169 protein-coding genes and 1 tRNA gene are annotated in these 165,176 nt (G+C 74.4%); 62 read left to right on the top strand and 108 right to left on the bottom strand.

Annotated elements, in window-relative coordinates:
• From ACR9E3_RS24420 to ACR9E3_RS24405, 4 genes are all read right to left on the bottom strand, one after another.
• A partial coding sequence (locus tag ACR9E3_RS24420; RefSeq protein WP_460383220.1) for a TetR/AcrR family transcriptional regulator occupies positions 1-644 on the bottom strand: 644 nt, incomplete at its 3' end.
• A 70-nt stretch (positions 645-714) separates the two neighbouring features.
• Entirely contained in the window at positions 715-1,314 is a 600-nt protein-coding gene (locus tag ACR9E3_RS24415; RefSeq protein ID WP_460383218.1) for a TetR/AcrR family transcriptional regulator, read from the bottom strand.
• The gene (locus ACR9E3_RS24410; RefSeq protein ID WP_460383217.1) at positions 1,311-2,018 is read right to left on the bottom strand and encodes an acetoacetate decarboxylase family protein; all 708 of its coding nucleotides are present in this window, start codon (positions 2,016-2,018) and stop codon (positions 1,311-1,313) included. Before ACR9E3_RS24410 ends, ACR9E3_RS24415 begins: the two co-directional genes overlap by 4 nt.
• Positions 2,015-3,778, bottom strand: a complete 1,764-nt coding sequence (locus ACR9E3_RS24405; RefSeq protein WP_460383215.1) for an FAD-dependent oxidoreductase — start codon at positions 3,776-3,778, stop codon at positions 2,015-2,017. The genes ACR9E3_RS24410 and ACR9E3_RS24405 overlap by 4 nt, the downstream gene beginning before the upstream one ends.
• 151 nt (positions 3,779-3,929) lie before the next feature.
• Here ACR9E3_RS24405 and ACR9E3_RS24400 point away from each other — a divergent pair, with 151 nt between their 5' ends.
• The 6 genes from ACR9E3_RS24400 (at position 3,930) to ACR9E3_RS24375 (ending at position 11,195) form a co-directional block, all read left to right on the top strand.
• Positions 3,930-5,138 carry an acetyl-CoA C-acetyltransferase gene (locus tag ACR9E3_RS24400; protein ID WP_460383214.1) on the top strand — a complete coding sequence of 403 codons (1,209 nt, stop codon included), beginning with the start codon at positions 3,930-3,932 and terminating at the stop codon, positions 5,136-5,138.
• Between the two features lie 57 nt (positions 5,139-5,195).
• The gene (locus ACR9E3_RS24395; RefSeq protein ID WP_460383237.1) at positions 5,196-7,352 is read left to right on the top strand and encodes a 3-hydroxyacyl-CoA dehydrogenase NAD-binding domain-containing protein; all 2,157 of its coding nucleotides are present in this window, start codon (positions 5,196-5,198) and stop codon (positions 7,350-7,352) included.
• Positions 7,353-7,533: 181 nt separating this feature from the next.
• Complete coding sequence (locus tag ACR9E3_RS24390; RefSeq protein WP_460383213.1) at positions 7,534-8,160, top strand: hypothetical protein; 627 nt, start codon at positions 7,534-7,536, stop codon at positions 8,158-8,160.
• Positions 8,161-8,213: 53 nt separating this feature from the next.
• Positions 8,214-9,362, top strand: a complete 1,149-nt coding sequence (locus ACR9E3_RS24385; protein ID WP_460383212.1) for a CaiB/BaiF CoA transferase family protein — start codon at positions 8,214-8,216, stop codon at positions 9,360-9,362.
• 36 nt (positions 9,363-9,398) lie between these two features.
• Positions 9,399-10,814: an alpha/beta fold hydrolase gene (locus ACR9E3_RS24380; RefSeq protein WP_460383210.1), complete on the top strand. Its 1,416-nt coding sequence runs from the start codon at positions 9,399-9,401 to the stop codon at positions 10,812-10,814.
• A gap of 201 nt (positions 10,815-11,015) precedes the next feature.
• Positions 11,016-11,195: a hypothetical protein gene (locus tag ACR9E3_RS24375; protein WP_460383209.1), complete on the top strand. Its 180-nt coding sequence runs from the start codon at positions 11,016-11,018 to the stop codon at positions 11,193-11,195.
• Between the two features lie 6 nt (positions 11,196-11,201).
• On the opposite strand, the gene ACR9E3_RS24370 is transcribed toward ACR9E3_RS24375, so the two are convergent.
• Positions 11,202-11,381: a hypothetical protein gene (locus tag ACR9E3_RS24370; protein ID WP_460383208.1), complete on the bottom strand. Its 180-nt coding sequence runs from the start codon at positions 11,379-11,381 to the stop codon at positions 11,202-11,204.
• A gap of 280 nt (positions 11,382-11,661) precedes the next feature.
• Between ACR9E3_RS24370 and ACR9E3_RS24365 the strand changes: the two genes are divergently transcribed.
• Entirely contained in the window at positions 11,662-12,657 is a 996-nt protein-coding gene (locus tag ACR9E3_RS24365) for an aldo/keto reductase family protein (protein WP_460383207.1), read from the top strand.
• Positions 12,658-12,728: 71 nt separating this feature from the next.
• Here ACR9E3_RS24365 and ACR9E3_RS24360 read toward each other — a convergent pair whose 3' ends face one another.
• Complete coding sequence (locus ACR9E3_RS24360) at positions 12,729-13,490, bottom strand: SDR family NAD(P)-dependent oxidoreductase (RefSeq protein WP_460383206.1); 762 nt, start codon at positions 13,488-13,490, stop codon at positions 12,729-12,731.
• Between the two features lie 85 nt (positions 13,491-13,575).
• Between ACR9E3_RS24360 and ACR9E3_RS24355 the strand changes: the two genes are divergently transcribed.
• The 3 genes from ACR9E3_RS24355 to ACR9E3_RS24345 all read left to right on the top strand — a co-directional run bounded on the left by ACR9E3_RS24355 (position 13,576) and on the right by ACR9E3_RS24345 (position 15,709).
• Positions 13,576-13,893 (top strand): P-II family nitrogen regulator, encoded by a 318-nt coding sequence (locus tag ACR9E3_RS24355; protein WP_460383236.1) that lies wholly within the window; start codon positions 13,576-13,578, stop codon positions 13,891-13,893.
• A gap of 157 nt (positions 13,894-14,050) precedes the next feature.
• A complete protein-coding gene (locus ACR9E3_RS24350; protein ID WP_460383205.1) occupies positions 14,051-15,025 on the top strand; it encodes an anti-sigma factor RsbA family regulatory protein in 975 nt (324 codons plus the stop codon).
• A gap of 42 nt (positions 15,026-15,067) precedes the next feature.
• Positions 15,068-15,709 carry a maleylpyruvate isomerase family mycothiol-dependent enzyme gene (locus ACR9E3_RS24345; RefSeq protein ID WP_460383204.1) on the top strand — a complete coding sequence of 214 codons (642 nt, stop codon included), beginning with the start codon at positions 15,068-15,070 and terminating at the stop codon, positions 15,707-15,709.
• A 16-nt stretch (positions 15,710-15,725) separates the two neighbouring features.
• Here the strand turns inward: ACR9E3_RS24345 and ACR9E3_RS24340 are convergent, their stop codons facing one another.
• On the bottom strand, positions 15,726-16,475 hold the full coding sequence (locus ACR9E3_RS24340; protein WP_460383203.1) for a TetR family transcriptional regulator: 750 nt from the start codon (positions 16,473-16,475) through the stop codon (positions 15,726-15,728).
• Between the two features lie 73 nt (positions 16,476-16,548).
• Entirely contained in the window at positions 16,549-16,968 is a 420-nt protein-coding gene (locus tag ACR9E3_RS24335) for a GNAT family acetyltransferase (protein ID WP_460383202.1), read from the bottom strand.
• Between the two features lie 57 nt (positions 16,969-17,025).
• Here ACR9E3_RS24335 and ACR9E3_RS24330 point away from each other — a divergent pair, with 57 nt between their 5' ends.
• Positions 17,026-17,412 carry a VOC family protein gene (locus ACR9E3_RS24330; RefSeq protein ID WP_460383201.1) on the top strand — a complete coding sequence of 129 codons (387 nt, stop codon included), beginning with the start codon at positions 17,026-17,028 and terminating at the stop codon, positions 17,410-17,412.
• Positions 17,409-17,756 carry a VOC family protein gene (locus ACR9E3_RS24325; RefSeq protein WP_460383199.1) on the top strand — a complete coding sequence of 116 codons (348 nt, stop codon included), beginning with the start codon at positions 17,409-17,411 and terminating at the stop codon, positions 17,754-17,756. The genes ACR9E3_RS24330 and ACR9E3_RS24325 overlap by 4 nt, the downstream gene beginning before the upstream one ends.
• Positions 17,757-17,825: 69 nt before the next feature.
• Here ACR9E3_RS24325 and ACR9E3_RS24320 read toward each other — a convergent pair.
• A tRNA-Tyr gene (locus ACR9E3_RS24320) sits at positions 17,826-17,906 on the bottom strand.
• 113 nt (positions 17,907-18,019) lie between these two features.
• Here ACR9E3_RS24320 and ACR9E3_RS24315 point away from each other — a divergent pair.
• A complete protein-coding gene (locus ACR9E3_RS24315; protein ID WP_285648773.1) occupies positions 18,020-18,511 on the top strand; it encodes a YajQ family cyclic di-GMP-binding protein in 492 nt (163 codons plus the stop codon).
• Positions 18,512-18,530: 19 nt separating this feature from the next.
• On the opposite strand, the gene ACR9E3_RS24310 is transcribed toward ACR9E3_RS24315, so the two are convergent.
• Entirely contained in the window at positions 18,531-19,292 is a 762-nt protein-coding gene (locus tag ACR9E3_RS24310) for a hypothetical protein (RefSeq protein ID WP_460383198.1), read from the bottom strand.
• Positions 19,293-19,500: 208 nt separating this feature from the next.
• Here ACR9E3_RS24310 and ACR9E3_RS24305 point away from each other — a divergent pair, with 208 nt between their 5' ends.
• Genes ACR9E3_RS24305 through ACR9E3_RS24295 form a run of 3 tightly spaced genes read left to right on the top strand, consistent with a single transcriptional unit; the run spans position 19,501 to position 21,935 of the window.
• On the top strand, positions 19,501-20,229 hold the full coding sequence (locus ACR9E3_RS24305; RefSeq protein WP_460383197.1) for an ABC transporter substrate-binding protein: 729 nt from the start codon (positions 19,501-19,503) through the stop codon (positions 20,227-20,229).
• The gene (locus ACR9E3_RS24300; protein ID WP_460383196.1) at positions 20,226-20,546 is read left to right on the top strand and encodes a cupin domain-containing protein; all 321 of its coding nucleotides are present in this window, start codon (positions 20,226-20,228) and stop codon (positions 20,544-20,546) included. The genes ACR9E3_RS24305 and ACR9E3_RS24300 overlap by 4 nt, the downstream gene beginning before the upstream one ends.
• 51 nt (positions 20,547-20,597) lie before the next feature.
• Positions 20,598-21,935, top strand: coding sequence for an NAD(P)/FAD-dependent oxidoreductase (locus ACR9E3_RS24295; protein ID WP_460383195.1), 1,338 nt, complete (start codon positions 20,598-20,600; stop codon positions 21,933-21,935).
• Here ACR9E3_RS24295 and ACR9E3_RS24290 read toward each other — a convergent pair.
• The 5 genes from ACR9E3_RS24290 to ACR9E3_RS24270 all read right to left on the bottom strand — a co-directional run bounded on the left by ACR9E3_RS24290 (position 21,932) and on the right by ACR9E3_RS24270 (position 25,016).
• On the bottom strand, positions 21,932-22,480 hold the full coding sequence (locus tag ACR9E3_RS24290) for a Clp protease N-terminal domain-containing protein (RefSeq protein WP_460383194.1): 549 nt from the start codon (positions 22,478-22,480) through the stop codon (positions 21,932-21,934). The genes ACR9E3_RS24295 and ACR9E3_RS24290 overlap by 4 nt on opposite strands.
• 65 nt (positions 22,481-22,545) lie before the next feature.
• Positions 22,546-23,010 carry a GNAT family N-acetyltransferase gene (locus ACR9E3_RS24285; protein WP_460383193.1) on the bottom strand — a complete coding sequence of 155 codons (465 nt, stop codon included), beginning with the start codon at positions 23,008-23,010 and terminating at the stop codon, positions 22,546-22,548.
• On the bottom strand, positions 23,003-23,386 hold the full coding sequence (locus ACR9E3_RS24280; protein ID WP_460383192.1) for a VOC family protein: 384 nt from the start codon (positions 23,384-23,386) through the stop codon (positions 23,003-23,005). Before ACR9E3_RS24280 ends, ACR9E3_RS24285 begins: the two co-directional genes overlap by 8 nt.
• Positions 23,387-23,560: 174 nt before the next feature.
• The gene (htpX, locus tag ACR9E3_RS24275; RefSeq protein WP_460383190.1) at positions 23,561-24,394 is read right to left on the bottom strand and encodes a zinc metalloprotease HtpX; all 834 of its coding nucleotides are present in this window, start codon (positions 24,392-24,394) and stop codon (positions 23,561-23,563) included.
• A gap of 55 nt (positions 24,395-24,449) precedes the next feature.
• Positions 24,450-25,016: a PaaI family thioesterase gene (locus ACR9E3_RS24270; protein WP_460383189.1), complete on the bottom strand. Its 567-nt coding sequence runs from the start codon at positions 25,014-25,016 to the stop codon at positions 24,450-24,452.
• Between the two features lie 72 nt (positions 25,017-25,088).
• Between ACR9E3_RS24270 and ACR9E3_RS24265 the strand changes: the two genes are divergently transcribed.
• The 4 genes from ACR9E3_RS24265 to rarD all read left to right on the top strand — a co-directional run bounded on the left by ACR9E3_RS24265 (position 25,089) and on the right by rarD (position 29,955).
• A complete protein-coding gene (locus ACR9E3_RS24265; protein WP_460383188.1) occupies positions 25,089-25,895 on the top strand; it encodes an enoyl-CoA hydratase-related protein in 807 nt (268 codons plus the stop codon).
• 172 nt (positions 25,896-26,067) lie between these two features.
• A complete protein-coding gene (locus ACR9E3_RS24260; RefSeq protein WP_460383187.1) occupies positions 26,068-27,954 on the top strand; it encodes a 2-oxoacid:acceptor oxidoreductase subunit alpha in 1,887 nt (628 codons plus the stop codon).
• A complete protein-coding gene (locus ACR9E3_RS24255) occupies positions 27,951-29,045 on the top strand; it encodes a 2-oxoacid:ferredoxin oxidoreductase subunit beta (protein WP_460383185.1) in 1,095 nt (364 codons plus the stop codon). The genes ACR9E3_RS24260 and ACR9E3_RS24255 overlap by 4 nt, the downstream gene beginning before the upstream one ends.
• Before the next feature lie 37 nt (positions 29,046-29,082).
• Positions 29,083-29,955 carry an EamA family transporter RarD gene (rarD, locus tag ACR9E3_RS24250; RefSeq protein ID WP_460383183.1) on the top strand — a complete coding sequence of 291 codons (873 nt, stop codon included), beginning with the start codon at positions 29,083-29,085 and terminating at the stop codon, positions 29,953-29,955.
• A 45-nt stretch (positions 29,956-30,000) separates the two neighbouring features.
• Here rarD and ACR9E3_RS24245 read toward each other — a convergent pair whose 3' ends face one another.
• The 26 genes from ACR9E3_RS24245 to ACR9E3_RS24120 form a co-directional block, all read right to left on the bottom strand.
• Complete coding sequence (locus ACR9E3_RS24245; RefSeq protein WP_460383181.1) at positions 30,001-31,053, bottom strand: polyprenyl synthetase family protein; 1,053 nt, start codon at positions 31,051-31,053, stop codon at positions 30,001-30,003.
• Positions 31,023-32,630 (bottom strand): NADH-quinone oxidoreductase subunit NuoN, encoded by a 1,608-nt coding sequence (gene nuoN / locus ACR9E3_RS24240; protein ID WP_460383180.1) that lies wholly within the window; start codon positions 32,628-32,630, stop codon positions 31,023-31,025. Before nuoN ends, ACR9E3_RS24245 begins: the two co-directional genes overlap by 31 nt.
• On the bottom strand, positions 32,627-34,270 hold the full coding sequence (locus ACR9E3_RS24235) for an NADH-quinone oxidoreductase subunit M (RefSeq protein WP_460383178.1): 1,644 nt from the start codon (positions 34,268-34,270) through the stop codon (positions 32,627-32,629). The genes nuoN and ACR9E3_RS24235 overlap by 4 nt, the downstream gene beginning before the upstream one ends.
• A complete protein-coding gene (gene nuoL / locus ACR9E3_RS24230) occupies positions 34,267-36,261 on the bottom strand; it encodes an NADH-quinone oxidoreductase subunit L (protein WP_460383235.1) in 1,995 nt (664 codons plus the stop codon). Before nuoL ends, ACR9E3_RS24235 begins: the two co-directional genes overlap by 4 nt.
• 26 nt (positions 36,262-36,287) lie before the next feature.
• Entirely contained in the window at positions 36,288-36,587 is a 300-nt protein-coding gene (nuoK, locus tag ACR9E3_RS24225) for an NADH-quinone oxidoreductase subunit NuoK (RefSeq protein WP_285648790.1), read from the bottom strand.
• The gene (locus ACR9E3_RS24220; protein ID WP_460383234.1) at positions 36,584-37,459 is read right to left on the bottom strand and encodes an NADH-quinone oxidoreductase subunit J; all 876 of its coding nucleotides are present in this window, start codon (positions 37,457-37,459) and stop codon (positions 36,584-36,586) included. The genes nuoK and ACR9E3_RS24220 overlap by 4 nt, the downstream gene beginning before the upstream one ends.
• Before the next feature lie 26 nt (positions 37,460-37,485).
• Positions 37,486-38,067, bottom strand: coding sequence for an NADH-quinone oxidoreductase subunit NuoI (gene nuoI / locus ACR9E3_RS24215; RefSeq protein ID WP_460383177.1), 582 nt, complete (start codon positions 38,065-38,067; stop codon positions 37,486-37,488).
• Complete coding sequence (gene nuoH / locus ACR9E3_RS24210; protein WP_460383176.1) at positions 38,067-39,389, bottom strand: NADH-quinone oxidoreductase subunit NuoH; 1,323 nt, start codon at positions 39,387-39,389, stop codon at positions 38,067-38,069. The genes nuoI and nuoH overlap by 1 nt, the downstream gene beginning before the upstream one ends.
• Complete coding sequence (locus ACR9E3_RS24205) at positions 39,386-42,172, bottom strand: NADH-quinone oxidoreductase subunit G (protein WP_460383175.1); 2,787 nt, start codon at positions 42,170-42,172, stop codon at positions 39,386-39,388. Before ACR9E3_RS24205 ends, nuoH begins: the two co-directional genes overlap by 4 nt.
• Entirely contained in the window at positions 42,169-43,500 is a 1,332-nt protein-coding gene (gene nuoF, locus ACR9E3_RS24200) for an NADH-quinone oxidoreductase subunit NuoF (RefSeq protein ID WP_460383173.1), read from the bottom strand. The genes ACR9E3_RS24205 and nuoF overlap by 4 nt, the downstream gene beginning before the upstream one ends.
• The gene (gene nuoE, locus ACR9E3_RS24195) at positions 43,497-44,234 is read right to left on the bottom strand and encodes an NADH-quinone oxidoreductase subunit NuoE (RefSeq protein ID WP_460383233.1); all 738 of its coding nucleotides are present in this window, start codon (positions 44,232-44,234) and stop codon (positions 43,497-43,499) included. Before nuoE ends, nuoF begins: the two co-directional genes overlap by 4 nt.
• A gap of 56 nt (positions 44,235-44,290) precedes the next feature.
• Positions 44,291-45,616, bottom strand: a complete 1,326-nt coding sequence (locus ACR9E3_RS24190; RefSeq protein ID WP_460383171.1) for an NADH-quinone oxidoreductase subunit D — start codon at positions 45,614-45,616, stop codon at positions 44,291-44,293.
• Positions 45,613-46,257, bottom strand: a complete 645-nt coding sequence (locus tag ACR9E3_RS24185; protein WP_460383232.1) for an NADH-quinone oxidoreductase subunit C — start codon at positions 46,255-46,257, stop codon at positions 45,613-45,615. Before ACR9E3_RS24185 ends, ACR9E3_RS24190 begins: the two co-directional genes overlap by 4 nt.
• Before the next feature lie 163 nt (positions 46,258-46,420).
• A complete protein-coding gene (locus ACR9E3_RS24180; RefSeq protein WP_285648798.1) occupies positions 46,421-47,017 on the bottom strand; it encodes a NuoB/complex I 20 kDa subunit family protein in 597 nt (198 codons plus the stop codon).
• Between the two features lie 2 nt (positions 47,018-47,019).
• Positions 47,020-47,385, bottom strand: a complete 366-nt coding sequence (locus ACR9E3_RS24175) for an NADH-quinone oxidoreductase subunit A (protein WP_285648799.1) — start codon at positions 47,383-47,385, stop codon at positions 47,020-47,022.
• Between the two features lie 165 nt (positions 47,386-47,550).
• Complete coding sequence (locus ACR9E3_RS24170) at positions 47,551-48,963, bottom strand: geranylgeranyl reductase family protein (RefSeq protein WP_460383230.1); 1,413 nt, start codon at positions 48,961-48,963, stop codon at positions 47,551-47,553.
• Positions 48,964-49,243: 280 nt separating this feature from the next.
• The gene (locus ACR9E3_RS24165) at positions 49,244-49,954 is read right to left on the bottom strand and encodes a demethylmenaquinone methyltransferase (protein ID WP_460383170.1); all 711 of its coding nucleotides are present in this window, start codon (positions 49,952-49,954) and stop codon (positions 49,244-49,246) included.
• On the bottom strand, positions 49,951-50,553 hold the full coding sequence (locus ACR9E3_RS24160; protein WP_460383169.1) for a DUF3592 domain-containing protein: 603 nt from the start codon (positions 50,551-50,553) through the stop codon (positions 49,951-49,953). The genes ACR9E3_RS24165 and ACR9E3_RS24160 overlap by 4 nt, the downstream gene beginning before the upstream one ends.
• A 23-nt stretch (positions 50,554-50,576) precedes the next feature.
• Positions 50,577-50,990, bottom strand: a complete 414-nt coding sequence (gene mnhG / locus ACR9E3_RS24155; protein ID WP_460383168.1) for a monovalent cation/H(+) antiporter subunit G — start codon at positions 50,988-50,990, stop codon at positions 50,577-50,579.
• Positions 50,987-51,271: a monovalent cation/H+ antiporter complex subunit F gene (locus tag ACR9E3_RS24150; protein WP_460383167.1), complete on the bottom strand. Its 285-nt coding sequence runs from the start codon at positions 51,269-51,271 to the stop codon at positions 50,987-50,989. Before ACR9E3_RS24150 ends, mnhG begins: the two co-directional genes overlap by 4 nt.
• Positions 51,268-51,849 carry a Na+/H+ antiporter subunit E gene (locus ACR9E3_RS24145; RefSeq protein WP_460383166.1) on the bottom strand — a complete coding sequence of 194 codons (582 nt, stop codon included), beginning with the start codon at positions 51,847-51,849 and terminating at the stop codon, positions 51,268-51,270. Before ACR9E3_RS24145 ends, ACR9E3_RS24150 begins: the two co-directional genes overlap by 4 nt.
• The gene (locus ACR9E3_RS24140) at positions 51,846-53,648 is read right to left on the bottom strand and encodes a Na+/H+ antiporter subunit D (protein WP_460383165.1); all 1,803 of its coding nucleotides are present in this window, start codon (positions 53,646-53,648) and stop codon (positions 51,846-51,848) included. The genes ACR9E3_RS24145 and ACR9E3_RS24140 overlap by 4 nt, the downstream gene beginning before the upstream one ends.
• On the bottom strand, positions 53,645-54,136 hold the full coding sequence (locus tag ACR9E3_RS24135) for a Na(+)/H(+) antiporter subunit C (protein WP_460383164.1): 492 nt from the start codon (positions 54,134-54,136) through the stop codon (positions 53,645-53,647). The genes ACR9E3_RS24140 and ACR9E3_RS24135 overlap by 4 nt, the downstream gene beginning before the upstream one ends.
• Positions 54,133-56,985, bottom strand: coding sequence for a Na+/H+ antiporter subunit A (locus tag ACR9E3_RS24130; RefSeq protein ID WP_460383163.1), 2,853 nt, complete (start codon positions 56,983-56,985; stop codon positions 54,133-54,135). The genes ACR9E3_RS24135 and ACR9E3_RS24130 overlap by 4 nt, the downstream gene beginning before the upstream one ends.
• Before the next feature lie 84 nt (positions 56,986-57,069).
• Complete coding sequence (gene menD, locus ACR9E3_RS24125) at positions 57,070-58,836, bottom strand: 2-succinyl-5-enolpyruvyl-6-hydroxy-3-cyclohexene-1-carboxylic-acid synthase (RefSeq protein ID WP_460383161.1); 1,767 nt, start codon at positions 58,834-58,836, stop codon at positions 57,070-57,072.
• A gap of 107 nt (positions 58,837-58,943) precedes the next feature.
• Positions 58,944-60,134, bottom strand: coding sequence for a DUF6777 domain-containing protein (locus ACR9E3_RS24120; RefSeq protein ID WP_460383160.1), 1,191 nt, complete (start codon positions 60,132-60,134; stop codon positions 58,944-58,946).
• Between the two features lie 404 nt (positions 60,135-60,538).
• On the opposite strand from ACR9E3_RS24120, the gene ACR9E3_RS24115 reads away from it, so the two are divergent.
• The 3 genes from ACR9E3_RS24115 (at position 60,539) to ACR9E3_RS24105 (ending at position 64,518) form a co-directional block, all read left to right on the top strand.
• Positions 60,539-61,933: an efflux RND transporter periplasmic adaptor subunit gene (locus ACR9E3_RS24115; protein WP_460383159.1), complete on the top strand. Its 1,395-nt coding sequence runs from the start codon at positions 60,539-60,541 to the stop codon at positions 61,931-61,933.
• Positions 61,934-61,940: 7 nt separating this feature from the next.
• Positions 61,941-62,714, top strand: a complete 774-nt coding sequence (locus ACR9E3_RS24110) for an HlyD family secretion protein (RefSeq protein ID WP_460383157.1) — start codon at positions 61,941-61,943, stop codon at positions 62,712-62,714.
• Between the two features lie 88 nt (positions 62,715-62,802).
• Positions 62,803-64,518, top strand: coding sequence for a DHA2 family efflux MFS transporter permease subunit (locus tag ACR9E3_RS24105; protein ID WP_460383156.1), 1,716 nt, complete (start codon positions 62,803-62,805; stop codon positions 64,516-64,518).
• 3 nt (positions 64,519-64,521) lie between these two features.
• On the opposite strand, the gene ACR9E3_RS24100 is transcribed toward ACR9E3_RS24105, so the two are convergent.
• Together ACR9E3_RS24100 and ACR9E3_RS24095 are read right to left on the bottom strand one after the other, a co-directional pair.
• Positions 64,522-66,501, bottom strand: coding sequence for a sigma-70 family RNA polymerase sigma factor (locus ACR9E3_RS24100; protein WP_460383155.1), 1,980 nt, complete (start codon positions 66,499-66,501; stop codon positions 64,522-64,524).
• Positions 66,498-66,821, bottom strand: a complete 324-nt coding sequence (locus ACR9E3_RS24095) for a YciI family protein (protein ID WP_460383154.1) — start codon at positions 66,819-66,821, stop codon at positions 66,498-66,500. The genes ACR9E3_RS24100 and ACR9E3_RS24095 overlap by 4 nt, the downstream gene beginning before the upstream one ends.
• A gap of 147 nt (positions 66,822-66,968) precedes the next feature.
• On the opposite strand from ACR9E3_RS24095, the gene ACR9E3_RS24090 reads away from it, so the two are divergent.
• The 3 genes from ACR9E3_RS24090 to ACR9E3_RS24080 all read left to right on the top strand — a co-directional run bounded on the left by ACR9E3_RS24090 (position 66,969) and on the right by ACR9E3_RS24080 (position 70,146).
• Positions 66,969-67,643, top strand: a complete 675-nt coding sequence (locus ACR9E3_RS24090) for a DUF998 domain-containing protein (RefSeq protein WP_460383153.1) — start codon at positions 66,969-66,971, stop codon at positions 67,641-67,643.
• A 300-nt stretch (positions 67,644-67,943) separates the two neighbouring features.
• A complete protein-coding gene (locus ACR9E3_RS24085; RefSeq protein WP_460383152.1) occupies positions 67,944-69,209 on the top strand; it encodes a hypothetical protein in 1,266 nt (421 codons plus the stop codon).
• A gap of 64 nt (positions 69,210-69,273) precedes the next feature.
• On the top strand, positions 69,274-70,146 hold the full coding sequence (locus ACR9E3_RS24080) for a 1,4-dihydroxy-2-naphthoate polyprenyltransferase (protein WP_460383151.1): 873 nt from the start codon (positions 69,274-69,276) through the stop codon (positions 70,144-70,146).
• 3 nt (positions 70,147-70,149) lie between these two features.
• Here the strand turns inward: ACR9E3_RS24080 and ACR9E3_RS24075 are convergent, their stop codons facing one another.
• Positions 70,150-70,509, bottom strand: a complete 360-nt coding sequence (locus tag ACR9E3_RS24075; RefSeq protein ID WP_460383150.1) for a DUF4229 domain-containing protein — start codon at positions 70,507-70,509, stop codon at positions 70,150-70,152.
• 207 nt (positions 70,510-70,716) lie between these two features.
• Between ACR9E3_RS24075 and ACR9E3_RS24070 the strand changes: the two genes are divergently transcribed.
• Positions 70,717-70,920, top strand: coding sequence for a BldC family transcriptional regulator (locus ACR9E3_RS24070; protein WP_133830047.1), 204 nt, complete (start codon positions 70,717-70,719; stop codon positions 70,918-70,920).
• 247 nt (positions 70,921-71,167) lie between these two features.
• On the top strand, positions 71,168-71,431 hold the full coding sequence (locus ACR9E3_RS24065; RefSeq protein ID WP_460383149.1) for a hypothetical protein: 264 nt from the start codon (positions 71,168-71,170) through the stop codon (positions 71,429-71,431).
• A gap of 15 nt (positions 71,432-71,446) precedes the next feature.
• Here the strand turns inward: ACR9E3_RS24065 and ACR9E3_RS24060 are convergent, their stop codons facing one another.
• The 4 genes from ACR9E3_RS24060 to ACR9E3_RS24045 all read right to left on the bottom strand — a co-directional run bounded on the left by ACR9E3_RS24060 (position 71,447) and on the right by ACR9E3_RS24045 (position 76,516).
• Entirely contained in the window at positions 71,447-72,790 is a 1,344-nt protein-coding gene (locus ACR9E3_RS24060; RefSeq protein WP_460383147.1) for a MinD/ParA family ATP-binding protein, read from the bottom strand.
• 88 nt (positions 72,791-72,878) lie between these two features.
• The gene (gene ccsB / locus ACR9E3_RS24055; RefSeq protein ID WP_460383146.1) at positions 72,879-73,874 is read right to left on the bottom strand and encodes a c-type cytochrome biogenesis protein CcsB; all 996 of its coding nucleotides are present in this window, start codon (positions 73,872-73,874) and stop codon (positions 72,879-72,881) included.
• Positions 73,864-75,648, bottom strand: coding sequence for a cytochrome c biogenesis protein ResB (resB, locus tag ACR9E3_RS24050; RefSeq protein WP_460383145.1), 1,785 nt, complete (start codon positions 75,646-75,648; stop codon positions 73,864-73,866). Before resB ends, ccsB begins: the two co-directional genes overlap by 11 nt.
• 19 nt (positions 75,649-75,667) lie before the next feature.
• A complete protein-coding gene (locus tag ACR9E3_RS24045) occupies positions 75,668-76,516 on the bottom strand; it encodes a cytochrome c biogenesis CcdA family protein (RefSeq protein WP_460383143.1) in 849 nt (282 codons plus the stop codon).
• Between the two features lie 503 nt (positions 76,517-77,019).
• Here ACR9E3_RS24045 and ACR9E3_RS24040 point away from each other — a divergent pair.
• Positions 77,020-77,196 (top strand): hypothetical protein, encoded by a 177-nt coding sequence (locus tag ACR9E3_RS24040; protein ID WP_460383142.1) that lies wholly within the window; start codon positions 77,020-77,022, stop codon positions 77,194-77,196.
• 42 nt (positions 77,197-77,238) lie between these two features.
• Here ACR9E3_RS24040 and ACR9E3_RS24035 read toward each other — a convergent pair whose 3' ends face one another.
• The 17 genes from ACR9E3_RS24035 to ACR9E3_RS23955 form a co-directional block, all read right to left on the bottom strand.
• Complete coding sequence (locus ACR9E3_RS24035; RefSeq protein WP_460383141.1) at positions 77,239-77,577, bottom strand: zinc-ribbon domain-containing protein; 339 nt, start codon at positions 77,575-77,577, stop codon at positions 77,239-77,241.
• A gap of 65 nt (positions 77,578-77,642) precedes the next feature.
• Positions 77,643-78,224 carry a TlpA family protein disulfide reductase gene (locus tag ACR9E3_RS24030; RefSeq protein ID WP_460383139.1) on the bottom strand — a complete coding sequence of 194 codons (582 nt, stop codon included), beginning with the start codon at positions 78,222-78,224 and terminating at the stop codon, positions 77,643-77,645.
• Positions 78,221-78,847 carry a histidine phosphatase family protein gene (locus ACR9E3_RS24025; RefSeq protein WP_460383229.1) on the bottom strand — a complete coding sequence of 209 codons (627 nt, stop codon included), beginning with the start codon at positions 78,845-78,847 and terminating at the stop codon, positions 78,221-78,223. The genes ACR9E3_RS24030 and ACR9E3_RS24025 overlap by 4 nt, the downstream gene beginning before the upstream one ends.
• Positions 78,848-78,861: 14 nt before the next feature.
• Entirely contained in the window at positions 78,862-80,178 is a 1,317-nt protein-coding gene (hemL, locus tag ACR9E3_RS24020) for a glutamate-1-semialdehyde 2,1-aminomutase (protein WP_460383228.1), read from the bottom strand.
• Positions 80,179-80,248: 70 nt separating this feature from the next.
• Positions 80,249-82,249 (bottom strand): serine/threonine-protein kinase, encoded by a 2,001-nt coding sequence (locus ACR9E3_RS24015; protein WP_460383138.1) that lies wholly within the window; start codon positions 82,247-82,249, stop codon positions 80,249-80,251.
• 66 nt (positions 82,250-82,315) lie between these two features.
• The gene (locus ACR9E3_RS24010) at positions 82,316-84,463 is read right to left on the bottom strand and encodes a serine/threonine-protein kinase (RefSeq protein ID WP_460383136.1); all 2,148 of its coding nucleotides are present in this window, start codon (positions 84,461-84,463) and stop codon (positions 82,316-82,318) included.
• Between the two features lie 81 nt (positions 84,464-84,544).
• Positions 84,545-84,895, bottom strand: a complete 351-nt coding sequence (locus tag ACR9E3_RS24005) for a hypothetical protein (RefSeq protein WP_460383135.1) — start codon at positions 84,893-84,895, stop codon at positions 84,545-84,547.
• On the bottom strand, positions 84,892-85,371 hold the full coding sequence (locus ACR9E3_RS24000; RefSeq protein WP_460383134.1) for a hypothetical protein: 480 nt from the start codon (positions 85,369-85,371) through the stop codon (positions 84,892-84,894). Before ACR9E3_RS24000 ends, ACR9E3_RS24005 begins: the two co-directional genes overlap by 4 nt.
• A gap of 5 nt (positions 85,372-85,376) precedes the next feature.
• Positions 85,377-85,850 carry a hypothetical protein gene (locus ACR9E3_RS23995; RefSeq protein WP_460383133.1) on the bottom strand — a complete coding sequence of 158 codons (474 nt, stop codon included), beginning with the start codon at positions 85,848-85,850 and terminating at the stop codon, positions 85,377-85,379.
• Between the two features lies 1 nt (position 85,851).
• Positions 85,852-86,826, bottom strand: a complete 975-nt coding sequence (gene hemB / locus ACR9E3_RS23990) for a porphobilinogen synthase (RefSeq protein WP_460383132.1) — start codon at positions 86,824-86,826, stop codon at positions 85,852-85,854.
• Positions 86,827-86,861: 35 nt separating this feature from the next.
• Positions 86,862-88,502, bottom strand: a complete 1,641-nt coding sequence (locus tag ACR9E3_RS23985) for a bifunctional uroporphyrinogen-III C-methyltransferase/uroporphyrinogen-III synthase (RefSeq protein WP_460383131.1) — start codon at positions 88,500-88,502, stop codon at positions 86,862-86,864.
• Between the two features lie 44 nt (positions 88,503-88,546).
• Positions 88,547-89,569, bottom strand: coding sequence for a hydroxymethylbilane synthase (hemC, locus tag ACR9E3_RS23980; protein ID WP_460383130.1), 1,023 nt, complete (start codon positions 89,567-89,569; stop codon positions 88,547-88,549).
• The gene (locus tag ACR9E3_RS23975) at positions 89,566-91,011 is read right to left on the bottom strand and encodes a glutamyl-tRNA reductase (RefSeq protein WP_460383129.1); all 1,446 of its coding nucleotides are present in this window, start codon (positions 91,009-91,011) and stop codon (positions 89,566-89,568) included. Before ACR9E3_RS23975 ends, hemC begins: the two co-directional genes overlap by 4 nt.
• On the bottom strand, positions 91,008-91,757 hold the full coding sequence (locus tag ACR9E3_RS23970) for a redox-sensing transcriptional repressor Rex (RefSeq protein WP_460383128.1): 750 nt from the start codon (positions 91,755-91,757) through the stop codon (positions 91,008-91,010). The genes ACR9E3_RS23975 and ACR9E3_RS23970 overlap by 4 nt, the downstream gene beginning before the upstream one ends.
• Before the next feature lie 488 nt (positions 91,758-92,245).
• On the bottom strand, positions 92,246-92,917 hold the full coding sequence (locus ACR9E3_RS23965; RefSeq protein WP_460383127.1) for a hypothetical protein: 672 nt from the start codon (positions 92,915-92,917) through the stop codon (positions 92,246-92,248).
• Positions 92,914-93,498 (bottom strand): hypothetical protein, encoded by a 585-nt coding sequence (locus tag ACR9E3_RS23960; RefSeq protein WP_460383126.1) that lies wholly within the window; start codon positions 93,496-93,498, stop codon positions 92,914-92,916. The genes ACR9E3_RS23965 and ACR9E3_RS23960 overlap by 4 nt, the downstream gene beginning before the upstream one ends.
• Positions 93,495-93,947, bottom strand: coding sequence for a glutaredoxin family protein (locus tag ACR9E3_RS23955; protein WP_460383124.1), 453 nt, complete (start codon positions 93,945-93,947; stop codon positions 93,495-93,497). The genes ACR9E3_RS23960 and ACR9E3_RS23955 overlap by 4 nt, the downstream gene beginning before the upstream one ends.
• A 998-nt stretch (positions 93,948-94,945) precedes the next feature.
• Here ACR9E3_RS23955 and ACR9E3_RS23950 point away from each other — a divergent pair.
• The 3 genes from ACR9E3_RS23950 to ACR9E3_RS23940 all read left to right on the top strand — a co-directional run bounded on the left by ACR9E3_RS23950 (position 94,946) and on the right by ACR9E3_RS23940 (position 98,227).
• Complete coding sequence (locus ACR9E3_RS23950) at positions 94,946-95,539, top strand: sigma-70 family RNA polymerase sigma factor (RefSeq protein ID WP_460383227.1); 594 nt, start codon at positions 94,946-94,948, stop codon at positions 95,537-95,539.
• Between the two features lie 124 nt (positions 95,540-95,663).
• The gene (locus ACR9E3_RS23945; RefSeq protein WP_460383123.1) at positions 95,664-96,950 is read left to right on the top strand and encodes a DUF5667 domain-containing protein; all 1,287 of its coding nucleotides are present in this window, start codon (positions 95,664-95,666) and stop codon (positions 96,948-96,950) included.
• Positions 96,951-97,129: 179 nt separating this feature from the next.
• Positions 97,130-98,227, top strand: a complete 1,098-nt coding sequence (locus tag ACR9E3_RS23940) for an HAD family hydrolase (protein ID WP_460383121.1) — start codon at positions 97,130-97,132, stop codon at positions 98,225-98,227.
• Between the two features lies 1 nt (position 98,228).
• Here the strand turns inward: ACR9E3_RS23940 and ACR9E3_RS23935 are convergent, their stop codons facing one another.
• From ACR9E3_RS23935 to ACR9E3_RS23880, 12 genes are all read right to left on the bottom strand, one after another.
• Positions 98,229-99,314: a lysophospholipid acyltransferase family protein gene (locus ACR9E3_RS23935; RefSeq protein WP_460383120.1), complete on the bottom strand. Its 1,086-nt coding sequence runs from the start codon at positions 99,312-99,314 to the stop codon at positions 98,229-98,231.
• Between the two features lie 80 nt (positions 99,315-99,394).
• A complete protein-coding gene (locus tag ACR9E3_RS23930; RefSeq protein WP_460383119.1) occupies positions 99,395-100,447 on the bottom strand; it encodes an NAD-dependent epimerase/dehydratase family protein in 1,053 nt (350 codons plus the stop codon).
• Positions 100,448-100,510: 63 nt separating this feature from the next.
• Positions 100,511-100,612 (bottom strand): 30S ribosomal protein bS22, encoded by a 102-nt coding sequence (locus ACR9E3_RS23925; protein ID WP_010241351.1) that lies wholly within the window; start codon positions 100,610-100,612, stop codon positions 100,511-100,513.
• Between the two features lie 143 nt (positions 100,613-100,755).
• Positions 100,756-100,986, bottom strand: a complete 231-nt coding sequence (locus ACR9E3_RS23920) for a helix-turn-helix domain-containing protein (RefSeq protein ID WP_285648880.1) — start codon at positions 100,984-100,986, stop codon at positions 100,756-100,758.
• A 302-nt stretch (positions 100,987-101,288) separates the two neighbouring features.
• Positions 101,289-102,131 carry a pyrroline-5-carboxylate reductase gene (gene proC / locus ACR9E3_RS23915; protein ID WP_460383117.1) on the bottom strand — a complete coding sequence of 281 codons (843 nt, stop codon included), beginning with the start codon at positions 102,129-102,131 and terminating at the stop codon, positions 101,289-101,291.
• A 22-nt stretch (positions 102,132-102,153) separates the two neighbouring features.
• Positions 102,154-102,936 (bottom strand): sugar phosphate isomerase/epimerase family protein, encoded by a 783-nt coding sequence (locus ACR9E3_RS23910; protein WP_460383116.1) that lies wholly within the window; start codon positions 102,934-102,936, stop codon positions 102,154-102,156.
• Positions 102,937-102,981: 45 nt separating this feature from the next.
• The gene (locus ACR9E3_RS23905; RefSeq protein ID WP_460383114.1) at positions 102,982-104,406 is read right to left on the bottom strand and encodes a hypothetical protein; all 1,425 of its coding nucleotides are present in this window, start codon (positions 104,404-104,406) and stop codon (positions 102,982-102,984) included.
• A gap of 5 nt (positions 104,407-104,411) precedes the next feature.
• Positions 104,412-105,407 carry a Ppx/GppA phosphatase family protein gene (locus ACR9E3_RS23900; RefSeq protein WP_460383113.1) on the bottom strand — a complete coding sequence of 332 codons (996 nt, stop codon included), beginning with the start codon at positions 105,405-105,407 and terminating at the stop codon, positions 104,412-104,414.
• 20 nt (positions 105,408-105,427) lie between these two features.
• Positions 105,428-106,141 (bottom strand): response regulator, encoded by a 714-nt coding sequence (locus ACR9E3_RS23895; protein ID WP_460383112.1) that lies wholly within the window; start codon positions 106,139-106,141, stop codon positions 105,428-105,430.
• Positions 106,138-107,385 (bottom strand): sensor histidine kinase, encoded by a 1,248-nt coding sequence (locus tag ACR9E3_RS23890; RefSeq protein ID WP_460383111.1) that lies wholly within the window; start codon positions 107,383-107,385, stop codon positions 106,138-106,140. The genes ACR9E3_RS23895 and ACR9E3_RS23890 overlap by 4 nt, the downstream gene beginning before the upstream one ends.
• A gap of 110 nt (positions 107,386-107,495) precedes the next feature.
• On the bottom strand, positions 107,496-108,266 hold the full coding sequence (locus ACR9E3_RS23885; RefSeq protein WP_460383110.1) for a phosphoglyceromutase: 771 nt from the start codon (positions 108,264-108,266) through the stop codon (positions 107,496-107,498).
• 143 nt (positions 108,267-108,409) lie between these two features.
• Entirely contained in the window at positions 108,410-108,784 is a 375-nt protein-coding gene (locus ACR9E3_RS23880) for a hypothetical protein (RefSeq protein ID WP_460383108.1), read from the bottom strand.
• Positions 108,785-108,886: 102 nt separating this feature from the next.
• On the opposite strand from ACR9E3_RS23880, the gene ACR9E3_RS23875 reads away from it, so the two are divergent.
• The 8 genes from ACR9E3_RS23875 (at position 108,887) to ACR9E3_RS23840 (ending at position 115,521) form a co-directional block, all read left to right on the top strand.
• Positions 108,887-110,311, top strand: coding sequence for a cupin domain-containing protein (locus ACR9E3_RS23875; protein ID WP_460383107.1), 1,425 nt, complete (start codon positions 108,887-108,889; stop codon positions 110,309-110,311).
• Positions 110,312-110,357: 46 nt separating this feature from the next.
• Complete coding sequence (locus tag ACR9E3_RS23870) at positions 110,358-111,314, top strand: sucrase ferredoxin (protein ID WP_460383105.1); 957 nt, start codon at positions 110,358-110,360, stop codon at positions 111,312-111,314.
• A gap of 99 nt (positions 111,315-111,413) precedes the next feature.
• Positions 111,414-111,683, top strand: a complete 270-nt coding sequence (locus ACR9E3_RS23865; protein WP_460383226.1) for a GlsB/YeaQ/YmgE family stress response membrane protein — start codon at positions 111,414-111,416, stop codon at positions 111,681-111,683.
• A 37-nt stretch (positions 111,684-111,720) separates the two neighbouring features.
• Positions 111,721-112,203, top strand: coding sequence for a MarR family winged helix-turn-helix transcriptional regulator (locus tag ACR9E3_RS23860; protein WP_460383104.1), 483 nt, complete (start codon positions 111,721-111,723; stop codon positions 112,201-112,203).
• A gap of 28 nt (positions 112,204-112,231) precedes the next feature.
• The gene (locus ACR9E3_RS23855; protein ID WP_460383103.1) at positions 112,232-112,669 is read left to right on the top strand and encodes an OsmC family protein; all 438 of its coding nucleotides are present in this window, start codon (positions 112,232-112,234) and stop codon (positions 112,667-112,669) included.
• A gap of 181 nt (positions 112,670-112,850) precedes the next feature.
• Positions 112,851-113,729, top strand: a complete 879-nt coding sequence (locus ACR9E3_RS23850; protein WP_460383102.1) for a hypothetical protein — start codon at positions 112,851-112,853, stop codon at positions 113,727-113,729.
• Positions 113,730-113,790: 61 nt separating this feature from the next.
• A complete protein-coding gene (locus tag ACR9E3_RS23845; protein ID WP_460383101.1) occupies positions 113,791-113,991 on the top strand; it encodes a hypothetical protein in 201 nt (66 codons plus the stop codon).
• A 21-nt stretch (positions 113,992-114,012) separates the two neighbouring features.
• Positions 114,013-115,521 carry a hypothetical protein gene (locus ACR9E3_RS23840; protein ID WP_460383100.1) on the top strand — a complete coding sequence of 503 codons (1,509 nt, stop codon included), beginning with the start codon at positions 114,013-114,015 and terminating at the stop codon, positions 115,519-115,521.
• A gap of 109 nt (positions 115,522-115,630) precedes the next feature.
• Here ACR9E3_RS23840 and ACR9E3_RS23835 read toward each other — a convergent pair whose 3' ends face one another.
• Both ACR9E3_RS23835 and ACR9E3_RS23830 read right to left on the bottom strand, forming a co-directional pair.
• Positions 115,631-116,044: a trypco2 family protein gene (locus ACR9E3_RS23835; RefSeq protein ID WP_460383099.1), complete on the bottom strand. Its 414-nt coding sequence runs from the start codon at positions 116,042-116,044 to the stop codon at positions 115,631-115,633.
• An 82-nt stretch (positions 116,045-116,126) separates the two neighbouring features.
• Complete coding sequence (locus tag ACR9E3_RS23830) at positions 116,127-118,295, bottom strand: DUF222 domain-containing protein (RefSeq protein ID WP_460383098.1); 2,169 nt, start codon at positions 118,293-118,295, stop codon at positions 116,127-116,129.
• Between the two features lie 195 nt (positions 118,296-118,490).
• On the opposite strand from ACR9E3_RS23830, the gene ACR9E3_RS23825 reads away from it, so the two are divergent.
• Positions 118,491-119,174, top strand: a complete 684-nt coding sequence (locus ACR9E3_RS23825) for a DUF899 domain-containing protein (RefSeq protein ID WP_460383097.1) — start codon at positions 118,491-118,493, stop codon at positions 119,172-119,174.
• Between the two features lie 7 nt (positions 119,175-119,181).
• On the opposite strand, the gene ACR9E3_RS23820 is transcribed toward ACR9E3_RS23825, so the two are convergent.
• The 3 genes from ACR9E3_RS23820 to ACR9E3_RS23810 all read right to left on the bottom strand — a co-directional run bounded on the left by ACR9E3_RS23820 (position 119,182) and on the right by ACR9E3_RS23810 (position 120,999).
• Positions 119,182-119,661: a hypothetical protein gene (locus ACR9E3_RS23820; RefSeq protein ID WP_460383095.1), complete on the bottom strand. Its 480-nt coding sequence runs from the start codon at positions 119,659-119,661 to the stop codon at positions 119,182-119,184.
• Between the two features lie 229 nt (positions 119,662-119,890).
• Entirely contained in the window at positions 119,891-120,070 is a 180-nt protein-coding gene (locus ACR9E3_RS23815; RefSeq protein ID WP_460383094.1) for a hypothetical protein, read from the bottom strand.
• Positions 120,071-120,771: 701 nt separating this feature from the next.
• Positions 120,772-120,999, bottom strand: a complete 228-nt coding sequence (locus tag ACR9E3_RS23810; protein WP_460383093.1) for a hypothetical protein — start codon at positions 120,997-120,999, stop codon at positions 120,772-120,774.
• Positions 121,000-122,139: 1,140 nt separating this feature from the next.
• Here ACR9E3_RS23810 and ACR9E3_RS23805 point away from each other — a divergent pair.
• Positions 122,140-123,381 carry a hypothetical protein gene (locus ACR9E3_RS23805; RefSeq protein ID WP_460383091.1) on the top strand — a complete coding sequence of 414 codons (1,242 nt, stop codon included), beginning with the start codon at positions 122,140-122,142 and terminating at the stop codon, positions 123,379-123,381.
• Positions 123,382-124,061: 680 nt separating this feature from the next.
• Here ACR9E3_RS23805 and ACR9E3_RS23800 read toward each other — a convergent pair.
• The 4 genes from ACR9E3_RS23800 to ACR9E3_RS23785 form a co-directional block, all read right to left on the bottom strand.
• Positions 124,062-124,388: a hypothetical protein gene (locus ACR9E3_RS23800; RefSeq protein WP_460383090.1), complete on the bottom strand. Its 327-nt coding sequence runs from the start codon at positions 124,386-124,388 to the stop codon at positions 124,062-124,064.
• A gap of 107 nt (positions 124,389-124,495) precedes the next feature.
• Positions 124,496-124,900 (bottom strand): hypothetical protein, encoded by a 405-nt coding sequence (locus tag ACR9E3_RS23795; protein ID WP_460383089.1) that lies wholly within the window; start codon positions 124,898-124,900, stop codon positions 124,496-124,498.
• A gap of 232 nt (positions 124,901-125,132) precedes the next feature.
• Complete coding sequence (locus ACR9E3_RS23790) at positions 125,133-125,648, bottom strand: GNAT family N-acetyltransferase (protein WP_460383088.1); 516 nt, start codon at positions 125,646-125,648, stop codon at positions 125,133-125,135.
• Positions 125,645-126,430 (bottom strand): GntR family transcriptional regulator, encoded by a 786-nt coding sequence (locus ACR9E3_RS23785; protein ID WP_460383087.1) that lies wholly within the window; start codon positions 126,428-126,430, stop codon positions 125,645-125,647. Before ACR9E3_RS23785 ends, ACR9E3_RS23790 begins: the two co-directional genes overlap by 4 nt.
• 120 nt (positions 126,431-126,550) lie before the next feature.
• Here ACR9E3_RS23785 and ACR9E3_RS23780 point away from each other — a divergent pair, with 120 nt between their 5' ends.
• The 9 genes from ACR9E3_RS23780 to ACR9E3_RS23740 are packed head-to-tail and all read left to right on the top strand — an operon-like array spanning position 126,551 to position 131,182.
• Complete coding sequence (locus ACR9E3_RS23780; protein WP_460383086.1) at positions 126,551-126,829, top strand: WhiB family transcriptional regulator; 279 nt, start codon at positions 126,551-126,553, stop codon at positions 126,827-126,829.
• Positions 126,830-126,850: 21 nt separating this feature from the next.
• Positions 126,851-127,264 carry a hypothetical protein gene (locus ACR9E3_RS23775; protein ID WP_460383085.1) on the top strand — a complete coding sequence of 138 codons (414 nt, stop codon included), beginning with the start codon at positions 126,851-126,853 and terminating at the stop codon, positions 127,262-127,264.
• A 38-nt stretch (positions 127,265-127,302) separates the two neighbouring features.
• On the top strand, positions 127,303-127,542 hold the full coding sequence (locus tag ACR9E3_RS23770) for a hypothetical protein (RefSeq protein ID WP_460383084.1): 240 nt from the start codon (positions 127,303-127,305) through the stop codon (positions 127,540-127,542).
• On the top strand, positions 127,539-128,792 hold the full coding sequence (locus tag ACR9E3_RS23765) for a hypothetical protein (RefSeq protein ID WP_460383083.1): 1,254 nt from the start codon (positions 127,539-127,541) through the stop codon (positions 128,790-128,792). The genes ACR9E3_RS23770 and ACR9E3_RS23765 overlap by 4 nt, the downstream gene beginning before the upstream one ends.
• A complete protein-coding gene (locus ACR9E3_RS23760; protein ID WP_460383082.1) occupies positions 128,789-129,007 on the top strand; it encodes a hypothetical protein in 219 nt (72 codons plus the stop codon). The genes ACR9E3_RS23765 and ACR9E3_RS23760 overlap by 4 nt, the downstream gene beginning before the upstream one ends.
• Positions 129,004-129,234: a hypothetical protein gene (locus ACR9E3_RS23755; protein WP_460383081.1), complete on the top strand. Its 231-nt coding sequence runs from the start codon at positions 129,004-129,006 to the stop codon at positions 129,232-129,234. Before ACR9E3_RS23760 ends, ACR9E3_RS23755 begins: the two co-directional genes overlap by 4 nt.
• Complete coding sequence (locus ACR9E3_RS23750) at positions 129,231-129,578, top strand: hypothetical protein (protein WP_460383080.1); 348 nt, start codon at positions 129,231-129,233, stop codon at positions 129,576-129,578. The genes ACR9E3_RS23755 and ACR9E3_RS23750 overlap by 4 nt, the downstream gene beginning before the upstream one ends.
• 3 nt (positions 129,579-129,581) lie before the next feature.
• Positions 129,582-129,797 carry a helix-turn-helix transcriptional regulator gene (locus ACR9E3_RS23745; protein ID WP_460383078.1) on the top strand — a complete coding sequence of 72 codons (216 nt, stop codon included), beginning with the start codon at positions 129,582-129,584 and terminating at the stop codon, positions 129,795-129,797.
• Positions 129,794-131,182: a tyrosine-type recombinase/integrase gene (locus tag ACR9E3_RS23740; RefSeq protein WP_460383077.1), complete on the top strand. Its 1,389-nt coding sequence runs from the start codon at positions 129,794-129,796 to the stop codon at positions 131,180-131,182. Before ACR9E3_RS23745 ends, ACR9E3_RS23740 begins: the two co-directional genes overlap by 4 nt.
• Before the next feature lie 144 nt (positions 131,183-131,326).
• Here ACR9E3_RS23740 and ACR9E3_RS23735 read toward each other — a convergent pair whose 3' ends face one another.
• The 3 genes from ACR9E3_RS23735 to mshA all read right to left on the bottom strand — a co-directional run bounded on the left by ACR9E3_RS23735 (position 131,327) and on the right by mshA (position 135,052).
• Positions 131,327-132,916 carry an AMP-binding protein gene (locus ACR9E3_RS23735; protein WP_460383076.1) on the bottom strand — a complete coding sequence of 530 codons (1,590 nt, stop codon included), beginning with the start codon at positions 132,914-132,916 and terminating at the stop codon, positions 131,327-131,329.
• 298 nt (positions 132,917-133,214) lie between these two features.
• Positions 133,215-133,730, bottom strand: a complete 516-nt coding sequence (locus tag ACR9E3_RS23730; protein ID WP_460383224.1) for a type III secretion system chaperone family protein — start codon at positions 133,728-133,730, stop codon at positions 133,215-133,217.
• A gap of 32 nt (positions 133,731-133,762) precedes the next feature.
• Positions 133,763-135,052, bottom strand: a complete 1,290-nt coding sequence (mshA, locus tag ACR9E3_RS23725; RefSeq protein ID WP_460383223.1) for a D-inositol-3-phosphate glycosyltransferase — start codon at positions 135,050-135,052, stop codon at positions 133,763-133,765.
• Positions 135,053-135,191: 139 nt separating this feature from the next.
• Between mshA and ACR9E3_RS23720 the strand changes: the two genes are divergently transcribed.
• On the top strand, positions 135,192-135,968 hold the full coding sequence (locus ACR9E3_RS23720) for an SDR family NAD(P)-dependent oxidoreductase (RefSeq protein WP_460383075.1): 777 nt from the start codon (positions 135,192-135,194) through the stop codon (positions 135,966-135,968).
• Between the two features lie 7 nt (positions 135,969-135,975).
• Here the strand turns inward: ACR9E3_RS23720 and ACR9E3_RS23715 are convergent, their stop codons facing one another.
• Positions 135,976-136,839, bottom strand: coding sequence for an SDR family NAD(P)-dependent oxidoreductase (locus ACR9E3_RS23715; protein ID WP_460383074.1), 864 nt, complete (start codon positions 136,837-136,839; stop codon positions 135,976-135,978).
• A gap of 70 nt (positions 136,840-136,909) precedes the next feature.
• Here ACR9E3_RS23715 and ACR9E3_RS23710 point away from each other — a divergent pair, with 70 nt between their 5' ends.
• Positions 136,910-137,821, top strand: a complete 912-nt coding sequence (locus ACR9E3_RS23710) for a LysR family transcriptional regulator (protein ID WP_460383073.1) — start codon at positions 136,910-136,912, stop codon at positions 137,819-137,821.
• Between the two features lie 13 nt (positions 137,822-137,834).
• Here ACR9E3_RS23710 and ACR9E3_RS23705 read toward each other — a convergent pair whose 3' ends face one another.
• The 3 genes from ACR9E3_RS23705 to ACR9E3_RS23695 all read right to left on the bottom strand — a co-directional run bounded on the left by ACR9E3_RS23705 (position 137,835) and on the right by ACR9E3_RS23695 (position 141,574).
• On the bottom strand, positions 137,835-139,016 hold the full coding sequence (locus ACR9E3_RS23705) for a L,D-transpeptidase (RefSeq protein WP_460383072.1): 1,182 nt from the start codon (positions 139,014-139,016) through the stop codon (positions 137,835-137,837).
• Positions 139,017-139,084: 68 nt separating this feature from the next.
• Positions 139,085-140,260 carry a L,D-transpeptidase gene (locus ACR9E3_RS23700; RefSeq protein ID WP_460383071.1) on the bottom strand — a complete coding sequence of 392 codons (1,176 nt, stop codon included), beginning with the start codon at positions 140,258-140,260 and terminating at the stop codon, positions 139,085-139,087.
• A gap of 153 nt (positions 140,261-140,413) precedes the next feature.
• Entirely contained in the window at positions 140,414-141,574 is a 1,161-nt protein-coding gene (locus tag ACR9E3_RS23695) for a UDP-N-acetylmuramate dehydrogenase (protein ID WP_460383070.1), read from the bottom strand.
• On the opposite strand from ACR9E3_RS23695, the gene ACR9E3_RS23690 reads away from it, so the two are divergent.
• Complete coding sequence (locus ACR9E3_RS23690) at positions 141,561-142,064, top strand: DUF2505 domain-containing protein (RefSeq protein ID WP_460383069.1); 504 nt, start codon at positions 141,561-141,563, stop codon at positions 142,062-142,064. The genes ACR9E3_RS23695 and ACR9E3_RS23690 overlap by 14 nt on opposite strands.
• On the opposite strand, the gene ACR9E3_RS23685 is transcribed toward ACR9E3_RS23690, so the two are convergent.
• Entirely contained in the window at positions 142,061-143,062 is a 1,002-nt protein-coding gene (locus ACR9E3_RS23685) for a pirin family protein (protein ID WP_460383068.1), read from the bottom strand. The genes ACR9E3_RS23690 and ACR9E3_RS23685 overlap by 4 nt on opposite strands.
• A 162-nt stretch (positions 143,063-143,224) precedes the next feature.
• Between ACR9E3_RS23685 and ACR9E3_RS23680 the strand changes: the two genes are divergently transcribed.
• A complete protein-coding gene (locus ACR9E3_RS23680; RefSeq protein ID WP_460383066.1) occupies positions 143,225-144,928 on the top strand; it encodes a hypothetical protein in 1,704 nt (567 codons plus the stop codon).
• Here ACR9E3_RS23680 and ACR9E3_RS23675 read toward each other — a convergent pair whose 3' ends face one another.
• The 4 genes from ACR9E3_RS23675 to ACR9E3_RS23660 form a co-directional block, all read right to left on the bottom strand.
• A complete protein-coding gene (locus tag ACR9E3_RS23675) occupies positions 144,929-145,486 on the bottom strand; it encodes a YbaK/EbsC family protein (protein ID WP_460383222.1) in 558 nt (185 codons plus the stop codon).
• 2 nt (positions 145,487-145,488) lie between these two features.
• Positions 145,489-145,788 carry a DUF2516 family protein gene (locus ACR9E3_RS23670; protein ID WP_285648943.1) on the bottom strand — a complete coding sequence of 100 codons (300 nt, stop codon included), beginning with the start codon at positions 145,786-145,788 and terminating at the stop codon, positions 145,489-145,491.
• A 132-nt stretch (positions 145,789-145,920) separates the two neighbouring features.
• The gene (locus tag ACR9E3_RS23665; RefSeq protein WP_460383065.1) at positions 145,921-146,643 is read right to left on the bottom strand and encodes a hypothetical protein; all 723 of its coding nucleotides are present in this window, start codon (positions 146,641-146,643) and stop codon (positions 145,921-145,923) included.
• Positions 146,644-146,696: 53 nt separating this feature from the next.
• Entirely contained in the window at positions 146,697-147,179 is a 483-nt protein-coding gene (locus tag ACR9E3_RS23660; RefSeq protein WP_460383063.1) for a helix-turn-helix domain-containing protein, read from the bottom strand.
• 215 nt (positions 147,180-147,394) lie between these two features.
• Here ACR9E3_RS23660 and crcB point away from each other — a divergent pair, with 215 nt between their 5' ends.
• Together crcB and ACR9E3_RS23650 are read left to right on the top strand one after the other, a co-directional pair.
• A complete protein-coding gene (gene crcB, locus ACR9E3_RS23655; RefSeq protein WP_460383062.1) occupies positions 147,395-147,865 on the top strand; it encodes a fluoride efflux transporter CrcB in 471 nt (156 codons plus the stop codon).
• Positions 147,862-148,224 (top strand): fluoride efflux transporter FluC, encoded by a 363-nt coding sequence (locus ACR9E3_RS23650; RefSeq protein ID WP_460383060.1) that lies wholly within the window; start codon positions 147,862-147,864, stop codon positions 148,222-148,224. Before crcB ends, ACR9E3_RS23650 begins: the two co-directional genes overlap by 4 nt.
• Here ACR9E3_RS23650 and ACR9E3_RS23645 read toward each other — a convergent pair.
• The 5 genes from ACR9E3_RS23645 to ACR9E3_RS23625 all read right to left on the bottom strand — a co-directional run bounded on the left by ACR9E3_RS23645 (position 148,221) and on the right by ACR9E3_RS23625 (position 156,157).
• Positions 148,221-149,429 carry a DUF445 domain-containing protein gene (locus ACR9E3_RS23645; RefSeq protein ID WP_460383058.1) on the bottom strand — a complete coding sequence of 403 codons (1,209 nt, stop codon included), beginning with the start codon at positions 149,427-149,429 and terminating at the stop codon, positions 148,221-148,223. The genes ACR9E3_RS23650 and ACR9E3_RS23645 overlap by 4 nt on opposite strands.
• 682 nt (positions 149,430-150,111) lie before the next feature.
• The gene (asnB, locus tag ACR9E3_RS23640) at positions 150,112-151,980 is read right to left on the bottom strand and encodes an asparagine synthase (glutamine-hydrolyzing) (protein ID WP_460383057.1); all 1,869 of its coding nucleotides are present in this window, start codon (positions 151,978-151,980) and stop codon (positions 150,112-150,114) included.
• 73 nt (positions 151,981-152,053) lie between these two features.
• Positions 152,054-153,535, bottom strand: a complete 1,482-nt coding sequence (locus ACR9E3_RS23635; RefSeq protein WP_460383055.1) for an ATP-binding protein — start codon at positions 153,533-153,535, stop codon at positions 152,054-152,056.
• Positions 153,532-155,196, bottom strand: a complete 1,665-nt coding sequence (locus ACR9E3_RS23630) for an NAD(P)/FAD-dependent oxidoreductase (RefSeq protein ID WP_460383054.1) — start codon at positions 155,194-155,196, stop codon at positions 153,532-153,534. Before ACR9E3_RS23630 ends, ACR9E3_RS23635 begins: the two co-directional genes overlap by 4 nt.
• 67 nt (positions 155,197-155,263) lie before the next feature.
• Entirely contained in the window at positions 155,264-156,157 is an 894-nt protein-coding gene (locus tag ACR9E3_RS23625) for a hypothetical protein (protein ID WP_460383053.1), read from the bottom strand.
• Positions 156,158-156,354: 197 nt separating this feature from the next.
• Here ACR9E3_RS23625 and mycP point away from each other — a divergent pair, with 197 nt between their 5' ends.
• Together mycP and ACR9E3_RS23615 are read left to right on the top strand one after the other, a co-directional pair.
• Entirely contained in the window at positions 156,355-157,842 is a 1,488-nt protein-coding gene (gene mycP, locus ACR9E3_RS23620) for a type VII secretion-associated serine protease mycosin (RefSeq protein ID WP_460383052.1), read from the top strand.
• A 70-nt stretch (positions 157,843-157,912) separates the two neighbouring features.
• Entirely contained in the window at positions 157,913-158,770 is an 858-nt protein-coding gene (locus ACR9E3_RS23615; RefSeq protein ID WP_460383051.1) for a nitrilase-related carbon-nitrogen hydrolase, read from the top strand.
• A 15-nt stretch (positions 158,771-158,785) separates the two neighbouring features.
• On the opposite strand, the gene ACR9E3_RS23610 is transcribed toward ACR9E3_RS23615, so the two are convergent.
• Both ACR9E3_RS23610 and ACR9E3_RS23605 read right to left on the bottom strand, forming a co-directional pair.
• Positions 158,786-159,565, bottom strand: a complete 780-nt coding sequence (locus ACR9E3_RS23610; RefSeq protein WP_460383221.1) for an E3 ubiquitin ligase family protein — start codon at positions 159,563-159,565, stop codon at positions 158,786-158,788.
• A 123-nt stretch (positions 159,566-159,688) separates the two neighbouring features.
• Positions 159,689-160,528, bottom strand: coding sequence for a PhzF family phenazine biosynthesis protein (locus tag ACR9E3_RS23605; RefSeq protein WP_460383050.1), 840 nt, complete (start codon positions 160,526-160,528; stop codon positions 159,689-159,691).
• Between the two features lie 309 nt (positions 160,529-160,837).
• On the opposite strand from ACR9E3_RS23605, the gene ACR9E3_RS23600 reads away from it, so the two are divergent.
• Together ACR9E3_RS23600 and ACR9E3_RS23595 are read left to right on the top strand one after the other, a co-directional pair.
• The gene (locus ACR9E3_RS23600; protein ID WP_460383049.1) at positions 160,838-161,611 is read left to right on the top strand and encodes a coniferyl-alcohol dehydrogenase; all 774 of its coding nucleotides are present in this window, start codon (positions 160,838-160,840) and stop codon (positions 161,609-161,611) included.
• An 84-nt stretch (positions 161,612-161,695) separates the two neighbouring features.
• Positions 161,696-162,511 carry a serine protease gene (locus ACR9E3_RS23595; RefSeq protein WP_460383048.1) on the top strand — a complete coding sequence of 272 codons (816 nt, stop codon included), beginning with the start codon at positions 161,696-161,698 and terminating at the stop codon, positions 162,509-162,511.
• A 1-nt stretch (position 162,512) separates the two neighbouring features.
• On the opposite strand, the gene ACR9E3_RS23590 is transcribed toward ACR9E3_RS23595, so the two are convergent.
• The 3 genes from ACR9E3_RS23590 to ACR9E3_RS23580 form a co-directional block, all read right to left on the bottom strand.
• On the bottom strand, positions 162,513-162,704 hold the full coding sequence (locus ACR9E3_RS23590) for a hypothetical protein (RefSeq protein ID WP_460383047.1): 192 nt from the start codon (positions 162,702-162,704) through the stop codon (positions 162,513-162,515).
• A 206-nt stretch (positions 162,705-162,910) separates the two neighbouring features.
• On the bottom strand, positions 162,911-163,273 hold the full coding sequence (locus ACR9E3_RS23585; protein ID WP_460383046.1) for a DUF2568 domain-containing protein: 363 nt from the start codon (positions 163,271-163,273) through the stop codon (positions 162,911-162,913).
• A gap of 25 nt (positions 163,274-163,298) precedes the next feature.
• Positions 163,299-163,829 carry a 2'-5' RNA ligase family protein gene (locus tag ACR9E3_RS23580; RefSeq protein ID WP_460383045.1) on the bottom strand — a complete coding sequence of 177 codons (531 nt, stop codon included), beginning with the start codon at positions 163,827-163,829 and terminating at the stop codon, positions 163,299-163,301.
• A gap of 90 nt (positions 163,830-163,919) precedes the next feature.
• On the opposite strand from ACR9E3_RS23580, the gene ACR9E3_RS23575 reads away from it, so the two are divergent.
• Positions 163,920-165,116, top strand: coding sequence for an MFS transporter (locus ACR9E3_RS23575; protein WP_460383044.1), 1,197 nt, complete (start codon positions 163,920-163,922; stop codon positions 165,114-165,116).
• Positions 165,117-165,176 lie beyond the last annotated feature (60 nt).

Raw genomic sequence — 165,176 nt, 5'->3', positions numbered from 1 at the left:
CTCCCGGACCCGCCCTCGGGCAGCAGCATCATGCGGGCGAGCTGCTTCCACTGCTCGAGGTGCGGGTCCGTCTGCGGGTCGCGGGGGTCGAAGCCGTAGGTCAGGGCCACGCCGCGCATGCTGGTCAGCAGCGTCTCGCGCAGCAGCGCCGCCTGCTCGGGATCGGCGTAGTCCTCGAAGAACGCGTCGGTGGTCTGGCGGATCGCCGCGCCCAGGCGGCGCTCGGCGGGCAGCAGCGCCTCCGCCAGCGCCTTGTCGGTGCGCGCCGCGGTCCAGAGCTCGACCGAGGCCCAGAAGTACGCCTGCTGGTAGGTCCACCACATGACCTCGACGGCGCGGTCGAGCCGCGCTCCCGCGTCGACGTCGGCCGCGGGGAGGTCGACGCGCGCGAGGCCGTCGGCGGCGAAGCGGCTGGTCGCGAGGTGCTGCGCCGCGGCGACGAGGAGGTTCTCCTTCGACGGGAAATGGTGCAGCAGCCGGCCGCGCGAGACGCCCGCCCGGTTCTGGATCGTCAGCGTCGTGGTGCCCGCGTAGCCCGCCTCGACGAGGCAGGCCACGGCCGCGTCGAGGATACGCGTGCGGCTGTCGGACGTCCGCTGCTCGCGGGACCGGCGCTCCGGCTCGGTGGTCGAACGGGTGCTCACGATCCGGGCCCTCCCGTCGTCCTCCCGGTCACCGTGTCGCCGACGATCGTGCCGCCGCGGACGCGAACGGTCAAACCTGACTGTCTGGGCAGGCAGGGCGGTCCAGGACGGTCAGCAGTACGTCGACGAGCAGCCCGCGGGTCCCGGACCGGTCGAGCGTGCCGCGGACCAGCCACTCCCGGGACGCGGACCGGACCAGCCCGAAGAACGACCGGACGCGGGCGCGGTACGGATCGTCGGGGGCGTCCGGGGCCAGGGCGGCGAGCACGCGGTCCGCGGCGATCTCGTCGGCCTCGGCGAGGATCGCGTCGACGTCCACGTCCCCCGCCGCGCCGGTCCCCACCGAGAGCCAGAGCCCGCGGTGGCGGTCGACCGCGTCGAGGAACCAGTCCACGGCCGCCCCGGCGCGCACGTCGACCGGGCCGGGCGGCAGCCCGGCCACCGCGACCTCGGGGATCGTCGTCAGCCGGCGCACCACCTCGAGGTAGAGGTCGCGCTTGGTGCCGAAGTAGTGGTTGATCAGCCCGCGCGCGACGCCGGCCTCGCGGGCGATGTCGGTGGTCGAGACCGCGGCGTAGGGCTGCTCGGCGAACAGCCGCAGGGCGCCGGCGACGATCTCCTCACGGCGCGCGTCGGGGTCGAGACGCCGGCCGCGGGCCGGGGCCGTCACGACGCCTCAGGTCTGACGTGGTGGCTTTCCTGACGTTGAGTGTCAGCGTGGACGCCAGGCTTGCACCGGCGCGCCCGATCGGCCGGCGTCATCCCGAAGAGCATGGCGAAGTCGTGCAGGGTCGCCGAGACGACGGGGCGCCGCCCGGCGAGGAACTGCAGGGGCCCCTCGACGTCGAAGGTCCAGTCGGCGTGCAGCAGCCCGAGGCCGGCGCGGCTGCTCACCGGGCTCTCGCGGCGGCATCCGTGGAGGTCCTGGGCGAGGGTGAAGGCCGTCCGCGGGCGGCCGGGGAGGACCGGGCCGTGCCGCAGGCGCGCGCGGGCCGCGGGGCGCTCGGCGCACTCGACGGTCATCGACGGCGCGCCCTCGTCGAACCCGCTGAAGGACGCGAGCCCCTTCGGGATGCCCCAGAGCTCGCGGCCGCCGTCGCGGGACGCCGGGCTGTCGACCCAGATCGCGACGATGTGCGGGCGGACCCGGACGCCCACGCGCCCGGCGACGGCCACGAGCAGCTCGCGGTAGCTCATCGCCCCGCCGGGGGCGTAGTCCACCCACGCGGCGCCGACGGGCGTGCGCCCGCCCGGCGCGAGCGGGCGCCAGCCGTCGGGCCACGTGGCCGTCGGCAGGTCCTCGGTGGGCACGAGGAAGGTCGACAGGTCCATCCGGCCGACGAGCGTCCACGGCTCGGGCGGGTAGGTGCTCACGTCGGCACTCCGATCGTCGGGGTCGGGAGATCGATGCGCAGTGCCCCGGGGGCGTCGGCCGGCACGGCGGGGTGGTGGGGGGCGACGGGCGCGACGCGGCGGTAGCCGGCACCCGGCGCGGGGCGGGGGTCGGGCTCGCCGCGGTTGGGCCACAGCGACATCGCCCGCTCGGCCAGCGCGGTGATGGTCAGCGACGGGTTCACCCCGAGGTTCGCCGGCACCGTCGACCCGTCGACGACGTGCACCCCGGGGTGGCCGTGCAGGCGGTGGTACGGGTCGACGACCCCGGTGTCGGCGGTCTCGGAGATCACCGCGCCGCCCAGGAAGTGGCCGGTGACCGGCAGGTTCACCAGCGTCGAGCTCGCGCCCACGGGGAAGCCGCGCATGCGGCGGGCCACGCGGCGGGCGACCTCGTGGCCGGCGGGGATCCAGGCGGGGTTCGGCGTGCCGTCGCCGGGACGGGAGCGCAGCCCGCCGAGGAACCGCCGGGGCTTCAGCGTCAGCGAGTTGTCCAGCGTCTGCATCACCAGCAGCACGATCGACTGCTCGGCCCAGCGCTTCGGGCGGTGCAGCGCGCGCAGCGTCCCGCGCGAGCGCACGAGCTCGCCCGCGATCCGCCGCCACGACGGGCCCCGCACGCCCAACGTCGCGTCCCCGGGCGCCGTCGTCCCGTCGACGAGCACCGCCGAGAGCAGCGCGAGCAGGTTCGATCCGCGGCCGTAGCGCACCGGCTCCACGTGGGTGTGCGCGTCGGGGTGGATCGAGGACGTGATCGAGACGCCACGGGTGAAGTCGGCTCCCGGCGCCACCGTGCGTGCGGCGAGGATGGCCTCGGAGTTGGTCCGCGAGAGCTCGCCGAGCCGCGCGGAGATGCGCGGCAGGTCGCCGGTGCGGCGGAGCCGGTGCAGCAGGCGCTGGCTGCCGAGCGCGGAGGCCGCGACGACGACCTGGCCGGCGCGGAGGGTGCGCCGGTGGCGGTCACGACGCCCCGTCGTCCGGACCTCCACCTCGTAGCCCGACGCGCCGGTCAGGTCGCCGCCCCGGGGCCGGATGCGCGTCACCGTCGACAGGGGGTGCACCCGCGCGCCCACGGCCTCGGCGAGGTGCAGGTAGTTCTTGACCAGCGTGTTCTTGGCGTCGTGCCGGCAGCCGGTCATGCACTCGCCGCAGTGCAGGCACCCGTGGCGTGCGGGACCGGCGCCGCCGAAGTACGGGTCGGGCACCTCGTCGCCCGGAGCGGCACCGAAGAAGACGCCGACGTCGGCGGCACGGTAGGTGTCGGCGACGCCCATCTCCTCGGCGACGTCGCGCATCACGGCGTCCGACGGGGAGACGCGGGGATAGGTGGTGGCGCCGAGCATCCGGGCGGCCTGGTCGTACGACGCGTCGAGCTCGTCGGCCCAGTCGGTGACGCCGGCCCACTGCGGGTCGTCGTAGAACGCCCGCGGCGGCCGGTAGAGGGTGTTCGCGTACACCAGCGAGCCGCCCCCGACGCCCGCGCCGGAGAGCACGAGGACGTCGCGCAACGGGGTGGCCCGGAAGATGCCGAAGCAGCGGGCCCACGGCGCCCAGAGGTAGTCGCGCAGCTGCCAGGACGTCGCGGGGAACTCGTGGTCGGCGAAGCGGCGGCCCGCCTCGAGCACCCCGACCCGGTAGCCCTTCTCGGTGAGGCGCAGCGCGGTGACCGAGCCGCCGAAGCCGGAGCCGACCACGAGCACGTCGTAGTCGGGGTCCGGGGCGTCGCGGCTCGGGAGTGTCACCCCGTCACCCTCGCGAGTCGTTGGCAGCCTGTCAACGAGACCCGTGTGACCCTACTCGCCAGTAACAGGCGCCCACGCGCACGTTGACACGAGAGCCAAACAGTCTACTTTGACTGTTGAGAGCAGTCGCCCCCGCGAAGGGACCCTTTCCGTGACCGAGGCATACATCTACGACGCCCTCCGCACCCCGCGCGGCCGGGGCAAGGCCGCCGGGTCGCTGCACGCGACCAAGCCGGTGTCCCTGGTCGTCGGGCTGATCGACGAGCTGCGCAAGCGCAACCCGGAGCTCGACCCCGACCGCATCGAGGACGTCGTCCTGGGCTGCGTCAGCCCGATCGGCGACCAGGGCGGCGACATCGCGAAGACCGCCGCGATCGCCGCGGGCCTGCCCGACCACGTCGGCGGCGTCCAGCTCAACCGCTTCTGCGCGTCCGGGCTCGAGGCCGTGAACCAGGCCGGCCAGCGCGTGCGCTCCGGCTTCGAGGACATGATCGTCGCCGGTGGCGTCGAGTCGATGTCCCGCGTGGCCATGGGCTCGGACGGCGGCGCCTGGGCGATGGACCCGGAGACCAACTTCGAGACCTCGTTCGTGCCGCAGGGCATCGGCGCCGACCTCATCGCCACACTCGAGGGCTTCAGCCGCGAGGACGTCGACGCGTACGCGCTCGAGTCGCAGACCCGCGCGGCGAAGTCCTGGGCCGACGGCGCCTTCGAGCGCTCGATCGTCCCGGTCGTCGACCGCAACGGGCTCACGGTGCTCGACCACGACGAGCACGTCCGCGAGACCACGTTCGAGGGCCTGTCGGGCCTCAAGCCGTCGTTCGCCGGCATCGGCGAGATGGGCGGCTTCGACGCGGTGGCGCTGCAGAAGTACCACTGGGTCGAGGCGATCAACCACGTGCACCACCCCGGCAACAGCTCCGGGATCGTCGACGGCGCCGCGCTCGTGCTGCTCGGCACCGAGGAGGCCGGCAAGCAGAACGGCCTCACCCCGCGCGCCCGCATCGTCGGCACCGCCGTCTCCGGCGCCGACCCGACGATCATGCTCACCGGCCCGACGCCGGCCTGCGAGAAGGTTCTGGCCAAGGCCGGGATGACCATGGCCGACATCGACCTCCTCGAGATCAACGAGGCGTTCGCAGCCGTGCCGATGAAGCTGATGAAGGACCTCGACTTCCCGCACGAGCGCACCAACGTCGCGGGCGGCGCCATCGCGCTGGGCCACCCGCTGGGCGCCACCGGCGCGATGCTGGTCGGCACCATGGTCGACGAGCTCGAGCGTCGCGACCTGCGCCGCGCCCTCGTGACGCTGTGCATCGGCGGCGGCATGGGCGTCGCGACCATCATCGAGCGGGTCTGAGCCCCCGGAACATCGTCGACCAGCGATCAAGGAGTCAGTAGCGCAGTGTCCGAGAACATGTTCCGGTGGGAGGCCGACGGGGACGGCATCGTCACGCTGACGATGGACGACCCGACCGCCTCGGCCAACACGATGAGCGCCAAGTGGGGCGAGGACTTCGCCGAGACGCTGAAGCGCCTCGAGGCCGAGAAGGACTCCATCACCGGCGTCGTGCTGACCTCGGCGAAGAAGACCTTCTTCGCGGGCGGCAACCTCGACGACCTCGTGAAGTACACGAAGGCCGACGCGCAGAAGGTCTTCGACCAGTCGCAGCAGATCAAGAGCCTGCTCCGGCGCCTCGAGACCCTCGGCAAGCCCGTCGTCGCGGCGATCAACGGCGCGGCGCTGGGCGGCGGCCTCGAGATCGCGCTGGCCTGCCACCACCGCATCGCCCTCGACGCCAGGGGCTCGAAGATCGGGCTGCCCGAGGTCACGCTCGGCCTGCTGCCCGGCGGCGGCGGCGTCGTGCGCGTCGTGCGCCTGCTCGGCCTCGCCGACGGCCTCATGAACGTGCTGCTGCAGGGCCAGCAGCGCGCCCCGAAGGCGGCCCTCGAGGCCGGCCTGGTGCACGAGGTCGTCGACAGCCCCGACGAGCTGATCTCCCGGGCGAAGCAGTGGGTGAAGGACAACCCCGAGGCGATCCAGCCCTGGGACGAGAAGAAGTACAGGATCCCCGGCGGCACGCCGTCGACGCCGAGCTTCGCCGCGAACCTCCCGGCGTTCCCGGCCAACCTGCGCAAGCAGCTCAAGAACGCCCCGATGCCCGCGCCGTACCTGATCATGGACGCGGCCGTCGAGGGCTCGCAGGTCGACATCGACAACGCCGGCAAGATCGAGTCGCGCTACTTCGCCGAGCTGGCCTGCGGCCAGGTGTCGACGAACATGACCCGCGCGTTCTTCTTCGACCTGCAGGCCATCAACAAGGGCGCCTCGCGCCCCGACGGCTACGAGAAGCACAGCGCCCGCAAGGTCGTCGTGCTCGGCGCCGGGATGATGGGCGCGGGCATCGCGTACTCGTGCGCGATGGCGGGCCTCGAGGTGGTCCTCAAGGACGTCGCCCAGGCCAACGCCGACAAGGGCAAGGACTACTCGAAGAAGATCCTCGACAAGGCCGTCTCGCGCGGGAAGTCGACGCAGGAGAAGGCCGACGAGGTCCTCGCCCGCATCACGCCCACCGAGAAGCCCGAGGACGCCGCGGGCGCCGACCTCGTCATCGAGGCCGTGTTCGAGAGCCCGGACCTCAAGAAGCAGGTCTTCGCGGAGATCATGCCGCACCTCGCGCCCGACGCGGTGCTGGGCTCGAACACCTCGACCCTGCCGATCACCGACCTCGCGACCGGCGTCGACCGGCCCGAGGACTTCGTCGGCCTGCACTTCTTCTCGCCGGTCGACAAGATGCCGCTCCTGGAGATCATCAAGGGCGAGAAGACCAGCGACGCGACGTTGGCCAAGGCGATCGACATCGCCCTGCAGATCAAGAAGACTCCGATCGTCGTCTCCGACAGCCGCGGGTTCTTCACCAGCCGCGTCATCGGCACGTTCATCAACGAGGCCGTGGCGATGCTCGGCGAGGGCGCCGCGCCGTCGTCGATCGAGCAGGCCGGGTCGCAGGCCGGCTACCCCGCCCCGCCGCTGCAGCTGATGGACGAGCTCACGCTGACGCTGCCGCAGCACATCCGCGAGGAGACCCGCAAGGGCGTCGAGGCCGCCGGCGGCACGTGGGTCGGGCACCCGTCGGACGCCATCGTCGACCGGATGGTCGAGCTCGGCCGCAAGGGCCGCTCCTCGGGCGCCGGGTTCTACGAGTACGACGAGTCGGGCAAGCGCACCCGCCTGTGGCCGGGCCTGGCCGACGAGTTCGGCGCCGCCAAGGGCGACCTGCCGTTCGAGGACATGCAGGAGCGCATGCTCTTCGCCGAGGCCCTCGAGACCGTGAAGTGCTTCGACGAGGGTGTCCTGCACACCATCGCCGACGCCAACATCGGCTCGATCATGGGCATCGGCTACCCGGCCTGGACCGGCGGCGTGGCGCAGTACATCGACGGCTACCCCGGCGGCCTGCCCGGGTTCGTCGAGCGCGCCCGCATCCTGGCCAAGGCCTACGGCGACCGGTTCCAGCCGCCGGCCTCGCTGGTGGACAAGGCCGAGAAGGGTCAGTCGCTGCGCGGCGAGTGACCCCGGTGGCGTAGCCGGCGCGTCCGGCTGCGCGTGTCTGTTCGGAACGAACGGCGCTTTCGCTGCTTGCGAAGCAGCGGGAGCGCCGTTCGTGTTTCCGGGGCGGGGGCTCGCGGGGGAAGGCCCGGCGTCCTGCAAGATGCTTCGGATTTCGAAGCGTCCGGCAAACAGGAGACGGCTCGTGAGCGGCTCGGGCGGGCTGTGGCAGATCGTTCTCGGCTGGGTCCCGACGCTCCTGTGGGCCGGCGTCGTCCTCACCGCGCTGGTGCTGCTGCGAGCGCCGCTGCGGGACCTGATCTCGCGCGTCGGCACCGTCAAGGTCGCCGGAGTGGACGTCTCCTTCGTCGCCGCCGACCTCGGCGCCGCCGCGGCCGCGAAGAACGTCCAGCTCCCGGCGACGGCCGCGAAGGGCGTGGCACAACGTGCCGCGGAGCACGCCGATCAGCTTCACGGCGCACGTCTCCTGTGGCTCGACGCTCGCCCCACTCACAACCGGGCCGAGCGGCAGGCGCTCCGCGCGCTCGGCATCGAGGTCACGGCCGTGACCGGACTCCAGGAGGCGGTCGACCTCGTCGAGCGCACCGACCCGGATGTCGTCCTCACGAACTACGGAGCATCGAACAATCCACCGACCGCCGTCGCGCTCGGGCGAGCCGTCGGAGACCTGGCCCCCGTGATCGTGTACTCGGTGGGTACGCAAGGGAAGCCGCTCGCGACGGGCTGCTTCGGCCAGACCGACCGCCCCGATCAGCTCCTCCACCTGGTCATCGACGCGATGGAGCGCGCGCACCCATACCGTCAGCCCTGACTGTCTCGTAGGCTCGCCGTCGATCCCGAGACGACTTGGAGGACGAAGGCCTCATGGGTGTGCTGGACGGCGTCAAGGTCATCGAGGTGGCCGGGATCGGCCCCGGGCCGTTCGCGGCGATGATGCTCGCGGACATGGGCGCCGAGGTGCTGCGCGTCGACCGGCCGAAAGGCGGCGGGCTCTCGCTGGGCGACCCGCGCAAGGACGTCCTCGGGCGGGGGCGGCGGTCGGTCGCCCTGGACCTCAAGAGCGACGAGGGCCTCGCCGTCCTGCTCGACCTCGTCGAGGGCGCCGACGTGCTCCTCGAGGGCTACCGGCCCGGGGTGGCCGAGCGGCTCGGCTTCGGTCCCGACGACTGCCACGCGCGCAACGAGCGCCTCGTCTACGGCCGCATGACCGGCTGGGGACAGGACGGCCCGCAGGCCTCGCGCGCCGGGCACGACCTCACGTACCTCTCGACGGCCGGGGTCGTCGCGCACATGGCCGGACCGGACGGGGCGCCCGCCATCCCGATCAACCTCGTCGGCGACTTCGGCGGCGGCGGGATGCTGCTCGTGGTCGGGGTGCTGGGCGCGCTCGTGGAGCGGGGCATCTCGGGCCGCGGCCAGGTCGTCGACGCGGCGATCGTGGACGGCGCCGCGATCCAGATGGCGATGGTCTACGGGCTGCGCGCGGGTGGAGCCTGGCCGAACCCCCGCGGCGGCAACATCCTCGACGGCGGCGCGCCGTTCTACCAGAGCTACCGCTGCTCGGACGGCGGCTGGGTCGCGGTGGGCGCGCTGGAACCGCAGTTCTACGCCGCGCTGATGACCGGCCTCGGGCTCGAGGGCGAGGACATCGCCGCGCACCAGTGGGACATGGCGCGCTGGCCGGAGTTCCGGGCGCGGCTCACCGAGGTGTTCGCGACGCGCACCCGCGACGAGTGGGCCGCCGACCTCGAGCCGACCGACGCGTGCGTCGCGGCCGTGCTCGAGATGGAGGAGTCCGCCGAGCACCCGCACAACGTGGCGCGCGGTCTGCACGTCGACGCGTTCGGCGTGCGGCAGCCCGCCCCGGCGCCGCGGTTCAGCCGCACGCCCAGCGGCACCCCGAACCCGCCCGCGGCGCCCGGCCAGCACTCCGCCGAGGCGCTCGCCGACTGGGGCCTCGACCGCGACCGGATCGCGAAGCTGCAGGAGGCGGGCGTCGTCCACCAGACCTAGGCTCACGAGCGCTCGGCGGACGCACGAGGAGGGCCCGTGATCCTGACCCCGGCCGGGGCGTGGCGCGCTGTCGGCAACATGCGTGCCCGGGTCCTCGAGGGGCCGCTCGCCGACCTGCGGCGCATGCCCCGCTCGGCGTTCGACACCGGCCCCGGCGACCCCGGCGGCGACCTGGGACGGGCGCACGGTCTCGCGCGGGCCGGGTCGGTGAGCACCTACCGCTACGCCGTGCACCCGAGCGCGCGGCTGCGGGGCTCGCCGGTCGTCCTGGTCTCGCCGCTGGGCGCGTGCGGGGTCGGCTTCGACCTGCGGCGCGGCAACAGCCTGGTCGAGCACCTCGTCGGCGAGGGGCGGTCGGTCTACCAGATCGACGACGAGGACCTCGTCGGCCACGGCGGCTCGATCTCGCCCGGGCACGCCGACCTCGAGCGCTGGGTCGACGAGATCCTCCCGCACGTCGTGCGCACCGTCAGCGAGCACCACGACGGGGCGCCGGTGCACCTGGTGGGCTGGTCGATGGGCGGGCTGCACGCGGTGCTCGCGGCGGCCGCGCACCCGCGTCTGCCGCTGGGTTCGGTGACGGCGATCGCGACACCGTTCGAGCTCGACGAGGTGCCCCCGGTGGTGCGGGCACGCCCGCTGGCGGTGGCCGCCGGCGGGCCCGTGCTCGCGACGGCACAGACGCTGCTCGCGCTCATGCCGCTGCCGCGCCTGCTCAAGGCGCTGGGTCTCGGTTCACTCGACGAACTGCTCACGGCGCCGTTGACGATGGTGGTCCGGCTCGACGACCGCGAGTTCCTGGCCCAGCTCGAGGCGGTCGACGACCTCCGCGCGCTGATCGGCGACCAGGCCCGCCTCGTCGGCACGTTCTTCCGCGCCATGGTCGCGCCGGAGGACCTCGCGGCGGGCCGGATCCCCGTCGGGCACCGCGTCGTCGACCTCGCCGACGTGCGCTGCCCCGTCCTGCTCGTGGCCGGCGAGAACGACCGGGTCGTGCCGCCCCGGGCCGTGCGGGCGGGTGCGCGGCGTCTGCGCGGCACGGAGACGCGCCTGACGACCGCGCCGGGCGGCCACCTCGGTGTCCTCACCGGACGGTCGGCGAAGGACACGACGTGGGCCCGGCTCTGCGCGTTCCTCGACCGCCACGACGCCCCCGCGACCGTGGAGGGCAGCTCGCCCGGCAGCCGACGCGTCCTGCGCCCGGCGCGGTCGAGCGCCCGGGCGACCGTCGAGCCGATCCGCCCGCTCGTGTCGGCACCCCGCGAGGAGGCGGCGCGCCCTCGAGATGACGTGATCGAGGACGAGGCGGTCGCGAACGAGGCGGTCGAGGACCCTGCGGTCGAGGACCGGCCCGCCCCCGGAGCGGCGGGCACCGCGTCGCCGCGTCCCGTCCGCCGGTCGTCCCGGCTGCCCGCCCCCAAACGGGCGTCGCGCTCGCCGCGGCAACGCTGAGAGCTGCGTCGACGGGACCCGAGCGGTCGGACGGTCGTCTACTGTGACGACGTGGTTTCACTCCGCGAGGCCCGCCGTGATCGAGGCTGGTCACAGACCACGGCTGTCGCGCGGCTGAAGGAGCTTGCGCACCAGGGGAACGTCGACGTCGCGAGCGCCTCGAGCCTCAAGAGCCAGCTCTCACGCTGGGAGAACGGCACGGTGCCTGACGAGCCCTACCGCACGCTGCTCGCGGAGCTCTACGAGCGCGAGATCAGCGATCTGGGCATCGACATCACCCCGCACTGGGAGCGCAGCCACGAGATCCCCGGGCTGCTCACCGAGATCCGTGACGAGCTGCGCTCGCTCAACGAGGCGTTGCGCGCGCGCCGCGACTCCTGAGCGCGTTCAGCGCTCCCCGGGCCGCGCCACCACCTGCAGGCGGGGCTGCCGCTCCGACGACTCGGCGTGCCGGGCCAGGGCGAGCCCCAGCGCGGTCACCGAGACCGTGCCGACGGCGGCGACGGCCTCCGCGGTCAGGTCGAGGACGTCGGCCAGTGGGCGCAGCGGCGCCAGCAACACGTTCACGAAACCCCTACGGCGTTCGGCATGACTCCACACGGCGAGGACCCGCACGACGTCCGCGGCAGCAGTGCCGTCCGGCGTCGGGGCTTCTCGCAAGCTCGTCCCACCATCGTGCCAGTCGCGCCAGGGGGCGGAACCCGCTGTCGCGGGAATTCACACGCCGGCCACAGGGACCTGCGTCGGCCGGTCGACGTGGTGCGCCGATCGGACCCGTCCTTCCGACAACCAGCAGTGGTGACGGCTGCGCAGGCCGTGACCATTAGCGGCGCCTACGGTGGCGTGCGTGCGTTTCCGCCAGCTCGGTTCGAGTGACCTCCAGGTCTCCGAGATCTCTCTCGGCTCCTGGCTGACCTACTCCGGCGGCGTCGAGGCCGACGCGACCGCGGCGTGCACGCGGGCCGCGTTCGACGCCGGCATCACGTTCTTCGACACCGCGAACGTCTACGGCCGCGGCGCCGCCGAGGAGGCCTGGGGCCGCATCCTCGCCGACTACCGGCGCGAGGACTACGTGCTCGCGACGAAGGTCTACTTCCCGATGTCGGACACCGACCGGGGCCTGTCGCCCGCGCAGATCCGCAAGCAGATCGACGCGTCGCTGGCCCGCCTGCGCACCGACCACGTCGACCTCTACCAGTGCCACCGCTTCGACACCGAGACGCCGATCGAGGACACGATGGAGGCGCTCGCCGAGGTCGTGCGCTCCGGCAAGGCCCGCTACCTCGGCGTCAGCGAGTGGACCCCGGACCAGATCCGCGCGGGCCTGGAGGCCTGCCCCGACGACGTGACCATCGTGTCGTCCCAGCCCCAGTACTCGATGCTCTGGCGCGCGCCGGAGGCCGAGGTCTTCGACGTGACCGCCGAGCACGGCATCTCGAACATCGTGTGGTCCCCGATCGCGGAGGGCGTGCTCACCGGGAAGTACCGCCCGGGCGAGCCGGTGCCCGTGGACTCGCGGGCGGCCAGCGACGAGATGAACGGCTTCATCCGCCAGAAGCTCACCGACCACACGCTCGAGGCCGTCCAGCGGCTGGTCCCGATCGCCGAGGGGGCGGGGCTGTCCATGGCCGAGATGGCGATCGCGTGGGTGCTGCGGCGCCCCGAGCTCGCGTCGGCCATCGTGGGCGCCTCCCGCCCCGACCAGGTGCACGCGAACGCCGCGGCCGCCGGCATCGAGCTCACGGCCGACACCCTCGCCGCGATCGACTCGGCCCTGGGCGACGTCCCAGCCACCGGCCCCCGGCTCGCACCCGGCGCCTCGGCGGGGATCACCCACCGCTAGATGCCCTTCGGGCATGTGAGCACTTCGGAGTGCTCTGGCACTTCGAACTGCTCACCTGCGCGGAGCGCACCTCACCGCGGCAGGCGGCGCCAGGCCCAGCGGGGCAGGAGGCGCATCCCGGTGAAGAGCACACGCAGGGCGCCGGGCACCCAGACGACGTCGCGGCCCGCGGCCAGCGCGTCGGCGGTGGCGTCCGCGACCTGACCGGGCGTCGAGGACAGCGGCGCCGGGTCGAGACCGCTGTCGGCCGTCATCCGCCCGACGACGAACCCGGGGCGCACGAGCGTGAGGTGCACGCCGCTGCCGTGCAAGGCGTCGGCCAGCCCGGAGGCGAACCCGTCGAGACCGGCCTTCGCGCTGCCGTAGACGTAGTTCGCGCGCCGCACCCGCACCCCGGCGACCGACGAGAACACGACGATCTCGCCGCGCCCCCGGGCCCGCATCCGGGCCGCGACGTCGGTGAGCACCGCGACCTGCGCGACGTAGTCGGTGTGCACGACCGCCGCGGCGTGGGCCGGGTCGCGTTCGGCCCGGGCCTGGTCGCCGAGCACGCCGAACGCGAGGACGACGGTGTCCGGCGTCCCGTGCTCGGCCTCGACGGCGTCCAGCACCGCGCCCTGGGCGGCGAGGTCGTCGGCGTCGAACTCGACGGTCGCCACCGTGGCGCCGCTGCTGCGCACCGCCGCGGTCTCGGCCGCCAGGTCGTCGGCGCGGCGGGCGGCGAGCACGACCGTGCCGGCGCGGCCGGTCGTCGCGAGCCGGCACGCGAGCGCCACCCCGATCTCGCTGCGACCGCCGAGGACGAGGACGACCGGGGAGCTCTGCTCAGGCACCGCGGCAGCCTAGGGAGCGCTCGCCCCGGGGCTCGCGGGGCCGTAGCGTCACGCCGACCCGGACGAGGGAGCGCACGCGGTGAAGATGGTGCACGCGATGGTGCCGGCCCACGCGATCGACGGCGTGCGCCGGGCCCTAGAGCGGCACGCGGTGCTCGGGATGACGATCTCGGAGGTCCGCGCTCCGAGCACGGACGGTCACCGCGAGGTGCATCGCGGCGCCGTGGTCCTCGACGACCTCGCACCCTGTCTACGGATCGAGACGATCGTCCACGACGATCTCGTCGAACGGGTCCTCACCGAGGTCGCGACGGCCGTCCATCCCGAGGGACGGCTGTGGGTCGCCCCGCTGGATCTCGTCACCCGCGTCCGGACGGGAGAACGGGGCGAGGACGCCGTGTGAGGCGTGCGCCCACGGAGCGTCACCCTCGACCACAACTCGTGCGACCGTCCGCCGCACCCTCCGCCCCGCTCGGCGGAACCCGCTGTCCCCGGAGCGCATCGTCAGGACATGATCGGTCCGTCGCGGGGAAGCACCATCGGCTCGGATGGTGGTGGGGGTGAGGTCGTCGGACACGATCGGGCGTCACCGCCGTGGCTCCACAGGGTCCGGCTTCGAGCACGCGGCGCTGTTCTACGACGACGACGAGGGACTCGTCGCCGGTGTGGTGAACCACGTGCGCGCGGGCCTCGAGGCCGAGGACGTCGTCGTGGTGGTCCTGCCCGACGCGCACCTGGACCTCGTCCGTGACGGGCTCGGCGGGGACGCCTCCGGTGTCGTCCTGCAGGAGGCCCGGCGCCTCGGACGCAACCCGGCCCGGCTGGTGCCGGCGTTGCACGGGTTCGCCGACCAGCATCCCGGCCGGCGCATCCGCGCCGTCGGCGAGGGCCTGTGGCCCGGGCGGCCGGAGGACGAGCTCGCGGCGCACCTCCAGCACGACGCGCTGACGAACGTGGCCTTCGCCGACCGGCCGGTGACGATGTTGTGCCCCTATGACGCCCGCCGGCTCGACGCCGACACCGCGGCCGACGTGCGCGCCGCGCACCCGCTGCTCCTCGAGGCGGGCGACACGGTGCCGAACGCGACGTTCGCCGACCCGCTCAAGCTCGCCGAAGCCGTCGCCGGCCCCTTGCCCGACGCGCCCGACACGGGCGAGACCCTCGTCTACACCGCCCCGCACGGGCCCCGGACCGTCCGCCGGGCCGTCGCCGAGCACGCGGCCGCGGCCGGGCTGGGGGCCGACCGTCTCGCCGACCTGTGCCTGGCCGTGCACGAGGTCGCCGTCAACACGGTCGTCCACACCGAGGGGCCCGGCATCCTGTCCCTGTGGCACACCGACGACCGCGTGGTCGTCGAGGTCCAGGACTCCGGCTACATCGCGGACCCGCTCGTCGGCCGCCACCCGCCCGGGCCGGAGGACGGTCGGGGATACGGGCTGTTCCTCACCCACCGGCTCTGCGACCTGGTCCGGATGCAGAGCACGCGGGACGGCGGGACGACGGTCCGGATGACGATGTACCTGGACCAGCGGTAGCGCTAGTGTCAGCGGCTCCCGCCGATCTCCCGGGAGCACGTCGTGGACACCGCCGACCTGCAGGCCGACATCACCGCCGAGCGCCGCGGGCTCGCCGACGTCATCGACGCGCTGCGCCCGGAGCAGTGGCAGGAGCCGTCGCTGTGCACGGGCTGGACCGTGGAAATCCTGGTCGCCCACCTGACGCTGACCTCGCGCATCACCCCGTTGCAGGCGATGTGGGGCGTGGTCACCGCGGGCTTCGACATCAACACGATGATCGACCGCGCCGCACGCGCCCACGCCGCGCGGTACTCCCCCGCCGAGCTCGCGGCCCAGTTCCGTGAGTCGGTCGACTGGACGCGACGCCCGTTCGGGGCGAAGCCGCGCGATCCGCTGGTCGACATCCTCGTCCACGGGCAGGACCTGACGCGGCCGCTGGCCATCGCGCACCCGATGCCGCCCGCCCACGTCGTGCCCGCCCTCGAGTACGCGGTCGGGGCCTCGTTCTACAGCGCGCCGAAGCGCCTCCGGGGCCTGTGCCTGGTCGCCACGGACGCCGACTGGTCGTCCGGTGACGGGGACCGGGAGCTGCGTGGGCCCTCCGGCGACCTGCTCCTGGTCACCACCGGGCGCGCCACCGGCCTCGCCGCCCTCGAGGGCTCGGCCGTCGACGAGATGGCGACGCGCCTGGCCGCGTCCTGAGGGTCGACCAGTGAGCTCAGGGCCCGCCGGCCGGCCGGCGCGCCCGCTCGTACGCGTCGGCCTCCGGCCCGGGACGGTCCGACCACCCCGAGTCGGCCCAGCCCTCGAGCCAGGAACGGGCCGCGATGGTGGGCAGGAGCCCCGACCAGGTCGCCGACATGCGCTCCCAGATCGACGGTCCGTGGGGCTGTGCCTCGGCGAGCAGGTGGTGCCCCACGATCGTCGAGAGCAGCGTCGCGCTGGTCGCCGCCGGGTCGGCGCCCTCGACGAGGAATCCGGCGACGCGGGCGCGCTCGAGCAGGACCTCGCTCTCGGCGCGCCACACCTCGACCCACTTGTGGCGGTCGGTCTGTAGCCCCGGGTCCTCCCGCAGCACGCGGACACCGCCCTGGACCACGGGATCGTGCATGAGGCGCGCGATCTGGGCGTCGTAGACGACGAGCAGCGCGCGCAGCGGATCGAGATCGCGGGCCGCGATGCGCTCGGCGATGTCGTCCCAGGACGCGAGGGTCTCGTCCACGACGGCCCGGCCCAGGGCGGCCTTGGACTCGAAGTGGAAGAACAGGGCGCCCTTCGTGCGTCCGCCGTCGGCGACGACCTGGGCGAGCGTGGTCGCATGGTAGCCCTGCGTGGCGAACCGGCGGGCGGCGGCGACGACGAGCTCCCGCCGGGTCGACCGGGCCCTGACCTGCAGGTTGGCCGCGGTGACGTGGTCCGACCAGCGCGACACCGGCAGCTCGAACCAGCGAGCGTCCCCCGGCGTCATGACGGGGAGTATGCGAGCGCGGGACAACGCCGACCAGGGATCGTCGCTGATCCGAACGGTTCGTCCCCGCACGTCACCTTTGGGCTGGGCCGTCCGGCCGACGCCCGAGCACGACGACCTCCTGCCGCGCGTACCCGAGGCGCTCGTAGAACGCGACGGCCGCCCCGTTGTCGCCGCGCACCATCAGCTGGACCTTCGGCACCCGGTCGCGCAACCACGTCTCGGCCGCGCCGACCAGGGCCCGCCCCACACCGCGCCGTCGGTGCGCGTCGGCGACCGCCAGGTAGTACAGCCACCCCCGGTGCCCGTCGTGGCCGACCATCACGGTCCCGGCAAGTGTGTCGTCCCGCAGCGCCGCGAGCACCGTCGACGAGGGGCCGCCGAGCGCCCGGCGCAGGTCGGCCTCCGGGTCGTTCCACGGGCGCGTCAATCCCGCGGCGTGCCACAGGGCGATGGCCTCGTTGTGCCGGTCGGCCGGGAGGGGAACGATCACCAGAGCACGCTAGAGGCGGACGGGACCACCCCTTGTGCCGCCGAGCATGCTGACCCGATGACCACGCTGTCGGCATCGGGCCGGCTCATGGGCTTCGTCGGTGTCTCCGACCTCGACGCCGCCCAGCGCTTCTACGGCGACGTCCTGGGCCTCGCGCTCGTCGACGAGCGCCCGTTCGCCCTGGTCGCCGACGTCGGCGGGACGATGCTGCGGATCACCGCGGTCGGCGAGCCCGCCGCCGCGCCCTACACGGTGCTCGGCTGGGCGGTCGACGACATCGCCGCCACGGTCGACGAGCTCGCCGGCCGCGGCGTGACGTTCACCCGCTACGAGGGCATGGGGCAGGACGACCGCGGCGTCTGGACCGCGCCGGGCGGCGCGAAGATCGCGTGGTTCCTCGACCCCGACCGCAACAACCTCTCGCTCACGGAGCTCCCGCGATGATCACTGGTGCGCACGCGATCCTCTACACCGCCGACGCCGAGGCGGACCGGGCCGCGCTGGCCGAGATCCTGCGCGGGGCGCCCTCCGTCGACGCCGGGGGCGGATGGCTGATCCTCGGGCTGCCGCCGGCGGAGGTGGCCGTGCACCCCACCGACGGCGCCGCGCAGCACGAGCTGTACCTGATGTGCGACGACATCGAGGCCACCGTCGCCGACCTCGACGGGCGCGGCATCGCGGTCGAGGGTGGCGTGAGCGACCAAGGGTGGGGTCTGCTGACGACCATCCGTCTGCCCAGCGGTGCCGCGCTGGGGCTCTACGAGCCGCGGCACCCCGTGGCACGGTGATCGGGATCCAGCCGTCCCGATCATGAAGAAGGCCCGTTCTCGCTGTTCAGCGAAGAAACGGGCCTGGTGTGGCGGGTCCAGGATTCGAACCTGGGAAGCTTGCGCGACGGATTTACAGTCCGCTCCCTTTGGCCACTCGGGCAACCCGCCAGGGCGTGTGCCACCCCGCGGGACGGCGTCGGAGACACTACAGACCGGGGCCTACCCTCCGTGCAGGCGGGGCCCCGGTTGATCGCCGGGCCGACACGTCAGGGAGGACGACGATGGCCAACCCCTCGTTCGACGTCGTGAGCAAGGTCGACCGCCAGGAGGTGGACAACGCTCTCAACCAGGCGGGCAAGGAGCTGTCTCAGCGCTTCGACTTCCGCGGGACGGGCGCCGACGTCTCCTGGGCCGGCGAGGAGGCCATCACGATCAGCGCGGAGACCGAGGAGCGCTGCAAGGCGGCCATCGACGTCTTCAAGGAGAAGCTGATCAAGCGCGGGATCTCCATGAAGGCCTTCGACGTCGGCGACCCCGCCCTGTCGGGGAAGGCCTACAAGGTCACCGGCTCCCTGGTCCAGGGCATCAGCAAGGACAAGGGCAAGGAGATCTCGAAGGTCATCCGCGACGAGGGCCCGAAGGGGATCCAGGCCCAGATGCAGGACGACCAGCTCCGCGTCACGGGCAAGAAGAAGGACGACCTCCAGGCCGTCATCTCGCTGCTCAAGGACCGCGACTTCGAGATCGCGCTGCAGTTCGTGAACTACCGCTGAGCCGCGGTGTGACCGCGGTTCAGACTCGGCGGTGGCGCCCGACGTAGCGCACGCCGGTGGCCCCGGCCACGGCGGCTGCGCCGAGCAGGCCGTAGGTCAGGACGTCGGAGGCCGGGGACGGGGCGCTGCCGTCGCCGGCGGCCACGCCACCGACGGGGTAGTCGGACGCGGCCTGGGCCACGACGGGCGCCGGGTCGGAGTCCGACGCGACCTGATCGGAGTCGGAGTCGGAGTCGGAGTCGCTCCCGGAGTCGCCGTAGTCGAACGACTCGCACGCCTGCCCGTCGTCGTCGGCGTCGAGGCGCTCGGGGTCGCTCGGATCCGCGTCGAGGGCGTCCTGGGCCTCGTCGCGGGAGGAGAAGTCGGCGCAGCCGCGGTTCGTGGTGCCCGACGAGGTCGCCGACCCCGCCCGGTGCGAGGACCCCACCGAGACCGTCGGCGGGGTGACCTCGTGCGAGGACGAGCCGGACGAGCCGCCGGTCGACGAGCCGCCGCCGAGGTCGACGTCGGTGATCGGCGACGCGGACGAGGACCGGTGCGGCAGGCTCTCGCACGCCCGACCGTCGTTGTCCGAACCGTCGAGCTGGTTCGGGTCCGAGGTGTCCGCGCTGTAGACGTCCTGCGCGTCCTCCTGGTAGTCGAAGTCGCCGCAGTTGTGGACGTCGTTGCCGGCCGCGAAGGCCATCCCCGTCCCCGGCCCCACCACGCTCAGCAGCGTCAGCGACCCGAGGGCGGCGGCACGGGCGCGGCGGGTACGGCGGGGGGCGCGGTGAGCGGGCACGGTCGCGGTCTCCTCGTTCGACGTGGGGTGTCGGGAGGACCGTCGTCGCGGCGTTCGCGTTCGTTAGGACCAACCGCGTGAACCACTCGCGCGGACGCACTTCGTCCGTTCCACGCAACCTCGGGCCGGTCCTCGGCGTCCTGACCTGCTGCGCGAACACCGGGTCATCGCGTAGCCAGGCGACCCTCGCCGGCGGCAGACTGCCGCTGTGGATCGCAACGGGGCGTTGCGCGTCGGGTCGGCGCTGCCCGACCCGCCGTTCGAGCTCGAGGGTGCCGACGGGGTCGACGGGTTCGACCCCGCGGTGATGCGGGCCGTGGCGCAGCGGCTGGGTCGGGAGTTCGTGCTCGTCCGCTACGAGGCCGACGACTTCGACGGCATCTTCGCCGGGCTCGACCGCGGCGACTACGACGTCGTGGCGTCGGGGGCGACGATCACCGACCACCGCCGGACGCTGGCGCGCTTCTGCCGCCCCTCCGTCCGGTCGGGACAGAGCCTGGTGGTCGCCGAGGAGCACGCCGGCGAGGTCCACGGCGTCGACGACCTCGCCGGGCGGACCGTCGGCGTCCAGCACGGCAACACCTCCGAGCCGGTGGCCGACGAGCTCGCGCGCTCGGGACGCATCGCCGGGGTGCGGCGCTACGCGTACCGCGACATCCTCCGCGCCCTGGACGACGTCGAGGCCGGGACGATCGACGCGTTCATGAAGCTCGAGCCCGTCATGCGCTGGCTCACCCGCGACCGCGCGCTGACCGTCGTGGCGACCGGCATCACCCACGAGGAGCTCGGCGTGGCGGTCCGCCGCGACGACGCCGCGCTCGCCGCGCAGATCGACGGGGCGCTCGACGACCTCCGCGCCGACGGCACCCTCACCCGGCTCGGCCGGGACTGGCTCGGCACCGGCACCCCGGGCAGCACGACGTCGGTGGTCACGTGAGCCGCCTGGTCCGGCTCTGGACCGAGGTCGGGCAGTCTCGCTTCCGGGAGGAGGACGTGCTGCCGCCGGCCGCCGACGCACGTCGCGTCCACGCCGAGGAGTCGCCCGCCGGCAGCACGCTCGACTGGCACGACGCCCCGTGCCGGCAGTACGTCGTCACCCTCACCGGCACGTTGCGCTTCACGACGCGCGACGGGGGCAGCTTCGTGCTGGGTCCGGGCGACGTCCTGCTCGCCGAGGACACCGCGGGCGGCGGCCACCGCTGGGAGCTGATCGACGACCAGCCGTGGCGGCGCGTCTACGTCGAGCTCCGGTGAGCACCCCACCGTGGCGTATCCCGTGAGGCGCGGGCGGGGTAGGCAGGGCGCATGAGCGAGCGGATCGTCGTCGTGGGCGGGGGCTTCTCCGGATCGGGCGTGGCGCGACGGCTGGAGAAGCTGCTGCCGGACGCCGACATCCGCCTGGTCTGCCCCGACGACTTCATGCTCTACCTGCCCCTGCTCCCCCAGGTCGCGGCGGGGCTGCTGCCGGCACCGGCGGCCGTCGTGTCGCTGTCGCACCGGCTGCGGCGCACGGTGCTGGTGCCGGGACGGGCGACGGGGGTCGACCTCGACGCCCGCCGGGTGCTCGTCCGCAGCATCACCGGCCACGACGAGGCGCTCGCCTACGACCGGCTGGTGCTCGCCCCCGGGAGCGTCACCAAGGTCATGGACATCCCCGGCCTGCGGGAGTACGGGCGCGGCTGCAAGACGCTCGCCGAGGCGGCGTACCTGCGCGACCACGTGCTGGCCCAGCTCGAGGTCGCCAACACCTCCGACGACCCCGAGGAACGGGCCCGTCGCTGTCGGTTCGTCGTGGTGGGCGGCGGCTACGCCGGTGTCGAGACCGCGGCCAACCTGCAGCTGATGACGACGGCGCTCGCCCGCCGCTTCCCGCGGCTCGACCCCGCGCTGGTGCAGTGGCACGTCGTCCAGCACCACGACGGGCTGATGCCCGGGCTGGGCGAGCGGCTCGGCGAGGACACGCGGCGCGTGCTCGAGTCGCGCGGCGTGCACGTCGACCTCGGGATCAGCCTGACGCAGGCCGACGACGAGTCGGTGACGCTCTCCGACGGCCGCCGCCTCGCCACCTCGACCCTGATCTGGACGGCCGGCGTCTCCCCGAGCCCGCTGGTGAGCCATCTCGGCCTGGACACCGACCGCGGGCGCCTGGTGGTGGCCGCCGACCTGTCGGTGCCCGGCCGTCCCGAGGTGTTCGCGCTCGGGGACGCCGCGGCCGCTCCCGACCTCGCGACGGGGAACGGCGCGGTCTGCCCGCCGACCGCGCAGCACGCCACGCGTCAGGCGCCGGTGGCCGCCGAGAACGTCGCCGCGAGCCTGGCAGGACGGCCGACGCGCGAGTACCGCCACCGCGACCTGGGGATGGTCGTCGACCTCGGCGGCTCCGACGCCGTCGCCAAGCCGTTCGGGATCGACCTGTCGGGCGGGGTGGCCGCCGCCGTGACGAAGGCCTACCACCTCTGGGCGATCCGGGCTCCCGCGACGATGACGCGCGTCGCCAGCAACTGGGTGCTGGGCGCCCTCCACGGCGCGAGCGCGGTCCGGCTGGGCTTCCTCACCGGCGCGAGCGGACGGCTCGCGGAGTTCGAGCACACCGACGACTACCTGGACCCGGCGCAGGTCCGGGAGGCGATCGCCCGTCTCTAGCCGGCGCCCTCGAGCACGTCGAGTCGGCGGTCGAGGCGGCGCAGCAGCTCCAGGACGCGGTCGAGCTGCGACATCAGGGGCGCGGTGGCGGCGTAGGGCCGGGCGCTGCGGTCGGCGGCGAGGTCGCGGCGGGCGTCGGCGACGACGACGTCGGCGTCGACACCGAGCGCCGCCAGGGTCCGTGCCGCGTCCTCGGCGCGGTCGGCGAGGACGCCGAGCAGGAGGTGGCGGACGCCGAGGCCCGGGTCGGCGGCCTCGTCGGCGGCGCGGCCGGCGGCCTCGAGCGCGGCCACGGCACCGGGCGTGGAGGGGCGGTGGCCGGCGAGAGGGTCACCCCGCCCGGCCCGTCGGCGGCGGGCCTCCTCGCGGGCGCGGTCGATGTCCACCGCGGCGAGCACGCGGCCCCCGTGGTCGCGCTCGTCGAGGGCGAGGGCGAGCAGCAGGTGGGCGGTCCCGAGCCGGGAGTCGCCCGCGCGGGCCGCCTCCCGGTCGGCGAGGAGGAGGACGCGGATGACCCGCTCGGTCTGGCGCGACGTGAGGCTCATCCGCCCACGGTCGTCGAGGGGGAACGCCCGCACCTCGGGGTCGATCCCCGGTCCGTCTCGGGGTCTCACCACTGTCTGACGTAGTAGTAGCTCGGCTCGGCGTTGCCGGGCTCGGTGTGGCGGTAGCCGTGGGCCTCGTAGAACCGCCGGGTGTCGTGGTCCTCGCCGTCGACGTTGATCTCCAGCTCCCGCCCGCCCCGCGCGTGCGCGAGGTCCTCGACGGCCGTGAGCAGCGCGTGCCCGATCCGGTGTCCCCGCCGGTCGGGGCGCACGTAGAGCTCGTCGAGCAGCGCCACCGGGGCGTCGGACCAGGCGTTGGGGCGGAAGCTCACGACGGCGAGGGCGTCGGGCGGGTCACCGTGCAGGAGGGCGACGAGGTCGTCGTCGTCGTCGCTGCCGAGCAGGGTGCGCAGCCGCCGCGTCAGCACCGCGACGCCGGGCGTCGGGGTGTCGAACTCGGTGTTGAAGTCGTGCAGCAGGCCCGCGACGGCCGCGGCGTCGTCGGCGCCGGCCCGGCGCACCTCACCCATCGGAGCCGTAGCGGCGGGTGAGGATCTCGAAGTGGTGGCCGGCGGGGTCGTCGAAGTACAGCCCGCGTCCGCCGTGGTGGGTGTTGAACTCGCCGGGCCCGCGGTACCCGACGTCGGCCCAGAACGGAGTGTCCCGTTGCCGGAGGCGGGCGAGGATCGCGTCGAAGTCGTCGTCGCCGACGTGGAACGCGACGTGCTGGCTGGGGAACTCGAACGGCGGGGCGGCGTAGTCGATGGTGCAGGTCTCGTCGACGTCGACGGCGACGAACGGCCCCGATGGGTAGGGCGCGGGCAGGCCGAGGACGTCGGCGAGGAACTGGGCGGACGCGCGGGCGTCGTGGGCGGCGAGCGCGAGGTGGTCGATGCGAACGGCCATGGGGTGGGGCACTCCAGGGCTCCGGCGACTCCATCCGCCGGTCTGACACCGGCCCGGACGCGACGCTCGGGCCATCCGACCGCGCACCTTCGTCACCGTCAAGAGCGGATCGAGCGGGTGGATTTCCTGACACTGGACATCAGCGTGGACGCCAGGCTGACCCCACCCCGTGCGTCAGCCGCCGTTGCGGGCCATGGCCTCGAGGCGGTCGATGCGGTCGGACAGCGGCGGGTGGGTGGAGAACATCCGCGAGAGGCCCTCGCCCGGCCGGAACGGGTTGGCGATCATCAGGTGCGACTGGCTGACGAGCTGCGGCTCGGGCGGAAGCGGGGCGACGGCGGTGCCGTACTCGAGCTTGCGCAGCGCCGAGGCCAGGGCCAGCGGGTCGTGCGTCAGCGTCGCGCCGCTCGCGTCGGCCTGGTACTCGCGGGAGCGGCTGATCGACATCTGGATGATCGCCGCCGCGAACGGGCCGATGATCGCGACCGCCAGCACGGCGAGGAAGTTCCGGCTGCCGCCGAAGATCTGCGCGGCGATGACGAGGTAGGTCACGACGCTCGAGAGGGCGCCGGCCACCGACGAGATGAGGATGTCGCGGTTGTAGACGTGCGAGAGCTCGTGGCCCAGCACGCCGCGCAGCTCGCGCTCGTCGAGCAGCCGCAGGATGCCCTCGGTGGCGCACACCGCGGCGTGGCGCGGGTTGCGGCCGGTGGCGAAGGCGTTGGGCGCCTCGGTCGGGCTCACGTACAGACGGGGCATCGGCTGGTGGGCGTCGGTCGCGAGCTCGCGCACGATCCGGTACATCACCGGCTGCTCGGCTTCGCTGACCGGGCGCGCGTGCATCGCCCGCAGCGCGAGCCGGTCGCTGAAGAAGTACGAGTAGCCGTTGACGCCGAGGGCGACGACCAGGGCGATCAGCAGGCCGGTGCGTCCGAACAACGAACCGATGACCAGCACGATCGCGCTGAGCACACCCAGCAGCACCGCGGTCTTCAGGCCGTTGCGCACCGTGCTCTCCTCCTCGGGGACGTCTCCACCCGGGACAACGCGGTCACGCCGGACGCTAGTTCCCGGCGCGCGCGGCCTCGACCATCTCGCGCGGGGCGCCGAACGCCTCGAGGTCCTCGGGCCGGCCGTGCTTGAGGAAGTGCTCCGGACCGACCTTCAGGAACAGCGCCCGCGCCGTGCCCGCGAGCTCGCCGTCGAGCTCGCCGAGGAAGGCGACCCCGGAGACGTAGATCTTGCGGCCCACGACGGCGTCGACGCGCGAGCGCAGCCACAGCGTGCTGCCCACCGGGATCGGGCGGCGGAAGTCGGTCTCCAGCCGCGCCGTGACCGCGGAGCGGGCAATCTGCGTGTAGGCCGTCCCGAGGGCGTCGTCGAACGCCGTCATCAGCATCCCGCCGTGCAGCAGCCCCGGCGCGCCCTGGTGCTCCTCCAGGACGTCGAAGCGGCTGTGCACGGACACCCCGTCGTCGCCCACCCAGGTCCGGATCCGCAGGCTGCCCGGGACGTCGCCGCAGCCGCGGCAGCCCGCGTAGTGCGAGGTCGTCCGTTCACCGGGCCCGGGCGCCTTGGGGTGCTTCTGCGGCGCCTCGGCGTCGGCCGGCGGGTCGATGGAGATCGGCACGCCGTCGCACGTTACCGACGTCGAGGGCCTCCCGGACCGCGAGTCGCGTCACGTGGGAGGCATGCTGGCGCCATGCCCGAGCCCGATGTCCGCGTGGAGCGTCTCGACGGTCCCGTCGGTTCCACGGCCCTCCTCACCGTGTCCGACCCGAAGCGCCGCAACGCCATGACGACGGCGCTGTCCGACCGGCTGGTCGCCGTGCTCGCGGACATCGCCGCCGACACGTCGGTGCACGCCGTGGTGGTCACCGGCGACGACGACCCCAAGCCCGCTTTCTGCGCGGGCGGCGACCTCGACGAGCTCGCGGCGGCCGGCGAGGCCGGCCCGGACGCGCTCGAGCGCATCTACGCCGGGTTCCTGGCCCTGGCCGAGTGCCCGCTGCCGACGTTCGCCGCCGTCGACGGACCCGCGGTCGGGGCGGGCCTCAACCTGGCGCTGGCCACCGACGTGCGGATCGCGGGCGAGACGGCCCGCTTCGAGCCCGGGTTCCTGCGCCTGGGCGTCCACCCCGGCGGGGGCATGACGTGGATGGCGCAGCGGATCGTCGGGCCCCAGGTGACGACGGCGATGCTGCTCGGCGGCGAGGGCCTCGACGCCGCGCGCGCCGCCGAGCTGGGGCTGGTGCTCAAGGTCGCGACCGGCGAGGGCACCGACGGGCGGTCCGCCGCGGTGGCCGAGGCGCTGCGCATGGCGGCGACGTCGGCGGCCGCCCCCCGCGAGCTCGTCGTGCACACGAAGGCGAGCATCCGGGCCACCGGTCAGCTCGACCGCCACCGCGACGCCGTCGCCGTCGAGGTCGGTCCGCAGCTGGAGTCCCTGCGCTCGGACGGCTTCCGCGAGGGCCTCGCGCGCGTGCGCGCCGGCACCGGGAAGAGGTGAGCCCGGACGGTCCGCCACGCCGAACACCGGACGTGCGCAGCGCGCCTGTTTCGGTCCAGCCTGTGACCCACGACCAGCCGCCCGACGGTCACGGAGCGGTGAGGTTAGCCTGGGTAGTCCACTCCTCCCGGATGGATGTACCACGAGCAAGGCGAAGGGACGGAAGAGCTCGATGAGCACTGACACCGCCGTCGGGCCGTCTGGTCGGGAGGTGCGCCAGACCCATCGGGTCGTCATCCGCTTCGCGGGCGACTCCGGGGACGGCATGCAGCTGACCGGCGACCGGTTCACCTCCGAGGCCGCGGCCTTCGGGAACGACCTCGCGACGCTGCCGAACTTCCCCGCCGAGATCCGTGCCCCTGCCGGGACCCTCCCCGGGGTGTCGAGCTTCCAGCTCCACTTCGCGGACTACGACATCCTCACCCCCGGCGACCGGCCCGACGTCCTCGTCGCGATGAACCCGGCGGCGCTCAAGGCGAACCTGAAGGACCTGCCGCACGGCGGTGTCCTCATCGTCAACACCGACGAGTTCACCAAGCGCAACCTCACGAAGGTCGGCTACGAGTCCAACCCCCTCGAGGACGACTCGCTCGACCCGTACACGGTCCACCCGGTCGCGATGGCGACGCTGACCCGCGGGGCGCTCGAGCCGACGGGGATGAGCAAGAAGGACGCCGAGCGCGCGAAGAACATGTTCGCGCTCGGGCTGCTGTCGTGGATGTACCACCGCGGCACCGAGGGCACCGAGCAGTTCTTGCGCGAGAAGTTCGCGAAGAAGCCCGAGCTCGCCGAGGCCAACATCCTCGCGTTCCGGGCCGGGTGGAACTACGGCGAGACCACCGAGAGCTTCGCGGTCACCTACGAGGTCGCGCCGGCGCGGCTGGCCGAGGGCACCTACCGCCAGATCACCGGCAACCTCGCGCTCGCCTACGGCGTCGTCGCCGCCGGGCAGCAGGCGAAGCTCCCGGTCTTCCTCGGCACCTACCCGATCACTCCCGCGTCCGACGTACTGCACGAGCTCTCGAAGCACAAGGGCATGGGCGTCACGACGTTCCAGGCCGAGGACGAGATCGCGGGCATCGGCGCCGCGCTCGGGGCGTCGTTCGGCGGCTCGCTGGGCGTCACGTCGACCTCCGGGCCGGGTGTCGCGCTGAAGTCGGAGACGATCGGCCTCGCGGTGGCCCTCGAGCTGCCGCTGCTGATCCTCGACGTGCAGCGCGGCGGCCCGTCGACCGGCCTGCCGACGAAGACCGAGCAGGCCGACCTGCTGCAGGCCATGTACGGCCGCAACGGCGAGGCCCCGGTGCCGATCATCGCCCCGCAGTCGCCCGCCGACTGCTTCGACGCCGCGCTCGACGCCGTGCGGATGGCGCTGACCTACCGCACCCCGGTCTTCCTGCTCTCCGACGGCTCGATCGCCAACGGCTCCGAGCCGTGGCGCATCCCGGACGTCGACGCCCTGCCCGACCTGTCGGTCACGTTCGCCACCGAGGCCAACGCGCCGGACGGCTCCGGGGAGTTCTGGCCGTACCTGCGCGACGCCGACACCCTCGCGCGCCCCTGGGCGATCCCGGGCACCGCCGGCCTCGAGCACCGCATCGGCGGGCTGGAGAAGGCCGACGGCCCGGGCACGATCTCCTACGACCCGGACAACCACGACCGCATGGTCCGGCTGCGCCAGGCGAAGATCGACGGCATCGAGGTCCCCGACCTCACCGTCCACGACCCCGACGGTGACGCCGAGGTCCTCGTCCTGGGCTGGGGATCGTCGTACGGGCCGATCGGCGCAGCCTGCCGCCGCGTCCGGGCCGCGGGGCTCTCGGTGGCCCAGGCGCACCTGCGCCACCTCAACCCGATGCCGCGCAACCTCGGCGACGTCCTGCGCTCGTACCGCCGCGTCGTCGTGCCCGAGATGAACCTCGGGCAGCTCTCGATGCTGCTGCGCGCGCGGTTCCTCGTCGACGCGCACTCCTACACCAAGGTCGCCGGCCTGCCGTTCCAGGCCGAGGAGCTCGCCGGCGTCCTCACCGACGCCGTGAAGGGAGACCTGCCCGCATGACGGCCACCGATCTACCGACGCCCTCCGTCGGCGGTCTGGACCTCGTCCCGACCACCGACGAGCAGCAGAAGGCGAAGGACTTCACCTCCGACCAGGAGGTGCGCTGGTGCCCGGGCTGCGGCGACTACGCCGTGCTGGCCTCGGTGCGCTCGTTCCTCCCGGAGCTGGGCCTGCGCCGCGAGAACATCGTGTTCGTCTCGGGCATCGGGTGCTCGTCGCGGTTCCCGTACTACCTCGACACCTACGGCATGCACTCGATCCACGGGCGCGCGCCGACGATCGCCACCGGCCTGGCCGTGACGCGTCCGGACCTCTCGGTCTGGGTCGTCACCGGCGACGGCGACGCGCTGTCGATCGGGGGCAACCACCTGATCCACGCGCTGCGCCGCAACATGAACATCACGATCCTGCTGTTCAACAACAGGATCTACGGGCTGACCAAGGGCCAGTACTCGCCGACCTCCGAGGTCGGCAAGGTCACCAAGTCCACGCCGATGGGCTCGGTCGACGCCCCGTTCAACCCGGTGTCGCTGGCGCTGGGCGCCGAGGCGACGTTCGTGGGTCGCGCGCTGGACTCCGACCGCAAGGGCCTCACCGAGGTCCTGCGCCAGGCCGCCGCCCACCGCGGCGCCTCGCTGGTCGAGATCTTCCAGGACTGCCCGATCTTCAACGACGGGTCGTTCGACGTCCTGCGCAAGGGCGACGACGTGGCCGAGCGGCTGATCAAGCTGGTCGACGGCGAGCCGATCTTGTTCGGCAACGAGGGCGAGTACGGCGTCGTTCGCTCGGCGTCCGGCGGGCTCGAGGTCGCGCGCGTGGCCGACGTCGGCGAGGACGCCGTCGTCGTCCACCATGCCGACGAGCAGGACCCGACCCAGTCGTTCGCGCTCTCGCGGCTGTCCGACCAGGACCTCACGCACACCGTCACCGGCGTGTTCCGCAAGGTCGACCGGCCGACCTACGACGACGGCGCCCGCGCCCAGGTCGCGGCCGCGAAGGAGCAGGCGGAGGCCCGCGGCGACGACCTCGACGCCCTCCTGCGGGGCAAGGACACCTGGGCGGTGCTCCCGGAGCCCGAGAACGAGCAGTAGCACCGCGCCCGACACCGCGCCCGCCACCGCGGGCCCGGTGTCGGGGGCGGGCCGGGGCTACGCGGCCGCGGTCTCCGCGTACGTCCTCTGGGGCTTCTCGCCGGCGTTCTGGCCACTGCTGGCCCCCGCCGGCGCGCTCGAGTCGCTGGCCCACCGCGTCGCGTGGACGCTGATCGGGATGGTCGGCGTGCTGACCGTCGTGGGCCGGTGGTCGGACCTGCGCGGTCTCCCGCTCCGCACCTGGATGCTGGTCACGGCCGGGTCCGTGCTCATCGCCGCGAACTGGGGCGCGTTCATCTGGGCGGCCACGCACGGCCAGGTCGTCGACTCGTCGCTGGGCTACTACGCGACCCCGCTGGTGTCGGTGCTGCTCGCGGTCGTCGTGCTGCGCGAGCGGCTGCGCCCCGCGCAGTGGGTGGCGATCGGGCTGGCGGTGGCGGCCGTCGTCGTGCTCACCGTCGGCACGGGGCGGCTGCCCTGGATCACGATCGTGCTCGCGCTGAGCTTCGGCACCTACGGGCTGGTCAAGAAGCGGGTCCCGCTCGACCCGATCCCCGGGCTGACCGCCGAGGGCTTCCTGCTCGGGCCGCTGGCGATCGTCTTCCTGGTGGGGCTGCAGATCGCCGGCGTCGGCACGTTCGCCGGCCACGGCGTCGGGCACGCGCTGCTGCTCGCCGCGGCGGGCCCGGTCACAGCGCTGCCGCTGCTGCTCTTCGCCGCCGGCGCGAAGCGTCTGACGCTCGCGACCCTGGGCGTGCTGCAGTACATCAACCCGACGCTGCAGTTCCTCTACGGCGTCGTCGTCGACGGCGAGCCGATGCCCGCCTCCCGCTGGATCGGTGTCGCCCTCGTCTGGGCCGCCCTGCTCCTCTTCACCACCGACGCCCTCCGCCGCCGGGTCCCCATGTGAGCGAACTTTGGGGCTATAGGCCCAAAGTTCGCTCACGTAGGCCGGTCAGCCGGTGCGCTCGACCGTGTAGTCCAGCAGGGCCGCGAGGGCGTGGCGGGCGGGGCCGTCGGGCAGGGCGGCGAGCTCGGCGCGGGCGGCGTCGGCGCGGGCGTCGAGCGCCGCGCGGGCCTCGCGCAGGCCGGCGGCGCCGCGCAGGAGCTCGAGGGCCTCGCCGACCTCGTGGTCGTCGAGCTCGCGGGCGCCGACGCCGAGGGCGCGCAGCCGCGGGACCTCGGGGCCGTCGCCGGCGAGCGTGTAGAGCACCGGCAGCGTCGCGACGCCCTCGCGGAGATCGGTGCCGGGGGTCTTGCCCGAGTCGCCCGCCGGCGAGGCGATGTCGATGATGTCGTCGGAGACCTGGAACGCGGTCCCGATGATCTCCCCGAACCGGCTCATCGCCGACACGTGCTCGGGGGGCGCGCCCGCGAACATGGCCCCGAAGCGCCCCGAGGTCGCGATCAGCGAGCCGGTCTTCTCGGCCACCACGGCGAGGTAGTGCTCCACCGCGTCCTCGCCGTCGTGCGGCCCGCGGGTCTCGCGCATCTGGCCCGTCACGAGCTCGGCGAACGTCTCCGCGATGATCCGGACGGCCTCCGGACCCAGCTGGGAGACCAGGCGGGAGGCGTGGGCGAACAGGTAGTCGCCGGTGAGGATCGCGATCGAGTTGTCCCACCGCGCGTTGGCGCTCTCGGCGCCCCGGCGCATCACGGCCTCGTCCATGACGTCGTCGTGGTACAGCGTCGCGAGGTGCACGAGCTCCACCGACGTCGCCGCCACGACCACGTCGTCCGAGGTCCCCCCGGCGAGCTGGGCGGCGAGCAGCGTCAGCAGCGGGCGGAACCGCTTGCCGCCGGCCTCGATGAGGTGCAGCGAGGTGTCGGTGACGAAGCGGTAGTCGCTGTACACCTCGCGGCGCAGGAGCTCCTCGACGCGGTCGAGGCCCTCGCTGACCGCGGCGGCGAGGCCGGGGTCGGCGATGGGCAGGCCCGCGACCTGGGTCAGAGCGGGGTTGGGTCCGGACACGGTCCTCAGCCCAGGAAGGACAGGCCGTCGGCCCATCCCAGGACGGCGGTCGGCACGACACCGAGCAGCAGGGTCACCACGACCCCCAGTGTGATCGCCACCGTCGTGAACGGGCCAGGCACGCTGACGGTCGGACCGTCGGCGGCGGGCTCCGAGAAGTACATGAGGACGATCAGCCGCAGGTAGAAGAACGCCGCCACCGCGCTGACCACCAGGGCCACGATGACCAGCGGCGTCATCCCGTCGGCCAGGGCTGCCGAGAACACCGCGAACTTGGCCGTGAAGCCACTGGTGAGCGGGATCCCGGCCAGGGCCAGCATGAGGAACGTCACCGCGGCCGCGACCACCGGCGAGCGCTTCCCGAGCCCTGCCCAGGCCGAGAGGTGCGTCGCCTCGCCGTCGGGGCCGCGCACCAGCGAGACCAGCCCGAACAGCGCGACCGTCGTGAACCCGTAGGCGAGCAGGTAGAACAACGTGGCCGAGAGCCCGGCCGGGGTGACGGCCATCGCGCCGAGCAGCAGGAAGCCCGCGTGCGCGACCGACGAGTACGCGATCATGCGCTTGACGTCGGTCTGGGTCAGGCCGAGCACGGCGCCGACCACCATCGACACGATCGCGACGATCCAGAGCACGCCGCGCCACTCCCAGACCGTGGAGCCGAACGCGACGGTGAACACCCGCAGGATCGCCCCGAACGCCGCGACCTTGGTGCACGCGGCCATGAAGGCCGTCACCGAGGTCGGGGCCCCCTGGTAGACGTCCGGGGTCCACGTGTGGAATGGGCCCACCGAGGCCTTGAACAACAGGCCCACCACCAGCAGCGCCAGCCCGCCGAACAGCAGCGAGTCCGGGCGCAGCGATCCCGCCGCGGCCAGCGAGATGTCCGAGAGCTTCACCGAGTCCGCGTAGCCGTAGAGCAGCGCGAGGCCGTAGAGGAAGAACGCCGACGAGAAGGCACCGAGCAGGAAGTACTTGACCGCCGACTCCTGGCTCATCAGCCGGCGCCGGCGGGCGAGCCCGCAGAGCAGGTAGAGCGGCAGGCTGAGCACCTCGAGCGCGACGAACATGGTCAGCAGGTCGTCGGCGGCACAGAAGACGATCATCCCGCCGAGCGCGAAGAGCACGAGCGGGTAGATCTCGGTGTGGCCCTCGACGGCGTCGGTGCCGCGGCCGGCGCGACCCGACCCGCCCGAGCCGCCGGAACGACCGCCCCCGCCGCGGGTCCCCACGGAGACGCGCTCCCGGCTCTCCGCCTCGGCGAGCGCCACCGGGTCGGCCACGAAGGCGCCGCCGGGCTCGATCGACCGGTCGGCGAGCAGCAGCACGCTCGGCACGGACAGCGCGAGCAGCGTGCCCCAGAGGAACAGCGAGGGCCCGTCGACGGCGAGGGCGCCCGCGAGCGTCGTCACCGCCGGCGCGCCGGAGGTCGCGCGCACGACCACCGCGAGGAACGCGGCGACGATCGCGACGAGGGTCAGGGTGAGCTGCGCCCGCCCCCGTCCGCGCAGCGGCAGGAGCGCCTCGAGCAGCACCGACACGCACGCCGCCCCGAGAATGATCAACATGGGCGCGAGGGCGCCGTAGTCGACCGTCGGGAACGCAGGACCGGTCATCGCGGCACTCCGTTGGTCGGGGCGGCCGGGGCCACCGGGTCGGCGGTGCCGACCTCGGACATGGTCGCCGACACCGCCGGGTCGAGGACGTCGAGGACCGGCCCGGGGAAGAACCCGAGCACGAGGACGAGGGCCACCAGCGGGGTCATGATGGCGATCTCGCCGCGGGTCAGGTCGCCGAAGCGGGCCGTGGTGCGGCGGGCCCAGGAGCCCCCGGTGTCGTCGGTGTCGTCCCCGGAGCCCATCGTCGCCGCCGACGCCGCGCCGGGCCCGTCACCGACCACGGCCGTGCCGCGCAGCGGGCCGGTGAAGACCCGCTGGTAGACCCACAGCACGTAGAGCGCCGCGAAGACGATCCCGACGGTGGCGATCACGGTGAAGACCGGACGGGTCGGGAACGCGCCGATCAGCACGAGGAACTCGCTGATGAACGAGTTCGTGCCGGGCAGCGAGAGCGTCGACAGCCCGGCGATGAGGAACATCCCCGCCAGCAGCGGCGCCGCGCGCCCGACGCCGCCGTACTCGGTCATCGACGCCGTCCCGCCGCGGCGGATGAGCATGCCGACCGCGAGGAAGAGCATCGCGGTCGAGATGCCGTGGTTGACCATGTAGAGCGCCGACCCGGCGATCGCCTGCGAGGTGAAGGCGAAGATGCCGAGCGCGATGTAGCCGAAGTGAGCGATCGAGGTGTAGGCGACGAAGCGCTTCATGTCGGTCTGCGCCGCCGCGAGCAGCGCCCCGTAGATCACGCCGATCACCGCGAGCGTCAGCACCAGCGGCGCCAGCTCCCGCGACGCCGCCGGGAACAGCGGCAGCGTGTAGCGCAGGAACCCGAACACGCCGACCTTGTCGAGCAGGCCGACGAGGATCACGCCACCCGCGACGGGCGCCTCGGCACCGGCGTCGGGCAGCCACGTGTGCAGCGGCACCAGCGGCGCCTTGATGGCGAACGCGGCGAAGAACCCGAGGAAGAGCGGGATCTGCGTGGACAGCGGCAGCTGCCCGGCCATCTGCTGCAGCGCCGCCCAGTCGAACGTGCCCTGCCCGAGGCGGGACTCGCTGGCGACGAACAGCCCGATCACCGACGCCAGCATGATCAGGCCGCCGAGGAACGAGTACAGGAAGAACTTCACCGCGGCGTACTGGCGGCGCGGCCCGCCGAAGCGCCCGATGAGGAAGTACATCGGGATGAGCATCGCCTCGAACAGGACGTAGAACAGGAACACGTCGGTCGCGGCGAAGACGCCGACGAGCACGCCCTGGGTGGCCAGCATCAGCGCGGTGAACCCGGCGCCGGTGCGCCCCGCGGGGAGCTTGTCGCTCCACGCGAAGCCCAGCACGATCGGCACGAGGACCGCGAGCAGCGCGATCATCGTCAGCGCGATGCCGTCGATCCCGAGCGCGAAGCGGGTGCCGAACGCGGGGATCCAGTCGACGGCGAGCTCGCCCTGGAACCGCGGCGTGCCCGGGCCGGTCCGGAACATGGCCCAGACCGCGACGACGAGCACCAGCGAGACCGCGGCGACGCCGAGGCCGACGGCCTTGCCCGCCCGGTCGAGGTGCTCACGGGTCGCCATGGCGCCGCAGACGGCCGCCCCGATCAACGGGACCAGCAGCAGGGCCAGCAGCAGCGCGCTCACGATCCGAACCCGCCGACGACGAGGAGTGCCGCGACGAGCACGACGGAGCCTCCGAGGATGGTCAGGGCGTAGGAGCGGACGAAGCCGGTCTGCGTGCGCCGCAGCCGGCCCGACGTCCCGCCGAGCAGCGCGGCGGTGCCGTTGACCGCGCCGTCCACGCCGCGGTTGTCGAGGTAGACCAGCGCCCGGGACAGCCAGATGCCCGGCCGCGCGAGGACGCTCTCGTTGATCGTGTTGGCGTACAGGTCGGCCCGCGCCGCCCGCACCGGCAGGCTCACGCGCTGCGGCCGCTCGACCGGCACCTCACGGCGTCCGATCAGCAGGTAGGCCGTGCCCGCGCCGACGACCATGAGGAGCGAGGCGAACAGCGGGACCAGGCCGACCGGGAACGCGGTCGGGAGCGTGTCGGGCTCGATCGTGGGGCCGATCGAGGCCTCGAGGTAGTCGGCCAGGTGCTCGCCGAGGACGAGGAAGGCACCGGCGCCGATCGAGCCGATCGCCAGCAGCACCATCGGCGCCGTCATCGCGGCCACCGACTCGTGGGGGTGGTAGTGCTCGGGCGGGTCCTCGAGGTCGGCCGCGTCGATGCGCCGTGGATGCAGATCCTTCCACCGCTCGGGGCCGAAGAAGGTCATGAGCATCAGGCGGGTCATGTAGAACGCCGTCAGGCCGGCCGCGAGCAGCGCCGCGAGCCCGAAGATCCAGCCACCGACCGGCCCGGCGGTCAGCGAGGCCTCGATGATCAGGTCCTTCGTGTAGAAGCCCGAGAGGAACGGGAAGCCGATCAGGGCCAGGTAGCCGAACGTGAACGTCCAGAACGTCACCGGCATGTGGCGCCAGAGCCCGCCGAAGCGGCGCATGTCGGTCTCGTCGGCCATCCCGTGCATCACCGAACCGGCCCCGAGGAAGAGCCCGGCCTTGAAGAAGCCGTGGGCGAGCAGGTGCGCCAGCGCCGCCGCGTAGCCGACCGGCCCGAGGCCGACGGCCAGCATCATGTAGCCGATCTGGCTCACCGTGGAGTACGCCAGCACCTTCTTGATGTCGTCGTAGGCGCACCCGATGATCGCGCCGATCACGAGCGTGATCGCGCCGACGATCGTCACCAGCAGCCGCCCGACCGGCGCGAGGTCGTAGAGCGGGCTGGCCCGCGCGATGAGGTAGACGCCGGCGGTGACCATCGTCGCGGCGTGGATGAGCGCCGACACCGGCGTCGGGCCCTCCATGGCGTCGGGCAGCCACGCCTGCAGCGGGAACTGGCCGGACTTGCCGCAGGCGCCGAGCAGGAGCAGCAGGGTGATCGCGGTCAGGGCACCGGGGGAGATCTCGCCGGCGCGGGCGAACACCTCGCCGTACTGCGTGGTGCCCAGCTCCAGGAACAGCAGGAAGATCGCCAGCGCGAGCCCGACGTCGCCGACGCGGTTCATGAGGAACGCCTTCTTCGCGGCGCTGCCCGCCGACCGGCGTCCGGTGTAGAAGCCGATGAGCAGGTAGGACGCGAGGCCCACGCCCTCCCACCCGAGGTAGAGCGTCACGAAGCCGTTGCCGAGGACCAGCACCAGCATCGACGCCACGAACAGGTTGAGCTGGGCGAAGAACTTCCGGCGGTGCGGATCGTGGTCCATGTAGCCCACCGAGTAGATGTGGATCAGCGATCCGACACCGGTGATGAGCAGCGCGAACGTGATCGACAGCGGGTCGATGCGCAGGCCGAACTCGACGTTCAGCGCGCCGACGGCGAACCAGTCGTAGAGGCCCAGCTCGCGCACCCGCTCCTCGGCGGGCAGCCCGAGCGACTGGACGAACAGCAGGACGGCGACGACGAACGACGCGACCACGGTCGCCACGCCGAGGACGTGACCCCAGCGATCGGTCCGGCGCCCGCCCACGAACAGCACGAGCGCGCCGAGCGCGGGGAAGGCGACGAGCAGCCAGGCCGCCCCCGCGGCGCCCTCGACGGGGAGGACCGGGGGGAGCGGGGCGGCGGCCGTCACCGCCTGGGTCAGGACCACGGATCCCCCTAGTACTTCAGCAGGTTGGCGTCGTCGACCGAGGTCGACCGGCGGGAGCGGAAGATCGCCATGATGATCGAGAGGCCGACGACGACCTCGGCCGCGGCGACGACCATGACGAAGAAGGCCATGATCTGGCCGCCGAGCGAGCCGTTGATGCGGGCGAACGTGACGAGCGTCAGGTTCACGGCGTTGAGCATCAGCTCGATGCACATGAACACGACGATGGCGTTGCGCCGCACGAGCACCCCGACCGCGCCGATGGCGAAGAGCAGCGCGGAGAGCAGCAGGTAGACCGTCGGGCTCATCGGGCGCCCTCACCCTCGCTGAGGCGGTCGTGGGTGCTGCCGGCGCCGTGACCGTCGCCGTCACCGCCCCGCAGCGCCCGCGCGTCGACCTCACCGGCCGGCCCGCTGTCCGACTGCACGTCGGCGATGTCGGCGTCGAGACGCTCGCGGCGGGTCGACTCGATGATCTGCGACAACGACGCCGGGGCGACCGAGCCGTCGGGCAGCAGGGCCGGGGTGGCGACCGAGTCGGCGGTCGCGAACACGCCCGGGCCGGACCGCGAGCCGTAGCCCGCCAGCGGGCCGCGCAGCCGTTCGACGACGCGCTCGCGCTGGCTCGCCTGCTTGCGGCGGGCCTGCCCGGCGAACGTGTAGACCATCGCGCCCACCGCGGCGGTGATCAGCAGCGCCGAGGTCAGCTCGAAGGGCAGCAGGTAGTCGCGGAAGATGCTCGTGCCCAGTGCCTGGACGTTGCCGCGGGCCTCCGGGCCGTAGCCCGGGCCGAGGCCGACCGGACCGACGGTGGTGAGCGTCTCGGCGACCGCCGCCACCGCGAGCCCGCCGAGGCCGACACCGAGGACCGCGGCGGCGAGCCGCTGCCCCCGCAGCACCTCGACCACCGAGTCCGAGGCGTCGCGTCCGACCATCATCAGCACGAACACGAACAGCATCATGATCGCGCCGGTGTAGACGATGATCTGCGTGAAGCCGAGGAACGGCGCCTGCTGGACCATGTAGAGCACGCCGAGGCTCAGCATCGTGAGCACCAGCCACAGCGCCGAGTGCACGGCGTTCCGCGAGAAGATCATCCCGAGGCCGCCGGCGAGCGCGACCGGGCCGAGGATCCAGAAGACCACCGACTCGCCGGTGCTCATCTCCCCGCCGCCCGTCATCGGCGCGGCGCTCGCCAGCAGGGCGCTCACCGGGCCTCCCCGGGCACGGCCTCGGGCGTCATCGGGATCTCCTCACGGACCTGGTCCTGGACGTCGGGCCGGCGCGCCATCTCCGGGCCCTGCACGTAGTAGTCCTGCTCGTCCTCGCCCAGTCGCATCGGGTGGGGCGGCTGCTCCATGCCCGGCAGCAGCGGCGCGAGCAGGCGCTCCTTGTCGTAGATCAGGTCCTGGCGGTCGTCGTCGGCGAGCTCGTACTCGTTGGTCATCGTCAGCGACCGCGTCGGGCACGCCTCGATGCACAGGCCGCAGCCGATGCAGCGCAGGTAGTTGATCTGGTAGATCGCGCCGTAGCGCTCGCCCGGCGAGTAGCGCTCCTCGTCGGTGTTGTCGCCGCCCTCGACGTAGATCGCGTCGGCCGGGCAGGCCCAGGCGCACAGCTCGCAGCCGACGCACTTCTCGAGGCCGTCGGGATGGCGGTTGAGCTGGTGGCGCCCGTGGTAGCGCGGGGCGGTCACCTTCTTCACCCGCGGGTAGTCCTCGGTGACGACCTTGCGGAACATCGTCGAGAAGGTCACGCCGAACCCGGCGAGCCCGTCGAACATGCCCATCAGCGGTCTCCTTCCTGTCCAGCGCCCGCGCCGACCGTCTCGCCGTCCTTCTCCTTCTCCTTGTCCCGCGACCCCGCGACCGCGCGGCGGCGGCGTTTCGGGGTCGGCGGGACGGCGAGGTCGAGCGGTGGCACGGGGTAGTCCGCGACGACCGGCGGCTCCGGGTCCTCCTCCGGCGGCGCCTGGTCGGGGATGAGCAGGGCGGCGCCGACCAGCAGCACCAGCACCACGCCGCCCACGATGAGGATCTGGCCGGTGGTCAGCTCGCTGCGCAGCACGCGCAGCGTGGCCACGAGCACCACCCAGAGCAGGCTGATCGGGATCAGCAGCTTCCAGCCCAGGCGCATGAACTGGTCGTAGCGCTGGCGGGGCAGCGTGCCTCGCAGCCAGACGTAGACGAACAGGAACGCCAGCGTCTTGCCGAAGAACCAGAGCAGCGGCCACCAGCCCTCGTTCGCCCCGGCCCACAGCGACAGGGGCCACGGGGCGCGCCAGCCGCCGAGGAACAGCGTCGTGGCGACCGCGGAGAGGGTGACCATGTTGACGTACTCGGCGAGGAAGAACAGCGCGAACTTCAGCGACGAGTACTCGGTGTGGAAGCCGCCGACCAGCTCGGACTCGGCCTCGGGGAGGTCGAACGGCGCGCGGTTCGTCTCCCCGACCATCGACACCGCGAAGATCACGAAGCTGACCGGGAGCAGCCAGATGTACCAGCCGCCCTCCTGCGCGGACACGATGTCGGCGGTCGAGAGCGACCCGGAGTAGAGCACCACCGCGATGATCGAGAGGCCGAGCGCGAGCTCGTAGGAGATCACCTGGGCGGCGCTGCGCAGGCTGCCGAGCAGCGGGTACGGCGAGCCGGACGCCCAGCCCGCCAGCACGATGCCGTAGACGCCGATCGACGAGCAGGCGAGGACCACCAGCACGCCGACGGGCAGGTCGGTCAGCTGGAGCGCGGTCTGCTCACCGAAGATCGAGACCTGCGGGCCGAGCGGGATCACCGACCAGGCGACGAACGCCGGCACCACCGAGAGCACCGGCGCGATGAAGAAGACCGCCTTGTCGGCGAGGACCGGGCGGATGTCCTCCTTGAACGCCAGCTTTAGCCCGTCGGCCAGCGACTGGAGCAGCCCGAACGGCCCGTTCCAGTTCGGCCCCGGGCGCTGCTGCATCCGCCCCACGACCCGGCGCTCGAACCAGATCATGAACAGCGTGATCAGCATCAGCAGGACGAAGATCACGAGGACCTTGATCAGCGTCAGCCAGAACGGGTCGTCCGCGATCAGGGTCTGGTAGTACCCCGGCGGGGGGACTGGGTTCACCTCTGGCTCCCGTCAACGGTCCGGCTCCGCTGCGCTGCGCGTCCGGCGTCGCGCGAGCCCGTCACACGGACCGGCCCTCCGTGGGTGAGACCGAGGCCGGCCAGGGTGACGGGGCCACCCGGCTCGACCACGCGGGCCGGGGCCCAGACGACGTCGAGGGGCAGGTCGGCGAGCTCCACCTCGAGGTGCAGCTCCCCGCGCGGGCCCGCCAGCGTCGCGACGTCGTCCTCGTGCAGGCCCAGCCGCTGCGCCGTCGCGGTCGACACGCGGATCTTCGGCGGGCGGGCCGTGCCGGCGAGCTCGGGCTCGTCGACGAGCAGCGAGCCGCCGTCGAGGAGCTGGCGCCAGGTGGCGAGCCGGAGGCCGGGGTCCTCGTCCTTGGACGTCGTCCCCTGGTCGGGGTCGGCGTCGGCATCGTCCACGTCGTCGGTGTCCACCTCGACCACCGACACGACGTCGACCTCGGCGAGCCCCTCCGGCGTCACCACGAGGTACTCCTCCTCGGTGACGACCAGCGCGGCGTGGTGCCCCTCGGGGCGGTCCGGGTGGTCGGGACCGCGCACCGGCGCCGGCTGCGCCGGGCGGGCGACGCCGAGGCGCTCGAGCTCCGCCGCGGCGACCTCCGGGGTCTGGGTGAACAGGTCGACGTCCATCTCGACGGCGAGGGTGTCGAGCACCCGGCAGTCCGGCAGCGTGATCGCCGCGGTGCCGCCGACCCGGCCCGACGACCCGCCGGACGGGTCGATGGTGGTGGCGAAGCGGCGATCGCGGCCCTCCCAGTTGCGGAAGGTGCCCGACTTGTTGACCACCGGCGCCACGGGCAGGACGACGTCGGCGTACCGCGTCACCTCGGAGTGGGCCTGCTCGAGGCTCACGACCACGTCGGCCGCGCGCAGCGCCTCGCGCGCGAGCACGGGGTCCGGGAGGTCGGCGATCTCGACGCCGCCGACCACGAGGCCGGCGAGCTCACCGGCCGCGGCCGCCCGCAGGATCGCCGCGGCGTCGCGGCCCGGGGCCGCGGGCAGCTCCGTCACGCCCCAGCTCGACGCGAGCTGGGCGCGGGCGACGTCGTCGATCGGGCGGCCGCCCGGTAGCAGGGTCGGCAGGGCGCCGGCGTCCACCGCGCCGCGCTCACCGGCGCGGCGGGGGATCCACGCGACCGTCGCGCCGCTGCGGTCCGCCAGGGCCGAGACCGCGGCGTAGAGGCCCGGCACCTCGGCCGCACGCTCGCCGACGAGCACGACGGCGCCGGGACGGGTGAGCGCCGCGGCGAGGGCGTCGGGCAGCGCGTCGAGCGCGGCGGGCTCGCCGCCGGGTGCGCAGGGCACGAGGTGGCCGCCGGTCTTGACGACCGCCGGCGTCGACCACTGGCCGAGGTGGTGCACGGCCGTGCCCTGACGCGCCGCCTTGCGCAGCCGCAGGAAGACGACCGGCGCCTCCTCCTCGACCTCGAGGGCGACGGTGAGGACGGTCGAGGCCTCCTCGAGGTCGGCGTAGGTGACGCCGAGACCGGTGCCGGCGACGTGCGCGGCGAGGAAGTCGAGCTCCTCGCCCGAGTGCGCGCGGGCGCGGGCGTCGATGTCGTTGGTGCCCAGCGCCAGGCGCGCGAACTTCGCGTAGGCGTAGGCGTCCTCGACGGTCAGACGCCCGCCGGGCAGGACGCCGACGCCGCGCTTGGGCTCACGCTCCGCGTCCTCGTCCTCGGCGTCCTCGGTGATCGACGTCCCGTTACGGACGCTGAGTGTCTGCGACGGCACTTCGCTGACCACCTCGCCGTCACGCGCAGCGACGAGGAGGGAGGCGGCGCGCTCGAGGGCGTCGGTCCACGACGCCTCGTGCAGCTCGCCGTCGTCGCCGCGCACCAGCGGGCGCGTGATCCGTCCCTCGGCCTGCGCGTAGCGGAAGGCGAAGCGGGTCTTGTCGTCGATCCACTCCTCGTTGACCTCGGGGTCGTCGCCGGCGAGGACGCGGGTGACCGCGCCCCGGCGCCAGTCGCGGCGCACCGCGGCGCCCGAGCTGTCGTGCTCGGCCACGCCGGCGGTGGAGACGAGGTCGAACGGGCGCGACCGGAAGCGGTACGACGCCGAGGTCAGCGCGCCGACCGGGCAGATCTGGATGGTGTTGCCCGAGAAGTAGGACTGGAAGTCCTCGCCCTCGCCGAACGCGGTCTCCTCGGTGCCGATCTGCTGGTGCGCGCCGCGCTCGAGCAGCTCGATGAACTGGTCGCCCGCGATCTGGCGCGAGAACCGGGTGCAGCGCTGACAGAGCACGCAGCGCTCGCGGTCGAGCAGCACCTCGTCGGAGATCGGCAGCGGCTTGGCGAAGGTCCGCTTCTCCTCGACGAACCGCGACTCCGCCCGGCCCGAGGACATCGCCTGGTTCTGCAGGGGGCACTCGCCGCCCTTGTCGCAGATCGGGCAGTCCAGCGGGTGGTTGATCAGCAGCAGCTCCATGACGCCCTGCTGCGCCTTGTCGGCGACCGGCGAGGTCATCTGGGTGTTGACGACCATGTCCTGGGCCACGGTCATCGTGCAGCTGGCCTGCGGCTTGGGCATCTTGCGCCCGCCCATCTCCACCTCGACCAGGCACTGGCGGCACGCGCCGGCCGGGTCGAGCAAGGGGTGGTCGCAGAAGCGCGGGACGACGATGCCGAGCCGCTCGCACGTGCGGATGATCAGCTCGCCCTGCGGGGCGTCGACGACATGGTCGTCGATCGTGAGCCGGACGTGACCCTCCGGGATCGGGGGGCCCTCGGCGTCCGTCTTCTCCGGTGCCTGTGTCACGCGCTGGCTCCGCTCAGCTCGACGATCCTCTCGACTTCCGGGTGCCGGGTCTGCGCCGCACAGAGCGCGACGAACTCCTCGCGGAAGTACTTGATGCCGCTGGTGATCGGGGAGACCGCGCCGTCGCCGAGGGCGCAGAACGAGCGGCCGAGGACGTTGTCGCAGACGTCGAGCAGCGTGTCGATGTCGGCCTCGGTGCCGTTGCCCTCGACCATCCGGCGCAGGATCCCGGCGAGCCAGTAGCAGCCCTCGCGGCACGGCGTGCACTTGCCGCAGGACTCGTGCTCGTAGAACTCGGTCCACTTCATGACCGCCCACGGCACGGACACGGTCTCGTTGAAGATCATGAGCGCCGTGGTCCCGAGCATCGAGCCGGCCTCGGTGGCGCCCTCGAAGTCCAGCGGGACGTCGAGGTGCTCGGCGGTCAGCAGCGGCGTCGACGACCCGCCCGGCGTCCAGAACTTCAGCGGGATGCCGTCCTTCATGCCGCCGGCCAGCTCCAGGAGCTCGCGCAGCGTGGTGCCGAGCGGCGCCTCGTACTGCCCGGGCCGCTCGACGTGCCCGGACAGCGAGAAGATCTTCGGGCCGGGCGAGCGCTCGCGGCCCATCGTGCGGAACCAGTCCTTGCCGCCCGACACGATCGCCGGGACGGTCGCGATGGTCTCGACGTTGTTGACGACGGTCGGCGCGGCGTAGAGGCCCGCGGTCGCCGGGAACGGCGGCTTGAGGCGCGGCTGGCCGCGGCGCCCCTCGAGCGAGTCGAGCAGCGCGGTCTCCTCGCCGCAGATGTAGGCCCCGGCGCCCGCGTGCACGACGATGTCGAGGTCGAAGCCGGTGCCGTGGATGTCCCGCCCCAGGTGCCCGGCCTCGTAGGCCTCGCGCACCGCGGCGTGCAGGCGCCGGACGCAGTGCACGACCTCGCCCCGCACGTAGATCGCGCAGTAGTGCGCGCGGATCGCCCAGCTGGTGATGATGCAGCCCTCGATGAGCGAGTGCGGGTCGGCCATCATCAGCGGGACGTCCTTGCAGGTGCCCGGCTCGCCCTCGTCGGCGTTGATGACGAGGTACTTGGGCTTCGCCGCCGGGCCGGTCGGCTCCTCGCCCGGCTTGGCCTGCGGGATGAAGCTCCACTTCATGCCCGTCGGGAAGCCGGCACCGCCGCGTCCGCGCAGCCCGGAGTCCTTGATCAGGGCGATGAGGTCGTCGGCCGGGGTGTTCAGCGCCGTCGTCAGCGCCTCGTAGCCGCCGAGCTCGGTGTAGTGGCGCAGCGTCCACGACTCGGGTCCCAGCCAGTGCTTGGTCAGGACCGGGGTCAACGGGTCGGTCATGACGAACTCCCCTCGTCCGGCACGGGCGGCGCCGTCCACCCGCGCTCCTCGGCGAGCCGGGCGCCGCGCAGGCTCTCCTCGGCCGCCGACGGGCCCGCGACGGCGTCGAGACCGCCGACCGCCGGGTCGTCGAAGAACCCGGCCAGCAGCAGCTCCACCGACCGGAAGTCGGTCAGCGGGGCCCCGCGCGTCGGGTGCGGCTTCTCCCCGCGCCGCAGCGCGTCGACGATCTCGACCGCCGAGTCGACGGTCTGCTTGTCGAAGAACTCGTAGTCGACGGTCAGCACGGGCGCGAGGTCGCACGCGGCTAGGCACTCGGCGTGCTCGATCGTCATCGAGCCGTCCGCGGCCGTCTGCTCGTGACCGATGCCGTCGAGACGCTCGCGCACCGCGGCGTAGATGTCGTCGCCGCCCAGCGCCGCGCACAGCGTGTTGGTGCAGACGCTGACGAGGTGGCGGCCCACGGGCTCGCGCTTGTACATCGTGTAGAAGGTCGCGACCGCCGACACCTCGGCCGTCGTGATCCCCAGGACCTCCGCGCAGAACGCGATGCCGGCCCGGGAGACGTGGCCCTCGACGTGCTGGGTGAGGTGCAGCAGCGGCAGCAGCGCCGAGCGCGGCTCGGGGTAGCGCAGCAGGATCGCCGCGGCGCGCTCGCGCACGCCGTCGAACACCGTGGTGTCGACCGACGCGAGCTCACCGTGCTGGGCGACCGTGCCGCCGGCCTCGTCGATGGCGTGCGCGGCGTCCACCGGCGGGGCCTGCGGCGGCGCCTCGGGCGGCAGCGGGCTCAACGGTCACACCCCCCCATCACGGGATCCAGCGAGGCCAGCGCGGCGATGACGTCGGAGACCATGCCGCCCTCCGACATCGCCGGCGCGGACTGCAGGTTCACGAAGCTGGGGTCGCGCATGTGCACGCGCAGGGGGCGGGTGCCGCCGTCGGACACCAGGTGCGCGCCCATCTCGCCGCGGGGCGACTCGATCGGCACGTAGGCCTGGCCCGGCGGGACCTTGAAGCCCTCGGTGACCAGCTTGAAGTGGTGGATCAGGGACTCCATCGACTGGCCCATGATCTGGCGGACGTGCTCGAGGGAGTTGCCCATGCCGTCCGCACCGATCGACAGCTTCGCGGGCCAGGCGATCTTCGCGTCCTGGATCATGACCGGGCCCGGCTCGAGACGGTCGAGGGCCTGCTCGATGATCCGCAGCGACTGGTTCATCTCCTCGACCCGCAGCAGGTAGCGGGCGAAGCTGTCGGCGGCGGTCTCGGTGGGCACCTCGAAGTCGTAGTGCTCGTAGCCGAGGTACGGGTCCACCTCGCGGAGATCCCAGGCCAGCCCCGCCGACCGCAGGATCGGCCCGGTGACGCCGAGGGCGAGGCAGCCGTCGACCGGCAGGTAGCCGACGCCCTCGAGGCGCTGGCGCCAGATGCGGTTGCCGGTGAGCAGCTTGTGGAAGCCGGGCAGCCGCTCGCGCATGACCGAGATGAACGACCGGATGCGCTCCTCGTAGCCCTCGGGCAGGTCCTGCACGACCCCGCCGGGGCGGATGAACGCGTGGTTCATGCGCAGGCCGGTGAGGAACTCGAGCAGGTGCAGGACCTCCTCGCGCTCCCGGAAGCCGTTGGTCATGCCGGTCAGGGCCCCGAGCTCCATGCCGCCCGTGGCGAGGGCGACCAGGTGCGAGCCGATCCGGTTGATCTCCATGAGGAGCACGCGGATCGTCGCGGCGCGCTCGGGCACCTCGATGCCGAGCAGGCGCTCGGTCGAGAGGCAGTAGGCCGTCTCGTTGAAGATCGGCGCGAGGTAGTCCGCCCGCGTCACGAAGGTGACGCCCTGGGTCCAGGTGCGGTACTCGCAGTTCTTCTCGATGCCGGTGTGCAGGTAGCCGATGACCAGGCGCGCGTCGGTGACGACCTCGCCCTGCAGCTCCAGCACGAGGCGCAGCACGCCGTGCGTCGACGGGTGCTGCGGACCCATGTTGATGACGATGCGCTCGTCGCCCGCGGTCTGGTCGACCATCTCGTCCCAGTCGCCACCGGTGACCGTGTAGACGGTGCCCTCGGTGGTCTCGCGGCTGGTGGCGGCGTAGGGGTCGTCGTGTGTGGTGCTCACGTGTAGGCCCTCCGCTGGTCGGGCGGCGGGATCTCCGCGTCGTGGTACTCCACGGGGATGCCGCCGAGCGGGTAGCTCTTGAGCTGCGGGTGGCCGTTCCAGTCGTCCGGCATGAGGATCCGGGTCAGGCTCGGGTGGCCGTCGAAGACGATGCCGAACATGTCCCAGGTCTCGCGCTCGTGCCAGTCGGCCGTCGGGTAGACGTCGACCAGGGACGGGCAGTGCGCGTCGTCGAGCTCGAGGGCGACCTCGAGGCGCAGCCGGCGCCGGTAGGTCATCGACAGCAGGTGGACCACGACGTGCAGCTGCTGCGGCACGCCCTCGCCGTAGTCGACGCCCGAGACCCCGGAGCAGAACTCGAAGCGCAGCGCGGGGTCGTCGCGCAGGGTGCGGGCGAGCTTCACGAGGTGCTCGCGGTCGACGTACCAGGTCATCTCGCCGCGGTCGACGGTCACCTGGTGGACGCACGTGTCGAAGTCGACGCCGGGGGCGTCGGCGTCGTCGGCGAGCGCCGCGGCGGCCTCGTCGGCGACCTCGTCGAACCAGCCGCCGTAGGGGCGCTCGGCCGGGGCCGGGGCGTAGCCGGGCAGGCGCAGGCCGCCGAAGCCCGTCGTGTCGCCCGAGCCCTGGATGCCGAACATCCCCTCGCGGGCCCGGCCGGCGGCGGAACCGCTGACGTCGCGGCGCGCGATCTCCTGGGGGCCGAACGCCGTGCCGGCCGAGCCGGGGTTCGACGCGCCCGTCGGCCCGCTCGCGCCGCCGGCGCCGGTGCCGGGGGTCTCGGGCTTCTCGTCCTTGCCGGGATCACCAGACATGCTCGGCCTTCGCCTCCCCCGTCTTGCGGTCCTTCTTCGCGTACTTCTCCGACGACGGCAGCAGCTCGAGCTTCTCGCCCTGGGCGCGGCGCTCGGCGGCCAGCTCGGCGCGCACCGGGCCGAGCGGCTCGGCCTGGATCTTCTGGTGCAGCTTGAGGATGGCGTCGATGAGCATCTCCGGGCGCGGCGGGCAGCCCGGCAGGTACATGTCGACGGGCACGACGTGGTCGACGCCCTGCACGACGGCGTAGTTGTTGAACATGCCGCCCGACGAGGCGCAGACGCCCATGGCGAGCACCCAGCGGGGCTCGGCCATCTGGTCGTAGATCTGGCGCAGGACCGGGGCCATCTTGTTGGTCACGCGGCCCGCGACGATCATCAGGTCGGCCTGGCGGGGGCTCGGTCGGAAGACCTCCATGCCGAAGCGGCCGAGGTCGTAGCGCGGGGCGCCCGAGGTCATCATCTCGATCGCGCAGCACGCCAGCCCGAAGGTGGCGGGCCACAGCGACGCCTTGCGGGTCCAGTTGACCAGGCTCTCGACGCTGGCCAGCACGATCCCGTTCGGGAGCTTCTCTTCCAGTCCCATGTCTAGCTCCAGTCCAGCCCGCCGCGACGCCACACGTAGGCGTAGGCGAACGCGACGGTGGCCACGAACAGCACGATCTCGACGAGGCCGAACAACCCGAGCGCGTCGATGTTCACCGCGAACGGGTAGAGGAAGACCATCTCGATGTCGAAGAGGATGAACAGCATCGCCGTGAGGTAGTAGGCCACCGGGATGCGACCGCCGCCGGCGACCGGCTGCGGTGAGGGTTCGATGCCGCACTCGTAGGAGTCGAGCTTCGCGCGGTTGTAGCGGTGGGGTCCGATGAACGGCGCGGCGGTCACCGAGAACAGCCCGAACGCCGCCGCGAGCGCGAACATGACGATGAGCGGGACGTAGGGGTCCAGCATCGTCGCTCCTTCCCTCCTGAGGTGCTGCGCATCGGGAGTCACGTGGTGGGTGGCCCGGCCCACGCCGGGGGCCGTGCCGCGGATCACGCTCGACGGGCGAGGGCGACCCTAATGAGGACGCCCGCCCGGTGATCCGATGAGGGCGTCCTAACCTCGGCGGCCGCGTCAGGCCGCCCGCGACACCTCCTTCGCGCGTCGACCCGTGCTCTCGGGCGGGGGTGCGTCCCGCAGCGGCGGCACCATCCGCAGGGCGAGCTCGAGCACGCGGTCGCCCGCGTCCCCGTCACGGCCGTCGGTCAGACCGGCGAAGAGCTTGAGCGCGGCACCCATGACCCGCCGCCGCGGCAGGCCGAGCCGCAGGGCGTGGTGCATGAACCGCGGGCGCCCCAGCGCTCCCGCCGCCCGGTTGCCGACGCGGTAGTAGCTGCCCAGCGCGTGGCGCACCGCCGCCGGGTACGCGGCCAGGGCGCGTTCGCGGCCGGGCCCCTCGGGCCGGGCCATCGCCTGCACGACGCACTCGGCGGCGAGCGCCGCGGACTGCAGCGCGTAGGCGATGCCCTCGCCGCTGAAGGGGTTGACCATGCCGCCTGCGTCGCCGACGAGCACGAGGCCGTCGCGGTAGAGCGGGGTGCGGCTCATCCCCATCGGCAGCGCGGCGCCGCCGATCGGGCCGGTGGCGTTGTCCTCGGTCAGGCCCCACGCCGCGGGCAGGCCGTCGAGCCAGGAGCGCAGCATCGCCCGGTAGTCGCGCTTGTCGCCCTGCTGCGTCGCGAGGACGCCGAGCCCGACGTTGGCGGTGCCGTCGCCCATCCCGAAGATCCAGCCGTAGCCGCCGTGCAGGTCGGCGCCGACGCCGGGCCGGTCGTGGAGCCCGAGGTGGGTCTCGAGGTAGGCGTCGTCGTGGCGCGGGCTCGTGTAGTACCGGCGGACCGCGACGCCGAGCGGGCGGTCGTCGCGCTTGGCGATGCCGAGGCTCAGGGCGGTGCGCGCGCCGACGCCGTCGCAGGCGACGACGAGGGGGGCGGTGACGGTGGCGGGCGTGCGCTCCGGCCCGCGGCGCGCCTCCACGCCGGTGACCCGCCCGGTGCGCTCGTCGACCGTCGTGCCGGCGACCGAGACGCCCTCCTCGACGCGCGCACCGGCGGCGCGGGCGTGGTCGGCGAGCATCTGGTCGAAGTCGCGGCGGGTGCGCACGAGGCCGTAGGCGGGGTAGCTGGCGAGCTCGGGCCAGTCGAGCTCGACGCTCGCGCCGCCGCCGACGACCCGCAGCCCGCGCTGGTGGCGCCAGCCGGCCTCCTCGCGGGTGTCGACGCCGAGGTCGACGAGCTGCTTGACCCCGCGCGGGGTGACGCCGTCGCCGCAGACCTTCTCCCGCGGGAACGTGGCCTTCTCCAGCACGAGGACGTCGAGGCCGGCGCGCGCCAGGTACGTGGCCACCGTGGAGCCCGCGGGACCGGCACCCACGACCACGACGTCGGCGTCGCTGTCGGGGCTGCGGCGCGCTCCGGTGGTGGCGGACACGGCGACTGGCTCCCTTGTGAATTCGTTCACTAGCTCGGCACCCGGGAGTGTAGGGATCGTGTGTCGAGATCGCCCGCCGAGGGTGGTGTGGATCCGGTGTCGGGAGGCCGGCGAACACGCCGCGTCCGGGGGTCGGCGGGTGCCAGCCCGGCGTCCACGGGCGGCACGCAGCGAAGCGGAGCTGCCGCGCCGGAGGCGAAGCACTGACGTTGGTCGTCAGGAAATCCACCAGCTCGAGCCGGAGGCCGTCCACGGCCGGGGGCCGCGTGATCGTGGCGGGAATACTGACGTTGAGTGTCAGCGTGGACGCCAGGCTGACACCACCCCGTGCGTCAGGTCAGGGGCGGGTGGCGGTGTGGAGGGCGACGATGCCGCCGGTGAGGTCGCGCCAGGCCACCGAGCGCCAGCCCGCCGCGGCGATCCGCTCGGCGAGGGCGGCCTGGTCGGGCCAGGCGCGGATCGACTCGGCGAGGTAGACGTACGCGTCGGGGTTCGAGCTCACCGCGCGGGCCACGCGGGGCAGCGCGCGCATGAGGTAATCGGTGTAGACGCGGCGGAACGGCGCCCAGACCGGGCGGGAGAACTCGCAGACCGCGAGGGTCCCGCCGGGCTTCGTGACGCGGGCGAACTCGGCGAGCGCGGCGTCCGGGTCGACGGTGTTGCGCAGCCCGAAGGAGATGACGACCGCGTCGACCGAGGCGTCGGGCACCGGCAGGTGCAGGGCGTCCGCGGCGACGAACGGCAGCCCGGCCGTCGCGGCCCGCGAGCGCCCGGTGCGCAGCATGCCCAGCGAGAAGTCGGTGGCGAGGCAGCGGGCGCCGGTGCGGGCCAGCTCCACGGTCGACACGCCGGTGCCGGCGGCGACGTCGACGACCGTGTCGCCGGGACCGACGGCGAGCGCCTCCCGCGTGGCACGGCGCCAGCGGACGTCCTGGGCGAACGACAGCACGGTGTTGGTGAGGTCGTAGCGCGCGGCGACGCCGTCGAACATCCGGGCGACGGCGCTCGGGTCCCGGTCGAGCTGCGCGCGGGTGCCCGCCGCGCTCACCGCGAGCCCGCCCCGGCCATCTCCGGCTCGCCGTCCTCACGCTCGTCGGCGGACCCGGCGCCCGACGGCACCGGGGACCCGTGCCACCGCGCGCGGGCCTCGGCGTCGCGGCGGCGCCGGCGGTCGCGGGCGAGCAGCCACGCGGACGGCGCGAGCACGGCCCACAGGACGACCAGCCCGAGCGCGACGGGCACGAGGCCCTCGGACCAGGTGCGGCCGGCGACGCGGACGAGCTCGGGGTCGGTGCGGTCGTACTCGACGCGGACGAGCTGGCCCGGCTGGAGCCCGCGCGGGTAGAACACGCCCTTCTCCGGGGTGAGCACGGCGCCGTCGTCGGCGGTGAACCGGACGAAGGTGTGCGGGCGCGACCCGCCCTCGAGCACCTCGGCGACCGCCCGGCCCTCGTTCGCGTCGATGTGCGCGTCGTTGCGGGCCGCGGCGACGAGCACGAGCCCCAGCAGGACGGTGACGACCAGGCCGACGACGACCACGATCTCGGGCGCGCGGCGCCCGGCCGGGCGGACGATCTCGCGGGCGGCGACGAGCACCGGCACGACCCGCTCCCGGGCCTGCCGCACCAGCTCGCGCAGCCACGTCATCCTCCCGAGTCTAGGGAGGCGGCTCATCGCGGCCCGCCGTCGGGCCCGGTCCGTGCGGTGTCCGGTCCCGGGTCGGCGACGTCCGGGCTGTCGTCGAGCTCGTCGACGTAGAGCAGGTCCCGCCGCACCCCGTCGCCGCGGTGGGCGAGCCGCCCGACGACGTGCGCGGTGACCGGCGCGGTGACGAGCTGGAACGCACCGACCAGCACGAGCATCCACACGTCGACGCTCGTGCGCAGGTGCAGAGCGCCCCCGACGACGACGAGCAGCAGCCCGACGACCTGCGGCTTCGTGGCCGCGTGCATCCGGCTCAGCACGTCGGGCAGCGAGAGCAGGCCCACCGACGCGACGAGGGTCAGCAGCACCCCGAGCACGATCAGGACGGTGCCGACGGTGTCGAGCGTGATCTCGAGGCCGGTCTCGGCGGGCCCGGTCACCGGCCGGTCCCCCGCCGCACGAAGCGGGCCACGGTGGTGGAGCCCAGGAACCCGACCAGACTGATCGCCACGACCACCGGCACGAGGGCGGAGTCGCCGGTCAGGGCCGCGTAGGCCACGAGCCCGCAGAGGAACTCGGCGACGAGCACGTCGAGGGCGACCAGGCGGTCGAGACCCGTCGGGCCCCGCAGCAGCCGGATCACGACGAGGACCGCGGACAGCCCGAGCAGCACCAGCGACACGACCAGCACCGCGTCGAGCAGGGAGAGCAGGGTGCTCACGTCACCTCCTCCTCACCGATGTCACCGGCGGCACCGACGGCCGGCGCCGCCGGCCGCCCGAGCGCCGCGACGATGTCGGCCTCGAGCCGGCGCACCTGCGCGCGGAACGCCGCGACGGCCTCCGCGTCGTCGGCGCCGAGCACGTGGGCGTAGACCGCGCGCTCCTCGGGCCGTGCCTCGATCACGACGCTGCCCGGCACGAGCGAGAGCGTCTCGACCACCATCGCCATGACGAACTCCGAGGACGACGCGAGACGCACCGCGACGACCGAGCTGCGGATCGGCGGCCCCGGCAGCACCGCCTGCAGCGACTGCCATGCCACCTGCAGGCTCGACACCACGAGGTCGGCGGTGAAGCGCCCGACGGCGCGCAGCGCGGCGAGCGGGTGCAGCCAGCCCCGTCCCGGCGCGGGGGGCAGCGGGAACACGGCGAGGACGAGGAGCGCGACGGCGAGCCCGCCGAGCACGTTGGCCCACGAGAACGTGCCCCACAGCAGCACCCACACCAGCACGAGCCACACGACGGGGACCGCGCGGCGGAGCAGCCCCGCGGTGTCGGGCGGGGTCGGGCGGCTCACCGGGCGACCCGGTCGTCGACGGTCTGCGCGAAGACCGCCGAGATGTAGGGCGTGCGGCTGACGAGGTCGTCGGCGGCCTGGTCGGCGACCGCGTACAGCGGACCCGCGACGACGGTGAGCGCCAGCCCGAGCGCCACCAGCGCGCCGGTGGCCCCGGCCATCACCACGGGCAGCCGCGACGACACCCGGTCGTTCGGGGTGCCGAGGAACCGGCCGGTGAGCACGGGCCCGCCGTCCGCCGGGGCCATCCGCGCCACCGGCCAGTCGACCTCCGCGCCGCTGTTGGCCCCCGCGTCCGCGATCGTGCGGGCCGTGCCCGGCGCGACCCCGGTGAGGACCCCGCTGCGCGGCGCCGGGGCGCCGGGCAGGCGACCGGTCGCCTCGGCGGCGTCGTCCTCGTCCGGGTCCGCCGGTGACTCCTCCTCGTCGGCGTCGGCGGGCTCCGGCACCGGGATCTGGTCGGCCGGGCGCCAGAACGCCAGCACCCAGACCTTGGTGACCGCGTAGAGCGTCAGCAGGCTCGTGAGCACCGAGATCACCACGAGCACCCAGGCCAGCGCGGAGCCGTCGGCGACGCCGGCCTGCACCAGGCCGAGCTTGCCGACGAAGCCCGACAGCGGCGGGATGCCGCCGAGGTTCATGGCGGGCACGAACCACAGGATCGCGAGCAGCGGCGACGCGCGGGCGAGACCGCCCAGCCTGCTGACCGACGTCGAGCCCCCGACGCCCTCGATCAGCCCGACCACGCAGAAGAGCGTGGCCTGCACGGTGATGTGGTGGACGACGTAGAACACGGCGCCGCCCACGCCCATCGGTGTCGCGAGCGCGATCCCGAAGATCATGTAGCCGATGTGGCTGACGAGCGTGAACGACAGGACGCGCTTGATGTCGTACTGGGCGATGGCCCCGAGCGCGCCGATGACCATCGTCAGCGCGGCCGCCACCAGCAGGATGGTGTGCGTGACCTCCGAGCCCGGGAACAGCAGCGTCTCGGTGCGGATGATCGAGTAGACGCCGACCTTGGTGAGCAGGCCGGCGAACACCGCGGTCACCGGCGCGGCGGCGGTCGGGTAGCTGTCGGGCAGCCACGCCGACAGCGGGAACACCGCGGCCTTGATCCCGAACGCCGTGAGCAGCACGAGGTGGATCGCGAGCGCGGTGCCGGGCGGCACCGCGGCCATGCGCACCGAGATCTGGGCCAGGTTCAGCGTGCCGACCGCGGCGTAGACGAGGGCGATGCCCACGAGGAAGACCAGCGAGGACACCACGTTGACGACGACGTAGGTGACGCCCGCGCGGACCCGCGAGCGGCTCCCGCCGAGGGTCAGCAGCACGTAGCTGGCCATCAGCAGGACCTCGAACCCGACGTACAGGTTGAACAGGTCCCCGGACAGGAACGCGTTCGCCACGCCCGCGGCGAGGATCAGGTAGGTCGGGTGGAAGATCGTGATCGGGGTGGCCTCGTCGCGGTCGTAGACGCCCTGCCCGATCGCGTAGACCAGCACGGCGAGCGTCACCGTCATCGAGGTCAGCAGCATCAGCGCCGACAGCGGGTCGACCACGAGCGTGATGCCCAGCGGCACCGGCCACGACCCGACCGTCACCACGATCGGCCCCGACAGGGCGGCCGCCACGAGCAGCAGCGCCGCGATGACGACCACGACCGACAGCACGGCGACGCTCACGGCGCGCTGCAGCGTGGGGCGGCGCGAGAGCACGAGCGTCAGGCCCGCTCCCAGCAGCGGGAGCAGCGTCGGGAGCGGGATGAGGGTCGCGAGCAGGCTGGAGCCGGGGTTCACCGCGGGCCCTCCCCGCGTCCGGCGGCCGCGTGCGCCGGGTCGGGCAGCGACTCGGTGTCGTCGGGGTCGGTGTCGGAGGTGTTCTCGCACCCGGCGGTGTCGAGCTCCTCCTCGTCCTCCTGCTCCCCGCGGGCCAGGCGGCGCCGCACCGAGCGGTCCTCGACGTCCTCGGTGAGGTCGTCCTCGCGCTCGAGGGTCCACGCGCGGTGGATCAGGGCGAGCAGGAACGCGGTCACCCCGAGCGTGATGACGATGGCGGTGAGCACCAGGGCCTGGACCAGCGCGTCGCTCATCGCCGCGTCGGGGGCGCGGCCGACCAGCGGGGCCTCGCCCGCGCGGCCGCCCGCGATGACGACGAGCACGTTCGTGGCGTTGCCGAGCACCAGGATGCCCAGCAGCACGCGCGTGAGGCTGCGCTCGAGGATGAGGTAGACGCCGGCGGTGTAGAGCACGCCGACCAGGGCGAGCAGGACGATCGGCGAGGTCACGAAGGCACCTCCTCGCGCTGGAGGGTGGCGGTCCGACGCCGGTCGAGCTCGGCGCCGAGGCTGCGCAGGATGTCGAGCACGAGCCCGATGACGATGAGGTAGACGCCCACGTCGAAGATCAGCGACGTCACGAACTTGACGTGGCCGAGCACGGGGACGTCGGCCTCGAGCACGGCGGTCTGCAGGACCTCGCCGCCGAGCAGCAGCGCCCCGAGGCCCGTTCCTCCCGCGCAGAGCAGCCCGATCCCGAGCAGCACGCCGGCGTCGACGGGGACGGCCTCCCCGAGCTCGTAGCGCCCGCCCGCGACGTAGCGCACGACGAGCGCGAGGCCCGCGACGAGTCCGCCGGCGAACCCGCCGCCCGGCGCGTTGTGGCCGGCGAACAGGAAGTACAGCGAGACCACCATCATCGTCGGGAAGACCAGCCGGGTGATCACCTCGAGGAGCAGCACGCGGTCGCCGTCGCCGCGGCGGGCCGAGCGCAGCCACCCGCCCGCCCGCGTCGACGGGGTGACCGCGGGCTGCTCCTCCGCGCGGGGCGGGGCGCCCGAGCGGCGGTGCAGGAACACCAGGCTCGCGACGCCGGTCGCGGCGGCGACGATCACCGAGAGCTCGCCCATGGTGTCCCAGGCGCGGATGTCGACCAGGGTCACGTTGACGACGTTCGCGCCCGCGCCGAAGTCGTAGGCCTGGGTCGGGTAGGCCGCCGACACCGGCGGGACGCGGCGCGCGGCGAGCGCCACCGCGCCGAGGCCGGTCATGAGCAGCCCGACCGGCACGGCGACGAGCAGGCGGCGCACCCGCTGGCGCGGGGTGTTCCGGTCGGCGATGTCGCGCGGCAGCGTGCGCAGCACCAGCACGACGACCACGAGCGTCGCCGTCTCGACCAGGGCCTGGGTCAGCGCGACGTCCGGCGCCCCGGCCAGCGCGAAGAACAGCGCCGTCGCGTAGCCGAGCCCGCCGACGACGAGCACGGCGCCGAGACGGCGGCGCACGCGCGTGGCCGTGATCGCGCACGCGGCGCCGACGGCCGCCGCGAGGAGCTGGAACGGGGAGTCGACGAGGCGGTCGACCCGGACCTCGCCGAGGTCCGCGGACAGCAGCAGCGCGAGTCCGGGGCCCAGCACGAGCACCGAGAAGACCGTCGTGAGGATCCAGGGCAGCGACCCGCGCTGGGTGAGCGCCGTGACCCGCAGCGAGGTGTTCTCCAGGGCGTGCACCACGCCCCGCCAGGTGATCTCCGCGCGGACGCCGGCCAGCGGGTGGCGGGCCGTGAGGCGCGCGCTGACGGCGGGCACGCCGGCGGCGAACCCGAGCACCAGCGCGACCACCGAGAGCCCGAGGGCGACGCCGACCGACGGCACCACGACCAGCTCCAGCAGCGCCGGGTAGCTGACGGGCAACGTGTCGGCGTAGGCGGTGAGCAGCGGCGCCAGCCCGGCGACGCCCAGGCCGGCGACCAGGCCCGCGACCCCGAGCACCACCGGCGGCGCCGGGAACAGGGGGCCGGGCTCGGACCAGGCCACCGCGTCCACCCCGGGCTTGCGCCAGAACGCGCCCCACACGAACCGCGTGCTGTAGGCGACGGTGAGCACCGAGCCGAGCACGACCAGGGCCAGCAGCGGGACGGCCCAGTCGCCGTAGGCGTCGTGCAGGAACGCCTCGAAGGCGCCCTCCTTGGTGACGAAGCCGAGCAGCGGCGGCGCCCCGGCCATCGAGGCGGCGCCGAGGATTCCCGCCGTCGCGAGCACGGGCGCGCGCCGCCCGAGGCCCGACAGCTCGCGCAGGTCGCGGGTGCCCGCGCGACGGTCGATCACCCCGACGACGAGGAACAGGCACGCCTTGAACAGCGCGTGCGCGACCACGAGCCCGATCGCGGCGAGCGCCGCGTCGCGGGTGCCCGCGCCCGCCAGGAGGATCATGAAACCGAGCTGGGAGACGGTGCCGTACGCGAGCAGCAGCTTCAGGTCGTGCTGGCGCAGCGCCTGGAGGCCGCCGAGCAGCAGGGTCGCGATCGCGAGCACGGCGATCAGCGGGCGCCAGGGCGGGACGTCGGCGAGCCCGGGCGCGAGGCGCAGGACGAGGTAGACGCCGGCCTTCACCATCGCCGCGGCGTGCAGGTAGGCGGACACCGGGGTCGGCGCGGCCATGGCCGAGGGCAGCCAGAAGTGGAACGGGACCAGGGCCGACTTGGTGATCGCGCCGACCAGCACGCACACGACACCCGCGGTCAGGGCGGCCGGGGTGGCCGCGGGGCCGGCGTAGTACGCGACGAGCTCCGAGAGGCGCGTGGTGCCCGCGCCGCCGGCGAGGACCACGAGACCGACCAGCATCGTCAGCCCGCCCGCCGCCGTGACGACGAGGGCCTGCACCGCCGCCGCGCGGCTCGCCCGCTTGTGGGCGTCCTGCCCCACGAGCAGGAACGAGAAGACGGTGGTCAGCTCCCAGCAGACGTAGAGCACGAAGACGTCGTCGGACCAGACCAGCGCGAGCATCGCGCCGGCGAAGGCGACCAGGACGCCCGCGAACCGGCCCATGCCCCGCGCGCCCGGCGCGAAGTAGCGCGCGCAGTAGACGAGCACCAGCGCCCCGACGCCGGTGACCAGCAGCGACACGGTCGCGGCGAGCGCGTCGAGACGGAACGCGATGGCGACGTCGAGCGCCGGGATCCACGGGACGCTCTGCTCGGGCACCTGCCCGGCCAGCACCCCGGGCAGCTCGGCGAGGATCCAGGCGAACGCCGCGGCCGGCACGAGCGCCAGCAGCAGGAACGCGCGCCGGTCGAGCGCCCGGACGAGCAGGGGTGCGACGAGCGCGGCCACCGCGTGCGCCACCACCAGCACCAGCACGCCCGCTGCACTCCTGTCCTCGTCGCTACGGCCGCAGCATCATCCAGGATCCCCCGTGGTGGTCGCGTGCGGTGACGACACGGGTCACTCGCCGGGGCCGTCGGCGGCCACCGCGGCCCGCACCGCCGCCGCCGTGTCCTCCCCCGCCGTCCGCCGCCGGGTGCGGTCGACCGCGACCTCGACCACCCGCGTCCCCGGCCGTCCCGTCGGCGCGAGCGCCGCGGGCAGGTCGACGGGCTCCGCATGTCGGTGGGGGACGTGGTGGGCCGCGCACAGGGCGGCCAGGTCGGTGCCGTGTGGCGTGCCGAACACGCGCTCGAAGGCGGCGCTGTAGCGCGGCGCGCCCTGCTCGAGGGTGGTGAAGATGCCGCCGCCGTCGTCGTTCGCGACCACGACGGTCAGCTCGCCGCGGGGCTCGTCCGGCCCGACGAGCAGCCCGTTGGTGTCGTGCAGGAACGTCAGGTCCCCGAGCAGCGCGTACGTCGGCCCGGGATGGGCGAGCGCCACCCCGACCGCCAGCGACACCGCGCCGTCGATGCCCGACACACCGCGGGCCGAGTGGACGGTGACGTCCCCGCGCGGGGTCGCCGCGAGCGCGACGTCGCGGATCGGGGCGGACGCGCCGACCACGAGGTGCGCCCCGGACGGCAGCGCGGCCACGGTCGCGGCGGCCAGCGCGGGTCCGTCCACGGCGCCGCCCGCGCGGCCGGCCGCCCGCTGCCCCGCGTCGCCGACGAGCGCCGCGGCGGCCCGGTCGTCGGCGACGGCCCAGGCCCGGGCGAACGCGGCGTCGGGCTTCCAGTCGTCGGGGTCCGGCAGCGCGCCGACCGCGGAGACCGCGCCGGCCACGTCGGTCCACCCGGGGCGCGGGCGCCCGCCCGTGGGGGCGACCGCGGGCACCGCGAGGACCTCGACGCCCGGATCGGCGAGCAGGCGGGACACCGCGCGGTGCAGGGTCGGGCGGCCGAGCACGACGACCTGCTCGGGCCGCAGGTCGTCACGGACGCCGTCGAGCGCGGCGGGCAGCACCCAGGTCCCGGCGTGCAGCGTCCGCCCACCGCGCGGGTCCGACCACAGCGGCGACGTGGGCTCGGCGAGCACCGGTACGCCGTCGGGCAGCCGGGTCCCCGCGGGCACCGCGGCGCCCCCGTGGCCGGCGACGACGAGCGTGCGCACGCCGGCCCGCAGCGCCAGCGGCGCGAGCGCCGAGGACGGCGGGGCCGCGGCCGTCCGGGTCCAGGCCGCGCCGTCGGGACGCCCGGCGAGCGTGGGGTCGGGCTCGCCCGGAGCGTCGTCGGCCGGGTCGAGCAACGGCTCGCGCAGCGGGACGTTCAGCTGCACCGGACCGGGATCGCCGCCGCTGACGCCGCCGGCGCGGTCCAGGGCGCGGGTCACCACGGCCCGCCAGGTGCGTGCGGCCCCGGGCCGGTCCTCGGCCAGCGGCATCACCATCGACGCGCGCGCCGCCTCGCCGTAGAGGCCGACCTGGTCGACGGTCTGGTTGGCGCCGCTGCCCACGAGGTCGACGGGCCGGTCGGCGCTCACGACGAGCAGCCCCACCCCGGCGCGGGAGGCCTCGAGCACCGCGGGGTGCAGGTTCGCCACCGCCGTCCCGGAGGTGACCACGACGGGCACCACCCGCCCGGACACCGCGCCGAGACCGAGGGCGAGGAAGCCCGCGCCGCGTTCGTCGATGCGCACGTGCAGGCGCAGGCGGCCGTCACGGTCGGCGGCGTCGAGGGCGACGAGCAGGGGCGCGTTGCGCGACCCGGGACACGCGACGGCGTCGGTCACCCCGGCGCGTACCCACTCGTCGACGACGACGTGGGCCTGCGCCGTCGAGGGAATCACGCATCCCGAGGGTAGAGACGCGACCGCGCTCGCACCCGCCGGCCGACGCCGGACGGGCGATCCGGGCCCCCATCGCGACGCATCTCACGCACCGGGGCACCCGGCGCTCAGGTGCCGGGCAGCGCGTCGGTCGTCGTGGTCGTCGTCGTCGGGGTCGTCGTGGTGGTCGTGGTGGTGGTCGTCGTGGTGGTCGTGCTGCTGGTGGTGGACGACGTCGGTCCCGCGGTCGACTCGCAGGTCGGGGGCGCCGTGGCGGCCCCGCCCTGGGTGTCGCCCGGGTCGGTGCGCGCCCCGCCCGCCTCGGCCCCGCCGCTGGGGATGAGCCCGCCGCCGACCGAACCCCCGCCGGCCGGGCACTCCTGGGTGCCCGGACCGGGGTCACCGGGGGCCCCGGTGCCCGGCAGGTCCGCCGGCCCGGGCTGCCGGTAACCGGGCGGGACGCTCGTGGTGGTCGTCGTGGTCGAGGTGGTCGTGCTGCTCGTCGGGTCGTCCGCGGGGTCGCTCGAGCTCCCCTCGTCGTCCGGCGGCCCGGAGACCTGGCCGTACCACCAGGGCGGCGGGGTCACGACGTAGGTGTTGTTCGTGACCACGTCGACGATCGTGAAGTTGTTGACGACCACCGGCGCGGGGTGGACGACCACGACGTCGACGTGGACGAAGGTCGGCCACGGTGTGCCCTCGTAGTGCCACGAGAGGCGGTGCGGGGCCGCGGCGAGCGGGTTGCCGCAGTAGCACTTCACCCGCGGGGAGCCGTAGCCGTCGACCAGCACGGCCGTGCCGCTCTGGAGGACCGCGGTGCGGCTGGTGAGCTCCCCGTCGGCATAGCCGTAGTTCGTCACCGCGGTGTCCGCCCGCAGGACCACGGGGCTGAGGTGCTGCAGGAAGTCGACGGTCTCCCCCGCCGCGATCCCCTGGGCCTCGGCCCACGCCGCGTTGAGGTCGGGGTGCCCGGCCAGGAAGCTCGCCATCGCGTCGCGGTCGCAGGTGTTGCTGCCGGTGCCGCCGAACAGGCCCGGCGTGGCCCCCGAGTGCGACCCGGCCGCTCCGGAGGGCGGCGTGACGCCGGAGGCGTCGGTCCCCCCGGGCGCCGGGAGGAACGGGTTCTCCTGCGGGGTGTTGACCGGCTCGAGCGACGTCTCGTCCGCGGCGGCGGTCCCCGAGGTCAGCATGACGACGGCCGACCCCGTGACCACGAGGGCGATGGCGGCGACGATCGCCCCGGTGGTGATCAGCCATCGCCGCGACACCGTGACGGTCGCCGGGGTCGGGGGCCGCGGCGGCGGTGCAGGCTCCGTCATCGGTCGTCGAACCCACCTGGTCAGGACCCGGAGCGGTGACACCACACCGCGGTGCCGCCCGCCTCCGACGTCATCCCCGACCTCATCCCCGACCTCGGCACCGACTGTGACACAGGTCGCACGTTCGCCCGCAGTCAGTTCAGCCGATCGGCGCAACCGACGGCGACGATGAGTGGCCGCATGCGCGGCAGCGATGCCGACGGACGTCCCTGCCCGGCACGGCATGCCCCGGGGAGCTTCGTCCGGAATCACCCAGGTCGTCACACTTCGCAGCGACGTGATCGCCGCGGCGACCGGCCCCCCGCTGATCGATCACCCGTCCGTGTCATGCTCCCCGCGTCGCACGCTCCACCGCGACGGTGTGTCACCAAATACTTGTATGTACCAACCAGCGGGGAGGCCTGGTGGCGGTCAGCACCACCCGAGTCGGCCTGTGGGCGGCCACGGCCGTCTCGACGGTCGCCGCGAGCGCCGTGCTCGCCGGCTGCGGTTCGTCGACGACGTCGGCCCCGCGCACCGTGCCCGTCGAGCGCGCCTCGGTGAGCACCTCGGTGTCGGCCGTCGGCTCGGTGTCGGCGGGGCAGCTCAACGTCGGCTTCGCCCAGGGCGGGGAGCTCACGTCCGTGCGCGTGGCCGTCGGCGACCGCGTCACGCGCGGCCAGGTCCTGGCCACCGTGGACGACTACGCCGCCCGGCAGGCGCTGCGCCAGGCCCAGGCGCAGCTCGACGGGCAGGAGGCGAGCCTCGAGCAGGCCGAGGACTCGACGTCCGTCGAGGGCGCGCGGGCCGCCCTCGACCAGGCCAACCGCATCCTGGACGCGACCGAGCGCGCGGCGTCCTCCGGGGGCGGGGCGGCGGCGGGCGGCGCGGGGGCGTCCGGCGCCTCGGGAGCGTCCGGCGCCTCGGGAGCGTCCGGCGCCTCGGGCGCCTCCGGCTCGTCCGGCGGCGGGAGCTCCGCCGCCGGCGACCTCCAGGTCGAGCAGGCCCGCCAGGGTGTCGTCAGCGCGCAGAACAACCTCGACGCCGCCGAGGCGCAGCGCCCGCACGCCCTCGACGGCGCGGAGGCCGCGGTCGACGGCGCCCGCGCGGCGGTGAACACCGCCCGCCGGAACCTCGAGAACACCACGCTGGAGGCGCCGTCCGACGGCGTCGTCACCGCCCTCAACGGGGCCGTCGGCGAGTACGTCGGCGCGAGCTCCGGGACCACGGCCCAGGCGCCCGGCAGCGACGCCGCCATCCCGGGCGCGCCCGCCGCGAGCAGCGCCGGGGGCGCCGCAGGGGCGGCGGGAGCCGCGGGCGCCTCGGCCGGGGCGAGCCCGACCCGTCCCGGCGGCGCCCAGTTCATCGTGCTGGACGACCCGGCCACCCTCCAGGTGGTCGTGCCCTTCCAGGAGGAGGACGCCGCCGCCATCAGCGCGGGCCAGCACGTCGACGTCAGCGTCGACGCGATCCCGGACGTCCCGCTGCAGGGCACGGTCCAGGCGGTCGCGCCGTCGGGGGCGGCGATCTCCAACGTCGTCAACTACTACGTCACGGTCGCCCTGACCACGCCCGACCCCCGCCTGCGGGAGGGCCAGACCGCGCGGGCCTCGGTCGTCACCGGCCGGGTCGACGGCTCGCTGACGGTCCCGAACAGCGCGGTGCGTCGCCAGGGCAGCGCGACCTCGGTGACCGTCGTGGCCCCGGACGGCCACCAGCAGCCGACCCGCTTCCAGGCCGGGCTCGTCGGCGCCGACCGCACCCAGGTCCTCGGCGGGCTGTCGCCGAACCAGCAGGTCCTCGTCACCGGAGGCAGGTGAGCACCCCATGACCGAGCAGACCGAGCACGACGACCCCACGACCGGACCGGTCGCCACGGCGCAGGCCACGGACGGCGACGGCGGCAGCGACGAGGCCGCTCCGCCGAGCGGGCGCCGGCCGCTGAAGCGCTCCACCCGCATCGCGCTGATCGTCATCGCGGCCGTCGCGGTGCTCGCCGCGATCGCGTTCCTCGTGAACTACCTCGCGGTCTCGAGCCGCATCGTGTCCACCGACAACGCGCAGATCGACGGCACCCAGATCCCGATCGTCGCCCCGGCCAGCGGGACGCTCGTGGACTGGTCGGCGACGCAGGGGACCGTGCTGCGCCGTGACGAGGCCGTGGGGCGGGTCCAGCTGCAGGGCGCGTTCGTGCAGCCGCAGCTGACGATCCGCGCCCCCGCCGCCGGCACGGTCGCCACCGACGACACGACCGAGGGCGCGTTCGTCACCGCGGGCACGCAGCTCGCGGTCGCCTACGACCTGTCCGACCTCACCGTCACCGCGCGCGTCGACGAGACCGACATCGACGCCGTGCGCGTCGGCGCACCCGTGGACATCACCGTGGACGCCTACCCGGGCGTCGACCTGACGGGATCGGTCCGCGAGATCCAGGGCGGCGCCGCCGGGGTGTTCTCCCCGCTCCCGCAGTCCAACAGCTCCGGGAACTTCCAGAAGGTCACCCAGGTGATCCCCGTGAAGATCACGATCGACGATCCCCGCGGTCTCGACCTCATCCCGGGCATGAACGTCACGGCGGACATCCACAAGGACGAGCGATGACCGGAATGCGCGAGAACGAGCCGTTCGTGACCCTTTCTCCGGAAATGGAGAACGAGCCCCGGCCGCCCTCCGCTGCGACACTCTAGAAATGTCGACCGAGACGCCGGCCCAGACGTCGGTGGAGCCCCGCGACGCCACCGCGGATCCGCCGACGGCGGTCGCCGCACCGGCCCGGCCGGCACCGACGGCACCGACGGCACCGCCCGAGCCCCCGAGCGCCCCGACTCCGACCCCGCGGCCGGCACCGGCCGCGCCGCCCACCCCGGCGTCCTCCGGGCCGTGGGTGGTGTCCCTGATCGTCCTGGTCGTCGGCATGTTCATGTCGGTGCTCGACGTCAGCATCGTCAACGTCGCGATCCCGGCCATGCAGAAGGACTTCGGGGCGACCACCGAGGACATCCAGTGGGTGGCGACGTCCTACTCGCTCGCGCTCGGCGTGATCGTCCCGGCCAGTGCGTGGCTCGGCGAGAAGATCGGCCTCAACCGGGCCTACATCCTGTCGCTGCTCGGCTTCGCCGCCGGGTCCGCGCTGTGCGGGCTCGCGTGGGACCTCAACAGCATGATCGCCTTCCGGATCCTGCAGGCGATCCCGGGCGGCGTCATCCCGGTCGTGGCGCTCTCGATGGTCTATCGGATCGTGCCGCGGGAGCGGATCGGCGCGGCGATGGGGATGTACGGGCTCGGCATCATCGTCGCCCCCGCCGTCGGCCCGACCCTCGGCGGCTACCTCGTGGAGTACGTCGACTGGCGGCTGATCTTCTTCATCAACGTCCCGATCGGCATCATCGGCGCGATCGCGGCCGTCGCGCTCCTGCCCGCCTTCACGGGCGGGCTCGCCAAGCGGTTCGACCTGCCCGGCTTCCTCGCGATCGCCGCCGGCCTGTTCTCCCTGCTGCTCGCGCTCTCGGAGGGCGAGTCGTGGGGGTGGACCGGCTACCGGGTCCTGATCCTGCTGACGTTCGGGACGCTGTGCCTCGCCCTGTTCGTGGTCATCGAGCTCGAGGTCGACCATCCGCTGCTCGACGTGCGCGTCTTCCGCTTCTGGCCGTTCACCAATTCGCTGATCCTCATCGCGATCATCTCGATCGGCCTGTTCGGGGTGCTCTTCTACATCCCGGTCTATCTCCAGCAGTTCCAGGGGATGGGCGCGTTCGATTCCGGCATCCTGCTGCTGCCGCAGGCGGCGGTCATGGCGGTGATGATGCCGCTGGCCGGGCGGATCTACGACCGGTTCGGGGCCAAGTGGCCCGCGGTCATCGGCCTGTCGGTGATGGCGATCGGCACCTACCTGCTGCACGACATCACGGTGGAGACCTCGCACACCCACCTGCAGTGGATCCTGGCCTTCCGTGCCGGCGGCATCGGGCTGGCGATGATGCCGATCATGACCAACGGCCTGTCCGCCGTCCCGCCCGCGAACACCAGCGGCGCGAGCGCGTTCAACAACCTCGTCCAGCGGACGTCCTCGGCGATGGGCCTGGCCGCCATGACCGCCCTGATGACCGCCCAGCAGGCCCAGGGCTCGAGCGACATGGGCGGGCTGATGGGCGCCCAGGAGTCCGCGGCGAGCGCGGGGGCCGCCGCCGGCACGGCGGGCTCCGGCGGTGCGGGGAGCGGCGCCACGAGCGCGATCCTCCAGCAGTACTCGCTGGACCAGGCCGCCACCGGGCAGGTGTTCACCAACGCCTTCGACGACCTCATGCTGGTCACGACCGTCCTCAGCGCCGTCGCGGTCGGCTTCGCCCTCCTGCTGAAGAGCAAGAAGCCCGCCGCGGGCGGCGAGAAGGTCGTGGCGGAGGCCTGACGGTCAAGCGCGGGCCCGCAGCCGGCGCAGGGTCGCCTCCCGGCCCGTCGCGCGGGTGAACAGGTACTCGGCCCGCTCGTAGGACAGCCGCGTGCGGCCGGTGTCGGGGCAGCGGTCGGCGGTCCCCGGGGTGCGCGCGGGACCGGGCCGCCGGTCGGCGAGGAAGACCGGCCCGCGCGTGCGCCCGTCCAGCAGGTCGTCGAGCAGGCGGGCGGTGCGCGACCGCCAGCTCACCGCGCCGTCGTGGGTGCGGCGGTCGTCGCGGTCGAGGTCGGTGACGTCGAGGGCGAGCACGGCGCGGACCGGCGCCCGGGACTCGTGCAGCAGCGACCACAGGGCCCGCTCGCGGACCGGCACGGCGGGGTCCGCGCACAGGGCCGCGACGCGGTCGGGGGCGACGGGCGCGGTGGGCGGGGTGCCCGCGGCGCGGCGGGACAGGCCGTCGGCGAGCTCGGCCCGCCCGGACCACGCGGCGAACGAGCGGACCGCGGCACGGTGCCGGTTCCAGGTCGTCGCGGCGGCCCCGTCCCAGGAGGTGCGGACCACGCGGGCGACGTCGTCGGCGCCCACCCCGGCGAGCGGCGTCGCCGCGCCGAGGTCGCGCACCAGCCGGCCCAGCGTCTGGGCGTAGGCGCGCCGGGCCGGTGCGGCGAGCCCGGCGAGGAAGCCGTCGGCGAGGTCCCCGAGCGTCGGTCCCGCCGTCGGGACCTCGGGGGCGGCGTCGGCCGCCCGCGCGTCGAGGAACGCGCGCTCGGCGTCGTTGCGCGTCAGGGCCGCCGCGCGGGCGTACTCCCGGCGCGCCTCCTCGCCGCGGCCGAGCCGGCGCAGGAGGTCGGCGCGGACGCCGGGCAGCAGGTGGTAGTCGCGCAGGCGGGGGTCGTCCCGGAGGGCGTCGACGAGGGCGAGCCCCTCGGCCGGGCCGCGGGCGCGGGCGACGGCGACGGCGCGGTTCAGCGCGACGACCGGGGTGGGCCGGAGGGCCGCGAGGCGGTCGTACAGCGCGGCGATCGCCGCCCAGTCGGTGTCCTCGGGGCGGCGGGCCTGGGCGTGGCAGACGGCGATGGCGGCCTGCAGGACGTAGGGGCCGGGCGCGCCACCGAGGTCGCGGGCCCGCAGCATCGCCGTGAACCCGCGGCGCACGTGGACCGGGTCCCACCGACCGCGGTCCTGCTCGTGCAGCGGTATCGGCGCGCCGTCCGGGGCCGTGCGGGCCGCCGTGCGCGAGGCCTGCAGCTCCATGAGCGCGACCAGGCCGTGCACCTCGGGCTCCGACGGCGCGAGGGCCGCCAGCCGGTGCCCGAGGCGCAGGGCCTGCCCGCAGAGGTCCGCGCGGACCAGCTCCCGGCCCGAGGTGGCCGCGTAGCCCTCGTTGAACACGAGGTACACGACCTCGAGCACCGACCGCAGGCGCGCGGCCAGCTCCTCGCGTCCGGGCATCGCGAGCTCGGCGCCCGCCGCGGCGAGGGCCCGCTTCGCGTCGGCGATGCGCCGGCTGACCGTCGTCTCGTCGACGAGGAAGGCGCGCGCGATCTCGGCGGCCGACAGGCCGCCGAGCAGCCGCAGGGTCAGCGCCAGGCGTCCCTCGGTGGGCAGCACCGGGTGGCACGACAGGAACATGAGCCGCAGGACGTCCGCGTCCTCGTCGGGCCGGTCCGCGTCGTCGGCGCCGTCGGCGGCCTCGGCGACCGCGGCCGTCCCGGCCGCCGCCCGCTCGTGCGCCCGCTCCGCGCGCTGCTCACGCCGCAGGTGATCGATCGCGCGGCGCTTGGCGACGGCGGTGAGCCACGCCCCGGGGTTGTCGGGCACACCCTCGGCGGGCCACTGCTCGAGCGCCGCGACGAGGGCGTCCTGGGCGAGCTCCTCGGCCAGCCCGACGTCGTGGACCATGCGCGTGAGGGCGGCGACGACGCGGGCGGCCTCGAGCTTCCAGACCGCGTCGACGCGGGCGCGCGACTCCTCGCCGCCCCCACGCGCGGACGTCACGGGCCCATCACCCGCCGCAGCACGCTGTCGCCGTCACCGACGATCCGGCGGAAGCGGCGGGAGACCTCGAGCGCCTCCTCGTGCGAGGAGACCTCGACCAGCGCGAAGCCGAGGATCGCCTCCTTGGCCTCGACGAAGGGCCCGTCGGTCACGGTGATCTCGTCGCCGTGCGAGGTCATCGTCGTGCCGCCGGGCTCCAGGCCGCCGGTGGCGATGAGGATGCCGGCGGCGGTCATCTCCTCGATGAACGCGCCCATCTCCGCGAAGAGGGCCTCGTCGGGCCGGCGGCTGTTCTCCCCGGTGGTCATCAGGTAGCGCATCTCGAACTCCTCGGTCTCGGGTGATGACGGCTTCCGGCTCCCCGTCGACCGGGGCGATGCGACAGGGAACGGGCGCGTTCCCTGTCATATCAGCCCGGTCGACGTCCTGGCGAGCGTCCGACGAGGACCCGACGAGAGGAACCCGAGATGAGCACCCCGACCCGCACCCCGGCCCGCACCCCGGCCGCCACCGCCGTGTCCGAGCCCGACACCCGCGCCCGGCTGGGCCTCCTCGCCGCCGGTCTCATCGGGTGGGCGGTGGTCTCCACCGTGCAGGCGGCCACCCGCGCGGGGTTCGACATCCTCGTCCACCCGCTGAGCCTGCTGTCCACGGGCGACCTCGGATGGCTGCAGATCGCCAACTTCGTCGTCGCCGGCGTGCTGACGGTCGCCGGCGCCCGCGGGCTCCGGCAGGCCCTGCGCGGCACACCCGGCGGCGTGTGGGCGCCCCGCCTCGTCGCGGCCTCGGGGGTCGGTCTCGTCCTCGCGGGCGCCATGGTGATGGACCCGGGCGCGAACTTCCCCGTCGGCGCCCCGGCGGACCTCCCCCTCGTGACCTGGCACGCCTACGGCCACATGGTCGCCGGCACGCTCACGTTCACGACGCTGATCGCCGCCTGCTGCGTCCTCGGCCGCCACTTCTCCCGCGGCGGGCGCCGCGACCTCGCCGCGGCCTCCCGCGTCGCGGGGCTCGCCCTGGTCGCCGGCTGGGGCTGGGCGATGGTCGGCGGTGCCAGCGGCACGCTGACCCTCGCGATCGGGGCGATCACCGCGATGGTGTGGGTCGCGACCGTGGCGCTGCGCCTGCGCCGGACCGCCTGACGCCGTGCGGCACGAGCCCCTCGGGTGCACCGGCACCCGAGGGGCTCGTGGCGTGCTCACCCACAGGAGCCCCGTGGACCCCGCGCGTCAGCACGACGTACGCGGCGCCGTCGAGACGGCGCGCCGGACGGGTGGCGAAACACTCGACGGGATGACAACCCATCGAGCGGATCTCCGTCGCCACCGGTACCCCGGGCCCGCGGTCGCGCCGTTGACTGCGGCGTGCGCTCCGACACGACTGGCCCCGCGTCCCCGACACGGGCCGTGCGGGCGCGACGGACGCGACGGGCGGGACTCGTCGTGGCCGCCGCCCTGACGACGGCCCTGACCCTGACCGCCCCGGTGGGCGCCCCCGCGGCGCTCGCCGACCCGGGCCCGCCCCCGACCGGCCCGTCCGGCCCGCTCCCGCGCGACACCCCGTCCGCGGCGGCCGACGAGGGTCCCCAGCGCTGGGCCCCGCCGCTGGCCGGCACGTCGACCGGCGTCGAGGTCACCGAGGGCACCGCCCGGCTCTCCACCACCCGCGACGGCACCGAGACAGGCCCCGCCTCGCTGCGCGGCGCGCAGCGCCAGGGCCTGCTCGACCTGGGCGCGCACCAGTTCGCCGAGCCCGTCAACCGCATCGACGCGCCGGTCGTGGGCGACGTCCCGCCCGGCGGACAGGTGGCCGTCGACGTCCGCGGCCAGGGCGACGACGGGCAGTGGACCGAGTGGATCCCCGCCGAGCCCGGGGCGCCGGCGACGCTGCCGGAACCGACGAGGACCGTCGCCGTGCGCCTCGCGCTGCTCGCGCCCACCGGCTCGGCCGGACCGTCGGTCCGCAGCCTCGAGGTGCTCGCCGACGAGGTGCCGACCGGGCCGCGCGCCATCACGCCGCGCGCCAGCTACCGCGTGTTCGCGACGCGCGAGGGCCTCGTCGGCGGGACCACCGCCAACGGGCACCGGATCGCCCCGGAGGACCAGTTCGTCGCGCTGCCCTCGCGGCGCGCGCTCTCGCCCGACGGCAAGGGCGACTACAGCGTGCGCGTCTGCACCGACGCCGGGCGCTGCGCGACCGTGCCGGTGTGGGACGTCGGGCCCTGGAACACCAAGGACGACTACTGGAACCCCGCCGACCAGCGCGAGCAGTGGAAGGACCTGCCCCAGGGCCGGCCGATGGCCCAGGCCGCCTACGAGGACCGGTACAACGGCGGCAACGACGGCTTCGGCCGCCCGATCAAGAACCCGGCGGGCATCGACCTCGCCGACGGGACCTTCCACGGCCTCGGGCTCACCACCAACAGCTTCGTCACGGTCGACTACCTGTGGACCGCGCGCTCCGCGGCGCTCGGTCGTGCCGTGACCGTCGGCGCCGGACCGGTGCAGGAGCGCGCCACCCCGGACGCCGCGGCGCCGGAGGCCGGCGTCGTCGGGGACGGCGCCCAGGTCGAGGTGCAGTGCCAGCGCGCGGGCACACCGGTCACGGGCAGCCAGGGCACCAGCAACCTGTGGCTGCAGACCCGCCCGGAGCGGTACGTCCCGGCGGCCTGGATCCAGGGCGCCCCGCCCGTCCCGCCGTGCCAGTGACCCGCTGACACCGTGAGGAAGCGCTCTGACGGGTGACACGGCCGGGCCACTAGGCTCGCCCGGCGTGGCGACCGTGGCGGAGTGGGTGGAAGGAGCGCGGCCGCGCACGCTGCCCACGGCGGTCGCGCCGGTGCTGGCGGGGTGTGGGGCCGCGGCCGGGGTGGCCGGGTTCGATCTGGTCGCCGCGGTGCTCGCGATGATCGTCTCGGTCGGCCTGGTCATCGGCGTGAACTACGCCAACGACTATTCGGACGGCATCCGCGGCACCGACGACGACCGGGTGGGGCCGTTGCGCCTCGTCGGCTCGGGCGTCGCGCAGCCGTACAAGGTCCGCCGCGCCGCCGTCGCCTGTCTCGGCACCGCCGCCGTCGCCGGCGTCGCCCTCTCGCTCTACAGCGGGCACTGGTGGCTGATCCTCGTCGGCGCCGCGTGCCTGCTGGGGGCGTGGTTCTACACCGGCGGCTCGCGGCCCTACGGCTACCGCGGGTTCGGCGAGGTCGCGGTGTTCGTGTTCTTCGGCCCCGTCGCCGTGCTCGGCACCGAGTTCGTGCAGACGGGGCGCGCGAGCGGGCTGGGCATCGGGGCGTCGGTGGGCGTCGGGCTGCTCGCCTGCGCCGTGCTCGTGGCCAACAACCTGCGCGACATCTCCTCCGACGTCGAGACCGGCAAGCGCACGCTCGCGGTGGTGCTCGGCGACCGCGACACCCGCGTCCTCTACGCCGCCCTGGTGGTCGTGCCGCTCGGGATGACACTCGTGCTGAGCCTGCGCGCGTGGGGCGCGCTCGCGGGCCTGCTCGCCCTGGTCCTGCTGGTGCCCAGCCTGCGCCGCGTGCTCGCGGGCTCGACCGGCCCGCAGCTCATCCCCGTGCTGCGCGACACCGCGCTCGGGCTGCTGGTGTGGTCGGCGGCGACGGCCCTCGGCCTGGCGCTGACCTGACCGTCACTCCGGGCTGTCGACGTCGCCCCGCAGCTCCGCGCGCAGCTGCTCCCGGCGGGCACGGCGCGACGCGGTCGCCGCGTCGATCTCGCCCGTGAGCCGGGCCCGCAGCCCGCGGAACAGGTACAGCGACAGCGGCAGCGCCACGACGATGGCCACCAGCAGCGCCAGGAGCAGCGGCAGGCCGACCGCGACGAGCACGCCGCCGATCACCGCGACGACGAGCAGGCGCGCGCCGACGTAGAGCAGGACGGCCAGGGCCACGGCGCCCGGCGTCCCGGTCGGGGCCGGTCCGGTGGGGCCCGCGGGGGGCGCGGCGTCGGTCCGGACGCCCTCGCCGGGCCCGGGATCCTCGGTGCTCACGACCCCAGGGTAGGCCCGCGGCGAGCCGGCCGTGCGACCCGGCGACGGACGTCGGACACGTCCCTTTTCGCCCTTTATGAACCCTTTACCTGGATACAAGCGTTCGAGTACGTACGGGGTCCGGTGTCACGATTCGCCGTGTTGTGTCCGCTCCGCTCTTCCGCGGGGCGGACCGGTTGTGTGTGGCGATAGGGAAGGTGGAGTGACATGACCATCGCTCACGAGGCCAGCGAGCGGCTCATGACCCCGGGCGAGGTCGCCGCGATGTTCCGCGTCGACCCCAAGACCGTGACCCGCTGGGCCTCTGCGGGCCGCATCGGCTCCATCCGCACCCCGGGCGGCCACCGCCGCTTCCGTGAGTCCGAGGTGCGCACGCTGCTCGACGGCCTCACCAGCGAGGCGCACCACTAGCGATCCCGCACGACCGGCGGCCCCGCGCCGCCGGTCGGCGGCGCTCGGTCCGCAGCAGGGGTCGTGCCCGGCGGCCGGCGGAGATCCGGCCGCCGTCCACGATCCCGCTCGTCCCGGGCACCCGACCGTCACCCGACGGCAACCTCTCGCACGCCACGCGGACTCCCCGCGCGACCGGTAGCGTGGGTCCTGCCCGGCCCGCGGAACCGCCCGCGGCCGGAGACGTCGAGATGCTGGAGGCGTCCGAGTGATCGCGTTCCTCGTGGCCGTGCTGGTCCTGGTCGTCGTGGGGACGTTGCTGTGGAAGGTGATGGCCGCCCAGGCGGCGCAGGCCGGACACGACGGCGCCCCCGGAGGCATGGTCGAGGACGCCCCCACCGGGCCCACCCGGCAGGCGACCCCGCGGCGCCCCCAGCGCCCGCGCCGGCCCGTCGCCCCGGACGACGACCCCGAGTTCCTGCGCTCCCTCGACGAGAAGATCCAGCGCGAGGACCCGCCGTCCTCCTCCTGAGCTCCTGACGGCCCCTCAGCGGGGGATCATCGGCAGGCGCACCCGCGATCCGGCGCGACCGAAGTCGTCGGCCACCGTGGCCGCCAGCTCCAGCAGCGCCGCGCGCGTGGGCGAGCTGAGCTTCTCCAGCTCGATCTCCGCACCCTCCTCGAGGTGCGGGTCGAACGGCAGGCGGACGACCGCCCGGCAGCGCGCGGCGAAGTGGTCCGAGACCCGGTCGAGGTCGACGTTGCCCGAGGAGCGGCGCACGTAGTTGATGACCGCCACCGAGCGCGACACGAGGTCGCGGTATCCGTGCGCGTCCAGCCAGTCCAGGGTCGCCGACGCGCTGCGCGCCCCGTCGATCGAGGCCGACGACACGATGAGCAGCGAGTCGGCGACGTCGAGCACGCCCTTCATCGCCGAGTGCATCAGGCCGGTGCCGCAGTCGGTGAGCACGACGTTGTAGAAGTGCTCGAGCAGCGTCACCGTGCGCCGGTAGTCGACCTCGCTGAAAGCCTCGGACACGGCCGGGTCCTGCTCGCTGGCGAGGATCTCCAGGCGTGACGGGCCCTGGGACGTGTACGCACGGACGTCGGAGTAGCGGCGCACGCGGTTGGCGTCGCGCAGCAGGTGCCGCACCGTCGCCGTGGTCTCGAGCGGGATCTTCTGGCTCAGCGTCCCGCGGTCCGGGTTGGCGTCGACGGCGATCACCCGGTCGCCGCGCAGCGACGCGAACGTCGACCCGAGCGTCGTGGTCATCGTCGTCTTGCCCACGCCGCCCTTGAGGCTCAGCATCGCGATCTTGTAGCAGCCGTGCAGCGGCTGGTTGACGCGGGCGATGAGCTCGCGGCGGGCGGCGTCGCCGGGGCTCTCCCCCGGGTTGACCAGGCCACCGGTGCCGACGAACAGCGCGCGCCGCCAGCCCGTCTGCGGCGGCCGCTTGCTGGGCCGCAGAAGCTGGGCGGACGACAGGTCGTAGGACGCGGGCCCGGCGGCCTGCGGGGCGCCGGCGCCGCGGCCGGGCGTGGTGAACCGGCCCGAGACCGGGGCGCGGTCACCCGACGGCGGCACCGGGGGCGCCCCCGCGGCGCGTCCCGCCGGGGCCGTGCCGGCGCGCGGGTCGAACGCGGCGTGCCGTGGCTGCGCGGCGTCGCCGCGGGCGGCCTCGGCGGTGTCGACGCGCCGGGTGGTCTCCGGGGAATCCGGGGGCGCCGCGACGCCGGCCGGATCGGCGGCCCCGTTGGCCGCCGGTGCGCCGGTGGCGGGCCCCGACGAGGCACTCGTCGCGGACTCACCGGCCGGGGCGTGATCCGTGTCGGGCGGGGCGGCACCGGCCGCGCCCTCGCGCTCGGCGCCGGTGTCGTCCCTGGATTCCATCGCCACGGTCCTCCCTCGTCGCGGTGCGCGCGCCGCACCGTATCGGAGTCGGGAGATCCGAACGACCGGAGGCGATCAGCCCGGTCGATCAGCCCGGCAGGCCCGCGTACGAGTGCAGCCCCGTGACCACGATGTTGACGAAGAAGAGGTTGAACACCATCACCGCGAACCCGATCACGTTGATCGTCGCGGCCGGCCTGCCCCGCCACCCGGCGGTCGACCGCGCGTGCAGGTAGCAGGCGTAGACGATCCAGGCGATGAACGCCGTGGTCTCCTTGGGGTCCCAGCCCCAGTAGCGGCCCCAGGCCGCCTCCGCCCAGATCGCCCCGGTGATCACCGCGAACGTCCAGATCGGGAACGCGATGGCCGTGGCGCGGTAGGCGGTCCGGTCGAGGGCGTCGGCGCCGGGCAGGCGCGCGGTCCACGCGAACCGGGCCGGGTTGCCGTCGTGCACCCGGCGCAGCAGGTACAGGACGCTGGCGACGCCGGCGAGCAGCAGGATGCCCGAGGCGATCACCGCGGCCGTGACGTGGATGGCGAGCCAGTAGGAGCGCAGCGCGGGGACCACCGGCGCGGTCTGCGTGTAGAGCACCGTGCCGGCCAGGAACATCAGCACGATCACCGGGAGCAGCACGAACGCGCCGAGGCGGCGCAGTTCGGGGCGGCGGTACAGCACGACCAGCCAGGCCCCGACCGCGACGAGGCAGATCGCCGCGGTGAACTCGTACATGTTGCCCCACGGCACGCGCTCGGCCGCGAGACCGCGCACGACGAGCATCGCGAGGTGCAGCCCGAAGCCCAGCACGGTCAGCGACACCCCGGTGCGCCCGCACCGCTCGGCGCGGCTGCGGGGCGGTCGCGGGACGTCGGCGCCGGTCGGTCCCGTGCTGCCGGTGGTGCCGGTGACGTCCGACGACGATCCGGCGCCGGCGGCGACGGGCACGCGTGCGTACTCCTCGACCGGGGCGAGGTTCCGCGAGAGCGCGTACTCGACGGCGTGCAGGATCATCGCCAGCACGTAGACCGCCAGGGCGGACCCGAACAGCAGGTCGCCGTAGGAGCCCAGCTGCGCGTCAACGACCATCGTCGTCCTTCCCGTCGTCGTCCGGCCCGGGCTCCGCGTCGACGTCGGTGTCGACGTCCTGGTCGGCGTCGGTGACCTCGGCGGCGTCGGGCGGCACCTCCGGGTCGGGTCGTGCCCGTCCCGCAGCGCCCTCGGCACCGTCGGCACCGACCTCGTCCGCACGCGGCGGGGCCAGCTCCGCGGCGAGCCGCCCGAACTCCTCGCCGTAGCCGGCGCGGTCGGTGCGGGCGAGCCCTCCGAGCACGACCACCGTACGACCACCCGTCGTAGACGGCAGGGCGGGGGTCGCGCGGACCCAGAACCGGCGCCGGCGCACCGTCAGCGACAGGGTCAGCCCGCCGAGCAGCGCGATCGCGGCGATGAGGACGGCGGTCTGGGCGGGGTCGTGGGACACCTGCAGCGACACCCAGTTCTCGACGCCGTCGAAGTGGATCCGGGTGCCGTCGTCGAGCGTGATCTCGCCGCCGGGCTTGATGTTCTCGCGGGCCACGCGCACCAGCCGACCCTGGTCGATCATGCCCTGGTCCACCGTGAAGATCGACTGGGCGCGGCCCGAGTCGAGGCCGAGATCGCCGCGCAGGACGTCGACGGCGACCTCGGGGTTGTCCAGCGCGGGGAACACCGAGGTGACCAGCCCGCCGCCGGAGGACGTCGGCGCGAACAGACCGGTGATCGCGAGCTGCGAGCGGCGGCGTTCCGCCTCGTCGGTGACACCCGGCGGGTCGATCTTCGTGGCGCCCTCGGAGAGCAGCGTCGCCTGGTCGACCGGACGCCACTGCACGAGCCCGGTGCGCTGCTGTCCGTTCGGGAACGTCACCGTGAACCGCGGCGCGTAGCCGTGCCCGAGCAGGTAGACCCGCTCGCCGTCGACGCGCAGCGGGTCGTTGACCGCGAGGGCGTGCGGCTGCCAGGTCGGGTCGCCGTCCTGCACGGCGTCGGCGTCCTGGTAGCGCACGTTCGCGCCGAAGGAGTCCGGCTGGCCGTCCGGGCGGAACGTCGCGCGGAAGGAGTCGACGGTGAAGCAGAACGGGTCGAGCCCGGTGCCGTCGACGTCGAGACCGGGACGGAACGAGTCGTAGGCGTAGATCCCGGAGTTGCAGAACTCGCTGCCGTCGGCCATGACGATGACCTGGCCCTCGTAGCCGAAGATCTTGCCGATGGCGACGCCGAGCAGCAGGGCGACGAGGCTGAGGTGGAAGACGAGGTTGCCCACCTCGCGCAGGGCGCCCTTCTCCGCCGAGAGCGTCCGGACGCCGTCGGGCTCCTCGCGCACCGCGACCCGCCAGCCCCGCAGGCGCCGGCGCGCGGCGTCGACGACGGCGTCGGGGTCGTCGTCGGACGTGCTCTGCGCGTGGTGGGGCAGCCGCGCCAGGTTGCGCGGCACCGACACCGGCTCCGCGCGCAGGCCCCGCACGTGCTCGAACGAGCGCGGCACGAGGCAGCCGATGAGCGAGATGAACAGGAGCAGGTAGATCGCCGCGAACCACGGCGTCGCGAAGACGTCGAAGAACCCGAGCTCGTCCAGGAACGGGCCGAGGGTCGGGTGCTGCGCGAGGTAGTCGTCGACGGCGTTGGGGCTCGGCGTGCGCTGGGGCAGCAGCGCGCCGGGCAGGGCGGCGACGGCGAGCAGGAACAGCAGGATCAGCGCCGTGCGCATGCTGGTCAGCGCGCGCCAGGTGTTGCGGGCCAGGGCCAGGGCGCGGCGCACCCGGCTCGGGCCCGCCGGCGGCGGACCGGCGTCCCCAGCAGGGGCCTGCGGCAGCGTGGTGGTCATCGATGAGGGCCTAGAGGGGCTAGAGAGGAGTGGTGAAGCCGGCGACGGGGCCACGGAGCAGGGCGACGATCTCGGCCCACAGGCCGGTGGCGAGCAGGAGGCCGACGATCACGAGGGCGACCCCGCCGACCACCTGGATGCGGCGGGTGTGGGTGCGCAGCCACGCCTGGGCGCGCACCGCGCGCCCCGCGCCGAGGGCGATGAGGACGAACGGCACGCCGAGCCCGACGCAGTAGGCGAGCAGCAGGACGACACCCCGGACCCCGGCGGCGCCCGCGTCCGTGCCGCTGGCCAGGGCGACCACGCCGGCGAGCGTCGGCCCGAGGCAGGGCGTCCACCCCAGCCCGAACGTCGCCCCCAGCAGCGGCGCGCCGACCAGCCCGGCCCGCGGGACCCGGTGCGGCCGGGTGTCGCGCTGCAGGGCCGGGACCCAGCCGAGGAAGACCAGGCCCATCGCCACGGTGACGACGCCACCGATCCGCTGCAGCAGCGCCTCGTTGATCAGCAGCGCGTCGGCCAGCCACACGATCGACCCGAGCCCGACCACGAACACGACCGTGAACCCGAGCACGAACAGGCCCGCGGCGCCGGCGATGCGCCAGCGCCGCAGCCGTCGGGGGGTCGCCGTGGCGGTCCCGGCGGCCGGGAGCTCGCCGGTCACCGCGGCCCGGCGCTCGGCGGACTGGGCGCGGACCTCCTCCTCGGTGACCGCCGGCGCGTCGGCACCGACCAGCCCGGCGAGGTAGGCGAGGTAGCCCGGCACGAGCGGCACCACGCACGGGGACGCGAAGCTGACCGCTCCCGCCGCCACCGACAGCAGCACGGCGAGCAGGACGGGGCCGGACGTGGCCACCTCGGTCAGGTTCATGGCGCGTCCAGGGTAGGACGCGCCGGTCGGACGCGCGTGAGCGCGGCCCCCGATCTCCGACGATGTGTCGTAGGAGACCGGTGGAGCGGCTCGTCCGGGACGCGACACCGCCGGCCTCGCGAGGAGATCAGGAGCACCTCATCGACCCGCGGACGCGTCGTCGGGGGCATGACGCGCTCGTGATCTCCCGACGTTGCCTGTCGATCACCGGACCGCGCGGGGAATTCGGTGGCGCCCCGCGCGGCCCGGCTCCTACCGTGCCCGCTCGTGGACATCGACTCCTGACGGCGCCGGGACCCGACGGTCCCGCGTCTCCCGCTGACCCTCCCGCCGCCCGGTGCGGTGCCTCGCACCCCGGGTGTGATCAGGGGGCCGCGCGCGGTCGATGTCGCTGGGCGAACCCCGCGGCGGCTCCGCCGCGGTGCGTGCCGCAGCCCGGCCGCGCGCGCCCCCTGGTCTGCCGGCGCCGGCGGCGTCCGCCCTTCCCCACCAGGAGGTCCCGCATGCGAACCACCGATCCCGCACCCCGCCCGGCCAACCGCGCCGAGCGCCGGGCCGCCGCGCGGGGCCGCACGACCGGCGGGAGCCCGCAGCCCGCCGCGCCACGGCACACCGGTCCGCGCGAGCACACGAAGGCCGTGCACGCCCGCACGGACTTCGCCGCCCGTCGCAGCGGCTGAGCGACGACGGCCCGCCCGGGATCGGCGACGGTGCCGGGCGGGTCAGTTCCAGGCGTTCGGGTGCTGGCCCGGCGCCGGCTGCCAGGGCTGCTGCGGGAGCGGCTGCCCGGGGAACTGCTGGCCCGGGAACTGCGGCGGCGCCCCGGCGGGCGGGGCCGCCGCCAGCTGCTCGGCCTGAGCCTTCTCGATCCACATCAGGAAGCCGCACGCGGTGCACTGGTGGGCGTACCGCGTGCGCACCGGGAAGAGCGGGATGAAGAACAGCGTGAACTTCGTGACCGCCTTGAGCACCGCGTGCGCGGCCGAGCGGTGGCAGTTGCCGCACGTCAGCACGATCATCGCGAGCTGGGCGACGGTGCGGCGGGTGCCGAAGATGATCACGTCACAACCCCCGGAGAGCGGTCCTGGACCGAGCTTCGCAGATCGGGCGCCCGCCCGGGAGGTGATCAGCTCGCCGGCGCCGGCTCCGCCCCGAGACGGTCGACCACGGGCTGCAGGTCCGAGGCCAGCACCGCGGTGAGGAAGACCGCCGCGACGCGGTGGGACCGGTCGAGCACGATCGTCGAGGGCACCGCGTTGCGCGGGTAGCCGCGCAACACGAGCAGCGAACGGCCCGGCGGGTCGAAGATCGACGGGTAGACCACGCCGCGGTCGCGGACGAAGTCGGCGGCGGCGTCGCGCTGGTCGCGGACGTCGATCCCGAGGAACTGCACGCCGCGCGGGGCGGACGCCGACGCCACCTGGTCCAACGCGTCGGCCTCGGCGCGGCACGGCCCGCACCAGGAGCCCCAGACGTTGAGGACGACGACCTGCCCCCGGTAGGCGTCGGTGGAGAGCACTCGTCCGGGCTCGAGCAGGCTGTCGCCGCTCACGGCGGGCAGCACCCCCCGGCTCTCCGGCGGGTCGTAGGTCACCGTCGTGCCCCCGCCGGTGCCCCCGAAGGTGAAGTTCCCGTCCGACGACCCCGACGAGCACCCGGCGAGCAGGAGCAGCGTGGCCAGCGCGAGGAGGGCGGCGCGCACCGTCACGCCCCGGTCACCGTCGGGTCGGAGGCACCGCCGGGCTCGGCGTAGGCGATGTCGACGAGGCTCTCGTCGTCGAACACGAAGCTCGTCACCGAGCCCAGCGCGCACTGGCGGTGCCGCGGGTCGTGCCAGAGGCGCTGTCCGGCCATGAACCGGCGCAGCGTCCAGATCGGCAGCTGGTGCGAGACGCACACCGCCTCGTGGCCCGCCGCGAGCGCGCGCGCCCGGTGCGCGGCGCCGAGCATCCGGTGCGCGATCTCGAGGTACGGCTCGCCCCACGACGGGCGGAACGGGTTGCGCAGCAGCGGCCAGTACTCCGGCTTGCGCAGCGCCCCGTCGCCGACCCCGACGGTCAGGCCCTCGAACTCGTTGGCGGCCTCGATGAGCCGGTCGTCGGTGACGGGGTCGAGACCGAGCGCCGCGGCCACGGGTTCGGCGGTCTCCTGCGCGCGCTGCATCGGCGACACGAGCAGCGCCGTCGCGTCCGCCCCGGCGAGGTGCTCGGCGACCCGCTTGGCCTGGACCCGCCCGGTCTCGGAGAGCCCGTAGCCGGGCAGCCGGCCGTAGAGGACCTTCTCCGGGTTGTGGACCTCGCCGTGGCGCACGAGGTGCACCGTGGTGCGCACCGGACGGGTCGGGGTCACGGGGCCTCCGCCGCGGCTGCGGCCCGGGCGGCGTGCGGCAGCGCGTCGGCGATCACGGAGAACGCCTCGTCGTCGAGGGCCGCGGAGATGAAGCAGGCCTCGAACACGCTCGGCGGGGCGTACACGCCGCGGTCGAGCAGGGCGTGGAACCACGGCGGGAACCGCCAGGTCTCCGCGGCCTTCATGTCGTCGTAGTTGCGCCCGGCCTCGCCCGCGAAGCGGATCGAGATCAGCGAGCCCGCCCGCTGGATCGTGTGCACGACGCCGGCCTCGCCCAGGGCGTCGGTGAACAGCCCGTGCAGCCGGTCGGCGTTCGCGTCGAGGGCCCGGTAGACGTCGTCGGTGGCGTGCCGCAGCGTCGTGAGCCCGGCCGCCGTGGCGACGGGGTTCCCGGCCAGCGTCCCCGCCTGGTAGACGGGCCCGGCCGGGGCGAGCTGGGCCATGACGTCGGCGCGCCCGCCGAACGCGGCCGCGGGCAGCCCGCCGGACATGACCTTGCCGAAGCAGTAGAGGTCGCCGGGGACGCCCTCGAGCCCATACCAGCCCGCGGGCGAGACCCGGAACCCCGTCATCACCTCGTCGATCACCAGCAGCGCGCCGTGGGCCTGGCAGAGACGCTTGAGCCCGGCGTTGAAGCCGTCGTTGGGCGGGACGGCACCCATGTTGCCCGCGGCCGCCTCGGTGATCACGCACGCGATCTCCTGGCCGCGCTCGGCGAACACCTGGGCCACGGCGTCGAGGTCGTTGTAGGGCAGCACGACGGTGTCGGTCGCCTGGGCGCCGGTGACGCCGGGGGTCGACGGCAGCCCGAACGTCGCGACGCCCGAGCCCGCCTCGGCGAGCAGCGCGTCGACGTGGCCGTGGTAGCAGCCCGCGAACTTGACCACCACGCTGCGCCCGGTGAACCCGCGGGCCAGCCGGACCGCGCTCATGGTCGCCTCGGTGCCGGAGTTGACCAGCCGCACCTGCTCGACCGGCTCGACGCGGCGCACGATCTCCTCGGCGAGCTCGACCTCGCCCCCGGTCGGTGTGCCGAACGACAGCCCGGCCGACGCCGCCTCGCGCACGGCCTCGACGACCGCGGGGTGCGCGTGCCCGAGGATCATCGGGCCCCAGGAGCTGACGAGGTCGACGTACCGGTTGCCGTCGGCGTCGGTCAGCCAGGGCCCGGAGCCGGAGACCATGAACCGGGGGGTGCCGCCGACCGACCGGAACGCGCGCACCGGGGAGTTGACCCCGCCCGGGACGACCTCCTCCGCGCGGGCGAAGAGCTCGGCGCTGCGCCCGACGCCGGCCGTCGCGGCACCCGTCATCGCTGTGCTGGTCACGCCGGCCAGTCTCCCAGCCCGACCGTGACGGCGCCGTCGGCGGGAGCCGTCGACGTCATGCCGGCAGCGAGTCGGCAGGCGGTGGGGCGAGGGCGGCCACGGCCCGGTCGACGACGTCGCAGTCAGTGCCGACGACCTCGGCCGCATAGGCGGCGGCGTCGTACCCGAGGAGGGTTCGGCACTGCCCGTCCCGCTCGTCCTGGACCGCGGGACCCACGCGAGGGCCACCGGGAGCGTTCCAGGAGGTGGCGCCGCCACCGGCCCTTGTCGACCGCGCGTTCACCTCGGCGACCACCTGGTCGGCGCTGCCCCAGCGGGACCACGCCACGGTCGTCCCCTCGGGCCCGCCGCACTGGCGCACCTGCCGCGGGGCTGCGCGCGCCGTACCCGGTGTCGGTGTCCCGTCACCGCACCCCGCCGCTCCCGGGATGGCCCGCGCCGGCGAGCGCAGTTCCTCGTTGCGGGGGAACGTCACGGTGGCGAAGGTCGCGTCGACGTCGGCGCAGCGGTCGGCCGGCGCCGAGATCTGGACCACGTACGGCAACCCCGTGTAGGCCAGGACCGCCGTGCACTGCCCGGCCGCGAGCGTCTGGTGGTAAGGGCCCTGCTCGACATCGTCGGCCGACCAGGTCGCGAAGCCGTCCGTCGACGGGGTGGCGCGGGAGGCCGCGACACGCTCCTGACCGTCGGACGGCGAGGGGTAACGGAGGTACGCGACGGCGGTCGCGCCCCGCACGCACCCGACGGCGGACTCCGGCGCGGCGCCCGTCGGCAGGACGTACGCGGCGTTGTCGCCCGCCACGCAGCCGTCGCCCGCGCTGTCGGGGAAGGCGCGCGTGAGGGAGACCGGAGGTCCGAGGGCGATCGTGTCCGGGGTGTCGTCGGGCGGTGCGAGGACCACGAGCAGGGTCACCAGCGTCACCGCGACGAGGACCAATGCGGCCGCGACGACGCCGGCCACCCGGACACGGCGGCGGGGCGCCGGGGCGCCCGGACCCTCCGGCGCGTTCGGGGAGCCGGGCGTCGGAGCGGCGCTGTCCCACCGCACGGAGCCGCCGACCGGCGGTCCTCCGCCCGGGTGGGGAGCCGACCTGCGCGTCGGCGGTGGCACGGCGTGACCCACCCGGTCCACGGGGCCCACCCAGGTCTCGCTGAACCGCTCGCGGCGCGGCGCGGGACCGGGAGTGGCCGGCCCCGCGGGGTCGGTCGCCGCGACCCCGTCGGCGAGCGCGGCGCGGGCGGCCTCGGCCAGGTCGCCGGCCCTGGCGTAGCGGTCACCTGGCACCTTCGCCATCCCCCGCGCCACCACGGCGTCCAGCACCGGCGGAAGTCCCGGCCGACAGCGGGACGGCCGCTCCGGGACGGCAGTGAGGTGCTGGTGCATGAGCGACGGCAGGTCGCCGCCGAACGGCGGGCGTCCGACCAGGAGCTCGTGGAGGACGACCGCGAGCGCGTAGACGTCGGCGCGCCGGTCGATCGTCGCAGCCCCGTCGAACTGCTCGGGAGCCATGTAGGTGAACGTGCCGAGCACCGTGCCGGCGTCCGTGAGCGCGGTCCCCTCGGCCAGGCGCACGATCCCGAAGTCCACGAGCTGCACGAAGTCCGGCCCGCGCCCGCTGGTCACCAGGACGTTGGCCGGCTTGACATCGCGGTGCACCAGGTCGTGGGCGTGGGCGTCGTCGAGCGCGTCCGCGACCTGCTCGACGATCCCGACGGCGCGGGCCGGCTCGAGCGGGCCGTCCTCGCGGAGCAACCGGGCGAGGTCGCGGCCCTCCACGAGGCGCATGTCGAGGTACAGGCGGCCGTCGATGACGCCGAAGTCGTGGATCGGGATGACGTGCGGGGAGAAGAGGCGCGCCGCCGTGCGGCACTCGCGGTCGAAGCGCTCGCGTATCCCGGGGTCGTCGGCCAGGTCCGCGGCGAGCCGCTTGAGCGCGACCTCACGGTCGCGGCGCGTGTCGTGCGCCCGGTGCACCTCGCCCATCCCGCCCCGGCCGAGGCGTCGTAGCAGGCGGTAGTGCCCGAACGCCTCGCCCGGCCCCGGCGGTTCTGCCATCAGACTCCCTCGACGACTCCGATCGGACACCCTGCCGACGCCCGGACGGAGGATAGGAGGGGATGGTCAGGCCGGCAGCGCCTCCACCGGCGGCGGGGCGAGCGCGGCCACGGCCCGGTCGACGACGTCGCAGTCGGTGCCGACGACCTCGACGCCGTAGCCCGCGCGGTCCCACCCGAGCAGGGCGCGGCAGGTGCTGCCGTCCTCGCCGCGCAGGTAGGGGCCCAGCCGCGGCCCGCCCGGCGCGCTCCACGAGGTCACCTCGCCGCCCGCGCGCGACGCCCGCGCGTTCGCCTCCGTGGCGACCTCGCCGGGGCCGTTCCAGCGCGTGAAGCTCACGGTCGTGCCCTCGGGGCCGCCGCAGATGCGCACCTGGCGCGGCGTGATCCCGGAGGTGCCCGGGGCGGCCGTCGCCTGGTTGCACCCGGGACGCGTCGCCGCCGGGAACACGCGCTCGACGGCACGCAGGTCCTCGCCCCCGGGCAGGCCGATGGCGTTGAGCGACGCGGTGACGTCGGCGCAGTTGGTGGTCGTCGTGTAGCCCTGGACCATCTGGCGCACGCCGGTGTACGCGGCGACCGTCGTGCACTGCCCGGCGACGTTGGTCTGGTAGTACGGGCCCTGCGGGACGCCGTCGAGGTTCCAGGTGCTGTTGCCGTCGACCGACGGCGACGACTGGTACGACTGCACCCGGGCCACGGCGTCCTGCGGGGTCTCCCAGTCGATGTAGGCGATCGAGGACGCCCCGCGCGTGCACTGGGTCACCGCCAGGGGTCGGACGTTGGTGGTCGACACGATGTACGCCGTCACGTCGCCGGCCAGGCAGTTCGCCCCGGCGCTGTCCGGGAAGGTCTGGGCCAGCGACGCGGCCGGACCGATCGCCACGACGGCCGGGGAGCTGTCCGTGCGCCCGACGACGAGCAGGACGGCGACCACCGCGACCACCAGCAGCACGGCGACCGCGACGAGCCCGATCACCAGACCGCGCCGCCTGCGCTTCGGCGGCTCGGGGGTGCCGTACCCGGGATGGCCGCCGGGAGGTCCCCAGGACCCGGGCGGGCCGGGGGCGCCGGGGCCGCCCGGCGGACCGGGAGCCATCGGTGAGGTGGGCGCCCAGTTCCCGCCCGTGCCCGAGCCGGCGTCCCAGCGGATGTGGCCACCGGACGGGGGCGGGCCGGTCGGGTGCGGGTATCCGGGTGCGGCGTACTGCGGGGGCGGCGTGCGCTGCCCCGGGGGCGGCGACGGGGGGCCGCTCGGCCCGACCCACGTCTCGCGGTGGTGCTCGGGGCCCGGGTGGGGGCCTGCCGGCGGGTCCGGGACGGGAGCGCCCGACCGCCCGCCGAGGACCGCCCGCGCCGCCTCGGCCAGCTCGCCGGCCTCGCCGTAGCGCTCGGCCGGGTTCTTGGCCAGGCCGCGCGCGACGACGGCGTCGAGGACCGTGCCGAGGCCCGGGCGACGGCTCGACGGCGGCTCGGGGGCGACGTTGAGGTGCTGGTGGAGCATCGCGGGCATGTCGCCCTCGAAGGGCGGGCGCCCGACGAGGATCTCGTGCAGGACCACGGCCAGCGCGTACACGTCGGCGCGGCGGTCGACCGCGGCGCCCTCGAACTGCTCGGGGGCCATGTAGGCGAGCGTCCCGAGGGTGGTGCCCGTGCCGGTGAGCGCGCGCCCGTGGGTCGTGGACTCGCCGAGGCGGACGATGCCGAAGTCGACGAGGTGCACGAAGTCCTGGCCGCGGCCCGTGGTGACGAGGACGTTGCCCGGCTTCACGTCGCGGTGGACGAGGTCGTGGGCGTGGGCGTCGTCGAGCGCGTCGGCGACCTGCTCGACGATGCCCACCGCGCGCACCGGGTCGAGCGGGCCGTCGTCGTGCAGGAGCCGCGCGAGGTCGCGGCCCTCGACGAGTCGCATGTCGAGGTAGAGGCGGCCGTCGATCACGCCGAAGTCGTGGATCGGGACGACGTGCGGCGAGGACAGGCGGGCCGCGGTGCGGCACTCGCGCTCGAACCGCTCACGGATCTCGGCGTCGTCGGCGAGCTCGGGCGCCAGGCGCTTGAGCGCGACCTCGCGGTCGCGGCGCGTGTCGTACGCCCGGTGCACCTCGCCCATCCCGCCGCGGCCGAGGCGGCGGTCCAGGCGGTACGGCCCGAACATCTCGCTCGAGGTCCCGGGCGGCCCCGCCCCCGCTCCGGACGACTCCGACGTCCCCGCCATACCGACCTCCCCCAGGGGGCCGCGGTCCGTCGCAGCGCCGGAGCCCGGACGGAGGATACGGCCGGGACGCCCGTGGGGCGATCACGAACGTTGATCGGATCCCGGCGAGACGGCGGCGGTCTCCGATTCCCCGTCCGGGCCGGCGACGGGGTCGTCCGACCCGGTGGCCGGGACGTCCTCCACCGGCGCGGGCCGGGGGCGGCGGGCACGCCGCACGGCGGGCACGGCCGAGAGCGCCACGATCACCGCGGCGACACCCGCGGCCGTGCCGCCGAGCAGGAAGCCCCCCACGAGGTGCAGCTGGCGGATCGGCTCGACGAGCAGGCCACCGGTCGTCTCGCGGACCTGCACACCGGCGACGAGCAGCGCGACCGCGGCGATCGCGAGCACCACGGCCGCGGCGGCGAGCACGACCGCCCGGCGGCGCGTCACGACGACCGCGCCGTCAGGAGATCCGTGAGCGCGCGGCGCAGCGCCGGTCCGTCGCTCGCCCAGGCGACGGCGCGGGTGCCGTCGCTCAGCCGCAGCACCACGGGCCGGCACCGCCGCGGCACGACCGGCCCGTCGCCGAGCACGCGCAGGCCGTGGTGCTCCTCGTCGGCCGGACGCAGCGAGGTCACCTGCGACATCGGCAGGCTCGTGGTGCCCTGCACGAGCACCGAGGGGGTGAGCTCCACCCGCCGGAACCGCCGCCGGCTGCGCACGAGCACCAGCGTGTAGAGGAACACCAGCAGGCCGACCCCGAGCCACAGCCCGACCGCCGCCCCGCCGGGGGCGAGGCTGTCGAGGCCGATGCCCACGACGGCCAGCACCGGGCCGAACACCAGGATCCAGGGCCGGGTGCCGGACTCCGCGAAGAGCACCGGCTCGTCGGTGCGGTCCGGGGTCCCCGGAGCCCCGGAGGTCACCGGGGTCACGCGAACCGGCCGAACCAGGCGCGGGCCGCGGGCAGGTGCAGCAGGACCGCGCCCGCGACGAAGGCGACGAACCAGACGCCGCCGACCCCGAGGAACGTCACCTGCACCAGGCCGGCCACGGCGAGCACGGCACCGAGGATCGTCAGGCCCCGCCGCGCCGAGCGCGACCCGCGCCCGAGCCGGCGTGCCGCCACGATGGTGCCGACCCCGGCGGCCGCGAGCACGATCATCGCGGCGACCACGGCGACAGGGCCGGTGCCCGGGTCCGCGCTGCCGAACACGAGGCCGACCGCGAAGAGCAGCGCGGTGCCGATCATGAGGACGCCGAGGACGGTCCAGACCACGACCGCGGCCGTGACGATCCCGGGCCGTCCCGGCTCGTCGTCGGGCGGCGTGACCGCCGGATGCTCGGCGGGCCCACCCACCGGGGGCCGGCTCCGGCCCGCGGCGCGTTCGGCGTGGTCGGCCACCTCAGCGGTCCAGCCAGGCGGCGGCCTCGGTGGCCCAGTAGGTGAGGACGACGTCGGCGCCGGCGCGGCGGATACCGGTGAGGGACTCGAGGATCGTGCGCTCGCGGTCGAGCCAGCCGCGCTCCACGGCGGCCGAGATCATCGCGTACTCCCCGGACACCTGGTACGCGGCGACCGGGACGTCGGACGAGTCGGCGACCCGCCGCAGGACGTCGAGGTAGCCCATCGCCGGCTTGACCATGACCATGTCGGCGCCCTCGTCGAGGTCGAGCGCCGTCTCGCGCGCCGCCTCGCGGGCGTTGGCCGGGTCCTGCTGGTAGGTGCGCCGGTCGCCCTGGAGCTGGGAGTCGACGGCTTCGCGGAACGGGCCGTAGAACGCCGACGCGTACTTCGCGGAGTAGGCGAGGATCGCGGTGTCGCGGAACCCCGCGTCGTCCAGCGCGGCCCGGATGACGCCGACCTGGCCGTCCATCATCCCGCTGGGCGCCACGACGTGGGCGCCGGCACGGGCCTGGGCCACGGCCATCTCGCCGTAGATCGGCAGCGTCGCGTCGTTGTCGACCGCGCCGGACGCGTCCAGCACGCCGCAGTGCCCGTGGTCGGTGAACTCGTCGAGGCACGTGTCGGCCATGACCGGCAGCGCGTCGCCGACCTCGGCCCGCACGTCGCCGAGCGCCACGTTGAGGATGCCCTCGGGGTCGGTCGCCCCGGAGCCCACGGCGTCGTGGCGGGCCGGGACACCGAACAGCATGATCCCGCCGACACCGGCGGCCGCCGCCTCCGCGGCCGCCTTGCGCACGGAGTCGCGGGTGTGCTGGACGACGCCGGGCATCGACGAGATCGGGCGCGGCGCGTCCAGCCCCTCGGCGACGAACACGGGCAGCACCAGGTGCCGCGGGCGCACGTCGGTCTCGGCGACCAGGCGCCGCATCCCGGGGTTCGCCCGCAGCCGGCGGGGACGGTCAGTAGGGAACATCGACCTTCGTCCTTCGAGCGCGCTGAGCCCCCAAGTTAGCGCTTGCGGGCCTTCGTCTTGCGCGGCGGGGGCAGGGCGCCCTCGGCGCGCAGCTTCGCCGCGTGCGCGGCCAGGGCCTCGACGAGCGCGGGCACGTCGGCCGTGTCGGGCTTCACGTCGACGCGCAGCCCGAACTCGACGGCGGTCTCGGCGGTCTTCGGGCCGATGCACGCGACGATCGTGCGCGCGTGCGGCTTCCCGGCGATCCCGACGAGGTTGCGCACCGTCGACGACGACGTGAAGCAGACCGCGTCGAACCCGCCGGTCTTGATCGCCTCCCGCACCGGGGCGGGCGGCGGCGCCGCGCGCACGGTGCGGTACGCCGTGATGTCGTCGATCTCCCAGCCGCGCTGCTGGAGGCCCTCGGCGAGGGTCTCGGTGGCGATGTCGGCGCGCGGCAGGAGCACCCGGTCGACCGGGTCGAGCACGTCGTCGTGCGGCGGGAACACGTCGAGCAGGCCCTCGGAGGACTGCTCGGTCTCCTCGGACGGGACGAGCTCGGGGTGGATGCCGAAGGCCCGGACGACGTCGGCCGTCGCCTCGCCGACGCAGGCGATCTTGACGCCCGAGAAGGCGCGGGCGTCGAGCCCGAACTCGCCGAACTTCTCCCACACGGCGCGCACCGCGTTGGCCGACGTGAACACCACCCACTGGTAGCGCCCGTCGACCAGGCCCTTCACCGCGCGCTCCATCTGGGCGGGGCTGCGCGGGGGCTCCACCGCGATGGTCGGGACCTCCTCGGGCACCGCGCCGTGCACCCGCAGGCGGTCGCTCATCGCGCCCGCCTGGTCCTTGGTGCGCGGCACGAGCACGCGCCAGCCGTAGAGGGCGCGCGACTCCCACCAGGAGAGCGTGGCGCGGTCGGTGACGGCGTCGCCGAGGGTCACGACGAGCGGGCCGTCGAGCTCGGCGCCCTCGGCCGCGAGCTTGTCGAGGCTCGCCTCGACGGTGCGCTGCCGCGACCCCGTGCCGCCGGCGGTGATCAGTGCCGGGGTGCCGGGCTTCCAGCCGTTCTCGATGAGCGACGCCGACGCGCCGGCGAGCTCGGCGGCGGTGGCCTGCAGCACGAGCGGGCCCGGCGCGACGGCCAGCGCCGCGTAGTCGACGGCCTCGCCGGCCGTGAGGTCGACCGCGGTGTGGGCCGGGCCGAGCGCGACGCCGGCGTAGGTCGGCACCGCGGTGTCCGCGGACATGCCCGGCACGACGTCGAAGGGGACGCCGGCCGCGGCCACGGCGCGGACCTCGGTGACCACGTCGGGGCGCACCAGCGGGTCGCCGAGGCACAGGCGGACCACCGACGCGCCGCCGCGGGCCTCGCCCACCACGGTCTCGGCCAGCGCGGCCGGGTCGGCCGGCGCCGGGCCCGCGCTCGCCGACGGGTCGTCGGCGGCGAACCCGGGGGCGACGACCGCGTCGGTGACGGGTCCGCCGGCGGCCGGGTCGTCGGCGAGCCCGACGGGGCGCACGACCGTCGACGCCGGCAGCAGGGCGAGGACCTCCGCGGGCGCCCCGCGGTCGGCCACCACGAGCGTGGCCGCGGCGAGGGCGTCGCGGGCCCGGACGGTCAGCAGGCCCGGGTCACCGGGCCCGCTGCCGACGAAGGCGACGCGACCGGCGGTCGTCGAGGGTGCTGTCATGTCGTTCCGTTCCCATCAGTGGTGTCCAGGGGGCGTGCCGGGCGTCAGGCGCCGGGATCGCTCGCGCGTCTCCCGGCGGGCCCGGTCGGGACCGCCCCGTCGGCGAGCATCTCGGCGGCGAGTTCCCGCCCGAGCCGCTCGGCGTCCTCGGTCTCTCCGGCGGCGGACGCGCGCACCAGTGCGCCGTCCTCCGTGGTGGCCACCGCACGCAGCGACAGCCGTTCGACGACGTGGCCGTCGTCGTCGAGGTCCTCCACGACCTCGGCGAGCGCCCCGATCGGGGCGCTGCAGGGTGATCCCAGGGCGGTGAGCACGGCGCGCTCGGCGGTGACGGCCGCCGCGACGCCCTCGTCGTGCAGGGTGCTGCGCAGCAGCTCCGCCAGCGGTGCGTCGTCGGTGCGGCACTCGCAGGCGAGCGCCCCCTGGGCGGGGGCCGGCAGCACCTGCACCGGGTCGAGCACCTCGGTGGCCTCGCCGACCCGCCCGAGGCGGGCGAGCCCGGCCCGGGCCAGCACCACGGCGTCGAGCTCGCCGCGGGTGACCTTGGCGATGCGGGTGTCGACGTTGCCGCGGATCGGCACGAGCTGCAGACCGAGCCCGAGCGCGTCGATCTGGGCGACCCGCCGCGGCGAGCCGGTGCCGACCACCGCGCCCGGCGGGAGCTCGCCGAGCACCATGGCGTCGCGGGCGACGAGCGCGTCGCGCGGGTCCTCGCGCGCCGGCACGGCGGCCAGGGTCAGACCCGGCACCCCGGCCGTCGGGAGATCCTTGTACGAGTGCACCGCGACGTCGATCTCGTCGGCGAGCAGCGCCTCGCGCAGCGCGGTGACGAACACCCCGACGCCGCTGCCGGCGATCGGCGTGCCGGCCGCCTGGCTGCGGTCGCCGTCGGTGGACACGGTCACGATCTCGACCGTCGCGCCGGCGGCGGTGAGCGCGGAGGCGATGATGTCGGTCTGCGTGCGGGCCAGCAGGCTCGCGCGGGTGCCGAGACGGATGGTGCGGGCGCCCGCGCCGGTGAAGGACGCGTCGAGGGTGCCGGTCGTACCGGTGTCGGTGGCGGTCATCGGCGCCCCCCGCCGCTGCGGTCGGCCTCGCGGGACTCGACGGCGCCGGCTCCGCTGCGCTGCGCGTCGCGCGGGTCCACGGCCAGCGCCTGGTCGACCCGCTCGCCCGGCTCGACACGCGCGGTCTCGGTGGCGGCGAGCACGGCCGGCGTCTGCGGGTCGAGCTCGAACAGCTCGCGCAGCGCCTCGGCGTAGGTGTCGCCGCCGGGGGCCTGGGCCAGGCGCTTGACCTGCACGGTCGGCGTGTGCAGCAGCTTGTCGACCACGCGTCGCACGGTCTGGGCGACCTCGTCGCGCGAGCGGTCGTCGAGGTCGGGCAGGCGCCCGGCCAGGCGGAGCAGCTCGCCGTCGACGACCTCGGCGGCGCGGCGGCGCAGCGCGGTGACGGTGGGGGTGACCTCGGCGGTGCGCTGCGCGGCGAAGTAGGCGCGCACCTCCTCGGCGACGACCGTGCGCGCCTGCTCGACCGCGATCCCCGCCGAGGCGGAGCGCAGGCGTTCGCCGAGGGCGGCGAGGTCGACGACGGTCACGCCCTCGAGGTCGGCGACCCGGGGGTCGACGTCGCGGGGCAGGCCGAGGTCGCAGACGACCAGGGGCGCCGCCGCGGGCGCACGGCCCGCGAGCGCCCGGCGCACCGCGTCCTCACCGATCACCGTCCCGATCGCGCCGGTGCAGGCGACGACGACGTCGGCCGCCGCGATCTCGGCCGGCAGCGCGTCGAGGCCGACGGCGCGGGCCGTCGCGCCCTCGCCCCGCAGCGCCACGGCGAGGCGCTCGGCGTTCTCCTCCGAGCGGTTGGCCAGCACCAGGTCGTCGACGCCGGCGCGGCGCAGGTGCGCCGCGGAGAGCGCGCCCATCGAGCCGGCGCCGACCACGAGCGCGCGGCGCCCGGCGAGCGCCCCCGGGCCGCCGAGGGCGTCCTCGGCGTCGGCGAGGACCTCGGAGACGACCGAGGCACCGGCCGCGTCGATCCCGGTCTCGGTGTGGGCGCGCTTGCCCACCCGCAGCGCCTGCTGGGCGAGCTCGTGGAGCACCTTGCCGGCGGAGCCGAGCTCGCGGGCCTCGTTGTAGGACGCCCGCAGCTGACCGAGGATCTGGGCTTCGCCCACGACCATCGAGTCGAGCCCGGCGGCCACGGAGAAGAGGTGCTCCACCGCGGAGCCGGCGTAGTGGACGTAGAGGTGGTCGGTGAGGTCCGAGACCTCGGCGTGGGCGTGGCGGGCGAGCACGGAGGAGACCTCGGTGAGGCCGCCGTGGAAGGTCTCGACGACCGTGTAGATCTCCACCCGGTTGCAGGTGGACACGAGCATCGCCTCGGTGACGTGCTCGCCGGTGAGCAGGTCGTCGAGCACCTTGCGGGTGTCCTCGGCGGAGACGGCGACGCGCTCGAGCACCGGGACCTCGGCGGTCCGGTGCGAGACGCCGACCAGGAGCACGCTCATCGGGTGACCGCCTCTCGCGGGGTCCGGCCCGCCGCGGGGGCGGCGAGCCCGGCGGCCGGCACCGTGCCGTGCCGCTGCGCGACGTGGAACGACAGCACCTGCATCTCCACCGCGAGGTCGACCTTGCGCACCTCGACCCCGGCCGGGACGGCCAGCACGGTCGGCGCGAAGTTGAGGATGCTGCGCACGCCCGCCGCGACGAGCTGGTCGCAGACCGGCTGCGCGGCGGCGGCGGGGGTGGCGACGACGCCGATGGTGACGCCGCGCTCGGCGCACACCCGCCCGATCGCGTCCACGGGCTCGACCTCGACGCCCGCGATCGTCGTGCCGACCAGCGCGGGGTCGACGTCGAACAGCGCGGCGACCGGGAAGCCCCGCTGCGCGAACCCGCCGTACCCGGCGAGCGCGTGCCCGAGGTTGCCGACACCGACGAGCGCGACGGCGTGCGGGCGGGTCAGTCCGAGGGTGGCCTCGACCTCGGCGGTGAGCCGCGACACGTCGTAGCCGACGCCCCGCACCCCGGAGGACCCGATGAGGGAGAGGTCCTTGCGCAGCTTCGCGGAGTTGACCCCCGCCGCGGCGGCGAGCTCCTCGCTCGAGACCGTGCCGCGGCCGTCGGCGAGCAGCGAGGTCAGCACGCGCAGGTAGACCGCCAGCCGGGCCACCGTCGCGCCCGGTACGGGCCGGGCGCCGGTCTCGGCGGTGTCGTCGGTGTCGTCGTCGGGCACGGCCACGTCGGGATCCACGTCCTCCCCGGGCGGTCGGCTCGAGGGCACCGCACGGCGGGTGGGCCGGGTGCCGCGGTCGACCGTCACTTCCGGGCGCCTCCTGTCATGCCTCGCTCGTTGCCCGCGCTCGGCGGTCGCCGACGTCACGCACGTTCCGCGGACGCCACGGGGGGTGTCCGCACCCGCGGCCGTCCTCACGCGGACGTCGTCCTGACTGGCTCGCCTGACAACGCTAGCGCTCGTGAACGCACGCACAAAATCGCCGCGGGCCGTGCGGGCGTGGGCTCGACCACCCGCCGCTCCGCCGCGGACCGCGCCGGGTCGATGCGGGCGTCGTGCCGACCGGCGGTGGGCCTCCAGTCTGCCAGTCGGCGCGCCGCCGCGCCGTCGTCGCGCCGGTCCGGAGCAGGACGAGGCGGTGCGAGGGCGTCCTCGTGCGCCGTCCGGCGACACGCGGGGACGCACCGGGCGCCACGCCGGTGGCGCGCCGCTGCGGCCGGGCGGCCTCAGACGGTGAGCGCGTCGGGGCCCAGGGCGCCGGCGGTGGGATCCGCCGGTGCGGTGGGCGGGCGCCCGAGCAGGAACCCGGCCGTCGCGCCGTGCATCGCGGCGACCGGCCCGATCCCGGCGGCGAGGCTCACGGCCGACGCCCCGGTCAACTGGTCCGTCATCGCGGTGACGGTCGCGGCGACCGTGCCCGTCACGTCCGCGGCGAGCCCGAGGAGGTCGACGGGGGCCAGCGCCGCGGCGAGGCGGGCGCGCAGCGCGGGCTCGACGGTCAGCGGCGTGCCGTCGACGGCCGGACGCCCGGCGGCGACGAGCACCCGGTTCCACGCCTCGGCGTGCGCGACGTGCTGGGCCGCGGCGCCGGAGAGGAAGGCCGAGACCGCTCCCGGCACCGCGCCGTAGCGCCCCTGGCCCGCGCCGCCGGCCGCCTGTCCGAGCAGGTCGCCCGCGAGCCCGGAGACCGCGGCCCCGAGCGCGACCAGGGCCGCCTCGCCGGAGTACGTGGGCGCCGTCGTGGTGGTGGTGGTCGGCGCGGGGCCCGGTGTCGCGCCCGGCGCGGGCGGGCCCGCCGGGGCGGCGTCCGAGCACGCGGCCAGCGCGGAGAGTCCGGCGACCCCCGCGACCCCGCCGAGCCCGAGCAGGAACGCCCGCCGCGGCAGCCCGGGGCTCACAGCGCTCCCTCCGCCGACGGCGACGCCTTCTCCGTCGGGAACAGGACGTCGGGGAACCCGACCGTGCCGGCGCCCGGGGGCAGCGCCCCGAGGTCCGGCGGCACGGCGACCAGGTCTGACCGCCCGGTCGACAGGAGCGCCCCGAGGGTCAGCAGCAGCGCCTTGCGCTGGGCCGCCGCGGCGGCGTGGCCCGCCACCGTGCGCCGCACGTCGGGCGAGGTGAGGTCGACGACGTCGCGGACCAGCGTCTGGGCCAGCACGTCCTCGAGGGTCAGCGCGAGACCGACGACGTCACCCGGCCCCCGCACGGTGGGCAGCGCCTGCGCGACGACCGGCTCGTAGCGGGGGTTCGCGCCGTTCTGCACCCGCCCGCCGGCGGCGCGGGTCGCGTCGGCCAGGTCGGTGCGCGCCCGCGCCAGCGCCTCGAGCGCGGCGGCGATGAGGTCGCGGACGGGGCCGGGGGCGTTGGCGCCGCCGCCGAAGGGCAGCGCCTGCAGCGACCGGTAGGTGGTCGTGGTGAGGACGACCAGCGACGAGGCGGTCTGGAGGATCGGCACGTCGGCCGGCGCGGGCGCGGTCACCGGCCGGCCCCTCCGTCGACGGTCCGGCTCCCCGGTCCGCGGGCCGCGAGCGCGCGGACGAGGTCGTCGGGCTCGAGGCGCCACGAGCCGATCTCGACGCCGTCGACGAGGGTGACGGGGATGCGGTCGCCGTACTCGGCGCGCCACTCCGGGTCGGCGCCCGCGCCGTCGACGTCCACCACGGCGTGCTCCTCGCCGGCGCGGCCGCAGATCTCGCGCACCACGCCCTCCATGCGGTCACAGGTCCGGCAGTCGGCGCGGACGAGCACGACGACGCGGACCGGTTCGGCGTCCCCGGCGTGTTCCGACGCGGCGCCCGGCGACGGCTCGATCGGGTCACCCCGGTCACCCGGGCCGTCTCCCCGACCGCCCGCCGCACCGCCCACCGACGTCGTCGCCCGCTCGTCGGACCGTTCGCCCGCCACCGGCTCGTCGCCTCCCTCCGGCACGGCGCACCTGCGCCGCCCGGCGGCAGTCTCCCACGGTCCGCGGGGCCCCCTGCGGAGCCCCGAGATACCGCCGAACGGCCGCTCGCCGCACCGTCACCGCAGGTCGGAGAGGGTCAGACCCGTGTGAGGCGCGCCGGTGCGAGGGGGGATCTCGCCGCACGTATGCTCCGTCGGCGACGCCCCCTCGTGGGGATCCGGTCGGGAACGTCGATCGAGGGAGAGGGCATGTCCGACGCAGCCGGTCGTCTCGACCGGACGTGTGCGCGGTACGTGGTCCGCACCCTCGACGCGCCTCGTCCCGGCGCCCTCCTGTCCAACGAGCGCGGGCCCGTCGGGCTCCGCCTCCCCGTCGACGGATCGAGCGCGCTCCGGCTCCCGTCACCCCCCGGAGCGCCGTGAGGCGCGCGGCACCCGACCCCGCCGACGAGCCCGGACGCGGCCCGGCCCGGGGTGACGTCCGGCGAGGCCCCGGCGTGACCGGCGGGCGGTCGCGGGGCGCGACGGGGACGGACACGCCCCCGGAGCCCGTCCTGGACGCCCGCGACGGTCGCGGCCGCGGCACCCCGACGGCGGCGCCGCCCACGGCGCCGATCGCGTACCCCGCGCAGCGGCGCCGCGAGGACACCTGGCCGCCGCCCTCGTCGGAGCCGGCCCCGGAGACCCGGCGCCCCCGCCGCCCGACGGGCAGCCGCCCGACGCCGCCGATGGGGACCCCGGTCCCCGACGCGCCCGCGCCCCGGCACGGCACCGGCCCGCTGCCGCCCGTCCCCCCGGACCCGCCCGCGGAGGCGATGCCGGCCGAGGCGCCGCCGCTGGACGCCCCGCCGACGGCGGTCGAGCCCGGGAGCGCACCGACCACGGCGGTCCCGCTGCAGCCCCCTGGCGACCCGACGGCGTCGCACCCCGGTGGCGCGCTGGGCTCGGCGGGCCCGGCCACCGACGGCGCACTCGTCACCGGCGACCCCGGCTCCCCCGAGCCGGAGGACGCCGACGACGAGCTGGCCGACGACCTCCCCGACGACCTGCCGCAGGACGCGGCGACCGCCGAGGGCTGGGCGCTCGTCCGCGCCGCCCAGGACGGCGACACCGAGGCCTTCGGCCGGCTCTTCGACCGCTACCACGACACCGTCTTCCGGTTCGTGCTCTTCCGTCTCGGCGACCGGCCCGCGGCCGAGGACCTCACCCAGGAGACGTTCGTCCGCGCGTACCGCCGCATCACCTCGGTGAGCTACCAGGGCCGCGACATCGGTGCGTGGTTCGTCACCATCGCCCGCAACCTCGTGCTGGACCACGTGAAGTCCAGCCGCTACCGCCTCGAGAGCTCCACCGCCGAGGTCGCCGACGTCGCCCCGTCGAGCTTCCGGCCCGGGCCCGAGTCCGAGGTCATCGCCGGCGCCACCCACGCCGAGCTGCTGCGATGCGTCGCGAAGCTGGGCGACGACCAGCAGGAATGCATCGCGCTGCGCTTCCTGCAGGGCCTCTCGGTCGCCGAGACCGCGGAGATCATGGGGCGCAACGAGGGCGCCGTGAAGGCGCTGCAGCACCGTGCGGTCCGCCGTCTCGCCCAACTGTTGCCCGAGGGCCTGCGGTGAGTGACATCTCTGTAGTTCGAACCGCACACCGCATCGACGTAACCGGTCGCCCGTCCGGTCGTTTTGCCCAGCGACGAGCACGGCGCGCACGGACCGTGACGCGCGGACGATGAGGACGGACGGCATGTCGAGCGGGCACGACGCAGGCGACGAGCGGGACCCCACGGGGCGTCTTCCTCGGGCCGACCGTGCCCGGCGGGACCGCGGCGGCGAGAGCGATGCCGCGCGTCACCTCGACATCGCGTCGGCCCTCCGCGCGGCGGGACGGGACACCCCGGGGCCCGACCCCGAGGCCAGTGCCCGCATGCGCGCCGCCCTCATGGCCGAGATCGGCGGCGACCCGTCGAGCACGGCCGCACCCCGCGGGAGCACGCGGGTGCTGCGGACCCCGGACCCCGGTCCGGCCGGCGGTCGGGGGGCCGGCCGGGCCGGCGCCGGCACGCGCGGCGGCGCCCGGCGGGCGGGCACGCGCCCGGCCGACGGCCGCCCCGCGGCGGACGCCCGCCCGGGCCGCGGCGGACGGCGCTCGACACGCCTGATGTCCTCGCTCGTGACCGGCGCCTGCGCCGTGCTGCTGCTCGGTGCGCTCACCGTCCTGCTCAGCCGCGGTGCCCTGCCCGGCGAGATGCTCTACGGCATCAAGCGGGCGTCCGAGAGCGCCGAGATCGGGCTGACCAGCGGCCAGGAGGCGAAGGGGCTCAAGCACCTCGAGTTCGCCTCCAGCCGGCTCGAGGAGGTCTCCGACCTCATCAGCCGCCAGAGCACCACGGCCGCGGGGCCGGGCCCGGTGGCCGCCGGCCTCGACGCCGACCAGACCGCGCTCGTGCTGGACAACCTGCGCGCCTTCGACGACCAGGCCCGCACGGGCTCCCGGCTGATCCTGCCGCTGGCCGGGCAGCCGACCGGGCCCCCGCCGGGCGAGCTCCAGGAGTGGGCGCGCTCGCAGTCGTCCCGCCTGGACACGCTGAGCCCGTCGCTCGACACCGACGGCCGCGCCGCCGCCGCCAGCTCCCAGCAGATGCTGCAGCGCCTGGGTGACCGGGCGGCCGCGTTCGGGGGCTCCGGGAACTGCGCGACCGCCGCGGCCGACACCGACGACCTCGGGCCGGTGCCCGGTGCGGACTGCGGGTCCCCCTCGTCGTCGGAGTCCTCGGGCTCTGAGGGCGCCGGGACGTCGAGCACGGCCCCGACGAGCACCACGACCACCACGACCACCACCACGACGACCACCCACTCCACGGAGACGTCGTCGGACAGCAGCCGGGACTCGGACTCCTCGGGGTCGTCGTCCTCGCGGTCGGAGCGCACGTCGACGCCGGCGCCGGTCCAGGTGCCGCTGCCCGTGCCGCTGCTGCCGCAGGTCGACGTCCCGCCGCTGCTGCCCGGGCTGCCCGGCCTCAGCCTCGGCTGACGGGAGCCCGGTCTCCCGGCACCCCGGGACCGTGACGTCCGCCCCGCCACGGCCGCGGTCGCGGCGACGCTGACGGTCGGGGGCGGCGTCTAGGGTGGACGAGCACCACCGGAGGGGTCGTTCGTTCCGTCCCGCCCCGACGGCCTGGTCCCGGGACGGACGCGACGGGAGGCCCGGCGGTGGGACGACGGCGCGAGCGCCGGATTCAGGCGGAGCGCGACGCGGCGCGCCGTGCGGGTGAGGCGGCCGCGCAGGCGGCGCTGGAGGATCCCGACGTCGAGGCGCCCACCGCGTCCGAGCTGCTGGAGCCGGTGCCGGCGGGCTCCGGGTCCCCCGGCAGGCCCGACGCCGGCCCGGAGGTCACGGAGACCCATCCCGCCTCGGAGCTCGTCCCGGACGCCGAGTACGAGGGCGAGTTCGCGGGCGGGGCGCCCGCGGCGGCCGCCGCCGCGGCCGAGGCGCCCGACATCCACCGGGTCCCGCCGTCGTCGCGGGTGCCACCGGACCTCACGGCCGCCGCGTTCTTCGACGTCGACAACACCATGATGATGGGCGCGTCGATCTTCCACTTCGCGCGCGGGCTGGCGGCACGGAACTTCTTCTCCGGCTCGGACCTGCGCGGCTTCGTCTGGCAGCAGCTGAAGTTCCGTGTCGGGGGCGAGGGCACGCCCGAGGACGTCCGGGCCCACCGCGAGCAGGCGCTGTCGTTCGTCGCGGGGCGCTCGGTCACCGAGCTGGTCGCGCTCGGCGAGGAGATCTACGACGAGCTGATGGCCGACCGCATCTGGGAGGGCACCCGGGCCCTCGCCCAGATGCACCTCGACGCCGGCCAGCGGGTCTGGCTGGTCACCGCCACGCCGTTGGAGCTGGCCCGCATCATCGCGCGACGTCTCGGCCTCACCGGCGCGCTGGGCACGGTGGCCGAGAGCGAGGGCGGCGTGTTCACCGGCCGGCTCGTCGGCGAGCTGCTGCACGGCCCGGCCAAGGCCCACGCCGTGCGGGCGCTCGCCGCGCGCGAGGGCCTCGACCTGCGCCGGTGCGCGGCGTACTCCGACTCCGTCAACGACGCCCCGATGCTGTCGGTGGTCGGCACGGCGGTGGCGGTGAACCCCGACTCCGACCTGCGCCAGATGGCCCGGGAGCGGGGCTGGGAGATCCGCGACTTCCGGTCGGGCCGCAAGGCCGCGCGCATCGGCGTGCCCTCGGTCCTCGGCGCCGGCGCGGTCGCCGGTGCCGTGGTCGCGGGCGCGGCCTACCGCCGCCGCCTGGCCGGCTGAGCTATCCCAGGAACGCGTTCCGGCGGCCCGCGAGGAGCCGGTAGAGCGTCTGCTGGATGTTCTCCCGCACCTGGTCGGTCAGGTTGAACACCAGCATCGGGTCGTCGGCCGCCCCCGGGTCGTAGACGTCGGTCGGGATCGGCTCGCCGAACTCGATGTACCACTTCGACGGCAGCGGCACGAGGCCCAGCGGGCCGAGCAGCGGCCAGGTCGGGGTGATCGGGAAGTACGGGAAGCCGAGCAGGCGCGCCAGCGGCCCGAGGTCGGCGATCTTCGGGTAGATCTCCTCGGCGCCGACGATCGAGCACGGCACGATCGGCACGCCCGTGCGCAGCGCGGCCGACACGAAGCCGCCGCGCCCGAAGCGCTGCAGCTTGTAGCGGTCGGCGAAGTCCTTGCCGATGCCCTTGAACCCCTCGGGCCACACACCGACGAGCTCGCCGGCCGACAGCAGGGCCTCGGCGTCGGCGTTGCAGGCGAGCGTGTGCCCGGCCTTGCGGGCCACCGCGCCGACGCCGGGCAGCCCGAACACGAGGTCGGCCGCGAGCATCCGCAGGTAGCGGGGCACCGGCAGGTCGTCGTGCGCCGCCACCGTGGTCATGAGGGCGTCGAGCGGCAGGGTGCCGGAGTGGTTCGCGACGAGCAGCGCCCCGCCGGAGAGCGGCACGTTCTCGGTGCCGATGGTCTCGACGCGGAACCAGTGCTCGTAGAGCGGGCGGAGCACGGGCATGACCACGTTCTCGGTGAGATCGCGGTCGAAGCCGAAGTCGTCGACGGCGTAGCGCCCGGTGAGCCGGCGCTGCAGGAACTCGCCGACCTCCGCGACCCGCGCCTCGAGCTCGGTCGGGCCCGGCGGGGTCGGGAGCGCGGCCACCTCGCCGCCGGTCGGTCCCACGCCCGACTCCCCCGCCTCCCCGGTGTCGTGGTCGGTGCTGCCGTCGGCCGTGATCCCGCGCGCCGCCGCGGTGCGCTCCGTCAGCGAGCCCACGCCGGGCCGGCTCGCCCGCCGCGGCGCCGGCCGCGGCCGGGGCCGGCGTCCGCCCTCGGTGCCCTCCGCGTGCAGCGGGATGACACGGGCCTCGGGCATGACGTCTCCTCTCGAGGACGCTGGGGCGGGACGGCGGCGGTGCCGGGGTGGTGCTGGGGTCCTGCGGTGCGGTACTGCCGTCAGGCGCCGGAGGGCAGGGCGCGGGCGACGGCCGTGGCCGCGCCCTGCACCCGGCCGAGCGTCGCCGGGTCGATGATCGGACGCAGGCTGCGCCCGGCCACGAAGTCGTCGAAGGCCTGGACCGTGGTCCAGCGTGGCGTGAAGCCGAACTCGGTGCGCAGCTTCGTGGTGTCCACCACCCGCCCGAAGTTCAGCAGCCGCAGCTGCTCCGGGGAGAAGTCCACGAGGCGCGCGCGGCGCGTGAAGCGGCCGACCAGGGGCACGGCGGGCTGCGGGACCGGCAGCGAGAGGCGCCCGGCCCGCCGGATCGCCTGGGACAGCATGAGGACGCCGTCGGCGCCGACGTTGAACACGCCCGGCAGGTCCTCCGCCGCCGCCCGCTCGAGCACCGCGACGGCGTCCTCCTCGTGCAGCAGCTGCACCCGCGCGTCGTACCCCATGACCACGGGCACGAGCGGCAGGGAGAAGTAGCGCACGAACGACGTGTCGATCCGCGGGCCGATGAGGTTGACGAACCGCAGCGTCGTCACCGGGATGTCCGGGCGGCGTCGCGAGAAGCTGCGGACGTAGCCCTCGATCTCGACCGCGTCCTTCGCGTAGCCGCCCGGCGGGATCGCCTTCGGCTCGGTGGTCTCGGTGAACGTCGCGGGGTCCCGCGGGCTCGCCCCGTAGACCGCCGAGGTCGACTTGACCACCAACCGGCGCACCGTGTCGGAACGCTGGCAGGCCGCGAGCAGCTGCATCGTCCCGATGACGTTCATCTCCATCATCATCGAGCGGCCGCCGGACGCGCCGGGGTTGCCCGAGAGCGAGGCGTGGACGACGGTGTCGACCTTCGCCGTGGAGATGACCTTGCCGATGAGCGGGTTGCGGATGTCGACGCGCACGAACTCGGCGCGACCCATGCGCCGCCGCATCTCCCGCGACGGCGGCGTGGTGTCGACGCCGAGGACCCGCTCGATCGACGGGTCGGAGGCGAGGCGCGCCGCCAGGTGGCCGCCGAGGAAGCGGCTCACCCCCGTGACGAGGACGACGGACGGCGCCTCGGACATCCCCTGGCTTCTCCTGCGGTCGGTCTGCGCGGGCCTGCGGGCTCTGCCGGTGTCCCGACGCCCTTACTTGCCCAGTTTGCGACGCTGCACGCGGGTCTTGCGCAGCAGCTTACGGTGCTTCTTCTTCGACATCCGCTTGCGACGCTTCTTGATGACCGAACCCATAGGGAACCTCTCGTGCTGCGCTGGATGAGCTGGGGGTGGTGGCGGCCCTCCGGCCGCAGACACACCACCGTACCGGTCGCCCCGTGGGCGACCGGTGACGGAGGGGCCGATCTCCACGCGCGCCCGGCGGGCGCGCGTGGAGATCAGCCGGCGTCGAAGTAGGAGCCGCGCAGGTACTCGTGCACCGCGTCCTCGGGGACACGGAAGCTGCGGCCCACCCGGACCGCCGGCAGCTCTCCGTTGTGGACGAGTCGGTAGACGGTCATCTTCGACACGCGCATCGCGGCGGCCACCTCGGCGACCGTCAGGAACTGCACGCGAGCGAGGTTGTCCCCGTCCTTCCGCGTCCCGGAGCCCGTCGTGTTGTTGGGCATGGGTCTCACGCCTTCCGAGCACAGGCCGTGCCGCCGGGCTTCCCCTCCCGGCGGGCCGACACGCCGTGCTGTGCGGGTGAGGGTAGCGGGACGCGTGTGACGTCTGGTTCGACTCCACCCGCTCGTGCGGCAGCCGCGCGACCCGGCGCGTCAAGCGTCCACGCCGAGGCGCCCGAACACGGTCCTGTCACGACGAGCGGACGTCGAGGTCCGACCGGCGCGCGCGTGGTCCGGGGACGGAGCGAGGGCGTCCTCCGCTGCGCGGGAGGCAGCGAGGGCGTCCCTCGCTCCGCTCGGCGGGGTCAGGCGTCGCCGCGGCCCAGGGCGACCGAGCGGTCACGGGCCGCGGTGACGGCGCGCCCGAGCGCGGCGCGCAGCCCGTCCGCCTCGAGCACCCCCAGCGCGGCGGCGGTGGTCCCGCCGGGCGAGGTGACGGCCTCGCGCAGCAGGCCCGCGTGCGGCGGCTCGCCCTCGCGCCCGTCGCTGCCCGGCGTCGTCAGCAGCCCGCCCGCGCCGTCGACCGTGGTGGTGACGAGCTCGGTCGCCACGGGCCGCGGCAGCCCGAGGGCCACGCCGGCGTCGATCATGGCCTCGGCGAGCAGGAAGACGTAGGCGGGGCCGGAGCCCGACAGCGCGGTCGCGACGTCCTGTTGCGCCTCGGGCACCCGGACCGTGCGACCGACGGCGGCGAGCAGCGTCTCGGTGGCGGCCAGCTCGGCCTCGCCGGCCGCGGAGCCGGCCGAGAGCACGCACATCGCGCGGCCCACGAGCATCGGCGTGTTGGGCATGACGCGCACGACCGCGGTGCCGGCGGGCAGGTGGGCCTCGATCGTGGCGGTCGGGATGCCCGCGGCGAGGGAGACCACGGTCGGCCGGTCCTCGCGGCCCGCGACCGCCTCGTGCACCTGGTCCAGCGCGGTCGGCACCTGGGCGGGCTTCACCGCGACCACGAGGACGTCGGCGCGCCGGGCCGCCTCCGGGGCGTCGACCACGCCGACGCCGTGGCGGTCGCCGACCTCGGCCGCCCGGGCCGCGGCCGGCTCGACCACCAGCAGGCTCCCCGGCGCGTGCCCGGCGGCCACCAGACCGCCCAGCAGCGCCTCGCCGATCTTCCCGCCGCCCAGGACCGCCACCGTCTGACCCATGGCGCCGATCCTGCCCCAGGTCTCAGACGGGCGACCGCGGCAGGTCCGTGCCCAGGTGCAGCCGCGCGAACAGCAGCGCCTCGGCGAGCATGTCGAGGCGCTCGTTCCGGGAGCGCGCACGCCGGGTGCTGATCTCCACGACGACCGTGCCGTCGAACCCGGACGTCCCGAGCCGCCGGCACACCTCCGCCGTGGGCTGGGTGCCGCGGCCAGGCACGAGGTGCTCGTCGCGCTCGAGGCCGGTGCCGTCGGCGAGGTGCAGGTGCACCAGCCGGTCGCCCATGCGGTCGAGCAGCGCGAGGGCGTCGTCGCCGGCGGTCGCGGTGTGGGAGAGGTCGAGCGTGTACCAGCGCGCGCCGGGCCGGGTGGGGTCGTGGCCCGGGGTGTAGCTCGACCACCGCAGCCGCCCGCGGCGCAGTGGGAACATGTTCTCCATCGCGATCCGCACCCCGTGCGCGCGCTCGAGCTCGTCGGCCTGGCGTGCGAGCCCCTGGGCGTAGCGGCGCTGCCAGCGGAACGGGGGGTGCAGCACGACGCTCGGAGCGCCGAGGCTCGCCGCGAGCACCGCGCTGCGGCGCAGGCGCTCGGCCGGGTCGGGTGTCCAGACCCGCTGGGTGATGGCGAGGCAGGGGGCGTGCACCGCCAGCACCGGCATCCCGGTGCGCTCCGAGGCGCGCGCCACGGAGGCGAGGCGCTGGCTGTCGGGGTCGGTCCAGACCATGAGTTCGACACCGTCGTAGCCGAGCTCCGCGGCCACCTCGAACGCCGAGTCCATCGGCTCCGGGAAGACCGACGCCGTGGACATGGCGACGGGCGGGCCCCCGCGCGGGGAGGGGTGGGACGCCACGGATCAGCGGCTCAACAGCACGATCGCGGCCGGGGACACGGTGACGACCAGGCCGACGACCACCGCCAGCACCGTCGTCTGCAGGTCGTCGGAACGCCGCAGCGCCCGCACGCCGAACACCAGGCCCGTCGTGGCCACGGCGGCGAGCACGAGCGCGATGACCGGCTGCTCCTGCCACAGGTAGGAGAACACCGTCCAGAGCACGGCACCGAGCAGGGCGCCGACCACGAGCTGGCCGATCATGACCAGCCAGTCGCGCGCCGAGGAGCGGCGCTCCTCGGGCTCGTCGAGGTCGTCCTCGCCGTAGGAGTCGTCGTAGGAGTCGTACGGGTCCGCGTCGTCGACCCGGCGTCCCCGCGGGGCCCGGCCCAGCCCCGCGGGCGCGGAGTCCGGGGCGTCGTCGAGGCGGTCGTCCTCGAGGTCGTCGTGGAAGGCCTCGATCTCGCCGGAGTCGAGGTCGTCGTCGAGATCCGGTCCGGCGAACGCCGACGCCGCCGTCGGCGGGCCCCCGTCGTCAGGCCCGGCACCGCGCGGGGCGGGTGCGCCCGGCGGGCGCGCGGCAGGGCCGGCCATGGTCGAGGGCCCGGAGTCGCCGACGCGGGCGGCCGGGACGCCGGACGGGGCCGCCGGCCCGCCCGTCAGGGGCACGACGCGGGTCGGCTGCTGGGTGGGTCGCTCCGGCGGCGCCCCGGGCGGCGGGCCGGCCGGACGCGCGGGCGGGCCGCCGAAGGCCTGGGTGCCGGTGGCCGGCGGGGCCGGGGGCTGGGCCGGGGGTTGTGCCGGCGGCGCGGGCGGGGGCCCGGGCGGCGCCATCGGGGGCGGACCGGGCGGGGCGGGGGGTGCGCCGGCCCACGGGTCGCGGGAGGGCGGGTAGACCCCGCCGTCGGGGCCGGGCCCGAAGCCGTTGCGCCCGCCGCCGGGATCGCCCCCGTAGCCGGGGTCGTACGGGCCCGGGTCGTAGGAGCCCGGTGCGTAGCCGCCGTCGCGGCCGGGGCCGTGGCCACCGCCGTAGCCGGGGTCGTAACCGTGGTCGTAGCCACCGGGGTCGTAACCGGGTTCGTAGCCGGGGTCGGACCCGCGGGGGTCGTAGTAGCCCAGGTCCGAGCCACCGTCCCGGCCGCGGTCGTAGCCGCCGGTGTCGTACCCGGTGTCGTACCCGCCGGGGTAGCCGCCGCCGTGAGCGGACCGCTCGTGGCCGCCGGTGTCGTAGCCGGCACCGGGGCGGTCGTAGCCGCCGGTGTCGTAGCCACCGGGCTCGTATCCCGCGGGGGGTGGTGCGTACCCGCCGGCGGCGTCCGGCCCGGGCGCCGGCGCGTCGTCGGGCTCGGGCCGCCGGCGACGCGGCTGCTGGGACTCCGCGCTGTAGGCGGCCAAGAGCTCGGCCACGCTGCGCTGGGTGCCCGGTCGGGGCCCGTCGTCCCTGTTCACGACACCTACCGTGCCTGGTGCAGTGTCGGTCGTCCAGTCGCCAGGGGGCCGTCGACCGACGCCATCCCACCGCCCGGCTGGAGCTGGTCGAGGCGACCCAGGATGATCCCCTCGCGCAGCGCCCAGGGGCACACCTCGACCTCCTCGAGGCCCAGCGCCGCCATCGCCTCGTGGGCCACGATCGCGCCCGCGACGAGCTGGTGGGACCGGCTGGCGGACACCCCCTCGAGCTCGGCGAGGTCCGCGGAGCTCATCCGTGAGATGAACGCCACGACCTGGCGCAGGCCGGCCGCCGACAGGAACCGGCGCACCCGCGGTCCGGCGCTGCGGGGCGCGGCGCCGGTGAGCCGGGCCAGCGACCGGAAGGTCTTGGACGTCACCACCGCGCGGTCCGGCAGGCCCTCGCCGAGCAGCGTGGTCGCCGCCGGGGCCAGCACCTCGTGGGCATACTCGGTGAGCGACTTCAGCTCGCGCCGCTGCGGCGGGTCCGTGGTGAACCAGTCCCGCGTCAGCCGACCGGCCCCGAGCGGCACCGAGATCGCGTGGGTCGGGGCCTCGTCGCGGCCGACCGCCATCTCGAGCGAGCCGCCGCCGATGTCGAGCACGAGCAGGTGGCCCGCGGACCAGCCCAGCCAGCGACGGACGGCGAGGAACGTCAGCGCGGCCTCGTCCGGCCCGGAGAGCACCTGCAGGTCGACCCCGGCCTCGTCGCGCACCCGCTGCAGCACCGCCGGCGAGTTGGACGCGTCGCGCACGGCCGACGTCGCGAAGGCCAGCAGGTCCTCGCACCCCAGGTCGAGCGCCTGCTTACGCGCGTCCAGCGTGGCCTCCACCAGCGCGTCGGCGCCCGCGGGCTCGAGCCGGCCCTCGTCGGTGAGGTGCTCGGCGAGGCGCAACGCCGTCTTCGTGGAGTGGGTGGGCGTGGGGTGGCCACCGCGCTGGGCGTCCACCACCAGCAGGTGGACGGTGTTGGAACCGACGTCGAGGACCCCGAGTCGCACGGGCCGGACTCTACCGATCGTCACGCATCGAGCTTGTACCCCAGTCCCCGGACGGTGACCAGATGCCGGGGAGCGGAGGGCTCGGGCTCCAGCTTGGCCCGCAGCCGCTTGACGTGGACGTCGAGCGTCTTGGTGTCGCCCACGTAGTCCGCCCCCCAGACGCGGTCGATGAGCTGGGCGCGCGTGAGCACGCGTCCGACGTTCCGCATGAGGTACTCCAGGAGGTCGAACTCCTTGAGCGGGAGCGGGACCTCGGCGCTGCGGCCGCCCGCGTCGACGGTGACCACGTGGCGGTCGACGTCCATCCGGATCGGGCCGGCCTCGAGCAGCTGGCGCTCGCCGGTGCTCGGGGCGGGGCCGTCGCCGTCGGCGTCCTGGCCGCGGCGCAGGACCGCCCGCACCCGGGCGATGAGCTCGCGCGCCGAGTAGGGCTTGGTGACGTAGTCGTCGGCGCCGAGCTCGAGCCCCACGACCTTGTCGATCTCCGCGTCCCGGGCCGTCACCATGATCACCGGCACGGACGAGCGCTGGCGCAGGGCTTTGCAGACGTCGGTGCCGCTCATGCCGGGGAGCATGAGGTCGAGCAGGACGATGTCGGCGCCGTGGCGCTCGAAGTCGTCGAGGGCGGCCGCGCCGGTGCCGGCGACGGAGGTCTCGAAGCCCTCCTTGCGCAGCAGGTAGGCCAGCGGGTCGGCGAAGGACTCCTCGTCCTCGACGATGAGCACGCGGGTCACGGTGAACCTCCGTGGGTGGACGGGTCCGGACCGGATCCCGCGGCGGTGAGGGCCAGATCGGCGTCGAGCCCGTCCAGGTCGGCGTCGGTGTCGTCGGCGGGGGCGGCCGGCACCCGCAGGGTGAACGTGGAGCCCACCCCGACCTGGCTCCACAGCCGCACCTCGCCGCCGTGGTTGGCCGCGACGTGCTTGACGATCGCGAGCCCCAGCCCGGTGCCGCCGGTGGCGCGCGAGCGGGCGGGGTCGACGCGGAAGAACCGCTCGAACACCCGCTGCTGGTGCTCGGGCGCGATGCCGATGCCGCGGTCGGTCACGGAGATCTCGATGCGGTCGCCCTGCCGGCGACGCCGCACCGACACCGGCGCGCCCTCGGGCGAGTAGGCCAGGGCGTTCTCGAGCAGGTTGGCCAGGGCGGTGATCAGCAGGGTGCGGTCGCCCGCGACCTCGAGCCCGCTGGGCGCGTCGAGCAGGAAGCGCTCGCGGGGGTCGGCGGCGTCCTCCGTGGTGCTCGCGGCCGCCTCGGCCGGTACGCGCACGCGCTGGAGGGCCTCGCCCAGCACCTCGTCGACGTCGACGCGCACCAGCTCGGGCAGCCGGTCGGCGCCCTGCAGCCGGGAGAGCGCGATGAGCTCGGTCACCAGCGCCCCGAGCCGGTAGGACTCGTTGAGGATGCGGGTGGCGAAGTGGGCGACCTCGTCGGGGTCGTCGGCGTCCAGCACCGCCTCGGCGAGCACGGCGAGCGCCCCGACCGGGGTCTTGAGCTCGTGGCCGACGTTCGCGACGAAGTCACGGCGCACCGCCTCGAGCCGCACCGCGGCCGAGGTGTCGGTCGCCTCGACGACGACGAAGCCGTCCCCGAGCGGGCGGACCTGCGCGACGATCGTCTGCGGCGTCGAGCCGGGCGGGTGCGACCGCGGCGACAGGTCGACCTCGGCCGCGTCGCCGCCGCCGGCGACCTGCTCGGCCGCGGCGACGAGCCGCGGGTCGGGCCGGGCGTCCACGACGGCGCCGAGGGCCTCGGCGCGCTCGTTGGAGAGCACGACGTCGCCGAAGCGGTTGACCACCGCGATGCCCGCGTGGGAGCGGCGGACGAGCCGGGCGAGGAGCTCCGCCACGGTGGGGCCGCTGGCCCGGACCCGCCGGACCTCGTCGCGCTTCCAGCGCACGCCGGCGGCCCCGGCGACGGCACCGAGCGCCGCGGCCGCGAGGGCCACGACGACGGTCACCAGCACGGGGACGGTCACATCTGCCGATGGTAGGGCCGGGATGGCCGTTCCCGTGGTGTTCCCGTGAGCAGTCCAACGCCCCCGGGGGACAGGGTTGGCCTGCTGTTCAGGGGCCGTTAACCCCCGGCCTACCGCCCCTGGTTCGCCACCGCCGCGATCGCGTCCTGCGCGGCGTCGGGATCGAGGTAGGTGCCGCCCGGGTTCGTGGGGCGCAGGTCGCCGTCGGCGGTGGTCTCGAGGTCGTAGCGCAGCGGGATCCCGGTCGGGATGTTCAGCCCCGCGATCGTCTGGTCGTCGACGCCGTCGAGGTGCTTCACGACGGCCCGCAGCGAGTTGCCGTGCGCCGCGACGAGGACGGTGTGGCCGGCGCGCAGGTCCGGCACCACGGCGGCGTGCCAGTACGGGAGCAGGCGCTCGAGGACGTCGGCGAGGCACTCGGTGCGGGGCAGCGCATCGCCGAGGTCGGCGTAGCGCGGGTCGCCGGTCTGCGCGTACTCGTCATCGGGGTCGATCGGGGGCGGCGGGGTGTCGTACGAGCGGCGCCAGATCTGGAACTGCTCCTCGCCGTACTCCTCCATCGTCTGCTTCTTGTCCTTGCCCTGGAGGGCCCCGTAGTGCCGCTCGTTCAGCCGCCAGTCGCGGCGCACCGGGATCCAGTGGCGGTCGCAGACGTCGAGCGCGAGGTTCGCGGTGTTGATCGCCCGGCGCAGCAGCGAGGTGTGCAGCACGTCGGGCAGCAGGCCCGCCTCGGCGAGCAGCTGGCCGCCGCGGTGGGCCTCCTGCTCACCCTTCGGCGACAGCGCGACGTCCACCCACCCGGTGAACAGGTTCTTCTCGTTCCAGTCGCTCTGGCCGTGGCGCAGGAGCACGAGCGTGCCGACGGTTCCCTCCGGACTCATGGCCTGCAGACCCTGCCAGCGCCGGTGGTGCCGCACCACGCCACCGGGGCACCGGGCGCGTGAGATCACCCCCGGCCGGGTACGGCCTTGCGCATCGGAGCAGGCTGCTGCCGAGACCACCATCACACCGGGCGCGGGCGCAGCTACGCGGCCCGGGTCGACGACGACGGAGGATTGCTGTGGACGACGACGACATGACCACGAGCGGGCACGGCCCGGCCGACGGCGGCGCCTCCGGTGGCGGAGCCGACGGCGGTGCGGACGGGGGTGCCGACGGCGGTGCCGACGGCGGTGCCGACGGCGGAGCCGACGGTGGCGCCGACGGTGGCGCCGACGGCGGGGCCAGCCACGGCCCGGCCGACGGCGGTGCCCGCGGTGGGGGTGCTGACGGCGGCGCCGACGGGGGTGCTGACGGCGGCGCGAGTCACGGCCCGGCCGACGGCGGTGCGCGCGGTGGCGGCGCCGACGGCGGTGCGGACGGCGGCGCCGACGGCGGTGCCGACGGCGGAGCCGGCCACGGCCCGGCCGATGGCGGTGCCCGCGGTGGCGGTGCGGACGGCGGCGCCGACGGCGGCGCCGACGGCGGTGCCGACGGGAGCGCCTGAGCCCCGATGACGACGGTGACGCCCGGGACCGGGGCTCCCGAGGCCGAGGCTCCCGAGACCGGGACTCCCGAGACCGGGACTCCCGAGACCGGGACTCCCGAGACCGGGACTCTCGAGACCGGGACTCTCGAGACCGGGACTCCCGAGGCCGGCGGGTCACCGGAGGACGATCGCGGCCGCGGCGCCGGGCGGGCATCCCGCGCGGCGCTGCGGCGCCTCGTCGCCGGCGACCTCGACGAGTTCGCCGCGGCCGCCTGGGGACGTGAGGCGCGGCTCTCCCGGGCCGCGGACCTGGCCGAGCACGCGGACGCCGACCACCCGTCGGCGTTCGGCGACCTCTTCGACCTGGCGGCCGTCGACGAGCTCCTCAGCCGGCGGGGGCTCCGCACCCCGTTCCTGCGGATCGCCAAGCAGGGCACGGTCGTCGACTCCAGCCAGTTCACCGGCGAGGGCGGCGTCGGGGCCGAGGTCGCCGACCAGGTGCGGGACGACCGCGTCGCCGCGCTGTTCGCCGACGGCCACACGGTCGTGCTGCAAGGCGTGCACCGGACCTGGGCGCCCGTCGCCGACCTCGTCACCGACCTGGCCGCGGAGCTCGGCCACCCGGCGCAGACCAACGCGTACATCACCCCGGCGTCGTCCCAGGGGTTCTCCGCGCACTACGACGTGCACGACGTCTTCGTGCTCCAGGTCGCCGGCACCAAGCGCTGGCACGTGCACGCCCCCGTGCACCCGGACCCGCTGCGCTCGCAGCCGTGGAACGACCGCGCCGACGCCGTGGCCGAGCGGGCCGCCGAGGACCCGCTGATCGACGAGGTCCTCGAGCCCGGCGACGCCCTCTACCTGCCGCGCGGCTACCTGCACTCCGCGACCGCGCAGGGGGAGGTCAGCGCCCACCTGACGATCGGCGTCCACGTCGTGACCCGGTGGGCGGTGGTGGACGCGCTGGTCAACGCCCTGACCAGCGACCCGGAGCTGCGGGGCTCGCTGCCGCTGGGGATCGACGCCGCCGACCCCGCGGCGCTCGCCCCGCACGTCGAGGCCGTCGCGGCACGCCTCGCCGAGACCCTCGCCGCCCCCGACCCCGAGCGCGCCGACCGTGTCGCACGGCGTGTGCGCCGGCGGGCGTGGACGGGCAACCGCCCCGAGGCGCTCGCCCCGCTCGCCCAGGCCGCGGCCGTCTCGTCCGCCGACGACGACACCGCCGTGCGGCGCCGTCGCGGCCTGCACCACCGGCTGCGTCCGGGCGGCGACGGCGACCCCGTCGTGCTCGAGCTGGCCGACCGCTCCGTCACCCTCCCCGCCGGCACCCGCGCCGCCTGCGAGCGCCTGCTCGACGGCCGGCCCGTCCGCGCCGGGGAGCTGCCCGGGCTGGACGCGGACGACGGCGCCGTCGTCGTGCGGCGCCTGCTGCGCGAGGGCGTGCTGCTGCCGGTGTGACGCCCGTCGGGTGTCCCGTTCCGCCCGGGCCGGGTATGACGGGGAGATGACCTCGCCGCCGACGGACGCGGGCTTCCGGTGCTCGGACGCCGCGCGCGAGCGCGACGACCCGTTCGTCGCGACGGCGCCGCCCGCGCGGTGGTGGCTGCTCGTCGAGCACCCGGGCCCGTGGGGGCACCAGGCGCTGGGCGACGCGGGCTTCCCGCCCGAGGTCGTGGACGCGATCGGTGCGTTCTGCCAGGCGCGCGGCGGACGGTTCCAGCTGATCCGGCGCAGCCGGTCCCGCGGCGAGCCGACGGCCGACCGCGGCCGCTTCGCCGTCGTCGACACCACGCCCGGCTCCGAGTCGGTCCGGTGGGGACGCGTCGAGTCCCCCGCCGGACTCCCCGCCGCCCTGGCCGACGTCGAGGCCGCGACGACGCCGTCGACCGAGCCGGTCTACCTCGTCTGCGCCCACGGCCGGCACGACGCCTGCTGCGCGATGCGCGGGCGCCCGGTCGCCGCGGAGCTCACCGCCGCGTACCCGGAGCGCACCTGGGAGACGACCCACACCGGCGGGGACCGCTTCGCCGCCAACGTCGTGCTGCTGCCCCACGGTCTGGTGCTCGGCCGCGTGCCCGCCACCGAGGCCGTCGCGGTGGTCGAGCGCTATGAGGCCGGCGAGGTCGACACGGTCTGGGTGCGCGGGCGCTCCTTCCTCACGCCGCCCGCCCAGGCCGCCCAGCACCACGCCCGGCTGGCCCTGCAGGAGCCCGGCATCGACGCCCTGCGGGTGCTCGGTGTCGAGGTCCGCGAGCCGGGCCTGACCGAGGTCACCCTCGACGGGGGCGCCGCCCGCGGGCCGGTCACCGTGGTCGTGCGCGAGCGCTGGGTCGCCTCGCCGACGCCGCTGACGTGCTCCGCCGGGCGCGCGGCGTCGATGCGCGTGTTCGATCTCGTCGAGCTGACGCCGGGCGCCGACGTGTCCCGCCCGGGGACCCTCGGCGCCGTGGCCGGACGATGAACCTCGCTCGAACGCGCGTGGGGACTGGTTGAGACAGCGGATCCGGGGGAACGTGGCGGCTGCACGGCACGAACGCCTCGAACGGAGCTCGCTTCAATGATCATCTTCACCATCCTCGGATGGATCCTCTTCGGACTGATCGTCGGCTTCATCGCCCGCGCGCTGGTCCCCGGCAAGGACAACATCGGGCTCCTCGCGACGATCGGCCTCGGCATCCTCGGCTCGGTCGTCGGCGGCCTCGTGTTCTCGCTGTTCACCGGGCGGATCACGCTGTCGAACCCGGTCGGCTGGATCGGGTCGGTCATCTTCGCGATCATCCTGCTGGTGGTCTACAACAAGGTGACGGGGCGCAAGAAGATCCAGCGATAAATTGTGCACGATGTGATCGTGCGCTAGTTTCCTGGGCGTGAGCACGGGCGGCGGCGGCGCGGAGGACGACCTGCTCCTCTCCGAGCAGGCCTGCTTCGCGCTCTACTCGGCGTCCCGCGCGGTCACCGACGTCTACCGGCCCCTGCTCGCCGAGCTGGGCCTGACCTACCCGCAGTACCTCGTGCTCCTGACGCTCTGGGAGTCCGAGCCGCGGACGGTCCGGGACGTCGGTGCCGCGCTCGCGCTCGACTACGGCACCGTCTCGCCGCTGCTCAAGCGGCTGGAGGGTGCCGGCTTCGTCGAGAGGCGCCGGGCTCCGCACGACGAGCGGACCGTGTCGGTGCACCTCACCGACGCCGGTCGCGACCTGCGCGCTCGCGTGACCGACGTGCCCCGCACCGTCGGGTGCGCTCTCGGTCTCGACGACCGCGCGCGCCACGAGCTCATCGTGCTCCTCCGGACGATCACCGCCTCGACCGTCGCGTTCCGCGGTGTCGACGGCGCGTCGTCCGCCAGCTGAAACACTCCACCCTCACCAGGAGGCGACGATGCCGAGCCGCGACGCGACCACCCACTGGGAAGGCGGCCTGCAGGACGGGAAGGGTCAGGTGACCCTGGACTCGTCCAACGCCGGCCAGTTCAACGTCTCGTTCCCGACCCGCGCCGAGGACCCGAACGGCCAGACGAGCCCCGAGGAGCTCATCGCCGCGGCGCACTCGTCGTGCCTGGCCATGAACCTCTCCGGCGTGCTCGGCGGTGAGGGCCTCACCGCGAACTCGATCGACGTCAGCGCCGAGGTCACCCTCTCGCCCGCCAAGGGCGGCGGCTTCGAGATCAGCGGCATCGCGATCACTCTGCGCGCCGACGTCGACGGCCTCGACGACGCGAAGTTCAAGGAGCTGGCCTCGACCGCCGAGAAGACCTGCCCGGTCTCCAAGGCCCTGGCCGGCACCACGATCACCCTGGACGCCGCGCTCGGGAACTGAGCGCGGCGGCGGCTCGGGGACGCCCCCGGACCGCGGCGCGTCGACCGTCCGACCGTCCGAGGGGCGCCCTCGCTGCCCGTGACGCAGCGAGGGCACCCTTCGCTCGCTGAGCTCGCCGGGCTCGTCGGCGGCCCATCCCCCACCCAGCTCCCACACAGGCGGGACGCCCATCGTGGGGGCCATGGTCGCCGGAGTGCTGTGGGTCGTGCTGTCCGCGGTCACGCTCGGGCTGGGTTCGCTCGCCCAGGGCGTGGCCGCGGCCCGGCACACCGGTCCGCTCACGACCCTGCTGGTGCAGCCGCTGTTCCTGGGGGGCCTCGTCGGCGAGGCCGTCGGCTTCGCCGCCCACGTCCTCGCGCTGCACTCGGTGTCGATGGCGGTGGCGCAGGGTGCGGTCACCGGCAGCCTCGTCGTCACCGCCCTCGCCACCCGGTGGTGGCTCGGGACACGGCTGGGGCGCGGGGGCGTGCTCGCGGTCGGCGTGGTCGTCGGCGGGCTGAGCGTCCTCGGCCTCCTCTCCGGCGACACCGGGACGCCGACCGGCACCGCGGCCCTCGAGGTCGCCCTCGCGGCCGCCGCCCTCGTGCTCGCCCTCGCCGGCGGCGTCGCGGCCCTCCTCGGCACCGCCCCGCGGCGCGGCACCGCGCTCGCGGTCGTCTCCGGTCTCGGGTTCGCAGTCTGTTCGCTGGCGGTGCGCCTCGTCGACACCACGTCGGCGCTCGACGCACTGACCGATCCCGCTCTCGTCATCGCCGCCGCCGGCGGGGCGGTCGGCGGGCTCGCCTGGGCCGCGGCGCTGCGCGAGCGCGCGGTCACCACCGTGACCGCCATCGTCGTCGCGGCCGAGGTCGTCCCGCCCTCCTTGCTGGGCGCGTGGCTGCTCGGCGACACGGTGTCGGCCGCGTTCCCGTACGTCGCTCCCGTCGTGCTCCTCGCGACGGCCGCCGCGGGGATCGTGCTGGCCCGCACCCGCGACGACGCGACCCGCGCGTCGGTGTCGGTGTCGGTGTCGGAGGGCGCGGCTACGGTGGCCGCGTGCTCGGTGTCCGCCGGTCGCTGACCTCCTCGCCACCCCCTGCGCCCGGTAGCCTGGAGGGCGACGGCACCACCGGGGAGACGCCATGGCGCACGGCACAGCCGACGGACCGGCCCGCACGGGACGCACGCGGATCCTCGAGCCCGGCGAGCCGGCGGGCGACCTCGCCGCCCGGCTCCACCTCGACGATCCCGCCCTCCAGCGCCGCTACCGCGCGGACCTCGACCGCGTCCGCGACGCCGAGCTCCGCGCCGAGGTCGACACCGAGGGCGTCCGCCTGCACTGAGGTCTCGGCCGGGGCCCGCCCGTGACCTGGTCCTTCCTGGCCTGGTCGCCCGACGACTCGGCGGGTGCGGTCTACGACGTCACGGTGCCCGGTGCGTGGGAGGAGCTCGTCGACTTCTACGCCGGCGGCGCCGGGAGCCGCCCCCTCGAACGCATCGTGGCCATCGCCCGCGAGCACGGTGTGCGCAGCGTCGTCGTCGAGCAGCGCCACCTCGACCCGGACTGGCGCAGCGAGCACGGCGCGTTCCACGGGCGGCTCTTCCGCCGCCGCCCCTCGGTGTGTCACCGCTGGCACCTGTTCACCGACGACGTCCCCGCCGACCTGTCGCGGCTGCGACCCGGGGCCTACCGCGGCTACGTCGTGCTGCGCCCGCTGCCGTCCACCCCGGTCGGCCGCACCATGCTCGCGCCGCCGCCCGGTCTCGACGGCGCCATCCGGTGCGAGGCCACCGAGCGGGTGTCGCTCTTCGGCACCCCGCTGTCGATCACCGCCATGCCGTTCCTCAGCCAGGACGCCGAGTACCTGCGCTGCGCCCACGCGACGCTGTGGATGGTCCTGCGCCACGCGCACCTCGGCCACGACGTGCCCCGTCGTCTGACCGCCGAGGTCCACGACGCCACGCTCGGCGGCGTCATCGTCGGCCGCCAGATCCCCAGCGAGGGCCTCTCGGTGCAGCAGATGCTCGCCGGCGCCACTCGCCTCGGCCTCTCTCCGGGGCTCATGCACCTGCCGTCCACGCCGGAGGAGGACGCCGCCGCGGACACGGTCGCCGAGCCGGCCGATGGCGAAGCCGGCCCCGGGCGTCGCGCCGACCCGCAAGCCGGACGGCTGTCGTTGCGGGCCGTGCTGTGCCGTTACGTCAACAGCCAGCTCCCGCCGATCGTCATCTCGGCCAGCCACGCCTGGGTCGTCGTGGCCTACCGGCGCGACGCCGCCGACGACCGCCGGGTGACCCTGTGGCGCCACGACGACGCCCGCGGCCCCTACCTCGAGGTCGCCGACCCGTTCGCCGAGCCCGAGGACGCCCACCGGCCCTGGCAGACCGCGATCCTGCCCCTGCTGCCCGCCGTCTACGTGACCGCGGAGCGTGCCGAGGCCGCCGGACGCCTGTGGTTCGCCGGGTACCTGCGGCGCGCCGACGACGACGAACCCGTGGCCCGCGCCGCCGCGGCGGGCGAGCTGACCTTCCGCACCTACGTCGTCCGCAGCGACGACTTCCTCGAAGGCCTCACCGACCGCGGCGTCGACCCGGCGCTCGCCGACCTCTACCGCCTCGCTGCGCTGCCCGAACACCTCTGGGTGGTCGAGGCCGTCGACCGTGCCGCTCGCCGCGAGGCACGCCCCGACGTCGTCGGCGAGGCCCTCGTCGACGCCACCGCGTCGACCCACCACGAACCCCTGCAGGAAGGCCTCGTCGCCCTGCACGGCGGGCGCCTCGCCCACCGCATCGGGCCGGACCACGGCACCCGCCGCGACCTCCGTCTGTCCGACCCCGGCCACTACCGCACGGGACGTCCCGGCGGACGGTGAGCGGGGCCGGGCCGGAGGCTCGGCGGCCGGTGGTGTCCGGGGCCGGAGATCAGCGCCCTGTGGTGTCCGGGGCCGGAGATCAGCGCCGGTGCTGTCCGGGTGCCGGAGATCAGCGCCCGGTGCTGTCCGGGGGCACCTCGGCGATCGCCGGGCCCACGACGCCCGCGGCCGTCTCGGAGCCCGTCCCGACCTGCGTGTCGGGGGTGTCGTCCGCGGCGTCCGCGTCGGGGAGCACCGGGCCGAGGGTGAGCCGGATCCGATGCGTGTCGGTGCTCTCCCGCTCGCCCTTGGCGGAAGCATCGCCGGAGAGGACGAACCACTTCGCCCCGACCGACCCGCCGGCCTCGCGGCGGCGGCGGACCTCCACCGCGAGCTCGATCTCGACCTCCCGCACCCCGAGGCCGTAGCTCTCCCCGCGCCGGCCCCGCGCCGCGACGAGGTCTCGTCGTAGTGCGAGCAGCACCTCGTCGAGCCCGAGACCCTCGTCGGGCTCGCCGGCCGCGCCGTCCCCGGTGTCGCTCATACGCCGACCGTAGCCAGCCCGACCGACAGCCCGCGGCCAACGCCACGGCCGTGGAGACGGCGGCAGCCACAGCCTCGGCCGGTCAGTACGGGGGCTCGTCATCCGGCTCGACGGGTGCCGGAAGCGTGGGTGGTACCGGGTCCGAGCGGCTGCCGGACGACGGGTCGACGGGCGGGTCCGGGTTCGGCACCCACACAGGGAACGTGCCGTGGATCCACGCGCTCGAGGTGCGGCCCGTCGGATCGCCCTCGTCGGCGGCGAGAGCCTCGAGATCGAGCGGCGCCTCTCGCGGGCGACCGTCGGGGCGCGGGCAGGGCGGTGGGAGCTCGCGCCGGACCGGTCGAACCGGTACCGGGATCACCTGTCCGCACCGGGTCGTCCACACGAACCGACCGGGCGCGACCTGACGGAGCACCCAGCCGCCCACGTGCTTGAGGCGGTGGTCGTGCCCGCAGACCGGGTCGAGATTCGCGTCGACGGTCGCCCCGCCGTACGCATGGTCGAGCGTGTGGTCGAGGTCCGCCGCCTCTGCCGAGCACGCGCACCCGGGCCCGACGCAGTAACGGTCGCGGACGGCCACCCATCGCGCGAGAGCGGCCCGCGGGAACCGACGCAACGCGTCGCCCCCGGGCACCGGACGACCGGCGTCCTCCCACGCTCGGTGACGGGCGACGACGTCATGACAGACCCGCAGCCAAGCCGGCGCGAGCTCGCGCGCCAGTTCGACGAGACCGGCGAGCTCGGACTCCGAGACCCACATCTCGACGATGTCGCCTCGCCCGGCGGCGGCGACGTGACCGGGCCGGCGGCGGGTGAGGTCGACGAAGAGCAGGTGCCCGGCGTCGTCCACCACCACGACGCGCCACTCCGCCCGACCCCGCGCCGTCACCATCGCGCGGAACTGCCCGGGGTGGACCGGGCCCCAGCCCACGACCTCACCCGGATGCCCGGACGCACCGAGCAAGGTGATCAGCGAGCCCCGGACCTCGACGGTGCCGGTCCGCAACGCAGCCCTCGATCGCCCCGGCGGCTCGCGACCTGCCCCCGCTGGGCCGGCACCCGTTCCTGAGTCGTCGCCCTCGGGCTCCTCGGACTCCTCGGGCTCGTCGTTCGCCACGGACTGCGTCGATGCGTCGGCCTCATCGTCGTCGGCGCCCTCGTCCCGAACTTCCCACTCGGCGTCCGTGGCCGGCGGCGTCGATCCATCGTGCGCGCCGGGCTCGGCAGCGACGTCGTCGTCGGTCGGCGCAGGGTCTCCGGCAGACGCCGCCGGCGGTTGCCCGCCGTCGTCCTCCGCAGACGCAACGTCCTCCGCGGGCTCAAGGTCCTCCGCGGGCTCAACGTCCTCCGCGGGCTCGGCATCCTCCGCGGGCTCGGCATCCTGAGCCTGCTCTGCGTCCTGGGCGGACCCGGAGTCCTGGACGTCCCCGTTCTCGGCGGGACCGACAGGCTCCACCGGGTCGCCGGCGTGCTGTTCGACGAGCGCCAGGATGATCTCGTCGTCGTCGAGGCCCGCGAAGGTGCCGTCGTACACGCCCACCACGGCGTCCGCGCGCAGGGCCTCGATGCCCGCCCGGGCGCCGGCACGGCGCGCGGCCGCCGCGATGGCCTCGAAGCGGGACGTGCCGCGGACGACGCGATCGAGCGGGAGGTCGTAGCCGGCGAAGGAGCCGGTGCCCGACGGGTTGCGCCAGGCCCGCAGGCGGCGCCGCAGGCGCGCGGCCTCCTCGCGGCGGGAGGCCCAGTCGGCGTCGAAGGCGAGCAGCACCTCCTCGATGCGCGCGATGAGCGCTCCGAGGACGAGGCCGGGCGCCTCGGGGAGCACCCGCGCGCACACGAGGTGCGCGAGATGGTCGTCGGCCTCGGCCAGGGAGTCGGCGAAGGCGCGGGCGCGCGGCTCGTCGATGAGGCCCGCCTCGAGCACCGCGAGCACCTCCGGGAGACGCTCCACCAGGCGCTCGGCCAGCTGGACCCGCTTGCGCGCGCCCGCGTGGGAGAGGACGAGCGCGGCGCGGACCTCGTCGGCGCCGAACTCGTCGGTCTCGTCGGCCCGGGCAGTGGTGCTCGCGCCGACGCTGCGGGCCACCTCGTGGGTCAGGCGGAGGACCCAGGCCGCCTGACGGTTGGCCTCGCGCGTCGCCGCCTGCAGGACGGCGACGGCCTCGGAGCCCGTGAGGTCGGCGAGCGGCGGGAGCGGCCCGGAGGGAGCCGGGTCGCCGGCTCGCTGCGGGTTCGCCACCGTCGTCGTCACGGCATCAACGGTAGGCCGACGAGCCTGTGACCAGCGAGAACGCGTTCGGAACCTGTGGATGGACGGAGGGGGTGTGGACAACCGCGGGCGACGCCGAGGCCGATCCTCGTCCGGGCGGCGGGCGGGCCTGCTCCAGAGCGACCAACCTTCATGATTCCTTGACAGAATCAGGCGATATGACTCTAGGATCGGCCGATGGACCTCACCGATCGCCCCGTCGTCTCCGCCTCCGAGTGGGAGGAGGCCCGTCAGGAGCTGCTGGTGCGCGAGAAGGAGGCCACCCGCGCGAACGATGCCCTCGCTGCGGCACGGCGGCGGATGCCGATGGTGAAGCTCGAGAAGGACTACGTGGTCGAGGGTGTCGAGGGCCCGACGCGGCTGGTCGACGTGTTCGAGGGTCGCCGTCAGCTCATCGCCTACAAGTTCATGTGGGCCGACGCCGAGCACCCGTGCGAGGGCTGCTCGATGTTCGTCGACCAGTTCGGCCACCCCGCGCACCTCAACGCCCGCGACGTGACCCGGGCCGTGATCAGCTCGGGCCCACTGGCCGAGACACTGCCCTATCGCGGGCGGATGGGCTGGTCCGTTCCCTGGTACTCGTCGGTCGGCAGCGACCTCTACGACGACCTGGGCCTCGGCGGCGGCTTCGCGCTCAACGTGTTCCTGCGGGACGGAGACGACGTCTACCGCACCTACATGATCGACGGCCGAGGCACCGAGAAGCTCGGCAGCGTCTGGTCGTTCCTCGACATCACGCCGTTCGGGCGCCAGGAGGCGTGGGAGGATTCGCCGGCCGGCACCCCGCGGTCGGATCCGTACGTCTGGTGGCGCCGCCACGACGAGTACGAGACGGAGCCTGCGGGAGCTGCCGCCCGCTGACGCTGCGTCAGTCCCCGTCCGCTACGGGCAACGGCTGGGTGCCGCCGCCCAACCCGCCGCCCGGCCGACGGCCGTCCCCGGGACTCCCCTCATCGCCCCGACCGCCACCGGACCCGTCGTCCGGCCCCTCACCCAGCTCGTCATCCGGGACCGACACGTCATCCGACGCGTCGAGCCGGCGCGTCAGCGCCAGGACGCCGAGCAGGACGGCCGCGAACACGAGTCCGACGCCCAGGAACACGAGGGCGGACTCGACCGTCGGGGCACCCGCCACGGCGTAGGTCAGCCCGGCCTGGCCCGACCACGCGAGCAGGAACCGCCGGAGCGGCACGAGGACATCGCGGACGCGAGCGAGCAGCGCCACCTGGACCGCGGCGAGCAACGCCGTGACGAGGAAGGTGACGGGGCCGCTGCCCGCCACCAGCATCACCGCACCGGTCCCGAGCGCGGCGAGCACCGCGACGGCGAGGGCCATCGAACGCACCACGACCCCACGGTACGAGAGGGGGCCGACGCCCCGTCGGTCACGCGGGGGGAGGGTGACCGACGGGGCCCGGGCTGCCGACCGCATGCGGCCGCGCCGGGTGCGAGGCGCAGCTCGCGACCCGCCGAAACAGTCCTCCTACGGACGGCTTCTCGTCAAGCGCACAAGACGTGCGCTCGCCGGACGATGAGAGACGGTCGGGCACTCGGAGGGCGCGCGTCGTCCAGCCGGGTCACCACCGTTCGGCAACGGACCGGAGATGGCGCCCGAAGGAGTCGCCGGACAGGCGCGCGGTGCGCGCCACGGCGGCGAGGTCCCCGAGGTCCTGGTCGCGCAGCCACTCGGAGAACGCCGTCGGCGCCTCGGGCGGATCATCGAGGAGGGCGCTCAGCAGATCGCGTTCGGTCGACATCGGCTACCCCTGGACAACCGTCGGCGGGACGGACGACAGAGGGGCTGCGTCATCAACCCGCTCAGCACGTGATCGCGGACCGACCCGTGCACCACCGAATGGTGCACCCCCGGATGCCGGGCGGGAAGGGCTCCGTCAGGCCGGCGCGCTCTCGCGGGCCCGCAGGTCCTTGCGCAGGATCTCGGACGATCATGGCATGCAAGCGCCCTGCCTGCAGCTATTCACCGTCCACGGCTCTGTACTGGCTCCCTTGTTCCGCGGTGGTTCCGTAACTCGTCCACCGCGGACCGCTGCCGCCAGCGGACAGCACCGAGTACCGACGGACACATATCGGGCGCCTTCCAGACGATTAAGCCACGACAGGCCTGGCCCCTGGCCCGCGGGAGTTCTTCACTGTGGACCGCCTCAGAGTCCGTTGGTGAGGGCGGCCCTGTTGTCACCCGTCGCTGTCAAGTCGACTTACGACCAGCCGGGAGCTACAGCCCGCAGGCTGGGCCGTCGCCTCCGCGGTGCGCAACGTCCCGATCGCGCCCAGGAGGACGGGGGCGTCGTCCGACTCATGTTGTCGAGTCCATAGAACGAGCGCGGGAGCGCGTATCCGTCAGCCTTGATGCCCCGAAGCTCAGCGCTGGAACTCGCCGAGATGGGGAGAGTCCCCGGATTAAAGATATAAAGCGCGTGACATTGGCGTACGAGCTGGATCAAGAAGCTATCAAGTCCAATGTGAAGCCCGCCGACAATACGACGAACCCAAGCAATTTTAGATTTGCACTGGATCGAGCCAACCGCGCAGCGACGCCGGCAAGAAAGTACGTCACTAATGCGGCGATGATCGCAATCACAAGACCGATGAAGATGCCCCCGATGATCCAGCCCACAAGCAAGATAAAGATCCCGAAGATCGCGGCGGCGACAGCGGAAGGTGACATATTTGGAGGAAAGCGGGGCAGTCCACCGGCGTTAATCAGAGTGACGATCGAAAATCCAATTATCCCAACGGTGATCGAGACGTTTACGGGCCACCGACCCCGTACCAGGGGTCGATCGGCCTCCCGTATTCCTAGCATGCGCGCCCGAAGCGCCGAGCGGCCAACCTCGAAGCGATCTGAACCTACAATATCTATAACAGCGGTGAGTCCTCCGACATACTGTGAGATCTTGCCGATTCGGCCCCACGTCCGTACAGACAAGCCTAGGAAGACAGCGTTGGGGTCGTCTCCCGGCCATATGGAGAGAATCGCGCTGAGCAAGGAATCCCCCCAGAGATGGACGCGCGGCACGCAACGGTCTCCAGGTGCCGGAAGAACCCTAATCAACCTCGTGGAAGTTGTCCTAGTCCCGCGTCAACCGGTGGCTAACGGGGTCTCTCCCTCGGCGGCGCGGGCTCTGCCCTGTCGGGCCGTTCGTGCTGGTGCAAGCGCCCCTGTCGTCGATGGCCGGCGCTGGTACTCCCGGGAGGCGCTTGCGGCTGTGCGGACGGTCTGGCAGCCCTCGGGCGCGTCGTCGTGGGTGAGGCCCCGCCCCGACCACCACCCGTCCCCTGTCGTCGGCTCGGTCGTTGGTGGGGGCTCTCCTGAGGTCGGTGCCCTGGTCCAGGGCGGAGCGCCTGGCCGCCGGAGGCCCGTCCTGCTCCCCGTTGCCGCCGTGGTCCAGGTCCTCGCTGTCGCCGTCGTGGTGGTTGGCCCGTGGGCCGGCCGCGCGGCACGGGACGAAGTCAGGAGTGAGAGCGTGGCCGGCCTGGAAGGGCCGGCCACCGCCGGCGCGCCAGCGCCGGCTCTGACCGCTGGTGGTGCCCGGTGAGCGGGCGGGTTCTCGGTAAAGGGGTAGCAGCTCTTCGACCGGGACGGCGCCACCGTGAGGACCACACCCCGAACCGTCGTGGTCCTGGGCGTGCTGGTGGTGCGGGCAAGGGCGCCGAATCCGTCGAGACGCAGCGCCAGGAGCGTTCCCGGGCCCGTCGCCGGGACCGCTGGGCCCGCCGCCGCCAGCTGCGGCCGATCTCGCAGTTGAAGCGGGTCCGCGAGTGCGGCCACAAGATCGGCGGCCCCGACAGCGGCCCGACCCTCGGGGTGATCACCAACAAGGACGGGACTCGCTCCGCGGCCTACGGCGGGCTCAAGCACTGCGGGTCGGTGTGGACCTGTCCGGTGTGCGCGGTGAAGGTCGCCACTCGTCGCGCGGACGACCTGGCCGCGGTGATGCGCGCGGTCCACGGGCGCGGCGGCTCTGCGTTCATGGTGACGCTGACGATGCGCCACTCGCGCGGTGACCGCCTCGGCCTGTCCACCACCGATCGCCGCCGGCGGGACCTGCTCGAGGAGCGACGCACCGACCGGGAGGTGGCCGAGGCCAACGAGTGGGACGTCGACGAGCGCGCTGCCGAAGCCGAGGAGATCGAACTCGCCTCGATCAATGCGAAGGAAGGCTGCTGGGACGTACTCGGCTACGCCTGGGCAGCGGTCACCTCCGGCTCCACGTGGGTCAAGGACTCCCAGCTGTTCGGCGGTCTGCTGGGGTGGGCGCGGGTCGTGGAGGTCACCGACGGCGCCAACGGCTGGCACGTCCACGTCCACGCGCTGCTGTGCTTCGCCGACGACGTCTCCGCCGAGCTCGTCGCCGCCGGCGTCGGCGCGCGCATGTTCGGCCGTTGGCGCCGCGCCCTCGAGCGCAAAGGCTTCGACGCCTCCGACGAGCACGGCTGGGACCTGCGCAAGGCCCAGCTCGGCGAGGGCGACCTCGCTGACTACTTCACCAAGATGGCCCACGAAGTCACCGGCGCCGCCGGCAAGCAAGGTCGCAGCCACGGCGGCCGCACTCCCATGCAGCTCCTCGCCGAGGCAGTCGAGACGTACGAGGCAACCGCGATGGCGCGCTGGTGGGAGTGGGAGGAAGCCTCCGACGGTCGCCGCCAGCTCACGTGGTCACGGGGCAATCGGGACCTTCGAGTAGTCGCACGACTTGAGCAGGAGGCTACGGACGAGGAGATTGCCGAAGAGGACCAGGAAGCGGAGGGACGACTCGGCCTGCCTGCTGATACCTGGGATTGGCTCAGCGCAGGAAGCCGGGAGGTGGACTTACTCGAAGTTGCGGAGAGAGGTGGCCTAGCTGGCGCCCGTCGATGGCTTGACGAACACGATCTTCGCTACATTGAACAAAGTCCGCCGCAGGGTCGAATTCGGAGTGATGCCCTAGTGACGGCTTCCTCTATCGGATCAAGCGCGGGCGGCTCGCTGCGGCTCCGCCTCCTGTCTTCGACCCGGGCTGGCCGCGCGGGCACGCCCGCCACCGGCAGAAGGACGCAAGAGACCTAAGAGATGTCCTCGCCGAACAGGCAATTCTCCGGGATGGCGGGACGTACCAGCCAGGGTGCGACACATATGCGTGAGTGGTGGCGAGGTGCCATATCGACGACCTCCCGGGTGGGGGGGCTAAGACACCGCCGGCGAGCGGCAAGCCTGGCAAATCTCCTGCCCGCCGCGAACGAAGGCTGCCGCCCGCCGCCAGCGTGATCGGCTACGCCAGGTCGACGGAATGGTCATTCCGCATAGCTAGTCGAGAGTGCCCGCCGGACTAGTACTGACTCGGACGCTTCGAGAGACGTCGAGTTGAATACCTTTCCGAGCGATAGCGAATCGGAAGCTAAACGTATAGTCTCCCGCTTTACTGGCAGTGAATGGAATCTGTGCAACCGCCTGCAATCGATGCGGGAGGTCCTCGTAGGGGAACTCATTCGCCACATGAGTATTCTCCGCGAAGAACACAGTGTCCCCGTCCGGTCCCACAACATTGAAGCGGACTACGGCAGTATCCCCTACCTCGAATTGCGGGTGGTCACGGTCGCGGTCCTCGACCACGGCCACCATCACCGGATTGACAGGGTAAGGGAGCCGCTCGACTACCAGCACGTTCGGATTGTAGGAGATCAGCGTAAGATTACCGCGTGCGTCAGTCGCCGCGCCCTCCGCGATCGCAAACGAGTCGATTTCAAGAGTCATTGCTCGATCAACACCTTCTTGCCGCTAATGCCGAGGCCCTCACCGTGAAGGTCCCCCGTCTCCGTTCGAACGGCGAAGGGCGTTCCGACCTCGCTTCTCTCCCGAAGGGCGGTGCTGTGTCCCACCGACGCTCTGGCCGGACCCAGCGTGATCCTCACGACGTCGCGCCAGAACGAACTGTCGTCTACGTTGCGCTTGTCCTTGTGCTCGTCGACCGGGAGCTGTAGGGATGCCCAATCGACAGCCACATAGACCAAGCCCTTCTCAACATCGATCTCAGTGACGCGACCGGCTCCGCTAAGCCCACTCTCTTGTTCGTACACGAAGACCTCTGCATTGACAGACAGCGGCCCTCTTACGTCTTCGAAGCCCGCAAAGGTATCGTTCCCTCGAACTCTTACGTTGGGATCGATCTCAATAGTAGTTTTCATCAACGATCACGCGGCTCCACTTCGAAGGAGGAGATGAATTCCCCGATTCTCTCATCGGTGCCCTCGCCGACATCCACGGAGAAGTGCTCAGGGACGTCACCTTGCGAATCAGTCCAGAAGCTAAAGCCCCGCCGCTTCAGCTCCTCCGCCCGGGTGCAAACGAAGAACTTCTTGTTGTGAGCGCCGATTCCCTGGAGCTCCGACGCCGCCATAAGCCGCTCGACCACGTCGTCCTCCGTCTCGCCCGGGCGAGCCCGATCCGCGAAGACCGACAGTCGGCGGGCGCCGACGCGACGGTGCTCCTGGTCCGCGCGCTTACGCAGACCATCGATGGTGTTGGGCTTGAAGCGAACCACGACAGCATCGTCCGGCACCTCCTCGCGCTTCGGAACCTCCTCAGGCACGTCTACTACGCCTCATCGTAGCTGCGGAAGCCCCTCTCGGTAGCCCAAACGGACTAGTCCTCTTCGTAGGTCGAGGCCGATCGTAGCGGGAACGTGACCCCGCCCACTCGCGCTCGAACACGGTGAGGGCGGCCACCCGGCACGAGGCCGCCCGAGGTCCAGCGGACGACGCAGACCTAACGACTCAGGCGCCGGTCAGGCCATGCGAGTAGAGATCGGGTCACGTCGGGGCTCAGACGGGGCAATTGGTTGGCTTCAGGGCAGGACGCTGGAAGAGCGCACCTGACGGGCGCCACGGCGCGTCGACAGTCCGGATGTGGGACCAGCCGTGTGCCTTGTAGTAGCGGTGCAGTCCCGTATTGGAGCGGTAGCAGTCGAGGCGCACGTAGTCGTAGCCGAGTGCGCCAGCGAACTGCTCGGCCCATTGCGTCAGCTGGTCGCCGATCCCTTCGCCGGCATGGCCGCGCGTCACGATCATGCGGTGGATATATAGAGCGCTGCTCGGGTCGTCCTCAGGCCGCCAGAAGTCGGGGTCGGCGAAGGTGTCGACGGTGACGGTGGCGATGATGCGGCCGTTGTCGTCCTCGCCGACGAAGACGTTGCCGTGCTCGATGTCGCTGCGGACCTGCTCGATGCGGGGCTCCCACTGCCACTGATTCACGCCCTTGGCGGCGAGCCACGCGGTCGCTTCGCGGAAGAGGTCGAGGACGGCGTCGAGGTCGTCGAGACCGGCGCTGCGGACGATCACTGCGCGTTGTCCTTGTCGTTCTTGGTGGGGCGGGTGCGTTCGAAGGCGATGAGGTGGCGGTCTCCGGGCAGGACGTTGCGCACGACGCGCACGGGCCGCCCGTCGTCGGTGTAGCCGGTGACGCGGTGCAGAGCGACCGGCACGCCCAGCCCGATCTCGAGCCGGCTGGCTTCGTCGGGGGTGGGCATGCGGACCTCGATCTCGTCGACCGCGTGGGTCTGCTCGGCGCCGAGCTCGGCGAGGACGACGTTGGCGCCACGGCCGATGTCGGCGGGGTGCATGATCTCGCTGCCCTGCACCAGCTCGAGCGGGAAGTACGAGTCGTTGGTGTTGAACGGGGTGCCGTCGAGGTAGCGGACCCGCTTCCGGATGACGACGGTGTCGGTCTCGGTGAGCCTGAGGCGGGCGGCGACGTCGGCTGGCGGGGTGGCCAGCTCAACGGCGATGGTCTGTGAGGGCTTGCGGCCCAGCTCGACCTGCTCGTCCATGAACTGGTCCAGCTCGCGGTGCAGGGGCCGTTCGCGCCACTCCTTCTGCGGGCGGTAGGTCAGCCGCTCGATCTGGCGTACGAAGTGCCCGCGCGGGCGCTCGGACACGACCAGGCCCTCGTTGACCAGCACCTGCATGGCCTGACGCACGGTGGCACGGGTCACTCCGTAGTCCGCGGTCAGCGACTGCTCGGTGGGCAGCTTCGCGCCGGCGCCCAGCTCGCCACCCTGGATGCGGGCGCGCAGGTCGTCGGCGATCCGCTGGTAGATCGGGCCGGCGCCTCTGCTGGTCATGCCGCCAGTCTGGCCCTGTTACCGAACATTGTCTAGGCAATCTGCTCCGTCTACTTGACGTGAAGCTCGGCGGCGCACCAGGCTCTCCAACGTCTGCATTGTCTAGTCAATGAGGCCGACATGGAGCCCTGGACCGACCGAGCGGCGTGCCGAGACGCCGACCCGGACCTGTTCTTCCCGGTCACCGAGGACCGGACCCGCCACGCCATCGCCGCCCAGGTGGCCCGCGCCAAGACCGTCTGCGCCCGCTGCCCGGTCTGGAGCACCTGCCTGTCCTACGCGGTCGAGACCCGCCAGGACCACGGCATCTGGGGCGGCCTGACCGCCACCGAACGCCGCCGCCTCGCCCGCGGCGGCACCGAGACCCGCACCCGCCAGCAGCCGCCCGACGCCGCCTGACCCACCGAAGGAGCACCACCGATGTACGAGCTCAACGCCCCCATCAACGCCACCCGCATGAAGGCCGTCGCCACCGGCTACTGCCAGCAGCTCGAGCGCTGGGAGGACGGCCCCACCGGCCGCCGGAGCACCGGTCTCCCACTGCTCGACGACGCCACCAACGCCCCGATCACCATCCACGACGTCATGCTCCCGACCGGTCGCGACGGTCGCCTCGAGCTCCACGGCGTCCGCGTCATCGGCCACGAGGTCCCCGACCTCGAGCCCTACACCGAAGTCGAACTCGAAGACCTCAACGCCCGCGTCCGTCCCGCGCGCAACGGCGCCAAGGGCATCGAGGTGTCCTTCTCCGCCACCGCCATCCGCCCCGCCAACACCGCCGGTGGGGTCCGTCCGGCCCGCAAGACCGGCGGCGACGAGACGGCGGCCGCGTGATGGCCGCCCCCGCTCGTCCTCCTCGGTCTCGGGTGCGGGTGCGCACCGCAGCGCTGCTCGACGAGCTGGTCCTGACCTGCCGCGCCGCCAGTTGCGTCGAGCAGTGGACCCCCGCCCCCATCGGCGACGACTCCGGCGACGGCGTCGTACAGCTCTCCCTCGAGCGCTGCCCCGCCTGCGGCTCCTCGGTCTGGGAGGTCACCCAGGTCCAGGTCGCCACCTCCCCCTCCCGCGCCCGCCGCCGGCGGGCCCGCACCCACCGGAGCAGCCGGTCATGACCACCACCAGGACCCTCGACCGCGCCCGTCCACCCGCCGCCGGGCACCGCCGACCGCCCGGATTCGTCGCACGCTGGCGTGCCCGTCGCGCCGAACGCGACGCGTGGGCCGCGCACCACGTCTTCGCCCAGGGCATCACCGCCGAGTTCCGCGAAGCCTGCACCGCCCTTCGGCTGTGCCAGTACGTCTCCGTCGCCGCAGGGATCACCGTGCGCACCCCGCGGGTTGGCGCCGTGCACGGCGGTCCTCCGATCACGTTGACCGTCGAGCTGATGGCCGGCCAGGAACCGGCCGACTTCACCAGCCGTGAGAACGGGCGCCGCCTCGCGCACTCCCTCGGCGGGCACGGCCTGCGGGTCGAACCGTTGGCGGGCCGCTGGGTGCGGCTGGTCGTGCTCAACCACGACCCGCTGCGCGACGGTTTCGGCCTTCCGTCGCTCGCCGTCGCGTCCGGATCGGAGCCGGTGATCCTCGGGCGCACCGAGGACGGCATCACCCTCGGACACACGATCGCCGACGCCGGCCACATCGCGGTCCAGGGCCAGAACGGGTCCGGGAAGTCCGCGCTCTGCTACGGGCTGCTCTCCCAGCTCGCCGCCGCCCCGGACGTCCTCGTGGCCGGCTCGGACATCACCGGCCTGCTGCTCGGCCGAGCCTGGGACGGCACCGGACACCGAGCCCACCAGGCCGTCGGCACCGGCGACATCGCCGCACACGCGGCGCTGCTCGAGGACCTGGTCGCGGAGATGGACCGCCGGCTTGCGACGATCCCGCCGCGTCGGGACAAGATCGAGCCCACCCCGTCCACTCCGACGGTGCTCGTGGTGCTCGAGGAAGCACCGGGCCTGCTGCGCGCCGCGGACGCGCTGCCCAAGCCGAAGCGCGGCGAAGGAGTGCCGGTCGGCGACCGCATCCGCTCCGCGGTGCTGCGGCTGCTCTCCGAGGGACGCAAGGCCGCTTTCCGGGTCCTGATGCTCGCCCAGCGCTTCGAGGCAACCGCCGTCGGCGGCGGCTACGCCCGCGACCAGTTCGCGCTCCGGCTCTCGTTCCGGGTCCCGGCCGACAGCCTCGCCATGCTCCACGGCGACGACTCCCGCGCGCTCGGGCCCGAGCACGCCAACGCCGCCCCCGGCATCGCCTATCTGTCAGGACTTGGCAGGGACTGCGAACGCATCCGCGTGCCCTACCTCGGTGAGTACGGCGAGTACGTCGACCGCATCGCCGCACACGGACGGCGAGCCGAGTCATGAGCACCCCGAAGGCAGCCGCGGTGCCACGCGTGTGGGCCGCGAACGTCGCCGCCGTCATCGACGCCGGCCGCGCGGTCCTCGTGTTCCGACTGGCACACCTCCCCGACGACGTCGTCGAGGTTGCGATGACCGCCGAGGACGCGGCGCTCTTCGCCAAGACCCTCGACGGCACGGCGCGCTACATGATCGACGGCGCTCGCGAGGAGGCGTCATGAACCTCATCGCCATTGTGATCATCGCGGGGTTGGTCACGGCGCTGCTCGTCAAGAGCCACAAGGCCGCGCCGGCGCTCGTCTCCGGCGTCGTGACGCTCGTCCTGCTCTTCGCCGCCTTCCCCACCCTCGGGCCCGCCGTGTCGAGCAGCGCCGGCGAGTTCGCCCACCAACTCGGCGCCGCCACCGACAGCGCCGCCGACGTCCCGCAGAACGGAGAACGGCCGTGACCGACCTCGCCCGCCACCTCGACGGCGCGTCGACCAGCGTCGCGCTCGCCAACCACGCCACCCACGGCACACCACTGGCCGTCACCGACGCCTACGACGTCGTCGGCGCCCTCGACGAACTCCTGCACCGGCTCCCGCAGCTCGTTGGGTTCCTAGTCCGCAGCACCGAACGCGCCGACCCCGCCGGCTACTTCGACGACCGCGACCACGACCCCACCGCCGTCATCGCCGACGCCGGCCACGCCCTGGCGCTCGTCGTCGCCGACCTCGACGCCGCCGGCGCCCACGCCACCACCGCCCACAACTACCTCGGCCACCTCGGCCGGCACGTCACGGAGGACTGACCGATGAACCGACTGACCGCAGCGAGGCTCAACCGCGACGAGCTGCTGACCGTGCGCCAGGTTCTCGACGAGCTGGGCGGGGTCTCCCGAGACACGTTCTACGAGTGGCGCGAGCGCCGGGTGGCGCCGCCGTGCTTCCGGCTGCCCAACGGTCACCTGCGCGTCCGCCGTGGTGACCTCCTCGACTGGCTCGACGCCCACCGGGACGGCGCGGCGTGAGCGATGAGAGCACCTTTCAGGTGCAGTTCTGGAAGCTGACCAAGCGAACGGGTCGCAGCCGGCCCTGGGGCGTGCGCTGGCGGACCGCCGGCCGGGAGCACTCCGAGTGGTACGCCACGAAGGCGTTGGCGGAGTCGTTCCGCTCCGAGCTCGTCCGCGCGGGCCGGGCCGGCGAGGCGTTCGATGTCGCCACCGGACTCCCGCCGTCGCTGACCCGCAAGCGCGGCGTCGGGACGTTCCTCGAGCTGGCCGTGGCCTACGTCGACCACATCTGGCCGACCGCGCCGCCGAACAGCCGGCGCGCCGCTGTGGTCAACCTGGCCGCGATCACGCCGAAGTTCGTCCGCCCGCTCGAGCACGGCCCGGACGAGACCGACATCCAGCGCCTCGCGAGCACCCACCTCCTGCCGCCGCCGCGCCGTGACGAGGTGCTGAGCCCCGAGGATCGGGCCGCGGTGTCGTGGCTGCGCCGCGCGTCGCGTCCGGCCACTGACCTCGCCGACTCCCTCGCCCTGGGCGCGCTCCTGCACGACCTCGGCACTGCGGCCGGCGGCCGGGCCGTCACCTCGTCGACCTTGGACAAGCGCCGCGCGGTGCTGCACCGGGTGGCCGGCTACGCGGTCGACACCGGCGTCCTGGCCGTCAACCCCGTCACGGGCCGGCGCACCGGAACGGCGCAGGTCACCGGGGGCGTCGATCCGCGGGTGGTGGTGAATCCTGCCCAGGCGCGTCAGCTTCTCGCCGCCGTCACCTACGTGTCCGGACGGCGGCGCAGCGACCGCGAGCGGGGCTGGCGACTCCGAGCGTTCTTCGCCTGCCTGTACTACGCCGGTCTCCGTCCCGGCGAAACCCAGCAGCTCCGCGACACCGACGCGAAGCTCCCGGCCGCCGGCTGGGGCGAGCTGGTCCTCTCCGGGTCGCTGACCGGCGTCTCGGGCGAGCACTACAACGACGGCCTGCGCGACCCCGACGCCCGCCCGCTCAAGCGCCGTCGCCGTGAGGCCGTCCGCCGCGTCCCCGCTCCGCCGGCGCTCGTAACGATCCTGCGCGAGCACCTCGACCGCTACGGCGCCGCAGCCGACGGCCGGCTGTTCCCAGCATTGAGCGGCGGCCGGGTCCGCGAATCGGTCTACACGCGCATCTGGAAAGAGGCCCGCGAGATCGGCCTCAGCCCGGCGCAGGCGGCCTCACCGCTGGCGGCCCGCCCGTACGACCTCCGGCACGCGGCGCTGTCCTCGTGGCTCAACGCCGGGGTACCGCCCACCGAGGTCGCCGAGCGTGCCGGCCACTCGGTGAAGGTCCTGCTCTCGGTCTACGCCGCGTGCCTCGACGGCGAGCGCGCCGCCTACAACGCCCGCATCCAAGATCTACTCGACGAGGAGTGAAGATCTGAAATGCAAGATCTGTTCCGTGACTGTTCCGTGGAATCTCCCGACGAACCGCCCACGCTCGCTGAGCCTCACAGAGACTTCACATCGGGCATTCGACGTCGTCGCAGGTCAGAGGCCCGAAACAGCGGGTCAGGAACCCTACGCCGGTGCTTGCTCCCGAGCGCGGAGGTCCTTGCGCAGGATCTTGCCGGAGGCCGATTTCGGGATCTCGTCGATGAACTCGACGACCCGGACCTTCTTGTGCGGGGCGATGCGCTCGGCGACGAAGGACATGACGTCGTCGCCCGAGAGGTCGGCGCCCTGCTGACGCACGACGAAGGCCTTGGGGACCTCCTCACCCTCGTCGTCCTTGACCCCGATCACCGCGGCGTCCGCGATCCCCTCGTTGGTCAGCAGCAGCGCCTCGAGCTCGGCGGGCGGGACCTGGTAGCCCTTGTACTTGATGAGCTCCTTGACCCGGTCGACGATGTAGAAGATCCCGTCGTCGGTGACCGTGGCGACGTCCCCGGTGTGCAGGAAGCCGTCGCCGTCGAGCGTCGACGCGGTGGCCTCGGCGTTGTTGAGGTACTCGCGCATGACGTTGGGCCCGCGCACCCACAGCTCGCCGCGCTCGACGCCCTCGTCCCCGGTCTCGGGATCGACGAGCTTGCACTCGACGTTGGGGATGGCGACGCCGATCGAGCCGAGGTCCATGTCCGGCCGGTCGTCGGGCATGCAGTGGCTGACGGGGCTGAGCTCGGTCATGCCGTAGCCCTGCAGCACCGTGCAGTTCAGGCGGCGTGCGACGGACTGGCCGAGCTCGGCGTCGAGGGCCGCGGCGCCGGAGAAGACGATGTCCACGCAGTCGATGTCGTACTGGTCGACCATCGGGTGCTTGGCCAGGGCCACGGCGATCGGCGGCGCGATGTAGACGCGGTCGGCGCGGTGCTCGGAGATGATCCGCAGGAACTCCGCGAGATCGAACCGCGGCATCGTGACCACCGCGGCCCGCGCGTGGATGCCCTGGTTCATCATGCAGGTCATGCCGTAGATGTGGAAGAACGGCAGGACGGCCAGGATCGTCGAGTCGGCCGTGACGTGCGTGCCCATCGCCTGGACCTGCAGCAGGTTGGCCACCAGGTTGCGGTGGGTCAGCACGACCCCCTTGGCGCGGCCGGTGGTGCCCGAGGAGTAGGGCAGCGCGGCCACGTCGTCGCCGGTGACCGTGACGCCCGGGCGCTCGGCCGTGGTGGTCAGCAGGTCCGCCAGCGCGTTCTCCGGCATCGGCGTCGACGCCTCGTCGCGGGCGTCGTCGAGGAGCACGACCTCGGCGACCGCGAGCCCCTCCTCCCGCAGCGCGGCGCGGGCGCGGTCGAGGAACGGCGAGATCGTGACGAGCAGCTTCGCGCCCGAGTCGCGCAGCTGGAAGGCGAGCTCGTCGGGGGTGTACAGCGCGTTGACTGTCGAGACCGCGACGCCGGCGGCGAGCGCGCCGTGGAACACCACCGGGTAGTACGGGGTGTTCGGCGCGAAGAGGGCGATGACGTCGCCCCGGCCGAGGCCGCGCTCGCCGAGCGCCGCCGCGAAGCGGTCCACGGCCTGCGCCAGCTCGCCGAACGTCATCCGCCGCCCCGACGGCCCGTCGATGATCGCCACCCGCTCGGCCGCGTCGCCCAGGTCGCCGAAGAGGAACTCGGGCAGACCCACGTCGGGGACGTCGATGTCGTCGTACGGGCTACGAACGATCATGGATGGCACTCCTCGTCGCGCCGGGGCGGGGTTCGATCGCCGTCAACCTACCCGCCGGTACGGGCTCGCGCCCGCCTCGATACGGACGGCGGGGATCGACCCGTGGTCACCCGTTCGGCCGTATAGCGACGGCTTGTTCTGCGTGTTGCGTGGTGGGACAGTGGATACTTGCGTCGTTATGGCTGATCGCGACGTATGAGAACTGGCGGCTCGACCACTCTGTGCGAGCGCCTCGCTGAACGCCCGCCGCCGGCGTCGGATGCCCCCCGTCCCACGCCGGCGGCGTGGCCCTCGTGTCTCAGGACTCCTGATTCCCCGAGTCGTCGACCAGGTGCGCGAACGCGGACAGGTTCGCCAACGACTCCCCGCGCGACTCCCGCCACGCCCACTCGCGGCGGATCGAGGTGGCGAAGCCGAGCTCGAGCAGCGTGTTGAAGTCGCCGTCGGCCGCCTCGAGCACCTGCCCGAGGATCTTGTCGATCTCGTCGTCCACGACGGCCACGAGCGGTACCCGCCCGACGAGGTGGATGTCCCCCGCACGGTCGAGCGTGTAGTGGACGCCGTAGAGCCGGGCGTTGCGCTGCAGCAGGAAGCGGTAGACCTCCGCGAGGTTCTCGTCCGCGTGCCGGCAGACGAACGCCTCGACGAGCAGCGCGTGCGGCGTGAGCACCAGCCAGCAGTGCGTCGCGAGCTTCTTCGTGCCGGGCAGGGTGACGAAGAGCCGTCCCGGCCCGCGCCGGAGGTAGGTCAGCTCGCGCTCGTCCAGCGCGGCGACCAGGACCTTCTCGAGCTCGTCGAGGTCGGGCTGCGACACAGCTCCGGCGCCGCTCCGCTCCGCGTCCCGGCTCACACCGCCACCTCCGCCGCGCGGGCGCGGGCCAGCGAGCGCGCGGCCTCGGCGTACGTGGCCAGCAGCGCGTCGGCGGTGCGCTCCCAGGAGAACATCGTCGCGTGCTCGACGGCGCCCGCCGCGAACCGCTGGCGCTCGGCCTGGTCGAGGCCCACGCGGGCGAGCGCGTCGGCCCAGTGCGCCGGGTCGTGGTCGTCGACGAGCAGGCCCGACCGCTCGTGGGCGACCGCCGTGGGCAGCCCGCCCACGGCGGCGGCCACCACGGGCGTACCGCAGGCCTGGGCCTCGAGGGCGACGAGACCGAAGGACTCGGAGTGGCTGGGGACGGCGACGACGTCGGCGGCCCGGTAGACCTCCGCGAGCTCGTCGCCGGCACGCGGCGGCAGGAAACGCACGAGATCGGCGATACCCAGCTCCCGCGCCAGCGACACGAGCGACTCCGGCGCGGCCAGCCCGCTGCCCGATGGGCCGCCCACGACCAGGACGGCGAGCCGTGCCCGCAGCTCCGGGCGGCGCGCGACCATCGTGGCGGCGGCGCGCAGCAGCACGTCCGGGGCCTTGAGCGGCTGGATGCGGCCGACGAACGCCAGCGTCACCGCGTCCGGCGCGATCCCGAGGGCGGCGCGGGCGGCGTCCCGGTCGCGCGACGGCGTGAAGGTCCGCAGGTCGACCCCCGGGGCGATCGTCCGGATGCGCTCGGGGTCGGCCCCGTAGGCGCCGACGAGGTCGTCGGCCTCGGCCTGGGTGGAGGTGACGAGCCGGTCGGCGACCGCGGCCACCTGCTCCTCGCCCACCACCCGACCCAGGGGTTCCGGGCGGTCGCCCTCGGCGAGCGACGCGTTCTTGACCTTCGCCAGCGTGTGCGCGGTGTGCACCAGCGGCACGCCCCAGCGGTCGCGGACCAGCCAGCCCACCTGGCCGGAGAGCCAGTAGTGGCTGTGCACGACGTCGTACCACCCCGGCTCGTGCCGGGCCTCGTCGCGCAGCACCCCGGCCGTGAACGCGCACAGCTGGCTCGGGAGGTCCTCCTTGCCGAGGCCGCCGTAGGGGCCGGCGGTGACGTGCCGGACGAGCACGCCGGGGGCCAGCTCGGCGACCGGCGGCAGGTCCGACGACGTCGCGCGCGTGAAGATCTCGACCTGCACCCCGCGCTGGGCCATGCGCCGCGCGGTCTCGACCACGTACACGTTCATCCCGCCGGCGTCGCCGGTGCCGGGCTGGGCCAGGGGCGAAGTGTGCAGGGAGATGACCGCGACGCGGCGGAGCTGCCCGGGATGCGGGCGGATGACGGGTTCGGGGCCCCGGGAACGGGTGGCCGCAGTTGCCGTCGCCGTCGTCGCCGCCGGGGTCACACCGCCACCTTAGGTGCGCGGCGGCCGTGAGGCCCGGGCGAACATCGACGACCGGGCCCTAGGGTGCCGCGGTGTGAGCGAGCCGCAGCCCGGTACCGACCGCCCCCTCGTCGTCGTCACCGGTGCCAGTTCGGGCATCGGCGCCGCGTCCGCGCGCGCCCTCGCCGCCGACGGCTGGCACCCCGTCCTCGGTGCGCGCCGCGCGGAGCGCCTGGAGGAGGTCGCCGCCGAGGTCGGCGGGACCGCGCTGACGCTCGACGTCACCGATCCGGACTCCGTCACGGCGTTCGTCGCCGGGGTCGGCGACCTGGTGCGCGGCGGGCAGCCGCTGCGGGGCCTGGTCAACAACGCCGGTGGCGCCAAGGGCACCGAGACCGTCATGGAGGCCGACGAGGAGAAGTGGCGCTGGATGTGGGAGTCGAACGTCCTCGGCACCCTGCGCGTGACGAAGGCCCTCCTGCCCATGCTGATCGACTCGGGCGACGGGCACGTCGTGACGATCACCTCGATCGCCGGGCTCGAGGTCTACGACGGCGGCTCGGGCTACACCGCGGCCAAGCACGCCGAGGGCGCCCTGCACCGCACGCTGCGTGGCGAGCTGCTCGGGCAGCCGGTGCGCGTCACCGAGATCGCGCCGGGCGCGGTGGAGACCGAGTTCTCGCTGGTGCGCTTCGGCGGCGACGAGGAGCGCGCGGCCAAGGTCTACCAGGGCATCGAGCCGCTGACGGCCGGCGACGTCGCCGAGGTGGTGGCGTTCGCGATGAGCAGGCCCTCGCACGTCAACCTCGACACCATCGTCCTCAAGCCTCGCGCGCAGGCCACGGGCATGCGCTTCCACCGGGAGCCGTGAGCCGCTCCTACGACACCGCCCGGTGGGGCACCGGGACCCCGGTCTCCCACGGCAGCACCCGGCCGAACTGGACGAGCTCGCCGTAGAAGGGCTCCATGGCCTCCCCGAGCACCAGGTCCAGCGGCCGGGCCGCGGCCTGCTCCGGCGTCTGCGCCTGGCTCATGTCGGCGAACCACGGCCGCGAGGCCGCGGTGTCGATCAGTCCCGGACACACGGCCACGACCAGACGGCCCGCGCGGAGGTCCTCGGCCCGCCGCGCGGACGCGACGGCGCGCACGGCCGCCACCTGAGCGACCTTGGACGGGATGTTGAGCCAGGTGCCGAACCCCTCGTCGAGCGCCCGGCCCGCGTGGACGGCGGCCCGCCAGTCCTCGACGAGGGCGTCGACGTCCTCGAGCGACCCGCGGGCCGCGGCCGCGAAGCGGTCCCGCACACGGGGGTCCAGCTTGTCGAGCGTGCCGAGCGCGCTCGCCACGACGACCAGACGCCCACCCGGCCGCAGGCGCGGACCGAACGCCCGCAGCATCCGGCTCGTCGCGAGGTTGTTCGTCTCGACGACGGCGTCGACCTCCTCGGCGGGGTCCTGCTCGGGGCTCATGCGGGACGTCGCGTTGGAGAAGACGATGTCGACGGCGCCCAGCTCGTCGGCGAGATCGGCGATCGCGGCGGGGTCGCGGACGTCGAGGACCCGGCCCTCGACCGGGGCCCGCCCGGCCGGCAGCGCCGCCACGGCGGCCTCGACGCGCCCGGCGTCACGTCCGGTGAGCAGCACGCGGTCCGACGCCCCGAGCCGAGCGGCGAGACCGGCGGCGAGGGCGAGGCCGAGGTTCTGGGTGGCGCCCGTGACGAGGGCGGTGCGTGGGGTGGTCACGATGCGACGCTAGGCCCGGCCGACCCATGCGAGAAGCGACGATCCGGCAGTGCTGGCATGCTCGTCGAGCATGGCCGAGCTGACGCCGACGGGGTTCCGGGTCCTGCGCGCGGTGGCGGCGACGGGCTCGCTGACCGCGGCCGGCGCGAGCCTCGGCTACACGCAGTCGGCGGTGTCCCGGCAGATGGCGGCCCTCGAGGCGGCCGCCGGGCACGCGCTGGTCGAGCGCCGCCGCCACGGTGTGCTGCTCACCGCGGCCGGCCGGATGCTCCTGCGCCGCGCGGTCCGGGTGCTCGACGAGATCGACGAGGCCGCGGCGGAGCTCGCCGACCCGTCCTCCTCGAGCGGCCCGGTGCGGCTCGGGGCCTTCCCCGCGGCGCTCGCCGGCGTCGTCCCCGCCGCCCTCGCGAGCCTGCCCGCGGGGATCGAGGTCAGCGTGCGCGAGGGCACCACGCCCGCCCTGGTCCGGGCCGTCCGCGCGGGGACCCTCGATCTCGCCCTGATCGCCCAGGCGCCCCCGTTCCGCCCGCCCGACGCCGAGAGCCCGCCCCTGCGGCTGACCCGCCTCGAGGAGCGGGACCTGCGCGTCGCGGTGGGGCCCGATCACCCGCTCGCGGGGCGTGGCGCGGTCGAGGTGGCCGAGCTGGAACACCAGGTCTGGGTCGCGAGCCGGTCGGACGCCGGCGACTCCCTGCTCGGCGTGTGGCCGGGCCTGCGGGAGCGCGCGGACGTGCGCTACGTCGTGCGCGACTGGCTGGCGAAGCTCCGTCTCGTGGAGGCCGGGCTCGCCGTGACGACCGTGCCCGCGGCCGTGCTGACCGACGTGCGCGTCGACGTCCGGGTGCTGGCCTTCCGCGGCGAGCCGCGCGAGACCCGCCGTCTGCTGCTCGCGCAGCGGCCGGAGGACGGCCGCGTGACCGGGGCCCCCGACCCCGCCGTGGGCGCCGTGGCCCGCGCGCTCGGCCGGGCCGTCACGGCGTGAGGACCCGCCGTCCTCAGAGTGCCGACATCCCCTGCCACTGGTCCCAGGGGATGGCCCAGTCGTAGATGTCGCCGTCGGAGGGCGACAGGTCCACCCCGGAGCCCGTGACCTCGACGGGATCGCCGTAGATCGCGGAGTCGTAGTAGGCGATCGCGTCGGGGGTGGAGAGGTTGACGCAGCCGTGGGTGACGTTGCTGGAGCCCTGCGCGCCGGACGAGGCGGGGTTCGCGTGGATGAACTCGCCGTTGTTGCTCATCCGCACCGCCCAGTGCTCGATGAGGTCGTAGCCGTACTGCGCGCTGACCATCCGCTTGTTGTCGAACTTCTCGGTGACCACGTGGATCCCCGAGCGGGTCGTGCGGTTCGGGTCGGAGTCCAGGCCGTAGCTCGCCGGCACGTCCATGACCTGCTGGCCGTCGCGGATCACGACCATGCGGAAGCTGTTCACGTCGGCCCGCACGATCTGCGAGCGCCCGATGCGGAACGAGGTGGTGAGGTCCTCGCGCCCGTACGCGCCGCCGCCGAGGTCGACGCCGAGCAGGTCGGCGCGGACGTCGACCTGCGTACCGGCCCGCCAGTAGTCCTTGGGCCGCCAGTGGACGCGCGAGCCGCCGTCCTGGTCGGGCAGCCAGGCCCACGAGCCCTCCGTGGGCACCGAGGTGCGCACGTGCAGTGCCCGCTCGGCGGCGGCCTTGTCGGCGACCGGCGCCGCGAACTGGATGGTGATCGGCGCCGCGACCCCGACCTCGCGGTCGTCGCCGGGGTTGATCGTCGCCCGCACGGTCTGCTCCGGCCCGACCGTGGTGAACGACCCGGTGACCGGTGAGGTCCGCCCGCCCGGCGCCGTGGCCGTGCCGCCCCAGGTGTAGGTGGTGCCGTACGCGAGCGGGCCGTTCGGCGCCCAGTGCTTCCGGTCGGGCGAGAGCGTGCCGGCGACCGGCCCGCCCGACGACGCGGTGAGCGTGACGTCGGTGAACGTGCCGTCGGTGGTGGTGGCCCCGACGGGCGCCCGCGGCGCCACGTCGGTGGCGTTCGCGGCGGGTTGCACCGCGACGTTCACCGGCGGCGGGGCGGGCGTCGTCGACGGGCCCGGGGCGGCGCCGGGCGCGGCCGGGCCACCGGAGCCGCACGCGGCCAGCAGCACCAGCAGCAGCCCGCTCAGCGCGGCGAGTGCGACCCGCAGGGCCCGACCCATGCATCCCCCGACCCCTCGTGTTCCCCCGACGACCCCATCGTGTCAGGGGACCCCGACGGCCGCTGGGCTCAGGACAGCGCCGACATCCCCCGCCACGTGTCCCAGTCGAGCGCCCAGTCGTAGACGTCGCCGTCGGACGCGGACAGCGCGACCGGCGAGTTCGTGACCTCGACCGGGTCGCCGTAGAGCGCGGTGTCGTAGTAGGCCCGGGCGTCGGCGGTCGACAGGTTGACGCAGCCGTGGGTGACGTTGCTCGAGCCCTGCGCGGACGCCGACGCCGGGTTGGCGTGGATGAACTCGCCGTTGTTGCTCATCCGCACGGCCCAGTGCTCGACGAGGTCGTAGCCGTACTGCGCACTGGTCATGCGCTTGTTGTCGAACTTCTCGGTGACGACGTGGGTCCCCGAGCGCGTGATGCGGTTCGGGTCGCTGCCGAGGCCGTAGCTCGCCGGCACGTCCATCACCTGCTGACCGTCGCGGACCACGACCATCCGGTGGCTCGTGACGTCCGCCCGCACGATCTGGGAGCGCCCGACCGTCAGGTGGCTCGTGAGGTCCTCGCGGCCGTAGGCGCCGTCGCCGAGGTCCACGCCGTAGAGGTTCGCGGCGACGTCGACGACGGTGCCCGGCTGCCAGTAGGCCTTCGGGCGCCAGTGCACACGCGAGCCCTGGGCGTCGTCGGGGAGCCAGGCCCACGATCCCTCGGTCGGGACGCTGGTCCGGATGCTCAGCGCGCGCTCGGCCGCGGCCTTGTCCGTCACCGGGCCGTCGAACTGGACGACGATCGGCGCGGCGACGCCCACCGTGGCGTCGTCGGGCTGGGCGAACTGCGCGCGCACGACGCGATCCGGGCTCACCGTGGTGAACGCGCCCGCCACCGGGGTCGCGGCACCGTCCGCGCCGACCGCCGAGCCGGTCCAGGTGTAGCGCTTGCCGTAGCCGAGCGCCTCGGTCGCGGCCCAGCGGTGCCCGTCGGGGGAGACCGCGCCGGCGACGACGTGGCCGTCGTCGCCGGTCAGTGCCACGTCGCGCAGGGCGCCGTCCGGGGCGGAGACGCTGATCTCGCCGCCGGGGTCGACGTCGGCCCGACCGGGGACGGCGGTCGTCGTCACGGCCGGGGGACCGTCGGACGACTCGGAGAACGACGCCTGCCCCGGCGACGAGGTCCCGTCCAGCCGGGGTGCCGCACCCGCGGACGCGCAGCCCACGACGACTCCGGCGACGGCGACCAGCGCCACCACCACGCCCAGCACACCCTGAACACGACACCGCACCCGAGAAGCCCCTTCCTGATCGATCCCGAACCGCAGGACGCGGCTCGTCCCGGGACGGTTGTCAGGTGCCGGAGGCGCTCACACGGGTGGCCCAGTGATCGTGAGCCGAGTCTCGCCGGAGGGTCAGAGGGCGCAGGAGACGAGCACGGGCTCGGGCTCGAGGCGGAGGCCGAACGCGGCCTCGACGTGGTCGCGGACGTCGCGGGCGAGGGCGAGCAGGTCGTCGGTGGTGCCGCCGCCGCGGTGGGTCAGCGCGAGCGTGTGCTTGGTGGAGACGCGCGCCGGGGCGTGCTCGCCCGGGTGGCCGCGCGGGATGCCGGAGCGCTCGATGAGCGCGGCCGCCGAGAGCTTCACCCGGCCGTCGGGCTGGGGCCAGGCGGTGATCGGCGGCACGCCCATCGTCTCGGCGCGCGCCGCGATCTCCGCCGCGGTGTCGGGGTCCACGACCGGGTTGGTGAAGAACGACCCGGCGCTGCGGCTGTCGGCGTCCTGCGGGTCGAGGACCATGCCCTTGCCGCGGCGCAGCGCGAGCACGGCCTCGCGGGCCGCGGCGACCGGCACCCGGGTGCCCGGCGCGACGTCGAGGGCCCGCGCCAGCTCGGCGTAGCGCACGGGGGCGGAGAGCCCGTCGGTGCTCAGGCGGAAGCGCACGCCGAGCACGACCTCGCCGTCGACGTTGCGGTCGCCCTTGAGCCGGCTCGTGCGGTACCCGAGGTCGAGGTCGGCGGCGGGCACCGTCGCGCGGCGGCCGGTGCGCCGGGCGTAGAGGTCGACGTCGACGAGCACGTCGGCGACCTCCACGCCGTACGCGCCGACGTTCTGCACCGGCGTGGCCCCGGTCCGCCCCGGGATGCCCGACAGGCACTCGAGCCCGCCGAGCCCGTCCGCGACGGTCTCGGCGACGAGGGCGTCCCAGTCGTGGCCGGCCTCGACGTGCACGACGACCGACTCCGCGTCGCGCGCGACCTCGCGGTGACCCCGGTTGTCGATCACCAGCGCGGTGCCCGGGAAGCCGGCGTCGCCCACGACGAGGTTCGAGCCCCCGCCGACCAGCAGCAGCGGCTCGCCGGCCTCGTCGGCCGTGCGGGCGCACTCGACCACCGCGTCGGCTGTCGACGCCCGGACCAGGCGCCGCGCCGGGCCGCCGAGCCCGAGCGTGGTGTGGGGCGCCAGCAGTGCTGCGGGGTCGCCGTCCCGACCGGCGGTGCCGGTGGTCGGTGTCCCTGCGGTCGTCCCGGGTGCCACGACACGCGACGGTAACCTGCCGCCCGTGCCCCGCCGCATCGCCCACCGCGCCACCTGGGACGCGCCCGCCGACGACGTCTACGCGGTGCTCGTCGACGACGACCACCTGCGCGCGCGCCTCAAGGAGCTGGGCGGCAACGACCCGGCCCTGCTCGAGCACTCGGTCGACGGCGCGGGCGCCCGCCTGCGCCTGCGCCACTCGGTGCCCGTCGAGTTCCTGCCGTCCGTCGTGCGCCGCTTCACCGGTGACGACCTGGTGCTCGACCGCGTCGAGACCTGGACGCCGCGGGACGGGGGCGGCTACGACGGCACGTTCGAGGTGACGGTGCGCGGCCTGCCCGGGACGCTCACCGGCACCCAGCGGCTCGCCGACGACGGCGACGGGTCGGTCACCGAGATCGACGGGCAGGCCGCGGTGAACGTGCCGATGGTCGGCAGCAAGATCGAGGGCGTCGTCGTCGAGCAGGTCGGCAACCTGCTCGACGCCGAGGACGAGTTCACCCGCCGCCGCCTCGGCGACGGTCGCTAGCCCGTCGTCACGCCGTTCGACGCCCCCGCGTGCGGGACCCGCTCCGCCGGGACCGCGCCCAGGCGCCCGGCCTGGAAGTCGCGGAAGGCGTCGTGGACCTCCTCCTTGGTGTTCATCACGAACGGGCCGCCCCACGCGACCGGCTCGCGGATCGGGCGCCCGCCCAGCAGGACCACCTCGAGCTTGGGGTGCCGGCCCTCCTGGCCGGCGTCGGCCGCGACGCGCAGCGACTCGCCGGGACCGAAGACCACCAGCTGCCCGGTCCGGATCGGGCGGCGCTCGGCGCCCGCGGTGCCGTCCCCGGAGAGGACGTAGGCCAGCGCGTTCTGCTCGACGTCCCAGGGCAGGTGCAGCTGGGCGCCGGGCTCGAGCGACGCGTGCGCCATCGTCATCGGGGTGTAGGTCGAGCCGGGGCCGGCGTGCCCCGCGACGTCGCCCGCGATGACCCGCACCAGGGTCCCGGCGTCGGCGGAGCTCAGCAGGGCCGCCTCGCCCGAGCGCAGGTCCTGGTACCGCGGCTGGGCCCACTTCTGCGCGCGCGGCAGGTTGACCCACAGCTGCAGCCCGTGGAACAGCCCGCCCGACGCGACGAGGGCCTCCGGCGGGCGCTCGATGTGCAGCACCCCGCCGCCGGCGGTCATCCACTGGGTGTCGCCATTGGTGATCATCCCGCCGCCGCCGTGGTTGTCGGCGTGCTCGAACGTGCCGTCGATGATGTAGGTGACGGTCTCGAAGCCGCGGTGCGGGTGCCACGCCGTGCCCTTCGGCTCCCCCGGCGCGTACTCGACCTCGCCCATCTGGTCCATGTGGATGAACGGGTCGAGCAGGGACAGGTCGACGCCCGCGAACGCGCGCCGGACCGGGAAGCCCTCGCCCTCGTAGCCCTGCGGCGCGGTGGTCACCGACCGCACGCTCCGCTCGGTGACGGCGACGCCGGGACCCCCGGGCTCGGGGATGCGCGGCAGGACGGTGAGGTCGGCGACCGTGAGTGCGGGCATCGTCCACTCCTCGACTCGTTGAAGCTTCAATTGTATCGCTCACAACCCCGCGGACGCCGCATCGATTCCCTGCGCTGAACGTCCCCTCCGTGACCCACGAACGGGTTACGGTGCCCGTGTCGATCATGCGCCCTCCGGGCGCGGCGTGGGGGAGGTCGCGCGATGGCGCCCGAGGACGACGAGACCCGCCCGGACCCCGCCCCCGGGGAGCCGGACGCCACCCCCACCGCCGTGCACCCCACCCGGTCGTCCGGGGGCACTGACGACGCCCCGACGCCGGCCGCCGGGCCGACCGGCTCACCCGCCACCGATGCTTCGGGAACCGAAGCATCCCGAGCCGACGGCGACACCTCGCCCGCCGCCCCGGACACGGGCACGCCTGCCGCTGGAGATGCTTCGGAAACCGAAGCATCTCCCGCGGAGAGCGGCACCACCCCGACCGCGTCCGACGGCGTCGACGCCGGTGCGACGGCCGTCCACCCGACGGCCGGCGCCGCAACCACCACCGTCACCACCGCGACGCCCACCGAGGGCGGCACCCAGCGCTACGACGTCCCTCGAACGGCGGCCGCGCCGTGGCAGCCCGGGACGGCGGGCCCGGCCGCGCCGCCGACCCCGGCCGCCCCGTGGGGGCCGGCGCCGTACCAGGGGCCGGGGACCGGACCGATGCCGCCCGTCCCCCCGGGCGCCGCGGCCGCACCTGCCTTCGGGACGCCACCGGCCACCGGCGGGACCGGCCCGTGGGGTCCGCCCACCGGCCCGTTCGCCGGGGCACCCGGGGCATACGGCCAGTACGGCGGGTACGGCCCCGGCCCCACCGGACCGTTCTGGGGCCCGCCACCACCCGGCGCACCCGGCGCGCCCCCGAGCGGGCGCCCGTACCGGCGCGTCCTCTGGATCGGGGTCGCGGCGGCCGTCGTCCTGGTCCTGCTCGTCGCGACGGTCGTGCTGGTGACGCGGCCGAGCTCGCCCGCGGCGACGGTCGAGGCGGTCTCCGCCGACATGGGGGGCTGGGAGGGCGTGGCCTACTCCGGGCGCGTCGCCGACCGGGCGGGCGGGCAGGCCGCCCTCACGATGACGGTCGACCGGTCCGGCAACGCGACGGGCATCCTGACCCGCGACGGCGGCGGGCGCGCCGACTTCGTGCTGTCCGGCACCGAGCAGGCGATCCGGGGCGACCAGGCGTGGTGGCAGCGCTCCGCGGCGGCCTCTCGACCGGAGCTGGTCGAGCGGCTCGCCGGAGTCTGGCTCACCGACGCGCGGTCGGCGCTGCCCGACGGTCTCGCGACCTGGGGCTTGTCACCGGGTGAGCTCGCGGGGCGCCTGTCCCCGGCCGGGCTGCGGGAGCAGGACGCGGTGGTCGTCGACGGTCAGGAGGCCCGGGTGTTCACCTCCGGAGCCGCCGACGAGACCCGGCTGACGGTGCGCGACGACGACCCACCGGCGCTGGTCGCCATGGACCTGCCCGGCTTCGGCACGGGCCGCGCCGGGCCGGCGACCGTCGCCCGCGCGGACCCGCAGGTCCTCGGGACGGTGCCCGGCCTCGTCGCGCAGCTGCCCACGATGAAGAGCTGGTTCACCGCCCTCACCGAGCGCCCGCAGCTCGCGATCTCCGTCGAGGGCAGCGGCGAGGTGTGCAACAGCCCCACGTGCACGGTGACCGTGCGGCTGGTCAACTCCGGGACGATCGGGACCAGCGGCACGATCGTGGTGACCCTCAACGACGCCGAGGTCGCCCGGCACCCGTTCCGCTCGGACCCCGGCTCGAACCTGACCTTCCCGACGACGGCCGCCAACCCGGTCTACAGCACCCCGGGGGCCCGGATCACCGCGCTGTGGAACGCCCGCGTCGAGGGCGGACGCTAGCTAGCGCCCCAACCCGTCGAGGGACTCGGCGCCCGGGACCGCGCCCAGGACCTCGCCGGGCACGAGCAGCTTGCTGCCGCGGATGCCGCTGCCCACGATCACCGCGGGCGCGGCGAGCACGGCCGGGTCGACGAGCAGCGGCCAGCCGGCGGGCAGGCCGAACGACGTGATGCCGCCGTAGGCCATGCCAGTGAGCGCCACGGCCTCGTCCATCGGCGCGAACGACGCCTTGCGCACGTCGAGACGCCGGCGGACCGCGCCGTTGACGTCGGCGCGGGTGGTCGCCAGCACGACGCAGCCGGCGTAGCGGCGCTCCCCGGAGCGCGACCCGGCGACGACGACGCAGTTGGCCGAGGCGTCGAGCGGCGAGCCGTACGCCTCGCAGAAGGCGGCGGTGTCGGCGAGGTCCGGATCGATCGCCGCGACCAGACAGGTGGCTGCGACGTCCGCTGGTAGGGCCCGCAGCGCGGCGACGACCGGTTCGGCGAGCAGATCGGTCCGCTCGAGGGCGGGCTCCGGCTCGAGCGTGCCGGCGACGGCGCGGGCCTCGTCGGTCAGGCTCACCAACGAGGGCCCTGCTGGATCTCGACGACCCGCGGGCGCACGTCCACGATGTAGATCAGCACGGCGATCATGCCGATGAGCCACAGGAAGCTGTACGGCCCGCTGGTGGAGATCGCGAGGATCGCGAGGCCGACGCCGGTGATGGCGCACCAGACCGGCTTGGTCAGCTTGTCGGCGGCCGTGAACGCGTCGGAGCGCTGCATCAGGGCGTGGACGAAGGCGTACAGACCCACCGGGATCCCGAGCAGCCACAACAGGCTCAGCACATAGAAGTCGAGGTTGTAGAGCACCGACACACGGTCAGAGTACGTGCACCGCGAGAAGCCGCGACAGGCACGCAGGGTCCCGAGCGCACACGACGGCCCCGGGACGGGGAGCATCCCGGGGCCGTTCGGCGGTGTGGCATCACCCCGCGGGGTGACGAGGGATCAGGCCTTCGGCGCCCGCTTGGCGGCGGTCGCGGTGGCCGCCGACTTGGGGGCGTTCTTCGGGCCCTGCTTCTTCGGCGCGGTGCGCGCCGCGGCCTTACGCGTGGTGCTGCGCGTCTCGGACGCCACCTCGTCGCCGGCCTCCTTGATCTCCTCGGAGAGCTCCGAGCCCGCCTCGGACACGGCCTCGGCGGCCTGCGCGCTGAAGCGCTGGGTGGCGCGGGCGGCGCGCTCGCCGACCGAGCGGGTCTGCTTGGTGACCTCGGCGAGGGCGCTCTCACCGCGGACGCGGACGCCCTCGACGGTGTCCTCGAGGTTCTTCTCGACGTCCTTCTGCACCTGGTCGACCGTGGCCAGCGCCTGCTTGACCTGCGGCTGGGCGGTGATGTCCTTGTAGGCGCCCTCGCCGCGCTTGATCAGGTCGGCGTAGACGCTGCGGACGGCGGCCAGGTAGCTGTCGACCAGGCGACGGAAGTCCTCCGTCGTGAGCTTGGTGCGCAGCTCCTGCAGCTCGGCCGGGAGGTCCTCGACGCGGGCCTGCACCTCGGTGGCGCCGGCCTGCACGCGGCCGACGGCCTCACGCGCGGTCGCGACGGCCACGTCGCCCAGGCCGAGCACGGCCAGAGCCGGCGACCGCAGCGGGTCGATGGCGTCGGAGACGACCTTGTTGGCCTGGTCGCGGGCCTCGCGGACGTCGAACTTGGTCGGGAACGTGACAGCCATGGTTGTTCCTCACTCCTGGTGCGTGGGTCTTGGCGGTAGATGCGTGACGTCGGTCAGGACGACCGCTGGACCGGGGTGTCGACGGCGGGGTCGGCGGCAGCGCCGACCGCCTCCTCGAGCACGGTCCCGATGTCCTCGGTCCCGGTCGCGTCGCTGCTCCCGGTGGCCTCGTCGGCGGCGTTGCCGCGGCGGAAGGACTCGTAGATGTCGGTGAGCACCTGCTTCTGGCGCTCCGACAGGTCCGGATCCGCGGCCACGGCGTCCAGCACCGGCGAGTGCTCCCGGGGCTCGAGAATGCCGGCACGGACGTACAGCGCCTCGGCGGAGATCCGCAGGCCGGTCGCGATCTGGGCCAGGATCTCGGCGGAGGGCTTCCGCAGCCCTCGCTCGATCTGGCTCAGGTAGGGGTTGCTGATGCCCGCGACCTTGGCGAGCTGGCGGAGGGAGACCTCCGCGCCCTCGCGCTGCCGGCGGATGTAGGCCCCGATGTCCTCGACGGCCTGGCCGATCTTCTCGACCCCGTCCGTGCTGGGCATCCGGACCACCTCCTCCCGAACTCGCTGACACCCACGCTAACACGAGTGCTAGCTGGTGCAAGCGCTCTGCTTGCGCTGGTCACGTGGGCTGTCGCACACACGGACGGGGTACCGGCTAGGCTCCGGCACCGATGGCGGTGGGGCCCGCCGACAACCGCGCGACGTGCGCCAACGGTCCCTGGAGCGGCAGTGACGCGCGCCCAGGGAGGACACACATGACCAGCCCGGACCCCGACGCCGAGGACGTCATCGCCGGACGTCCCCCCGGAGCCCCGGTCCTGCGCGGGCAGCGCGCCGCCGTGGCGGTGGTGGCCCTCGGCGGCGTGGTGGGCTCGCTCGCCCGCTGGGCGGTCGGACTGGGGCTGCCGACTCCGTCGGGCGGGTTCCCGTGGGGCACGTTCGGCATCAACGTGCTGGGCAGCCTGCTCATGGGCGTGCTCGTCGTCGTGGTCACCGAGGTGCGCGACGCCCACCCGCTCGTGCGGCCCTTCCTCGGGACGGGCGTCCTCGGCGGGTTCACGACGTTCTCCACGTTCGCGGTCGACACCCAGACCCTGCTCGCCGGCGGCCACCGCGCGACGGCCCTGGCCTACCTGGCGGGCACCGTCCTCGCCGCGGTCGGCGCGGCGGCCCTGGCCATGGCGGTCAGCCGCCGGGTCGCGGGCGTGCGGGGAGGTCTCCGGTGACCGCGCTCCTGGTCGCCCTCGGCGCCGCGCTCGGGGCGCCGACCCGCTACCTCACCGACCGGTGGCTCCAGTCGACCCACGGCACCGGCTTCCCGTGGGGCACGTTCGCCGTGAACATGACCGCGTCGTTCGTGCTCGGCCTGGTGCTCGGCGGTCCCGCCCCGCACGTCGCGGTGGCCGCCGTGGGCATCGGGTTCTGCGGCAGCCTGTCGACCTGGTCGACGCTGGCCTACGAGACGGTCCGCCTCGCCGACGAGCGCGCGTACACCACGAGCGTCATGAACGCGGTCGCCTCGACCCTCGCCGGCCTCGGCGCCGCGGGGCTCGGCCTCGCCCTCGGCGCCGTGCTCTGGGCCTAGACCAGGAGCTCGCCGACCGTGTAGATCACCAGGCCCGCGAGCGCGCCGACCATCGTGCCGTTGATGCGGATGAACTGGAGGTCGCGGCCGACCTGCAGCTCGATCTTGCGGGAGGTCTCGGGGCCGTCCCAGCGCGCGACGGTGTCGGAGATCAGCGTGGAGATCTCGCGGGAGTACCGGCCGACGACGTAGCCGGCGGCGTCGACGATCCAGCCGTCGATCTTGTCGCGGAGCTCGGCGTCCCCGTCGAGGCGCTCGCCGAAGCGGGCGATGCCGTCGGTGACCCGCAGGCGCAGCTGCGAGGACGGGTCCTCGGCCGCGTCGAGGAGCATCGCCTTGCCGGTGGCCCAGGCCCGCGAGATGAGCGCCTGGACGTCCGGGTGCTCGAGCAGCTGGCGCTTGATGTCCTCCACCCGCTCGAGGGTGTCCGGGTCGTCCTGCAGGTCGGCGGCGAAGGACACGAGGAACCGGTCGATGGCCTTGCGCAGGGGGTGGTCCTGGTCGGACTTCACCGCCCAGGCGAAGGACAGCGCCTCGGCGTAGACGCGGTCGGCGATGATGCCGTCCACGAACCGGGGCGACCAGCTCGGCGCCTGCTTGCTCACCAGCGCCATGACGGTCTCGTGGTTGGTGCGCACCCAGTCGTAGGCGCGGTCGCACACGAGGTCGACGAGGCGCCGGTGCGACCCGTCCGCCAGCACGCCGGCCAGCAGGCGCCCCAGCGGCGGCCCCCAGGGCTGCGCGACGACCCGGCGGGTGACGGCCTGGTCGACCACGGCCTGGATCTCGTCGTCGCGCAGCACCGTGACCGCGCCGCGCACGACGGTCGCGAGCTCGGCGGTGACCCGCTCGGCGTTGCCCGGGGCGGCGAGCCAGCCGCCGAGCCGCGCCGAGATCTGCGCGGCGCGCAGCTTCTCGCCCACCACGGTCGGCGCCAGGAAGTTCTCGCCGACGAACCCGGACAGGCTCGCCCCGAGCTGGTCCTTCTTGCGCGGGATCAGCGCCGTGTGCGGGATCTTGATGCCCAGCGGGTGCCGGAAGAGCGCGGTGACGGCGAACCAGTCGGCGAGACCGCCGACCATCCCGGCCTCGGCCGCGGCGCGGACGTAGCCCGTGAACGCCGGCCCCCCGTTGCGCTCCCACAACAGGAAGACCACCCACACGACGGCCGCGCCGAGCAGGAACGACAGCGCGACGGCCTTCATGCGCCGCAGCCGGGCCCGCTTGTCGGCGTCGTCGACGAGGCCGACGAGCCCCGCACCGACCGGTTCCCGCCGCGACCGACCCGGAGACGACTCGTCCGGAGACGCCTGCCCCGGAGACGTCTCTCCGCGAGACGACTGCGCCGTGGACCTGTCGTCCGAGCCCGCATCATCGGTACGGTCACGTCCGACCACCGGCACGCCGACGGGGTCCGTAGGTGGGTCGAGCTCCGCTCCGCTGCGGCCCTGGGCGGTCTGCACGTCCTCCAGTGTCCCACCGCCCGGGACCCCTCGGCGGGCCGACGGGACACGGGACGGGGGCCACGGGCGAGATAGAGGAGACCGACGTCACATCCTTGTCGTCACCCGCACTGGTGAACCGGACGACCGCCCGGCGCGAATCCGGGGCACGACAACGAGAGTGCGTATCGGTCGGACGAGTTCGTTCGTTGGACTGATGCCGTTGTCGCCGTCGTTCGCGCCGGAGTCGCCGCGCGGCCGTCACGGTCGTCGGTCGCCCCGGACGGACGGGGTCGTCGACGTCACCCGCCGACCACCGAGCCGTCCCGCGGGACGACCCGGTCCCCCGTGCGACCGACCGCGCCCGGCCGCACGGGGTCTCGCGTCCCCCGGTCGCCGTGCTGCCCCACGGTGACCGGGGGACGCCCCTCACGGCCGGGTCCCGCTACAGCTGCAGGCTCGGGCGGTAGCGCCGCATCCAGGCGTCCATCTGCAGCACCGACTCCATCCGCGCGCGATCGGTGTCGATGCTCGGGCCGTCCTGCGGGGCGTCGATCGCGGCGCGCAGGGCGTCGAGGTCGACGATCTCGCGGACGGGGGCGTCACGGTCGGCCACCAGGTCGGCGACCGACGCCCGCAGCGCCTTCTCGTAGCCCGGGTCCTGGGTGGACGGGTACGGGCTCTTGACCCGGTCGACGATCGACGACGGCAGCACGTCGCGCGTCGCGGCCCGCAGCAGGCTCTTCTCGCGCCCGTCGAACGTCTTGAGCGCCCACGGCGTGTTGAAGACGTACTGCACGAGGCGGTGGTCGCAGAACGGCACGCGCACCTCGAGGCCGCTGGCCATGCTCATGCGGTCCTTGCGGTCGAGCAGGATCTGCACGAACCGCGTCAGGTGCAGGTAGCAGACCTCCCGCATCCGCCGCTCCTGCGCGCTCACCCCGTCGACGTGCGGGACCTCGGCCAGCGCGTCCCGGTACGAGGCGTCGACGTAGCCGGCCAGGTCGAGCCTGTCCCGCAGCTCGGGCGCGAAGTGGCCGGTGGAGTGGTCGAGCGGGCCCATCCGCGTCGCGGCCATCCACGGGAACGTGTCGGCGTTCACCGCGTCGGCGTCGTGGAACCAGCGGTAGCCGCCGAACACCTCGTCGGCCGACTCGCCCGAGAGCGCGACGGTCGAGCGGCCGCGGATCGCCTTGAACAGCAGGTAGAGCGAGGTGTCCATGTCCCCGATCGACACGGGCACGTCGCGCGCCGCGAGCACCGCGGCCCGGGCGTCCGGGTCGGTGAGGTCCTCGTTGGAGAGGGTGATCGCCGTGTGGTCGGCGGCCACGTACTCGGCGAGCTCCCGGACGTAGGGACCGTCCGGGGTGTCGCGCATCGGGTCGGCGGTGAACGCGTCCTCGTAGCCGACGAAGTCGACCGAGAACGACCGCACCGCGCCGGCGTGCTGCGCCCGCAGCTTCTCGGCGGCCAGCGCGGTGATCGCCGACGAGTCCAGGCCGCCGGAGAGCAGCGAGCACAGCGGCACGTCCGAGATCAGCTGGCGCTCGACGATGTCGTCGAGCAGCTCGCGCACGTGCCCGACGGTGGTGTCCCGGTCGTCGGTGTGCTCGAGCGCCTCGAGCTGCCAGTAGCGGTGCACGTCGGTGCCCTCGCGCCGCACGCGGACGAACGAGCCGGGCCGCACCTCGTACATCCCGCGGTAGAGCCCGTGCCCGGGCGTCTTGACGTGCGCGAGCAGCTCGCGCAGGCCGTCGAGGTCGAGCACGGCCTCGGCGCGCGGGTGGGCGAGGATCGCCTTCGGCTCCGACCCGAACAGCGCCCCGTCGGGCGTCGGGTACCAGTAGAGCGGCTTGACGCCCATGCGGTCGCGGACGAGGAACAGCTCCTCGCTGCGGTCGTCCCAGATCGCGAAGGCGAACATCCCGTTGAGGCGCTCGACGACGTCGGAGCCCCACTCGAGCCAGCCCACGAGCACGACCTCGGTGTCCGAGGCCGTCCGGAAGGCGTGGCCGCGGCCCTCGAGCTCGCGGCGCAGCTCCGTGAAGTTGTAGACCTCACCCGAGAACACGAGCGTCAGCACGGTCTCGCCGTGGCGCTCGAGCGTCATCGGCTGGGTGCCGCCGGGCACGTCGACGACGGCCAGCCGCCGGTGCCCCATCGCGGCGTGGGACCGCTCGTCCGACCCGTTCGCCGGCGAGAGCCAGAGGCCCCCGTCGTCCGGGCCGCGGCAGGCCATCGTCTCGACCATCGGGGCGACCTCGGCGCGATCCACACCCCGCGCCAGGTCCACGGCTCCCGCGATGCCACACATCGGCACGACCTCCTCGTCGTCGGTGACGGAGGAGGGCTGCCCCGGTATTTAGCTTATGTAACTAATCCATACGTCACACGGCGTCGTCCGCCTCGTCGACGGCCTCGTCCTCGCGCGCGGGGCCCTCGAGCGGGAGACAGATCTCGAACGTGGTGCCGCCCGGGCCGGTGTGCACCCGGATGTCGCCGTGGTGCTTCTTGACGACGATGCGCCAGGAGATGTCCAGGCCCAGGCCCGTGCCCTCGCCGACGTCCTTCGTCGTGAAGAACGGCTCGAAGATGCGTGGGCGCACGTCGTCGGGGATGCCGGGCCCCGTGTCGCCGATCTCGACGATCGCGTGCGGGCCGTCGCGGCGGGTGCGGATCGTCAGCGTCCCGGTGCCGTCGCCGTGGCCGTGCATGGCCCCGACGGCGTTGTCGATGATGTTGGTCCACACCTGGTTGAGCTCGGCGGCGTACGCCGGGATCTTCGGCAGGTCCGGGTCGAGCTCCTTGACCAGCTGGATGCCCTCGAGCTTGCGGTTCATCATCACCAGCGTCGACTTCAGCAGATCCCGCAGGTCGATCTCCTGGAACGGGGCGCGGTCGAGCTGGGAGTACTGGCGCGCGGCGCCGACGAGGTTCGAGATCCGGTTCGTCGCGTCGGTGATCTCGCCCATGAGCGTCTCGGTCTCGACGGCGTACGCGATCCAGCGCACCGCCGCCTCGATCGAGCCCTCGGGCACCGCGCGCTCGACCTTGTCCAGCCACTCGGCGTCGAGGCCGCCGGCCACCAGCACCGGCGCGAGGTCCCAGGCGCCGCCGACGCCGCGGTCGTCGAGCCAGTCGCCGAGCTCGTCCTCGGCGTCGGACGCCTCGAGGGCCGAGAGGTCCGGTGCGGTCTCCGCCCGGTTGACCGCGTCCTCCTGCAGCTCGACGAGCTGCGCGACGGTCGGGCCGTCGAGCTTGCCGCAGGCGAGCAGGCCGAGCTTGTGCCGCATCCCGGCGACGCGGCTGCGCAGCGACTCGGTGGCGCGCTGGGCGGCCGCCGCCGGGTTGTTCAGCTCGTGGGTCAGGCCCGCGGACAGCGACCCGAGGGCGAGCAGGCGCTCGCGCTCGCTCTGGATGGTCGACGTGCGGCGCATGCCGACGACGAGCCCCTCGAGCAGGTGGATCGGCAGCGGGAACCAGGTGCGCAGGGCGTCGGCCCACTCGGCGGCGGGCAGCGCGAGGAACGTCGCGTCCTTCGTGGCGCGCAGCGTGTGCATGTAGGTCTGGTCGACGCCCGGGATGTAGGCCTGCATCGAGCCGCCGTAGGCCCCGCGCTGGGACGTGCGGGTGGTCTCCACCTCGTCGCCGCGCATCGTCTGCGCCATCGCGACCTCGCCGGTGAGCAGGACCCAGAAGCAGCTCGCCGGGTCGCCCTCGCGGCACACCGTCTCGCCGGCGGAGAACGCGACCCGGTCGCCGTGCTCGGCGAGCCACGCGAGCTGGGAGTCGTCGAGCTTCTCGAACAGGAAGAGCCCACGGAGCTCGTCGATCGTCAGCTTCTCGGGGGCCTGCTCTGTCGTGGTCATCGGTTCTCCAGCCATCGGTGCACCAGACTCACCGCCATCGCGCCCTCACCGACCGCGGACGCGACGCGCTTGACCGAATCGGCCCGGACGTCGCCGACGGCGAACACCCCGGGCACGGAGGTCTCCAGGTGGAACGGATCCCGGTCCGGTTCCCATCCCGCCGGGCGGCGGGATTCCTGACCGGCGGGCAGATCGGGGCCCGTGAGGACGAAGCCGCGGCCGTCGCGGGCCACGACGCCCTCGAGCCAGTCGGTGCGCGGGGCGGCGCCGATGAAGACGAAGAGCCACGAGGCCTCGACCGTCTCCTCCGCGCCGCTGGTCCTGTCACGCAACGTCAGCTTCTCGAGGTGGTCCGTGCCGTCGGCGCCGACGACCTCGGTGCAGGTGCGGACCTCGATGCGCGGGTTCGCCTCGATCTGCTCGATCAGGTAGTGCGACATCGACGCCTGCAGCGACGGGCCGCGCACGAGCATGACGACCCGGCGCGCGTGCCGGGAGAAGTTCATCGCCGCCTGCCCCGCGGAGTTCGCCCCGCCGACGACGTAGACGTCCTGGGACGCGCACGAGGCGGCCTCGGTCGCCGCGGCGCCGTAGAAGACGCCCTGGCCCGTGTGCTGCTCGAGCCCCGGCGAGTCGAGCATCCGGTAGGAGACCCCGGTGGCCAGGACGACGGCGTGGGCGGTGATCTCCGACCCGTCGTCGAAGCGCACGACCCGCGCCCGCCCCTTCGGCTCGAGCGCCGTGACGGTGCGGGTGGTGATGACCTCGGTGCCGAACTTCTCGGCCTGCAGCCGCGCCCGGGTGGTGAGCTGGTCGCCGGAGACGCCGTTCGGGAAGCCCAGGTAGTTCTCGATCCGGCTGGACGTCCCCGCCTGCCCGCCGGTCGCGCGCGACTCGACCAGCACGGTGCGCAGGCCCTCGGAGCCGCCGTACACGCTCGCGCCCAGGCCGCCGGGACCGCCGCCGACCACGACGAGGTCGTAGACCGCCTCCGACGCGGTGGTCGCGAGGCCCGCGGCCTCGACCACCTCGGCGTCGGTGGGCTCCACGAGCGCGCTCCCGTCCTCGGTGATCACCACCGGGAGCTTCTCGGGATCGGCGCCCGCGGCCTCGAGCAGCCGCGCGCCCTCCGGCTCGTCGGCGCGGTAGAAGTCGTAGGAGAGCTGGTTGCGCGCCGCGAGGTCACGCAGCTCGTAGGACCGCGCCGACCAGCGGTGCCCGACGATGCGGATCGGCGCCGACGGCCGGTCGGGGGTCTCGCGCCAGGCCGCGAGCAGGCTGTCGACGACCGGGTAGAGCTTCTCCTCGGGCGGATCCCACGGCTTGAGCAGGTAGTGGTCGAGGTCGACGACGTTGATCGCCGTGATCGCGGCGTCGGTGTCGGCGTAGGCGGTGAGCAGCACGCGGCGCGCCCGCGGGAACAGGTCCATGGCCTGCTCGAGGAACTCCACGCCGGTCATCCGCGGCATGCGCTGGTCGGCGAGGATCACCGCCACCTGCTCGCCGCGCAGGGCGATCTCGCGCAGGGCGTCCAGGGCGGCGGGCCCGGACTCCGCGCGCACGATGCGGTGGTTCTCGCCGTACTCGCGGCGCAGGTCGCGGGCGACGGCGCGGGACACCCCGGGGTCGTCGTCCACGGTCAGGATCACCGGTCGGGTCACGCAGACGAGCCTAGGCCCTCGCGGCCGCTTCTCGATCGATCGAGAAGGTCACTGCGCCGACGGCGAACTAGTCGGTCGAGCCCGGGCTCGACCCTGCGTCGTCGGCCGTGCTCCCGGAGTCACCGGTGTCCCACCAGGAGGAGTCGCCGGAGTCCCCGTCGCCGCCGCTCGTCAGCGGTGTCTCGCGCGCGGCACGGACCTTCGCGTCGATCTCGGCGACCACCCAGACGACGAACGCGGCGGCCGCGGGCGAGAGCCGCTCGGGCACCCGGGCGCGGGGGAGGACACGACCCCGGCGGGCCCGGCCGACCGTGACGAGCCAGGCCTCGCCGTCGTCGTCGACCAGCGTGCGCCGCGGCACGGGCATCGTCCCGCGGACCTCGCACCGCAGCCGCATCCCCTCGACCGCGATCTCCCACTGCCGGCGCCCGGCCGGGCCCGACCGGCGCGCCACGAACACCGGGCCGTCGGCGGTGCTCGCCGTCATCTGCCTGGCGCGGGCACGCAGGCGCAGGCGGCGCGCCCCGTCGTCGAGCCAGGACGACGGCCCGCCGGGGTCCTTCCGGTCCCGGACGGACACCGCGGCCGGGGCGTGGTCGACGTCGACGACGTAGCGGACGCCCTCGTCCGCGACGGCCCGGACGACCACGGACTGGCCCACGCCGTAGACCCGGACGTCGTCGCGGACCCGTCGGCGGACGGCCGAGATGCCCTGGTGCACCAGGCCCCAGAGCAGGAACGGGACGGCGAGGACGACCACGGTGAGCACGTCGACCGCGCGGTCGTCGGCGATGCCGGGTCCGGGCGACCGGTCCAGGCCGACGGCGATCGCCGCGGCGGCCCCCGCGAGCACGAGGGCCCCGGCCCACCAGAGGTAGCGGTGATGGCCCAGCCGGCGGGGCGACCACGCGGCCGCGGGGCCGCCGTGGGCGGGCCGCGTGGGATCGAGGGTGGCGGTCACGACGCCAGCTTGCCGATCACGGAGAGAGACGACAACCCGGACGACTAGCCCATCGAGGTGACCGACCTCGTGTCAGCGGTGGCCCACCGCTGCCACGTCGCGTCCGTGACCCCACACGCTCGCCCGGACGACGGTCACCCGGAGCCACGTCCTCCGAACCGCCCCGCCGACCGGGGACCGCGCTCTACCATCCGCGCGTGGGGGCGATCCGCGGGCGACGGGCCGGGCGCACCGTGCTCGCGGCCCTCGCCACCCTCGCCGCCGTCCTCCTGCTCGCCCTCGGCCCCGGGACCTCCGCCGCCGCACCCACCGTCCCCGCCGTCCCCGCCGTCCCCACCGTCCCCACCGTCCCCGCCGTCCCCGCCGTCCCCGCCGTCCCCTCCGACGCGCCCGCGCCGCCCGTGCCGGACCCCGCGGCGCTCGCGCCCCTCGATCCCGAGCCGCGCCCCCTCCCCGGTGTCCGGTCCCGCGTCCCCTGCGTGACGTCGGCCGGTCCCGGCGGCGCGGTGATCGCGGGTGCTCCGTGGGCGCAGCAGCGCCTGCGGTTCACCGACGCGTGGCGCTTCACCCGCGGCGCGGGCCAGACGGTCGCCGTGATCGACACCGGCGTGTCCCGCCACCCGCGGCTCGCCGGCCGCCTGGTCGACGGCGGCGACTTCGTGGCCTCCGAGGGCGGGCTCCGGGACTGCGACGGCCACGGGACCCTCGTCGCCGGCATCATCGCCGCCGCTCCCGACCCGGCCACAGGGTTCGTCGGCGTCGCCCCCGACGCGCGGGTCCTCGCCATCCGGCAGTCGAGCGCGACCGTCACCACCACCGCGCCCGACGGGTCGACGATCACCGGCGGCGGCAACGTCGACAGCCTCGCCGAGGCGGTGCTGCGCGCGACGCGGCTCGGCGCCACGGTCATCAACATCTCGGAGGCCGCCTGCGTCGGGTCGGCCGACGCCGGGCGCGCGCTCGCCCCGCTGCGCGCGGCCGTGCGGGCGGCCGTCGACGCGGACGTCGTGGTCGTGGCCGCGGCCGGCAACGCCGGGTCGGGTGCCTGCGCGCAGGGCGCCGACGGGCAGAGCGCCGGGCAGGTCGTCGCGCCGGCCTGGTTCGGCGACGACGTGCTGTCGGTGGGCTACACCCGTCGCGACGGGTTCCCCGCCCCGCAGAGCCTGCGCGGGCCGTGGGTGTCGCTGTCGGCGCCCGGCTCGGAGATCGTCTCGCTCGACCCCACCGGCCCCGGGGTCATCGACCGGATCTCCCCCGTCGGCGTGGGGCGCACGATCCCGATCGAGGGCACCAGCTTCGCGGCGCCCTACGTCAGCGGCGTCGTCGCGCTGGTCCGCGCGCGCTACCCCGGCCTCGACGCCCGCCAGGTGATGGCGCGCGTGACCGCGTCGGCGGACCGTCCGAGCGGCGCGTCCACCGTCGTCGGGGCCCACGACGACGCGGTCGGGGCGGGCACCGTCGACCCCGTCTCGGCCGTCGCCGACGTGCGTCCGGACGAGTTCACGGGCTCCGGCGCGGCTCCCGTGTCGACCGCCGGGGCGGGTCGGGTCGACCTGAGCGACGGCCGGGATGCACACTCCGGATCGCGCACCGTGGCGCTGGTCGGGTCGGCAGCAGCGATGGCGCTGGTGGGCGGAGCCGGCCTGATCGTCCTCGTCGCGCGACGGGCACGCCGGTCGCGCTGAGGCGGCCGGGGTGGCCCGGTGTCGTCCCGTCCCTCCCGCCGCCCGCGGCGCCCGACCCCGAGGAGCCCGCGTGCGCATCACCCTCGCCCAGACCGACGCCGCCCTCGGCGACCTCGACGGCAACCTCAAGCGCGCCGAGCGGGTCGTCGGCGAGGCCGTCGAGAACGAGTCCGACCTCGTCGTGTTCCCGGAGCTGTCCCTGTCCGGGTACCAGATCGGCGAGGTGCCCCAGGACCTCTCGCTGTCCCCCGACGACCCGCGCCTGCTGAAGATCTCGGAGCGGGCGGGCGACGCCGGGGTCCTGCTCGGCTTCCCCGAGGCGGGCGGCCACGGCCTGCACACCTACAACAGCGCGGGCTACTACGAGGGCGGGCGCCTGGTCCACACCCACCGCAAGCTCTACCTGCCGACGTACTCGACGTTCGAGGAGCGCAAGCACTTCCTGCCCGGTCAGCACTCGCGCGCCTACGGCGTCCGGGGCGGCCGGCACCGCGCGGCCACGCTGATCTGCAACGACGCCTGGCAGCCCCAGGTCGCCTTCCTGTCCACCCAGGACGGCGCGCACCTGCTGCTGGTGCCCGCGAACTCGGCCCAGTCGATGTCGCCCGAGCGCTACGACTCCAAGGAGTACTGGCGCAACATCACCACGTTCTACGGCCGCATCTACCAGCTGTTCGTGGTGTTCGTGAACCGCGTCGGCGTCGAGGGCGGGCTGACCTTCTGGGGCGGCAGCCACATCGTCGACCCGTGGGGCGAGGTCGTCGGCGAGTGCGGCGAGGGCCCCGAGGCCGAGGAGAGCTGCACGATCGACATCGACCTCGCCGACGTCCGCCGGCGGCGCCGCGACATCCCGCTGGTCCGCGAGGCCCGGCTGGGCCTGCTGCGCCGCGAGATCGACCGCCTCCTCGACGAGGGCGGCGACCTCTAGAACACCGGCCCTGCTCTAGCTCACCAGCCCGACCACGGTCAGGACGAGTCCGACGACGGCGAGGGCCGCGCCGCCCCAGGCGAACCAGCGCTGGTGGCCCACCGCGTCGTGGCGCAGCTCCTCCTCGCTGCGCGTCGACACGATGAAGTGGTCCGAGGACGACTCCGGCTTGCCGATCACGAGCGGGCCGATGCGGTCGTGCACCTCGCCGAGGACGTAGAGCGGCTGACCCGGCCGGATGACCCACTCGGTGTAGGTCATGCCCAGCGAGTCGCTGCTGCCCTGACCCATGAAGCCCTGGAGGGCGTTGGCGAAGCCGCCCGGCCCGGGTGCCCCCGGGACGAAGCGCTCGTGGAGCTTCTCGGGACGGTCGGGCGCGGTGCCGTTCGGGTCGACGCCGATGATGCCGGAGCTGTCGACGAGCGCGTAGCCCTGGCGCGAGGTCTCGTCGAGGACGGTCTCGCTGCGCTCCCGGCGCTGCCAGTCGCCGTCGGAGTCGCGGTAGGACTCGCTGTAGCGGTGCACCACGGTCTGGCGGTACCAGACGCACTCGGTGCCGCTCTGGGGTGCGCGCAGCGGGCCGTCGGGGTGCGGGTGCGCGGCTCCGACCACCTCACAGATCTTGCGGAAGCCGCCGACGGTGCCGAGGTCGGCGAGCGTGCGCCGGTGCTCCTCGAGCTCCGCGATGGGGAGCGTCTCGGCCGCGATCATGGCGTGACGCCGCGCGCGGACCCGCTGCGCGCCCAGGAAGCCGGCCACCCCGAGGGCCACCAGCACGAGGCCGACGATCCACATCCACGTCACTGCTGCTCCCCTGCTCGAGCCGGCGTCTCTCACGCACGGTAATCATGACCGAGGTCCGACGCCAGTCGTTGGGCCGAACGGGGGGTACGTGCTCACCCTCAGTGAGCGCGTCGTCTAGATTTTCGTCGCCTCGGCCAGCAGCTCGCCGCGGCTGACCGTCACGGCGTCGCCCCGCAGGTGGACGCGGTCGCCCCGGAGCTCGACGCCGACCTCGCCGCCCCGCGGCGAGAGCTGCGCGCCGACCAGGCGCTCGCGGCCCAGGCGCGTGGCCCAGTACGGCGCGAGGCAGCAGTGCGCCGAGCCCGTGACCGGGTCCTCGTCGATCCCGACCGCGGGGGCGAAGAAGCGCGACACGAAGTCCGGCGCACCGGGGGCGGGGTCGTCGCCGGCCCGGGCGGTGACGATGACGCCCCGCCCGCTGGCGGCCTTGAGGACCGACAGGTCGGGCTCGAGGTCGCGCACCTCCGCGGCGGAGGGGATCTCGACGAGGACGTCGTAGCGACAGCGGGCCAGCTCGACGACCGCGGCGCCGAGGGCGTCGGCGAACTCGTCGGCGAGGTGGCCGTCGGGCAGGGCGGAGACCGGCTCGTCGACCGGGAAGTCCAGCTGGATGCCCCCGCCGGCCAGGCTCTCGGCCCGCAGCACGCCGGCGGCCGTCCGGAAGGCGATCGGCGAGGTGGCGAGGCCCTGCTCGAACAGCACGTGGGCGCTGGCCAGGGTGGCGTGCCCGCAGATCTCGACCTCGACGGTCGGGGTGAACCAGCGCAGGCCCACCTCCCCGGTCGCCTCGAGCGTCGAGAGGTCGACGAAGGCCGTCTCGGAGACGTTCACCTCGGCCGCGACGGCCTGCATCCAGGCCGCGTCGTCGGCGTCGGTGAGACACACCCCGGCCGGGTTGCCGGTGAAGGGCGAGGACGTGAACGCGTCGACGAGGAGGAGCTGCACGGCCCCCATCGTGCCGTCTCCCGGCCCGTCGGGGCAGCCGGATGCCGCCGGCCGCGGCGATCCGGGCGCCCGGGTGGGCCGCCCCGGGGCGTGGGCCACGCCACCACGCCCCGGGAACGGGTTCCGGCGGGGACGCCGAGAGATCACGAGGGCACTCCGTTCGGTGATCGGCCTCGGACACCGACGGTCACATCCATGCATGCCGTATACCAAGGACCTCCACCCTGACGGCCCAACCGTGCGACCCACGGCGACCGGCGGGTCACCGGTTGCGGTCGCCGACGGCCGTTCGTCCGGCACCGCTACTCTGACCCCGTCATGAGCACGGTCTTCCTGGTCACGGGCGCCTCCTCGGGGGTCGGGCGCGCACTCGCGCAGTTCCTCGCCCGTCACGGCGTCTCCGTCATCGGGCTCGACCGGCGCGAGCCGCCGGACCGCGAGATCTCGCACCTCCTGTGCGACCTCGCCGACCCGGCCTCCATCGACGCCGCGGTCGACCGCCTCGACGGCCAGGTCGACGCGCTGGCCAATGTGGCCGGTGTCCCCGGCACCGCGCCCGCGGAGACCGTGCTCTCGGTGAACTTCCTCGGCATGCGCCACCTCACCGAGCGGCTGCTCGGGCGGATCCGCCGCGGCGGGTCGGTGGTCAACGTGTCGTCGGCGGAGGGCCGGCACTGGGTGGCCCACCTCGCCGAGCTGCGGCCCCTGCTGGCGACGCGCACGTTCGCCGAGGGGCTGCGGTGGTGCCGCGAGCAGCGTCCCGACCGCTCGATCTACGACGTGTCGAAGGAGGCGGTGCTCGCGTACACCACGGCCTCGTCGACGCTGACCTGGAGCGACGGCGTCCGGATGAACGCCGTCGCGCCGGGCACGGTGCGCACGCCGTCGCTGCCCGAGATCGAGCGCTCCACCGACCCCCGCCGGCTCGCCCGGGTCCGCACCGCGGCCGGACGGGACGCCGAGGCGTCCGAGATCGCGTCGGTGGTCGCGTTCCTCATGTCGAACGAGAGCCGCTGGGTCAACGGGCAGACGCTCGCGGCCGACGGTGGCGTCGCGGCGGCCACCACCTGGGCCGCGCTGCAGTCGCGCTGACGACACCCCGCCGAGCGACCGTCACCCGATCGTGACCTGCGCGTTGGACCGGGCGGACGTACCGCCCGCCCGGGGAGATCACGCATGCCTGCACGACGCTCGGCCCGCCGGACGATGACGGCGCTCGCCGCCGGTGCGGCGGTCGCCGCGGCCGCCTGGCTGGGGGGCGCCACGGCCGTCGCCGCGCCCGGGGACGGGCCGGTGGCGACGGCGCCGGGCGTGCACCCCGGCGTCCAGACCCGCACCGACGGCGCGCAGTGCACCGCGAACTTCCTCTTCACCGACGGCGACGCCACCTACCTCGGGCAGGCGGCCCACTGCTCCGGCACCGGGGCGTCGACCGAGACCGACGGCTGCACCTCGGCCTCGCTGCCCCTCGGCACGGAGGTCGAGGTCGGCGGCGCCTCGCGTCCCGGGACCCTCGTCTACAACTCCTGGCTCGCGATGCAGGACTCCGGCGAGACCGACCCCGACGCGTGCGCCTACAACGACCTCGCCCTCGTGCGCCTCGACCCCGCCGACGCCGCCACCGCGTCCGGTGTCGTGCCGATCTTCGGCGGGCCCCGCGGGATCGACACCGACGGCACCCGGCCCGGCGACGTCGTCCGCAGCTACGGCAACTCCGAGCTGCGCGGGGGCGTCACCCTGCTGAGCCCGAAGATCGGCACGAGCGCCGGCGACCGCGGCCACGGCTGGAGCCACGACGTCGTCACCGTGACCCCGGGCATCCCGGGCGACTCCGGCAGCGCGTTCCTCTCCCCCGACGGCTCCGCGCTCGGCGTGCTCTCGACGATCCAGTTCGCGCCCGTGCCGGCCAGCAACGGCGTCAGCGACATCGCGAAGATGCTCGACTACGCCCGCGGCCACGGCATGGGCGGCCTGCGGCTCGTGACGGGCTGACCTACCCGCTCATCACCTTGCGCCGCCGCCGCGCGGGTTCGGCGGGAACGCCCTCGGTGCGGTAGGCCGCGGCCGCGCGGCGCCGCGTCTCGGCGGCACGCCGGTCCGACCGCGACGACCACCGCGTCATCGCCAGATAGAGCGGCACCCCGATCACCAGCCCCGAGACCAGCAGGAACGCCACGATCGCCACGATCCACTCCACGCTGCCGCCCCCAGACCGTTCGCCGGTGTCGCGGGGACGTCGCTCGATCGGGTGACGGCGTTACGCGGGGACCGGGACGACCTGGGCGTCGCTCGACGGTCGGCCCGGCCCGCGAGCCGGACGGTCGATGGCGCATCGACGGGGAGCCGGCCCTGTGGTCGCCGAGAAGACCGTGGAGGCCGGTCGACCAGGGCTCAGCGGCCCGACCAGCGGTGCTGCTCGGCCGCGACGACCAGGGCCTCGGTGACGACGAGGAACACGAGCCCGACCCAGAACGGCGCGGCGAGCGCGAGCAGCAGGGCGACCACGGCGAAGAGCCCGACCTTGACCCCGAGCGCCGCGCGGGGCGGCAGCGGCCACGGCGCGTGGGGCGCGAGCCAGCGTCCCCAGCCGACGGCGACCGCGGTCGGCAGCGCCACCGCGGCGAAGACCTTCAGGCCGATGGCCTCGGGGAGGGCGATCCCGACGTAGAGCAGCGCAGCGAGCATCGCCATCTCGGCGAGGAAGACACCGGCCTCGAGCGTGCCGACGTGTCCGATGTCCGTGCGACTGGTCACGGCCCCCGACGCTAACGCGGGCCGGTCAGGTCAGCGTGGCCTCCGCGACGACCTGCCACCCTCCCGCGTCGAACGAACCGGCGAGCAACGACACGCGGTCGACCTCTGCGCCGATCGGTAGGCGGTGCGACAAGCGGTCGGCCGCGTCCCGCAGGGCGGCGAGCGAGGAGTGGCGACGGTAGCCCACGGTCAGGTGCGGCACCGGCTCGTGCTCGCCCGCGTAGGGCGGGTGCTCCGGGAAGGCCCGGGCCACACGCCGGGTGAGCTCGTCGAACGGCCCGGCCGGGTCCGGGGCCAGCCACACGAAGTCGTCGTCGAACCACCGCACCGCGTCGAAGCGGCACGAGAACGTCCCGACGCCGCGGACCGCCTCGCGCAGTGCCGCGACCGTGGCCTCGTCGACGAGGTGCGCCGGCACGAAGGGGAACAGCACCGTGACGTGGGCGGGGACGCCCTGGCGCGCCGAGGGGTCCAGCGCGTCGCGCAGCGCGCCGACGACGGGTTCCGCTTCCGGGACCAGCACGAGCACCGCGGTGTGGGTGGCGTCCTCGGGCATCGACGTGATCAGGGCACGATCCCGCCGTCGATGGGCACGGCGCCGAGCCTCCCCGGCCTGTCAAGACGACGACCGCCATCCTCGACCCCGATGGACACGACCGGAGGGCTCGCCCGCTACGTGCGTCTGGCCCGGGTGCCGGGGGTCCTGCCCCTGGGCGCGGCGTCGGCGGTGGCGCGGCTGCCCCTCGGCATGACCGGCCTGGCGCTCCTGCTGCTCGTCCAGGCCCGGACCGGCTCCTATCAGCAGGCCGGGGCCGCGGTCGGGTGCTTCGCGCTGGCCAGCGCTGTCGGGAGCCCCGCCCGCGGGCGGCTCGCCGATCGCCTCGCGCCGGCCCCGGTCCTGCTCGTCACCGGCGTCGCCCAGCCGGTCGCCCTGCTCGGCGTCGTCGTCGCGACCGCACCCGCGCGCCCGCACACGGCGCCGGTCCTGCTCGCCGTCGTGCTCGCCGGCCTGCTGGTGCCGCCCGTGGGTCCCGTCTCGCGCGCCGTCTGGCAGCGGTTGGTGACCGCTCCCGACCTCGCCCGCGCCGCCTTCGCGCTGGACTCCCTGCTGCTCCAGCTCGTCTTCTACGTCGTCGCCCCGCCGGTCGTCGCGGTGCTCGCGACCTCGGCCGGCCCCGCCGTCGCGGTGATCGCGGTCGCCGTCCTCACGGTGGTCGGCGCCGTGGCGGTCGCGGGCTCGCCCGCCGTGCGCTCGGTGCCGCGCCGCCGCGAGCCGGTGCACCTCCTGGGTCCCCTCACCGAATCTCGCCTGCTCGTGGTGCTGCTGACCTCCACCGTCGCGGCCGCGTCCTTCGCGGCGCTCGAGGTCGCCGTCGCGTCCGCCGCCGTCGCGCGGGGCGCCACCGGCGCGAGCGGGCCGCTGCTGGCGCTGATCGGTGTCGGCGCCATCGCCGGAGGCCTGTTCTACGGCACCCGCAGTCCGGCCGTGTCGACCGCCGCCCAGTACCGGCGGTGGCTGGTCGTCCTCGCCGCGGGCACCGCACCGTTGGTCCTGGCCACGACGACGCCCGTCCTCGGCGTCCTGCTCGTCGCCGCCGGCGTCGCCATCGGGCCGGTCAGCACCACCCAGTTCACGCTCGTCGGCGAGCTGGCGCCCGCGGGCACCCTCACCGAGGCGTTCACGTGGCTCTTCTCGGCGGCCCTCGCCGGCACCGCACTCGGCAGCTACCTCGCCGGCACGGTCGCCCAGATCTCCGGCGCCCAGAGCGCCCTGGCGCTGCCCTGTGCGCTGGCGCTCGCGTTGCTCGGCCTCGCCGCGGCGGTGCGCGGCGGGTCCCCGTGACGACCACGGAGATCACGACCGTCGCCGCTGGGTGATCACGGCGGGCGGACCGTCAGAGCC

It is taken from the genome of Actinomycetospora sp. C-140 (assembly GCF_054796175.1).
This window is presented reverse-complemented; position numbering and strand designations above follow the sequence as displayed.

Excerpts from the sequence above, each read along its gene's own strand:
- ACR9E3_RS24395 (WP_460383237.1), top strand. The coding sequence starts at position 5,196 with ATGTTCCGGTGGGAGGCCGACGGGGACGGCATCGTCACGCTGACGATG.
- ACR9E3_RS24385 (WP_460383212.1), top strand. The coding sequence starts at position 8,214 with ATGGGTGTGCTGGACGGCGTCAAGGTCATCGAGGTGGCCGGGATCGGC.
- ACR9E3_RS24355 (WP_460383236.1), top strand. The coding sequence starts at position 13,576 with ATGGTGCACGCGATGGTGCCGGCCCACGCGATCGACGGCGTGCGCCGG.
- ACR9E3_RS24340 (WP_460383203.1), bottom strand. The coding sequence starts at position 16,475 with ATGACGCCGGGGGACGCTCGCTGGTTCGAGCTGCCGGTGTCGCGCTGG.
- ACR9E3_RS24330 (WP_460383201.1), top strand. The coding sequence starts at position 17,026 with ATGACCACGCTGTCGGCATCGGGCCGGCTCATGGGCTTCGTCGGTGTC.
- ACR9E3_RS24325 (WP_460383199.1), top strand. The coding sequence starts at position 17,409 with ATGATCACTGGTGCGCACGCGATCCTCTACACCGCCGACGCCGAGGCG.
- ACR9E3_RS24315 (WP_285648773.1), top strand. The coding sequence starts at position 18,020 with ATGGCCAACCCCTCGTTCGACGTCGTGAGCAAGGTCGACCGCCAGGAG.
- ACR9E3_RS24295 (WP_460383195.1), top strand. The coding sequence starts at position 20,598 with ATGAGCGAGCGGATCGTCGTCGTGGGCGGGGGCTTCTCCGGATCGGGC.
- ACR9E3_RS24290 (WP_460383194.1), bottom strand. The coding sequence starts at position 22,480 with ATGAGCCTCACGTCGCGCCAGACCGAGCGGGTCATCCGCGTCCTCCTC.
- ACR9E3_RS24285 (WP_460383193.1), bottom strand. The coding sequence starts at position 23,010 with ATGGGTGAGGTGCGCCGGGCCGGCGCCGACGACGCCGCGGCCGTCGCG.
- ACR9E3_RS24280 (WP_460383192.1), bottom strand. The coding sequence starts at position 23,386 with ATGGCCGTTCGCATCGACCACCTCGCGCTCGCCGCCCACGACGCCCGC.
- ACR9E3_RS24265 (WP_460383188.1), top strand. The coding sequence starts at position 25,089 with ATGCCCGAGCCCGATGTCCGCGTGGAGCGTCTCGACGGTCCCGTCGGT.
- ACR9E3_RS24260 (WP_460383187.1), top strand. The coding sequence starts at position 26,068 with ATGAGCACTGACACCGCCGTCGGGCCGTCTGGTCGGGAGGTGCGCCAG.
- ACR9E3_RS24255 (WP_460383185.1), top strand. The coding sequence starts at position 27,951 with ATGACGGCCACCGATCTACCGACGCCCTCCGTCGGCGGTCTGGACCTC.
- ACR9E3_RS24245 (WP_460383181.1), bottom strand. The coding sequence starts at position 31,053 with ATGGGCCGACGGCCTGTCCTTCCTGGGCTGAGGACCGTGTCCGGACCC.
- nuoN (WP_460383180.1), bottom strand. The coding sequence starts at position 32,630 with ATGACCGGTCCTGCGTTCCCGACGGTCGACTACGGCGCCCTCGCGCCC.
- nuoK (WP_285648790.1), bottom strand. The coding sequence starts at position 36,587 with ATGAGCCCGACGGTCTACCTGCTGCTCTCCGCGCTGCTCTTCGCCATC.
- ACR9E3_RS24220 (WP_460383234.1), bottom strand. The coding sequence starts at position 37,459 with ATGACGGGCGGCGGGGAGATGAGCACCGGCGAGTCGGTGGTCTTCTGG.
- nuoI (WP_460383177.1), bottom strand. The coding sequence starts at position 38,067 with ATGGGCATGTTCGACGGGCTCGCCGGGTTCGGCGTGACCTTCTCGACG.
- nuoF (WP_460383173.1), bottom strand. The coding sequence starts at position 43,500 with ATGACCGACCCGTTGACCCCGGTCCTGACCAAGCACTGGCTGGGACCC.
- ACR9E3_RS24185 (WP_460383232.1), bottom strand. The coding sequence starts at position 46,257 with ATGTTCGGCATCCAGGGCTCGGGCGACACGACGGGCTTCGGCGGCCTG.
- ACR9E3_RS24180 (WP_285648798.1), bottom strand. The coding sequence starts at position 47,017 with ATGGGACTGGAAGAGAAGCTCCCGAACGGGATCGTGCTGGCCAGCGTC.
- ACR9E3_RS24175 (WP_285648799.1), bottom strand. The coding sequence starts at position 47,385 with ATGCTGGACCCCTACGTCCCGCTCATCGTCATGTTCGCGCTCGCGGCG.
- ACR9E3_RS24160 (WP_460383169.1), bottom strand. The coding sequence starts at position 50,553 with ATGACGTGGCTGCGCGAGCTGGTGCGGCAGGCCCGGGAGCGGGTCGTG.
- ACR9E3_RS24120 (WP_460383160.1), bottom strand. The coding sequence starts at position 60,134 with ATGACGGAGCCTGCACCGCCGCCGCGGCCCCCGACCCCGGCGACCGTC.
- ACR9E3_RS24110 (WP_460383157.1), top strand. The coding sequence starts at position 61,941 with ATGACCGAGCAGACCGAGCACGACGACCCCACGACCGGACCGGTCGCC.
- ACR9E3_RS24105 (WP_460383156.1), top strand. The coding sequence starts at position 62,803 with ATGTCGACCGAGACGCCGGCCCAGACGTCGGTGGAGCCCCGCGACGCC.
- ACR9E3_RS24095 (WP_460383154.1), bottom strand. The coding sequence starts at position 66,821 with ATGCGCTACCTGATGACCACCGGGGAGAACAGCCGCCGGCCCGACGAG.
- ACR9E3_RS24090 (WP_460383153.1), top strand. The coding sequence starts at position 66,969 with ATGAGCACCCCGACCCGCACCCCGGCCCGCACCCCGGCCGCCACCGCC.
- ACR9E3_RS24070 (WP_133830047.1), top strand. The coding sequence starts at position 70,717 with ATGACCATCGCTCACGAGGCCAGCGAGCGGCTCATGACCCCGGGCGAG.
- ACR9E3_RS24060 (WP_460383147.1), bottom strand. The coding sequence starts at position 72,790 with ATGGAATCCAGGGACGACACCGGCGCCGAGCGCGAGGGCGCGGCCGGT.
- ccsB (WP_460383146.1), bottom strand. The coding sequence starts at position 73,874 with ATGGTCGTTGACGCGCAGCTGGGCTCCTACGGCGACCTGCTGTTCGGG.
- resB (WP_460383145.1), bottom strand. The coding sequence starts at position 75,648 with ATGACCACCACGCTGCCGCAGGCCCCTGCTGGGGACGCCGGTCCGCCG.
- ACR9E3_RS24045 (WP_460383143.1), bottom strand. The coding sequence starts at position 76,516 with ATGAACCTGACCGAGGTGGCCACGTCCGGCCCCGTCCTGCTCGCCGTG.
- ACR9E3_RS24040 (WP_460383142.1), top strand. The coding sequence starts at position 77,020 with ATGCGAACCACCGATCCCGCACCCCGCCCGGCCAACCGCGCCGAGCGC.
- hemL (WP_460383228.1), bottom strand. The coding sequence starts at position 80,178 with ATGACGGGTGCCGCGACGGCCGGCGTCGGGCGCAGCGCCGAGCTCTTC.
- ACR9E3_RS24015 (WP_460383138.1), bottom strand. The coding sequence starts at position 82,249 with ATGGCAGAACCGCCGGGGCCGGGCGAGGCGTTCGGGCACTACCGCCTG.
- ACR9E3_RS24010 (WP_460383136.1), bottom strand. The coding sequence starts at position 84,463 with ATGGCGGGGACGTCGGAGTCGTCCGGAGCGGGGGCGGGGCCGCCCGGG.
- hemB (WP_460383132.1), bottom strand. The coding sequence starts at position 86,826 with ATGTTCCCTACTGACCGTCCCCGCCGGCTGCGGGCGAACCCCGGGATG.
- ACR9E3_RS23985 (WP_460383131.1), bottom strand. The coding sequence starts at position 88,502 with ATGACAGCACCCTCGACGACCGCCGGTCGCGTCGCCTTCGTCGGCAGC.
- hemC (WP_460383130.1), bottom strand. The coding sequence starts at position 89,569 with ATGACCGCCACCGACACCGGTACGACCGGCACCCTCGACGCGTCCTTC.
- ACR9E3_RS23975 (WP_460383129.1), bottom strand. The coding sequence starts at position 91,011 with ATGAGCGTGCTCCTGGTCGGCGTCTCGCACCGGACCGCCGAGGTCCCG.
- ACR9E3_RS23945 (WP_460383123.1), top strand. The coding sequence starts at position 95,664 with ATGTCGAGCGGGCACGACGCAGGCGACGAGCGGGACCCCACGGGGCGT.
- ACR9E3_RS23935 (WP_460383120.1), bottom strand. The coding sequence starts at position 99,314 with ATGCCCGAGGCCCGTGTCATCCCGCTGCACGCGGAGGGCACCGAGGGC.
- ACR9E3_RS23930 (WP_460383119.1), bottom strand. The coding sequence starts at position 100,447 with ATGTCCGAGGCGCCGTCCGTCGTCCTCGTCACGGGGGTGAGCCGCTTC.
- ACR9E3_RS23925 (WP_010241351.1), bottom strand. The coding sequence starts at position 100,612 with ATGGGTTCGGTCATCAAGAAGCGTCGCAAGCGGATGTCGAAGAAGAAG.
- ACR9E3_RS23920 (WP_285648880.1), bottom strand. The coding sequence starts at position 100,986 with ATGCCCAACAACACGACGGGCTCCGGGACGCGGAAGGACGGGGACAAC.
- proC (WP_460383117.1), bottom strand. The coding sequence starts at position 102,131 with ATGGGTCAGACGGTGGCGGTCCTGGGCGGCGGGAAGATCGGCGAGGCG.
- ACR9E3_RS23910 (WP_460383116.1), bottom strand. The coding sequence starts at position 102,936 with ATGTCCACGGCGTCGGTCTTCCCGGAGCCGATGGACTCGGCGTTCGAG.
- ACR9E3_RS23885 (WP_460383110.1), bottom strand. The coding sequence starts at position 108,266 with ATGAGTCCGGAGGGAACCGTCGGCACGCTCGTGCTCCTGCGCCACGGC.
- ACR9E3_RS23870 (WP_460383105.1), top strand. The coding sequence starts at position 110,358 with ATGACCTCGCCGCCGACGGACGCGGGCTTCCGGTGCTCGGACGCCGCG.
- ACR9E3_RS23855 (WP_460383103.1), top strand. The coding sequence starts at position 112,232 with ATGCCGAGCCGCGACGCGACCACCCACTGGGAAGGCGGCCTGCAGGAC.
- ACR9E3_RS23850 (WP_460383102.1), top strand. The coding sequence starts at position 112,851 with ATGGTCGCCGGAGTGCTGTGGGTCGTGCTGTCCGCGGTCACGCTCGGG.
- ACR9E3_RS23845 (WP_460383101.1), top strand. The coding sequence starts at position 113,791 with ATGGCGCACGGCACAGCCGACGGACCGGCCCGCACGGGACGCACGCGG.
- ACR9E3_RS23835 (WP_460383099.1), bottom strand. The coding sequence starts at position 116,044 with ATGAGCGACACCGGGGACGGCGCGGCCGGCGAGCCCGACGAGGGTCTC.
- ACR9E3_RS23825 (WP_460383097.1), top strand. The coding sequence starts at position 118,491 with ATGGACCTCACCGATCGCCCCGTCGTCTCCGCCTCCGAGTGGGAGGAG.
- ACR9E3_RS23815 (WP_460383094.1), bottom strand. The coding sequence starts at position 120,070 with ATGTCGACCGAACGCGATCTGCTGAGCGCCCTCCTCGATGATCCGCCC.
- ACR9E3_RS23810 (WP_460383093.1), bottom strand. The coding sequence starts at position 120,999 with ATGTCACCTTCCGCTGTCGCCGCCGCGATCTTCGGGATCTTTATCTTG.
- ACR9E3_RS23785 (WP_460383087.1), bottom strand. The coding sequence starts at position 126,430 with ATGACCAGCAGAGGCGCCGGCCCGATCTACCAGCGGATCGCCGACGAC.
- ACR9E3_RS23780 (WP_460383086.1), top strand. The coding sequence starts at position 126,551 with ATGGAGCCCTGGACCGACCGAGCGGCGTGCCGAGACGCCGACCCGGAC.
- ACR9E3_RS23775 (WP_460383085.1), top strand. The coding sequence starts at position 126,851 with ATGTACGAGCTCAACGCCCCCATCAACGCCACCCGCATGAAGGCCGTC.
- ACR9E3_RS23765 (WP_460383083.1), top strand. The coding sequence starts at position 127,539 with ATGACCACCACCAGGACCCTCGACCGCGCCCGTCCACCCGCCGCCGGG.
- ACR9E3_RS23760 (WP_460383082.1), top strand. The coding sequence starts at position 128,789 with ATGAGCACCCCGAAGGCAGCCGCGGTGCCACGCGTGTGGGCCGCGAAC.
- ACR9E3_RS23755 (WP_460383081.1), top strand. The coding sequence starts at position 129,004 with ATGAACCTCATCGCCATTGTGATCATCGCGGGGTTGGTCACGGCGCTG.
- ACR9E3_RS23745 (WP_460383078.1), top strand. The coding sequence starts at position 129,582 with ATGAACCGACTGACCGCAGCGAGGCTCAACCGCGACGAGCTGCTGACC.
- ACR9E3_RS23735 (WP_460383076.1), bottom strand. The coding sequence starts at position 132,916 with ATGATCGTTCGTAGCCCGTACGACGACATCGACGTCCCCGACGTGGGT.
- ACR9E3_RS23710 (WP_460383073.1), top strand. The coding sequence starts at position 136,910 with ATGGCCGAGCTGACGCCGACGGGGTTCCGGGTCCTGCGCGCGGTGGCG.
- ACR9E3_RS23705 (WP_460383072.1), bottom strand. The coding sequence starts at position 139,016 with ATGGGTCGGGCCCTGCGGGTCGCACTCGCCGCGCTGAGCGGGCTGCTG.
- ACR9E3_RS23695 (WP_460383070.1), bottom strand. The coding sequence starts at position 141,574 with ATGCGGCGGGGCACGGGCGGCAGGTTACCGTCGCGTGTCGTGGCACCC.
- ACR9E3_RS23685 (WP_460383068.1), bottom strand. The coding sequence starts at position 143,062 with ATGCCCGCACTCACGGTCGCCGACCTCACCGTCCTGCCGCGCATCCCC.
- ACR9E3_RS23680 (WP_460383066.1), top strand. The coding sequence starts at position 143,225 with ATGGCGCCCGAGGACGACGAGACCCGCCCGGACCCCGCCCCCGGGGAG.
- ACR9E3_RS23665 (WP_460383065.1), bottom strand. The coding sequence starts at position 146,643 with ATGGCTGTCACGTTCCCGACCAAGTTCGACGTCCGCGAGGCCCGCGAC.
- ACR9E3_RS23660 (WP_460383063.1), bottom strand. The coding sequence starts at position 147,179 with ATGCCCAGCACGGACGGGGTCGAGAAGATCGGCCAGGCCGTCGAGGAC.
- crcB (WP_460383062.1), top strand. The coding sequence starts at position 147,395 with ATGACCAGCCCGGACCCCGACGCCGAGGACGTCATCGCCGGACGTCCC.
- ACR9E3_RS23645 (WP_460383058.1), bottom strand. The coding sequence starts at position 149,429 with ATGAAGGCCGTCGCGCTGTCGTTCCTGCTCGGCGCGGCCGTCGTGTGG.
- asnB (WP_460383057.1), bottom strand. The coding sequence starts at position 151,980 with ATGTGTGGCATCGCGGGAGCCGTGGACCTGGCGCGGGGTGTGGATCGC.
- ACR9E3_RS23635 (WP_460383055.1), bottom strand. The coding sequence starts at position 153,535 with ATGACCACGACAGAGCAGGCCCCCGAGAAGCTGACGATCGACGAGCTC.
- ACR9E3_RS23610 (WP_460383221.1), bottom strand. The coding sequence starts at position 159,565 with ATGTGGATCGTCGGCCTCGTGCTGGTGGCCCTCGGGGTGGCCGGCTTC.
- ACR9E3_RS23605 (WP_460383050.1), bottom strand. The coding sequence starts at position 160,528 with ATGGGGGCCGTGCAGCTCCTCCTCGTCGACGCGTTCACGTCCTCGCCC.
- ACR9E3_RS23600 (WP_460383049.1), top strand. The coding sequence starts at position 160,838 with ATGAGCACGGTCTTCCTGGTCACGGGCGCCTCCTCGGGGGTCGGGCGC.
- ACR9E3_RS23595 (WP_460383048.1), top strand. The coding sequence starts at position 161,696 with ATGCCTGCACGACGCTCGGCCCGCCGGACGATGACGGCGCTCGCCGCC.
- ACR9E3_RS23580 (WP_460383045.1), bottom strand. The coding sequence starts at position 163,829 with ATGCCCGAGGACGCCACCCACACCGCGGTGCTCGTGCTGGTCCCGGAA.
- ACR9E3_RS23575 (WP_460383044.1), top strand. The coding sequence starts at position 163,920 with ATGGACACGACCGGAGGGCTCGCCCGCTACGTGCGTCTGGCCCGGGTG.